Source organism: Serratia sp. T13T92, assembly GCF_047530105.1.
Taxonomy (GTDB): domain Bacteria; phylum Pseudomonadota; class Gammaproteobacteria; order Enterobacterales; family Enterobacteriaceae; genus Chania; species Chania fonticola.
The window spans coordinates 1-230686 of sequence record NZ_JBLJAK010000002.1 but is presented as its reverse complement, the minus strand read 5'-3'; the positions used below and the strand labels follow the sequence as shown (position 1 = coordinate 230686).

Genomic DNA, 230686 nt, shown 5'->3' with positions numbered 1-230686 from the left:
ACTTGGGATTAAAGATAACTTTGCGTTGTCCGAAATTAACGATAGGGAGTTTGTCGCTCATCACGGCAGACCGTTTGCCGATGAGAAACCTAAGGAGAGAACGTTTTGAGAATGTCTCATATCAACTTTAACCATCTTTATTACTTCTGGCAGGTCTGCAAGGAGGGGTCGGTTGTGGGAGCGGCAGAAGCCCTGTTCCTCACGCCGCAGACCATCACCGGCCAAATCAAGGCACTGGAAGAACGGCTCAACGGTAAGTTGTTCAAACGCCAGGGGCGTGGGCTGGTACCCTCCGAGCTAGGCCAACTGGTGTTCCGCTATGCCGACAAGATGTTTATGCTCAGCCAGGAAATGCTGGATATCGTCAACTATCGCAAGGAGTCCAACCTGCTGTTTGACGTGGGCGTCGCGGATGCGCTATCCAAACGTCTGGTCAGCCAGGTCTTGGAAACGGCGGTGGTGGACAACGAGCAGATCCACCTGCGCTGTTTTGAATCAACCCATGAGATGCTGTTGGAGCAACTGAGCCAGCATAAGCTGGATATGATCCTGTCGGATTGCCCGGTCGACTCCAGCCAGCAGGAAGGTTTGTTTTCGCTTAAGCTGGGCGAGTGTGGGGTCAGTTTCTTCTGTCGTCAGCCGATACCCGATTTACCGTTTCCGGCCTGTCTGGAACAGCGCCGCTTGCTGATCCCGGGAAGGCGTTCAATGCTGGGGCGCAAGCTGCTCAACTGGTTTAACACGCAAGGTATCAAGGTAGAAATACTGGGGGAGTTTGACGATGCGGCCCTGATGAAGGCTTTCGGCCTGTACCACAATGCGATCTTCGTGGCGCCAACGCTGTATGCGCTGGATACCTATAGCGATGATGACGTGGTGGAGATCGGGCGTGTCGATAGCGTGCAGGAAGAGTATTACATCATTTTTGCCGAGCGAATGATCCAGCACCCGGCGGTACAGCGGGTATGCAACAAGGACTTCTCGGCGTTGTTCGCGCTGTAGGCTTGAACGCCAGGCGTAAAAAAACCGGCCGAGGCCGGTTTTTTTAACAAGCACACAACGTAATGCTTATTGCATTGCGTTGATACGCGCCGTCAGGTTTGACTTATGACGCGCTGCTTTGTTTTTGTGGATCAGGCCTTTAGCAGCCTGGCGATCCACAAGTGGTTGCATTACGAGGAATGCGTTTTGTGCTGCGTCTTTGTCGCCAGCTGCGATAGCTGCGTCAACCTTCTTAATGAAGGTACGCACCATTGAGCGACGGCTAGCGTTATGCTTGCGACGTTTCTCAGACTGTATGGCGCGTTTCTTAGCTGATTTGATATTAGCCAAGGTCCAACTCCCAAATATATATATTGAGGACAATTCAAAGGCCGAGGAATATGCCCTTTTAGCCTTCGTTTGTCAATGGATTTGTGCAAATAAGCGCCGTTTGTACGGGCGGCACTTGCTACGTTGTGATGGCGCAGGATTTTACCAGCTTCAGCCATGGGAATACAGTGTTTCACGAGAAAAATCGCCATGTGATTTGCATCACAGTCTGCAAGCTGTTGGTCCTGGTGGGTTATCCCCCGTCTTTCAAGCGTCGGCCAGAAGCCAAGCTCGCTATCAGCGCGCTAATATAGCACGCATTGGGCCAGATAAACGGTGGTTAAGGCGATTATCCTCCGGTATGGTATGACTATTACATCAAAGGAACCAATCGCGGGTTAACCTTGACCGCTGTACAAGGTATAATCCGCCGATTTCCACTGTGTTGGGCCAGCTATGCAGCTAATTCGCGGCATCCATAATATCCGGGCACGCCACCGTGGCTGTGTGCTCACCATCGGCAACTTTGACGGCGTCCATCGCGGTCACAAGGCGCTGTTGGGGCAGTTGAAGCAGGAAGGGCGACGCCTGGGGTTACCCGTCATCGTCATGATCTTTGAGCCACAGCCGCTGGAACTGTTTGCCGCGGATAAGGCTCCGGCCCGCCTCACGCGTTTGCGTGACAAAGCCAAATACCTGGCGCAGGCCGGGGTTGATTACCTGTTGTGCGTCAAGTTTGATCCCCGTTTTGCCGCCCATACCGCTCAGGCATTCGTTGCCGAGCTGCTGGTCGAAAAGCTGGGGGTAAAATTCCTGATGGTGGGGGATGATTTCCGCTTTGGTGCTGGTCGCCAGGGGGATTTCCCGCTGTTAGAGCTTGCCGGGCAAGAATTCGGCTTTGAGGTGGTCAGCACACCAAGCTTCCGTGAAGGCGACCTGCGCATCAGCAGCACCGCCATCCGCAATGCGCTGTGTGATGATGATTTGCCACTGGCAGAAACCCTGCTGGGGCATCCTTACAGTATTTCCGGGCGCGTAGTGCATGGCGATGAACTGGGGCGAACCATTGGTTTCCCAACCGCCAACCTGCCGCTCAAACGCCTGGTTGCCCCGGTGAAAGGGGTGTATGCCGTCGATGTGTATGGCCTGGGCCCCGAGCCTTTGCCGGGCGTGGCCAATATCGGCACCCGCCCTACGGTGGCAGGCGTACGTCAGCAGTTGGAAGTGCACCTGCTGGACGTAACCATGGATCTTTACGGGCGCCACCTGGATGTGGTGCTGCGCGCAAAATTGCGCAATGAACAGCGTTTTGCTTCGCTCGATGCGCTAAAGCAGCAAATCGCCAATGATGTGGTGACGGCCCGGACGTTCTTCGGGCTACAGACACCGGCTTAATCTACGAACCGAAACGAGATCGAGAATCTAATGAGTGACTACAAGAATACCCTGAACTTGCCGGAAACAGGGTTCCCGATGCGTGGCGATCTCGCCAAGCGTGAACCTGGCATGCTCGCACGTTGGTATGAACAGGATCTGTACGGGATCATTCGTGCCGCCAAAAAGGGCAAGAAATCCTTCATTCTGCATGACGGCCCTCCGTATGCGAATGGCAGCATTCACATTGGTCACTCGGTAAACAAGATCCTCAAAGACATTATTATCAAGTCAAAAGGGATGGCTGGCTTTGATTCGCCTTATGTTCCAGGCTGGGACTGTCACGGTCTGCCTATCGAACTGAAGGTTGAGCAACTGTATGGCAAACCGGGTGAGAAACTGACACCGGCAGAGTTCCGCCAGAAATGCCGTGAATATGCTGCCGAGCAGGTTGAAGGCCAGAAGAAAGACTTTATCCGTCTGGGGGTTCTGGGTGACTGGGATCATCCGTACCTGACCATGAATTTTAAAACCGAAGCCAACATCATCCGTGCGTTGGGCAAGATCATCAGCAATGGTCATCTGCTCAAAGGCGCCAAGCCGGTGCACTGGTGTACGGACTGCGGTTCTTCCCTGGCGGAAGCGGAAGTTGAATATTACGACAAAACCTCGCCATCCATCGACGTTGCGTTCCACGCGGTTGATGCGGCGGCGGTGGCCAGCAAGTTTGGCGTAACCAGCGTGAATGGCCCGGTGTCACTGGTGATCTGGACGACCACACCGTGGACGCTGCCTGCCAACCGTGCGATCTCGCTGAATGCAGAATTCAGCTACCATCTGGTACAGGTTGAAGGCCAATGCCTGATCCTGGCAGCGGATCTGGTAGAAAGCGTGATGAAACGCGCAGGCATCACCCATTGGGAAGTGCTGGGCAGTTGCAAGGGCAGCGATCTGGAACTGATGCGCTTTACCCATCCGTTTATGGGTTTTGACGTGCCGGCGATCCTGGGCGATCACGTTACGCTGGATGCCGGTACCGGTGCCGTACATACCGCACCTGGCCACGGCCCTGATGACTTCGTGATCGGCCAGAAATACGGCCTGGAAGTCGCCAACCCGGTTGGCCCGAACGGCTGCTACCTGACCGGCACCTATCCAACGCTGGACGGCAAGTTCGTGTTCAAGGCCAACGATCTGATCGTTGAGCTGCTGCGTGAAAAGGGCGCTCTGCTGCACGTAGAAAAACTGCAACACAGCTACCCGTGCTGCTGGCGTCACAAAACGCCGATCATCTTCCGTGCCACGCCGCAATGGTTTATCAGCATGGATCAAAAGGGCCTGCGCAAGCAGTCGCTGGAAGAGATCAAGGGCGTACAGTGGATCCCGGATTGGGGCCAGGCGCGTATTGAAACCATGGTGGCTAACCGCCCAGACTGGTGTATCTCACGTCAGCGTACCTGGGGTGTTCCAATGTCCCTGTTCGTGCACAAAGACACTGAGCAGCTTCACCCACGCAGCGTAGAGCTGATGGAAGAAGTGGCCAAGCGTGTTGAACAGGACGGGATCCAGGCCTGGTGGGATCTGGACGCTGCCGATATCCTCGGCGCCGAAGCGGCCGATTATGTGAAAGTGCCAGACACGCTGGACGTTTGGTTCGACTCAGGTTCAACCCATTCTTCCGTGGTTGACGTGCGTCCAGAATTCAATGGCCACTCTGCAGACATGTATCTGGAAGGTTCCGACCAACATCGTGGCTGGTTCATGTCGTCGCTGATGATTTCGACCGCCATGAAGGGCAAAGCGCCTTACAAAGAAGTGCTGACCCACGGCTTTACCGTCGATGGTCAGGGCCGCAAAATGTCCAAGTCAATCGGCAACACCGTCAGCCCGCAGGACGTGATGAACAAGCTGGGTGGCGACATTCTGCGTCTGTGGGTCGCGTCTACCGACTACACCGGCGAGATTGCGGTTTCCGACGAAATCCTCAAGCGTGCTGCCGATTCTTATCGCCGCATCCGTAATACCGCGCGTTTCCTGCTGGCCAACCTGAACGGGTTTGATCCGAGCACTGACTGCGTGGCCCCGGAAGAGATGGTGGTGCTGGATCGCTGGGCCGTAGGTCGTGCAATGGCCGCGCAGCAGGATATCGAGCAGGCCTATGCCAACTACGATTTCCACGAAGTGGTGCAGCGTCTGATGCAGTTCTGCTCGGTAGAAATGGGTTCCTTCTATCTGGACATCATTAAAGACCGTCAGTACACCGCGAAAAGCGACAGCGTTGCCCGCCGCAGCTGCCAGACCGCTCTGTTCCACATTGCAGAAGCGCTGGTACGTTGGATGGCGCCGATCATGTCGTTTACCGCCGATGAAATCTGGGCCTTCCTGCCAGGTGAGCGTACGCAGTACGTGTTTACCGAAGAGTGGTACGACGGTCTGTTCGGGCTGGCCGCAGGTGAAGGCATGAACGATGCGTTCTGGGCCGATCTGCTGAAAGTGCGTGGCGAAGTGAACAAGGTGCTGGAGCAGGCGCGTGCAGACAAGCACATTGGCGGTTCGTTGGAGGCGGCGGTTACGCTGTACGCCGATAGCGATCTGGCAGCGCGTCTGAACAGCCTGCAAGACGAGCTGCGCTTTGTGTTGCTGACCTCTTCGGCCAGCGTAGCACCGTTTGCGGATGCTCCGGCAGATGCGCAGCAAAGCGAACTGTTGAAGGGGCTGAAAATTGCGTTCAGCAAAGCGGATGGTGAGAAGTGCCCGCGCTGCTGGCATTACACCACCGATGTCGGCCAGGTGGCGGAGCACGCAGAACTTTGCGGCCGCTGTGTGACCAACGTAGCCGGTGACGGCGAAAAACGTAACTTTGCTTGAGAACACGCGCCTGATGAGTAGACCGATAAGTTCGACCGGCTTGCGCTGGTTATGGTTGGTAGTGGTGGTGCTGGCGCTGGATTTTTTCAGCAAACAGTGGATCCTGAGTAACTTCGTGCTGGGCCAGACCCAGCCGTTGTTCCCGTCAATCAACCTGTACTACGCGCGTAACTACGGCGCGGCGTTCAGTTTCCTGGCGGATCACGGTGGCTGGCAGCGCTGGTTCTTTGCCGGTATTGCGGTCGCCATCGTGGTGGTGCTGCTGGTGATGATGTATCGCAGCAGTGCCCAGCAGAAGCTGAACAATATCGCCTATGCCTTTATTATCGGCGGTGCGCTCGGCAACCTGTTTGATCGTCTGTGGCATGGCTTTGTGGTCGATTTCATCGACTTTTATATCGGCAACTGGCATTACCCGACCTTCAATCTGGCGGACAGCTTTATCTGCGTCGGTGCCGCCATGATCGTGCTGGAAGGGTTCTTGCCAGCGAAGAAAAGCGTCAACAGCGAAGGTAAGTGATATGACGGCTCAGGTTAACGGCAACAGCGCAGTGCTGGTGCATTTTACGCTGAAACTGGCAGATGGAACGACGGCGGAATCCACCCAGGGCAACGGCAAACCAGCGCTGTTCCGCCTGGGCGATGGTAGCCTGTCTGCTCCGCTGGAACAGCAGCTGATCGGCCTGCGGGCAGGGGATAAATGCACGTTTACCCTGCAACCGGAAGCTGCGTTCGGTGCGGAGAACCCGGATCTCATCCAGTTCTTCTCACGCCGCGACTTCAACGAAACCGGCGTACCGGATGTCGGCACCATCATGTTGTTTACCGCCATCGACGGCAGTGAAATGCCTGGTGTGGTGCGTGAAGTGGCGGAAGATTCGATCACCGTTGATTTCAACCATCCGTTAGCGGGGCATCCGGTGACCTTCGATATCGAAGTACTGGAGATCGACCCGAAGCAGGAGGAAGCGCATGCAAATATTGCTGGCTAATCCACGTGGCTTTTGCGCAGGGGTTGATCGTGCGATCAGCATCGTAGAGCGTGCGCTGGAGATTTATGGCGCGCCGATTTACGTCCGTCACGAAGTGGTACATAACCGCTACGTGGTCGAAAGCCTGCGTGAGCGCGGTGCGGTATTTATCGAAGAGATCTCGGAAGTGCCGGATGGCTCGATCCTGATCTTCTCTGCCCACGGTGTTTCACAGGCAGTTCGTGCCGAGGCCAAAGCCCGCGATCTAACCATGCTGTTCGATGCTACCTGTCCGTTGGTGACCAAGGTGCATATGGAAGTGGCCCGTGCCAGCCGTAAGGGCACCGAAGCGATCCTGATTGGCCACGCCGGACATCCGGAAGTGGAAGGCACCATGGGCCAGTACAGTAACCCTCAGGGTGGCATGTACCTGGTTGAGTCGCCGGAAGATGTCTGGCAATTGCAGGTAAAGAACGAGCATAACCTGTGCTTTATGACCCAGACTACCTTATCGGTGGACGATACTTCCGACGTGATCGATGCGTTGCGTAAGCGCTTCCCGGATATTATCGGGCCGCGCAAGGACGATATCTGCTATGCCACCACCAACCGTCAGGAAGCGGTGCGCAGCTTGGCAGGTGATGCCGACGTGGTGCTGGTGGTGGGGTCGAAGAACTCCTCCAACTCCAACCGTTTGGCGGAACTTGCCCAGCGCGTGGGTAAACCAGCCTATCTGATCGACTCGGCGGCGGACATTCAGGAATCCTGGTTGAAAGATGCGAGCAACATTGGCGTCACCGCTGGAGCCTCTGCGCCGGACGTGCTGGTTCAGGACGTCATCAGCCGCTTGAAAGCTTTGGGCGGCAAGGACGTGCATGAGCTCAGCGGCCGTGAAGAGAACATCGTGTTTGAAGTGCCGAAAGAACTGCGCATGGATATCAAGCAGATCGACTGATGGTTTTTCTTACCCCAGGCTTGAGTGTTGCTACGTAGGGGCGCTGCATGCTGCGCCCGTTAAGAGTCTGCAACATTACCACTTTGTCATCTATTTGAACGGGGAGCTTTCATGCTCCCCGTTTTGCGTTTTAACTAGCTGTAATTAATGGTGTAACAGGTGGGAGCCATACAGAACGCCGACACGCCGTAAACCCGTCCCTGGGGCTTCAACTAACCTGTATGACTCCCCTCTGCTTCGGGCTTTATGTGTCGCGATAATAACAGCCGCTATTTAACTTGCAGAAACCCCCTTTACGCCATTCATCGTAATGCATAAATAGTGCATGATTATGTAAAACCAGAAGGTTGACGCTAATCGGGTAATTGTTAATCAATTGACAGCGTTACTGATAACATACCGGGCATATCATAATTTTCTAATCCGTAAGCAAATCCTCTGGTAGTGATAGGGTAGGGAAGTTACCCTGAATCCATAGCCGAGGAGTGGCTTTTGACCATAAAAGAGAGCGAAGTATGACTGATTCACAAATCCGCATCGCGATTGCGGGTTCCGGTGGCCGCATGGGGCGCCAATTGATCCAGGCCGTGCAGCAGGCACAAGGTGTGGTATTGGGGGCAGCGTTGGAGCGCCCGGGTTCTAGCCTGGTTGGCACCGATGCCGGCGAACTGGCTGGTGTTGGTGCATTGGGCGTTACCGTCAGCGATAACCTGGAAAAGGTTGTCAGCGATTTCGATATCCTGATCGACTTCACCCGCCCGGAAGGCACCCTGGCCCATCTGGCGTTTTGCGTGGCCCACGGCAAAGCCATGGTGATCGGCACCACCGGTTTTGATGATGCAGGTAAAGCGGCGATCCAGGACGCGGCACAGCAGATTGGCATCGTGTTTGCCGCCAACTTTAGCGTGGGCGTCAACGTGGTGCTCAAGCTGCTGGAAAAAGCGGCCAAGGTCATGGGCGATTATACCGATATTGAAATTGTGGAAGCTCACCACCGCCACAAGGTAGATGCCCCTTCAGGAACGGCGTTAGCCATGGGCGAGGCGATTGCCGGTGCCTTGGGACGTGATTTGAAAGAGTGCGCGGTTTACGAGCGTGTGGGCTATACCGGCGAGCGCGATCCAAAGAGCATCGGCTTTGCCACCATTCGTGCCGGGGATATTGTGGGTGAACATACCGCTATGTTTGCCGATATTGGCGAACGGGTAGAGATCACCCATAAAGCCTCAAGCCGGATGACGTTTGCCAATGGCGCGGTGCGTGCCGCATCCTGGATCTCAAACCAGCATAATGGGCTGTTTGATATGCGTGACGTGCTCGGTTTAGACCAGTTATAATTTTAATGAACACCATCGTGATGTGGTTGTGTTGATCATAATGATATGATAATCGGGCAATAATTTTATTGTCCTTTTTTTTAACATTAAAAATGAAGCTTACGATTTATTTTAATTGTGTAGCTATTATTTTTATATATTATCCGGTCTAATTCCTGTTTTTACTGCCATCTTTATTGCTCCCCGCATCGATTTTAGCTGTTTTAAGCCATTTTTTCTGTCACTGTGTCTCGCAACCGTTTACTCGGTCAAGTTTGCTGGTGTTTTTGTGCCTGTGACCCCCTTTAAACCCTGAGGGCAGCAAAATAATGGAAAAAATGGCGCTTTATCTAGACAAGCGGGACGCTCATCATTAAAATGCGCCCAATTTGCCAAAAATTGGCCTTGAGGGCGGTTTTTGCATTGATTTAGGGCGTGAAATCTGAATTAATATGCAAATATTGTGATTGATTATTCCTCGGAGGGTGTTTTGATTAAGTCAGCGCTATTGGTTCTGGAAGACGGAACCCAATTCCACGGTCGGGCCATCGGGGCAGAAGGTACGGCAGTGGGGGAAGTGGTCTTCAATACCTCGATGACCGGCTATCAAGAAATCCTCACTGATCCTTCCTACTCCCGCCAGATCGTTACTCTTACTTATCCTCATATCGGCAATGTCGGCACCAATGATTCCGACGCAGAATCCTCCGCTGTTCATGCTCAAGGCCTTGTCATCCGCGACCTGCCACTGATTGCCAGCAACTACCGCAACGAAATGGGCCTGGCCGATTACCTCAAGCGTCACAACATTGTGGCGATTGCCGATATCGATACCCGCAAGCTGACCCGCCTGCTGCGTGAGAAAGGCGCACAGAACGGCTGCATCATCGCGGGCGACCTCACCGATGCCGAGCTGGCGCTGCAAAAAGCCAAGGCTTTCCCTGGCCTGAAAGGCATGGATCTGGCAAAAGAGGTCACCACCAAAGAGGCTTACGCCTGGCAACAGGGGAGCTGGACGCTGGAAGGCGATTTGCCGGAGGCTAAACCTGCGGGCGAACTGCCTTACCATGTAGTGGCCTACGATTACGGCGCCAAGCGTAACATCCTGCGCATGCTGGTGGATCGCGGCTGCCGCCTCACCGTGGTGCCAGCGCAAACCCCTGCGGAAGACGTGCTGAAAATGGCTCCGGACGGCATCTTCCTGTCCAACGGCCCTGGTGATCCAGAGCCTTGTGATTACGCCATTACCGCCATCAAACGTTTCCTGGAAACCGATATTCCGGTATTTGGTATCTGCCTGGGCCATCAACTGTTGGCGCTGGCCAGCGGTGCCAAAACCATGAAGATGAAGCTTGGCCACCACGGCGGTAACCACCCGGTGAAGGATCTGGATAACAACACCGTGATGATCACCGCGCAGAACCATGGTTTTGCCGTTGATGAAAATAATCTGCCGAGCACGTTGCGCGTCACGCATAAATCCCTGTTCGACCACACGGTGCAGGGCATCCATCGTACCGATAAAGCCGCGTTCAGCTTCCAGGGCCACCCAGAAGCCAGCCCAGGCCCGCACGATGCCGCGCCGCTGTTCGATCACTTTATCGAACTGATTGAGACTTACCGTACCAACGCCAAATAATCAGGAGCCAGAAAAGCCATGCCAAAACGTACAGATATAAAAAGCATCCTGATCCTCGGCGCTGGCCCGATCGTTATCGGCCAGGCGTGTGAATTTGACTACTCTGGTGCCCAGGCGTGTAAGGCGCTGCGTGAAGAAGGTTACCGCGTCGTACTGGTCAACTCGAACCCGGCCACCATCATGACCGACCCGGAAATGGCCGATGCCACCTACATCGAGCCGATCCACTGGGAAGTGGTGCGTAAAATCATCGAGAAAGAGCGCCCGGATGCGGTGCTGCCAACCATGGGTGGGCAAACCGCGCTGAACTGTGCGTTGGAGCTGGAACGTCAGGGCGTACTGGCCGAGTTCGGCGTTACCATGATCGGCGCTACCGCCGATGCCATCGACAAAGCTGAAGACCGCCGCCGTTTCGATATCGCCATGAAGAAAATTGGCCTGGACACGGCGCGTTCCGGCATCGCCCATAATATGGAAGAAGCGTTGGCGGTGGCCGCCGATGTGGGCTTCCCATGCATTATCCGCCCGTCATTTACCATGGGCGGCACCGGTGGCGGTATCGCCTATAACCGCGAAGAGTTCGAAGAGATCTGCGAGCGCGGTCTGGATCTATCCCCGACCAAAGAGCTGCTGATTGACGAATCGCTGATCGGCTGGAAAGAGTACGAGATGGAGGTGGTGCGCGATAAGAATGACAACTGCATCATCGTCTGCTCGATCGAAAACATCGATGCGATGGGTATCCATACCGGTGACTCCATCACGGTGGCTCCAGCGCAAACGCTGACCGACAAAGAATACCAAATCATGCGTAACGCCTCGATGGCGGTGCTGCGTGAGATCGGGGTGGAAACCGGCGGCTCCAACGTGCAGTTCTCGGTGAACCCGAAAACCGGCCGCCTGATCGTGATTGAAATGAACCCACGCGTATCCCGTTCATCGGCGCTGGCCTCGAAAGCGACCGGCTTCCCGATTGCCAAGATCGCCGCCAAGCTGGCGGTGGGTTACACCCTCGATGAGCTGATGAATGACATCACCGGTGGCCGTACGCCAGCCTCCTTTGAGCCGTCCATCGACTATGTCGTCACCAAGATCCCGCGCTTCAACTTCGAGAAGTTTGCCGGTGCCAACGATCGCCTGACCACCCAGATGAAGTCGGTCGGCGAAGTGATGGCGATTGGCCGCACTCAGCAGGAGTCATTGCAGAAAGCGCTGCGCGGCCTGGAAGTGGGTGCGACCGGGTTTGATCCGAAAGTGAGCCTGGACGATCCGGAAGCCTTGACCAAGATCCGCCGTGAGCTGAAGGATGCGGGTTCCGATCGTATCTGGTACATCGCCGATGCTTTCCGCGCCGGTCTGTCCGTCGATGGCGTGTTCAACCTGACTAACATCGACCGCTGGTTCCTGGTGCAGATTGAAGAGCTGGTGCGTCTGGAAGAGCAGGTTGCTGAAGCGGGCATCAACGGCCTGAACGCTGATTTCCTGCGCACGCTCAAGCGTAAAGGCTTTGCCGATGCACGCCTGGCCAAGCTGGCTGGCGTGGCGGAAAGCGAAATCCGCAAGCTGCGCCACAGCTTCAACATGCACCCGGTCTACAAGCGTGTGGACACCTGTGCGGCAGAATTTGCGACCGACACCGCCTACATGTATTCCACCTATGAAGACGAGTGTGAATCCAACCCGACCAACGATCGCCCGAAAATCATGATCCTGGGCGGTGGCCCGAACCGTATCGGCCAGGGCATCGAGTTCGACTATTGCTGCGTACACGCCTCGTTGGCGCTGCGCGAAGACGGTTACGAGACCATCATGGTCAACTGTAACCCGGAAACCGTCTCTACCGACTACGACACCTCGGATCGCCTGTACTTCGAACCGGTGACGCTGGAAGACGTGCTGGAAATCGTGCGCATCGAGAAGCCAAAAGGCGTGATCGTGCAGTACGGCGGACAAACCCCGTTGAAACTGGCGCGTGAGCTGGAAGCGGCAGGCGTGCCGATTATCGGCACCAGCCCGGATGCGATTGACCGTGCCGAAGACCGTGAACGTTTCCAGCAGGCGGTTAACCGCTTGGGCCTGAAGCAACCAGCCAACGCCACTGTGGCAACCATCGAACAGGCGGTTGAGAAAGCGGCCGGTATCGGTTATCCGCTGGTGGTGCGCCCATCCTACGTACTAGGTGGCCGTGCGATGGAGATCGTTTACGACGACATCGACCTGCGTCGTTACTTCCAGAACGCGGTTAGCGTGTCCAACGATGCGCCAGTGCTGCTGGACCGCTTCCTGGACGACGCGGTAGAAGTGGATGTGGATGCTATCTGTGACGGCGAGCGCGTGCTGATCGGTGGCATCATGGAGCATATCGAACAGGCTGGCGTCCACTCCGGTGACTCCGCTTGTTCACTGCCAGCCTACACGCTGAGCAAAGAGATCCAGGATGTGATGCGCCAGCAGGTAGAAAAACTGGCGTTTGAACTGCAGGTCCGTGGTCTGATGAACGTGCAGTTTGCGGTGAAGAACAACGAAGTCTACCTGATCGAAGTGAACCCACGCGCCGCACGTACCGTGCCGTTCGTTTCCAAGGCGACCGGCGTACCGCTGGCGAAAGTGGCGGCGCGCGTGATGGCCGGTAAATCGCTGGCCGAACAGGGCGTGACCGAAGAGGTTATCCCGCCGTACTACTCGGTCAAGGAAGTGGTGCTGCCGTTCAACAAATTCCCAGGCGTTGACCCGATCCTCGGGCCAGAAATGCGCTCGACCGGTGAAGTGATGGGCGTTGGCCGCACCTTCGCCGAAGCCTTCTCCAAGGCGATGTTGGGCAGTAACTCCGGCATGAAGAAAGGCCGTGCGCTGCTGTCGGTTCGCAGTGGGGACAAGGCTCGCGTAGTGGATTTGGCTGCCAGCCTGCTCAAGCAGGGCTTTGAACTGGATGCCACCCACGGCACCGCAGTGGTGCTGGGCGAAGCGGGGATTAACCCACGCCTGGTCAACAAGGTACATGAAGGGCGTCCGCACATTCAGGACCGCATCAAGAACGGCGAGTACACCTACATCGTTAATACCACGGCGGGGCGTCAGGCGATTGAAGACTCCAAGCTGATCCGCCGCAGTGCGCTGCAGTATAAAGTGCACTACGACACCACGATGAACGGTGGCTTTGCTACCTCGATGGCGATGAAGGCAGATCCAACCGAGCAGGTGACTTCGGTACAGGAACTGCACGCACGTATCACCAAGTAAGTTAATAACTTGGCAATCACTGAGGCGCTGCTTTTGCAGCGCCTTTTTTATTGCTGGAGCAACCCAATAGTGATGATTTGCGGCTTGTGCTGATTTTATGGGGGTAGGTCATATTTTTGGGGTGACAAATTTGATATCCCATTATCTTTATCTACTTTTAATGATGATTACTGTTATTTTCTGTTGTAAAACGGACCTGTTCAATAAGGTGTCATCATGCTAAACAAACACGAGAACATCCTGCAGATCACCCATCTTAGCCGGGAAGGGATTGCTCAACTGGCTCCTTCATTCAACACGCTTCCCCACACCCAACATGCAGATGGCAAGTACCGCCTGCGGCGTTATTCCGTCATGCGTTTTCAGGATGGAAAGGTCGTAGAGACGGGCAAACATGAGTTTGTACAATCTGAGGATATCAACCGCTTTCAGGGCAATATTGTCCGCCAGTTCGAACCGCTCCTGACCACAACCTGGCAAAATGAGGGGATGCGTGAAATGTGTGGGGTCTTTGTTGAAAGCAATGCTCTACCGAACAACCAGGAAATAGAGATCCACCAAATCCGCATTACCACCACCTATGATGAAACTCAGGTGGCGCCGGAAGGCATCCATCGTGATGGTTTTGATCATATCGCGATAGTCGGTATCGACAGGCATAACATTGTCGGGGGGGATATCCTGCTCTATAACAGCAATCGCGAAGAGCCATTTTTCCGTAAGGTGTTGGAAAATGGCGAAGTTGCCATGATTGCTGATAGTAAGTTGTGGCATAACGCCTGCCCAATCCGTGCCGTCGAGACCGATAAAGAAGGGCATATGGATGTTTTTGTTCTGACAGCGAGGGTGGTATGACATTTACGCCTGAACAAAGCCGGGCGCAATTCAGCGCTCTGGATCAGCTGCATCAAGGAAAAAGCGTGGTGTTCTTTGATGGCCCTGGTGGCTCACAGGTTCCGCGTACGGTATTAGACAAGATGGTCGATTATTTGGGCCACCATAATGCCAATCTGGGGGGACACTACTTTTCCAGCAAAGCCACTGAGCAAGTGATGTTACAAGCCAGAGAGTCTGTTCGGGCCTTCTTGAATGCCGGTTCGGCTGACAATATTGTCTTTGGCGCCAACATGACCTCACTGACTTTTCAACTGAGCCGCGCTATCAGCCGGGAGTGGCAAGCCGGGGACGAGGTGATCGTCACCGCTCTGGATCACTATGCGAACGTTTCGAGCTGGCAACAGGCCGCTGGCGATAAACAGGTCGTCGTCCATCAGGCTCCAGTTAACGATCAGGATTGTACGTTAGACGTCGATAAACTTTGTGCGCTCATTAACGCCAAAACCCGGTTGGTGGCTGTCACCTATGCGTCTAATACCACAGGCTCGATCGTGGATATAAAGCGTATCGTTGAGGCGGCGCACCAGGTTGGCGCTTTGGTGTATGTAGATGCTGTGCACTATGCTCCACACCGCCTTATTGATGTTCAGGCGCTGGGTTGCGATATACTCCTGTGTTCCGCGTATAAATTTTTTGGTCCACACGTCGGGATTGCCTATCTGGCTGCGCCGTGGTTGCAAACGTTACGTCCTTACAAGGTCGAGCCGGCCACCGATCTTGGCCCTGGGCGTTTTGAGACGGGGACTCAGAGTTTTGAGGGACTCGCGGGGGTGACTGCTGCGATCGAATACCTGGCTCAGTGGGGAGAGGCGGGCGCGCCATTGCGGCAGCGCTTGCAAGACAGCTTTAGCCAACTCAGCCAACATGAAGAAGCGCTCAGCGCTTATTTCCTGGATAAACTACGGCAAGTCAAAGGTGCGCGTTTGTACGGTATCGATCGGCCCGATGCCAACAGCCGGACCCCGACTTTCGCCGTGACGTTTGCGCACGTGCTGCCTGAATCGGTTGCTAGAGCGCTGGGCGAGCACAATATTTGTGTCGGCAACGGGCATTTTTATGCGCTGGGGCTTATCCGCCAACTGGGTCTGGAGCAACGTGGCGGTGTCGTACGGATCGGATTGATGCATTACAACACCCGCCAGGAAATTGACCGCTTGTTTGAGATTATCAACACGTTGAGTCAATCATTGCCGTAAGGCGGTGATGCCATATTGCCCCCATATCCTGATGAACAGGGGATGGGGGCATCGTGGGCCAGCCGCTACAGGCCACGGCGATTTACTGCGGTATGAAGTGGCAGCCATATTTTGCCGTGCACAGCACCTTCACCTGTAACGAACCGGCCTTGATCGCCGCCGGGGAAGCCTATCGCCAGCGGCTGGTGCAGTATCTGATGGAACACAGCGAGCCAGCAACAGAGCAGGAGCCTTCTCCAAGGCGATGCTGGGCAGTAACTCCGGCATGAAGAAAGGCCGTACGCTGCTGTCGGTGCGCGGTGGGGATAAGGCTCGCGTAGTGGATTTAGCTGCCAGCCTGCTCAAGCAGGGCTTTGAGCTGGATGCGACTCACGGCACCGCCGTGGTGCTGGGCGAAGCGGGGATTAACCCACGCCGGCCCGCCTTGGATGGTCCAGGGCGGGTATTTTTGCGGCTATTTGAACAGCTGTGCCATAAAGCTCATCTCGTCCTCTTCCATTTCCTGCTCACGCTTTGCCAGATGCTGCTTCAACACTTTCAGAGAAGTCAGCTCTTCCAGCGCCTCACTTTCTTCAGCCAGCAATGCTTTGAGTTCATTGGCATGACGGATCAGTTTTTTATCCAGTGCTTGAGGCGTTTTGGCATCGCCAAATTTCGACCACAGCAGTGCGGTCATAGGATCGCTCCCATACTCTTTTTGGCGATAATCGAACTTCAGGGTAATCACCTGCTCGGCAAGTAGCCGATTGACTTCTGGCAGATCCTTCTCTTCGAAGCCGCCGTTGGGATCAATATATTGTTGATACAGATTGATGATGGTCCAGATATCGTGGTTTTGCTTGGCCTGCGCCAGTTGCACCATCAAATGATGTTTTTCTTGCTTGATGGTTTCATCCATTTCGCGGTCAGGATGAAATACCTTAGCGAGCTGTTTATACATGCGGTTGGCTGCCGAAGCGCTGAACAGGGTGGTGATTTCTTGTTTCCTTTGCTCTCTGGCAGCAAGCGCTTCTTCTTCAATCTCGTCAATGAAAGGGTCTCTGTCATCTGCAAATTCTTCGTCTTCATTGGCGGCCGAATTGGCGAACGCTTCCTCGGTTTTGGCTTTGAATTTATGCGGCTCACGGACTAAATCCCGCAGCTCCTCGTCTGAGATATCCTGCACAAAGGGAAGCTGACTCTCTAACATGCTACGCATAAGCTGGAGTTCGTCTTCATCCAGATCTTTATCGTTCACCATTGTGGCACAGGCGTTGAGGTATTTTTCCCGGAGTGGCTGGATATCCAGATGATCCGCGAACGGGTATTCCTCCAGGTACATCAAATCTTCGCCGATCCAGTTGAGGAGATTGTCGCGTTGCAAGGCTGAGAGTGATTTTTTATCGACAAAAGAAAGTAACCGCTCGGCCTTTTGATAAACGGCATCGACAAATTGTTTTTCCAAAGGCAACTGTTCTTGCTGGAAACGGGTGACCAGTTCTGTCTGCTGTCGGTGTAAGGTATCCAGCCGTAAATGCTGTTGCTTAATTGCCTGACAGTGGACATTGAACTGTTGGCGCGGGTTTTTCGGCCCCTGCTTTTTGGCGGCGTTTTTTTTAACGGATTTCCCTTTGGCCATAATCGTTTCCTCCTAATGTTGAGTTGGTCACATGATAGCAAGGTTGTTTTCGCGATTTCCATCAGCCAATTTGTATAGGCCCGATAAAAATTTCCGCTATTAATCCCTGCGTAAAGCGTCAAGATATATGCTTGATAGACCACACAGCACGGTGAGAACCGCATGATCCTGATTATTTACGCCCATCCCTATCCCCGGCATTCCCATGCCAATCACTGTTTACTACAGGCGGTAAAAGACATTCCCGGCGTGGAGGTCCGTGCGCTGTACGAACTGTATCCGGATTTTAATATCGATATCGATGCCGAGCAGCGGGCGCTGGAACGGGCCGATATGGTGGTTTTACAGCATCCGATGCAGTGGTACAGCCTGCCGCCGTTGCTGAAACTGTGGATCGACAAAGTGCTGGAACATGGCTGGGCCTATGGCCACGAGGGCAACGCCCTGGTGGGGAAAGACTGCCTGTGGGCGGTCACCAGTGGCGGAGATGAGCAGCATTTCGCTTTGGGCGATTACCCCAACTTTGCTGCACTGGGCCAGCCGCTACAGGCCACGGCGATTTACTGCGGAATGAAGTGGCAGCCATATTTTGCCGTGCACAACACCTTCACCTGTAACGAACCGGCCTTGATCGCCGCCGGGGAAGCCTATCGCCAGCGGCTGGTGCAGTATCTGATGGAACACAGCGAGCAAGCAGTAGAGCAGGAGTCCGTGAATGGATAATCACTCGATGATGATTGAAGGGCTGATCTATCTGGGATCGGCCGGGCTGTTGGTGCCGATTGCCGTACGCCTGGGGTTGGGATCGGTACTCGGTTATCTGATTGCGGGCTGCGTCATTGGCCCCTGGGGGCTGAAACTGGTTTCGGATCCTGAATCGATACTGACCTTTGCCGAAATCGGCGTGGTATTGATGTTGTTTATCATCGGGCTGGAACTGGATCCCCGGCGGTTGTGGACGCTGCGGGCAGCAGTATTTGGCGGTGGGAGCATCCAGATGGTGGGATGTGGGCTGGTACTGAGCGCCTTCTGCTATTTCCTCGGCCTGAATTGGCAGGTCGCCTTGCTGATTGGCTTGACGTTGGCACTTTCCTCCACCGCAATTGCCATGCAGGCGATGAGTGAGCGTAACCTGACGCCTTCGCCGATTGGCCGCAGCTCGTTTGCGGTGCTGTTGTTCCAGGATATTGCCGCTATTCCCTTGGTGGCGATGATCCCACTGCTAGCCAGTAGCGGTGCGGCTACCACGCTGGGAGCCTTTGTGTTTTCTGCCGCCAAGGTGGTGGGGGCGCTGGCGGTCGTGGTGCTGTTGGGGCGCTATGTGACCCGACCCTTGCTGCACTTTGTGGCGCGTTCCGGCATGCGTGAAGTCTTCAGCGCCGTGGCGCTGTTCCTGGTGTTTGGTTTTGGCATTCTGTTGGAAATGGCCGGGCTGTCGATGGCGATGGGGGCTTTTCTGGCTGGCGTGTTGCTGGCCAGTTCCGAATACCGCCATGCGCTGGAAAGCGATATTCAGCCATTTAAAGGCCTGCTGCTTGGGTTGTTCTTTATCGGCGTGGGGATGTCGATCGACTTTGGCACGCTGTTCCATCACCCGTTGCTGATTGCCTCGCTGTTGCTGGGCTTTATGCTGTTGAAGGCGGCGCTGCTGTGGCTGGTTGCGCCAATGCTTGGGGTACCCAAGCGCCAGCGCGGGCTGTTCGCCATTTTGCTGGGGCAGGGTAGTGAGTTTGCCTTTGTGATTTTTGCTGCGGCGCAGATGGCTGGCGTGTTACCACTCGAATGGGCTAAATCGCTGACGTTGGCCGTTGCACTTTCGATGGCCGCCACGCCGCTGCTGCTGGTGGTTGCCGCTCGTCTGGCCAAGAATGCCCCGCAGGACGAACGCCCGGCAGACGTGATCGACGAAGAAAACGCCAGCGTGATCATCGCCGGTTTTGGCCGTTTCGGCCAGATCGCGGGCCGTATGTTGCTGGCCAACGGCGTGCATACCGTAGTACTGGATCACGATCCGGACCACATCGAAACGCTGCGCAAATTTGGCACCAAGGTGTTCTATGGTGATGCGACGCGGGCCGATCTGTTGGAAGCGGCAGGAGCGGAACATGCCAAAATCCTGATTAACGCCATCGACGACGTGGAGGCGAACCTGCAACTGACGGCGCTGGTCAAACGCCATTTCCCACACCTGAAAGTGGTGGCGCGTGCCCGCGATGTGGACCACTGGTATCAACTGCGCCAGTTGGGGGTGGAAAAACCTGCGCGGGAAACCTTTGAAAGCTCGTTACTGATCGGCAGAGAAACCCTCGAGCTGCTGGGGCTGGACGCCTACGAAGCCCGTGAAAAAGCGGATACCTTCCGGCGGTATAACCTGAAGATGCTGGAAGATACGTTGGAGAACTACGAAGATACCGAGTTCCGTATCGCCAGCATGCAGCGGGCCAAAGAGATGCTTTCGTCCGCTATCGAGCAGGATCAGACGCGGTTGTCGCGGGTGCCGCAAACCGGTTGGCGCGGCAGTATTGATGGCAAAGCGCCGGAGGAAGAGGTGGTGGAAGCGAAAGGGTAATTGCCTGGCGAGGGTTACCCCTCGCCGGTTTTTCAGCTCAGCGCGACTTTGATGCCCAGAGCGATTAACATCCCGCCCAACAGCTTATCGACCACCTTCTGGGTTTTCTCCAGCCCACGGCGCACCGGTCCGCTTTGGATTAAAAACACCAGCACCGGCCACCAAACGGCGGAAAGGCCGAAAATAATCCCGGCATACCACAGCTTTTCACCCAGGCCGGAGTTGATTTGCAATACCTGGGTAAACACCGCGAGGAAGAACAGCGTGGCTTTCGGGTTGAGCAGATTACACAGGTACCCTTGTACAAAGGCGCTTTTCAGGCTGACCTGTTGTTGCGGCAGGCTGCTGACGTTCATCTTGCTGCCCCCGCGTGACAACAGGGCTTGAATGCCGACCCAAATCAGGTACACCGCACCGGCGTATTTCAGCACGTTGAATAACCACGGCGTGGTGGTGATCACTACCGCCAGACCCGCGACACAGTAAGACATATGCGTTGCCACGCCGCAGATCACGCCGAACGCAGTCATCATTGCTGCCAGGCGTGGATAGCGCGCCGCGTTTTTAATCACCAGAAAAAAGTCTGGCCCGGGGGAAAGCATGCCGAGCGTGGCAATACCGGCGACAAACAATGAGGTTTCAAGCATGAGCGAGTCTCTGAAAAAGGCCTAATTCTGCTGATAATAACGCCACTCCTCCTGACGTGCATCAACCTATTACACTAATCTCTGGTTATATGATGGGTCTTCATTAAGAGGAAGTGATTGAGCGACATGAAAAAGGAATTAACCGCAGAGATACCCGGTGTAAACCAGCAACAGCGTGAAATCACCCGTCTGTGTATTCAGTGTGCGTTGCTGCTGCTACAGCACGGGGCGGAAAGCATGGTGGTGGAACAACTCTCGACTCGCTTGGGCCTGGCGCTTGGCATGGATAGTGTAGAAAGCTCCATCTCGGCCAACGCGGTGGTGCTGACCACCATCAGCAATGATGCCTGCCTGACCACCACACGGAAGAACGTCGATCGCGGGATCAACATGCAAATGGTGACTGAGGTGCAGCACATTGTGATCCTGGCGGAACACCATTTGGCCGATGTACATGACGTGGCTCGGCGTTTTGAAAAGATCCGTCCGCTGCGCTATCCGCGGTGGCTGGTGGTGCTGATGGTGGGGTTGTCCTGTGGCTGTTTCAGCATGCTCAACGGCGGCGGGCCAGATGCTTTTGCGGTCACCTTTATGGCCAGCGGCCTGGCGATGTTTGTGCGCCAGATGTTGACCGCTCGCCATATGAATCCGCTGATCAACTTTTGCCTGACGGCCTTTGTTGCCACGTCGGTCTCCGGCCTGCTGTTACGCGTGCCGTTTTTCCATCAAACCTCCAGCGTGGCGATGGCGGCCAGCGTGCTGTTGCTGGTGCCCGGTTTCCCGCTGATCAACGCGGTAGCCGATATGTTTAAAGGCCACGTGAATACCGGCCTGGCCCGTTGGGCGATGGCCAGTTTGCTGACGTTGGCAACCTGCATCGGCGTGGTGATGGCGATGTCGCTGTGGGATTTACGGGGGTGGTCATGAGCCTGCTGTGGGCGTTGTTACAGGACATGCTGTTGGCGGCGGTACCCGCGCTCGGCTTTGCCATGGTGTTCAATGTGCCGGTGCGAGCGCTGCGCTACTGTGCCTTGCTTGGGGCATTGGGGCATGGTTCGCGGATGCTGATGATGCATTTCGGCATGAATATCGAGTGGGGCTCGTTCCTGGCCGCTATCCTGATCGGTATCATCGGTATTTACTGGTCACGCTGGCTGCTGGCGCATCCCAAGGTGTTTACCGTTGCGGCGGTGATCCCGATGTTCCCCGGTATTTCAGCCTATACCGCAATGATCAGCGTGGTGGAGATTTCACATTTGGGCTACAGCGAAGCCCTGATGTCGGTGATGATCTCCAACTTCCTCAAAGCCTGTTTTATCGTGGGAGCCTTGTCGATCGGCCTGTCGGTACCGGGTCTGTGGCTGTATCGTAAACGTCCCGGCGTTTAGGGATTTTTCTAAGGATCTGGGATTATTGGAGTTTATCTTCAGAGCCGTCCGATATATGACTATCGCTCGATTCGTCTATCGACGGTGGCCGGGGCTTTACGTATAGTGTGAACAATTTTGCTGCCTATACAGGGTTAAACAATGATTATCAGCCTGATTGCTGCTTTGGCGGCGGATCGCGTTATTGGTATGGAAAATGCCATGCCGTGGCACCTGCCGGAGGATTTGGCGTGGTTTAAACGTAACACGTTAAATAAACCGGTGATTATGGGCCGCAAGACCTTTGAGTCGATTGGCCGCCCCTTGCCGGGCCGCCATAATATCGTGTTAAGCAGCCAACCGGGTAACGAACCCGGCGTGACCTGGGTGACTTCGCTGGAAGAGGCCTTGGCTGCGGCTGGCGAGGTAGAAGAAGTGATGGTGATGGGCGGTGGCAGCATTTATAGCCAGTTCCTGCCACGGGCTTCCCGGATGTATCTGACCCATATCGATGCCGAAGTGGGCGGAGATACCTACTTCCCGGATTACGAGCCAGACGAATGGGAAACCTCTTTCAGTGCCTTCCACGATGCGGACGCGCTGAACTCGCACGGTTACTGTTTTGAGATTTTGGAACGCCGCTAAGGCGGGCTAGTTATCAAATGGGCACCCTTGGGTGCCCATTGTCGTTTTAAGAAGCGGCCAACGTATCCGCGCCGTCTATCGCATCACGGCGGTTGCTTGGCTGGGTAAAGTAGCGCTTGTCTTCCCAACGTAGCAGGGTCAAATCCCCGCCCCAACAGCAGCCGGTATCCAGACCGATGATCCCTTCCGGCGTGCCTCTGCCTTCCAGTGATGCCCAGTGGCCGAAGATGATGCTGTACTCGGGATCGACCAGGCGCGGCAGATCAAACCAGGGTTTCAGCGGAGCGGGAGCGGTGCCCGGCGCATCTTTGCAGATCATGTCCAACTGGCCGTTAGGGAAGCAATAGCGCATGCGGGTCAACGCATTGGTGCTAAAGCGCAGGCGTGCCAGCCCACTCAGTTCCGGGCTCCAGTTGTTGGGCATATCGCCGTACATCGCATCCAGGAACAAGGGATAGCTGTCGCTGCTGAGCACCGCTTCCACTTCACGGGCACACATCTGGGCAGTCTCGATATCCCACTGTGGGGTAATGCCGGCGTGGCCCATGATCAGTTTGCGTTCATCATCCACTTGCAGCACCGGTTGGCGACGCAGCCAGTTGATCAACTCGTCAGCATCAGGCGCTTCCAGTAAGGGGGTAATGCGGTCTTTGGGTTTGTTACGGCTGATACCGGCGTACACCGCCAGTAGGTGCAGGTCGTGGTTACCCAAAACCATGCGCAATGCCGGGCCGAGAGAACGAAGGTAGCGCAGCACTTCGAGCGAGCCGGGGCCTCGGGCGACCAGGTCGCCAGTCAGCCACAGTTGGTCTTGCAGGGGATCGAAATTAACCTGAGCTAATAGCGACTGCAGTTCATCGAAACAGCCATGAACGTCGCCGATAAGATATGTCGACATATTAGTGGATCAGCGTTGGGATGGCTAAACGGAACACCGGAATAGCGGTACGGAATGGCTGACCCTGTTGATCAACCATTTCATAATGGCCTTCCATGGTGCCCAGCGGCGTTTCGAGTATCGCACCGCTGGTATATTGGAACTCGCTGCCGGGCTGGATAATGGGCTGTTCACCGATCACTCCCTCGCCCTGAACCTCGGTTTGGCGACCGTTACTGTTGGTGATCAGCCAGTAACGGCCCAGCAGTTGCACGTCAAAGCGCCCCAGATTACGGATGGTAACGGTATAAGCGAAGACGTAACGTTCTTCCTCAGGTATCGATTGTGATTCCACATACACACTCTGTACCTGCACACATACACGGGGCGAATCAATCATGACAACGGCTCCTTATTGCTGCTGCGCCTGCTGTTGTGAAAGCCAGTTTGCCAGCTTACAGTACTGCGCTACAGAAATATTCTCTGCTCTGAGCGTCGGATCGACGCCGAGTTCCGTCAACTGTTCCGGGGTGAAAAGATCGCCCAGGCTGTTGCGGATGGTTTTTCTGCGTTGGTTAAACGCCTGGGTGGTCACGCGGCTGAGCATACGCACATCGCCGACAATATTGGGCATCACCAGATGCGGTACCAGACGAACCACGGCAGAATCGACTTTAGGCGGCGGTGCGAACGCAGTCGGTGGCACTTCCAACACGGGAATAACGTTGCAGTAATACTGCGCCATCACGGTCAAGCGCCCGTATGCCTTGCTGTTTGGGCCGGCAACCAGACGGTTGACCACCTCTTTTTGCAGCATAAAGTGCATGTCGCGGATAGCTGAAGTATAGCTGAAAAGGTGGAACATCAGCGGCGTTGAGATGTTATACGGCAGGTTGCCGAACACGCGCAACGATTGACCTTCCACGGCTGCCAACTCGGCGAAGTTCACCGTCATGGCATCTTGCTGATGAATGGTCAGCTTGTCTTTCAACTGTGGGTGATTGGCCAGGCGGGCTGCCAGATCGCGGTCAAGTTCAATCACCGTCATGCGATCCATACGCGCGCCAACCGGCTCGGTCAAGGCTCCCAGGCCTGGGCCGATTTCGACCACCGCTTCGCCCGGCTGTGGGTGAATGGCCGAGACAATGCTATCGATGACAAACTGATCGGTTAAAAAGTTCTGTCCAAAACGTTTGCGGGCAAAGTGCCCTTGGTGGACTCTATTATTCATTGCTGTTAATTATCATTTTAATGGCGAGAGCCAAGGCCGTTTTGAAGCTGCCTGCATCGGCAGTGCCGCTGCCAGCCAGTTCCAACGCGGTACCATGGTCGACCGAGGTACGGATAAAAGGCAAACCGAGGGTGATATTCACCGCCCGACCAAACCCCTGGTATTTTAGTACAGGCAAGCCCTGATCGTGATACATCGCCAGCACCGCATCTGCATGTTGCAGATATTTTGGCTGGAACAGCGTATCCGCCGGGAGCGGGCCAATCAGCTGGATGCCGCGGCTACGCAGCACCTCCAAAGCCGGAATAATCACATCCAGCTCTTCACGCCCCATGTGGCCACCTTCCCCCGCATGCGGGTTTAGCCCACAGACGTAGATCAGTGGCTGTGGGATGCCAAACTGGTTTTTCAGATCCCGATCGAGAATGGTGATCACTTCGAACAGGCTCTGTTGGGTGATGGCGCCCGGGACTGCCAGTAACGGCAGATGGGTCGTTGCCAGAGCGACGCGTAGCTCCTCGGTAGCCAGCATCATCACCACGCGTTCACAATGGCTGCGATCGGCAAAGAACTCGGTGTGGCCGGTAAAGGCGACGCCAGCGTCGTTGATGATGCTTTTGTTGACCGGGCCAGTGACCAGCGCGGCGAACTCACCGTTCAGGCAACCGTCACAGGCACGTGCCAGAGTCTCTACCACATAGGCACTGTTAGCGACGTTAAGTTCGCCAGCGACCACGGCCGCCGGGGCTGCAACGGGCAATACGGTTAATGTTCCGGCACGCTGTGGCTGTGCAGGTTGGCCTGGCTGGTAGTCGCGCAGCGTGAGCGGTAACGCCAACTGGTGGGCGCGCTCAAGCAACAAGGCCGGATCGGCGCACACCACCAGCTCAACAGGCCAATCCTGTTGTGCCAGTACGGTGACCAAATCCGGCCCAACCCCGGCAGGCTCGCCGGGGGTGATGACGATACGGTTATTGTGGTGCATTGCTTCCATCGAGGATCTTCACGTAAGCAGCGGCACGTTGTTCCTGCATCCAGGTTTGCGCTTCTTCGGCAAACTTGCGGTTAAACAGCATGCGGTAGGCACGATCTTTCTGCGCCGCATCGGTTTTATCCACCTGGCGGGTATCCAGCAACTGGATCAGGTGCCAGCCAAAGGAAGAGTGTACCGGCTCGCTGACCTGACCTTTTTGCAGCTTCAGCAGCGCATCGCGGAAGGCTGGATCGTACATGTCTGGTGAAGCCCAACCCAGATCGCCGCCCTGGAGGGCAGAGCCTGGATCTTGTGACAGCTGTTTAGCCTCGTCTTCAAACTTCGCTTTGCCGCTCTTGATGGCCGCAGACACTTCTTGCAGCTTGGCACGTGCCTGATCGTCGGTCATCACCACTGAAGGTTTCAGCAGGATATGGCGGGCATGCACTTCGGTCACGGAAATCGACTGGGTACCGCCACGGATATCGTTGACCTTCAGGATATGGAAGCCGACGCCGGAGCGGATCGGGCCAACCACGTCGCCTTTTTTGGCGCTGGACAGACGTTCTGCGAACAGCGTTGGCATTTCCTGCAGTTTCCCCCAACCCATCTGCCCGCCTTTCAGCGCCTGTGAGTCGGCGGAGTAGGTGATCGCCAGCTTGCCGAAATCGGCACCGCCGGTCGCTTCACCCACTAGGCGTTTCGCCAGCGCTTCGGCTTCATCAACCTGCTTCTGCGATGGGTTTTCTGGCAGCGGGATCAGGATGTGGCTGATGTTGATATCGGTTTCACCGCCGTTCTGCGCGCCGACCTGTTTGGCCAACGCGTCAACTTCCTGTGGCAGGATGGTGACACGGCGACGCACTTCGTTGTTACGCACTTCCGAGGTCAGCATTTCCTTGCGGATCTGCGCACGGTAAGTGTTGTAGTTCAGACCTTCATACGCCAAGCGGCTACGCAGCTGATCCAGGCTCATCTTGTTCTGGGCGGCGATATTGCCGATCGCCTTGTCCAGGTCGGCATCGCTGACGGTGATCCCCATTTTTTGCGCCATCTGCAGCAGGATGTTATCCATAATCAGACGTTCAATAATCTGGTGACGCAACGTATTGTCGTCTGGCAATTGCTGGCCAGCCTGCTGTGCGTTGAGTTTCACCGATTGCATCAGGCCGTTCACGTCGCTCTCGAGTACTACGCCGTTATCGACGACGGCGGCGACTTTATCCATTTGTTGCGGTGCTGCGAACGCGGTATTGGCACAAACCACCAATCCGAGAAGAAGCGTTCTCCAGTTCTTCATACATTTCCCGTTATCTGTTTCCGCAAATGCGGGTGAAAGTTGTTTTTTTTCAATTCGTTAATCAATATCAGAATGCGCGTTGGTAAGGCAGAATACCCGAACGCAGCATTTCATTGGTGCCAAGGCTGTGATCGCTGCTCAAACCACGCAGTTCGACGTTGAATGAAACTTTGTTATCGTACTTGCTGACCTGATTGCCGTAATCCCAATCGGTGATCTTGCGCTCATAACCTACGTTAACCGCCCAGCAGCAGGTGTTATAGCGCAGGCCGACCAACTGGTTAGCGGTTTGTTTCGCACGGGTATCGTAGTAATACGCCCCGACCACTGCCCAACGATCGGCAATCGGCCAACTGGCTACCAGACCGACCTGTGAAATACCGTCCTGATAACCTGGGTTGCTGATATCCGGCAGGGTTGCCGAAATATATTCCGGGCTGGCATAACGGTAGTTCAACTGCACCATACGATTCTGATCCTGACGATATTCCACTACCGCGTCGCCTAACGCGAAGCTGTCAAGACGGGTGTCATATTGCACACCACCGCGCAGGCCCCAGCGATCGTCAATCTTCCAATAGGTGTCACCAGCCCAGACGACGCTGCCGGTATCATCGCTATTATCAAAGTTGCTACTTTGATCCCCGGTCCGCGAGCGGCTGAGGTAGTAGATTTGACCTACAGAAACGTTAAAACGTTCAACCAGTGCGTCATCATAAATACGCGAGGTGACACCGGCTGCCACACGGTTCTGCGAGGCGATGCGATCCAGGCCGCTGTAGGAGCGGTCGCGGAACAGGCCCGAGTAGTCGGTTTGCAGCAGGGTTGAGTCATAAGTATAGATATCGCTTTGATCGCGATAAGGCACGTACAGGTACTGCATACGTGGCTCGATGGTTTGGGTATAACCTTCTGACCAATCCATTGGACGATCGAACACCACTTTGCCATCGGTCTTGAACTGCGGCAGTACGCGGTTGACCGAATCTTCCAGGTCGGGAACCGGGCTCCCCGGGTTACGGCTGGCATAGTCAGCGGCAAAACCGTTCGGGATGGTCTGCTGGAAATGCGTCGCCATCAGTTTGGCTTCGGTATTCAGGCTGCCCCAACTGTTGACCAGCGGCAGATTGATCGCCGGTTCAATATGCCAACGGGTGGCTTCCGGGTTATTCGGGTTGACGCTGGTAAAGTTGGCAACCTGGGCGTAGGTGTGGAAATCAAACGGACCGATATCCGATTTATAGTAGTTGAGATCCAACTGCGGCTGTGCACGGTAGGCGTTCTGGTTACCTGCACCGCTGAAGATCTGGAACTGCTTGGAGGCCAGCGTGGCATCCCAGTTCTCATCGGCATAACCGACGCTGAATTTCTGCGTGGCGTAGCCATCGGTGGTGGAACCGTATTTGGAATCCAGATCGGTGAAGTAATAAGGATCGCTGACCTTGGTGTAGTCGACGTTGAAACGCCACACCTGATTCATTACGCCGTTATGACCCCAGTAGAACAGCCAGCGCTTGCTGTCGTCGACATCACCGTGATCTTTTTCGTACTCCCTATCGCTTGGCAGCCAGTCAAAGGCCATAGTGCCCAGACCCGGTTGCAACAGATAACGGAATTCGTTCTGCCACTGCAGACCACGATTCGTCATGTAGTGCGGGGTGATGGTGGCATCAAAGTTTGGCGCAATATTCCAGTAATACGGCAGCATGAACTCGAAGCCGTTATTACTGCCATATTTGGCATTGGGGATCAGGAAGCCGGAGCGGCGCTTATTGCCCACCGGCAGCTGCAAATAGGGGCTGTAGAACACTGGCACCTTGCCAATCTTGAAGCGGGCGTTCCACACTTCGGCCACTTCTTCTTCGCGATCGTGGATCACTTCGGAGCCCACTACGCTCCAGCTGTCATCGCCAGGCAGGCACGAGGTGAAGGTACCGTTTTCCAGGATGGTGTAGCGGTTTTGACCGCGCATCTTCATCTTGTCGGCGTCACCACGCCCTTGGCGGCCCACCATCTGATAGTCGCCCTGATAGACGTCGGTATCTTTAGTGTTCAGGTTTGACCAGGCTTTAGGGCCTTTCAGTTTGATCTGATTATCCGCGTAGTTCACGTCACCGGTGGCGGTAACGGTACGGATGGGATCCGGCTGCCCGTCTTTTTGCGTCTGCTTCAGCTCAACCTGCTTCGCCGTCAGGGTGCTGTTGCCCTGTTCGACGTTGACGTTGCCGGTGAACAGCGCGTTGTTCGGATAGTTGGCTTGTGAATCATCAGAAATGATGGTGACCGGCAGACTGTTGGGGTCGCCGCTGATCACGGGTTTATCATAAACAGGCACACCGAGCATACATTGCTCGGCCAGATCTGCCAGCGCGTGCTGACTATATATCGCCGTCCAAATTAACGTGGCCAGCAGTGTTGGGAAACTTTTTTTCATACGCGGTTTTGGTGTTCCGTCATCAGAGGCGTCATGTCCGGCAAACGGTCAGAGACTATATCACTCATCAGCGTTGCGCTAGTGTTAAATCCTGCCGTTCGATTGCGTCGTCGTTAGGCGCAGAGATAAATGACAGGTATGATAATCGAATTCTTGGAAAAAATCGCCTTAACCCTTGCGCGTACCGATGGGGATACACGGCTTATTACGGTTTGATAGTTGGGGAGTATATGCAGTATTGGGGAAAACTGCTCGGAGTGATTGTCGCCATTTGGGCTGGCGGCGGATTCTGGGGTGTCGTGCTGGGGTTGATCGTTGGCCATATGATCGATACCGCACGTAATAACAAGCGCAGCCGGGGCTTCTTTACCGATCAGCAAACGCGGCAGACGTTATTTTTCCGCACTACCTTTCAGGTTATGGGGCATCTGACCAAATCGAAAGGGAGGGTGACTGAAGCCGATATCCAGATAGCCAGCCTGTTTATGGATCGCCTGCAACTGCATGGCGAGGCCCGTACCGCGGCGCAGCAGGCGTTCCGCGAAGGCAAGCACAGCCAATTTCCGCTGCGTGAAACCTTGCAGCAGTTACGCAGCATCTGTTTTGGTCGCTTTGACCTGATTCGGATGTTTCTGGAAATTCAGATCCAGGCCGCGTTTGCCGACGGCTCGCTGCATCCGAATGAACGCCAGGTGCTGTATGTGATCGCCGAAGAGTTGGGGATCTCCCGCGCTCAGTTCGATCAGTTCCTCAGCATGATAGAAGGCGGGCGTCAGTTTGGCGGCGGCAGCTGGCAGGGGCAGCAAGGGGGATACTCCCAGGGCGGCTACCAGCAGGCGCAACGTGGCCCGACGCTGGAAGATGCCTGCAAGGTGCTGGGCGTGAGCAGCAGCGACGATGCCACCACCATCAAGCGCGCCTACCGTAAGCTGATGGGCGAGCATCACCCGGATAAGCTGGTTGCCAAGGGATTACCGCCGGAAATGATGGAGATGGCGAAACAGAAAGCGCAGGAGATCCAGGCAGCCTACGACCTGATCAAACGCGAGAAGGGCTTCAAGTAGTCAAGGGCGCCGCATGCGGCGCCCCAAACTCAGAAATCCGGCTCTACGCGAAAATGCATCGGTGTCTGGAACGCGGGATGGGTGATACGCAACTCTTGTGCGTGCAGTTGCAGGCGCGGTGCCATCGCCTTGGCCTCTGGCGGGGCGTAGAAGCCATCGCCGAGAATGGGGTGACCCAATGCCAGCATATGCACACGCAATTGGTGTGAGCGCCCTGTAATGGGCAGCAACTTGACCCGCGTGCTGCCATCCGCATCCCGGGAAAGCACCACATATTCGGTCTGCGCGGCCTTGCCGGTTTCGAAACAGACTTTCTGCAAGGGCCGGTTCGGCCAGTCGCAAATCAGCGGTAAATCTACCAACCCTTCATCCTGTGCCATATGCCCCCATACGCGGGCGATGTAGCATTTTTTCGGCTCACGCTCGCGGAACTGACGTTTTAGCTCACGCTCGGCGGCCTTGTTCAATGCCACCACGATCACCCCGCTGGTAGCCATATCCAGGCGATGCACGGATTCCGCCGCAGGAAAGTCGGCCTGGATGCGCGTCATCAGGCTGTCCTTGTTCTCCGGGGCACGGCCAGGCACGGAAAGCAGCCCGCTAGGTTTGTTGACCACGATGATGTGCTCATCCTGATACAGCACGTGCATCGGATCTTGCGGGGGATTGTAAGGTTCCATGTTAGCTCCGCTGAGAAGGGCAAACCGGGGAGCCTTGGCTCCCCGTTGTGTGGATCACTGGTGTGTCACCACGACCAGGCGAATAGCATCCAGCCGCCATCCCGCTTCGTTGAGGTTAATCAGCACCTGCTTGCGGTTGAACTCCAGCGCTTCGACTTCGTCATCACGGATATTCGGGTTAACCGCTTTCAGGGCTTCCAGACGTGCCAGCTCGGTGCTCAGCTTGTCATCAGCCTCTTGCTTGGCCTGTTCGATCAGGGCGCGCGCTTGTTCTTCCACCAGGCTTTCTGCCTGTTGCAGCATCACGTGCACTTCTTGCTGCACCGCATTGACCAGCTTGCTGGACGTGTGGCGATTGACCGCGTTCAACTGGCGGTTAAAGCTTTCAAACTCGACCTGTGCCGCCAGGTTGGTTCCCTTGCGATCCATCAACATGCGGATCGGCGTTGGCGGCAGGAAGCGGGTCAGCTGCAGGTGTTTAGGGGCCTGGGCTTCAACCACATACACCAGTTCGACCAGCAGGGTGCCCACCGGCAGCGCCTTGTTTTTCAACAGGGAAACCGCACAGCTCCCGGTGTCGCCGGAGAGGATCAGATCCAGCCCGTTGCGGATAATCGGGTGTTCCCAACTGACAAACTGGGCATCTTCACGCGACAGCGCCTGTTCGCGATCGAACGTCACAGTGCAGCCATCCTGCGGCAGCCCTGGGAAGTCCGGTACCAGCATATGGTCGGACGGGGTCAGGACGATCAGGTTGTCGCTGCGGTCTTCCTGATTGATGCCGACGATATCGAACAGGTTGAGCGCAAAGCTCACCAGGTTAACGTCGTTGTCCTGTGCCGCAATGGCTTCCGCCAGCGCCTGCGCTTTGTCACCGCCGTTGGAGTGCATTTCCAGCAGACGGTCACGGCCCTGTTCCAGTTGCGTTTTCAACTGTTTGTGCTGCTGGTTACAGGCATGGATAAACTCGTCCAGGCCTTCCTGCTCGGTAGGGGCAGCCAGGTAACCAATCAGTTGCTCGTAGCAGCTGTCATAAATCGGCCGGCCGGTTGGGCAGGTGTGCTCGAAGGCATCCAGCCCTTCATGGAACCAGCGGCCCAGCACGGCCTGAGCGGTGTTTTCCAGGTAAGGCACCATGATCTGGATGTCGTGCATCTGGCCAATACGATCCAGACGGCCAATACGCTGTTCCAGCAGATCCGGGTTGAACGGCAGATCGAACATCACCATCTGGCTGGCAAACTGGAAGTTACGCCCTTCCGAACCGATTTCGGAGCACAGCAGTACCTGCGCGCCTTCTTCCTGTGAAGCGAAGTAGGCGGCGGCGCGATCGCGTTCGATAATGCTCAGCCCTTCGTGGAACACGGCGGCACGGATCGCTTCGCGCTCACGCAGCACCTGCTCCAGTTGCAGAGCGGTCGCGGCCTGGGCGCAAATCACCAGCACTTTCTCATGACGGTTGGCGACCAGATAATCCAGCAGCCACTCAACGCGCGGATCGAAGTTCCACCAGGTTGCATTCTCCCCTTCGAACTCCTGATAAATCTGTTCTGGGTAGAGCATGTCGCGGGCGCGGGCTTCGACGGTTTTCTTGGCACTCATGATGCCGGACACCTTGATCGCCGTCTGATATTGCGTTGGCAACGGCAGTTTGATCTGGTGCAGGTGGCGGCGTGGGAAGCCTTTTACGCCGTTACGGGTATTACGGAACAGCACGCGGCTGGTACCGTGGCGATCCATCAGCATGGTGACCAGTTCCTGGCGCGCCTGTTCGCTGTTGTCGGTATCGCTGTTGGCCGCTTTCAGCAGGGGTTCAATGTCCTGCTCGTCGATCAGCTCACCCAGCAGGTTCAGCTTGTCATCCGCCAGACGCTCGCCGCTCAGCAGCAGCGTCACCGCATCGGCTACCGGACGGTATTTCTGCTGATCGGTGACAAACTCCTGGTAGTCATGGAAACGGCTGGGATCCAGCAGGCGCAAGCGGGCAAAGTGGCTTTGCTGGCCAAGCTGCTCCGGGGTTGCCGTCAATAACAGTACGCCCGGGATGTGTTCCGCCAACTGTTCAATCACCTGATATTCACGGCTCGGCGCGTCTTCGCTCCAGGCGAGGTGGTGAGCTTCGTCTACCACCAGCAGATCCCAGTGGGCATCGGCCAACTGCTCAAGGCGCTGTTTGTTGCGACGCACGAAATCCAGCGAGCAGATCACCAACTGTTCGGTTTCGAACGGGTTGCTGCTGTCGAGCATCGCTTCGGAATAGCGGCTATCGTCAAACAGTGAGAAATAGAGGTTGAAGCGACGCATCATTTCAACCAGCCACTGGTGTTGCAGGGTTTCCGGCACCACGATCAGCACGCGTTCGGCGCGGCCAGCCAGCAGTTGCTGATGAATAATCATCCCGGCTTCGATGGTTTTACCCAGGCCCACTTCATCGGCCAACAGAACGCGCGGCGCATGGCGCTGGCCGACTTCGTAGGCGATATGTAATTGGTGCGGGATCAGGCTGGCGCGCATACCACGCAGGCCAGCGAACGGCAGGCGATACTGTTCGCTCTGGTATTTGCGGGCGCGGAAACGCAGCGCAAAGCGATCCATGCGGTCAATCTGACCGGCAAACAGGCGGTCTTGCGGTTTACTGAAGGTCAGCTTACTGTCCAGCAGCACCTCACGCATAGCGACGCCGCTTTCCTGGGTGTCCAGACGCGTGCCGATATAGGTCAACAGGCCGTTATCCTCTTTGACTTCCTCCACCTGCAACTGCCAGCCTTCGTGGTTGCTGATGGTGTCGCCCGGGTTAAACATCACGCGGGTGATTGGCGAGTCGTTTCTGGCATAGAGGCGGTTTTCACCGGTTGCGGGGAAAAGCAGGGTGACCATGCGCACGTCCAGTGCGACCACGGTTCCCAGTCCCAATTCGCTTTCCGTATCGCTGATCCAGCGTTGACCAAGTGTAAAAGGCATAGTTTGTCGGCTCGATTCTTATTAAGTAAGTCTTGCTACCCGGCAGATAAGCCCAGGGTAACCTGTTTCAACTGCTTGCTATTCCCGGCATCTTGCCTGCCACCGCGTTGTTACCGGTTGGCGAGCTTTATTTTCATTTAGCGGGTAATAGCCTGTTACGCCAGACGTCTGGTGACGGCATGGCGACAACGATGTTGTGAATAGTGGTTCAGAATTTGGGAAGGGCGCTATGGTAATGGAAGGCGGCGCATTCGTCACCTGTAAAACCCGATGATTTTTTCTTCCCAAATGCCGACTAACACCAGTAAAAAGAAAGGGTTTCCCCATGGGGTGGTATTACCCCCTGCTTTGACCGCTCAGAACAGGCCTATCTGCCTGGTTACCAACGCCGAAAAATCGTCGTACAGGAAGGGAAGTATAGCGTCTGCCACCGGCTGCAGTTGGCGTTCGAGATAATGATCGTAATCGATCGCAGATTGCCGGATTTCCAGCGGCTCTGGCCCGGCTAGCGTCATTACATAGCTGATCCAGCCACCGTTCTGATATTGCAGCGGCCGCCCCTGTTGACGATTATAGTCATCGGCCAGCCGGGCTGCTCGGGCGTGTGGCGGGACATTGCGTTGATAGTCGTCCAGCTTGCGCCGCAGGCGTTTGCGGTAGACCAGCCGGTCGTCAAATTCGCCGTTCAGCGTTTTGGCCACGTAATCGCGCACAAAGTCCTGATAGGGCTGGCGCTTGAAGATGCGTTGATAGAGCTGCTGCTGAAACTGCTGTGCCAGTGGGGTCCAGTCGGTGCGTACCGTTTCCAATCCTTTATACACCATCTCTTCACTGCCGTCCGGTTTGCTGATCAACCCGGCGTAGCGTTTTTTGCTGCCCTGTTCGGCACCGCGAATGGTGGGCATTAAAAAGCGGGAATAGTGGGTTTCAAACTCCAGCTCCAGCGCATTTTCCAGCCCATATTGCTGTTGCAGGTGCTGCTGCCACCATTGATTGACGTGATCGAGCAGCTCGCGGCCAATCTCGGCGGCCTGCTGTTCACTGTGAGCCTTTTTCAGCCAGACAAAGGTCGAGTCCGTATCGCCGTAGATCACCTGGTAACCTTTAGCTTCGATCAACTCCCGCGTCTGGCGCATGATCTCGTGGCCGCGCAGGGTGATCGACGAGGCCAGCCGGGGATCGAAGAAGCGACAGCCGCTCGATCCCAGCACGCCGTAGAACGCATTCATGATGATCTTGAGCGCTTGCGATAGCGGTTTGTTGTTATGGCGTTTGGCCGCTTCGCGCCCCTGCCAGATCTGGCGAACAATCTCGGGAAGGCAGTGTTTGTTACGGGAGAAGCGAGCCTGGCGAAAACCCGGTACCGAGTGTTCATCATCCGGGTGCTGCATACCTTCTACCAGCCCAACGGGATCGATCAGGAAGGTGCGGATGATCGACGGATACAGGCTTTTGTAATCCAGTACCAGCACCGAATCATACAGACCGGGCTGTGAATCCATCACAAAGCCGCCGGGGCTGTGCTCTTCCGGCAACTCACCAAGGTTAGGAGCCACATAGCCCTGACGATGCATGCGCGGGATATAAAGGTGGTTGAAGGCAGCCACCGAACCGCCGCTGCGATCGGCCGCCAAGCCGGTCACGGTGGCGCGTTCGAGCAGGAAGGTCAACAGTTCGGTTTTGGCGAAAATACGCGTCACCAGCTCGCAGTCTTTTAGGTTATAGCGGGCCAGGGCGGGTTTATCTTCGGCAAAACGGCGGTCTATTTCTGCCATCCGCTGGTAAGGGTTGTCGATTGATTTTCCTTCCCCAAGTAGCGTTTGCGCCACATATTCCAGGCTGAAGGACGGGAAGTTCCAGGTGGCCGATTTCAGCGCCTCGATACCGTCGATAATCAATCGCCCGGAGGCCGAGGCGAAGAAGTGGTTTTGCTTAAAGCCGTGCTCGCGCCATTCCAACAGGTTACCGCCACGGCCAAAGCGCAGGGGGATCTGATAACGTTCGGCGTGTTTCTGCAGCACCCGCAGATCGAACTGCACCAGGTTCCAGCCGATAATGGCGTCGGGATCGTGCTGCTCCAGCCATTGGTTCAGGCGTTCCAGCAGCTGTGGGCGGCTGTTGCAGTATTCCAGCTCGAAATCCAGCGCCTCAGTGCCGCCGTTGGCCGGGCCGAGCATATACACTTGGCGTTGACCACAGCCTTCCAGCGCGATGGAGTAAAGCTCGCCATGGGCGGTGGTTTCGATATCCAGTGATACCAGCTTTAACGTGGGGCGGTAGTCTGGGGCAGGCTTCATCTGGGCGTTGAGCCACAGGCCATGACCGTCGGGTTGGCCGTTGAACCACACCGGGGCGGTGATAAAGCGCTCCATCAGATAGCGTTCCGGCGGGCGGATATCAGCCTCAAACACGTTTACGCCGCCCTCTTTGAGCAGCTTTTCCAGCTTGATCAACTGACGGTGCTGGCGGCAATAAAGGCCCATCACTGGACGGGAGTGGAAATCCTGCAACGGCAAGGGTTTCAGCTCGACATGACGCTCTTCACGCAGCAGCAACTCTGCCCGCTGACGCTGTTCGGCGGGAATGAATGCCACGGAGGTCTGTGGGGCCAGCCGTAGCCGCTGTGGCCCGCTATCGGTTGCCAGCCAGAACTCAACTTCGGTCCCGGCGGGCGTATCACGCCAATGGCGAGTGAGTAAGAAACCCTGCTGTAGAGATGTCACTAGTTCCTGAGCATCGATGATCTATAGATGTTTATAGTATGGTTTTTTATACAGTGATTGTCTATCACTGGCCGGATTGGCTAAATCTACATACAATTCAACGATTGACTCCCCCTGGCTCGCGCCGGACAATCCTTCGCCCATATGTTTAGCTTACCAACAGAGGTTTAATGGAAGCCTATTTACAGCAGTTGATCACCCAGTCATTGGCTTTCACCCTGGTGGTGGTCATGTTGGTGGCGTTCCTGGAGTCGCTGGCGTTGGTCGGTTTGTTATTGCCGGGCACGGTGATGATGGCCAGCATTGGCGCACTGATCGGCAGCGGACAGGTGGACTTTTATATGGCCTGGGGGGCGGGCATTGTCGGTTGTCTGCTGGGGGATTGGATCTCCTACTTTATCGGCCGGGCTTTCAAGGGGCCGCTGCACCGTTGGTCGTTCCTGAGAAAGAACAAGGCGATGCTGGATAAAACCGAGCATGCGCTGCATCAGCACAGTATCGTTACGATTTTGATCGGCCGTTTTGTTGGCCCGACGCGCCCGCTGGTGCCGATGGTAGCTGGCATGCTCGATCTGCCTCCCTACAAATTTGCCCTGCCGAATATCATCGGTTGCCTGACCTGGCCACCGGTCTATTTCTTTCCCGGCATTCTGGCGGGAGTCGCGATCGATATTCCTGCCAGCGCCAACAGCGCGTTGTTCAAATGGCTGTTGTTTGGCGTGGTGGTACTGTTGTGGCTGGCAGCTTGGCTGAGTTGGCGCTGGTGGCGTGAAGGAAAGCGCAGTGCCGATAAGCTGACGCGCTGGCTAACGCCGAGGCGGCTGCGGTTGGCCTGTATTGCGAGCTGGGTAGGGGCGCTGGTATGTTTCTATTATATGCATCAGCAGGCGTTGATGCCGGTATATCGACACCTACTGTGGAAAGTGCTGGCGGGCTGACGCTAAAATTTGGGCATAAAAAAACCGACTGGTGAGGTCGGTTTTTTTATTTCCCGGGCTGGAGTTGGTCACTCTGACCGGATGAGACAGCACCCATCTAACGGAATCGATTTTATCGTCGATCGCCCTCAATGTCAAAAACGCAGAAATCGGAAATCTGTTATGTCGCGCCCTGAATTGGTTAAGATATAATCAGCGGGTTAGCTCTGCTGCTGTCTTTACTTCGGTATGCGCATGTACACATTCAAGTCCTGGTCGGGTGTACGGATGGTGCCGTTATCCGGCGCTCTGGCCGGAGTGAGACTGCACCCATCTAACAACTGAGTGCTGCGCTGTGACAGGCAACGTAAGGGTAAGCGGCGGTAGCTCACTCCATGTTATGGAGAAAACGGGTGATTGATATTGATAAGGCAATCATCGTTCTTGGGGCGCTGATCGCGTTACTGGAACTGATCCGTTATGTGCTTCAGTTACTGAACTGATAACGGAAACGTAGCTAAGGCCGGGGGCTAACCACTTCCCGGCCTTTAACATTCAGCCGCGAAAGCTTACTGGAAGAAAGCCTCCAACTGCTCAAACACCCGCATATCTTCGTTATGGCGTTTCACCTGTAATACATCCTCCAGCTTTTCAACCTGGCTGATCATCTGCACCAGGCGCTGATCGTCGGCTACCAATAGCCAAATGCGGCTCTGGGTCCCATCTTTCAGCGGCATACACAAAATACCTTCCACGTTAAAGGCACGGCGGGCAAACAGGCCGCAAACGTGGGTCATTACGCCCGGATGGTTCCGTACCGCCAACTCCAGGATCACCTGTGGATTCTTTTGTAGTGATTGCATGGCTTATTCTCCAATCATTTCGATGTTGGCGGCACCCGGTGGCACCATTGGGTAGACTTTTTCGTTGATATCGATCAGCGCGTGGATCAGGCAAGGGCCAGGGCGTTGGATCGCGGCCAGCAGCGCAGCCTGTGGATCTGCCTCGGCATTCAAATCGCAGGTGTCCAGGCCAAAACCGGCGGCAATTTTCAGGAAATCGGTACGCTTTGGATAGGTGGCGGCAAAGATATGCTGTTGATAGAACAGCGTCTGCTGCTGGTGTACCAATCCCAAGGCCTGGTTGTTCATCAGGATGATTTTCACATCCAGATTGTGTTCAACGGCGGTCGCCATCTCCTGAATATTCATCATCAGGCTACCGTCACCGGAGAAACACAGTACCTTGCGCTGAGGCTCTGCCAGTGCAGCACCAATCGCAGCAGGCAAACCAAAGCCCATGGTACCCAAACCGCCGGAGGTCAGCCACTGGCGCGGGCGGCTCAGCGGATAAGCCTGGGCTACCCACATCTGATGCTGGCCTACATCGGTGGTGATAATGGCGCTTTCGTCCACGCAGCGTGCTGCGGCTTTAACCAGCCCGTAATGGCTCAATGGATCTGCCACGTTTGGCATGTTGATCGGGAATTCACGCTTCAGATCGTTAACGGTGTTCATCCATTCGGTACGCGGCTGCGCTTCGATCATTGGTAACAGCTGTTGCAGCACCTGGCCGACGTCGGCATGGATGGCAATATTGGCTTGTTTAACCTTGCCCAGTTCGGCACGGTCGATATCCACGTGGATAATTTTGGCGTTCGGGCAGAATTGCTCGGTTTTACCTATTGCCCGGTCGTCGAAGCGGGCGCCCAGCACGATCAGCAGGTCGGCTTCTTGCAGGATAAAGTTGGTGCTGCGTGCTGCATGCATCCCCAACATGCCTAATGACAACGGGTGTTCTACTGGCATTGCGCCCAATGCCATCAGCGTCATGGTGGTTGGCAGGTTGGAGCGCTCGGCCATTTCCAGCGCCGGTTTATGGGCTTCAGCGCAGATAATGCCGCCGCCCAGATACAGAATAGGGCGCTTGGCCTGATTGATCATGGCCGCGGCCTGTTCGACCTGCTTGCTATCAAAGGCCGGTGGGGCGTCTGGTACGGCCATTGGCGGTAACAAATCCCACTCAATTTCGGCGGTTTGCACGTCTTTCGGGATGTCGATCCACACCGGACCTGGGCGGCCAGATTCGGCAATGCGGAACGCGTCGCAGATCACCTGCGGCAGATCGCTGATATCACGGACCAGGTGGTTGTATTTGGTGATTGGGATGGAAATACCGTAGGTATCCACTTCCTGGAAGGCATCGGTGCCGATCATTGAGGAGGATACCTGGCCGGTGATGCAGACCAGCGGGATCGAATCGAGCTTGGCGTCGGCAATGGCGGTCACCAGATTGGTGGCTCCCGGGCCGCTGGAAGCGATACAGACCGCCGCCTTGCCGTTGGTACGTGCCATGCCCTGCGCCATAAAACCGGCCCCTTGCTCGTGGCGGGCCAGCACGTGCTGGATGACGGTGCTTTGGCTCAGAGCATCGTACAGCGGCAGCGCTGCGCCACCGGGAATACCTGCAATAGTGGTGATACCCTGACGCTCCAGCAGATGCACGATCAGCTGTGCGCCGGTAATACGTTGGCCTTGGTGTGGCGTGCCCGAAGTTGCCATGTGCCTATCCTTTTCTCTGGGCCGGTTAGCTTTTCTGGGCAGGGGGACTAAAACAAGAAACCCCGCCCGGTTTGCGCCGGCGGGGTTTGGGAATCGCGTTGATTCGGACCCTACGGCGCGTTGCCGACGACCACCACCACACGCACGACGACCACCGCGGCTGGTAGCGCGGTTGTTAGTAGGGTCGAGGTCTGCGAGGATGCGATCACAGGGAGCCTTATCATCAGTAGTAAAAAACAGAATTTTATAAAACCACAGGTGCAAAATTCGCACAACAGGTTTATTGGTTCAGCATAAAAAACGCGTGGTAGATCACGGTTTAACCGGAATACCCAACACGTTGGCTTCCGGTGCGCTACCGCTTACCAATGCCTGCGTCGGGCCGTCGTAATAAATCCGGCCATCCACGACCAGCAAGGTACGCGGCGCGATGCGGGCGGCATCCTCCAGATTGTGTGAAACCATCAGCAGCGTGAGTTGGCGCTGGTCGCAGACGTTTTGCAGCAGTTGCAGCATCTCACTGCGCAATGCCGGATCGAGTGCAGAGAAAGGCTCGTCGAGCAGTAGGATCGGCTGCTGGCGGATCAGGCAACGCGCCAAGGCTGCCCGTTGCCGTTGCCCGCCGGAAAGCTGTGACGGCAGGCGCTGCAGATGCCCCTCCAATCCGACCTGTTGGGCAATCTGTGCCAGTTGTTCCTGCTGTGCGGCGGTTAGGCGCAGCCCAGGATCCAGCCCCAGGCCGATGTTTTGCCTGACCGTCAGGTGGGCAAACAGGTTGTTTTCCTGAAACAGCATCGACACCGGGCGTTTGGCTGGCGGCGAAGCGGTATGATCGCTACCGTTGAGCAACAGTTTGCCGCTGGCCGCCGGTAGAAAACCGGCGATCAGGCTGAGCAAGGTACTTTTGCCTGCGCCGCTAGGGCCCAGCACCGCAACGTGTTCTCCCGGCTGAATGCGCAGGTCAAAACGCATCGGCAGGTGTTCGTACAGATAGGTCAGTTTTTCAAGCGTCAGCATGGCGGCCCGGTAAACGTTCAATCAGGGTAAACAGCAGGAAACAGAGCAGCAGTAGCAGCAGGGCGGTCACGGCCCCGTCGTTGCTGCGATATGCGCCAATCTGCTGATAGAGATAAAAAGGCAGAGTACGGAACTGCTCGTTGCCGAACAGTGCTACCACGCCGAAATCGCCAATCGACAGCACACAGGCAAAGGCCAAAGCCTGCGCCAGCGGGCGTTGCAAAGCTTTCAGCTCGATCCAGCGCAGCCGCTGCCAGCCGTGGATATCCAGCGACAAGCATAGCGGATTATAACGCTCGGCCAGATCGCGCATCGGATTTTCCAGCACTTTCAGCGCGTAGGGTATCGCCATCAACGCATTGGTGAGGATCACCAGCGCATAAGGCGATTGCGGCAGCCCAGTGGTATCGCTCAGCAACAGGAAGAAACCGGTAGCCAGCACAATACCCGGCATCGCCAGGATCACCATGCCGCTCAGTTCCAGCGTTTGGCCCCAGGCGGCTCGTTGCCGCAGCTTCAGTTCACGGCTGCTCCATAGCAGCATCATGGTCAATATCACGCATAAAACACCTGCACCGAGTGCGATGCGCAGCGAGGTGAACAGGGCCTGCCAGAGAATTGGCTGTTGCAGCACGGTGACCAGCGTTTGGTTGGCACCGTCGATGATCACCGCCAGCAACGGAGGCAACAGCAGCAATAGCGCTGCGGCAATGAATAGCGTATCGCTAAGGCGCCGCCCCAGGCTGTCCTGCGGATCGCGCCAGCGCTGGGCGTGGGTATGGCCAACCGGCAGCGCCTGGCTCAAACGCTGGCTGAGTACCACCAGCCCCAGGCAGCAAGCCAGTTGGATCAGCGCCAGCAGCGCAGCGCGGCTGAGATCGTAGTCGTAACTCAAGGCCTGATAGATCGCCAGCTCTATGGTGGTGGCCTGTGGCCCGCCGCCCAACGACAGCACGGTTGCAAAGCTGGCAAAACACAGCATAAACACCAGTGCGCCGCTGGGCAGGATCTGGCGGCGTAACGCAGGCCATTCCACAAAGCGGAACTGCTGCCAGCCGTTCATCCCCAGCTGTGCGGCCAGTTGTCGCTGCTCGGTGGGAATGTTCTCCAGCGCCTGTAGCAGCAGGCGGGTGGCCAGAGGCATATTAAAGAACAGATGTGCCAGCAGAATACCTTGCAGGCCATAAGGCGAAAAACTGTAGTTCACGCCCAGCCAACCACACAGCGTTGCCAGCCAGCCTTGCCTGCCGTAGACGCTCAACATACCAAACACCGCCACCAGCACCGGCAGCACCAGCGTCATGGCGCACAGGCGCAGCAGCAGGTTGCGGCCTGGGAAGCGCCGCCGGTACAGCGCCCTGGCCAACCAGATGGCAGGCACCACCGAGATTACGGCGGAGAGTAGCGCCTGCCAAAAGGTAAAGCGCACCACGTGCCACAGGTAGCTGTCTTGCCACAGGCTGCGCCAATCGCTCTCGGGCGCATGACGCCACAGCGAGCCCATGGCCGCCAACGCGATCAACAGGATGAGACCGGCGGCCATCAGCCCCGGCCATAACCAGTGGGGGATCAGTGGCTGACGGCGGTTTGCCATGCTCGGATCCAGTTACCACGCTGTTGTGCCACTTCCTCGGCGCTGAATTGCAATGCCGTTTGCGGCACGGTCATCTGTTCGAAACCGGCGGGCAGTTCCGTCTTGATCACCGGGTACATCCAGTTGCCAGTGGGAATGGTGTTCTGGAAGGCCGGGGAGACCATAAACTGCATGAAGCGCTCGGCCAGTTCTGGCTGTTTGCTGGCCTTTAGCTTGCCAGCGACTTCGATTTGCAGGTAGTGGCCTTCAGTGAAGTTGGCCGCCGCATAGAGGTCTTTCTTCTCTTCGATCAGATGGTAGGCGGGGGAGGTGGTGTAGCTCAGTACCATGTCGCCTTCCCCTTTCAGGAACAGGCCGTAGGCTTCACTCCAGCCTTTGGTCACGGTGACGGTTTTCTTCGCCAACTGTTGCCAGGCGAGCGGTGCTTCGTCGCCATACACTTTCTGCATCCAGAGCAGCAGGCCAAGGCCAGGTGTGCTGGTGCGCGGATCCTGATAGATGATCTTGAGGGGACGATCGCTGCTCACCAACTCTTTCAGGCTGGTCGGCGGGTTCTTCAGCTTGTCTTTGTTGTAGACGAAAGCAAAGTAGCCATAGTCGTAGGGAACGAAGGTCTGGTTGTGCCAGCCACCGGGAACCGTGAGCTTGCTAGTATCGACTTGGCTGGCGGAGAACAGATCGGTTTGCTGCGCGGCTTGCAGCAGGTTGTTGTCCAGGCCCAAAACCACGTCGGCGCCGCTGTTCTTGCCTTCCATTCTCAGGCGATTGAGTAACGACACGCCGTCTTCCAGCGCCACGAATTTCAATTCGCAGTCACATTCGGCCTCAAAGGCTTTTTTTATCGCCGGGCCTGGGCCCCAGTCGGCAGCGAAAGAGTCGTAGGTATAGACCGTCAGCGTTGGCTTGGCCAGGACGGGCATCGCCGCTAGCAGTAATAAACAGGGCAGGTATTTTTTGACCACTTTGCACTCCTAATAATAAAGGGGCAAAGGTATCTGAGGACTGGGTTAACAAGGGTTAACGCGCCATGCTCAAATCCCTCCGCCGGTATTGACCGGATCAGGTTCGACGGGTGTGCTCTCAGCGGAAAACCGTTGGCCAAAAATTGGCGGGTTCTCCGCACCCCGTTGAGTCGGCGCTATTGTAGAGGCTTAGCGGCGTGGGTGAAAGGCGATTATGCTTCCGGCGGCGCAAACCAGGCAGATTTAAAATCGAACCAGCCGAGGGTATTCATCCGAACCCCACGCATGCTGCGTTGACCATGCAGTTGCAGCCAGTGGTGGAATAACGGATGCAACTGATGGCTGCTGACCAGGCGCTGGCAAAACTCGGCCATGGACAGGCTATTTTCCCGCCACTGAGCGGCATCCTGCGCGATATCCTCCGTCAGACAGTGTTGGATCAACGGTAGTTCATACAACGTGGCAAACAGCGAAAACTCGAGCGGCAGGGTGAAGTTGGCGCTGCCTAACCACAGATCGCTTTGGGCCTTGCCCTTATGCCAGGCTTCATAATCCACGACCTGCACATTGAGTTTTATGTCCTGTTCAGCCAGTAGAGAGGCGATAGCCTGCTTGATCGCATGGAACTCGGAGTGTTCGCTGTAGAAGGTCAGAGTCAATTCGGTTAAGCCAGCAGGCTTGGGTTGCTGCCCCAATACGCGGTTATGCAACCAGCGCGGGAGAATGCCATAGGCCGGAGCCCAGTAACGCTGGTAGAGCGGCCCGGCGTGGCTCAGCAGCGCGATCGGGTTGATCAGTTCGCTTAGCCAACTGCGGATTTCCGGATCGGCCGCCAGTGCCGAACGCTGGTCGAACAGCAGAAAATAACAGCCTTCTTCCAGGCGGCTTTCCAGCTCGTTCCTACCGGTATCATCCCCCTGCAGCTGGACGCCGGAGTGCGCCAGCTCTTCGGTGATTTCCGGTAATACCCAGATGTTGACCTCATCGATCAGGGCACGATAGCCAAAGTAGTCGTCAAAGGCATGGATTTTCATCTGGCTTTGGTTGTTGTGTATCACGCGATAGGGGCCGGTACCGATCGGATGGCGGGCAAAGTCCGGCAAACTCTGCCATTCGCGCGGCAGGATCATGGCATGTACGCTACTAAGCAGCCAGGGCAGCCAGTAGTCCGGCGTGTGCAGATGCACATCGATGACATAGGGCGTAGGCGAGTCGATCCTGTCGATATGTGAAAATAGCGGTTGTGGGATCAGGCGGTTGAGCGAATGGATCACATCTTCCATTTCCAGCTCACGGCCATGGTGAAAATGGATCGCCGGACGTAGATAAAAGCGCCAGTGCAAAGGGGTGATCGTTTGCCAATGATGCGAAAGATCCGGATCCAGTTCCCCGTTTTCCTCGTTTACCCGCGTCAGGCCGTTGAAAATCTGTCTTGCCAGGTGGGTTTCTGAACGGCGCAGTGCCGAGCCGGGCAACAGATTGTAAAGCTGACGATAGTAAAGCACGCGCAGGATATGTTTCCCCTGGCGGAAGCTGCGCCCCAGCTGGGAAAGCAGCATTTGGCGCACCACGTCTTTATCGCCCACCAGTTGGACCAGTTGGTCGATGCGATCCTGTTCCAGCAGTTCCTCGGCGCGTTGTTGTTGCAGTGCCAATCCGGTGTAATGAAAGCTGAGCTGCGAACGCTTACCCCGGCCGGATTCGGCCTGCCAGGTCAGCCAGCCCTCGTGCTGCATGGCTCCCAGTAGCGAACGAACATGGCGGCGGGAACAGCTGAGCACCTCCGCCAATTCTTGCAGCGTAGTTTCGGTGGTTTGGCCATGGCAGCGTTGCCACAGGCGGATGAACTGTTGTTGCAGGCGTGAGGTGGACATAAAAGAGGAACTCTCTGGCATCAAGTCGTCAATTTATCTTTCCCTATATTACGCCGATAATGATTACAGTTGAAACAGCGGGGGGATAGCCAATGACAGTTCTGTTAGCCAAACAGTTTTATCAGCGTTATTTCACCGCGATCCGCCGCCAGCAGGCCGATTGGCTGCAGGTGGTACCTGAACAGGCGCGACTGGAGATGCTGGCCCATTTGACCCAGTGGGACATCGCCACGCTGAGCGACAAGCAATACCGTGAGCGTATCTGACGTTCACCGCAAAGTGTTTCTGAGTAATGGTGCTTTTCACCAGCCAGTGGGGCAACCCACTGGCATTTTTATCTGCCGTCTTTACTTCCTTCGGCAATTTTCCTTCTGTAGCATAGCCTTCTTTATTTCTGGATAGGGATATCGCCATGAGTTTCAGACGCTGGTTGCCGCGCCGTTTTAATCCCGTTTTTGCCGCCTTCTTGTTGATAGCCTTCCTGACCGGCATTGCCGGAGCGCTGCAAGCCCCCACGCTGAGCCTGTTTTTGACCACCGAGGTAAAGGTGCGCCCGTTATGGGTGGGTATGTTCTATACCGTGAATGCCATCGCCGGGATTGCCGTCAGCTTCCTGTTGGCCAAGCGTTCGGATACCCGTGGCGATCGGCGCAAGCTGATCCTGGTGTGCTGTGCCATGGCGGTGGGCAATAGCCTGTTGTTTGCGTTCAACCGTGATTATCTGACCTTGATCACTGCTGGTGTATTGCTGGCCGCGATTGCCAATACCGCCATGCCGCAGATTTTTGCCCTGGCGCGTGAGTATGCGGACAGCTCGGCACGTGAAGTAGTGATGTTCAGTTCGGTGATGCGTGCTCAGCTTTCACTGGCCTGGGTGATCGGTCCCCCGCTGTCGTTTATGTTGGCACTGAACTACGGCTTTACCGTGATGTTTATAATTGCGGCGGGGATTTTTGTCGTCAGCGTGCTGCTGGTGTGGCTGATATTGCCTTCGGTGCCCCGTGCCAACGTTGAGATCAGCGTAGATTCTCCGCCTATCGCGCCAATCAGCGCCTGGCGCGATCCCGATGTGCGCCTGCTGTTTGTGGCCTCGATGCTGATGTGGACCTGCAACACCATGTATATCATCGATATGCCACTGTACATCACTGCCGATCTGGGCTTGCCAGAACGGCTGGCAGGTTGGCTGATGGGCACCGCGGCCGGGCTGGAGATCCCGGCTATGCTGCTGGCGGGGTATTACGTCAAACGCTTTGGTAAACGCAATATGATGCTGTTTGCGGTGGCGGCAGGCGTACTGTTTTATGCCGGGTTGGTGCTGTTCAAGTTCCAGTCGGCCCTGATGGTATTGCAGTTATTCAACGCGGTGTTTATCGGCATCGTTGCCGGGATCGGCATGTTGTATTTTCAGGATCTGATGCCGGGGCGGCCCGGTGCTGCGACCACCATGTTTACCAACAGCATTTCGACCGGGGTGATCCTGGCCGGTGTACTGCAAGGCGCGCTGGTGGAAAACTTTGGGCACTATGCGGTTTACTACCTGATTACCCTGCTTGCCATCCTGGCGCTGTGGATGTGTGCCAAAGTTCGCGAAGTGTGAGCTGTAACACCCGGTTAGTTGATACATATCATTGAGAAAACTGCTCCATTCTCACTAAGATAAACGGACTCAGAGCGTGAGCTTCACGCTCTTATCCATCTTGCTATTGAGATGCCGATCCCGTTGATAAAAGTGGGTATGTTATGGATAAACTAACGCCGCTCAAACCTGTTCCCTCCCTCTGTGCCGTTATCGTCGCTCTGCTGATCTGGTTTGTGATCCCTGTACCCGAAGGGGTGGCACCGAATGCCTGGCATTTGCTGGCGCTGTTTATTGGGACCATCATTGCCATTATCGGCAAGGCGATGCCGATCGGCGCAGTATCCATCATTGCCATTGCGCTGGTGGCCGTGACCGGAGTGACCAACCCTGGCAAGCCGGGGGCAGCGCTGGACGATGCACTGAGTGGGTTCTCCAATCAACTCATCTGGTTGATCGGTTTCTCGATCATGATCTCCCTGAGCCTGAATAAAACCGGCCTGGGATCGCGCATTGGCTACTACTTTATCTCGCTGTTTGGCAAAAAAACGCTGGGGATCGCCTATGCGTTAACCCTGGCGGAAACCGTGCTGGCCCCGGTGACGCCGAGTAATACCGCCCGTGGCGGCGGGATCATTCACCCGATAATGAAATCGATAGCGGACAGCTTTGGCTCCAAGCCCGAGCTGAACACCTCCGGCAAGATTGGCCGCTACCTCTCGCTGGTGAACTACAACATCAACCCGATCACCTCGGCGATGTTTATCACCGCAACTGCGCCTAACCCGCTGATTGTCAATTTGATCGCCAAAGGTGCCGGTTCGGAGTTTGAACTGACCTGGGGTATGTGGGCGGTAGCGGCGCTGGTACCGGCGATTTGTTCGCTGATCGTCATGCCGCTGGTAGTTTATTGGTTGTATCCACCTGAAATCAAAAGCACCCCGGATGCGCCATTGTTTGCACAAGATAAGCTGCAAACTCTGGGGCGGATAACCCTGCCAGAGAAAATCACGCTGGGTGTGTTTGCCCTGTTGCTGGTGATGTGGGCCGGGGTTCCGGCGATGATTTTTGGCCCCGCACTGGCGGTTAACCCAACGACGGCTGCGGTGATTGGTTTGGCGATCCTGCTGGCAACTGGCGTACTGAGCTGGGACGACGTGCTGAAGCACAAAGGGGCCTGGGATACCGTGGTCTGGTTTGCCGCCTTGGTGATGATGGCGACCTACCTCGGCAAACTGGGTCTGATTGCCTGGCTGTCACAAACGGTAGGTTCGGGTATCGATCATATGGGGATGAGCTGGGTCGGGGGGACCATTCTGCTAACGCTCGTCTATCTCTATTCGCATTACTTCTTCGCCAGTACCACCGCGCACGTGACCGCCATGTTCGCCGCGTTCTTTGCCGCAGGTATTGCCCTTGGTGCGCCTCCGGCTCTGCTTGGCCTGATCCTGGCCTTCTCGTCTTCGCTGATGATGTCGTTAACCCATTATGCTACCGGTACCGCGCCGATCATCTTTGGGTCGGGCTATGCCACCCTGGGGGAATGGTGGAAAACCGGCTTTATCATGAGCGTGGTCAACCTGCTGATCTGGGCGCTGATTGGTGGGGTATGGTGGAAGTGGTTAGGCTATTGGTGATTTTGATGAAAGCCTCACCCGCCGGGCGGCGTGTGAGGCTGAGGTTTAGTTCAGAAACGCCGGTTGCTGCGCTTCGTAGCGGGAAATCTCCGCTTCGTGCTGCAACGTCAGGCCAATGCTGTCCAAACCGTTAATCATGCAGTGGCGGCGGAAGCTGTCGATCTCAAACGGGTAGCTTTTGCCCCCGGCGTTCACCGTCTGGTTTTCCAGATCGACCACGAACTCCGTGCCTTCGTGTTCTGCCACCAGCTTAAACAGAGTATCCACATCCTGTTCGCTCAGCGTGACCGGCAGCAGCTGGTTGTTGAACGAGTTGCCGTAGAAGATATCCGCAAAGCTTGGTGCAATCACTACCTTGAAGCCGTAATCAGTCAGTGCCCATGGTGCGTGCTCACGGGATGAGCCACAGCCAAAGTTTTCCCGGGCTAACAGGATGCTGGCCCCTTTATAGCGCGGAAGGTTCAGCACAAACTCAGGATTTGGCTGCTGACCCGCATCGTCCAGAAAGCGCCAGTCGTTGAACAGGTGCTGGCCGAAACCGGTGCGGGTGACTTTCTGCAGAAACTGCTTCGGGATAATGGCGTCGGTATCGACGTTGGCCGCGTCCAGAGGCACCACTAAGCCGGTATGTTGAGTAAATTTAGCCACGCTGGTGCTCCTTAGTGCAATTCACGGATGTCGGCAAAATGGCCGGTAACGGCAGCAGCGGCGGCCATCGCCGGGCTGACCAGATGGGTACGCCCACCGCGGCCCTGACGCCCTTCGAAGTTACGGTTGCTGGTTGAGGCACAGCGTTCGCCAGGGTTCAGACGGTCGTTGTTCATAGCCAGGCACATGGAGCAGCCTGGCAGACGCCATTCGAAACCGGCTTCGATAAAGATCTTGTCCAGACCTTCCTCTTCCGCCTGCGCTTTGACCGGGCCGGAGCCAGGCACCACAATCGCCTGCACGCCTGCGGCCACTTTACGGCCTTTGGCAATGGCGGCGGCTGCGCGCAGATCTTCGATGCGTGAATTGGTGCAAGAGCCGATAAACACTTTGTCGATTGCGACGTCAGTCAGTTTGATGCCGGGTTTCAGATCCATATAGGCCAACGCTTTTTCAGCCGAGGCACGTTCCACCGGATCGCTAAAGGAATCAGGGGTTGGGATCGCCTGATCGACCGCGATAACCTGCCCAGGGTTGGTGCCCCAGGTCACCTGTGGTGCGATATCTTCCGCCCGCAGGGTGATGGTGGTATCAAATTTGGCTTCGGCGTCGGACTTCATGGTGCGCCAGTAGGCCACGGCCTGCTCCCAGTTTTCCCCGGTAGGAGCGAACTGGCGGCCTTTCAGGTAATTGAAGGTGGTGTCGTCTGGCGCAACCAGGCCCGCCTTGGCACCCATCTCAATCGCCATGTTGCACAGCGTCATGCGGCCTTCCATGCTCAACGCTTCGATAGCTTTGCCACAGAATTCAACGACGTGGCCAGTACCGCCAGCGCTGCCGGTTTTGCCGATCACGGCCAGCACGATATCTTTGGCGGTGATACCTTCAGCGGCATCCCCGGTGACTTCAATCTTCATCGTCTTGGCGCGGCCCTGCTTCAGGGTTTGGGTTGCCAGCACGTGTTCCACTTCCGAAGTACCGATACCGAACGCCAGCGAGCCAAAGGCACCGTGCGTGGCGGTATGGGAGTCGCCACAGACGATGGTCATGCCCGGCAGCGTCATGCCTTGCTCAGGGCCGATAACGTGCACAATGCCCTGGAAGGGGTGGTTCAGGTCATACAGTGAGACGCCGAACTCTGCGCAGTTCTTGATCAGCTCCTGCATCTGAATGCGGGCCATCTCGCCGCTGGCGTTGATGTCTTTGGTCTGGGTCGAAACGTTGTGATCCATGGTGGCAAAAGTCTTGCCCGGCTGACGCACTTTGCGCCCCATGGCACGCAGGCCGTCGAAGGCCTGTGGGGAGGTCACTTCATGCACCAGATGACGGTCGATGTACAGCAGCGGTGTCTCGTTTGGCGCTTCATACACCACGTGGGCATCGTATAATTTCTGATATAAGGTTTTGGCCATGATTTACGCCCCCTCAGCCACGAAGCGGGCAATGATATCGCCCATTTCATTGGTGCCGATGGCTTTGCCGGCACCTGCCAGATCGGCGGTACGGTAGCCCTGCTCCAACGCCTGATTAATGGCGCGCTCGATCGCATCTGCGGCTTCATCGGCGCCCAGGCTGTAACGCAGCAGCAGGGTGGCAGACAGAATTTGCGCGATCGGGTTGGCAATGTTTTTGCCCGCGATGTCAGGTGCGGAACCACCGGCAGGTTCGTACAGTCCAAAGCCTTGTTCGTTCAGGCTTGCAGAAGGCAGCATGCCCATCGAGCCGGTGATCATGGCGCATTCGTCCGACAGGATGTCGCCGAACAGGTTGGAGCACAGCAACACGTCGAACTGGGACGGGTCTTTGATTAACTGCATGGTGGCGTTGTCGATATACATGTGCGACAGCGACACATCCGGATAGTCCTTGGCGACCTGAGTCACGACTTCACGCCACAGGATGGAGCTTTGCAACACGTTGGCTTTATCAATCGAGGTGACGATGTTGCGGCGTTTGCGGGCGGACTCGAAGGCGATACGGGCGATGCGTTCGATCTCAAAGCGGTGGTAGACCTCGGTATCAAAGGCGCGCTCATGCATGCCCTGGCCTTCACGGCCTTTGGGTTGGCCGAAGTAAATGCCGCCGGTTAACTCACGTACGCACAGAATGTCGAAGCCACGCGCGGCAATATCGGCACGCAGTGGGCAAAAATCTTCCAGCCCTTGGTACAGGCGGGCTGGGCGCAGGTTGCTGAACAGTTTGAAGTGCTTACGCAGCGGCAGCAGCGCACCACGCTCCGGCTGCTCTGCCGGTGGCAGGTGCTCCCATTTGGGGCCGCCCACCGAGCCGAACAGGATGGCATCGGCCTGCTCGCAGCCGGCAACGGTCGCTGCGGGTAATGGGGTGCTGTGGCGATCGATGGCAATGCCACCGACGTCATATTCACTGGTAGTGATGCGGATACCAAAGCGTTGGCGCACTGCATCTAACACTTTATGGGCCTGAGCCATTACTTCCGGGCCGATCCCGTCTCCGGGCAAGACGGCAATGTGGTAAGTCTTAGTCATGTTCACACCGTTTCCTGATTATTTTGATGTTTGGTTTGCTGCAAGCGCTGCTTTTCTTTTTCTACTTGCTGAGAGCGCCAGATATTATTCAATACGTGGATCATCGCCTTGGCAGAGGATTCCACAATATCGGTTGCCAGGCCCACGCCATGGAAGCGGCGGCCATTGTAAGACACCACGATATCAACCTGGCCCAGCGCGTCGCGGCCCTGGCCCTTGGCGGTCAGTTGGTATTTCACCAACTCAATCGGGTAATCGGTAATACGGTTGATGGCTTGATAAACCGCATCGACCGGACCGTTGCCCGTGGCGGCTTCGGACTTCTCTTCGTCGCCACACTTCAGTTTGACCGAGGCGGTAGCCATAATGCTGCTGCCAGACTGCACGCTGAAGTATTCCAGGCTGAAATGCTCAGGCTCTTCCTGCTGCTTGTTGATAAATGCCAGGGCTTCCAGATCGTAGTCAAACACCTGGCCTTTCTTGTCGGCCAGCTTCAGGAAAGCCGCATACAGCACGTCCAGATTGTAATCCTGCTCCTTGTAGCCCATCTCTTCCATGCGGTGTTTTACCGCCGCGCGGCCGGAACGAGAGGTCAGGTTCAACTGGACATCTTTCAGACCGATGGTCTGTGGGGTCATGATTTCGTAGTTCTCGCGGTTTTTCAGCACTCCGTCCTGGTGGATACCGGAGGAGTGAGCGAAGGCGTTGGAACCGACGATGGCCTTGTTGGCCGGGATGGGCATATTGCACAGTTGGCTGACCAACTGGCTGGTACGGTAGATTTCCTGATGATTGATATTGGTGTGCACCTGCATAAAGTCTTGGCGCACCTTGATAGCCATGATCACTTCTTCCAGTGAACAGTTACCGGCACGTTCGCCGATGCCGTTCAAGGTGCCTTCTACCTGGCGGGCACCGGCCTGGACGGCTGCGATAGAGTTACCCACGGCCATGCCCAAATCGTCGTGGCAGTGGACGGAGATAATTGCCTTATCAATATTAGGCACGCGGTCGTACAGCGTAGTGATGATGCCGCCGAACTGGTTGGGCGTGGTGTAGCCAACGGTATCAGGGATATTAATGGTAGTGGCACCGGCGTTGATGGCGGCTTCTACCACGCGGCACAGATTATCAATGGGAGTACGGCCAGCGTCTTCGCAGGAGAACTCTACGTCATCGGTATAGTTACGGGCGCGTTTCACGGAGCGCACCGCCATTTCCAGCACCTGATCAAAAGAGCGCTTTAATTTGGATTCGATATGCAGGGTGGAGGTGGCCAGGAAGACGTGGATACGGAAGGCCTCGGCCACACGTAATGCTTCGGCAGCGACGTCAATGTCGTTATCAACACAGCGTGCCAGACCACAAACGCGGCTGTTTTTGATCTGGCGGGCAATGGTCTGTACCGACTCAAAGTCCCCAGGGGAGGAGACTGGGAAGCCGACTTCCATTACATCGACACCCATTCTTTCCAGCGCCATGGCGATCTGGATTTTTTCTTTAACGCTCAGGCTCGCCTGCAGCGCCTGTTCACCATCACGCAATGTGGTATCGAAAATAATGACTTGTTGGCTCATCGTGTTGTTCCTTGTCGTGTTTGTTTCACGCTAAGCGGGTAAAAAAAAACCCGCGCAGTAGCGCGGGTTTTGCAGATGATGGGCTGAATCAGCTTTGAACCCCGTCCACCAGCGTACCGCGCACATAAGATGCGTTTAGTAGTAGGCCTAGTAGACGGTGGGTACGGATCATGGCGGTCAGCTTCTCTAAAATTGTTTCGTTGCCTAATTTGATACTTTATTGGCCGGGGCATGTCAACACCTGATTAAAACAGGGGTATTGAAAAGCGTGGCACCAACGGGGATGGCGCTAGTTGGAAACTCGGTAAAATCCCCTAGGGCCAGCGCTAAATCCGCAGGTGATCGGGGGTTTATTAGCATAAATGGTTTGAAAGTGGCGCTGTCGCATTGATTAACAACACTACTCGGTTAACATTTATCGTTGGCGCAAAAAAGCAGCAGACATGGTTTGAGGGGGATGCTGACGTTGCGGGTTTGGTATTCATGCTGTCAATTTGTTGTCTTTAATCTATTCGTTATTCGTATTTTTAGCACTGAACTGAGCGGCTACAATCAATTAAGTGATGCTAAAGAGACCTATTTTGCTTTTGCATGATTGTCCATTAACTCATTTTATGGTCTGATCCAGAGGTTGATGGGGGCCAAACAGGTATCCATAACTCAGGTGTTTTGCCTGCCAATTTTGTTTGTATGCCATCTGCGAGTTGCGAACCGATGTGCCAAGGCTACCTAACGACGAGCGATGCCTAATATGCACCGCTGTGACATATTTTTATAGGATGATGCCCGATTGCTATCTTACAAGGGTAGTCGAAAGGGATAACTAATTTCGCTGTGTGGGAATAACGTAGCGTGTCTTTTCCCGTTATTCCCCTGCGCGCTAGCGAGATTATCTACATGGGACTTAGTGGAGTTTGGATATGTCCGAATATAATTCAGGAACTGTCTTGAGGAAAGAAAACGGTGATATTCATTTGCGCAGTGTGGATCTTAATTTACTCACTGTTTTTGATGCAGTTATGCAGATGCAGAATATTACCAAGGCGGCAAATTCCTTAGGGATGTCGCAGCCGGCGGTCAGCAATGCCGTATCGCGTTTGAAGATCATGTTCAACGACGAGCTGTTTGTCCGCTTCGGCCGTGGCATTCAGCCTACCATGCGCGCCCGCCAACTTTTTGGCCCGGTACGTCAGGCACTGCAGCTGGTACAAAATGAGCTGCCAGGCGCTGGCTTTGATGCCCTGAGCAGCGAACGCCTCTTTGTGCTTTCTATCTGCAGCCCGCTAGATATTCGTCTGACAGCCAAAATAATCAACAACGTCAAGAGCATGGCTCCCAACGTGCAGATACAGACCAAGTCTTACATGAGCACTAACATCGAGCATCAGTTGCGCTATCAGGAGACCGAGTTTGTTATTGGCTATAGCCGCCTTGAACATCCCGAGTTTCAGGACATTGCCTTATTCGATGATGAATTGACCCTGGTTGCCGCGCAGTCTCACCCACGCCTGGTGGGTACCATTAGCCAGAAACAGATGCTGGCGGAGCAGCATGCCGTCATCGCATTAGAGCGTTTTTGTTCCTTTAGCAAACCCTACTATCTGGACGAAACCCTACAACGCAGTGTCACCCAGCAATGTACCGACCTGTTCAGCGTATTGAATCTAGTTGCCATGACCGAGATGGTAGCAATCGCTCCTCGTTGGTTTGCCCAGCAGCACGCACAAGCCTTGCAGCTAAAATTAATTCCGCTGCCTTGGGAGAGAAAAACCGCCACCTGTTATCTCTCCTGGCATGAGTCTGCCGAGCGTGATGAAGGCCATCAGTGGATGAAGTCCGTACTTAGCCAAGCGGGTGTATTGCGCTAATTAGTGATTTATTGGCCCAGCGCGCTTTCGAGTGCGTCGGGTTGATAATGGATAGCGCGAAACAATAATAAGAATAGGCTCAAGAAAAACTAAGATAATTCCGGTTAATAACGCCGTGGGAAATATCATTGACCCACGAGGGTTAATTAATTTGAGCGGGTGAAACTCTATTCTGCTCCAAACTATACTGTCGCTATTTTAACCTGGCACCTCTCCCTTCAGGTCGTCGATCCCACTTTGTCTGTTTGGCGTAAACCTTTTGCACTCCCTTTTGTCCAAGATCAAGAGAAATGAGCACAAGCGCGTTTTAGCTCACACTTCTACGCTGAAATCCCTTTTCCCACAGCCGGAGACTAGGTAGACTGCGAAAAAAAAGTAAACACGTGTAAGCTGAGATGTGAGAGCTTCCGCTCCAATCGCGGTTAACTGGTTGATTAATTTCAGGCATAGAGCGCTATGACCAATACCTTGCAGCATTACCATCAGGTCGAACGTATACAGCATCACATTGCGAACCGTGCCGAACATACGGCTTTCCGTCAGTGGTCCCCGCAGGGAGAAACACGGCTGACCTGGTCGCAGGTCGGGGCGCATATGCAACATATTGCCTGCGCCTTGCTGGCGCTGGGCGTTGAGGTACAGGAACGCATCGCGATTTTTGCCAACAACAGCATGGCCTGGTCGTTGGCCGATTTGGCGATCCTCGAACTGCGGGCGGTCAGCGTGCCGCTTTATGCCACCAATACCCCGGCTCAGGCGGCATTTATCATTAACGATGCCGATATCCGCATTCTGTTTGTCGGCGAGCAGGAACAGCTGGATGCCGCGATTGCGCTGCGTGGCGTATGCCCGCAGCTGACCCACATTATTGTCTTTGATGCTTCAGCCGATTTGCGCGGCTGTGAGATTGCTCAACACCTGCATCATTTCGAACGTCTTGCGGATATCGAGCGCTTCGATGCCCTGCGTCAGCAAAGAATTGCCGAGCGCGATTTGCAGGATTTGTTCACCCTTATCTACACCTCAGGCACCACCGGGGAGCCGAAAGGCGTGATGCTTGACTACCGCAATATGGCCGCACAGCTGCAGCTGCATGACGATCGCCTGACGGTGACGGCGGATGACGTTTCCCTGAGCTTCCTGCCACTGTCACACGTGTTTGAACGTGCTTGGAGCTTCTTTATCATGCATTCGGGCGCGCAGAACGTTTATCTGCCCAATACCGACTGGGTGCGGGAAGCGATGGCCGATGTCAAACCGACCCTGATGTGCGCAGTGCCACGCTTTTATGAAAAAATCTTCAGTGCGGTGCATGAAAAGGTCGCTCGTGCCCCTTGGCTGCGGCGTGCCTTATTCCACTGGGCCATCGTCTGCGGTGAACGCAAGTTCCTTCAGGAACGGGCTGGGAAACCGTTAGGCAAGCTGTTCGACCTCTCTCACCGCTGGGCTGACAAGCTGGTGTTAAGCAAGCTGCGCGGGATACTAGGGGGGCGGGTGCGCTTCTTGCCAGCGGCCGGTGCCAAGCTTGATGACAACGTCATTCTGTTCTTCCAGGCGATGGGCATTAACATCAAATACGGCTACGGCATGACGGAAACCTGTGCCACGGTCTCCTGCTGGGAAGAAAACAACTTCCGCTTTGGTTCGATCGGCAAGCCGTTGCCCGGCGTGGAAGTGCGCATTGGCGATGAAAATGAAATCCAGGTGCGTGGGCCAATCGTGATGCGCGGCTATTTCAATAAACCGCTGGAGACGGCCGATAGCTTTACCGTTGACGGTTGGTTGAAAACCGGCGATGCCGGCATGATCGACGATGGCGGCAACCTGTTTATTACCGAGCGGCTGAAGGATCTGATGAAGACCTCTGGCGGCAAATATATTGCGCCACAGATGCTGGAAGGCACCCTGGCGCAGGATCGCTTTATTGAACAGGTCGCGATCGTTGCCGATGCACGCAAATTTGTCTCCGCGTTGATCGTTCCGAGCTTCGAGTCGTTGGAAGAGTATGCCAAATCGGTCAATCTGAAGTATCAGGATCGGCTCGAACTGCTGCGCAACAGCCATATCATCGAAATGTTCGAAAAGCGTTTGCGGGAGATGCAAAAAGAGTTGGCCCTGTTTGAGCAAGTGAAGAAATTTACCCTGCTGCCAGCCGCCTTCTCGATGGAGTTGGGGGAACTGACCCCGACGCTGAAACTGCGCCGCAAGGTGATCCTCCAGCGTTACCAGCATGAGATAGAGTCGATGTATCAGGAAAAATGAGGGATAGACATCCCTCAACCGGTTCATTGTACGTAGGGGCGCCGCATGCTGCGCCCGATTAGCTTGCCTAATATAGTTCTGTAATTATCCCACTATGCAAAACAATGCCTAGCTGAATAACCTCTCAGCTAGTGCATAGTTTTGCCAAGCCGCGCATCTCCAGCCTGATGGCAATACCCTTGCCCACGATAAGCCATTTTGCCGTTTGCCTGCCCCATATTCTGACGCTATGTTAAGAGTCCAAAACGTCCATAAGATTTTTGGGGCCATGCCCCAGACAGGACAGGCGCTACGTTCCGGCGTCAGACAAGAGCAAGCTATGTAAGCCTGGAGGCAAACCCATGGAAATATTGTCAGGAGCCGAGATGGTCGTCCGATCGCTGATCGATCAGGGCGTTAAGCATGTATTCGGCTATCCGGGCGGGGCGGTACTCGATATCTATGATGCCCTGCACACGGTGGGGGGCATCGATCATATTCTGGTGCGCCACGAGCAAGGGGCGGTGCATATGGCCGATGGCTATGCACGAGCGACCGGCGAAGTGGGCGTAGTGCTGGTCACTTCCGGCCCAGGGGCCACCAACGCCATTACCGGCATCGCCACCGCTTATATGGATTCCATCCCGATGGTGGTGCTGTCTGGCCAGGTGCCGAGCTCGCTAATTGGTTACGATGCCTTCCAGGAGTGCGACATGGTGGGTATCTCCCGCCCGGTGGTAAAACACAGCTTCCTGGTCAAGCGTACCGAAGACATACCTTCCGTGCTGAAAAAGGCGTTTTACCTGGCTTCTACCGGCCGTCCTGGCCCAGTGGTGGTCGATCTGCCGAAGGATATCGTCGGCCCGGCGGTAAGAATGCCTTACGCGTATCCGCAGGACGTCAGCATGCGTTCCTACAACCCGACGGTGCAAGGCCACCGCGGGCAGATCAAACGCGCCCTGCAGACCATTCTGGCGGCAAAAAAGCCGATCATGTACGTGGGCGGCGGTGCCATCAATTCGGAGTGCCATGAAGAGTTGCTGCAACTGGCGGAAAAGCTGAACCTGCCGGTCACCTGTACGCTGATGGGGCTGGGGGCGTTCCCAGGGACTCACCGCCAAAGCGTCGGTATGCTGGGCATGCACGGCACCTATGAAGCCAACAAGACCATGCATCATTCCGACGTGATTTTTGCCGTTGGGGTGCGCTTTGACGATCGCACCACCAATAACCTGGCCAAATACTGCCCGGATGCCACGGTGCTGCATATCGATATCGACCCGACCTCCATTTCCAAAACGGTGGATGCCGATATTCCTATCGTTGGCGATGCCAAACAGGTGCTGACGCAGATGCTGGAACTGCTGGCGCATGAGGACAAAGCGCAGGATTTCGATGCGCTGCGTGACTGGTGGCAGTCCATTGAGCAGTGGCGCGCGCGCGATTGCCTGGGCTACAACAAAGACAGTGGCACCATCAAACCTCAGGCGGTGATCGAAACGCTGCACCGCCTGACCAAGGGCGATGCCTATGTCACCTCCGATGTTGGCCAGCACCAGATGTTTGCCGCGCTTTATTATCCGTTCGATAAGCCGCGCCGTTGGATCAACTCTGGTGGCCTGGGCACCATGGGCTTTGGCTTACCAGCCGCCCTTGGGGTGAAACTGGCACTGCCAGACGAAACGGTAGTGTGCGTCACCGGTGACGGCAGCATCCAGATGAATATCCAGGAGCTGTCCACGGCTCTGCAGTACAATCTGCCGGTGGTGGTGGTCAACCTCAATAACCGCTACCTGGGCATGGTGAAGCAGTGGCAGGACATGATCTATTCTGGCCGCCATTCACAGTCCTATATGGATTCCTTGCCGGACTTCGTCAAGCTGGCCGAGGCCTATGGCCATGTCGGCATCGCCATTCGTACCCCGGATGAGCTGGAAAGCAAGCTGGCGCAGGCGTTGGCTGAAAAAGAACGTCTGGTGTTTGTCGATGTGACCGTCGACGAGACCGAACATGTTTATCCAATGCAGATCCGCGGTGGAAGCATGGACGAAATGTGGCTAAGTAAAACGGAGAGAACCTGATGAAGCGCCGTATCTTATCAGTATTACTGGAAAACGAATCCGGTGCGTTGTCGCGCGTCGTCGGGCTGTTCTCTCAGCGTGGCTACAACATTGAAAGCCTGACGGTTGCTCCTACCGATGATCCAACCTTGTCGCGTATGACGATCCAGACGGTGGGTGATGAAAAGGTACTGGAGCAGATAGAGAAGCAGTTGCATAAGCTGGTTGATGTTCTCCGCGTCAGTGAACTGGTGCAGGGGGCTCACGTTGAGCGTGAAATCATGCTGGTGAAGCTGCAGGCTAGCGGCTACGGTCGTGAAGAGGTGAAACGCAGCACGGATATCTTCCGTGGCCAGATTGTGGATGTCACCTCGTCGCTTTACACCGTGCAGTTGGCGGGGACCAGCGACAAGCTGGACGCCTTCCTCAACGCCGTACGTGAAGTAGCGGAAATCGTCGAAGTGGCCCGCTCGGGGATTGTTGGCGTGTCGCGCGGCGACAAGATTATGCGCTGATAGCGGGTTTTCTGCACTGTATCCGGGGCGTGGCAGGTTTGCTGCGCCCTTTCTTTTTAATTTTTTGCCCATTTGCTGGCACCTTTGGGCGAAAGCGGTTGCTCGGCCGTGTTTTCTGCTGTTAGATCGCCATTACGGGTTGAATAACCATAGTGACTATCATGGTTACTCATTACCCTTCCGCTTTCGGTTCGCTGCATGCTTAGCCGTACATTGAAAGCCTGGGGTAAACAACGCCACACGATCCATTGTCATTTTGAGAGTCATTTAAAGGGGTTAACGTGAAACTGGATGAAATCGCGCGTCTCGCAGGCGTTTCGCGCACTACGGCCAGTTATGTCATCAACGGCAAGGCGAAGCAGTATCGTGTCAGCGATAAAACCGTCGAAAAAGTGATGGCCGTGGTCAGGGAGCACAATTATCACCCGAATGCCGTAGCGGCAGGGCTGCGTGCAGGCCGCACTCGTTCTATCGGCCTGGTGATCCCGGATCTGGAAAATACCAGCTATACCCGCATTGCCAACTATCTGGAACGCCAGGCGCGTCAGCGCGGTTATCAACTGTTGATCGCCTGCTCGGAAGATCAGCCGGATAATGAAATGCGCTGCATTGAGCACCTGCTGCAACGCCAGGTTGATGCGATCATCGTCTCCACGGCGTTACCGCCGGAGCATCCTTTCTATCAACGCTGGGCTAACGATCCTTTCCCGATTATCGCGTTGGATCGCGCTCTGGATCGTGAACACTTTATCAGCGTGGTGGGGGCCGATCAGGAAGACGCCTTTGCCTTGGCGCAGGAGTTACGCACTTTCCCCGCCAAGTCGGTGTTGTATCTGGGGGCTTTGCCTGAGCTTTCGGTCAGCTTCTTGCGTGAGCAGGGTTTCCGTCAGGCCTGGCAGGATGATGAGCGGCAGGTAGATTATCTTTATGCCAACAGCTATGAACGTGAAGCAGCCGGTGTGCTGTTCGCGGAATGGTTGAAAACCCATCCGATGCCACAGGCGCTGTTTACCACCTCATTCTCGCTGTTGCAGGGAGTGATGGACGTAACGCTGAAACAACGTGGGCGTTTACCGGCGGATCTGGCGATTGCCACCTTTGGTGACCATGAGCTATTGGATTTCCTGGAGTGCCCGGTGCTTGCCGTGGCCCAGCGCCACCGTGATGTTGCCGAGCGGGTGCTGGAGCTGGTACTTGCCAGCCTGGATGAACCACGCAAACCCAAACCGGGTATGACGCGCATTCGCCGTAACCTGTTCCGCCGTGGCAGCCTGAGCCGCAAGTAATCTTCAAGGGGCCGTAATTCGGCCCCTAAACGTAACCCACCACGCGAAACAGCCTGCGGCAATATTCCAGAAAATAGCCGTACACTACGCCCATCGCCATTGAGATCACCGCATTGCTGGTCACCGCGGCCAGGATCTGCTGGCCGTCTGCACCCACACTCCAAAGAATGGCAGCGTAAACCGGCGATTGGAAACTGACATAAGCCAACAGATCGGCCAGGTTACGCAGCAAAAACTGCCCGTGTGGGCTGCGGCGTGCGGTGGCGATAAAGAAATCGCGGTAGCGGCCATAGGGCCAGGCGATCAGGATATTGACGGGGATCGACACCAGTCGGGAAGAGAGCGATTGGCTAAAGCTCATGCCCGAAATCAGTATTTCAATCGCCATCCCGACGATAAAACAGTACACCACCAGCGCAAAAGTATCGGCGGCAGCGCTGCGCCATGATGAAACGGCTCTAGACATGACACGATCCCTGATTTTATCGGTTAATATGTTGTTTGTTAATGTTAATTAGGTGTTATTAACTGACCATGCTGCTATTTAGTAGTTTACTTGACTGCATTGATTGTTATAAGTGGCTTAAAATTTTTATTTTTAACATTTGAGTGATTTTTATCCTGACAACAGAGGGGAAAGCGCGTAAAGCAGGAATTTAAAATGGCAGTTGTAAAAATTACGATTATAAACAGTGTGTTATGATTGTATGGCAACGGTGAGATGAGGGGGTTGCGGCTGATTTAGCGATAGGCTCACTAATTTTACGTATATTCCTAAAGTCGCAAAAAAATCCAGATGAATTGTAAATAGGTGTTTTGAGAATAATCTTACCATTTTGATTTGAATCATAATTAGCGGCTTGAGCCAGTGCTTCTTCATTTATTTTATCGTTGGGTTGTTCTTTGACGGAATAATTGAAGTAAAATAGCGCGCCGTTGGCAGCGAAATACTCAGCGAGTGTTATTAAGTCAAGGGTTTATGGCATTTCCCTGCTGGCAGGCGGCTTGCAGCCAAGCCTTGACCGATGCGGGATGCGGTGGGGTTGTCCCCGCCGAGAGCGATGTTGAAAAGTGAGACCTGGATTGCAGAAGGACATAATGAGTTATTTAATCGTCAATTTGTGTTTATTTTAATCACACTCTTTCCGCTTAGAAAATTCTCCTCTTTAATCATGATGTTAATTTATATTCATGCAATAAATAGAGTTCCTTTCGTGAGCCAGCCTCCAAAATATGCCTATAAATATTGCCAAACCGCTCTTGCTCTGGCTTGACAAGGTTTTCATACCCTCCGTAAACTCCCTTATGTGGGAATTTGTGGTGTAAAGTGGTGAAAAGGGTCACGAGGGGGTAGCTCAGGTATGTTTCGTGGGGCAACGATGGTCAACCTCGACAGTAAAGGGCGGCTCGCCGTACCAACCCGTTATCGGGATTTACTGAATGAGGAATCGCAAGGCCAAATGGTTTGCACCATTGACCTCCATCAGCCCTGCCTGCTGCTTTATCCATTACCTCAATGGGAAATCATCGAGCAAAAGTTGTCCCGTCTGTCGAGCATGAATCCCGCCGAGCGCCGAGTCCAGCGCTTGCTGTTGGGGCATGCCAGTGAGTGTCAGATGGATAATGCCGGCCGGTTGCTGTTAGCCAATACGCTACGCCAACATGCCGGGCTTACTAAAGAAGTGATGCTGGTCGGGCAGTTCAACAAGTTTGAACTGTGGGATGAACAGACCTGGTATCAACAAGTCAAGGATGATATTGACGCGGAACAATCCACTCAGGAACCGTTGTCTGAGCGGCTACAGGACTTGTCACTATAAGCATGCTGGAAAATTATAAACATACGACCGTACTGCTGGATGAGGCCGTGAAGGGTCTCAATATTCGCAGTAACGGCATCTACATCGACGGTACTTTTGGTCGCGGTGGTCATTCTCGTCTGATCTTGTCCCAACTGGGGCCGGAAGGGCGCTTGTTGGCTATCGATCGCGATCCGCAGGCAATTGCCGCAGCTCAATCTATTGCAGACCCACGGTTTACTATCATCCACGGCCCGTTTTCCGATTTGGCTGACTATGTGCAGCAACGGGAACTGGTGGGCAAGATCGACGGCGTGTTGCTCGACTTGGGCGTCTCTTCCCCGCAGTTGGATGACGCAGAACGCGGATTTTCCTTTATGCGTGACGGCCCGCTGGATATGCGTATGGACCCTTCAAGTGGCCAATCCGCCGCCGAATGGTTGATGAAAGCGGAAGCCGACGATATTGCCTGGGTGCTGAAAACCTTCGGTGAAGAACGCTTCGCCAAACGCATTGCCCGCGCCATCGTGGAAAGAAACCAAGTTGAGCCGATGACCCGTACCAAGGAACTGGCCGAGCTGATCGCCCATGCCAGCCCGTTCCGTGATAAGCATAAACACCCGGCAACCCGCAGCTTCCAGGCGATCCGTATCTACATCAACAGCGAGCTGGAAGAGATCGAGCGCGCGCTGGACGGTGCATTAGCCGTGTTGGCACCAGAAGGCCGCCTGTCGATCATCAGCTTCCATTCGTTGGAAGACCGTATCGTCAAAAGCTTTATGCGCCACCACAGCCGTGGTGCCCAGGTTCCGGCAGGAATTCCGCTAACCGAAGCGCAGTTGCGTGAAATGGGCGGCCGCACGCTGAAAGCCTTGGGCAAAATGAAGCCAGGTGATGTTGAAGTGGCGGAAAACCCACGGGCGCGCAGTTCGGTGCTGCGTATTGCCGAGAGGATGCCTGCGTGATTGGTAATGAGCGCCACGGTTTAGTTGGCGTCATTGGTGGCGATCTGCTGCGTAACGCCAAGATCCCGCTGATTCTGATGATTGCCGCGCTGGTTTCCGCCGTGTTTGTGGTGACCACCGCGCACCGTACCCGCCTGCTGACCGCCGAGCGCGAACAGCTGGTGCTGGAGAGGGATGCGCTGGATATCGAATGGCGCAACCTGATCCTGGAAGAGAATGCTCTTGGCGATCACAGCCGCGTTGAGCGTATCGCCACCGAAAAACTGCAGATGCAACACGTTGATCCATCGCAGGAAATTATCATTGTCAAGCCATGAGTGGTTTAGCCGAAGTCACGATACGGAGCAAATAGCTAACGCATGAAAGCAGTACGTCCCGGTAAGAAGTTGAAACGCCAGGAAGATCAGGCCAGCTTTGTCAGCTGGCGTTTTGCGTTGCTGTGCGGCTGTATTCTGTTGGCGCTGGTTGGGCTGATGCTGCGTGTGGCTTATTTGCAGGTGATCAATCCGGATCGGTTGGTGAAAGAAGGCGACATGCGCTCGCTGCGTGTGCAGTCGGTTCCCACTGCTCGCGGCATGATCAGTGACCGCTCTGGCCGCCCGTTGGCGGTGAGCGTGCCGGTGAACGCCGTGTGGGCCGATCCGAAAGAGTTGAACGAACGCGGGGGTATTACGCTGGATTCGCGCTGGAAAGCGCTGTCCGACGCGTTGCAAATTCCGCTCGATCAGCTCTCCAATCGTATTAATGCCAATCCGAAGGGGCGCTTTGTCTATCTGGCCCGGCAGGTTAACCCGGCGATTGGTGATTACATCCACAAGCTGAAATTGCCTGGCATCTACCTGCGCCAGGAATCGCGCCGCTACTACCCGTCTGGCCAGGTTACTTCTCATATCATCGGCGTGACCAACATTGACGGCGAAGGGATCGAAGGGGTCGAAAAGAGCTTTGATCGCTGGCTGACCGGCCAACCGGGCGAAAGAACCGTTCGTAAAGACCGCTATGGCCGAGTGATCGAGGACATCTCCTCGGTAGACAGCCAGGCAGCGCACAATCTGGCGCTGAGCATCGATGAACGCCTGCAGGCGCTGGTTTATCGTGAACTGAATAACGCCGTCGCCTTCAACAAGGCGGAGTCTGGTACCGCAGTGCTGGTGGACGTGAACACCGGAGAAGTGCTGGCGATGGCCAACAGCCCATCGTACAACCCGAACAATATGGCCGATACGCCGAAAGACACCATGCGTAACCGTGCCATCACCGATATTTTTGAACCTGGTTCTACCGTGAAACCGATGGTGGTAATGACGGCGTTGCAGCGCGGTGTAGTGAAAGAAAATAGCGTGCTCAATACCATCCCTTACCGCGTTAGCGGCCATGAAATCAAAGACGTGGCGCGTTATTCGGAACTGACCGTGACCGGGATCTTGCAGAAGTCGAGTAACGTCGGTGTTTCAAAGCTGGCGTTAGCGATGCCGTCCTCAGCGTTAGTAGATACTTACTCACGTTTTGGGCTGGGAAAAGCGACCAATTTGGGGCTGGTCGGAGAAAGCAGTGGCTTATACCCAAAAAAACAACGGTGGTCTGACATAGAGAGGGCCACCTTCTCTTTCGGCTATGGGCTAATGGTAACCCCGTTACAGTTAGCGCGAGTCTATGCCACGATCGGCAGCCTGGGCGTTTATCGCCCGTTGTCGATCACCAAGGTTGACCCTCCGGTTGCCGGTGAACGCGTCTTCCCTGAGGCTACCGTGCGTACGGTAGTGCACATGATGGAAAGCGTCGCCTTGCCGGGCGGTGGTGGGGTGAAAGCCGCCATCAAGGGTTATCGTATTGCCATTAAAACCGGTACCGCCAAAAAGGTCGGGCCGGATGGTAAATACGTCAACCGATATATCGCTTATACCGCGGGGGTGGCGCCAGCTAGCCAGCCTCGTTTTGCTCTAGTGGTGGTCATCAACGATCCACAGGGTGGGAAATACTACGGTGGTGCGATTTCCGCGCCGGTGTTTGGTGCCATCATGGGGGGCGCGCTGCGGATCATGAACGTTCAGCCAGATGCGCTGCCCACCGGTGACAAAAGCGAATTAGTGATTAATAACAAAGAGGGTTCAGGTGGCCGATCGTAATTTGCGCGATTTACTCGCTCCGTGGGTGCCAACGGCACCCGAGCGCGCGCTGCGGGAAATGATATTAGACAGCCGTATTGCGGCTGCCGGGGATCTGTTTGTCGCCGTAGTTGGCCATCAAACGGATGGACGCCGCTATATTCCGCAAGCCATCGCCCAAGGGGTTGCCGCCGTTATCGCTGAAGCGGAAGGCGAAGCTGAAGACGGTAAAATTTGCGAAATGCATGGCGTGCCGGTGATTTACCTGAGCCAACTTGGCCAGCGCCTGTCGGCGTTGGCCGGGCGTTTCTATCATCAGCCTGCCGAACGTCTGCGCCTGATTGGCGTGACGGGGACCAACGGTAAAACCACCACTACCCAACTGTTAGCCCAGTGGAGCCAACTGTTGGGTGAAACTGCCGCCGTGATGGGCACCGTGGGCAACGGTTTGTTAGACCAGGTTTGCCCAACGGAAAATACCACCGGCTCTGCCGTCGACGTGCAGCACGTGCTTAACGATCTGGCGCAGCAAGGGGCCACCTTTGCCGCGATGGAAGTTTCGTCTCATGGCCTGGTGCAACACCGCGTGGCGGCTTTACCCTTTGCCGCAGCCGTATTCACCAACCTGAGCCGCGATCATCTGGATTACCATGGTGACATGGCCAGCTACGAAGCGGCCAAATGGTCACTGTTTGCGGGCCACGACGTTGGTCAGGCGATCATTAACGCCGACGATGAAGTCGGGCAGCGTTGGCTGGCCAAATTGCCAGACGCGGTGGCCGTCACCATGCAGGACAATTTGCAGCCTGGTTGTCATGGCCGCTGGCTGAAAACCACGGCGGTGGCCTATCACGATAATGGTGCCACCATCCACTTCAGCTCAAGCTGGGGCAACGGCGAGATCGAAAGCCGCCTGATGGGGGCCTTCAACGTCAGTAACCTGATCCTGGCATTGGCGACGCTGCTGTCCCTCGGTTACCCGTTGGAGACGCTGGTTAACACGGCCAATCAGCTACAGCCGGTCTGTGGCCGGATGGAAGTCTTCAATGCGCCAGGCAAGCCGACGGTGGTGGTGGATTATGCCCACACCCCGGATGCCCTGGAAAAAGCGCTGGAAGCCGCTCGTCTGCATTGCCAAGGGCAACTGTGGTGCGTGTTTGGCTGCGGTGGCGACCGTGATAGAGGTAAGCGCCCACTTATGGGTGGCATTGCCGAACAGTTTGCCGATCGGGTGGTGATCACGGATGACAATCCGCGCACCGAAGAACCGCAGACGATCATCAAGGATATTCTGGCCGGGCTGCTGGATGCCGGGCATGTACAGGTGATCCATGGGCGCGCCGAAGCCGTGACCAGCGCCATCATGCAAGCCAAAGAGCAGGATGTGGTGCTGGTAGCAGGTAAAGGCCACGAGGATTACCAACTGGTGGGTAACCGCCGTCTGGATTACTCCGATCGTACTACCGTCGCACGTTTGCTGGGGGTGTTGGCATGATCCCGGTCTCCCTCCAGACGCTGGCGGCGGTATTGGATGCCGAGCTGATCGGCACCGACTGCATCATTACCGAAGTGACGAGGGATACTCGTCAGGTCACTGCGGGTTGCCTGTTTGTGGCCCTGAAAGGGGAGCGTTTCGATGCTCACGACTTTGCCGCCGATGCTGTCGCCGCTGGCGCAGGCGCTTTGCTGGTAAGTAAGCGCTTATTGGTGGAGGCTCCGCAGCTGGTGGTGAAAGATACCAGTCTGGCACTGGGGCAGTTTGCCGCCTGGGTACGTCAGCAGGTGCCAGCCAAAGTGGTGGCGCTGACCGGTTCATCGGGCAAGACCTCGGTGAAAGAGATGACCGCGGCCATTTTACGTGAATGTGGCGAAGTGCTGCATACCGCCGGGAATTACAATAACGAGATCGGCGTGCCGCTAACGCTGCTGCGTTTAGAGCCGCAGCATGATTTTGCGGTGGTTGAACTGGGTGCCAACCATATCGGTGAGATTGCCTATACCACCGCTTTGGCGCAACCGCAGAGCGCGCTGGTGAATAATCTGGCCGCTGCCCATCTGGAAGGTTTTGGCTCACTGGCTGGCGTTGCGCAGGCCAAGGGTGAAATCTTTGCCGGTTTGACCTCGGATGGTGTGGCGATCCTCAACGCCGATAGCAACGACTGGCCGCACTGGCAGGCGCAGTTACAGGGCAAGACAGTCTGGCGTTTCTCCCCCCAGGCTGCGGAATCAGTGGATTTCTTTGCCAGCGATATCCAGGTGAAAGGGAGCGTAACTCACTTCACCCTGCACAGCCCGTTCGGTACGGTGGCGATCGAGTTGCCATTGCCAGGCCGCCATAACGTGGCCAATGCGTTGGCAGCAGCAGCACTGGCAATGTCGGTTGGCGCTACGCTGGCCGCCGTGAGTGCAGGCTTGCAACAGCTACAGGCAGTGCCAGGGCGTTTGTTCCCGATCGCCTTGGCGCAAGGCAAGCTGTTGCTCGATGACAGCTATAACGCCAACGTTGGCTCCATGACGGCAGCAGCGCAGGTGCTGGCAGAAATGCCGGGTTATCGCGTGATGGTCGTTGGCGATATGGCCGAGTTGGGTGCAGAGGCCGAAGAGTGTCATCGTCAGGTGGGTGAAGCTGCCCGTCTGGCCGGTATTGATAAAGTCATCAGCGTGGGTGGGCTGAGCCAGGTATTGAGCTCCGCCGCCGGTAACGGTGAACATTATCAGGATAAAACAGCAGTGACCGCGCGCGTAGCGGAACTACTCTCAGCACATGCGGTAATTACCGTGTTAATCAAAGGTTCACGTAGTGCCGCAATGGAGCAGGTAGTACGCGCGTTACAGGAGAAAGCACCATGTTAGTTTGGCTGGCCGAACATTTGGTCAAATATTACTCAGGCTTCAACGTCTTTTCCTATCTGACGTTCCGGGCCATTGTCAGCCTGCTGACCGCGCTGTTCCTTTCCCTGTGGATGGGGCCGAAGGTGATCAAACGCCTGCAGGAAATGTCCTTTGGTCAGGTAGTGCGTAACGACGGCCCAGAATCGCACTTTAGCAAGCGCGGCACGCCGACTATGGGCGGCATCATGATCCTGACCTCCATCACCATTTCGGTGCTGATGTGGGCCTATCCGTCCAACCCTTACGTGTGGTGCGTACTGTTCGTACTGGTGGGTTACGGCATCGTCGGCTTTGTCGATGACTATCGCAAAGTGGTGCGCAAAGATACTCGGGGGTTGATTGCCCGCTGGAAATATTTCTGGCAATCGGTGATTGCCCTGGTCGTGGCCTTTGCCATGTATGCCGTAGGAAAAGACACGCCAGCCACCGAGCTGGTTGTGCCGTTCTTTAAGGACATCATGCCGCAGCTGGGCTTGCTGTACGTGGTGTTGGCCTACTTCGTGATTGTCGGCACCAGCAACGCGGTCAACCTGACCGATGGGCTGGATGGCCTGGCGATCATGCCAACCGTGTTTGTGGCGGCGGGCTTTGCGCTGGTGGCCTGGGCGACCGGTAACATGAACTTCGCCAACTACCTGCATATACCGTATCTGCGTCATGCCGGTGAGTTGGTCATTGTCTGCACCGCGATCGTCGGGGCCGGTTTAGGTTTCTTGTGGTTTAACACCTATCCGGCTCAGGTGTTTATGGGTGACGTGGGTTCACTGGCTCTGGGCGGCGCGTTGGGCACCATCGCCGTGCTGCTGCGCCAGGAGTTCTTATTGCTGATTATGGGCGGTGTGTTCGTGGTTGAAACGCTGTCGGTGATCCTGCAGGTGGGATCGTTCAAGCTGCGCGGGCAACGTATTTTCCGCATGGCGCCGATCCACCATCACTATGAATTGAAAGGCTGGCCAGAACCACGGGTGATCGTGCGCTTCTGGATTATTTCGCTGATGCTGGTGCTGATTGGCCTGGCGACGCTGAAGGTGCGCTGATTATGGTGGATTATCAGGGTAAAAAAGTAGTCATCATCGGGTTGGGCCTCACCGGCCTGTCCTGCGTTGATTTCTTTATGACCCGTGGCGTGACGCCGCGGGTTATGGATACCCGTATTTCGCCGCCGGGGCTGGATCAACTGCCCGAGAGCGTTGAACGTCATCTGGGTTCCCTGAACGAGGAATGGCTCCTGTCTGCGGATTTGATTGTGGCTAGCCCAGGCATGGCATTAGCGACTCCGGAATTGAGCGCTGCCGCCGATGCCGGGGTTGAGATCGTCGGTGACGTTGAGCTGTTCTGCCGTGAAGCCCAGGCACCAATCGTGGCGATCACCGGTTCCAACGGCAAGAGCACCGTCACCACGCTGGTGGGTGAGATGGCCAAGGCCGCCGGTTGGGCCGTGGGCGTTGGGGGCAATATCGGCCTGCCTGCGCTGAGCCTGTTGCGCCAGGAGTGCCAACTGTACGTGCTGGAGCTGTCGAGCTTCCAATTGGAAACTACTCACAGCCTGCATGCCGCAGCGGCCACCATTTTGAACGTGACCGAAGATCATATGGATCGCTATCCATTTGGCCTACAGCAATACCGTGCCGCCAAATTGCGCGTCTATGAAAATGCCGAAGTCTGCGTAGTGAATGCGGACGACGCGCTGACCATGCCGGTGCGCGGTGCCGATGAGCGCTGTGTCAGCTTTGGTGCCGACGTGGGGGACTATCATCTGAATCGCCAGCAGGGTGAAATCTGGCTGCGGGTGAATGGTGAGAAAGTCCTCAACACCAGCGAGATGAAGCTCACCGGTCGCCATAACTTTACCAATGCGTTGGCGGCCCTGGCCCTGGCCGATGCCGTCAAGCTGCCGCGTGCGTCCAGCTTGAAAGCGCTGACGACCTTTACCGGCCTGGAGCACCGCTTCCAACTGGTGTGGGAAAACAACGGCGTGCGCTGGATTAATGATTCCAAAGCCACCAACGTCGGCAGCACCGAGGCCGCGCTGAACGGCCTGCAGGTTAAGGGTACGCTGCATCTGCTGTTGGGCGGTGATGGCAAGTCTGCGGACTTCTCGCCGCTGGCACGCTATCTGCAAGGTGACAACGTGCGCTTGTACTGCTTTGGCCGCGATGGCGCTCAGTTGGCACAGCTGCGTCCGGAAGTCGCGACCCAGACAGAAACGATGGAGCAGGCGATGCAGGCCATTGCCCGCCAGGTGACATCAGGCGATATGGTGCTGTTGTCACCGGCCTGCGCCAGCCTGGATCAGTTCCGTAATTTTGAAGTGCGTGGCAACGAGTTTGCCCGTCTGGCACAGGAGCTGGGCGGATGAGACTACGGGTGCCGACGTTCGGCCTGACCAGCAAGCTGAAAGACTGGGTGATGGGATCGCGTGAAAGCGATACGAGCAGCATGGTGCTGTATGACCGTACCCTGCTGTGGCTGACCTTTGGCCTGGCGATTGTTGGTTTTGTGATGGTGACGTCGGCCTCAATGCCTATCGGCCAGCGCCTGGCAGAGGATCCTTTCCTGTTTGCCAAGCGTGATGCACTTTACCTTGGCCTGGCGTTCGGCCTGTCGCTGGTGACGCTGCGTATCCCGATGGCCGTTTGGCAGCGCTATAGCAACGTCATGCTGCTGTTATCGATAGTCTTGTTGCTGGTGGTGCTGGTGGTTGGCAGCTCGGTCAACGGGGCTTCACGCTGGATTTCACTGGGCCCATTGCGTATCCAGCCCGCAGAGTTATCCAAGCTGTCGCTGTTTTGCTACCTGGCGAGCTATCTGGTGCGCAAGGTAGAGGAAGTCCGTAGCAACTTCTGGGGCTTCTGTAAGCCAATGGGCGTGATGGTGGTGCTGGCGGTGTTGCTGCTGGCCCAGCCGGATTTGGGGACGGTGGTGGTGCTGTTTATCACCACGCTGGCGATGCTGTTCCTGGCCGGGGCAAAGATGTGGCAGTTCCTGGCGATCATCGGATCGGGCGTGTTTGCCGTGGGGCTGCTGATCATCGCGGAACCTTACCGTATGCGCCGCGTGACTTCGTTTTGGAACCCATGGGCCGATCCGTTTGGCAGTGGTTATCAGTTAACCCAGTCGCTGATGGCGTTTGGCCGCGGCGAGTTCTGGGGGCAAGGGCTGGGTAACTCGGTACAGAAACTCGAGTATTTACCCGAGGCGCATACCGACTTTATCTTCTCCATTTTGGGCGAAGAACTGGGCTATATCGGTGTGGTTTTCGCCCTGTTAATGGTATTCTTCGTCGCTTTTCGCGCCATGTCGATCGGCCGCAGGGCGTTGGAGATAGACCAGCGATTTTCCGGTTTTCTGGCGTGTTCGATCGGTGTCTGGTTCAGTTTCCAGGCGTTGGTGAACGTTGGAGCGGCAGCGGGGATGTTGCCAACCAAAGGCTTGACCTTGCCACTGATAAGCTACGGTGGCTCGAGCCTGATCATTATGTCGACGGCGATCGTGCTGTTGCTGCGAATTGATTATGAAACGCGCCTGACCAAAGCGCAGGCGTTTGTGAAGAGGTAGCGGATGAGCGGTAAAGCTAAGCGTTTAATGGTGATGGCAGGCGGTACCGGCGGGCACGTATTTCCGGGGCTGGCGGTCGCGCATCATCTGATGGCGCAGGGCTGGCAAGTTCGCTGGCTCGGTACCGCAGACCGAATGGAAGCCGATCTGGTACCAAAGCACGGGATCGAGATTGATTTTATCCGCATCTCCGGGCTGCGTGGCAAAGGCCTAAAAGCGCAGTTGACCGCACCGGTGCGTATCTGGCAGGCGGTGCGTCAGGCGAAAGCGATTATGCGCAGCTATCAGCCGGACGTAGTGCTGGGGATGGGCGGTTACGTTTCTGGCCCTGGCGGTTTGGCCGCCTGGCAGTGCGGTATCCCGGTAGTGCTGCATGAGCAGAACGGCATTGCGGGCCTGACCAACCGCTGGCTCTCCAGGATTGCCAAGAAAGTGTTACAGGCGTTCCCAGGCGCGTTCCCGAATGCGGACGTCGTGGGTAACCCGGTGCGTACAGATGTGTTGGCGCTGCCGCTGCCCGCTGAGCGCTTGAACGGGCGTGAAGGGCCAATCCGCGTGCTGATTATCGGCGGTAGCCAAGGTGCACGCGTGCTGAATCAGACAGTTCCTGAAGTCGCCGCGCTGCTGGGCGATAGAATAGCTCTCTGGCATCAGGTAGGTAAGGGCGCATTGCCAACGGTACTGCAAGACTACGAGAGGGTAGGGCAGACCGGGCACAAGGTGACCGAGTTTATTGATGACATGGCAGAGGCTTATGCCTGGGCGGATGTGGTGGTGTGCCGTTCTGGCGCGCTGACCGTCAGCGAAGTGGCTGCTGCGGGACTACCGGCCATTTTTGTGCCGTTCCAGCACAAAGATCGTCAGCAATACTGGAACGCGCGTCCTCTGGAAGAGGCCGGTGCAGCCAAAATTATTGAACAGCCGCAGTTTACTGCCGATGTCGTGGCGGAACTGCTGGCAAGCTGGGATCGCCCAACGCTGTTGAAGATGGCCGAAAAGGCCCGCGCGGTAGCGATCCCGGATGCAACAGAACGTGTGGCGGCAGAAATTATTCGTGCAGCCCTGTAAGGCCGTCGGGGTTACCCCTGTTGAGCTAAATCGAACCTGATAGATAGAGAAGTGATGAATACACAACAATTGGCGAAACTACGTACTTTCGTGCCCGAGATGCGACGCGTCCGGCACATTCACTTTGTTGGCATCGGTGGTGCCGGCATGGGTGGTATCGCCGAGGTGTTGGCCAACGAGGGTTATCAGATCAGCGGTTCCGACCTGGCACCGAACCCGGTCACCCAGCAGTTGAGCGAGCTTGGGGCAACGATTTACTTTCATCACCGCCCGGAAAACGTGCTGGATGCCAGCGTGGTAGTGGTGTCGACCGCTATCCCGGCAGACAACCCGGAGATCGTCGCAGCCCGTGAGGCGCGCATTCCGGTGATCCAGCGGGCAGAAATGCTGGCCGAGCTTATGCGCTATCGCCATGGCATTGCCATCGCCGGTACACACGGCAAAACCACCACCACGGCGATGGTGTCCAGTATTTATGCCGAAGCCGGTCTTGACCCAACGTTTGTTAACGGTGGGCTAGTGAAGGCGGCAGGTACCCACGCACGTTTGGGTTCTAGCCGTTACCTGATTGCGGAAGCGGATGAGAGCGATGCGTCGTTCCTGCATTTGCAACCGATGGTGGCGATTGTCACCAACATCGAAGCCGACCATATGGATACCTACCATGGCGACTTCGAGAATTTGAAGCAGACGTTTATCACCTTCCTGCATAACCTGCCGTTCTACGGTCGTGCGGTAATGTGCATCGATGATCCGGTCGTGCGTGAGTTGTTGCCGCGCGTGGGTCGCCATATCACCACCTACGGCTTTAGCGAAGATGCGGATGTGCGCATCGAGAGCTATAGCCAGATCGGGCCGCAGGGGCACTTTACCCTGAGCCGTCAGGACAAACCGTTGATGACGGTGACCCTGAATGCACCGGGCCGCCATAACGCCTTGAACGCGGCGGCGGCGGTTGCCGTGGCGACGGAAGAAGGCATTGCCGACGAAGCCATTCTGCGTGCGCTGGCCGGTTTCCAGGGAACGGGGCGTCGTTTCGATTTCTTGGGGGAATTCCCACTGGCGGCGGTGAACGAAAAACAGGGTAGTGCCATGTTGGTGGACGATTATGGCCACCACCCAACGGAAGTGGATGCGACCATCAAGGCCGCGCGTGCCGGTTGGCCAACCAAGCGGGTGGTGATGATCTTCCAGCCGCACCGCTATACCCGTACTCGCGATCTGTATGACGATTTCGCCAACGTATTGTCGCAGGTTGACGTGTTGCTGATGCTGGATGTCTATCCGGCGGGTGAAGCTCCGATCCCTGGCGCTGATAGCCGTAGCCTGTGCCGTACCATTCGCAATCGCGGCAAACTGGATCCGATCCTGGTGTCCGATGCGGATACCGTGCCAACGCTGTTGGCGCAACTGTTGCAAGGGGACGACCTGGTGCTGGTGCAAGGGGCTGGCAATGTCGGTAAAATCGCGCGCCGGCTGGCTGAACTAAAACTGCAACCACAGATCAAAGAGGAGGATCATCATGGCTGATAAAGTCGCCGTATTGCTGGGTGGTACCTCCGCAGAACGTGAAGTTTCACTGCAATCTGGCGCGGCCGTGCTGGCCGGGTTGCGAGAAGCGGGCATTGATGCACATGGCATCGACACCCGTGACTTCCCTGTCACCGAACTGAAAGCGCACGGGTTCACCAAAGTGTTCATCGCGCTGCACGGGCGTGGCGGTGAAGATGGTACATTGCAAGGCCTGCTGGAGTTTTTGCAGTTGCCTTATACCGGCAGCGGCGTGATGGCTTCGGCGCTGACCATGGATAAATGGCGCAGCAAAATGGTGTGGCAGTCGATGGGGCTGCCAGTGGCGCCTTACGTGGCGCTGAGCCGCCGCCAGTATCTGGGCGACGATCGGCAAAGCCAACTGGCTGCCATTGAAGCTCTGGGATTACCGCTGATTGTGAAGCCAAGCCGCGAAGGTTCCAGCGTTGGCATGAGCAAAGTGACCGAACGCGCAGCCCTGGAAGGGGCGTTGGAAGAAGCGTTCCGTCATGATGAGGATGTGCTGGTAGAGAAATGGCTCAGCGGTCCGGAATACACCGTGGCGATCCTGGGTGACAAGGTGCTGCCTTCCATCCGTATTCAGCCCGCTGGCGTGTTTTACGATTACCAGGCCAAATATATTTCCGACGATACACAGTATTTTTGCCCGAGCGGCCTGGATGCACAGCAGGAAGCCGCTATGGCTGCGCTGGCACTGCGGGCCTACCGTGGGCTGGATTGCAGCGGCTGGGGGCGTGTTGATGTCATGCAAGACAGCGATGGCAGCTTCTACCTACTGGAAGCGAACACTTCACCGGGCATGACCAGCCACAGTCTGGTCCCGATGGCGGCCCGGCAGTCCGGATTAACTTTCTCGCAGTTGGTTGCGGGAATTCTGGCGTTGGCTGACTGAGATGTCGCAAGCGGCTCTGAATGCACGCGATCGCGAGGCGGATAACGGCCCACGCCGCAGCAATGGCACCCAGCTGGCAGGGATGATTTTCCTGCTGATGGTGTTAGGCACCATCCTGTGGTGCGGCTGGGTAGTGGTGGGTTGGATGCAAGATGCCAGCCGTCTGCCGCTCTCAAGGCTGGTATTGACCGGTGAACGCCATTTCACCACTAACGACGATGTTCGCCAGGCGATATTGGCTTTGGGAGCACCGGGCACCTTTATGACGCAGGATGTGGACATCATCCAGCAGCAGATCGAGCGTCTGCCGTGGGTCAAGCAGGCCAGCGTACGTAAACAGTGGCCGGATGAGCTGAAAATCCACCTGGTGGAGTATGTCCCGGTGGCGCATTGGAATGATTTGCACATGGTTGATGCCGAGGGCAAGTCGTTCAGCATTCCGGCGCAGCGTTTGGGCAATCAGAAATTACCGTTGCTCTATGGTCCGGAAGGCAGCGAACAGGATGTTCTGGAAGGTTACCGCGCGATGAACGGCGTGCTGGCAGCCAGCAAGTACCAGCTTAAGATGGCGTCCATGACGGCCCGCCATTCGTGGCAGTTGGCTTTGGATAACGATGTTCGGCTGGAACTGGGACGTGACGATCGCATGGGTCGCTTGCAACGCTTCATCGGGCTTTATCCGGTGCTGTTGCAGCAGGCGCAGGCGGAAAACAAGCGCGTCAGCTATGTCGATTTACGCTATGACTCCGGTGCCTCAGTCGGCTGGGCTCCGGCGTTTATCGACCCGCAGGCAGCCCTGGGCGATCGACCAAACAGTAATCAGCAACAGAATCAGGCACAGGCAAAACAACAATGATCAAGTCGACGGACAGAAAACTGGTAGTTGGACTGGAGATCGGTACCGCAAAAGTCTCCGCATTGGTGGGGGAAGTTTTGCCCGATGGCATGGTCAACATTATCGGGGTGGGCAGTTGCCCGTCTCGCGGTATGGATAAGGGTGGCGTTAACGATCTGGAATCGGTAGTCAAGTGCGTACAGCGCGCTATCGATCAGGCCGAACTGATGGCGGATTGTCAGATTTCTTCGGTTTACCTGGCCTTGTCGGGTAAGCATATCAGCTGTCAGAACGAGATCGGGATGGTGCCGATCTCCGAAGAGGAAGTGACGCAGGAAGACGTGGAGAACGTGGTGCATACCGCCAAGTCGGTGCGTGTGCGTGACGAACACCGCATCCTGCACGTTATCCCTCAGGAATATGCCATCGACTATCAGGAAGGCATCAAAAACCCGGTTGGGTTATCCGGCGTGCGTATGCAGGCCAAGGTGCACCTGATCACCTGCCATAACGATATGGCCAAGAACATTGTCAAAGCAGTAGAACGTTGTGGTCTGAAAGTGGACCAACTGATTTTCGCCGGTCTGGCCGCCAGTTATGCGGTGCTGACCGAAGATGAGCGCGAGCTCGGCGTCTGTGTGGTAGATATCGGCGGGGGCACCATGGATATGGCGGTGTATACCGGCGGTGCTCTGCGCCACACCAAAGTGATCCCTTACGCCGGGAACGTGGTCACCAGCGATATCGCCTACGCCTTCGGCACGCCGCCGACCGACGCGGAAGCGATTAAAGTTCGACACGGTTGTGCACTTGGGTCGATTGTTAGCAAGGATGAAAGTGTTGAGGTTCCTAGCGTGGGGGGAAGGCCTCCTCGGAGTCTGCAAAGACAGACATTGGCTGAAGTGATTGAGCCGCGCTACACCGAACTGTTGAATCTGGTTAACGATGAAATATTGCAATTGCAGGAGCAACTGCGTCAGCAAGGGGTGAAGCATCATCTGGCAGCGGGTATTGTGCTGACCGGCGGTGCCGCCCAGATTGATGGCCTGGCAGCCTGTGCGCAACGGGTATTCCATACCCAGGTACGCATCGGCCAACCCTTGAACATCACGGGTCTGACGGATTACGCGCAAGAGCCTTACTATTCTACAGCGGTCGGGCTACTGCACTATGGAAAAGAGTCTCACCTGAGCGGTGAGGCAGAAGTAGAAAAACGCGCCTCGGTGGGCAATTGGTTTAAACGCATCAATAGCTGGCTGAGAAAAGAGTTTTAATGTTTAGACAAAGAGATCATGCTGAGTAATCTTTTTATGATCTCGCAGCGACAGGCACAAAACGGAGAGAAACTATGTTTGAACCAATGGAACTAACCAATGACGCGGTGATTAAAGTCATCGGCGTCGGCGGTGGCGGTGGCAATGCCGTTGAACACATGGTGCGCGAGCGCATCGAAGGTGTTGAATTCTTCGCCGTTAATACAGACGCTCAGGCGCTGCGTAAAACGGCAGTTGGCCAAACCATCCAGATTGGTAGCGGTATTACCAAAGGTCTGGGTGCAGGCGCGAACCCGGAAGTGGGTCGTAATTCAGCGGAAGAAGACCGTGAAGCCCTGCGCGCCGCCCTGGAAGGTGCAGACATGGTCTTCATCGCGGCCGGCATGGGGGGCGGTACCGGTACCGGTGCTGCGCCAGTGGTGGCAGAAGTCGCAAAAGATCTGGGTATTCTGACCGTGGCCGTAGTGACCAAGCCTTTCAACTTTGAAGGCAAGAAGCGCATGGCATTCGCGGAGCAGGGTATCGCCGAGCTGTCCAAGCACGTGGACTCGCTGATCACCATCCCGAACGACAAGTTGCTGAAAGTTCTGGGCCGTGGCATTTCTCTGCTGGACGCGTTCGGCGCGGCCAACGACGTGCTGAAAGGCGCCGTGCAGGGTATTGCCGAACTGATCACCCGTCCAGGCCTGATGAACGTCGACTTTGCTGACGTTCGCACCGTGATGTCCGAAATGGGCTACGCGATGATGGGTTCTGGCGTTGCCTGTGGCGAAGATCGTGCCGAAGAAGCGGCGGAAATGGCGATCTCCAGCCCACTGCTGGAAGATATCGACCTGTCCGGCGCCCGTGGCGTACTGGTCAACATCACCGCTGGCTTCGACCTGCGTCTGGATGAGTTCGAAACCGTGGGTAACACCATTCGTGCTTTCGCTTCCGACAATGCGACCGTGGTAATCGGTACCTCGCTGGATCCGGAAATGAACGACGAACTGCGCGTGACCGTAGTTGCGACCGGTATCGGTATGGACAAACGTCCTGAAATCACCCTGGTAACCAATAAACAGGCCAGCCAGCCAGTGATGGATCACCGTTACCAGCAGCATGGTATGTCACCGCTGCAGCAGGAAGTGAAACCTGCCGCCAAGGTGGTGAACGATCAGAACGCGCAACCAAACAAAGAGCCTGATTATCTGGATATCCCGGCCTTCTTGCGTAAGCAGGCAGACTAGGAATAAGCTGATAATTTGGAATCTCCGCTCTTTGTGCTAAACTGTCCCGCCAGCCTTGCTGTATGCTGGGCTGGTTGGATTGATAACATTGCGAGATAAAACGATGATCAAACAAAGGACATTAAAACGTATTGTGCAGGCGACTGGTGTCGGTTTACATACCGGCAAGAAAGTCACGCTGACAATGCGCCCAGCGTCGGCTAATACCGGGGTCATCTATCGTCGCACTGACTTGAATCCACCGGTAGATTTCCCGGCTGATGCAAAATCCGTGCGTGATACCATGCTCTGTACTTGCCTGGTGAATGAGTCAGACGTGCGTATTTCCACCGTTGAGCATCTTAATGCTGCGTTGGCGGGCTTGGGTATCGACAACATCATTATTGAAGTTGACGCTGCCGAAATCCCGATCATGGACGGTAGTGCCAGCCCGTTTGTCTATCTGTTGCTGGATGCCGGCATCGAAGAGCTGAACTCGGCGAAGAAATTCCTGCGTCTGAAAGACACTGTACGCGTTGAAGATGGCGACAAATGGGCAGAGCTGTCCCCGCATAACGGGTTCCGCCTGGACTTCACCATCGACTTCAACCACCCGGCGATTGATGCCAGTACCCAACGCTATCGTCTGGATTTCTCAGCCGATTCGTTCGTACGCCAAATCAGCCGTGCGCGTACCTTCGGTTTCATGCGTGATATCGAGTATCTGCAGTCCCGTGGCCTGGCCCTGGGCGGCAGCTTCGATTGCGCGATTGTGGTGGATGACTATCGTGTCCTCAACGAAGACGGCCTGCGCTTCGAAGACGAATTCGTACGCCACAAAATGCTGGATGCCATCGGCGATCTGTTCATGTGCGGCCATAACATCATTGGCGCGTTCACCGCGTACAAATCAGGCCATGCGCTGAACAACAAGCTGCTGCAAGCCGTGCTGGCGAAACAGGAAGCTTGGGAATTCGTGACATTCCAGGATGAAGCCGAAATGCCGTTGGCATTCAAGGCTCCGTCAACCGTACTGGCCTAAGCTGCCAAGACGTCAATTACTTATCACGACCGGTCTCGTTGGCTCTCTCTCCTGCCAACGCGGCCAGTCGTTCTAATATCTTGCGCAATTTTTCTGGGCTCTGCGCCGCCAATCCCCGTAATGCATCCGCACTTTCCAGGCTCAAATGACGCATAGGCACCTCTGCCTGCTGGCCATTTTCCGTGCTTTTGACGTGGTTTTGTACCTGGCTGCTGCCTTTTGCCATCAACGAGGGATTAATCCTGATGTCGATTGACGACAAAGATGGTAGAATTTGCGCTCGTAGTGCGGATAGCAGGCTGGGTTGTTCATAGCGTAAGCGCATCATCCAACTGGCATTGGCGGTTTCCAGCACTAAAATACCCTGTCTGAAGTTGGCGACACGGCACCAAGGGTGCAACTGAGCGGGCAATAACCCCTTCACGGCACGATTGAGTTTCAGTAGCGCGGTAGCGCGTTGCTGAACGTTATGCAGCGGTCCTTTCTCTGTTGCAGACGCGTCGTCAAACAGGATATCTAATAATTGTGGACGGCTATCGCGCATAATGGGCTCCGGCGGATAATAAACACGTGATCGGTATTCTAAATCGTTGGCGACAATTTGGCAGACGTTATTTCTGGCCTCATCTCCTGTTGGGGATGGTAGCGGCCACGCTTGGCGTACCGCAGAATCTGTCCGGCACCGTCGATCAAAGCGCATTACCGAGCACCTCGTCCAGTCTTAACCGGCAAAATTCCGTCAGTCACGCCTTTAACAGCCTGGCGTTACTGCAAGAAGTGCATCGTCGCCCAACGTTTAACGTTGATTACTGGCACCAGCATGCGCTTCGAACCGTCATCCGTCACCTCTCTTTTGCTTTGGCGCCTCAGGCCGTCTATGCCCGGGTGCAAGAAGCGGAGACCGTTGCGGTTGAACCTCCATTACAGGTGGCTCAGCTTGCTCTGCTCTCCACGCTCAATGCGCTACTGACGCACGAGCCAAAACCACCGACTATCATTCGTGATACCCATCACCCCATCGTTCCTTCTTTGGCGCAGCATCAGGCCGGGCTGTGGCTCGCTCAGGTGCAAGGTATTCGCGCCGGGCCTGCAGCCCTCGGCTAATCTTTGCCCTCAGGGCAGCAAAAAAACAAACAACACAACAGCTTGTTGACGGCCATTATGGTGTCGTCGCGTAAGAGATATAAAGAATCATGTTAATCAAACTATTGACCAAAGTTTTTGGTAGCAGCAACGATCGTACCCTGCGCCGTATGCGCAAAGCGGTTGAGATGATCAACCGTATGGAACCAGACATGGAAAAACTGTCTGATAGCGAACTGCAGGCCAAGACCGATGAATTCCGCGCGCGTCTGAAAAAGGGCGAAGTGCTGGAAAGCCTGATCCCGGAAGCCTTCGCCGTAGTGCGTGAGGCCAGTAAGCGAGTCTTCGGCATGCGTCACTTCGACGTACAGCTGCTGGGCGGGATGGTGCTCAACGACCGCTGTATCGCCGAGATGCGTACCGGTGAAGGTAAAACCCTGACCGCAACCCTGCCTGCCTATCTGAACGCCCTGAGCGGCCGTGGCGTGCACGTGGTTACCGTCAACGACTACCTGGCCCAGCGTGACGCCGAAAACAACCGTCCGCTGTTCGAGTTCCTGGGGCTGAGCGTGGGTATCAACCTGCCTGGCATGCCTGCTCCGGCCAAGCGTGAAGCTTATGCCGCAGATATCACTTACGGTACCAACAACGAATACGGCTTTGACTACCTGCGTGACAACATGGCGTTCAGCCCGGAAGAGCGCGTACAGCGTAAGCTGCACTATGCGCTGGTGGATGAGGTTGACTCCATCCTGATCGACGAAGCGCGTACGCCGCTGATCATCTCCGGCCCGGCCGAAGACAGCTCAGAGATGTATAAGCGTGTTAACAAGCTGATCCCACAGTTGATCCGTCAGGAAAAAGAAGACTCCGACACCTTCCAGGGTGAAGGGCACTTCTCAGTCGATGAAAAAGCGCGCCAGGTACACCTGACCGAACGCGGCCTGATCATGATCGAAGAGATGCTGATGGAAGCGGGCATCATGGATGAAGGCGAATCGCTGTATTCACCAACCAACATCATGCTGATGCACCACGTCACCGCCGCGCTGCGCGCCCACGTGCTGTTCACCCGCGACGTTGACTATATCGTTAAAGACGGTGAAGTCATTATCGTTGACGAACATACCGGCCGTACCATGCAGGGCCGCCGCTGGTCCGATGGTCTGCACCAGGCGGTAGAAGCCAAAGAAGGCGTAGAGATCCAGAACGAAAACCAGACGCTGGCTTCGATCACCTTCCAGAACTACTTCCGTCTCTATGAGAAGCTGGCCGGTATGACCGGTACGGCGGACACCGAAGCCTTCGAATTCAGCTCCATCTACAAGCTCGATACCATCGTGGTGCCGACCAACCGCCCAATGATCCGTAAAGATATGCCGGATCTGGTCTACATGACCGAAAAAGAGAAGATCGCGGCGATCATTGAAGATATTCGTGAACGCACTGCCAACGGCCAGCCAGTGCTGGTGGGGACCATCTCGATTGAGAAATCCGAAGTGGTTTCCCGTGAGCTGACCAAGGCAGGGATCGAACACAAGGTTCTGAACGCCAAATTCCACGCCATGGAAGCGGATATTGTGGCCAATGCGGGTCAGACTGCCGCAGTAACCATCGCCACCAACATGGCCGGTCGTGGTACCGATATCGTGTTGGGCGGCAGTTGGCAGAGTGAAATCTCCCATCTGGAAGATCCGACTGAAGAGCAGATTGCCGAAATTAAAGCAGCCTGGAAAATTCGTCACGACGCCGTGCTGGCCGCTGGTGGCTTGCACATTATCGGTACCGAACGTCACGAATCACGCCGTATCGACAACCAGCTGCGTGGCCGTTCCGGCCGTCAGGGTGATGCCGGTTCTTCCCGCTTCTACCTGTCAATGGAAGATGCGCTGATGCGTATTTTCGCCTCGGATCGTGTTTCTGGCATGATGCGTAAACTGGGTATGAAGGATGGCGAAGCCATTGAGCACCCGTGGGTCACCAAAGCCATTGCCAATGCGCAACGCAAGGTTGAAAGCCGTAACTTCGATATTCGTAAGCAACTGCTGGAATACGATGACGTGGCCAACGATCAGCGCCGTGCGATCTACAGCCAGCGTAACGAATTGCTCGACGTGTCCGACGTGAGTGAAACTATCAACAGCATCCGTGAAGACGTGTTTAAAACCACCATCGACAGCTACATTCCGCCGCAGTCTCTGGAAGAGATGTGGGACGTGAAAGGGCTGGAAGAGCGCCTGAAAAACGACTTCGATCTGGATATGCCGATCTCCGAGTGGTTGGATAAAGAGCCTGAACTGCACGAAGAAACGCTGCGTGAACGTATCATGGCGAAGGCGAAGGAAGATTACCTGCGCAAAGAAGAGGTTGTTGGCGCCGAAATGATGCGCAACTTCGAAAAAGGCGTGATGCTGCAGACGCTGGATTCCCTGTGGAAAGAGCACCTGGCGGCGATGGATTACCTGCGTCAGGGTATCCACCTGCGTGGCTATGCGCAAAAAGATCCGAAGCAGGAATACAAGCGTGAATCCTTCAACATGTTTGCCACCATGCTGGAATCGTTGAAATATGAAGTGATCAGCGTGTTGAGCAAGGTTCAGGTACGCATGCCGGAAGAGGTTGAAGCCCTGGAGCTGCAACGTCGTGAAGAGGCAGAGCGTCTGGCACGCCAGCAACAGCTAAGCCACCAGGAAGAAAATGCCCTGGCGGTCACCGATCCGAACGCTCCGGCTGTCGCCGAACGTAAAGTAGGGCGTAACGATCCTTGCCCATGCGGTTCCGGTAAGAAATACAAGCAGTGCCACGGCCGTTTGCAAAAGTAAGCCGGGTCACAATGTAGAGGGCGCCGCATGCTGCGCCCTTGTATATGACATCAATCGAAGGGCTCAGCATGCTGAGCCCTTTTTTTTAAGTGGTAACATCTGGAGGATGCGATGAAGCACCTGAACATCGCCGTAGGGATTATCCGTAACCCGCAGCAGGAAATCTTTATCACACGCCGCGCTGCGGATTCGCATATGGCCGGCTTTTGGGAATTCCCTGGTGGCAAGATTGAGCAGGGCGAAACGCCGGAGCAGGCATTAGGCCGCGAGTTGCTGGAAGAAACCGGGATCCACGCCAATCAGGCACGGCTACTGGAAGTGCTGGAGCACCGCTTTACCGATCGGATCGTGACGCTGAATTTCTATCTGGTAGAGGATTGGAAGGGCGAGCCCTATGGCCGTGAAGGCCAGCCGATGCGCTGGGTGAAACAGGCCGACCTGCGCGAGGAAGAGTTCCCCGAAGCCAACGTCAGTATCATTAGACTGTTGGTGGCGCAGGCCAGTGCAGCGTAATGCATTTTAGGCCTGGCAGCGCCAGGCCTAATGACGTCGTTTTAACTATCCTTATCCTCTTCACTCCAATCTTCGCTTTCATTCAGCTCATTATTGCTGGGAATGCGTTTCTCTTCATCGGCCCATTCACCGAGATCGATCAACTGGCAGCGCTTGCAGCAGAACGGGCGATACGGGCTGACTTCACCCCAAACCACGCCTTTGCCACAGGTTGGGCATTTTACTACGGTCATATTCATTCCTTTCTCCCTCTGATAGTTAAAGGGGTAATTCAGTGTGTTAGCAGCACGCCAGCTCAAAGGTAAGACGCTCTGGCACTGTGCCGGTTTCACTGTCTAGCGGCAGGAAACGGATGGCATAGCGCGTCTTGTGGCCGGAAATCTGCGGGTAAAGCTGGTAAGCCAGATTAATACGCAAGCGTAACAGATCTGCCCCTTCGGCGTTATCCTGGAAGAAGCCGTTGAGGCTGATCTGATTGCGAAACGGCCCGGCCTGGCGCACCAGATCCAACACGATGGTCAGCGCCTGATTCAAGGGTTCGAGAGTTTGCAACCACTCTGCCACGTCCGCATCACGTTCATGCTGTGCTACGTGCATCCACATATGCAGCGTAGGCAAATCAAAGCTGCAACAACCGCCAGGGATGCTCAGACGTTGGCGAACCAGGCTAATCAGCCGGTCTTCACGCAGCGCCTGGCCCATACGCGGGGCAGACATCAGCGCAGATGCACAGCCTTTCAGCTGGCTGCGTAGCTGATTGACCACCGAGATATCGACACCGGGCAATTCTGCCCACTGCAGTAATTTCTGCTGCTGGCGTTCCAGCTCTTTGAGCAGTTCGGTGCGTACTTCGCCACGTTCCAATACGTCCAGCAGGTCCGCAACGGTACGGAAAAAGGTCAGGGCGATAGCGGTTTCGCTCAGTGCTCTTTGGCCATGCAGTTGTTGTAATAAAAACTCGATCCGCAGCCAGGTGCGCATTTTTTCGTTTAACGGGTGTTCAAAGAGAACGGTCGGGGAAGCGTCACTCATTCGGTGTGATCCTGTCGGGTCGCTGAGGTTGCCAGCTCAAGATAGTGTTGATGCAATGCGGCGACATGGGATTCAATTCCTTGTGCGCTACCGCTATTGTCAATTACGTCATCCGCCACGGCCAGACGTTGTTCGCGCGTGGCCTGTGCAGACAGAATATTCAGTGCCTGCTGACGGCTGATGCCGTCGCGGGCCATGGTTCTGGCTAATTGTGTTTCGCTGTCGACATCCACCACTAAAACGCGGTCGGCACGATCCTGCAGGCCGTTTTCTACCAGCAAGGGGACTACCCATAGTACGTAACAACTCTGTGCGTTGGCTAGTTGGCGTTGCGTTTCCCGCTGGATCTGCGGGTGCAGCAACTGGTTTAGCCAGCGCTTTTCGTCGGGATCGCTGAAGATCCTCTGACGCAAAGCCGCACGGTTGAGGGATCCGTCCATCAGCAACATTTCATTACCAAAATGTGCCGCAATGGCGTCCAATGCCGGGGTTCCAGGCTCAACCACCTGGCGAGCAATGATATCCGCATCCACAATGGCCACGCCAAAACGTGCAAAGGCGTTGGCAACGGTGGACTTACCGCTGCCGATACCGCCGGTTAATGCAACAATGTAGGACATGGCCGAAGGGATCCTGATATTCACCAAAAATTATAAACGAATCATAAAGCGATCGCGCAGAAGTGCAAGCGGGTGCGTGTGACTTGCCCTGTGCCTGGTGTTTTGAGAGGGGTAATTTGAGCGCGGTATTGGGAAAATGAGGCGGCAATCACATTGGGATGTCACAGGTAAATTTTTGGGATTGTACCGTAAATAAAGGCGAAATCGCAGTCTTGCCGAGCGATTATTAGTGCGTATGATAACACCACTGGAACTGGCAATAACAATACCCGCCGCCTTTCAAGGTAAAGCTTGAAATTCATAGGGTAGTGGTTCGAAATCCCCTTGCGATCCGTCGCCAAAAACCAGGAAATCATAAGTCATGCGTATTGAAGAAGATTTGAAGTTAGGCTTTAAAGATGTGTTGATCCGCCCAAAGCGTTCCACGCTGAAAAGCCGCTCGGAAGTTGAACTGGAGCGCCAGTTTACCTTCAAGCATTCAGGTTACAACTGGTCCGGTGTGCCGATTATTGCCGCCAATATGGATACGGTTGGCACCTTCCGCATGGCCGAGGCCCTGGCAACCTTCGACGTTCTTACCGCCGTTCATAAACACTACACCGTTGAGCAATGGGCCGAGTTTGTTCAGCGCTCGTCCGACTCCGTGTTGCGTCATGTGATGGTGTCTACCGGTACTTCTGAAGCCGACTTCGTCAAGATGAAGCAGATCCTGGCACTTTCCCCAGCGTTGAAGTTTATCTGCATCGACGTGGCCAACGGCTATTCCGAACACTTTGTTGCCTTCCTGAAAAAAGCCCGTGAAGCTTGCCCTAGCCATGTGATCTGCGCGGGTAACGTGGTTACCGGTGAAATGGTGGAAGAGCTGGTGCTGTCCGGTGCCGACATCGTCAAGGTCGGGATTGGTCCTGGTTCGGTCTGTACCACCCGTGTGAAAACCGGTGTGGGCTATCCGCAGCTTTCCGCGGTGATCGAATGTGCCGATGCCGCACATGGCTTGGGCGGGCAGATTGTCAGCGATGGCGGTTGTTCTGTACCGGGTGATGTGGCGAAAGCCTTCGGCGGCGGCGCAGACTTTGTCATGCTGGGTGGGATGTTGGCCGGGCACGACGAATGTGAAGGCACCGTGGTGGAAGAGAACGGTGAGAAATTCATGCTGTTCTACGGTATGAGCTCAGAGTCTGCCATGAAACGCCATGTGGGCGGGGTAGCCGGCTACCGTGCTGCGGAAGGTAAAACCGTCAAGCTGCCGCTGCGTGGTGAAGTCGAGTTTACCGTGCGCGATATCCTCGGTGGCCTGCGTTCTGCCTGTACTTATGTGGGCGCAGAACGTCTGAAAGAGCTGACCAAACGCACCACCTTTATCCGCGTTGCGGAGCAGGAAAACCGCGTTTTCGGCAGCAAATAATTGCCTGACCTGGTAGGGGCGCAGCAATGCTGTGCCCGTATCAAACAGGGCGAAAATTGAAAGCATTATCCCAATACATTCCCCAATTGGAATATCGGCAAATACATCGCGATCACCAACGTACCTACAATCCCGCCAACCACTATCATCAACAACGGCTCCAGCGTTTGCGCCAGCGTATCGGCGAGCTCATAGGTCTGTTGTTCGTGCCAAAGCGCCAGCTTGTCCAACAGGATATCGAGCGTGCCGGACTCTTCTCCCACCCGCACTAATTGCTGGCATAGCGAAGGAAACAGTGGCTGTTGAGCTAGCGCGCTGTGGAAGGGATACCCTTGCGAGAGCTGCTGTTCGATCGCCGTCAGCGCCTGGCAATAAAACACAATATTCACCGATAGCTTCGCGGCGCTTAGCCCTGCCACCAGCGTCAATCCTGCCTGCTGTGTCATGGCCAGAATACGGAATACCTGGCTCAGGCAATTGCCCTTGACCAACGAGGCAATCAACGGGATGCGTAGCAGCATCGCCTGCTCACGTTGCTGCCAATTTGCTAACGGATGCAACCTGCGCCAATAAAATCCTGCCAGCCCAGCCACTGTGAGCAATAGATAAGGCCCGGTAGCGATCAATGCGCCGGACAGTGCCAGCAGCCCTTGAGTAAACCAGGGCAACGGGGCGTCGAATGATTGATAAATCTTGGCAAACTCCGGCAGCACCATCACCAACATCAGAATGGTGACTGAAATGGCCACCAGGCAGATAAACAGCGGGTAGCGCAGCGCCTTCAGCACCTTTTTCTGTAGCCTTTGCTGGGCTTCCTGTTGCTGTGCCAACTGTAGGCAGCAGCGATCCAGATTGCCCGTCAATTCGCCGATCGCGATCAGTTGGCGGTAGATTAGGGGGAATACGCGATGTTGATCTGCAATCACTTCGGAAAAGGGCTGCCCCATCGCCACACTATTGCTGATTTCCAGCAACAAACAGCGCCAGGCTGCCGACTGATGCTCCTGAGCCAGCAACTGTAGGCTGTTGACCAGCGGTAACCCGGCTTGCAACAAGGTAGCCAACTGGCGGGTGAATTGGATCATTGGCTCGCCACGCCATTGACGTGCAGAGATCCGTTTCCCCGCCCCCAGTTGGTAAGGCTGCAATCCTTGCTCCAGCAAATGCTGATAGACCTGGTTTTTCTCCTCCGCCAGCAGTTCGCCATGGCGAATTCCACCTTGGCTGTCGATGGCTTGCCAAACAAACAGACGGCGAGTTTTCATGCTGTGCTCTCACCCTGAGTGTTCACCCCGACCACGCGGTACAGTTCCTCCAGCGAGGTTATCCCCTGGGCGACCAGCTCCAGGCCCGCTTGCAGCAGCGTTGTTTGACCCTGCTGCTGTGCGATATCGGCCAACTGGATCACTGAGGCATTTTGCATCAGGGCATTTTGGATTTCTGGCGTGATCTTCAGTAGTTCGTAAACGCCGATCCGGCCGTAATAACCGCCAAAGCAATGCTCACATCCGGCCGCACGCCACGGGATCAGGGGTTCCGGCCAAATGGTGGCCGGGAAGTGCAGGATCTCAACTTGTGGATAGCGGCAATGGGGGCACAAACGCCGCACCAGGCGTTGGGCGATCACCAGTTTCAGGCAGGCCGCCAGCAGGTAACCAGGAATGCCCATTTGGGTCAGGCGGGTCAGCGTTTCGCAGGTGGAGTTGGTGTGCAGGGTCGATAGCACCAAATGCCCGGTTTGTGCCGCCTTAACGGCAATTTCTGCCGTTTCTTTATCGCGGATCTCGCCGATCATGATGACATCCGGATCCTGGCGCAGCAGGGCCCGTAACACGCGAGCGAAGTCCAGATCGGTTTTGCTGTTGATCTGCGTCTGGTTAATACCGAACACCGGGATCTCGATGGGATCTTCAACGCTGCACAGGTTGCTCTGCGCATCGTTCAACTGGCGTAACCCGCTGTACAGCGTCACGGTTTTACCGCTGCCGGTCGGGCCGGTCACCAGGATCATGCCTTGCGGGTTGCAGAGGGCATTGGCATACCACCCAAGTGCTTCCTGGCTCATACCAAGCTGCTCGAGCGGCAGCTCCTGGCGATCGGTTTGCAGGATCCTCAGTACCACCTTTTCACCATGCAGCGTGGGTAAGGTGGAGATCCGCATTGAGAAACTGGCATTATCCAGTTGCACGCTGAGTTGGCCGTCCTGTGGCAGGCGGCGCTCGGCGATATCCAGTTGCCCCATGATCTTCAGCCTGGCAGTGATCCTGGCCGCCAGCGAAAAGGGCGGAGAGGCGATTGCCTGCAGCACTCCGTCAATCCTGAGTCTGACGCGGAATCGCTGCTGATAAGGTTCAAAATGCACGTCAGAGGCACGCCGTTGAATGGCGCTACGCAGCGTTTGATTAATAAATTGCACTACCGGCGTGTCGCTATCGTCGTTAAGCGAAGGGTGCCGCTCCTCGGTATTTTCCGGTGGAGGTGGAACCAGAGCGAGGGATTGCCGCTGGTTCTGTGCCTGTTCCAGCCGCGCAACGGGCCATTGCTCAATCCCCACGCTTTTGCCGGTGGCGAAACGCAGAGCGCTCACCAGTTCTGCAGGGATTTCACCATGCAGGGCGATAGTCAGCCTCTGCTCGTCTTCGCTGAGTGCCAGGGCCTGATAGCGTTGGCACAGCGCGTGGATTTCATCGCTGATTTCCATGCTGCCCCCTTTACTGCGCTGCATCATCAAAACGGAAAACTTCCTGGCAGGTTTCCTGCAGGCTGGCGTTACTACTGCTGCATTGGCGTGTCCAGCGCATGGGGCCGGTGGAGTCCATTGTGGGAGCCAGCGTCACCGTCAGGCCTTGCAGGCTTTGTGTGCCGATCAGGCTGATGGTTCCCCCGGTGACCTTGATACTGCTGACGTAACGTGTTGTCGCCCCTGCAGGGATCCCTTTGCTGCCAGCATCGCAGCCAGACGGGCCACCGCCTTCCAATGCGCACAATTCAACCGCCATTTTGTACGGCACCATGGCTTGCAACATATCGGTCATGGCAGCCTTCTGGATATAGCGCTGATAGGCGGGAATGCCAATGGCGCTGAGGATGGCGATGATAGCAATAACCACCATTAATTCGATCAGGGTAAAACCGCGTTGTGTTTCCATCTGTTGTTTCCTCCGTGTCATCAGGAGGCAACGTTAAAATGGCTAAAAGCAGGTAGCGAGGGAGGAATGCGGATTATGCGTGGTTGTTCCACCACAATACGTCCGTGTTACGCGGCGTTGAAAAATAATGCGTAGTGCATCACAACCGGGAGGAAATGATGCCTGTTTGCGTATTACCTCATCCGCTAGAGCCGTTGACTGAGCTGGGGAGTGTCCATTTTTTCTCTAAAATTTCCCACTCATGAGATATGATTATTCTCATGAGATAAGAATGATCCTGTATTTGGCTTTTTTTAATTAATGCGATAAAGATAGGGTTTAACCCTGATTTTTAGAGTGTGATTCCTGATTTTTCTAAGAATACTCCTTTATCAATAATTCCGTAATATAATTCTTATATAATATTTATCAATAAAAATACCATTGATCTGTTTTAGAGATCACGGTATCTTTGCCCTCGCCGTAACAGAGAAGTTAATAAATATCATATATTCTGCGCTTTAATAAAGGCATGGGTTATCGTGCCTTTATATTAAGCGTAGATTTGTTCTATCGTTGATGATAGACATAACTAGGGCTATTTATTTCACTTTTATATAAGGATGATGTTGTGAAAAAATTAAACGTTTCTGAAGCTAGCACAATCGTTGGCGGCACTTGCAAAACCTGTAGCGTTGAGTATGTAAACCTGACTCCAACCACTTGTAATGCTGTTACCACTTGTGTAGACAAAGATGGCAAGGTTGTTAGCGTTGACAGCAAGCCAGTTGCGCTGAGCAGCTGCCCTGCGCAGCCATAATGTAAATATTGGTTTCCTGTCTGACAGGAACTAATGCCAGTGCTGGTGCGGTAGGGTTTATCGCATCAGCCTGTTTGATTCTCGTGCATTTTTAATGGACAGGGATGTGACTGCTGCAAGGATTATTGCAGCCTGCCTGACTAAAACAATCAATATCCCTCCGTTATTAAGTGCTAATCGATCTACCCTTATACATTAAGGTTTGTGATTATTCACAGACAACCTTGAAAGATTTTGGGTATATGTAATTTAGGACGTAGCGCTCATGTTCAAGAAGCCATTTTATCTTTTCGCCTATACCCTTTTGGTTATTATTATATCTTCGCTGATCACCACGGCTTATTTCCACTATTTTGTGCTGAATCAGAATGCCGGTCCTGAACAACAGGCTCTGACTATGGTCAGCGAGAGCGACGTTAAAACCAGCCCGATAAACACGGATAATACCATTGTCGAGATCTTCTCTTACGGCTGCCACTATTGCGCCTTGAACGAAGAGAATGTAGCCAAGATGGAAGCGCGGATGCCAGCCGGGACTCAACTGGTCCGTGTACATATCGCCAACCTGAACAATGATGGCCTGGCGAGCTTTGCCCCGTTGTTTGCCACCCTGACGGTGATGGGCATTGAACCACAGCACCGTGAGAGCGCTTATAACGCCATTATCAAAGACAAAATCGATCTGAGTAACCCGGTCAATCGCGACAAATGGTTAACGAAAAACGGTATCGATCTTGCTGCCTATAACAAAGCCAGCCAGACACCGCAGGTTGCAGAGCTACTGGGCTATATGACCAAAGTATCCGGACACTACAAAATCAAGGCGACCCCAACGTTTATCGTCAACAAAAAGTGGATGGCCGTGCAGGATCGCGATTTCCCTGAGTTTGCCGATCATCTGCTGTCACTGTTACAGCATGACAAACCGCTGGAGCAATAATGCGTTTATTTGCCGTGTGGGTGTATCTGGCGTGGAGAGAGGCGCTCACAACCCTGGCACGCGGTTCGTTGCCCTTGCGCAGAGCATACGGCAAGACAGTTTGTTGGCTGCTGCGCCACGGCAATTACCGTTGGTTCCTTGGGCTGGGGGCGCTGGGCCGCTGGCTGCGATTAAATGACCGGGGCGATCGTCGGCGTGCCTTTGTGGCCGAGGCGAATAAGCAATCCCTGCTCGGGGCTGACTACCAAGGGAATTTTGCCCGCACCAGTCAGCGTCGCCGTTTATTGGAGCTGGCCGCAACCTATGGTCAGAGCCCTCAGGTCGCAGCCCAACTGGCTCGCTGCCAGGCAGAGCTTAATGCGGTCGTCGAGCCTTTGCATCAGGCAGGGCACCCAGTGGTGCTGGCACCGCTGCATATGCTCTCTGACGTGCTGGCCGGTATGGTCGGTGCGGGGGTATTTCCGGGACAGGCAACGGCGATTGTCTCCGTGAGCGTGGAGGTGTATCACGCCAGGGCGCGGGAATTAGGGGGCGTTAACCTGTCCTATTGCTCGATCCATGATGATAACCGGGAAATTGCTGGCAATCTGATGGGCGCGATTATGGAAGCGGCCGATCATCAACGCAATATCATGATTTTCCCGGATATCTCGCCGGATTACACCGTCAATACCAATACGGCGCAAACGGCAAAGCTCAGTTGCCGTCTGTTTGATCGCCCGGCCAATTTGCACAGCGGCGTGATCCGCATTGCCCGAGCGCTGTCGGCGCAGGTGGTGTTTTATTACCTGTATTACGACAAAGAGATAAAAATCCACATTGATCCGCCGATGCCGGCGCGCAGTGTGAAAGCCAGGCTGCCGGAAATTGTTGAGAGTTCGATCGTCCGGCACCCCGAGGACTGGCTGTTATGGCACGCACATTCGTTATTTTTTATCAATGAATAAACCGGAAATTGAAGAAGTCAGATCATGGAAAAGATAATCCCGACGCTGGTCTTTCAAGGCGAAACTAACGAATGTGGGCTGGCCTGCATCGCCATGATGGCGGAAACCCAGGGGATTGATGTCTCGCTGGAAAGCCTGCGCGAACGCTATCCGGCCTCACAGCATGGCACTTCATTGGCCAGGCTGTGCGATATCATGGGCGAATTGGCGATGCCCGCTTATCCCGTGGCCTTTGAACATAATGAGCTGGCAGAATTACCGCTGCCCGCCATTTTGCATTACGGGGCGAGTCATTATGTGGTGCTGGCCTACCGCAAAGGCAACCATGTCTGCGTGATGAACCCGGGCATCGGCCAACAACTGCTGCCTATCGATGCGCTGAAACTGGATATCAGCGGTTATGCGCTGGTGCTGGACAATGAAACCCAGCCCGATCCGCAGGCGCTAGCCAACGTGCAGCGCAGTAAACGCTTTCGCATGTTCGACACCATGAGTCTGAAAGAAACGGCACGTATCCCCGGCATTTACCGGTTGATGATACTGGCGTTTCTGATCTCGTTAACCCTGTTTATCATGCCGACGATGGTCAGTAGCGCCATCAACCAGGTCTTTTCCTCTGCGGGAAAAACAGATTTCCCCTATTTTTACTTCCTGCTGGCGTTTGTCGTTTCGACCACGTTGGCCTTCGGGGTGCGCTGGATCACCGAGCGATTTATTAAACGCTTTGTGGTGGTCAACAGCGTGGCCGGTTTCTCGCGCTTGCTCAGTAATTCACTGAATTTCTTTGATAAACGTGCGCCGGGTGACGTCTTTAGCCGTTTTGCCAGTTGGCAGATGGCCTCGGGCATTAAAATCGAGCTGGATAATGGCCTGCGTACCGACTGGATCATCGGTGCCATCGCGCTAGCGGTGATGTGCTATATGAGCCCGCTGCTGGCGATGGTGTCTGGTATCAGTGTCACCCTGATGGGGCTGGTTAGCGTCTGGGCCATCTATCGTGACCGCTATTTTACCCAGCAAATGCAGGTCAAAACGGCCGAACAGAGCGACTTTATCCTGGAGAGCATTCAAGGGTTCGCCACCATCAAGTCCGCTGGGCTCGATAGCCAGCGTAAGGGCCTGTTTGCCAAATATGCCCTGGCGCTGTTTACCTGCCGCCAGCAACAGAGAATGTACGAGCAGGTCAAAAGCAGCCTGTATCAGCTAATCGGCAGCCTGGAGATGGTGCTGTTTATGTTCCTGGCGCTGCCGTTGTTGAAAAACGAAACTATCACGCTCGGGGAGTTCTTTGCGTATAGCTTTGTGCGTGAAATTTTCACCTCTTACATCACTAAGATTTTCTATTCCATCCTGCAAAAGAATCAGTTGAACGTGATTGATACCCGCGCGCGGGATCTGTTTCCGTCACGTTCTGCACCGGCGTTAGGCAATGATGCGGTTCCTGCGCCCATCCCGTCGTTCACCTCGCAACTGCGTTATAACCATATCGCCTTTGCCTATGACGCGCAGCAACCGGTGCTGCACGATCTTTCGCTGTCGCTCAGGCCGGGGCAAAGCATTGCCATTGTCGGTGAGTCTGGCGCGGGTAAAAGCACTTTGCTGAAGGTGATGACCGGCCTGATGCCACCACAGCAAGGGGACGTCATGGTGGATGGTCAGCCGCTCGATTATCAGCAGGTGCACGCGCTGTTCTTCCTGCAAAGCCAGGAGGACATCTTGTTCAATGCCACGGTGCTGGAAAACATCACGCTGTTTGATGAGAACTTTAATGAACAAAAGCATCGGCAGATTGAGCGTTCGCTGGAGGGGCTGAACCTTGCCCCGGTGATCGAGAAATTGCCTGGCGGCCTGAATGCCCTGATCCGTGAAAGCCATGCTGGGCTGTCTCTGGGGCAACGCCAACGCCTGTTGCTGGCACGAGCCATGTACAGCGATCGCCCGGTGCTGGTACTTGATGAACCTACGGCCAATCTGGATGAAGAAACGGCGCATCAAGTGATGGCCACTCTGCTGACACATTGTCGTGAGCACCATAAAACGTTGATCACCGTAACGCACAGCGAGAGCGTCTTGCCGATGTTTGATCGGGTGTTCCGCGTGAGCAATGGCCATGTGGCTAGCGTCGAAACATCACCGACACTGACTACGGCGGTGTGCTGATGAAGCTGAAGATGTTTGGCAAGGCTCGCCGTCTGGTAATGCTCGCCTTGCTGTGCCTGGTGGCCTTGATCGGCGCGATCGTCTGGTACGTCTCGACACCAGCGCAGGATCATACCTATGACACCGAAGAGATTACCCGTGGCGATATCGAAAAAACCGTGCTGGCCACCGGCATTCTTAAACCGGCACTGCAGGTCAGTGTTGGTGCTCAGGTTAACGGGCAATTGCAAAAGCTGTATGTGAAGCAGGGCGATCGTGTCACCCGCGGGCAGTTGCTGGCGGAAATTGACCCGACCTTGCAACAGAACGCACTGCGTAAATCGGAAGCCGCCTTGCAAAGCGCCGAAGCGCAAAAGCAAGTCACCCAGGCAACGCTCAAGCAATATCAACAGGAATTGAAGCGTCAGCAAAAGCTGGATCGTGATGGTTCTGGGGTGAAAAGCGAATTGGAAAAGGCGCAGGCGCAGTTCCAAACTCAGGTTGCCCAGTTGAAGGTCAACGATGCGCAGATCGTCCAGGCGCAGATGGAGCTGGAAACGGCCAAGGCCAATCTGGGCTTTACCCGCATCGTTGCGCCGATCGACGGTGAAGTGCTGGGTATTGTGACCAAGGAAGGGCAGACCATCGTGTCGTCACAAACCGTCCCGACCATTCTGGTGCTGGCGGATGTGGACACCATGACGGTACACACCCGTATTTCGGAGACCGATATCCTGAAGGTGCGCGTAGGGCAACCGCTGTGGTTTTACGTGGTGGCCGATCCAAAACAGCGCTACGAAAGCGTGATGGGCTCTATCCAGGAAGCCCCCAATGAGGCTTTGCAGGAAGACAACGCATCAAGTTCCTCCAATCAGCAGGCTTCGGCGGTGTATTACAGCGGCGTATTTGCTATCGCCAACAGTAAGCGCCTGCTGCGAACTTCGATGACCGCCCAGGTATTTATCATTACCGAGCAGGCGAAGAACGCCCTGCGTGTCCCGGTGGCCGCCTTTGGTGAACAACAGGGTAAAGATCGTTATCAGGTACAGGTGATGAACGGTAAACAGCTTGAGTCACGCTGGGTGCGCATCGGCCTGAACGACCGCCAGTTTGCCGAAGTAAAAGAAGGGCTGAAAGAGGGCGACCGCGTGGTATTGGCAGGGAGCGCTAGCAATGGTTAAGCCATCTTCTGCGTTGATCTCACTGAGCGGTATCTCCCGGCATTTTGTTTCTGGGTTGCAGACCGTAGCGGTACTGAAAAATGTCTCCCTCTCCATCCAACCGGGCGAGATGGTGGCGATCGTTGGCGCGTCCGGCTCGGGGAAATCCACGTTGATGAACATCATCGGCTGCCTGGATAAACCCACCGAAGGTGAGATGCAGATCAAAGGTATCTCCACCCAGCTCGCCAGCAGTGAGCAGTTGGCCGAGTTACGAAGCCAGTACATCGGGTTTATCTTCCAGCGTTATCATCTGATGCCTTATCTGAGCGCTAGCGAAAACGTCGCCATTCCTGCCCTGTATACCGCGATGCCTGCGGCGGAACGCCAGACGCGGGCCGAATACCTGCTGACCCGGCTTGGGTTGCAACAGCGGATGAACTACAAACCGGCGCAGCTCTCCGGCGGGCAACAGCAGCGCGTCAGTATTGCCCGCGCGTTGATGAACGGGGCGGAAATTATTCTGGCTGATGAACCGACCGGTGCGCTCGATCGCGCCAGTGGGCAGGAGTTGATGGAAATCCTGCACTCCCTGCACCGCTCGGGGCACACCATCATTATCGTCACCCACGATCGGGATGTCGCCAACCAGGCGCAGCGTATTATTGAAATCAGCGACGGTGAAATTATTGCCGATAGGCGCAATGAAGCGGTCGCGCCACAGAAAACCCGGCCCGTATTGCCGGTGGTCGCCGCCACAGGACGCATGCCGTTTTGGCAGAGCGTACAAGAGGCGATCAAGATGGCCTGGCGTGCGCTGATGGGGCACCGTGCCAGAGCCTTCCTGTCGATGCTGGGCATCATTATCGGCGTCTCCTCCGTAGTGTCGTCGATGGCGGTGGGTGAGGGTGCAAGGCAAAATATTCTCAGGGAGATCGGCCAACTGGGCAACAGTACGTTGGAAATCCGCCCTGGTGAAGGGAGAGGGAAAGTGCGGCCTGACTTTGCGCGCGCATTGAAGGTTTCCGATGTAGAGCTGTTGGCTCGCCAGCCTTATGTCGACAGTGTATCGCCAGTGGTCAGCACAGCGGTGACCGCGGTGCGCGGTGGCAAAGAGGTTACGGTGGCGATTTCTGGCATCAGCAATGCCTATTTCCGCGTACAGGGCCTGCATTTTATCTCTGGTAACGGTTTTACCCAGCGCGATCTGGACGAGCGGGAACCGGTGGTGATTATCGATCCGGAATTACGCGATACGCTGTTTGAAACGGATGAAACACCAGAAGGGGAAATCATCCAGCTTGGCGGTACGCCTTACCGGGTGATCGGCGTTGCCGAGCGTAAAGGCGGCAAATTCAGCGGCATGATGCTGGGCGCCTGGATGCCCTATACCGCGCTGCTGGAGCGCATGTCCGGCGATATGCCGATCGAGTCCATGACCTTGCGTGTACGTGATGGGCTTTCACCGCATGAAGTACAGGGACGCGTGGAAAAACTATTGGAACAGGCTCATGGCCAGCGTGACTTTTACACCCAGACCAACGATCAGATGACGCAGGCTATCCGCAAGGCATCGGACTCCATGAATTTGCTGATCACCGCTATTGCCGGGATCTCGCTGCTGGTGGGCGGGGTTGGCGTGATGAACATCATGCTGGTGTCGGTCACCGAACGCACCCACGAGATTGGCATTCGTCTTTCGGTCGGCGCACGGCCAACGGACATCATGCGCCAGTTCCTGATTGAAGCGATGGTGATCTGCTCGCTGGGCGGGCTGATCGGTATTATTGGCTCCGGGTTGGCCGGGGTTATTTTCTCCCAGGTGACGCAAGAGTTCTCGATGATCTTTACCTGGCCACCGTTGGTACTTGCCTGCGGGTTCTCTGCACTGATCGGCCTGGGTTTTGGCTTTTTCCCGGCGCGCAATGCGGCACGTCTTCATCCAACGGAGGCGCTGGCGCGCGAATGATGATGAAAAAGCTTTCTCTGACCATGTTGTTGCCCCTGCTGCTGAGCGGCTGTGGCGCCTTGACGAAAAGTGATTATCAGCGGCCGATGCTGTCGGTGCCTGCCGAATGGCGGGTACAGGAGACAGGTACTGGTTATCTGCAGCATAGTGGACGTTGGTGGGAGAGTTTCGACGATCCGCAGCTCTCCATGCTGATTGGACACGCGCTGACCAGCAACAACGATCTGGCCATTGCTGGCATACAGCTGCAGCAGGCCCGGTTGGCGGCTGGGTTAACCGATACCAATTTAACGCCGGACGTTTCGGTGGCTGGCAGCGCTAACAACAGCAAAAACCTGCGTAGCAATACCACCCCGACGGAGTCTTACAGCACCACGTTGTCGCTGAGCTACGAGCTGGATCTCTGGGGGAAATTGGCTCGTGCCAGAGAACAGGCGCAGTGGCAGGCTGAAGCCACAGAGCAGGATCGGCAAAACACCGCGCTGACGCTGATCGGTAATACGGCGCAGTATTATTGGCAGATCGCCAACCTTAACCAGAAGATAAAACAGCAGCAAGCGGGTCTGGAAATCAGTCAGCAGACGCTGGCTCTGGTGCAGTCACGTTATGCTTCCGGTGCTGCCGGACAGCTCGATCTGTTACAGGCGAAACAGTCGTTGCTTAATCGCGAGAACACCTATCGCACGTTGCAACAGCAGCGGGAAGAGAACCGTAATGCGCTGGCGATCCTGTTTAACCGTTCGCCCACCGATCGTCAGGCAGAGCGCAGCTCGCTGGATATCAATCAGGATGTGCCAATTGCCAAAGTGCTGCCGGTTGAGGTCATCGCCCGCCGTCCAGACGTGAAGGCGGCGGAAGGGCGTCTGCGAGCAGCCCTGGCCGGTTCGGATGTGGAGCGTTTAAGCTTCTATCCATCGCTGTCACTGGCTGCGTCACTCGGCTCTGCCAGCAGCATTTTCTCTCAATGGTTCAGCAATCCGGTCAGGACGCTGGGAGCCAACGCTGCGTTGCCGTTTGTGCAATGGAACACGGTGCAATTGACCATTGAGAAGTCGGATTTGGACGTCAAACAGGCGGCGATTGTCTTTCGCAGCCAGGTCTACAACGCGCTTGCCGACGTGGATAACGCCATGTCGCAACGGCTCAGCTATCAACAGCAAAAAATCAATCAGCAACAGAATCTGCAGCTTAGCCAGCAGCGCCTGGTATTGGCCAGAAGCCAGTACCAGGCGGGGGCCGTCTCATTCCAGAGCCTACTGGATGCCGAGGACGATCTGCTGACCATCGAAACCAATTTGTCAGATCTGCAGTACAACTACCTCAATGCCACCATGAAGCTGTGGTTGGCGTTGGGCGGCGGTGTGGAAAAAGACAGTGATATAACAGGATGAGATCATGAATAAAGATGCTTTGTCACGTCGCGTGGTGGTTACAGGCTTTGGTGCGGTCACGCCATTGGGGATGAATGCCGAGCAAAGCTGGGCGGCGATTATGGATTATCAGTTGGGCTACCGCTATTTCGATCGGTCCGCCGTGGGGATCCAGTCACGTTTCTTCGGGGTGATCGACGATGAACCCAGCCTGAAAGGCGTTCCTGCAGCGATCCGTCGCCGCCTGCCACGTTTTGCCCGCCTGGCGTTGGGGGCGGCCCGCGAAGCGATGGAGATGGCCTTCCACGGGGAGAGCCCGGCGGCCTATTACGATCTGCTTGAGTGCGGCACCATCATCGGCAGCGGATGGGCGGGTCAGGATGAAACCCATATTAATTACGAAGGCTATCTGCGCACCGGGTTGGGTTCGCCGTTTGGCTGTTTCCTGTCCATGCCGAATGCCGCAACGGCGGCCTGTAGCCTGTTTTGGGGACTGCGCGGCTATCAGAATAGCCCGATTGCTGCTTGTGCTACCGGGACGATCGCCATCGGCGATGCGTTTGAAGTGATCCGCAGTGGCCGTGCCTCGATGATGCTGGCCGGGGCTGGCGAGTCGCTGTGTACCGATGCCGCCGTATGGAACATCGATATCCTGCGCGCCTTGGCGAGTGAGCAGGATGATGCCAGCAAGGCCTGCTGCCCATTCAGCCTCGATCGCAACGGCTTTGTCCTTTCAGAAGGTGCTGCCGTGTTGTGCCTGGAAGAGCGCGAAGCCGCACTGGCGCGTGGGGCAACCATCCTGGGGGAAATCAAGGGTTACGGCAATTACTCCGATGCCTTCGATTTTACTGCACCGGCGGAAGACAAGATTGCCCGGGTGAAAACCATCCAGCATGCCTTGCGCCAGGCTGGGGTAACGGCGGAGGAGATTGACTATATCAATGCGCATGGCACGTCTACGCCTCTCAACGATCTGAATGAAACCCAAGCGATCAAGCTGGCCTTCGGCGAGGCGGCCTACAGCACGCCGCTTTCCAGCACCAAGTCTTACTCCGGGCATCTGATTGCGGCGGCAGGCAGCTTTGAATCCATCATCTGTCTGCAAGCGTTGCAGCATCAACTGATGCCAGCTACCTGTCACCTGAAAAATGCCGATCCGGAGTGCGATCTGGACTACATCAGCGAAGGGCACCGTCCGGCCCGGCTACAGAACATCTTGAATCTGAGCTTCGGTTTCGGTGGCGCTAACGCGGCCTTGGTTATCGGGCAGGCATGAGCATGATCCTCAACTACACCCTGCGTGATGCTGAAGAGTGGGCCGCCTTTTCCGGCGACTACAACCCGATCCATTTTGATCTGCAGCATGTGCGCAAAATGGGGGCCGATCAGCTAAGTGTCCACGGGATGCGTGCGATGCTGGACATGAAACGTCATCTGAGTGAGGTGTTGCTGGCAACTCCGCTGGAGCATGACTTTTATGTTTTCAGCACCCGCATGCGCCGACCGGTGCTGTGCCAGACGCCGTATCACTTGCAGATAGCGGGCAGCGGCAAGCAGATCACCGGCAAGATGCTGGACAGTGTCACGCAGGAAAGCTGTTTCAACAGCAAACTGGCTCCGGCTCAGTCGTTAGAGCTGGTAGCTTCTGAGTATGAGCATGCGCTGACCGTTAACGAGGTGATGGCTCTCAGCCAGCGGTTCCCGGGACAGGCATCGGAGGCCACTCAGGCGTGGAGTTTCTTTGACGCCCTGCTGTTCCAATTGCTGGTGAAATCCCCGGAAACCTTGGCGGCGCTGACGACGGCGCTGCCGGAACTACAGGTCGCTACGCTGATTGAGGTGTTTGCTCAGATCCCGGTGGTACAGACGCACCATGAGACCCACTTCAGCGCCCGATTATTCAACCCCGAAACGCTATTTGAACCCGAAGATCGGCTGTACTACCGCATTCAGCCGATGCTGATTATCGGGGACCGAAGCAGCGGATTTGTGTTACGCGCGGTGATCGAGGCCAGAACGCAGCGGCAAGCGTTGCTTGTCACCTCGGTGACCTTAAAAACATGGCCAATGGCCGACAACTAAACATAGGGATATTACCATGGGAAATTACCAACAGGTTTACGACACCGTTACTGAAATGATTTGTGATGCCAAAGATCTTGAGATGGCCGATCTGGCACCAGAGATGCCCCTGCAGCAGTTGAATCTGGACAGCCTGGACTATGTGGAGCTGATGGTGCTGGCCAAGCGTGAGTTCGGAGTCACGCTCAACGCCGAAATGTTCATCAATCAGCCGAATATGACGCTGGGTGAGCTGTGTCAAAGCCTGGCTGACACGCAAAAGTAATCCTATGACTAAACAATGGGTATTAGTGACCGGGGGTAGCCGGGGGATTGGCCGCGCGTTAGTGGAAGAACTGGCCAAGCAATGGAACGTGGTGTTCACCTGCCGTAGCGGCCAGTCGGCCAGCGCGGCGGTGATTGCAACCTGCGCGGGTTTGCCGGGTTGGGTGGAAAGCTGCGTCTGTGACGGCAGTGACGAGCAGGCGGTGAACCTTGTGGCTCCACAGTTGCTGACACGCCTCGGAGCGCCTTTTGCGGTGATCCACAACGCCGGGATCACGCTGGATGATTTGCATATCCAGCAAACCGGTGAGCGCTGGCGGCAGGTGATCGACACCAACCTCAACGCCATCTTTTACTGGAACCGTCACCTGCTGCCCGCCATGATGGCGCAGGGGGAAGGGGCGATGGTGCTGATGTCTTCAGTGACGGGCATCAAGGGCAACACCGGGCAAACGGCTTACGGGGCCAGTAAGGCGGCGATGATCGGTATGGGGAAATCTCTGGCGCTGGAAGTAGCCCGTTTTGGTATCCGGGTGAACTGCCTGCTGCCCGGGATTATCGAAAGCGAGATGACGCAGGCCATTCCGCCGGAGGCGCTGAAGGCGCTGCGCAAGCAAATTCCTCTGCGCCGCCTGGGCAAAGCCAGCGAAGTGGCGCGTACCACCGCGTTTCTCATCGGTGATGATAGCCGTTATATGACGGGTCAAAGCCTGATCCTTGACGGGGGTTTGACCGTCTAAGGCAAGCCTGATTAACTCTTCTATTGGGGTATCTCTGCATACCCCAAGTGTTTTCGATAACTCCCTATTTCCTCACTTCAGAGCATCCGCGAACACCCCCTCCTTCTATCAAATGGTGAGTCTAGCTTACGATTTGCGTGGTTAAATAAAGCACCGATGTTAAAATTGCTTGTTCAAAAAACAGACTGTCCCACACGTTATTACTACGATGTGAAATGAATAAATGGCACTAAACCCGCTGAAATTCGATTTATTCCACAAAGTTATGATGAGCATCAGGTTGTAGCTTGACCAGAATTTTCTTATGTCGTTAAATCCAATATCTGGAAAAATGTGTATAGGGAAATACCGCATGTCGGCTAACACCAATCGTAAGTTTTTGAGCATGGATGAAGTACAGCGTTTACTTGATGCAATTCCTGATCATAAGAATACCGTCCGTGATAAATGTATGTTGCTGGTTTGCTTCATTCATGGATTGCGCGTCTCCGAACTCTGTAATCTGCGCCTGCAAGATTTGGATTTACTCAGCAAAAAATTGTACGTTAATCGCCTGAAAAATGGCTTTTCTGTCCAACATCCGATCCAGCCGCGTGAGCACTCCGCACTGGTCAGTTGGCTGGCCCTGCGCCCGCAATATCTTGAAGCAGACAGTGATTTTCTGTTTCTTTCACGCCAGGGGGGGCGGCTTTCTCGCCAGCAGATGCATCGCCTGTTTCGCGAGTACGGTGAACTTGCTGGACTGAATGTCCCCGTGCATCCGCATATGTTACGCCACGCCTGTGGCTATGCGCTGGCTGATGGCGGCATCGATACTCGCTTAATCCAAGATTATCTGGGCCATAAAAATATTCAGAATACGGTAATTTATACCGCCAGTAACGCGGGGCGTTTTCGTTCGATCAGAATATAATTAAAACCTGCTTGAAAAGCAGTTTATTTAATTTATCTATAATGGTTAGACTCATCCAACCTAGGTTGAGTCTAATATTGTATATATAGCCACCTCTAACCTATTATGCAGTCATGGATAAGAATGTTATGAAGATATAATATATAAATCCAATGTTAGCTACTGCACTCATTATTGATAAAGTATTTCATTACATTGTGAATGAATTTTTCGGATTTATCTCCCACTTAAGAAAGAATAATCCTTTAAATCATAGGGTATTGGTTTTTCTATGGCGTTTCTTTTTTTTTGTCGGATATCCTTAGCAATTCCATGGCTGTTGTCTTTTTTCCTCTCCGCTATACTGATTCTGGGATAGGTTGAAGCTGTAGCAACCCTTGCATCAGCGATCCTATGAATCTTGTAGGTATGTAAAAGGATGAATAGCCCTGCACATTTTTTAGTAAAGTCACAGTGAGGCACTATGAATAATCGCAAGCATCTGACTCCTTCCGAAGTTGCGCGTCTGCTAGGAGCTACTCAGCATGGTAAACATGCTGAACGCGATTACTGTTTGATTTGGATGTGTTTTATCCACGGATGTCGCGTCAGTGAGATCAACCGCTGGCGCCTTTCCGATATCGATTTGGAGGGAAAAAGCATTTATATCCATCGCCTGAAAAACGGCTTTTCCACCATTCATCCTTTATATGCCAAAGAACATAAAGCGTTACGCGCCTGGTTAAAGGTCAGACGCACTTATCGAGGTGCGGACAGCGACTGGTTATTCCTTTCCGAGAAAGGGAATCATCTATCCCGCCAGCGTATCTACTGGTTAATGCGTAATTACAGTGAGTTGGCTGGTCTGGAGATTAACGCTCATCCTCACATGCTGCGACATGGTTGTGGATTCGCGCTGGCAGACCGCGGGATAGATACTCGATTGATTCAGGATTTTCTTGGGCATAAGAATATTCAGCACACCGTACTTTATACGGCCAGCAATGCGCGGAGATTTAAAGAAGTCTGGTAAACAAAATGTAATAATTTAATTCACCCGGTACACTTTGAACTAAACTGTCACGCACTCTAGGGATTATCTTTTCGCGAGTCAACAAATTTGTTATGGCAACATTCCTAATTTTTAAATAACTAATAATATCAATGATTTGAGTTGGTTTTGAGACGATTATTTATCATTGAGCTCTCCCCATTAGTGGCTGTTCATGCACACTCCTGACTGGTCTAAAAAATCCCCCTCGGCATTGAAGATAGTCTTAACGTTTCATGTTTGTTCATTAATTGCTCGCTGGTTGAAGTTTAATGCTGGTGGCTAAGAATTTTCAGCATAAATATTTGGACGGTACACTTTAGTTCAAAATGACTCGTCGGTTAGACAAGGCTTAACGGCCCGAGCAGTTATTTAACGGGCGAGGTTATCGCTAGGAACTAAATAAACAGGGAACGACATAAGGCTATGTCAAATAATTTTGCTATGCACATGGGTGCATTACATTAAAGGAAAGTGTTGTATGAAAAAGAATCTGATTGCTGTTGCCGTATTGGCCTCTTCTGTGTTTGCCGTTACCGCTGCTGCTGCTGCTGATGGTCAAGTGGATTTCGTAGGTAAAATCACTGACGACGCTTGTGTTGTGACTAACAACCCAGGCAGCCCACTGCAAGTGAATCTGGGTGAAGTCGCTACCACTTCCTTCAACGTGGGTGGCGTTCCGACTGCGGGTGTTAAATCTTCTGCAACCAATTTCACCATCAAATTGACAGGTTGCCCGGCTGCGGCAACTCAAGCTGCAGTCAAATTTGACGGTATCGCTGTGTCTGGTGACAACACCGTTCTGGCACTGACTGCTGGTGGCGCAACTGGCGTTGGTATTCAGCTGAGCGATGACGTTAACACTGTAGTTCCATTGTTTACCGCATCTAAATCATATCCACTGGTTGTGGGTAATAACGATTTGAACTTCGTTGCACGTTATATCTCTACCTCCTCCACCATCACTTCTGGTGTTGCGAACTCCACCGCTAGCTTCACCCTTAACTACAACTAAGACTTTACCAATTCGACGTAGAGATTAGTTGTTCTGATTTCAGGCCAGCGGTAGTTGAGCTGGCCTTTATGTCTCATTTCACGGGGTGTTTGTATGAAATTTATTCCTGCCACAGTGCTGACGAGCTTGCTGATGATGAGCTGTGCTGCTCAGGCCGGTGTGGTTGTGGGCGGTACGCGTCTGATTTATGAAGGCGGTAAAAAGGAGTCTTCACTGAGCGTCAGTAACCCGGACAAGGGGCCGTACCTCATCCAGACCTGGGTAGAGACCACCGCAGGTGGCGCTGAGAAAGCCCCCTTTGTGGTGACCCCGCCGCTGTTCCGCCTGGATGGCGACCAGAAAAACGTCCTGCGCGTGGTGCGTGCCGGGGGCAATCTGCCCTCCGATAAAGAATCGTTGTATTGGATGAACATCAAGTCCATCCCCGCCGCCAGCAAAGCTGAAGTCCGCAATACGCTGCAAATTGCAGTGAAGACGCGCATCAAGCTGATTTACCGCCCACAGGGTATCAAAGGTACGCCGGAGCTGGTCACAGAGAAACTGACCTGGCAACGCAGTGGTAATAACCTGCAGGTGACCAACCCGACGCCGTTTTATATGAATTTCTATGAAGTGAAGGTTGCAGGCAAGAAATTGAACGATGTGACCTATGTGGCTCCGATGAGTACGGCAAGCTTTGCACTGCCAACCGGAGTGAGCGGCGGCCCGCTCAGTTGGAAAATTATCAATGATTACGGGGCGGTAAGCAAAGAGCAACTCGCGTCGTTATAGCCTTCAGTGAGCAGGGATCCCCACAGGCCGTGGGGCACAGGACACAGGGGTAGTTTCACCCTGTAGGCAATGGAGTCAAACGGATGAATAATTATAAAAGCCAGGCCGGGCACTCGCCGCGCGTCAGTCGGTTGGCGTATTTGATCGCTACCCAGTTGGCATTGATGGGAACCCTATCCTTTAGCGTACAGGCGCGTGACTATTTTAACCCTGCACTGCTGCAAATGGATAACCCAAACCAGGGCGCGACAGATTTAACGGTTTTTGAAGAAGGCATAGGTCAGGCACCAGGCACCTATCGGGTCGATATCTATCTCAATAACGAGCAGCAGGACACACGGGATGTGACGTTCAGTATGCAAAAAGGGGCTGATGGCAAAGAGCATCTGCAACCTTGTCTGAGCGTAGAGCAACTTAATGCCTTGGGGGTGAAAACCGATTTATTCCCAGGGCTCGGTGATGCCAAGTCACAATGCGCCAACATCAGTGCCATTCCCCAGGCCAGCGCCAAGTTCCGTTTCAGCGAACAGCAATTACTGATCAGTATTCCTCAGGCAGCCCTCTCACAGAAAGCGCGTGGTTACGTTCCTGAAAGCCAATGGGATCAAGGTATCCCGGCATTGCTGCTCAACTACAGCATGAGCGGAGCCAACACTTATGCACGTAATGGTAATAACCAAGACAGCAACAGCCAGTTCGTCAACCTGCGGCCAGGTGTCAACCTCGGGGCGTGGCGGTTGCGTAACTACACGACCTGGAGCCGAAGCAGTGACGGCCAGGATAAATGGGACACCATCTATACCTATGCCCAGCGTGACATTATCGCGCTGAAAAGTCAGATGACGCTGGGGGATAGCAGTTCGCCTTCGGACGTGTTCGACAGCGTACCGTTCCGTGGTGGGCAGTTGGCCTCGGACGACGAAATGATACCGGACAGCCTGAAGGGCTATGCGCCAATGGTTCGGGGTATTGCACGAACCAATGCGCAGGTGACTATCCGCCAGAACGGTTATGTGATTTACCAGACCTACGTGGCGCCAGGTGCGTTTGAAATCAACGATATGTTCCCTACTGGGGGCAGCGGTGACTTGCTGGTGACCATTAGGGAAGCCGACGGTAGCCAACAGCAGATTGTGGTGCCGTTTGCCTCGCTGCCCGTGCTGCAGCGTCAAGGTCGTTTGAAGTACTCAGTCACCAGCGGGCAGTACCGTTCTTATGACAACAGCATAGACAAGACCCTGTTTAGCCAGGGCACAGCGATTTATGGTCTGTCCAATGGTTTTACCGCCTACGGCGGTGGCCAGTTTGCCAGTAAGTACCAGTCTGTGGCCTTGGGGCTGGGCAAGAACATGGGTGACATCGGTGCCATATCGGCAGACGTGACCCAGGCATGGTCTACGATGCAAGACCAACCTAAAACCGATGGCCAATCATGGCGAGTTCGTTACAGCAAGAACCTCGTACAGACGGGTACCAACTTCTCGATTGCCGGATACCGTTACTCAACCGCGGGCTACTACAGTTTGCAGGAAGTATTGGACACCTACCGTGACGGTAGTAGTTACCGGCTCACCGACCGCAAGCGCAACCGCAGCGAGTTGACCATCAGCCAGAACCTGGGAGATGCGGCGGGAACCCTGTCATTAAACTGGGTCAGCGAAGACTACTGGAACAGCGATCGTACCTTACGCTCGATTGGTGTCGGCTATAACAACAGCTGGAACGGTATCAGCTACGGGTTGAGCTACAGCTATAACGAAAACTCGACGGCCAGTGGCAACAGCAGTGGCGCCATTTATGACCGCGATCAGATCTTTGCGCTTAACGTCAGCATGCCGCTGGATCGTTGGTTGAGCAGGACTTATGCCAGCTACAACTTGAACACCAGCCAGAAGGGTTCTACCAACAACTCCGTCGGCCTGAACGGCACGGCGTTAGCGGACAACAACCTGAGTTGGGGCGTACAGCAAAGCTATGGCAACAAGGGCATCGGCAACGGCGGCAACCTGAATGCCGACTATCGCGGTACCTATGGGGAAGTGTTGGCGGGTTATGCCTACGATCGCAACAGTCAACGACTGAACTACGGCCTGCAGGGCGGCATTATAGCGCACCAGGACGGGGTGACCTTCGGTCAGCCGTTGGGGGAAACCATTGCGCTGGTGAAAGCACCAGGAGCCGGTGGCACGGGGGTTAACAACCAGACCGGGGTTAAAACCGACTGGCGTGGTTATGCCATCGTGCCGTACGTCAGCCCTTATCGCAAAAATCAGGTGCAGTTGAATACCGAGACTATGGCGGATGACGTTGAGGTGGAGTTGACCTCTCAGAACGTGGTGCCAACCCGTGGTGCTGTAGTTCGAGCCAACTTCCAGGCCAACGTGGGCCAGCGAATACTGATGACTCTGTTACGCCAGGGCGGCGCACCGGTACCGTTCGGTGCCACGGTGAGCGATCCGGCACAGAAAACTGCACAGGGATTTATCGTCGGGGACGGTGGCCAGGTTTACCTGACCGGGATGGCGGACAGTGGCAGCCTGAATGTGAAGTGGGGCAGCGGTTCAGACCAACAGTGTCAGGTGAGTTACTCACTGACAAAACAGACAACGGAAAGTGCTGGCATTCAGATGCTGAATGCGCAGTGCCGGTAAGGAACGATGATGAAGTTAATCAGGTTAGTTAAATTTACATTGGGCGGCCTGCTGTGCCTGTTTTCCGTATCCAGCTTTGCGGCAACCGGGTGGTGTACCACGGTAGGCGGCACGAAGATATATAACTTCCCCTTTGTCAAACAGTACGACAATCCAGCGGACAACAAGGCTGGCATGTATTTTCATCAAACCTACCAGTGGAATTTAGCGGCGAATTACGCTGCCAACTGTGATTGTACCACTCCGGCCATAACCTACTATAGGACAGTGGTACCTAGCAATCTGACAGCTACGCGGGACTTTGATGGATTACATTTTTATTCATTAAATAAATATCTGGAAGTGGCTACTGAATTATGGATTGGAGGGCTCAGGGGGGAACACGTAGCCACCCCATTCAAAGACGAGGGCAATAATTTTGTCAGCGCCTGTTCGGGTGTAACCAACTGGATATCCGGTGCTAATGGCTATGTGTCTTTATACTTTACCCGGCCATTTGTGGGGCAGGTCGTCATCCCAAACACTAAGATCCTGGACCTTTATGGTACAAAAGTCAGTGGCTCCTATGGCGGGATGCCGATGTCGTCTGTCTATATGAGCGGATCGGTAACGGTACCACAATCTTGTGAAATTAATGCCGGGCAGGTCATTAATGTCAATTTCGATAATATCATGTCAAATGACATCAAAACCAAGGGTGACATTGCCAATGGATTTACCCCTAAAGTCGTTAATATGACGCTGGCCTGTAACAATATTTCTAACGGTGTTGTCGTCAGCTTATCCTTTAGTGGAGAGCCCGCGAGTGGAGATCCAACCGCATTGAAGTCCTACGATAATACTGATATCGGGGTTCGGGTACGCGACGCAAACAATAATATCGTGTCGCCGATCAATGGAAATCTGCCTGTCACCTTCGACTATTCTTCACAAACTGGTACCAGTTCTATGACGCTGGCACCAATGAATGTGACGGGTAATACCCCGGCGCTGGGACGGTTTAATGCCGTGGCCACCATTAATGCAGAAATTAATTAAGTTTTTTTAACTCAAGGAAATCAGGCAGGAATTCCCTGCCTGGAATATAGACGGGAACAGTAAGGAAACATCATGAAAAAACAAACTCAACGTACGCTGCTGGCCTTATTGGTTTTGGGGGCTGGTGTTCATCAGGTTGTGGCAGCTCCAACTCAAGTCAATATTACCGGTGTCGTAGTGGCTTCGCCCTGCACGGTAGATACCACCAACTCAGATTTGAACGTCAATCTGGGGACCAGTATTCAGGCGAAGGACCTGGCGACGGCAGGAAACACCTCCACGGCGGTGCCATTCAAGCTGGTAGTGAAGGACTGTCCGACGACAACCAGCAAAGTTACCGCAACATTTAGCGGCACGGCGGACGCTGCGGCTGGCGGGCGCTACGCGACGACCAGCGGTACGGGTATGGCAGATAACGTGGCGGTAGAAGTTAAACAGGATGTGGCTCCGAATGCCCTGCAAAACCCAGGATCTACCATGGATTCGACGGTGGTAGGAACCTCGGCAACATTTGCATTGAGAGCCAGTGCTTATGCCAAAGGGGCGGTTACGCCGGGTAATATTGCTTCGGTAATGTCAGTCGACTTTACCTATAACTGATGAGCCAAGTCAGTTATCGCGGCGGGTAAAACACGGTCAAGTTTAGACGGCCGGCGTTGGTTTCCCTGGCCGCTGTGTGTATTGGCGTAGCAAGCTTTAACATCGGCACCCAAGTCTATTTTGGGTGCCAGCACCTATCAGGACAAGCTGAGTCATTAATAACGGAACTATTATCATGATGACATCAACCGTATGGAACAACACACCCCTACCGAAAATGCAGACGGCATGCCGCATCGACCGGGTATTGCTCATGGATGCTTGCCCGATAACGCGTGCCGGGATCTGCTCTGCATTCCAGCCACCACAGTTTCAGGTCATGGATTGTGTGCACGTAGAAAAGGTGTGCGATCTGCCAGTGGCGATGCAGCAAGGCAAGGTGGATGTAGTGATCACCGAGCTGTGTGGCGAAGGTGAATCGGTATTGGAGGGGCTGCGAATGATTAGCCATTTACGCCAGTACTGGGCACGGGTGCCGCTTATCGTTGCCACCTCTTTGCAGGAACCGCACCTGCTTGCACAGTTGAGAACGTTGAGGGTCAGCGGTATCTACCTTAAACAGGATCCCTTGTCATCACTGACACAAGGCGTCCTCTGCGCGATGGCGGGGTTGTCCAGTCTTAGCCCGTCAGCGGTGAACCTGATTGGTAATGGTGCGCCGTCATTATCGCTAACCGGACGTGAGATGGACGTACTGGAGTGCCTGTTTGCTGGCAGAACCGTGACCGACACGGCGCGGGTGCTAGCTCGGGATGTGCGCACCATCAGCACCCATAAACGCCGTGCCATGATTAAGCTCGGCTTCCATAGTGATAGCGATCTCTATACTCGTGGAGATTATCTAGCGCGTAATGGATTACTGATCTAGGAGTCGCTCATGAATACGCCTTTATCGGTTGTCAAACTGGCCGTTGTTGCCCCTATACCCTTGCTTCAGGCAGGGATGGCACATTTTATTCAGAACCTTGATCCCCCTATGCATCTGGTGGTGATGGTCTCTTCGCTTGAGCAATTGCTGGCGCAATGGGCGCCGCCACAAATTGACCTGTTGGCGGTGGTGCTCAGTGGCTCGCCGCAGGAGATTGCCCGCGACACGCAACAGTTGCTGATGCTCTCTGAACGTGCGCCCGCGCTGCGTATTGTGGTGTGCACCTATTGCCGGGACATTGCGTTGTTGACGCGTTTGAATCTCCGGCCGCACATCAGCCTGCTTGCCCGCCAGGAGTCGCAGGAGCAGACTCGCCGTGATATGGCACAGGCTCTGACCGGTGCCAAGGTTTGTAGCCCCAGTATGGCCATGTACCTGCTGCACAGTGCCACTCCTGCGCAAGTGCAGGACAGTTTGGTGGTGTTGACGCAGGCGGAACATAAGGTACTGGAGTACTTGCAGCAAGGAATGAGCGTTTCTGACGTGGCTGATTTACTGCATCGCAGTGTCAAAACCATCAGCGCACATAAGTGCAATAGCATGCGCAAGTTGGGGGTTCGCAATGATGCGGAACTGTTCCAGCATTTACGCAGTCAGGTCAGCGACACGCCCTACAACACGCCGAATTCCCCCTGGTATGTAACGACATGATTAACCAGAAGCGGTACCGCGTGGCAGTAGTTTCACCGTGCCGTTTCTTTCAGGCTGGGATTTGGGCGTTGCTCAACACCCATTCGCTATCGCGGGTCTGGCACTGCCAGAAAGCCGCTGAAGCACAATGGTATCTGGATGAACAGCCGGTGGATGTGCTGGTGATGTCATTGCACGTTGGGCAACAGGCAGACTTATTGCTAGCCTTGCGCTTTATTCAGCAGGCGCGTATCTCTTTTCCCGGCGTCGCGCTGATGGTTATTCTGGATGACCCCATTCCTTATCTGGTGACTCGGTTGCGCCGTCTGGGGGTGAGGCATATCGTGGATCTGGGGCAACCGTTAGTCTTATGGCATGCGCAATTGCGTCAGATTCTGTTGGGGGAGGATAGCCGGGCTGGCTGCACTTTACCGGGGTGTGATGAGGAAACGTTGTCTATGGGTGAGCGGCAAGTGGTCGAGTACCTGATACAGGGGATGACTCCCGCCGAAATTGCCGCGCTGACGAAGCGCAGTATCAAAACCATCTCCACACAGAAGGGCATAGCCATGCACAAGCTGGGGATCCGCCACTATGCCCAACTGATCGCGATACAAAGCGTCTTTACCGACAGTTGGCTGCCCCATGACGGAGTCCAGATGGTCGGGGAACTGACCCCAAGCCTTTGGTATTATTACTGAGTTTATCAACGTGTTCGCTTGAATCCGCATTGGTAGATAGGGAGATGCTGTGTGAGTGGCTCTCACATAAGGTACAACGCCCCAGGAAGAGGCGTTGCCAATAACAGGCTCAGTTAAAACGCATTGATAGATCGAGCGCGGTAACGTGTTTGGTCAGCGCCCCGACAGAGATATAATCCACCCCGGTTTCGGCAAACTCGCGCAGGGTTTGATCGGTGACATTGCCGGAGACTTCCAACTGCGTGCGTCCCTGGGCCAGGGCAACGGCATCACGCATCATCTCGACGCTGAAATTATCCAGCATCACAATATCGGCACCGGCATCCAATGCCTGTTGCAGCTCATCCAGCGATTCGACCTCCACCTCTACCGGCACGTCGGCATGCAGCCAGAAGGCTTTCTCTACCGCGTTCTTGATCGAACCAGAAGCAATGATATGGTTTTCCTTGATCAGGAAAGCATCCGAGAGACCGAGACGGTGATTGCTGCCACCGCCGCACAGCACGGCATATTTCAGCGCGGTGCGCAGGCCGGGCAGTGTCTTGCGGGTATCCAGCAGCCGGGTTTGTGTGCCTTGCAGCAGTTCGACATAGCGGTTTACCGCCGAGGCCACGCCGGATAGCGTTTGCACAAAGTTCAGCGCGGTACGTTCGCCCGTCAGCAATATACGCGCAGGGCCGCTCAGGTGGCATAGCGGCTGGTTGGGCACCAGCTTATCGCCATCTTCCACCAACCACTCGATCTTCACCTGTCCACCCAGTTGGATAAACACCTCTTCCAACCAGCGGCGGCCACAGAAAACGCCGGGTTCACGGGTGATCACCGTGGCATTGGCCTGCTTATCTGCGGGTAGCAGTTGTGCGGTGATATCGCGCTCGGTATCCACGGTGCCCCCCAGATCTTCGCTCAGCGCCTGGGCGACGGCGGCAGGGACATCATTGGCAATACGTTCGAGAAGCGCGGTACGGCGGCTGTCGGCACTGTAGCGACGGGTTGGCATGGCAAACTCCGGAAATGGGCTATAAGCGGTGAGTGCACATGCTACTCTGTTTTATAGCCCCGTGCCAGCCACTAATTTTACATAATATCAATAGGTTAATGATGCTGTAATCCCCCTCACCCTAACCTTCTGCTTTAGTGAGCGGGGACTGCATGTGCCACAATTTTACTCCCACATCTGACCTTAACACGGGCGCGGCATGCGCCCCTACGGCGTGCCACCTTAGCCATGCTGCAAGATGTGCTACCGCCAACACAACCGCATTGAATATCTCAACCTTTCATTATTTGGCATACTGTTTATCCAGACAGTATTCTGCTGGGTAAATAAAATCATCAATAGAATTTTGCAATAACTTATAACTTATAACTTATAACTTATAACTTATAACTTATAACTTACACTACAGGTGTATTACGAGGATTTAATATGAAAAAATTACCGTTAAATGTTCTCTATCGACTGTATAAAGCCGAAGTTGGCGATACCATTGATAATACTTATGTTCGTCTAACAGGCGGTTGGATGACCAATGATGATCGTAGTGTCGATGATAATGGGTTGCTCCAGAGAAATACTACCTACCAGTTCGCATTTAAGGATTTATCCGATGGGCAATACTATCAGACAAGTCAAAGTGCCACAGAAGTGATCGTTCCCGATTCCTTCGGTTACTCTGTGGTAAGGTATAAAGAGCCATTCAGTGATCCCTCGAATTACCCTCTTTCCGTGAATACTTTCCAATACTCAGCAATTAGAGTGAGTGTGTCTGAATATACGGAAGCGTTGGAGCCTTAATATTATTGAAGGCCAATGGTGACGAACGTGTTTTTTAACCTATAACGTTTTCATCATAGGGTAATCAGGCCTATATTCAGTATTAATAAGATGCTGGATATAGGCCATTCACCGCGTTATTTTAGGACTACCTTTGAGAAACGAAAAAGAGTGTACGTTAAGATAATTTTTTGTACTGACTGACATCAACAGGCCGCGACTGCCGGGGACAGTGCTTGATGTGGCGGCGCAGGTAACAAATCCATTTATTATCAATGCATTAAATTCACTTCTCGTAAACATGCTACTCTGCTGCTGGCACTCGTACCACCGCAAGCATTATGCTGGGGAACAGACAGAAGGAGAGGATTAGCTAATGACGCTGTTTACGCTGTTACTGGTTTTGGCGTGGGAACGCCTGTTTAAACTGGGTGAGCATTGGCAGTTGGATCATCGTTTAGAAGTGGTGTTTCAGCGGCTGCATCGGTTTTCTTTGGCACAAACGTTGGCAATGACCCTGGTCTGGATGTTTATCGTCTGGGGCATCCTGTGGTTGGCCCAGGGCCTGTTCTTCGGCGTTGTGGCGCTACTGCTGTGGATTGTGATTGGTCTGCTGTGCGTTGGGGCCGGGATCACACGCAAACATTATCGGGCCTATTTGCAGGCCGCACGGCAGGGCGATACCCACGCCAGCGATCAGATGGCGGAAGAGCTGGCGCTGATCCACGGTTTACCGGTGGATTGCAGCGAGGCAGAGCGCTTGCGTGAACTGCAAAACGCTTTGGTGTGGATTAACTATCGTTACTATCTGGCACCGCTGTTCTGGTTTGCGGTGTGCGGGCCATACGGGCCGCTCGCTCTGGCAGGCTATGCTTTTCTGCGGGCCTACCAAACCTGGCTGGCACGGCATCATTCACCGCTGCAACGCTCACAAACGGGGATCGACTTCCTGCTGCATGTGTTGGACTGGATCCCGGTTCGTCTGGCTGGGGTGGCGTATGCGCTGATTGGGCATGGTGAAAGGGCACTGCCCGCGTGGTTTGCTTCGCTGGGGGATCGTCATACTCCGCAGTACCAGGTGTTGACGCGTTTGGCGCAGTTCTCTCTGGCCCGTGAACCGCATATGGACCCGGTTCAGACGCCGCGTGCAGCGGTAACGTTAGCGCGTAAAGTGACCCTGATTGTGGTGGTGGTCGTGGCGATATTGACGATTTACGGTACCTTGCTCTGAAGGTAACGGCGGGCGCCGAGTGGCGCCCGCCAGAAGATTACAGCTTGGCGAAGCAGCGGCGCGCGGCATCGACGGTGCGCTGAATATCTTCGTCGCTGTGTGCGACAGACATAAAGCCAGCCTCGAACGCCGACGGGGCCAGATAAACCCCCTCATCCAACATCAGATGGAAGAAGCGCTTGAAGCGCTCGACATCGCAACCCATCACGTCCTGATAGCAGGTGACCGTCGGCGCATCGGTAAAGAACAGCCCGAACATGCCGCCTACATGGTTGACGACAAAAGGAATATTCTCTGCCTTGGCCGCCGCCAATAGGCCTTCTGCCAGCTTGTTGGTCAGTTCGGTCAAGGTCTGGTGAATGCCAACCTGGGAAACCTCGGTCAGGCAGGCGAAACCGGCGGCCATGGCAATCGGGTTGCCAGACAGCGTACCAGCCTGATACACCGGCCCGGTAGGTGCCAGTGCGGCCATCACTTCACGGCGGCCACCGAAGGCCCCCACTGGCATCCCTCCACCGATAATTTTGCCCAGGCAGGTCAGGTCTGGTACCACATCGTAATAAGACTGAGCACCGGCCAGCGCGACGCGGAAACCGGTCATCACTTCGTCAATGATCAACAGCGCGCCATACTTGTCACACAGGGCGCGCAGGCCCGGCAGGAAGTCTGGCAGCGGTGGAATGCAGTTCATGTTGCCCGCGACCGGCTCAACGATGATGCAGGCGATCTCTGAAGGGTACTGCTCGAATGCGGTACGCACGGAGTCGAGATCGTTATAGGTACAGGTCAGCGTGTGCTTGGCGAAGTCTGCCGGCACGCCCGGTGAGTTCGGCTGGCCCAGCGTCAGTGCGCCGGAACCGGCTTTCACCAACAGGCAGTCGGCGTGGCCGTGGTAGCAGCCTTCAAACTTGATGATCTTGTCGCGGTTGGTGTAACCCCGAGCCAGACGAATGGCACTCATGGTGGCTTCGGTACCGGAGTTCACCATACGCACCATATCCATGGTTGGGACCAGATTGGTCACCAACTCGGCCATTTTCACTTCCATCTCAGTAGGTGCGCCGAAGCTCAGGCCGCGCTGTGCCGCCTCGATCACTGCATTGCGGATCGCCGGATGGTTATGGCCCAGCACCATCGGGCCCCAGGAACCGACATAATCGATATAGGCTTTACCATCGGCATCAAACAGATAGGCACCGTCGGCACGTTCGATAAACAACGGGGTACCGCCTACACCGGTGAATGCACGCACTGGGGAGTTGACTCCGCCTGGGATCAGCTGTTGCGCCTGGGCGTACAGACTTTCGGACTTACTGTGTAAGCTCATAAACCGGCTCCTGGGTTTGCTTTTGAATGATTTGACCGCGCTATTCTAGTGGAGAGTACGGAGTTATGAAACGATCATAGACCGATACCTATTTTGAGGGGGCGGTAAGACAACGACTGAGCTAGAATAGCTTACATCGCTATTAGTCTGATTTTTCAATTCAATAATGAACTCACTATGACTGAATTACAGCAACAGCCTCCTGCGGCTTCAGGCGTGCGCCTGACACGCAACTATAGGGTCCGTCAGTTTATTCGCCAGGATAAAACGCCGGTTGTCATCCTGATCATGGCGGCGGTGGTAGGGACGTTGGCGGGATTGTTGGGCGTCGCTTTTGATAAAGCGGTGGAGTGGGTGCAACAGCAGCGGCTGTCGGGCCTGGCCTCTGTCGCCAACTCCTGGTTCCTGGTGTGGCCGCTGGCGTTTATTTTGTCTGCCGTGCTGGCCGCTTTTGGCTTTTATCTTGTCAAACGTTTTGCGCCAGAGGCGGGTGGTTCAGGGATCCCGGAGATCGAAGGGGCACTGGAAGAGTTACGCCCGGTGCGCTGGTGGCGGGTCATCCCGGTGAAATTTATCGGCGGTATGGGGACGCTCGGCGCTGGCATGGTGCTAGGGCGTGAAGGGCCGACGGTACAGATGGGGGCCAATGCCGGGCGAATGGTGCTGGATATTTTCCGTATGCGCAGTGCGGAAGCGCGCCACTCCATGCTGGCCACCGGTGCCGCTGCTGGTCTCTCCGCCGCGTTCAACGCCCCTCTGGCGGGGATCTTGTTCGTTATCGAAGAGATGCGGCCGCAGTTTCGTTACAACCTTATCTCCATCAAGGCGGTGTTTATCGGCGTGATTATGTCGAGCATTGTCTTTCGCATTTTTAATGGTGAAAGTCCGCTGATCGAGGTGGGTAAACTTGCTTCGGCACCGCTCAATACGCTGTGGTTGTACCTGGTGTTGGGGACGGTGTTTGGCGCGGTAGGGGTGATGTTTAACGCACTGGTGTTTCGTACGCAGGATATGTTTGCCCGTTTCCATGGCGGCAAGATGAGCAAGATCCTGCTGATTGGTGCCCTGCTAGGGGGCGTTTGTGGCGTGCTTGGGCTGATCGAGCCAGCAGCAGCGGGTGGCGGTTCGGCCTTGATCCCGATCGCGGCGGCGGGCAATTACAGCGTAGGCATGCTGCTGTTTATCTTTATCGCACGGGTGATCACCACGCTGTTATGCTTCGGCTCAGGCGCACCGGGTGGTATTTTTGCGCCGATGCTTGCCTTGGGGACGCTGCTAGGCACCGCTTTTGGCCTGTTCAGCGGTCACCTGTTCCCTGAATACGGACTTGAGGCTGGCACCTTTGCTATTGCGGGCATGGGGGCGCTGTTTGCCGCTACCGTGCGTGCCCCGTTAACCGGTATTGTGCTGGTATTGGAAATGACCGATAACTATCAGCTGATTTTGCCGATGATCATCACCTGCCTCGGCGCGACCTTGGTGGCGCAGTTTATGGGCGGTAAGCCATTGTATTCCGCCATTTTAGCCCGCACCTTACAAAAGCAGCAGCAGGAATTGGCCGAGAAAACAGGTAAAGAAAATACAACAAATGCGGTGAATACTTGAACGCAACACTCAGGTATTAGATAATCAGCGCCATTAATCAGGTTACCGTCGTCGTCGCCTGATGTGAAACACTGTTGGGAGTAACGAGTATGAGTGATGAAACAGCACTGCCCCTGCAATTTACCGAGGCAGCAGCAAGCAAGGTGAAATTCCTGATTGCTGACGAAGAGAATCCAAACCTGAAGTTGCGGGTTTACATTACCGGTGGCGGCTGCAGTGGATTCCAGTACGGCTTCACGTTTGATGACAAGATCAACGACGGCGATATGACCATCGAGAAACAGGGCGTTGCGCTGGTGGTTGATCCGATGAGCCTGCAATATCTGGTTGGCGGCGCGGTGGATTACACCGAAGGGTTGGAAGGTTCACGCTTTATCGTGACTAACCCGAATGCCAAAACCACCTGTGGCTGCGGTTCTTCATTCAGTATCTGATCTGCCGCCGTTAAAAAACCCGCCTGCCTGTACGGTGCGCGGGTTTTTTTGTGCCTACCATTCCACGGTGATCAGTTCGCTTTCCCGATCGTCTACTATCCGTTTGCTATGGCTCATCTTCGGCTGCAAGACTGTGCCATTGCCGCATTCCACCTGTGGCGTGTTGCCGGTCGTGGTTACGCTGCAGGTAGGCACAATCGTCAGACTGATACCAATCTTGCCGCTGGTGTTTTCGGCCAGCACACTGCTGCTCAACAACAGTGTGCTGGCGATCAAAAGATTTTTCTTCATGCGTAAACTCAAAACAATACCTACCCGCAGGCCACAGCAATAGGACCTATCGGCAAAAGTGAACGGAACTTAACGGCGCGGGATAATTTTTAACGAAGAGTTAACCAGATGATTACATTATTCAAGCGCATTTTATTAGCGTAAAATAATAGCACATTGCTTATATAATAGTCGAATATACTGCTTGGCAGGAAAGCCTCCGCCGAAGCTGGCGGAGGCAAGAATTACTGTTCGAGGATAAACGCCGGTAGTTTCAGATGCCAACGAATGGCGGCCAGGCGGATGCCCAGCGTGATGATCATCCCCAACATCATGGCATGCTGTAACGGCATACCAAAGCTGTAGAACGCCGTGACGTGCACCGCTCCGCCAACGATGCAGGCAGTGGCGTAGACTTCGGTTCGCAGGATCATCGGGATCTCGCGGGCCAGCACGTCGCGGATAATCCCGCCGCCGACGCCGGTGATCACTCCCATGCAGACGGCCACCAGCGGCCCACTGCCAGCGGCGAACGCCTTATTGACGCCGATCCCCACGAACACCGCCAGCCCGATGGCATCCAGCACTGGCAGGATCCATTTCGGTAACCGACGCGGCTGGCGCACCAGCAGCAGCGTCAGCACACAGGTGATCATTGCCACCACCAGATCGGTGGGATCCTTTACCCAGAATACCGGGCCGTTGGCGAGCGCCATATCACGGATCGTCCCGCCGCCGACCGCGGTCACTACCCCCAGTACCAATACGCCAAAGGGATCCATCCGTAATTTGCCCGCCAGCAACACGCCGGAAATGGCAAACACCGCAGTACCAAGAATATCCAGCCAAAATACCATCAATGGATCTCCGCCAATTGACCGCATAGTGATTGTGCCGCCAGCATGATGCGTGGCCCGGCACGGTTAAACCAATCTTCCTCAAGGGCAATCACCGGCACGTCCAGCTGTGGGCCCCAGAAGGCTTTCACATTGGCGATCTGCTGGGCATTCCCGCTGATCACGATGGCCTGTGGTTTACGCACCAGCACCTGCTCACGGCTTACCTGCGGCCAAGGCACGGGGCTATCGGCAAAGATATTCTCTGCGCCGCACAAGGACAGCACTTGGCTTTGCAACGTGGCCGCCGAACTGGTGAACAGCGGTTGGGTACCAAACTGCAGCAGCACAGGCCTTGGCGAATTGCTGGCATAGCGCGTTTTCAGCTCATCTACCTGTTGGCGGAGGCTGGCTGCGGCCTGATGTGCCTTTTCTGGGTGAGGGCTGAACTGCGCCAACGCATCCAGCGATTGGGCGATTTCGTCAATATTCTTGGCATCTGCATAAAAAATCGGGATGCCGAAGGAGGCGAGCTGATCCAATACCCGCTGGGGGTTACCGCCACGCCAGGCGAGAACCAGATCGGGTTTCAACGCCAGGATCCGTTCCAGGTTGATCCCTTGCCAGGAGGCGACCTGTTCCAGCTGCTTGGCGGCAGGGGGATAATCGGAGTAAGCGCTGACGGCCAGCAGGGTATCCCCCATACCGGCCGCGTAGGCAAGCTCCGTGGTGCTCGGTGCCAGGCTGATCACCCGTTGGGCGGCGCTGGCAGGCAGCAGCATCCCCAGGATCAGCCAGCTCAGCAGGGCGCACAGACGCAGCTTCACATTAACCGCGCTTGGCCAGGGCTTGCAGCATGGCATTGACCATCAGCGAGGATTGCTTGGCGGCCACCGCCAGGAACTCGTCGAAGCTCATATGGGATTCACTATCGGCAACGTCGGAAATCGCGCGTACCACCACGAATGGCGTGCCGAACTGATGGCAAACGTGGCCAACGGCGGCGGCTTCCATCTCAACGGCGGCAACGGTTGGGAAGGTGTTGCGGATGCGGGCCAGAGGCTCGGCACCGTTAATGAAGGCGTCACCGCTGCAAATCAGGCCGCGTACCGCGTTCAGGTTAAGCTGTTTGATGCAGTTTTCCGCTAACTCGATCAACGCAGGGTCGGCAACGAACGCTGGCGGGCAACCGGCCATCTGGCCCGGTTCATAGCCAAAGGCGGTCACGTCGGCGTCGTGGTAGCGCACTTCTTCAGACACGACGATATCACCCACGTTCAGCGTAGCGGCCAGGCCACCGGCGGAACCGGTATTGATCACCACATCGGGTTGGCACTGTTCCAGCAGCAGGGTGGTACCCAGAGCCGCCGCCACTTTGCCGATGCCCGATTTGAGCAGGGCGACTTCCACGCCGTTGATTTGGCCGGTATAGATCTCACAACCCGCACGTTGCAGGGTCTGGCGGTTCGCAATTTGCTCGCGCAGCAGGGTAACTTCTTCTTCCATTGCGCCGATGATGCCTACTTTCATAAATAATACTCGCTGATAGGGTATGGAAATTGCGCCATAGTCTATCATGGCTCTGTGAGAGAGATAATCCGCAATACCGTTGCATCCGCCGCCGGGAATTGTTATCACGGAGGGAATGCGCAACGGGAGGAGAAGCAGATGTCCGGGATCGACTTTAAGCAGAAGATCAGCTTTCAGCGGCCTTTTAGCAAGCCGATTGAAGCCGAAGAAGAGTACGACATCATTCGCCAGTTCGAGAGCGATCGCGGTCGCATCGTCAATTCTGCGGCGATACGTCGTTTGCAGCAGAAGACGCAGGTGTTTCCGCTGGAGCGTAATGCGGCGGTCCGCAGCCGTTTGACCCACTCGATGGAAGTGCAACAGGTGGGGCGGCATATTGCCAAAGAGATCCTCAACCGTTTCAAACAGGAAAAGCGTATTGATGCGCTCGGCCTGAGCAAGCTGCTCGATCCTTTCGAGAGCATTGTCGAAATGGCCTGCCTGATGCACGACATCGGCAATCCGCCGTTTGGCCATTTTGGTGAATCTGCCATCAACGACTGGTTCCGCCAGCGGCTCGACCCGGCCAGCTGTGGCAGTGAGCCGGGTAGCCACGATCGTTGCCAGGTAGAGGTGTTACGCCTGCATGAGGGGGAGAGCGATCTTAACCGGCTGCGCAGCCGTATTCGCCACGATCTCAGCCACTTTGAGGGCAATGCTCAGGCGATCCGCCTGGTCTACACGTTGCTGAAATTGAACCTGACCTATGCGCAGGTAGGCTGCATCCTGAAATATACCCGTCCGGCCTATTGGGCGAGCGATATTCCCGCCAGCCACAGCTATCTGATGAAGAAGCCGGGGTTTTATCTGGCGGAAGAAGCCTTTGTCGATCGCTTGCGGCGCGAATTACATATGGGAGAGTTCGATCGTTTCCCTCTCACCTATATTATGGAAGCCGCCGATGATATTTCTTATTGCGTGGCCGATCTGGAAGACGCGGTAGAAAAGAACATCTTTACCGTGGAGCAGCTGTATCAGCATTTAACCCAGGAATGGGGCGAGATTGCTCCAGGGGATCTGTTTGATAAGACCGTGGCCAGTGCGTTTCGAAAAATTGAGCGCAGCGCAGCGCGCCGCAGTTCAGAAGATCAGTTCTTTATGTACCTGCGGGTATTTACCGTTGCCAAATTGGTTCCCCATGCGGCCCAGCGGTTTATCGATAACCTGGACGCGGTGTATCACGGCCACTTCAACGGAGCCTTGTTGGAGGATGCCAGCCCGGCTTGCCGCCTGCTCGCTATCTTCAAGAACGTTGCGTTCAAACACGTGTTCAACCACCCAGAAGTGGAGCAGTTGGAACTCCAGGGTTACCGGGTGATCAACGGCCTGCTGGATATTTATAGCCCGCTGCTGGCCATGTCGCTGGCCGATTTCAGCCAGTTGGTGCGGGAAGACAGCCACCGGGCGTTTCCGATAGAAACGCGGCTGTTTCACAAGCTTTCTACCAAACATCGCCTGGCCTATGTCGAGGCGGTGGAAGGTTTGCAGCATCTTTCGGCCGAACAGCAGGCTATTAGGGAGTATTATTTCCGGGCACGGTTGTTACAGGATTATATCAGCGGCATGACCGACCTTTATGCCTATGATGAATATCGTCGTTTAATGGCAGCGGAATAAATTCATGAGATAATTCTCGCTTATTTTAGCGAGATGACTCTCAAGCTGGAACATTATTTCGAGTTTTGTAAAGACCGACAATATTTGTTTACTATTAGCCAGCCGCACCAGGGGAACTTCAGCTAATCAGCAGGCTCTTACTAAGCACCAAGACCCGTTATTCCTATTGAACGATTTTTAAGAGACACACAGATGAAAAAAACAGCACTGGTTTTAAGCGCCCTGGCTTTGAGTATTGGTTTGGCAATGGGTCCGGTAACTACCGCCAATGCCGCAGAAACGGCTTCTGCCTCCACTAGCGCCCAACCGTTGCCAAGCCTGGCTCCGATGTTGGAAAAAGTGATGCCTTCAGTGGTAAGCATTAACGTGGAAGGGAGTGCCGCGGTGAATGCGAAAACGGTACAGCAAATGTCGCCGTTCTGCCAGGATGGTTCACCCTTCCAGGGTTCCCCAATGTGCCAAGGTGGCGCACCGGGTGGGCCAACTACCCAGGAAGCCTTTAAAGCCCTGGGTTCAGGCGTCATCATCAACGCGGACAAAGGCTATGTGGTCACCAACAACCACGTGGTAGACAATGCCAGCAAGATCACGGTGCAATTGAGCGATGGTCGTCGCTTTGAAGCCAAGGTGATCGGCAAGGATCCGCGTTCTGATATCGCGTTGATCCAGCTGAAAGACGCCAAAAACCTGTCGGCGATCAAAATGGCTGATTCCGAGCAGCTGCGCGTGGGTGACTACACCGTGGCGATCGGTAACCCGTATGGCCTGGGTGAAACCGTGACCTCCGGGATCGTTTCTGCCTTGGGGCGTAGCGGTTTGAACATTGAAAACTACGAAAACTTTATCCAGACCGATGCGGCGATCAACCGGGGTAACTCCGGCGGTGCGTTGGTTAACCTGAATGGTGAGCTGGTTGGCATTAACACCGCGATCCTGGCGCCGGACGGCGGCAACATCGGTATCGGTTTCGCTATTCCAAGCAACATGGTGAAAAACCTGACCTCGCAAATGGTGGAATATGGCCAGGTGAAACGCGGTGAGCTGGGCATTATGGGTACCGAGCTGAACTCCGAGCTGGCGCAAGCGATGAAAGTGGACGCCCAGCGTGGCGCATTCGTCAGCCAGGTTGTGCCGAAATCCTCCGCTGCCAAGGCTGGTATCAAGGCCGGTGACGTGATTGTCACCCTGAACGGTAAAGCCATCTCCAGCTTTGCGTCGTTCCGTGCCGAGATCGGCAGCTTGCCGGTGGGCACCAAGATGGCGCTGGGCATTATCCGCGACGGCAAGCCAGTGTCCATTGACGTTACGCTTCAGCAAAGCAGCCAGGAGCAGGTTGATTCCAGCAATATTTACACCGGTATTGAAGGTGCAGAACTGAGCAACAGCACCGATAAAGTGAAAGGTGTGAAGATTGAGAAGGTGAAACCTGGCAGTGCCGCCGCGCGCATCGGGCTGAAAAAAGGCGATGTGATCATGGGTGTGAACCAGCAGCCAATCAATAACCTGGGCGAACTGCGTAAGGTGCTCGACAGCAAGCCTGCGGTGTTGGCGTTGAACATCCAACGTGGCGACTCGACGCTGTATCTGCTGATGCAGTAATGTTGTCCCGTTGTTCTACAGAGGCACGCTACGGCGTGCCTTTTTTTATGGCTTAAAACTGTGAGTTTGAACACAACTTGTGCCCGGCCAAAACGCATTTGGGCATCTGCACAATGTGCCAGTAGAGGCGCGTCGGTATGCTGAACGTTGGTTTATCATCCGACGGGGATAAGACGCAATGGCGGAGTATCATCTTGATGCCAAGCTAGCCAGGGAAATTGTCGCGCGCACCATGAAAATTATTGATAGCAATATCAACGTGATGGACAACCGGGGCCGGATTATTGGCAGTGGCGATCCTGAGCGGCTGGGGGAACTGCATGAAGGAGCATTGCTGGTGCTATCTCAGGCCAGGGTGGTCGCTATCGACGATGCCGTTGCCCGTCATTTGCACGGCGTTCGGCCCGGTATTAATCTGCCGTTGCACGTTGACGGGAATATCGTTGGGGTCATCGGCCTGACCGGCGATCCGGTGCAACTGCGGCAGTACGGTGAACTGGTCTGCATGACCGCTGAAATGATGCTGGAGCAGGCGCGATTGTTGAGTTTGTTGGCGCAGGACAGCCGCTTTCGTGAAGAGTTTGTGTTGAACCTGATCCGTACGGAGGAGTTGTCACCGGCCTTGATGGAATGGGCGCACCGCTTGGGGATAGATCCCAACCAACCCCGCGTCGCGGCGGTAGTAGAGGTGGATAGCGGCCAGTTGGGGGTCGACAGCGCCATGGCCGAGTTGCAGCAGTTACAGGAGCTGCTGACGCTACCTGAACGTGACAACCTGATCGCCATTGTTTCTCTCAGCGAGATGGTGGTACTTAAACCGGCGCTGAATCACCACGGGCGCTGGGATGCGGAGGCCCACCGGCGGCGAGTGGAGAATCTGCTGGTGCGGATCAATGAAAGCAGCCGTTTGCGAGTGCGTATTGCGCTCGGCAACTATTTCATTGGCCCAGGCAGCCTGGTGCGTTCCTACCGCACTGCGCGTACCACCATGGCCGTTGGCAAGCAGCGCATGCCTGGGCGGTGGGCCTATTATTATCAGGATCTGATGCTGCCGGTGTTGCTGGGCAGCCTGCGTAGCGGTTGGCAGGCGGATGAGCTGGCTCGGCCGTTGGAGCGTTTAAAGGCCATGGACGGAAATGGATTGTTATTGCGTACCTTAAATGCCTGGTTCCTGAATAATGTGCAGCCCACCGCGACCGCCAAGGCACTCTATATTCACCGCAATACGCTGGAGTATCGTCTCAATCGCATTTCCGAGCTGACTGGGTTGAACCTCGCCAATTTCGATGCTCGCCTCTTGCTGTATGTGGGGTTACAGCTGGATGAAGACTAGCCTAGCTGTCCGCCAGCCTCAACCTTCAGGTGTCGCGGTAATTAAACCACCAGCTAATACGGGATCGAGGTCCCGCTAAGAAGTGAAACAGTGGCTCATTCGGTTCCCTCTCCCTGGGGAGAGGGGCGTTGCACTCAAGTAACAGGCGCTGGGTTAAATACCGCCAACGCGTTGAACAAACCCCATCGATCTGACCAGGTTTGCTTGCGGCCGCTGGCGATATCCAGGATCAGTTCAAACAGTTGCCAGCCCACCTGCTCAATGGTCGCCTCCCCGGTGGCGATAGTTCCGGCGTTGATATCGATCAGATCGTGCCAGCGTTCAGCCAGCGCGCTGCGCGTTGCCATTTTGATCACCGGTACGGCAGTCAGGCCGTAAGGGGTTCCCCGGCCGGTAGTGAACACTTGCACCGTAATGCCGGAAGCCAACTGCTGCGTGCCGCAAACAAAGTCGCTGGCGGGAGTGGCGGCATAAATCAGCCCACGTTTGCTGGGGCGTTGACCAGGGGAGAGCACTTCGACAATCGCGCTACTGCCAGATTTGGCAATTGAGCCTAATGCCTTTTCTACCACGTTGGCCAAACCGCCTTTCTTATTGCCGGGTGAAGGGTTGGCGCTGCGATCGGTTTGCCCTTGGTTGAGGTAATCGTCATACCAGGCCATCTCCTCCAGTAAGCGCTTGCCAACGTGTTGATCGGCGACCCGTGGGGTTAACAGGTGGATGGCATCACGCACTTCGGTGACTTCTGAGAACATCACGGTTGCCCCGCAGCGTACCAGCAGGTCGGAAGCAAAACCTACCGCCGGGTTAGCCGTCACCCCGGAAAAGGCATCGCTACCGCCACATTGCATCCCCACCACCAGCTCTGAGGCCGGCACGGTTTCCCGCTGGCGACGGTTCAGGCGTTGCAGGTGCTGCTCTGCAACGGCCAGAATATCGGCCACCATGGCCTGAAACCCAACGTGCTTCTCATCCTGCAGGCGCACAATCCGGCTTTCGTCCACGGTAATGGGTTGGACATCTGGGGTTCCCTGCAGCAGGCGTTCCGGCTGCAACTTTTCGCAGCCTAGCCCCACCACCATCACTTCGCCGCCAAAGTTTGGGTTGAGCGCCAGATTATGTAGGGTGCGGATAGGGACCACCGCGGCGGGAGCATTGATAGCGACGCCGCAGCCATAGAGATGATTCAGACCCACCACTCCGTCGACGTTGGGGTATTTCACCAGTAGGTCGCGCTCAATGATTTTCACCACATAATCCACCACACCGGCCACGCAGTGCACGCTGGTGGTGATAGCCAACAGGTTCTTGCTGCCAACGCTGCCATCGGCATTACGGTAGCCTTCAAAGGTATAACCTTCCAGGGGCGGTAATGCCTGGGGTACATTGTTGGCGAGTGGCAGGCTGGCCAACTCGGGTGCCGGAGGCAGCAGCACCAGCGATTCATCAATCCAACTACCACGGCGAATATCCCGTGCGGCAAAGCCAATCACTTCGCCATAGCGCAAAATAGTGCCGTTTTGAGGAATATCTTGCAGCGCAACTTTATGCCCTTGGGGAATATGCTCCAATAATATCAGACCGCAAGGGAAGCTTGCCCCTTTAGGCAACCCATGGTCATTAACCACAATGGCGACGTTATCTTGCCGATGAACCTGAATATAGCGCGGTAATGCTTTAATACTGCCAACTGCATATTCGGACATAGTGAAACCTCACGTACTCTGATTTATGTACGCCGTGGGTAATAATCGAAAGACTGGCTCAGCAAAAAGCATAACATTCGCTATTGTGTCGGGCATTATGCAAATGACCTAGATTTGGCGTTTTCCAGAGGTCAATCTTTGGCATTGTGCTAATCCGCTGTGAGATAGCTCACGCAACCGCGGGAACCGTGAACCAGCCCGCGCCCGATTGGGCATACGCCATAAATAAGCCGCCATATTAGCCCTGTTATTGGGTTATTTGCCCGATGAGTCCCGGCAGTCGGTTCCCTATACTTTTCTCCACCAAGCGTTAATGCGTTTAAAAATTGCCGATGCCGTATTAATCGAACTGCTCAAAAAAGGCTGCAATTTAATTTAAACCTTTCGTTCTGAGATATTTTTAGCGGTTTTTCAGGATGAATATAGTAATGCAGGAGAGCACCATGTCTACTATCAGCGCTGCCAACAGTGCCATCAAGCGAACCAATAAGCGTTACTGGATCGTGGTAATGCTGTTTATCGTCACCTCATTCAACTATGGCGATCGTGCCACGCTTTCTATTGCCGGTACTGCAATGGCTCAGGATATTGGCCTCGATCCGGTTGGAATGGGTTATATCTTTTCGGCGTTTTCCTGGGCCTATGTAATTGGCCAGATCCCCGGTGGCTGGTTACTGGATCGCTTCGGCTCCAAACGGGTCTACTTCTGGAGCATCTTCATCTGGTCGCTGTTTACCTTGCTGCAAGGCTTCGTGGATATCTTCAGCGGTTTTGGCATCGTGATAGCGCTGTTTGCGCTGCGCTTCCTGGTTGGCCTGGCAGAAGCACCGTCATTCCCCGGTAACAGCCGGATTGTCGCCGCCTGGTTCCCTGCCCATGAACGTGGCACGGCGGTATCAATCTTCAACTCGGCCCAATACTTTGCCACGGTGATCTTCGCACCGATCATGGGCTGGCTGACGCATGCCGTTGGCTGGTCGCACGTGTTCTTCTTTATGGGGGGGCTGGGCATCATCCTGAGCTTTGTCTGGCTTAAGGTGCTGCACAATCCCAAAGACCACCCCAGCATCAATCAGGCCGAACTGGACTATATCGAAGCCGGCGGTGCCTTGATCAATATGGATCAGAAACAGGCCACACAGGTGAAGGTCAAAGGCGAGAAGTGGTTCCAGATCAAGCAGCTGCTGCAATCACGCATGATGATTGGCGTCTATATCGGCCAGTACTGCATCAATGCGCTGACCTATTTCTTTATCACCTGGTTCCCGGTGTATCTGGTGCAGGCGCGGGGGATGTCGATCCTCAAGGCTGGCTTTGTCGCCTCGGTTCCGGCCATTTGTGGTTTTGTCGGTGGGGTGCTCGGCGGCGTGATTTCCGACTACCTGATGCGCCGTACCCAGTCGCTGACCTTCGCCCGTAAAACGCCGATCGTGCTGGGCATGCTGTTGTCGATGTCGATGATCTTCTGCAACTACGTTGAAACCGAGTGGATGGTAGTGGGCATCATGGCCGCCGCGTTCTTCGGCAAGGGGCTGGGCGCGCTGGGGTGGGCAGTGATGGCAGATACCGCCCCCAAAGAGATCAGCGGCCTGAGCGGTGGCCTGTTCAATATGTTCGGAAATATCTCCGGCATCGTCACGCCGATCGCCATCGGCTACATCATTGGTACCACCGGATCGTTTAACGGCGCGCTGGTCTACGTCGGGATCCATGCACTGTTGGCGGTGGCCAGCTACCTGTTCATCGTGGGGGATATCAAGCGTATCGAACTGAAACCGATGGCCAAGGCCAGCAGGCAGTGACACGGCGGCGAGTTTGGCAATTGAACCCAAAATTTTGAGGACATCTTTATGACTACAGCACCAAAAATTACTGCCATGCAGGTTGTACCGGTGGCCGGTTACGACAGCATGCTGCTCAATCTCAGCGGCGCTCACGCCCCATTCTTCACCCGTAATATCGTGATCTTGCAGGATAACGCCGGTAACACCGGGCTAGGGGAGATCCCTGGTGGCGAGAAAATCCGCCAGACCCTGGAAGAGGCTCAGTCCCTGGTGGTTGGCAAAACCCTGGGGGAATACAAGAACGTGATGAACCGGGTGCGCGAACGCTTTGCCGATCGGGATGCCAGCGGGCGCGGCCTACAAACCTTCGATTTGCGTACCACCATCCACGTGGTGACCGGCATTGAAGCGGCGATGCTGGATCTGCTGGGGCAATTCCTTGATGTGCCGGTAGCTGCCCTGTTAGGGGATGGGCAGCAGCGTGACTCGGTGGAAATGCTGGGTTATCTGTTTTATGTCGGCGATCGCAACAAAACGCCGCTGCCTTACCAGAGCCAGCCGGATGATGCCTGCGACTGGTATCGCCTGCGTCATGAACAAGCGCTGACGCCGCAAAGCATTGTGCGCCTGGCAGAAGCGGCTTTTGATAAGTACGGCTTCAACGATTTCAAGCTAAAGGGCGGCGTATTGGCGGGCAGTGAAGAGGCCGAAGCCGTCACGGCGTTGGCGCAGCGTTTTCCTCAGGCACGTATTACGCTCGATCCCAACGGCGCCTGGTCGCTGAAGGAGGCGATCGTGATCGGCAAACAGCTGCGTAACGTGCTGGCCTATGCCGAAGATCCTTGCGGGGCAGAGCAGGGCTTCTCCGGGCGGGAAGTGATGGCTGAGTTCCGCCGTGCCACCGGCCTACCTACCGCGACCAATATGATCGCCACGGATTGGCGGCAGATGGGGCATACGCTGCAGTTGCAGTCGGTGGATATCCCATTGGCGGACCCTCATTTCTGGACCATGCAGGGATCGGTGCGCGTTGCGCAGATGTGCCATGAGTTCGGCCTGACCTGGGGCTCACACTCCAATAACCACTTCGATATCTCGTTGGCGATGTTCACCCATGTGGCCGCTGCGGCACCCGGCAACATTGCGGCGATCGACACCCATTGGATCTGGCAGGAGGGCAACCAACGGCTGACGCGGGAACCGCTGCAGATTGTCGGTGGCCGCGTACAGGTTCCACAACGGCCAGGATTGGGGATCGAGCTGGATCGGGATCGTTTGATGCAGGGCCATGAGCTTTACCAGAAACACGGGCTTGGAGCACGCGACGACGCGCAGGGTATGCAGTACCTCATCCCTGGCTGGATCTTTGATAACAAACGCCCGTGCCTGGTGCGTTAATCCGTCTACAGAGGAAATCTCATGAAGAGCTGCCATAACCCTTTTCGCCAATCGTTGCTCGCGGGTGAAACCCTGATCGGCTGCTGGTCTGCGCTTGCCAACCCGATCTCTACCGAAGTCTTGGGGCTGGCCGGTTTTGACTGGCTGGTGCTGGATGGCGAGCATGCGCCGAATGACATTGGCACTTTCGTACCGCAACTGATGGCGCTGAAGGGCAGCCCTAGCGCCGCAGTGGTACGCCCGCCCTGCAACGAACCGGTGATTATCAAACGCCTGCTGGATATCGGTTTCTATAACTTTCTGATCCCGTTTGTGGAAAGTGCCGAGCAGGCACAACAGGCGGTAGCGTCGACGCGTTATCCCCCTGCGGGGATCCGTGGGGTCTCTGTGTCACACCGCAGCAACGGTTACGGCACTGTGCCGGACTATTTCGCCCAGATCAACCAGCAGATTGCGGTGCTGGTGCAGATCGAAAGCCAGCAGGGGGTCGATAATCTGGATGCGATAGCTGGCGTTGAGGGCGTTGACGGCATCTTTGTCGGGCCGGGGGATCTTTCCGCCGCTTTGGGGTATCTCGGCCAGCCAAACCACCCGGAGGTGCAGGCGGTGATCCGTCATATTTTCGAGCGTGCCAGCGCGCACGGTAAAGCCAGTGGCATTTTGGCACCGGCTGAGGCTGATGCTCGCCGTTATCTGGAATGGGGAGCCAGGTTCGTGGCCGTTGGTAGCGATCTTGGTGTATTCCGCACGGCCACGCAGGCCTTGTGCGATCGGTTTAAACAGGGTGTTGAATAAGGAGAACGGGATGAAAATTGGATTTATTGGCTTGGGAATTATGGGGAAACCCATGAGTAAAAACCTGCTGCAGGCGGGTTATTCGCTGGTGGTGATGGACCGCAATGCCGAAGCGGTGGCTGAACTGGCCGCACTGGGTGCCGATGTTGCCGCCACGCCAAAGGCGGTGGCCGCACTGAGTGATATCGTGATCACCATGTTGCCTAACTCACCGCAGGTGCGGGAAGTGGCATTGGGAGAAAATGGCCTTATTGAGGGAGCCAAAGCGGGGAGCGTGCTGATAGACATGAGCTCTATTGCTCCATTGGCAAGCCGTGAAATCAGCGAAGCACTGGCTACCAAACAGATTGCCATGCTGGATGCACCGGTGAGCGGCGGTGAGCCTAAGGCGATCGATGCCACATTGTCGGTGATGGTGGGCGGTGATAAAGAGGTGTTTGATCGCTGTTTTGAAGTGATGAAAACCATGGCCGGTTCGGTGGTGCATACCGGCGATATTGGCGCTGGCAACGTCACCAAGCTGGCGAATCAGGTGATCGTGGCGCTCAATATAGCGGCCATGTCCGAGGCGCTGGTGTTGGCGACCAAGGCCGGGGTTAATCCAGATTTGGTTTTCCAGGCGATCCGCGGTGGGCTGGCGGGCAGCACGGTGTTGGAAGCCAAGGCACCGATGGTGATGGATCGCAATTTCAAACCGGGTTTCCGCATTGACTTGCACATCAAGGATCTGGCCAACGCGCTGGATACCTCCCATGGCGTGGGGGCACAGCTACCACTGACCGCTGCGGTGATGGAAATGATGCAGGCTCTGCGCGCCGATGGTCTGGGCAATGCCGATCACAGCGCACTGGCGTGTTATTACGAAAAGTTGGCCAAGGCAGAGGTTACGCGATAGGGGCAGCAGAGTACTGGTTAGTTAAGGTGACGCCCCTCACCCCAACCCTCTCCCGTAGGGCTGAGGAATCCCCAGAAAAATTGAGACGAGAAATAGGCTGTTTTTTACCCAAAACAGGACTAAAAAATAGCCTCAAGCAGACGAGAAGAAGTGGTTCGTCATTCTCTCACTGCCAATTTACGAACAAAATGGAACGGATTGATCGTAAAACACTCGCTCTAATTCTCTGAAACCACTAAGAAAAAATTAGTGGGGATTCCTCAGCCCGTAGGGAGAGGGAGCTGTCCGGAGTTGTGGCAAGGTGCGGTGCTCAATCTGTTAGCTGGGTAAATGATGTGGTCTAGTAATATTGAACACCAATTAAGGTTTTTTTAGCCGCATGTTTTTCTTTGGCATGTGGGAGCTGTTCGGAGTTGTGGCAAGGTGCTGTGTTAATCTGTTAGCTGGGTAAAAGGTAGTGGGTTTAGTGCCATGGTCAGGTAAGTTTCTGCAACAAATAGCGAGCTCGATCGGTCCCCTCTCCCTGTGGGAGAGGGTTAGGGTGAGGGGCGTCTAGCTTACCCCAACTGGAACTTCGCTTCCGTCTCCACCAGCTCAATCTCATCCAACAGCTCCAGCCATTCCGGTTCTAAATCACCGTTGCTGACACCCTGACGCAGTTGCTGCTCAAGATAGAAGCAGAGTTGCTTCAGGCGCGGAACGCCGCTGTAGCTGCAACTGCCGTGCAGCTTGTGGATCAGATCGAGAATGGTGTCGTCCTCTTCTCCTTCCAGCACGGCTTTTACCCGATCGCTGACCTGCGGCAGGAACTCGATCAGCATCTGCAACAGATCGCGCGCCAGATCCTCTTTATTGGCGGCCTGGCGCAATGCCAACGGCCAATCCAGCGATAACGGTGGTTCAGCCGGGCTACGCGGCTGGGCTGCCTCTGGTTCAAGTTCGACGGTGTGATAACGGGAGAGCACCCGTGTCAGCATGGCTTCGTCAATCGGCTTGGCCAGATAGTCATCCATGCCGGCCTGCAACAGGTGTTCGCGCTCGCCGCTCACTGCATGGGCGGTTACGGCGACGATCGGCGTGGAGTTGTGATGCGGCATCTGGCGGATCAGCTCACTGGCGCGGATGCCGTCAATGTTCGGCATCTGAATATCCATCAGGATCATATCCAGCACGTTATCACGTGCCAGCACGATGGCTTCCTCACCGCTTTCGCACAGCAGCGTCTTTTCTACCTGCTCGGCCAGCAAGGCACCGATCAGCTTCAGGTTGGCCGGGTTATCATCGACTGCCATCACCGTCAGCGGTAAGCGTCTATGTACCTTTGGCGCGTTCTGACGCAGCGGGGCCTCCAGACGCAGTAACGGATACAGGCGATTACTGCTGATCGGTTTGGTCAGGCAGCCGATAGCGCCCAGCTTTTTCATTTTTTCGGCATCGATCTGCGACTGGCTAGGCACCGCCAGGATCACCCGATCGGCAAGTTTCAGCGACTCCAGCAGCTTGTCTCGATGCTGGCCGTTAGCATCCCGATAAGGGATCGGTACGCCTGCCAACAGGAAGTCATAATGATTTTTCGGCAATTGCCCCAGGGTTGGCGAATGGGTTACCACCAAATGGGTGACGCTCAACATATTCAGTGTTGCCTGGGCCGCCGTTGGGTTGGCTTCGATATAGGCCAACGTCTTACCGCGCAAATCCGGTAGACTAGGTGGCAGCGACAACATGCCTTCGTTGAGATCGAGGGTGATGTGGAACCAGAAGGTTGAGCCACGGTTGAGTTGGCTGTGGAAGTTGATATCCCCCCCCATCTCTTTCACCAGCTTCTGGGTGATCACCAGGCCCAGCCCAGTACCGCCATGGCGGCGCGAGATGCTGGCATCTGCCTGGCGGAAGGCCTGGAACAGCTGCGATTGCTGGCGTTCAGAAATCCCGATGCCGGTATCGTGGATCTGCACTTCCAGCTCCACTTGGCGTTCCAACTGGTTACGTAGCTCGACGCGGATATCGATATTGCCGGTTTCGGTAAACTTCACTGCATTGCCGAGCAAATTGGTGATCACCTGCTGTAGCCGCAGTGAATCGCCAATCACCTGCTCTGGCACATCGTTTTGCACATCCAGGGTAAGCTCCAACCCTTTGTCGTGTGCGCTAGGGGCCAGCAATACCAGCACCTCATCCAGCGTTTCACGCAGCGAGAACGGAATGTGTTCCAGGATCAGCTTGCCAGCCTCCAGCTTGGAGAAGTCCAGCACGTCGTTGATGATGGTCAGCAGGTTGTTGGCCGAGCGTTCGATAGTTTGCAGATAGTCGGTCTGGGTGGCGCTCAGGTCGGTTTTCAGCGTCTGGCGGGTAAAGCCGATCACCCCGTTGAGCGGAGTACGCAGCTCATGGGACATATTGGCCAGGAATTCCGATTTGATACGGGCGGCTTCCTGCGCGCGTTTCTTCGCCAGATCCAGCTCAACGTTCTGGATCTCCATTTGTTCCAGCGTTTCACGCAGATCGGAGGTGGCTTGGTCGATGTTCTGCTGCATCTCCTCGTGATAGGCGGTCAGCGACATCGCCATCGAGTTGATGCCGTTTTTCAGCATTTGCAGCTCGCCGAGCATAAAGCCTTCGACCCGGCTATCTAACTGGCCCCGGCGGATACGGTCGACGGTGTTGACCATATTGCGGATCGGGCCGGTGACGTCGCGCATCAGGCGGTAGGCAAACAGAATGGCAATACACATACACAACAACAGCAGCAGGGTAGAAACGAACACCTCTTTATATTGCTGCAGGCGTACCGATTGCAGATCCAGCTCGATCGCCACATAGCCGAGATTGCTGTCGGGATGTGCCTCCTCGCTGGTGCCTTCGTCCGGGAACTGCGACTCCGACAGGATTGGCGTGCGCAGGATCAGTGAATCGCCGCGCCGGGTCAGCATCATATCGGTGGGCACCGGCACACCTTTGGGTAACTGCAACTGGGTATAATTGTGATGATAGTTGGAGGTGACAAACAGGTTGTTCTGCGCATCAAACACGGTGATCGCCCGGACGATATCCGAATGGCGGCGATGCAGCAGGCTGACCAGTTGCCGCACCGACTCACGGCTGCGGAAGGTCATGCCATATTCGCTGGCGACGGCCAGAGGTTCGATGATGCTGGCACCGGCATCGACCAATTGCTCCTGCAGCTCGTTGTAGCGGTGCACTACAAAGAAGGTGCTGAGCAGCAGACCGATCAATAAAGTCGGTGCCAGGATCAGGATCATCATGCGCGCGCGCAAGCTGTATTTGGTCATGGGATTCCAATGTGGGAGAATTGGAGGCTAATCTTAAGCTGAATTAACCAACACACAATCAATAATTATGGCGCAATTCTACTCTCCGAAACGCCGCGTGACGACCCGGCAAGCTTCACAAATATTCACGGTGACGGTAACGGACCTCGATCCATTTGGCCAGGGAGTGGCGCGCCATGAAGGCAAAGCGGTATTTGTCCCCGGAGTTTTACCGGGGGAACAGGCCGAAATCCAGTTAACGCAGGACAAACGACAGTTCGCCAAAGGTCAACTCAGGCAACTGTTAAATTGCAGCATACAACGTGTTGAGCCGCGCTGCCCACACTTTGGTGTGTGCGGCGGTTGCCAACAGCAGCATGTCTCCGAGGCGCTGCAACAGCAAAGCAAGGCGGCGGCGCTGGGGCGCTTGATCTGCCGCGAAACTGGGGTGACGCCGCAACAGGAACCGGTGATTGCCGGGCCACAATATGGCTACCGTCGGCGGGCGCGGCTGGGGTTACAGTGGCAACCCCAGCAGCACCGTTTGCTGATGGGTTTTCACCAGGCCGCCTCGTCCGATCTGGTGGCGGTGAAGCAGTGCCCGGTATTGGCACCGGAACTGGAACGGCTGCTGGTGCCGCTGTATCAATGCCTGAGCGGCTTGCAGGCCGTGCAGCGTCTGGGCCATGCGGAGCTGGTGTTGGCGGATAACGGACCGGTGCTGGTGTTGCGCCACCTGGATGCGCTCAAGCAGGGCGATCGTCAGGCTTTGCAGCAGTTTGCCCAGCAAAATGGCACCGCCGTTTATTTGGCACCGGACAGCGTTCGGCTGGAAAAACTGTGCGGTGAAGCGCCGTATTATCAGGTTGACGGGCTACGCTTAGACTTCAATCCGCGCGATTTTATTCAGGTAAATGATGCGGTAAATCAGCAAATGGTGGCTCAGGCCCTTGAATGGCTCGAGATTGAGCCCAATGATCGCATATTGGATCTGTTTTGTGGCATGGGCAACTTTACCTTGCCGCTGGCCAAGCGGGCCAAGGCGGTGGTCGGGATTGAAGGTGTTGCCACGCTGGTAGCGAATGGGCAATATAATGCCGATAGGAATAGGCTCAGTAATGTCTCCTTTTTCCATGAAAATCTGGAAGATGACGTTGCGCGACAACCATGGGCAGCACAGGGATTTGATAAGGTGATGCTGGATCCAGCCCGCGCAGGTGCGGCTGGGGTGATGTCACATATTGTAAAACTGGCGCCAGAGCGCGTGGTGTATATATCCTGTAACCCCACGACATTGGCACGCGACAGCAAAGTGTTGCTGGACGCCGGTTATCGTCTTGCGCGTGTGCGGATGTTGGATATGTTCCCGCACACGGGGCATCTTGAATCCATGGCGCTGTTTATCCACGGGTCGCGGAAAAAGTAGGGAGAAGTTATGGTCGCGGTAAGAACTGCACATCTGAATACGGCGGGTGAATTCGCGCTTGATGACTGGATAGCCAGCCTGGGGTTGCCCAACCCGCAGTCAGGTGAGCGATTAGCCGCAACCTGGCGTTACTGTGAACAGCAGACGAAAGACCATCCCGATGCGCCGTTGCTGCTATGGCGTGGCCTGGAGATGGTGGAGATCCTCTCGACCCTCAGCATGGATAACGACAGTATGCGCGCGGCGCTGCTGTTCCCGTTGGTAGACGCGGCGATCGTTCCTGAAGCCACCCTCACCGAAGAGTTCGGTGCCGGCATTACCTCCCTGGTGCATGGCGTACGCGATATGGACGCCATCCGCCAACTGAAAGCCACCCACAACGACTCGATGGGCTCCGAGCAGGTCGATAACGTGCGCCGCATGCTGCTGGCGATGGTGGAAGATTTCCGCTGCGTGGTGATCAAGCTGGCAGAGCGCATTGCCCACCTGCGTGAAGTGAAGGATGCGCCGGAAGACGAACGCGTGCTGGCGGCCAAAGAGTGTTCCAATATCTACGCCCCGCTGGCCAACCGCCTCGGCATTGGCCAGTTGAAATGGGAACTGGAAGATTTCTGCTTCCGCTATCTGCATCCCGATGAATACAAACGCATTGCCAAGCTGCTGCATGAACGCCGTATCGATCGCGAGCAGTTTATTGATGACTTCGTGGCTTCATTGCATAGCGCGATGGAGATCGAAGGCATCAAGGCGGACATTTATGGCCGCCCGAAACACATTTACAGCATCTGGCGCAAGATGCAGAAGAAATCGCTGGCGTTCGACGAGCTGTTCGACGTGCGTGCGGTGCGCGTAGTGGTGGAGCGCCTGCAGGATTGCTATGCGGCGTTAGGCATCGTCCATACCCATTTCCGCCATCTGCCGGATGAGTTTGACGACTACGTCGCCAACCCGAAACCGAACGGCTATCAGTCGATCCATACCGTGGTGCTCGGGCCGCGTGGCAAAACGCTGGAGATCCAGATCCGCACCCGCCAGATGCACGAAGATGCCGAGCTGGGCGTCGCTGCACACTGGAAATACAAAGAAGGCGCGGTGGTTACGGCGCGTTCCGGCTACGAAGAACGTATTGCCTGGCTGCGTAAGCTGATCGCCTGGCAGGAAGAGATGGCGGACTCGGGCGAAATGCTCGACGAAGTGCGCAGCCAGGTGTTCGACGATCGCGTCTACGTGTTTACGCCGAAGGGCGACGTGGTGGATCTGCCAGCCGGCTCCACGCCGCTGGACTTTGCCTACCATATCCACAGCGACGTCGGTCACCGCTGTATCGGTGCCAAGATCGGCGGCCGTATCGTGCCGTTTACCTACCAGTTGCAGATGGGCGATCAGATTGAAATCATCACTCAGAAGCAGCCGAACCCGAGCCGTGACTGGCTGAACCCTAACCTGGGCTATGTCACCACCAGCCGTGGGCGCTCCAAGATCCACAACTGGTTCCGCAAGCAGGATCGCGATAAAAACATCCTGGCCGGGCGGCAGATGTTGGACAACGAGCTGGAACACCTCGGTATCAGCCTGCGGGAAGCCGAAAAGCTGCTGATCCCACGTTATAACGTCAACTCGTTGGATGAAGTGTTGGCGAGCATTGGCGGCGGCGATATCCGTCTCAACCAGATGGTGAACTTCCTGCAGGGCAAGCTCAACAAGCCTAGCGCCGAGGAGCAGGATCGCGAAGCGTTACGCCAACTGACCCAGCAGAAAGCCCCGGCAACCTCGGCCCGCAGCAAAGATAATGGCCGTGTGGTGGTCGAAGGCGTCGGCAATCTGATGCACCACATTGCCCGCTGCTGCCAGCCGATCCCGGGTGACGACATTGTCGGCTTTATCACCCAGGGGCGCGGGATCTCGATCCACCGTGCGGATTGCGATCAACTGGCGGAGCTACAGTCTCACGCGCCGGAACGTATCGTGGATGCGGTCTGGGGGGAAAGCTACTCCAGCGGTTATTCGCTGGTGGTGCGCGTCGTGGCCAACGATCGCAGCGGTTTGCTGCGTGATATCACCACTATCCTGGCCAACGAGAAGGTCAACGTATTGGGCGTCGCCAGCCGCAGCGACACCAAAAAGCAGCTGGCCACCATCGATATGGACATCGAAATCTATAACCAGGTGGTGCTGGGCCGCGTGCTGGCCAAGCTCAATCAACTGCCCGACGTTATCGACGCCAAACGCCTGCACGGCGCTTGATTTTTCTTTTTTGCTCAAGGGGCAGCATACTGACAATGTTGCACCCGGTTCCCAATGTAGGGGCGCTGCATGCCGCGCCCATTCAGATATCAATGGAACGGGCGCAGCATGCGGCGCCCCTACGTGGTGAGCCTAATTATTCAGAGACTCAACATGACCCAACCTATGCCGTTACAACGCCTGCTGACCATTATGAAAACCCTGCGCGATCCGCAGGTGGGTTGCCCGTGGGATCGTAAGCAGACCTTCGCCACCATCGCGCCTTACACCCTGGAAGAAACCTACGAAGTGCTGGACGCCATTGAGCGCCAGGACTATGCCGAGCTGCGTGATGAACTGGGCGATCTGCTGTTCCAGGTGGTGTTTTATGCCCAGATGGGGCAGGAGCAGGGGCTGTTTGACTTCGATCAGGTGTGCAACGCCATCAGCGATAAGCTGGAACGCCGTCACCCGCATATCTTCGGTGAGGCTGAGGCGGCAGACAGCGCGGCGGTTTCCGCCCGCTGGGAGCAGTTGAAGGCCGGTGAACGGGCAGAGAAAGCGCTGCACTCGGCGCTGGATGATATTCCCAACGCCTTACCGGCGCTGATGAAGGCTCATAAAATCCAGAAGCGCTGTGCCGCGGTCGGCTTCGACTGGAACACCTTGGGGCCGGTCGTAGGCAAAGTGTATGAAGAGCTGGATGAAGTGATGCACGAAGCCCAGCAAGCGGTGGTAGACGAGCAGAAGCTGGAAGAGGAGATTGGCGATCTGCTGTTTGCCACGGTCAATCTTTCCCGCCATCTGGGGCATAAAGCGGAAAAGGCGTTGCAGGTGGCCAACCGCAAGTTTGAACGCCGTTTCCGCCAGGTTGAGGAGATCGTGCAAAGCCGCGGTCTGACAATGCAGGAAGCCACGTTGGAGCAGATGGAAGAGGCCTGGCAGCAGGTCAAACGCCTGGAAAACTAATTGCTCATCGCGTTGTCCTAACTGTGTCGCTTGTTTGATCGGCGACAATATTTACTCAAGCTGAAACGGTTAAGCTCGAGTTGTGGATTGCTGAATCTGGTTTAACCGGCAGAAAAGCTCAACAAACTGAAATCTAAGGTGTTTTATTGCATCAAAAGTCGGTTTGCACGCAGTTTTTTACGCTAACTCATTGTTTCTAAAAGGCTCTAAAACAGGGGCCGAACGATTAAACCGGGATGAACTCACGAGGGTGGCAGAGATGATGGCAGGTAAAACGATCGTTTGTAGGTCAAGAGAGGTTCGGGTATACTACTTTCCCGTCTTGGTTCTTCCATCGTCTTTAAACCTAAACTCTCAGGTTCAGCATGACAACTAACTATATTTTTGTAACCGGCGGGGTCGTATCCTCTCTGGGTAAAGGCATTGCCGCAGCCTCCTTGGCGGCTATTCTTGAAGCCCGTGGCCTCAACGTTACCATCATGAAACTGGACCCGTACATCAACGTGGATCCGGGCACCATGAGCCCGATTCAGCATGGGGAAGTTTTCGTCACCGAAGACGGGGCAGAAACCGATCTGGATCTGGGTCACTACGAGCGCTTCATCCGTACCAAAATGACGCGTCGTAACAACTTCACCACCGGGCGTATCTACTCCGACGTGCTGCGCAAAGAGCGCCGTGGCGACTACTTGGGTGCCACCGTACAGGTGATCCCACACATCACCAACGCCATTAAAGAACGCATTATCGAAGGCGGCGAAGGCCACGATGTGGTGCTGGTCGAAATCGGCGGCACCGTCGGCGATATCGAATCCCTGCCGTTCCTGGAAGCCATTCGTCAGATGGCCGTCGAAGTGGGCCGTGAGCACACTCTGTACATGCATTTGACGCTGGTGCCATACCTGGCTGCCGCGGGTGAAGTGAAAACCAAACCTACCCAGCATTCGGTAAAAGAGCTGCTTTCCATCGGTATTCAGCCAGATGTGCTGATCTGCCGTTCCGATCGCGCAGTTCCTGCTAATGAACGCGCTAAAATCGCTCTTTTCTGTAACGTACCGGAAAAAGCGGTTATCTCCCTGAAAGACGTTGATTCCATTTATAAAATCCCAGGCCTCTTGAAATCTCAGGGCTTGGATGATTATATTTGTAAACGATTCAGCCTGACACCGCCGGAAGCCAATCTGGGCGAGTGGGAGCAGGTGATCTACGAAGAAGCCAATCCAGGCGGCGAAGTGACCATCGGGATGGTCGGCAAATATGTCGAACTGCCAGATGCTTACAAGTCGGTGATCGAAGCGCTCAAGCACGGTGGCTTGAAAAACCGTCTGACCGTCAACATCAAGCTGATCGATTCGCAGGATGTTGAAACCCGCGGCGTTGAAGTGCTGAAAGATCTGGATGCAATCCTGATCCCTGGCGGCTTTGGCTATCGTGGCGTGGAAGGCAAGGTGATGACCGCACGCTACGCGCGTGAAAACAAAATTCCTTATCTGGGTATTTGCCTGGGTATGCAGGTGGCGTTGATGGAGTTTGCGCGCAACGTGGCGGGGATGGAAAATGCTAACTCCACCGAATTTGTGCCAGACTGTAAGTACCCGGTTGTCGCATTGATCACCGAGTGGCGTGACGAAGACGGCAACGTCGAAGTCCGTACCGAAGAAAGCGATCTGGGCGGCACGATGCGCGTCGGTGGCCAGCAATGCCACCTGACCGACAACAGCCTGGTGCGCAAGATGTACGGCGAACCAACCATCGTGGAACGTCACCGTCACCGTTACGAAGTCAACAACATGCTGTTGAAGCCGATCGAAGCCGCGGGTATGCGTGTGGCAGGTCGTTCTGCGGATAACAAGCTGGTTGAGATTATTGAATTGCCTGATCATCCGTGGTTTGTGGCTTGTCAGTTCCATCCGGAATTTACGTCGACGCCGCGTGATGGACATCCGTTGTTCGCTGGCTTTGTCAAGGCAGCTGGTGAGCACCAGAAGCGTCAGGTGAAATAAGAGTTTTAGTAAGCAACGCGCGGCCAAAACCGCGCGTTGTTTGTCTGGAGTTTTAGTTTAACTTGTCTGAGGAAAACCTAATGTCCAAAATCATTAAAGTCATCGGTCGTGAAATCATCGACTCACGCGGCAACCCAACTGTTGAAGCCGAAGTTCATCTGGAAGGCGGTTTCGTCGGTCTGGCTGCAGCGCCGTCAGGTGCTTCTACCGGTTCCCGTGAAGCACTGGAACTGCGTGACGGTGACAAGTCTCGTTTCCTGGGTAAAGGCGTACTGAAAGCCGTTGCCGCAGTAAATGGCCCAATCGCTCAGGCGGTTGTGGGTAAAGATGCCAAAGACCAGGCTAACATCGACAAGATCATGATCGATCTGGACGGTACCGAGAACAAATCCCAGTTTGGTGCTAACGCCATCCTGGCTGTTTCTCTGGCTGCTGCCAAGGCCGCTGCTGCCTCTAAAGGTATGCCGCTGTATGAGCACATTGCTGAACTGAACGGCACCCCAGGCAAATTCTCTATGCCGTTGCCTATGATGAACATCATCAACGGTGGTGAGCACGCAGACAACAACGTTGATATTCAAGAGTTCATGATCCAGCCTGTTGGCGCTAAAACTCTGAAAGAAGCCGTACGTATGGGTTCTGAAGTGTTCCACACCCTGGCTAAAGTGCTGAAGTCTAAAGGCATGGGCACTTCTGTTGGTGACGAAGGTGGCTACGCGCCAAACCTGGGTTCTAACGCCGAAGCGCTGGCTGTTATCGCTGAAGCGGTAAAAGCGGCAGGCTATGAGCTGGGTAAAGACATTACTCTGGCTATGGACTGTGCAGCGTCTGAATTCTACAAAGACGGCAAATATGTTCTGGCCGGCGAAGGCAACAAAGCCTTCACTTCTGAAGAGTTCACTCACTTCCTGGAAGACCTGACCAAGCAATACCCAATCGTGTCTATCGAAGACGGTCTGGACGAATCTGACTGGGATGGTTTCGCATACCAGACCAAAGTACTGGGCGACAAAATCCAGCTGGTGGGCGACGACCTGTTCGTGACCAACACCAAGATCTTGAAAGAAGGCATCGAGAAAGGCATCGCTAACTCCATCCTGATCAAATTCAACCAGATCGGTTCTCTGACCGAAACTCTGGCTGCAATCAAGATGGCGAAAGACGCAGGCTACACTGCGGTGATCTCTCACCGTTCAGGTGAAACCGAAGATGCGACCATCGCTGACCTGGCGGTAGGTACTGCAGCTGGCCAGATCAAAACCGGTTCTATGAGCCGTTCTGACCGCGTTGCTAAATACAACCAACTGATCCGTATCGAAGAAGCGCTGGGCAACCGCGCACCGTTCAATGGCCTGAAAGAAGTTAAAGGTCAGTAATATTACGGTTTGATTCGTTACCGAATCAGTAAGCAAACGGAGAGTGCCGTAAAGGTACTCTCCGTTTTTTTTACCTGCGTTAAATAGATTCACCAATCTGCAACATAACGCAATAATTGATTTAAGATTTGACTTGGGCGGAGAAAATTTATTTCAGCGCGAATTGTCCCGTTTGGTGGTGATATTTTCCTGCCCGGTGAAGCAAGTTTTGATATCAGATTGGTCACTGAGTAATCAATAAGGGCCTAAGCAAAGACATTAAATTATTAAAATGTTGGGAATAATCCTAACTTCAGGTAATACCCCTAAAAAGACCTATTTGTTTCAAAATATTTCATATGATAACAAAATAATTCTTTTGTGTTTTTAACTTATTGATATTTATTGGTTTAATTTTTCAATAATGCCGGTTTAATAAGTGTTACCAAATGTAAGTTCAATCTATTGGCTACTATTGCTACGAAAAAATAGTTGTTAAGAAAAATCTTGGTTTGCTAGAATAATCTCACATGTCCACAGGGCGTCTGAGAAAGATGGTGTGACATGTATATTCTTAGTGAGTTTAAGCCAGTAAATATTTACTGCCAGGACTGCTTTATTGGAAAAAGTATATTAAAAGGATTCTTATGAAAATCAAAATGATGGCTCTCGCTTTAATTGCATTCTCTAGTACCTCCATGGCTGATTCTGCCAACACTGTGCAATTCAAGGGTGAAGTTAGTACTCAAACCTGCTCGGTTAATATTAACGGCAATGAAGCCAATCCGGTGGTGTTACTGCAGACGGTGGCGGCCAACTCGCTCGCGACCAAAGGTGCCACCGCTGGGGAAACGACCTTTACCGTTAACGTAACCGGTTGTACTACCGCGACCAGCGACACTTCCATCAAAACGGTATTTGTGGGCAATAACGCGACCACCAATGGCAACCTGGGTAACACCGGTGATGCAACCAAGGTTTCTATTCAACTGTTGGATAGCGATGCCACCACGCCATTGAGCTTTGCTACGGGTTCAACGGCCACCACCAGCGCAATGACGCTGGCAACCGGCGCGACATCCACCTCGCAAGAACTGGTTGCCCGTTATTATGCCGAAGAGGCTGGGGTGACTGCAGGTTCAGTGATCGCCACAGCACAATATGCGATTACCTATAAATAACACTCTGCCGCTCCAGGTTGTTTCCGCCAGCGGGCTCAAGCCCGATGGCGGGAAATAGCCTGTTACCCACAATAATGTCAGCACTGCCCGAAAAGCTAAGGGGTGCTGGGTTATTAGTCTTGTTGACTGGTCTCTCTTATGGCGTATACCACACGTACCTTTTCTTGTTGGGCGGCATTGCTGTTCAGCCTGACGTTGCTGATTGTCGATAGCGCTGCTGCCAGCGTCACCATGCTGGGCAACCGAGTGATTTACCCGGCCCAGGCACGCGAAAAGACGCTGCAGTTTACCAACGATGATGCTGCCCCGGCGCTGATCCAGGTCTGGCTTGATATCGATAATGACAAATCGACGCCGGAAACGGCCGATGCCCCCTTTATCGCATCGCCACAGATTTTCCGGATGAATGCCCATAGCGGGCAAATGGTACGGTTAATGTACACCGGGAAAGGGTTACCGACTGACCGCGAATCCCTGTTTCACCTTAACTTCCTCCAGGTGCCAGCCGTCAAACAAAGCGAAACGGATAAAAACAAGCTGGTGCTATTGGTCAGCAATCGGCTGAAGGTGTTCTATCGGCCCGAAGGGCTGCCGGGAGAAGGCAACCAGGCGGGCAAACAGTTGCGTATCCAGCGTAATGGCAATGCATTACAGGTCAGTAATCCTACGCCTTATTACGTCAGCATCAGCTATGCCAAAAGCGGCAATAAAAACCTGCATATTGAACCGGCCGATATGGTCGCGCCTTTTTCGCAGGTGAGTTGGCCGCTAGGTTCGGCGTTCTCCAAAGGGAAGCTGAAAGTGGAGCTCGGCGTTATGAATGACTACGGGGTAGAGGTTCCCGTAACGCTAGAGACGCCGCACTAAAAAAGGACAGGGAGGTCCTGATGTCGCTCAAAAACTATCCCACATTGCCGTCTCTGCTATCAACGTGCTGCCGCTATGGCCTCTTTTTGCTCTCTCTGGGCGGGATCTCCCTGGCACAAGGCGCGACGGACGACTACGCCTTCGACGCCGATTTACTGCGTGGCAGCGTTTTCAGCACTACGCAACTCGAACAGTTCAACCAACAGGATCTGGTGACGCCAGGCACTTATGAGGTCGAACTGTTTACTAACGGTGTGTTTGTTGAACGCAGCAAAATCCGCTTTGTCCTGGGCGACGATCGGCACGTATTGCCCTGTTTTGAGCAGCAACAGCTGGAGCGTCTTGGCCTAAAGGAAGTGCCGGCGGTGCCTGCGGAAGGCTGCCTGCAACCTGGACGCGATCTTAAAGATATTCAGGTTCAGGCCGATATGTCACAGCTGAGACTGGATCTCAGCATTCCACAAAGTTTGCTGAACCATAAACCCCGTGGCAGCGTTAGCCCTGACAGCCTAAGCAGTGGTGAAACAATGGCGTTTTTCAACTACAACGTTAACCAATATCACGTCAACTACCGCCAGGGGCAGACCAAGGATCTCAACTCCACCTTCGCCAACATGAACGGGGGTTTTAACCTGGGATTATGGCGTTACCGCCAGCAATCCAGCTTCCGTTTTGATAATGAACTTGGCAGCCATTGGGAGACCAGCCGCCGCTATGTTCAGCGGGCGGTGCTGCCGTTACGCAGTGAGGTGTTGCTGGGGGAAGGCTTTACTGACGGCCATTTCTTCGCCGGGTTGGGGTTTCGCGGCGTTCGGATGACGTCGGACGATCGTATGCTGCCGGACTCGCTGCGAGGCTATGCTCCTGTGGTGCGCGGTATTGCCAACAGTAACGCCAGAGTGACCGTATTTCAGGGTAAAAGCCAACTGTATGAAACCACGGTGGCCCCGGGTCCCTTTGCGATTGACGATCTGTTTGCCACCAACTTCTCCGGTGACCTCACGGTGGTGGTGACCGAGGCCGATGGTAGCGTCAGCACCTTCACCGTGCCATTCTCTGCCGTTCCCCAATCCATGCGCCCCGGATCCTCACGCTATTCGGCGACCCTTGGGCGATCGCGCTTTATCGGCGACAACGATCTGTTCAGTGAGTTGACCTGGCAGTATGGTTTGAGCAACTCGGTGACGTTTAACGCAGGCAACCAGCTAGCTGATGGCTATCAGGCCTTGATGCTGGGTGGGGTCTACAGTAACTCACTGGGGGCTTTTGGCCTGGATAGCACTTTTTCCCATGCCAGCCTGCCGGAAGGCGATACCTCTGGCTGGATGCTGCACCTCTCCTATAGCAAAAGCTTTACCCCAACGGATACCACGCTTTCCATCGCCGGGTATCGTTACTCCACCGAAGGGTTTCGTGATTTGAGCGATGTGCTTGGCGTACGTCAGGCTGACAGCAGTGGACAAAGCTGGCAATCCGATTCCTATCGCCAGCAGTCGCGCTTTGAAGTGGCCGTCAATCAGGGGATCGGCTCATTGGGTAACCTGACGCTGTCAGGCTCTACCCAGGATTACCGCGATGGGCGTGGCCGGGATAATCAGCTACAGTTGGGTTGGGGCAAGGTCTTTGGCAACGGCGTCGCGTTGAACCTTTCGGTGACGCGAACCCGTAGCCTGAACGGCAACAATAGCGCCTATTACGACGGCAGCCAGCCCTATGTGAATACCAATGATCTCGCGAGTAGCAATACCTCGCAAACCGTTAGCTCGCTCTCGGTTTCCTTTCCTCTTGGCCGCTCTTCTTCTGCGCCAACGGCATCGTTGTTCTCTAACCACAGCCAGGGGCAGGGAGGGAGCTATCAGGCGGCGATCTCGGGCAACGTGGGGGAGACGCAGCCGGTCGGCTATGGGCTTAATTTCACCACCGACGATAATAACCATAACAGTATCTGGGGGGGTAACCTGCAAACCCGCTTGCCTTATGCCAGTGCCACCGGCTCGGTTTCAGCATCCAGCCAATATTGGCAGGGATCGGCTGCACTACAGGGGGCCGTGGTTGCCCACCGTGGTGGGGTCACGCTCGGGCCTTATGTTGGTGATACCTTTGCCCTGATCGATGCCCCCGGTGCGCGTGGTGCGCAAGTGATGGATGGGCAGGGCGCCCGCGTCGATCGTTTCGGCTATGCCCTGGTTCCTTCGCTGGTGCCCTATCATTTCAATACCGTGGCTCTGAATCCGCAGGGGATGAGCAGCAAGGCAGAATTGGAAGATGGGCAACAGCGCGTGGCTCCTTTCGCAGGAGCCACGGTGCGAGTGCACTTCAAGACGATACGGGGCCAGGCCGTGCTGATCAAAGTTCAGCGGCCGGATGGCAGTATAATCCCGATGGGTACCTCGGTCTTTGATGAGAACAATAACGATGTCGGCATGGTCGGCCAGGCTAATCAGGTCTATTTGCGCAGTGATAAACCGCAAGGGAAATTGACCTTACGCTGGGGAGAAGGGGCGACTGAGCGATGCAGTCTGCCCTATAAATTACCCCCGCCAACCGATGAGCCGCTCCTGCTGCTGAAGGCGACATGCCGCTGATTCACCGATTATTCACTGGAGGTTATTCCATGAAGTTAATTTCACTGCTGCGGTTGGCGCTGTTGGGGAGCCTACTTGCAGGGATCGGCCTGCCAGCGGCGGCCAGATGCACCCGCGTTTCGCCAGCTATTGACTCCGGTTGCGACGCCTGTGGCGTCGGGGTCGGCCTGGGGCGTATCAACCTGACCAGCACTTACCTGCAGCCCGTAGGCACGCCGCTGGGCAGTAGCGTGTTTGATTTCACCTCCGGCGTCCGTTACCCAGATCCGAACAAAGTTTTGTATGAGTGCGATGCTAGCGACGTCGGGCAGATTTTTGAAGTGTTTGCCACCAACGGTGACGACCGGGTGGGGGGGTATTATGATTTAGGGGCGGCGGACGGCAATCCCAACTATTTTGCCACCTACTTCCCCTATGTCGGTATTCGTCTCACTCATCTGGATTCGGGCAAGGTATTTACCCGTTACTGGCAGGCAACGCCGATCACCCGTTATGCCACCGTGGGTAACAAGATCCAGGTCCGGGTCAAGGATTTCAGCCCCATCCGGGCAGATCTGATCCGCATCAGTTCGCTCCCTGGCCGTGGTGCCAGTAACTACTGTGGTTACAGTGCCTCTAATCCATTGACTGGCATGGCTTCCACCACGGGTAATTCGAACTATACCTGCATCCAGCCTAATGGCTATGTGACCTTCCAAGGGCCGGGTATTGCGTCTGATCCTATTGGTAGCGATTCAGCCACCAACTATTCGACCTGGGGAACTGGGCGTTGGAACGCGATGGGGATGGGGACGTCGCCGATTTCTTCTCTTTCTTACACCGCCACCTGTGTGGCACGTAACGTCACGCCGCTGGTGATCCTGCCCACGCTTTCCGTTGGCCAATTAACCGCGGGGCGAACTTCTCAGGCCCAGTTCACCATCAATATCGAATGTGATAATGCAGCCGTTTCGGGGATTAGTACCAATCGTACTGCCTTGGGTCTGCAAGTCCCTTATGCCAGCTTTGCTCTGGCGCAACAGCTTGGTCTGGTCAACGCCAGCGGTGGCGTCAGCTATCTGCTCTCTGACGGTTATGGCACGGACAGCAGTGTAGCGACCGGCGTGGGAATTGCACTCTCTAACAGTAGCAACGGTACGCCAATGAACTTTGTCGGCTGGGCTCGTTGTAGTGCTGGCCAGTGCCCGCAGGGTAACAATGCGGGTTGGTACCCTGTTCTTGATGGCGCAAGCAACGGGGGCAGCACCGCGACGGGGTATACTCATTACACCACGCAGTTGACAGCCACATTATCGCGCTTGCCGGGCCAGACCGTTACGGCGGGCAAGGTTGATGCCAAGGCGTATGTTTGGGTCAAGGTACAGTAGGGAACATTATGAAGAAAATCGTCTGTGCGCTACTGCTGCTCGCTGGCTTGTTACCTGCAATGCTGGCTCAGGCCGGCATTATCGCCTCCGCGACGCGAGTGATTTTTCGTGAGGGCGATAATGAAAAAAGCTTGATGCTCCTCAATACCAATGACTACCCGATCGTGGTACAAACCTGGGTAGACGATGGGGATGTCAACGCAGCCCCCGAACAATCAACAGCGCCTTTTGTCAGCTTGCCAGCGGTATTTAGCATGCAACCCAAGACCATGAAAGGGCTGAGGCTGATATATAACCAGCAGTCACTGCCAAAGGATCGGGAATCGGTCTTCTGGATTAATCTGTACGAAATCCCGCCGACGCGCCCGGTGATCCCCCCGCTGCAGCCTAGCGTGACCATGGCGATGAACACCCAGATGAAGATTTTCTATCGGCCCAAAGCGGTGGTCGCGGCCGAGAAGGATGCGCCTAAGCCGGTGTTTACCCTGAAAAAGGAAGATAATCATTACGTCTTGCTGTGCGATAACCCGTCGCCGGTTTATCTCTCTTTTTCCCGTCTTGCGCTGCGCATTGGCCAGCAGGATTATCCGGTGCAACAAGAGAGCGATATGATGACGCCGCCTTACGGCAGTAAAAAGTATCGGATTAATGATATTGTTCAATCAGGGGCTATCTCTTCAGCGATGGTCAACGCCGCCATTATCGATGATCAGGGTAATGCGGTCGATCAGCAATATGCCGTACGGAAATAACAGGCCTAACCTTGCGGCCAAATAGAGAATAAGATGACACCCACTAAACATCAGATCGAACTAGAATTGGCACAACGAGCCACCAAGATAAGAAGCTCGGGGCGGTTCCATCAGGCGATAATTAAACACGGTGTGCTGATAGATGAAACCTATCGGAATCATCCTATGTTCTACAAAATCATCTTTCGTAACAGCCGCTTTATTATCTGCTCGACTCTGCTGGCCATTTATTACACTCAAGGCGAGGCCGCCCTGAAGGATGTTAAAGCCTTTTTTAAAGGCAAAGATATTATCAGCGAGAACGCGTTGGATTCGTTTCTGTTCTTCCTACGCGTTGGGCGCTGGCTAGAGGTCAAGAAGGACGATCAAGACCGGCGCACGCTGTTGTTTAGGCCTACCCCGAATGCCCTGCGCCAAACCCATGAGCTGGTTTCCTCGATGGCGTTGCCCTATCAAACGTTGGCCCCCGAAATTCCGGTTGCCGACCTGCTGGATCAGAGTTGGTTTTTACCTGCGTTCTTCAAGGTTTACGGCCAACTGATGATACAGGAGATCTATCTGAACGATCTGGTACCACAGGCCGCATTATTTATTACTAAAGATGCGGGCCATATGGTGTTGCTGATGCTATTTATGGAAAGTATCCGCCACAATTCCCACATGCTGTTTTTGTCCTCGGCGGAGATCGCCAAGTTTAGCTCGGTGTCCCGTACGCATATCAATCGGATCCTGCTGGCGGCGGAAAAATCGGGCCTGCTCACCACCAAAAATAACGTGCTGATTGAGTTAAATAGCTCGTTTATTGAGATGGCAGAGCGCTACTTTAGCCTGTATATGGCGATGGTGGGTTATAGCCTGGATGGAGCATGTCAGCAGCATAATAACTAGAACTGCCAGGAAAATCACGACAGTGATATAGCTACAATATGCAATTTATAGCATTCAACTAATTATCATGGTATTTATTTTGTTTTTAATATTTATAACGCCATGATTTTATTGCTGGAATAAAAATCCTATTTTTATATTCTTTTTTATTATGTCTTATAGCTGTTAGCTACTAGACTCTAAAATCTATCGGGAAAATATCTGCTTTCCCCCTCGATTAAATACCTTAAATAGAGCCGGTGGAATAATGCCATTGGCTATCGTACTTTGTTGCATACAGACTGAGAGGTTGGAATGCGAAGTAGGATAATTATTGTAGGTGGTGGTACGGGAGGTACCATACTGGCCAATCTCTTGGCCGCCAAGTTACACCGGGAGGTTATCAATAATCAGGTTGAAATCATGATGATTTCTGACTCACCGGTGCATTATTACAAGCCCGCGTTTATGTATGTCGCCTTTAATGCTTTTTTCAAACAAGAACTGACCAGGCCACAGCAAAGCCTATTACGGCCAGAGATACAGTTTATTGTTGATAAGGCTGAACAATTCGATTTATCCCAGCGTTGTATTTATACCCGCAGTGGCAATAAATATCACTACGACTTTTTAGTCTTTGCCACCGGCTGTGTACCCTGGCCAGAACAGATTGAAGGATTGGCCCAGGCGGGCGATCACTTTTACCAATATCAGGCGGCTCGCCAGTTGGCGCAAAAGTTGGCCACTATCGAGAAAGGGCGAATTTTTATCACGGTGTCGTTCCCACAAACGCCCAACGTACCGCACCAATGTGGTATTGCCCCGATAGAAACCACCCTGATGCTGGATGACTATCTGCGGCGGCGCGGGGTGCGTAACAACGTTGAAATTGTTTATACCTACCCGACCATTTCACAGCTCCTGCGTAATTGCCTGTTCCTGCAACGCCCCACCGGCGAGGCTCTGCCCAGCATTTTTGCGGCCCGCGATATCAAGCATCAGCGCGGTTTTACCCTAAGCAAAGTGGATAGCGAACGGCGCATTGCCTATTCCTCTGAGGGTGACGAACAACCCTTCGACATCCTGATGGCTACCCCGCCGATCCGTGCGGTGGAAGCGGTGCGCAACACCGGGCTGAGCGATATCGATAACGGCGAAGGCTGGCTCCCCACCGATCACCAGACGCTGCAGGTTTATGGGCAGCAGGGCGTTTATGTGATTGGCGATACCGTCGATCTGCCGGTCAGCAAGGCGGGCGGTTCCTGCCATAACCAGGCCCCGGTGATTGCCGACAATATCGTCGCGGAACTGCGCTTAGGCCAGCCCCACACCCATTACGACGGCAAAGTGCAGGCCATCGCCCAAATGGGACTACAGGCCGGTATGCCGTTGGTTTACGACTATCGCCATGACGTGATCCCCACACCTGCCACTAAGCTGGGCGGCATGCTGCGCAACGGGTTTAACCGTGGCCTGTACTGGGCCACCGTACGCGGACTGATTTGAACGGAGGAAATATGGACTCATCGCAAGCACAGCCGTTAGATGCCCTGTTGGCCAAGCTCGATCCGCTGCTGGCGACCGGCAGGCTGGATAATGTGGTCGATCTGCTGTCGTTGCTTTCTGACATAACGGATATTGCGGACAACGCGCTGGTGGAAAAACTGGCCGGGGTGTTCGAAGGCGTGGTCGCTGCGGGTTGGGAGGGCGGCATGGCGCTGAAGATGGCGCATAGCGAGCTGCAATTGAACACCTCGCCCGTCAACTACCGTTCGGTCTATGCGCTGCTGCGCCAGCCGGACACGCTATTGGGATTGATGCTGGTGTTGCGCACGTTACAAATCATCGGCCAGCGGTTGCGTACCTCAACGTTGCCAGCAGAAAGCTGACGGCAACTCTTCTCCCCCCAACAGGACAGCTTTATGTCAATGCAATCCAAACAGGCGTTCGCCACACGTGCCATTCATCACGGTTATGACCCGCAGCAATTTCTGGGTGCGCTTTGCCCACCGGTTTTTATGAGTTCGACTTTTACCTTTCCCTCGGCGGAATATGGCGGTGCCTGTTTCGCTGGTACCGAGCCTGGCTATTTTTACTCGCGTATTGCCAATCCAACGCTGAATTTACTGGAGCAGCGCATCGCCAACCTGGAGGGCGGAGAGGCCGCGGTAGCCTTTTCCTCCGGCATGGGAGCGATCACTGCCTGTTGTTGGACGCTGCTGGCACCGGGCGATGAATTGATCGTCGATGAGACGATTTATGGCTGCACCTTCAGCTACTTCCATCATGGCCTGGCGCGTTACGGCGTGAAAATCACCCACGTTGACCTGACACGTCCTGAGCAATTGGCGAAGGCCATTGGGCCACGCACCCGACTGGTATATTGCGAAACACCAGCCAATCCGAATATGCGCCTGATCGATATTGCGGCCATCGCTGAAATCACTCACGGGCAACCACGAGCGCAGTTGCTGGTGGATAACACCTACTGCACGCCTTACCTGCAACAGCCGCTGGCGTTGGGGGCGGATATGGTGGTGCACTCCGCCACCAAATATCTGGGTGGGCATGGCGATCTGCTGGCCGGGCTGGTGATCGCCAAGGCTGAGTTGGCGCAGGAGATCCGTCTGGTTGGTTTGAAGGACATGACCGGTGCGGTGCTGTCGGCGCAGGATGCGTCTCTGCTGCTACGTGGCCTGAAAACCCTGCCATTGCGCATGGAGCGCCATTGCGACAACGCTCAGCAGTTGGCAGAGCTGTTGGAACAGCATCCGGCGGTGGAGCGCGTTTATTACCCAGGATTGGAGAGCTTCCCGCAACATGGCTTGGCCAGCCAGCAGATGAGCCGCCCAGGCGGGATGTTGGCCTTTGAGCTGAAAGGGGGGATGGAGGCCGGGATCCGCTTCCTCAATGGATTAAATCTGATCCTGCGGGCGGTGAGCCTGGGGGATTGCGAATCGTTGGCGCAGCATCCGGCGAGTATGACGCACTCCGCCTATAGTGCCGAAGAACGCCAGCGGCACCATATCAGCGACGGGCTGATCCGGCTTTCTGCAGGATTGGAAGATGTTGAAGATTTGAAGGCGGATATCAATCAGGCGCTGGCACGTTGCCAGTAAACCTGCTGCAGCGACCACCAGCCTCATGAGTCGAGGCTGGTGGGCTGGGCTTTAGTGGCTTTCTGTTGAGACTACGGCAGGGGTTTCCCCACCTTTTTTGCGTACCCACAACGTATAAGCCAGCGTCAGGAAGGCTACCCAGACTAGCCCGACATACAGCGCGATACGGCTTTCCTCGAAGTAACCGAGCAGGCCGATGACGAACACCATAAACGCCGTTGCCAAAGCAGGAGCTACTGGCCACCAAGGGACTGGGAAGCTCAGCTTGGCCACTTCATCTTTAGTGAGCGTGCGGCGCATGGCGATCTGCGACAGCAGGATCATCAGCCACACCCACACCGTGGCAAAGGTGGCGATGGAGGCAATGATGATAAAGATCTGTTTGGGGATCAGATAGTTGAGCACTACGGCCAACAGCAGGGCAATGGACATCACCAACACCGTCATCCAAGGTACACCGTTACCGGTCAGTTTGGTGAAGGCCTTCGGTGCTTGCCCATCTTGTGCCATGCCGTACATCATGCGGCCAGCGCCGAAGATGTCGCTGTTGATGGCGGAGATGGCGGCGGTGATCACCACCACGTTCAACACGTTAGCCGCCGAGCTGATGCCCATATGGCTGAAAATCTCGACAAACGGGCTACCGTTCTGGCCGATGCTGTTCCACGGATAGATAGACATCAATACCAGCAGGGTTAGCACGTAGAACAGCAGGATACGGACCGGCACGGCGTTGATTGCCTTGGGCAGCACCTTGGCGGGATCTTTGGCTTCGCTGGCGGTGATACCGATAATTTCAATCCCGCCAAAGGCAAACATCACCACCGCCAGGGAGGCAATGACGCCACCGATGCCGTTAGGCATAAAGCCGCCGTGTTGCCACAGATTGCTGAAACCGGTCGCTTCCTGCGTGACGCCGAAGCCGAACAGCATCACCGCGGCCCCACCAATGATCATCGCCACGATGGCGGCAACCTTGACCAGTGACAGCCAGAACTCCATCTCGCCAAACACTTTGACGCTGCACAGGTTAAGCGCGCCGATAAACAGAATGATGCTCAGTACCCAGACCCATTGCGCGACGTCTGGGAACCATAGCCCCATATAGATGCCGAAGGCCGTCACGTCGGCCAGAGCCACGATCACCATTTCAAAGGTATAGGTCCAACCGGTGAGGAAGCCCGCCAACGGGCCTAGGTAATGGCTAGCGTAGTGGCCGAAGGAGCCGGAGACGGGCTGATGCACCGCCATCTCCCCCAAGGCACGCATGACCATAAATACTGCCGCTCCACCCACCAGATAGGCAAGCAGTACGGCCGGGCCAGCCAGTTGAATCGCGCCAGCGGAACCATAAAACAGACCGGTACCGATGGCCGAACCCAGGGCCATAAAGCGGATATGTCGCGCGTTCAGGCCACGCCGGAGCTGGGGTTTCTCATTACGCATGTTGCTTCTCCGTTTTAATCATATTGTTGTCGGACAGGCAGCGCTATCCGCACAGGGGGAACGAACCCCGGCGGGATAGAGGACGAATTGTGCAGGGTAATAGGCCGTGCCCCAGACTGACGGGGCACGGCCTAAAGGCGTTACGCCTGGCTAGGTAACAAGGTGGCTGGGATCAGCGCGGTCAGATGGCCTGCTGCCAACAGTTGGCTGGCAGCTTCGATATCGGGGGCGAAGAACCGATCCTTATCGTAGTAGGCGACATGCTCGCGCAGCAGATGCCGAGCCTGCTCCAGCCCTGCGGTAGTTTGCAGACCTTTACGCAGATCCAGCCCCTGACAGGCCGCTAGCCATTCTACAGCCAGAATGCCGCGGACGTTATCCGCCATTTCCCACAGGCGACGGCCCGCTGCCGGTGCCATCGAGACATGGTCTTCCTGGTTGGCCGAGGTTGGGATGCTGTCAACGCTGGCCGGATGTGCCAGTGCCTTGTTCTCGCTGGTCAGCGCGGCGGCGGTGACCTGGGCGATCATAAAGCCGGAGTTCACCCCGCCGTTATCCACCAGGAACGGTGGCAACTGCGACATGTGTTTATCCATCATCAGAGAAATACGGCGCTCGGAGAGTGAACCGATTTCGGCAAACGCCAGCGCCAGGTTATCGGCGGCCATGGCTACCGGTTCGGCGTGGAAGTTGCCACCGGACAGCACATCGCCCTGTTCGGCAAACACCAGCGGGTTATCGGAAACGGCGTTGGCCTCGATCTCCAGCACTTCTGCGGCCTGGCGGATCTGCGTCAGGCAGGCACCCATCACCTGCGGTTGGCAGCGCAGGGAGTAAGGATCCTGCACTTTTTCGCAGTTGGCGTGTGAGTCCGACACGGCGCTACGCACGCCAAGCAGGTGGCGATAAGCGGCGGCGGCGTCGATCTGCCCACGCTGGCCACGTACTTCGTGGATGCGTGGATCGAACGGGCTACGAGATCCCAGCGCGGCTTCCACGGTCAGGCTGCCGGTTACGGTGGCGGCAGCAAACAGATCTTCGGCGTCAAACAGGCCACGCAGCGCAAAGGCGGCGGAAACCTGGGTGCCGTTCAACAGTGCCAGACCCTCTTTGGCTGCCAGCGTTAACGGTTTCAGACCCGCTTTGGCCAGCGCCTCGGTGGCCGGTAACCATTCACCTTGATAACGGGCCTTACCTTCGCCCAACAGCACCAGGCTCATGTGTGCCAGCGGGGCCAGATCGCCTGAAGCGCCAACGGAGCCTTTCAGCGGGATATGCGGATACACTTCGGCATTCACCAGCGCCATCAGCGCCTGGATCACTTCCAGACGGATGCCGGAGAAACCTCGTGACAGGCTGTTGATCTTCAGCACCATAATCAGGCGCACCAGGCTGTCATCGGTAGGGGCACCCACACCGGCTGCATGTGACAGCACGATGGAACGTTGCAGGTTCTCCAAATCTTCGCGGGCGATACGGGTGGAAGCCAGCAGGCCAAACCCGGTATTGATACCGTAAGTGGTGCGGTTCTCTTCCACAATGCGTTCCACGCAGGAAACGCTCTGCTGGATCGCGCCATAGGCGTTGTCGTCCAGCGTCAGGGTGACCGGGTGCTGATAAACCTGGCGCAGTTCGGCAAGCGTCAGCTTACCTGGGCGGATAGTCAGAGCGTTCATGCTTTTTCTCCCTGAGTAGCGGCAACCATTGGCAGGTTCAGACCTTGCTCGCGGGCGCAGTCGATAGCGATCTCGTAACCCGCATCGGCATGGCGCATGACGCCGGTGGCCGGATCGTTATGCAGCACGCGGGCGATACGCTCGGCGGCTTCATCGGTGCCGTCACAGACGATCACCATGCCGGAGTGTTGGGAGAAGCCCATGCCGACGCCGCCGCCGTGGTGCAGAGACACCCAGGTGGCACCGCTGGCGGTGTTGAGCAGGGCGTTGAGCAGCGGCCAGTCGGATACGGCATCAGAGCCGTCCTTCATTGATTCGGTTTCACGGTTCGGGCTGGCGACCGAGCCGGAGTCCAGGTGGTCACGGCCAATGACGATTGGAGCAGAGAGTTCGCCGCGGCGTACCATCTCGTTAAATGCCAGGCCCAACTTGGCACGTTGGCCCAGGCCGACCCAGCAGATACGGGCTGGCAGACCCTGGAAGCTGATGCGCTCACGCGCCATATCCAACCAACGGTGCAGGTGCTCATCGTCTGGGATCAGCTCTTTGACCATGGCGTCGGTCTTGTAGATATCCTGCGGATCGCCAGACAGCGCAGCCCAGCGGAACGGGCCGACGCCACGGCAGAACAGCGGGCGAATATAGGCAGGTACAAAGCCCGGGAAGTCAAAGGCGTTATCAACGCCCATCTCTTTGGCCATCTGGCGGATGTTGTTGCCGTAGTCGAAGGTAGGCACGCCCATTTTCTGGAACGCCAGCATGGCTTCTACGTGTTCGGCCATCGACTGTTTGGCGGCCTTCACCACCACCGCAGGTTCGGTTTGTGCACGGCGGCGATACTCTTCCCAACTCCAGCCTTTCGGCAGGTAACCGTTGAGCGGATCGTGGGCGCTGGTCTGGTCGGTGACCATGTCCGGGCGCACGCCACGCTTGACCAGCTCCGGCAGGATTTCTGCCGCGTTGCCACACAGGGCAATCGAGATGGCTTTGCCTTCGGCGCAGTATTTTTTCAGGCGCGCCAGAGCGTCATCCAGATCGGTGGCCTGCTCATCGACATAGCGGGTTTTCAGGCGGAAATCGATGCGGCTCTGCTGGCATTCGATGTTCAGCGAGCTGGCCCCGGCCAAGGTAGCGGCAAGTGGCTGTGCGCCACCCATGCCACCCAGCCCGGCGGTCAGCACCCAGCGGCCTTTCAGGCTGCCGTCGTAATGCTGGCGGCCAGCTTCGACGAAGGTCTCGTAAGTGCCCTGCACGATGCCCTGGCTACCGATGTAAATCCAGCTGCCAGCGGTCATCTGGCCATACATTGCCAGGCCCTTGGCATCCAGCTCGTTAAAGTGTTCCCAGGTGGCCCAGTGAGGCACCAGGTTGGAGTTGGCAATCAGCACGCGCGGGGCGTTACTGTGCGTTTTGAACACGCCGACCGGCTTGCCGGACTGCACCAGCAAGGTTTCGTCGTCTTCCAGGGTTTTGAGGGTGGCAACGATCTTGTCGTAACAGTCCCAATCACGGGCTGCGCGGCCGATACCGCCATAAACGACCAGTTCGTGTGGATTTTCAGCCACTTCAGGATCCAGGTTGTTCATCAGCATGCGCAGTGGCGCTTCGGTCAGCCAGCTTTTGGCGTTTAATTGTGTACCGCGGGGCGCGCGAATATCAACATGGCGAACTTTGTTATTTGCAGTCACAGCTAGTTCCTCAAACAGTATCGGTACAAATCTCATCTTATGACGGCAACTCACAGGCCATAACAATGAGCGGGGTTTATTAACATATACTTGTATGTACAAGCATATGCAACAGCGGCGACAATTTGATAAAAATGGCATAAGCAAAGGTTATTTGTGTTTTAAATCATGTCTTTATGTTTTGTTTTCGGATTAAGGCTATTAGCCGGACATGGCAAAACAGTGAGCTGCTCTACAAAAATGAATTAAAATAGTGTCATTTTTGAGCGATAAATCACAATAATTTTACATATGGATTACAACTAAGCGGCAGCGATAAAAAAAACGTATTACCGGGGGATTGGGAGACAATGATTTGTAGGGGCGCCGCATGCTGCGCCCGATTAGCTGCATGCAGCGCCCATTAATATAATCAATAGGTTAGATAGCCGGTTGCAATGCGCTTGAACGTGTCATCTTGAATACCGTGGCCAGGCTGGCTAGCAGCGCCGGGATTGCCAGGAACAGCAAAATACTCTGCACCTGCCACTCCATCGCCAGTAGCTGAGCCGCCATCATGGTGCCAGCCACGCCGCCAAAGCGGCCAATGCCCTGCATCCAGGCAATACCGGTAGCGCGGCTGTGAGTTGGGTAGTAGGTGGCAGCCAGGGTTTGCAGGCCAGATTGCGCGCCGTTCATGGTAATGCCCATCAGGAAGATAAAGGCGCCGAGCAGCACGATCTGGCTATCCTCGGTGGCCATCGCCACAATCAGCAGGGCGCTGATGGCAAAGCCGGCGGAAACCACCTTGTGGGCATTCCAACGGTCCATCAACCAACCGGCCATCAGGATCCCCAGCGTACCGCCGAAGGTGAACAGCGACGTCAGGATCGCCGATTGCTCAAGCTGATACCCCAACCCTTGCATCAACAGTGGCATCCAACTCAGCAATACGTAGTAGATCACCAACCCCATAAAATAGGTGAGCCACAGCATCAGTGTCCCCACCAGGTAGGGGCGGCTGAACAGCAGGCCGACGCTGGTCTTCGACAGGGCCAGCTTGTCCTCATACAGGTAGAAACGGGTGATGTGGCTGATGTTATGGCTGATAAAGCGTCGGGCAATCTGTTTGATTTTAGCGGCATCCTGACCACGGTTAACCATGTATTTCACCGATTCCGGCAGCAGCAGGATCAACAGCACGGTGAGCAATAGTGGGGCAATGGCCCCCAGCAGCAACACGCTGTGCCAGCCGTAAGCGGGGATCAGCCAGGAAGAGATGGCACCACCGCCTGCCGCTCCCAGCGGAAAGCCGCAGTACATGGTGTTGATGGCTAGCGACCGGCAGCGCTGCGGAGCGTATTCGGAGATTAGCGTGATGGCGTTTGGCATAGCGGCACCCAGCCCCAGCCCGGTGAGGAAGCGCCACAGCGTCAGGCTGTTGAGTGAACCCGCGTAGGCGGTGGCCAGGCTGGAAAGGCCAAAGAACAGGCAGGAGAACACCAGCACCCGTTTGCGGCCAACGCGGTCAGAAATCGGCCCGGCAACCAGGGCTCCCAACGAAAGGCCAAGCAGCGCCGCGCTTAATACCGGCCCCAGATCCTGTTTCACGATCCCCCAGTCTTTGGCCACCGAAGGGGCGATATAGCCCATCGCCGCCGTATCGTAACCGTCAATTGCCAGGATCAGGAAACCCAGGATGATCAGGGTCCAGTGAAACAGCGAAAATTTGCTGTCGTCGATAGCCTGCTGAATATTCAATTCGGTGGAATGGGCCATAGTTTCCTTAAACGCAGATAGGATGTTGATGGATCGTCGGAACTGCGCCCGACTTGTGCCTGCCTGTCTATACATCTGCGTCAGAGCTGCTTTTATGTCAAATATTTTCGTTTTAAATGTTAATTTTATGTTTGTTTTGGGCGGTGGATAACATTGGTGGTTGGTGTTAAGTCTGTAATAAACGTCACCCATTAGTGGGTTAGCCGGAGAAAGCTGCTGGCCACCGCCGAACGGACAAAATTTAATACACTTTTCCAGGTTTGGTCGCCCGGTCGGGATCTGCGATAATGCTTTTTTTATACCCTATGAATTTCAAGCTGCGGCTAGGCGACAAGCTCACTCATCCCCAGGAGCTTACTTTTGGGTAAGTGACTGGGGTGAGTGAGTGCAGGTAACAACGCTGCAGCTTGAAAGGCGACGGGGATACTTTTCTAGATTGAGAAAGCGATGCAATACCCGATTAATGAGATGTTCCAGACTTTGCAGGGCGAAGGCTATTTCACCGGCGTGCCGGCCATTTTTATTCGCCTACAGGGTTGCCCGGTGGGATGCAGCTGGTGCGATACCAAACACACCTGGGAAAAGGACGCCGATCGGGAAGTGGATATGCAACGCATCCTGGTGAAAACTGCCGAGAGTGATGCCTGGGGGAGCGCCAGTGCAGAACAGTTGCTGGAGGTGGTTGAACAGCAGGGCTATACCGCACGCCATATCGTGATCACCGGCGGTGAGCCGTGTATCTACGATCTGATCCCGTTGACCAAGCTGTTTGAGAACGCAGGCTACGGTTGCCAGATCGAAACCAGCGGCACCCATGAAGTTCTCTGTTCCCCCAATACCTGGGTCACCGTTTCACCCAAAGTGAATATGCGCGGTGGTTTGAAGGTGGTAGAGCAGGCGCTGATGCGGGCCGATGAGATCAAGCATCCGGTGGGGCGTGAACGTGATATTGAGGCGTTGGATGAGTTGCTGGCAACGTTGCACGACGAAAAACACCGTATTATCGCTTTGCAGCCGATCAGCCAAAAAGAAGAGGCGACGCGGTTGTGTATTGAGACCTGCATTGCCCGCAACTGGCGGCTTTCAATGCAGACGCATAAGTATTTGAATATTGCTTGAGACCGGCCCATCATTCCAACCTGGATCGTCCCTTCAACCGCCGGTGCTTGAGATATATCACTGCATTTCCGGCTTGACTCGATCGGTTCCCTCTCCTTGGGGAGAGGGTTAGGGTGAGGGAGATCGCACCGAAGCCAATCGCCTCACCCTGAGCCTTGCCCTGTTAACCTTTATATACGCAGCCTGCGGTACAGGTCTCTTTGACCATCACGGCCGACAATTCAGGCAACTGCGGTTTCAACTGCTGCCAGATCCAGGCGGCAAGCACTTCGCTGGTCGGGTTCTCCAAGCCAGGAATATCGTTCAGATTATAGTGATCCAGGCGCTGCCAAATCGGCTTGAAAGCGGCCTTCAGCTCGGCAAAATCCATCACCCAACCGGTATGGGCGTCTACTTCCCCGGTCACTTCAATACGCACCATAAACGAATGCCCGTGCAGGCGGCCGCATTTATGGCCCTCCGGCACGTTTGGCAGATGGTGTGCGGCTTCAAACTGAAAATCTTTAAATAGCGTGGTTGCCATTATTACGGCCTCATTGACTCAAAAACCGCCGAATACTAACGGAAAGCGGCCCTGGTTACTATCTTTTGGGCTGCTTCAGGGGAGATCCAGGGGGGGCAGCATGTAGCGCTGCTGACATTTTTATTTGGGCGGGATTGAGCCGATCGGAGGACGTTATCCGCCTCAAATGCGAGTCATTCAAACTTTTAAAAATTAACTCATTAATTATCAATAAATTAAAAATAAATATCTAACGATTTAGCCACTATCCCTTACCAGGAAAACTGCTTAGTCGTTTTGGTTATTAATTATTGCTATCCCTTATTTAATCGTTGCAATGACGCTCGGTAACCTTACAAACTCTCCTGGTCTTTTCAGGACATTACACAACAACAATTACAGCGACTGACACTGGCTAAGCATAGGATATCCGTACCGCGATGACGACTCAGGTTCCTCCAACATCTTTGCTCCCGCTGACCCCCGAACAGCTTGCGAGTTTGCAGGCCGTCATTGGCGGGTACTCCCCAACGCAGCTGGCGTGGCTATCTGGTTATTTCTGGGGCATGGTTAACCAGCAACCGGGAAGCGTGGCTTCAGCACCGGTTGCAGCTGCCCCTGCGGCCAGCATCACCCTGATTTCTGCTTCCCAGACCGGTAACGCACGCCGTCTGGCCGAACAGTTACGCGACGATCTACTGGCGGCGAAGCTGAGCGTCACTCTGGTGAATGCCGGTGACTACAAGTTCAAGCAAATCGCCCAGGAGCGTCTACTGGTGGTGATCGCCTCCACCCAAGGGGAAGGGGAACCAGCGGAAGAAGCGGTGGCGCTGCACAAATTCCTGCATTCGAAAAAAGCCCCCAAACTCACTGAAACCGCCTTTGCGGTGTTTGGCCTGGGGGATAGCTCTTATGAGAATTTCTGCCAGTCCGGCAAAGACTTTGATGGCAAGCTGGCCGAGCTGGGTGCCGAGCGCCTGGTGGAGCGCATCGATGCGGATGTGGATTATCAGGAACTGGCTATCGCCTGGCGTAAGCAGGTGGTGGAAGTCCTGAAGGCTCGAGCACCAGCGGAAAACAGTGCTCCGGCGGCATTGGCCAGCGGTGCGGTCGAGCAGTTGGACAGCAGCCCCTACAGCAAAGAACAACCGCTGACCGCGCAACTGGCGGCCAAGCAAAAGATCACTGGCCGCGCTTCCGATAAAGACGTACGCCATATCGAGATCGATTTAGGCGATTCCGGCCTGCGCTATCAGCCGGGCGATGCCTTGGGCGTATGGTTTGACAACGATCCGGCGCTGGTGGATGAACTGGTACAACTGCTGTGGCTGAAAGGTGACGAACCGGTTGAGGTTGAGGGGCAAACCCTGCCGCTGCGTGAAGCTTTGCGCAGCCACTTTGAACTGACGCAGAACACCACGCTGATTGTGGAAAAATATGCCGGTCTGTCGCGGGACGAACAGCTGATTGGCCTGCTGGCTGACAAACCTAAGCTGCAACACTACGCCCATAACACCCCGATTGTAGACATGGTGCGCCAGGCTCCCGCCGATCTGAACGCAGAGCAGTTACTCAGCCTGCTGCGCCCGCTGACGCCGCGCCTGTACTCCATCGCCTCCTCTCAGGCAGAGAATGAAAACGAAGTGCACATCACCGTTGGCGTGGTGCGTTACGACATTGATGGCCGCAGCCGTGCCGGTGGGGCTTCCAGCTTCCTGGCCGATCGTCTGGAAGAAGAAGGCGAACTGCGGGTGTTTATCGAACATAACGACAACTTCCGTTTGCCTGCCAATCCGGAAACTCCGGTGATCATGATTGGCCCCGGCACAGGTATCGCTCCGTTCCGCGCCTTTATGCAGCAGCGTGAAGCCGAAGGTGCTGGGGGCAAGAACTGGCTGTTCTTTGGCAACCCGCACTTTACCGAAGACTTCCTGTACCAGGTTGAATGGCAGCGCTATGTGAAAGAGGGTCTGTTGACCCGCATCGATCTGGCCTGGTCACGGGATCAACAGCATAAGGTTTACGTGCAGGACAAGCTGCGTGAGCAGGGCGCGGAAATCTGGAGCTGGATCCAGCAGGGCGCGCACATCTATGTCTGTGGCGATGCCAACCGCATGGCGAAAGACGTTGAAAACACATTGTTAGCACTGGTGGCCGAGCACGGTGGTATGGATACCGAGCTGGCAGACGAATTCTTAAGCGAGCTGCGCCTTGAGCGCCGTTATCAGCGAGACGTTTACTAATGAGTGATAAACACCCTGGGCCTCTGGTGGTTGAAGGCAAACTGGCCGATGCCGAGCGTTTGAAGAAAGAGAGTAACTTCCTGCGCGGAACCATTGCCGAAGATTTACAGGACGGTCTGACCGGCGGCTTTACCGGCGATAACTTCTTGCTGATCCGTTTCCACGGCATGTACCAGCAGGACGATCGCGATATTCGCGCCGAACGTGCCGAACAAAAACTCGAGCCGCGCCACGCCATGATGCTGCGCTGCCGCCTGCCGGGCGGGATTATTTCCCCGCAACAGTGGTTGGGGATCGACAAATTTGCCGCAGAAAGCACGCTGTACGGCAGCATCCGTATCACCAACCGGCAGACGTTCCAGTTCCATGGCATCGTCAAAGGCAACGTGAAACCGGTGCACCAGTTACTGAACCGCCTGGGGCTGGATGCGCTGGCGACGGCTAACGACGTGAACCGTAACGTACTTTGCACCTCGAATCCTGTGGAGTCGGAGCTGCATCAGGAAGCGTACGAATGGGCGAAGAAAATCTCCGAGCACCTGCTGCCGCGTACCCGTGCCTATGCCGAAGTGTGGCTGGATAAAGAAAAAGTCGCGACCACGGACGAAGAGCCGATCCTGGGCGCGACATACCTGCCGCGCAAGTTTAAAACCACGGTAGTGATCCCGCCGCAGAATGATGTAGATCTGCATGCCAACGACATGAACTTTGTGGCGATTGCCGAGCACGGCAAGCTGGTGGGCTTTAACCTGCTGGTGGGCGGTGGTCTGTCTATCGAGCATGGCAACAAGAAAACCTATGCGCGCACGGCGAGTGAGTTTGGCTATATTCCGCTGGAACATACGCTGGCCGTCGCCGAAGCGGTGGTGACCACCCAACGTGACTGGGGCAACCGCACCGACCGTAAGAACGCCAAAACCAAATATACGCTGGAGCGGGTGGGGGTTGATACCTTCCGCGCCGAGGTAGAAAAGCGGGCTGGCATCACCTTTGCGCCGGTGCGTCCGTACGAGTTTACCGGCCGCGGCGATCGCATCGGTTGGGTCAAAGGGGTTGATAATCACTGGCACCTAACGCTGTTTATTGAAAACGGTCGCCTGCTGGATTATCCAGGCCGTCCGCTGAAAACCGGCGTGGCCGAGATCGCCAAGATCCATCAGGGCGATTTCCGTCTGACAGCCAACCAGAACCTGATCGTGGCCGGTGTACCGGAAAGCGAAAAGGCGAAGATCGAGGCCCTGGCGCGCCAGCACGGCCTGATCGACGACGGCATCAGCGAGCAGCGCAAGAATTCGATGGCCTGCGTGTCCTACCCAACCTGCCCACTGGCGATGGCGGAGGCCGAGCGCTTCCTGCCGGAGTTTGTGACCAAGGTAGAGGACATCATGCATCGGCATGGCGTGGGCGATGAGCACGTGGTGCTGCGTATCACCGGCTGCCCGAACGGCTGTGGCCGAGCGCTGCTGGCGGAGATTGGCCTGGTGGGTAAAGCGATTGGCCGTTACAACCTGCATCTGGGCGGTAACCGTGAAGGGACGCGTATTCCCCGCATGTATCGGGAAAATATTAACGAAGAGGAAATCCTGCAAACCATCGACCAACTGGTAGGGCGTTGGGCAACAGAGCGCACCGCTGGCGAAGGTTTTGGCGATTTCACCGTGCGCACCGGGATTATCCGGCCGGTGGTGGATCCCGCGCAGGATTTCTGGGAATAACTTGCTGGCTTTCCTCACTCTTTGTGCAGCAGCTAAGTTTGTGCACCTTACTGTCCCCTCTCCCTGTGGGAGAGGGTTAGGGTGAGGGGCCACATCAACACTTTCAGGAGATCGCATCATGGCTGAATTGGATCTGGCGGCGCTGAACGCGCTACCGAAGTCCGGGCAGGCGCTGGCACTGGCGGTCGTCAACGGCCAGTTGGAACAGCTTTCGGCACAGGAGAGGGTTGCATGGGCGCTGGAGCATCTGCCGGGGGAGTTTGTGCTTTCCTCCAGCTTTGGTATTCAGGCGGCGGTGTGTCTGCATCTGGTCACGCGCATCAAGCCGGATATCCCGGTGATCCTGACCGATACCGGCTACCTGTTCCCGGAAACCTACCAGTTTATCGACCAATTGGCCGACCAACTGAACCTGAACCTGCAGGTATTCCGCGCCGAGCATTCACCGGCCTGGCAAGAGGCGCGCTACGGCAAGCTGTGGGAGCAGGGCGTTGAGGGCATTGAGCACTACAACCAAATCAACAAAGTTGAGCCGATGAACCGCGCGCTGGAAACGCTAGGTGCGCAAACCTGGTTTGCTGGCCTGCGCCGTGAGCAATCGGGCAGCCGTGCCAATCTGCCGGTGCTGGCGGTGCAGCGTGGGGTATTCAAGATCCTGCCGATCATCGACTGGGATAACCGCCAGATTTACCAATATCTCACCGAGCATGGGCTGAGCTACCACCCGCTGTGGGATCAGGGCTACCTGTCGGTGGGCGATACCCATACCACCCGTAAATGGGAGGAAGGTATGAGTGAGGAAGAAACCCGCTTCTTCGGCCTGAAGCGTGAGTGCGGTCTGCACGAAGGTTGATGTCCCCTCACCCCAACCCTCTCCCACAGGGAGAGGGAGCTGATAGTCACTGCTCTGTTGGGAGAAAGAAGTTCACTCTCAACTGAGGCGAATGACTCGGTGTTCATGATGAATCACTCACTTTCAACCTAACTCGCTCGGTCCCCTACCACAGGGAGAGGGAGCGGATAGTCACTGCTCTGTTGGGAGAAAGAAGTTCGCTCTCAGCTGAGGCGAATTACTCGGTGTTCATGATGAATCACTCACTTTCAACCTAACTCGATCGGTCCCCTCTCCTTTTGGGAGAGGGTTAGGGTGAGGGGCTGTAACGTACTACTTCTTCTTTTTCTTCTTCGGCTCAGGGGCCGGATGCGCCTGCACCCATTCTTTTACCAACGGTAACAGGATCCGCACGCTGTCGCGGCTGCGCTTGTCGATCCGCCCTGGCAGGTGGGTTTCCAGATATTGCAGATTGTCGTATTGCGGGCGATGCCAGGTAATGCCATGCGGGAAGCTGGGGCTGACAGCACGCTGCTGGTAACCGTCTCGATCCCCAAGCGACCAGTTGGTGGCTTCTACCGCCATCACCGGAATTTTGGCGTTATCGAAGACGATCTGATCGGAACAGCAACCGGTGCCGGTTGGAAAACCTTTGCTGCCTGGGTTGATGGCCGCTTCAATACCATAACGGTGGGCGATGCTCAGTGCCCGATCGCGGGATCGGACCACCACTTCCGGCTCGGTGTTACGCCCAGAATGGAAATAGAGGCGATCGCCGGTGATCAGGCTGTCGAGGTTAATCACCAGCAGCGTGTTCTTCCGCTCCTCCGGCGTCATACGGCCAAGGTAGTTTTTAGCGCCTACAGACTTAAGCTCTTCACCACTCATGGCCACAAAGCGCAGGCTATAGGTGGTGGGGATGTTTTTCAGCCTATTGGCCAACTCCAGCATCACACCCACGCCGGAGGCATTGTCATCGACCCCCTGTAGCGTCAGGCCACCGAGGTTATTGTCCACCTCATCGTCGCTAAGCGGGGTATAGGTATCGAAGTGCGCCATGATGATGACCTGTTGGGGCCGCTCACCCTTTTTGGTGGCAATCACCGAGGTGACGCTAATCTTGCGCCAGTTTTCACTGGTGTCTTTGTTGGTGTAGAGATAACGGGCGTCAAAGGTGCGGGTGTCTGCCGGGTAGCCCATCTCGGTAAACTGCTGTTTCAGGTAGTCTGCGGCCAGTAATTCTGCCGGGCTGCCCGCCATGCGGCCGGGGAAGTAAGTAGCGATATGGCGGATCTGTTTAGCGGCGAACTGGCCCAGAGGGGCTTCTTTTACGGGTTTGGTAGCGGCCGAAACGCTTACAGCACTGCCGAGAGCGACTAACAACAGCCCTGCTCTCAGGCACAAGCGGGAAAACATACCGAAAAATCCTTCTCTGACAGCGGTGATGCCGATTATTTTTGCGGTAGTTAGTATGGGACGCCAGCGCCGATAAGACAATTTCTTCGCGTCCTATTTTTGTCTTAGGTGCTCGCCGCTAAACCGCTGCTATCCACGTTTAGTGGCACCGAATGTTCGACCGTAGGGGCGCTGCATGCTGCGCCCGATAGCACCTACGATAACCAGTCGCTGGCCTGGATAGTGTCATGCCATTTCCCACGTTTCAGGGCATAACCCACACTCTCTGGCGGCAGATTGAAATTGCCCTCCAATACGGCGGCCAAAATGGGCTCGTCAAAATCAGGCTGTGTAGCGTATACCGAGTTACCGCTCCCCTGGAGAATTCGTTGGTAAAAATCCCAAGGGGATTCATTATCATACCTGGTATAGAGAACTGTATTTTGGCCCCGGATCCATACCTGCCGAGTTCGTGCTGCGGCATGCAGCACCGCGAGTTGAAACATCGTGGGGCGTACGCCTATACCAAAATAGCTAATGACATCTGCGCAGATACGCTGCAACGCCGTTTGCGAATTGGCGACATTGTTGTAGGCGAATCCTCCCTGATTGCTGGCATCCAACCAGAAAATACGGCTTTTCTCCACATCCAGAATCAGAGGTGCAAACGAGCCAGTCTCGCCGGCAAGCTGGAATTTGTGTTCAACGGTACGTGGATCGAATACCGCACTGTCATCACTGTCCGCAGGATCACGTAACATGATACCGGCAAAGCCGCGCTCCAGGCCTGAAAATGGCAGTCCGGAATATTTATGGATCTGCATGACGGCATAGCGGATCCCGCTGTTTATCGCCGCTTCAAGGTGCAGGTCGATGAACTCAGAGGCACCATCCGGATAAGGGGCATCCTGATAATCGCCCGAGTGAACGGCAACGTGGTTACCTTCAATATTGCAGCTTAGATGGTAGAAGGTGCACTCGTTGACGAAATTCCAGTCCTTATCGAAAAAAGCCACGGCCAGATCAAGATCGGTGGAATAACCTTGTGGTGGCTGACACCAATGCGTAAACAGGCGGATCAGGCTGCCAGAAGGAACCGATAACGATGAGCCACGAGGCAGGTCGATCGCAAGGGAACTGGCGGTGCGCTCGTTGAACGGCACCATAATATCTCGCAACGTTTCATCGATGACGGCAGTCTGAAAATCAGGGTGTCGCGCAAAGCGTTGCAATAGTTCCTGCTCAATGGTTGCTACCAACGGTAGTGTCACTTCTGGCGGCAGAGGCATGCGATTATCAGCGGTTGCCGGTGCCAGAAACTGAGCTCCTTTTGGGAAGTAGACCCTCACAGGCCAGCGTTGGTCACGATGGGCCAAACTGCTTACCAGCGTGAGCAACACTGGGGTGGCTAACAAAGGTAACTTGCTGCAAAACAGGGCCCGTACATCGGAGCTGCCTTGCTGTATCTCCATTCGGAGTAGATGATCAAGACGACGCGCCAACTCCCCTGGGCGTGTGGCCAGCAATCGACACAGTGCTGGCAGATCCTGAGTATTAATATGCTGTTCTACTTCAGCATTGAAGCTGACAAAGCGGACTTTTCCTTTGGCATCATGGCGATAGCGGGGAAGGTCTAAAGCTGAGTAAAGATGCTTAGCCAGCGGTGTTGCCGACTGGCGGACCAAGGCAAAAGCAGTCGCAACCCGTGGGAAGCGTTTGGCGTACTCAAACGGATGCAAAAACTCGCCCACCCAGACCCAGAAAGAGGCGTGCCGCAGCATATCCTCTACCATGCTCTCCTGTGGCAACCCCTCAAGACGCGACAGTAATTCACGACGCAGCAAGCGCGGTAATGGTGCCATCTTAAAGCGCTTGACTTCGGCCGGTAAAAAACGCACTTGCGGGTATTGTTGTTGGTAGAGCTGCCAGCGTTTACTCAGCCGTTCAGGTGAAACTTTTTGCACATCCATGGTGACTGCGGCGGGTAACAATGCCGGGCTTGCATTAGAAAATGCGGCCAATAAACGCAGGAAATCGGTGGCCGTTGTCAGATATAGTTCTGCCGCTTGCAGCACTTCTGTGGCGCTGTTTCTCTGCAATAAGGTGCCAAATAACCAGGCAATGTTTTCCCGCAGTGGGATCTCGTCGGGTAGCCACTCAAGCACCGTAAAGCCATAAGCGTCGATCAACGTTTTGAACGCCTGTACATCGTTAGGCGACATCGCCTGGCGGCGTTCACAGAACGAGATAAATAGCCGACGTGCACACGCCATCTCATCGTCTTGCAGATCAAGCCATTTAAAACGGATGTTCTTTTGCTTGCTCGCCGGACGCTCTAGATGGAGGTCTTTAAAAAAAGGAGAGGAGAGATCGACATGATGCTCGCAAACGGGGCAGGCCGAATAGTTACTGCCATCAAAACAGTGGTCACAGACGATATGCTGGCAGGGGTTCAATACATGAACGGTGTCATGATGCCCGCAGAACAGGCAGGGTTGATCTTCCGCCTGTAGATAATGCGTCAGCACCTTTTGGCGCCAAAGTTTGTAGGTATCTGCCGGGATCCCTCGAGGAAACGAGCGGAATAACGGGCGATGCTGAACGCCTCCACCAGTCGCTTCGTTGAGCGTTTTACACAGGCTGAGTATCAATCGGGTTAATGCGTTTACGCCGAGTGTTTGCAGACGGTCGCGTAATTTATAGCTGAGCACGTAACCCAATGCCGCCAACTCTATTTCTGCAGCCTCGATGAGAGCTTTATCCAACCGTTCACCCGCAGGGGCAACATCAAGCAAGCCATAGCGAACCAAAAGAAGTTTCTGGACAGGAGAGAGCATAAAAATCCGTTTTGATGGCAGAGAGTAAGTGGTGCGGAGATAATAGCATTGGGTGTGGAAGGAAAGCGCCTGAGCTAATTCAAAGGAGAGAAGGAAGCCCAGACTAAGCCTTCCACCGGGCGATAATAGCATGTGCCAATTCCAGTTAGCAATGTTACTGAATCTGTCGTGGGTATAACGGGCGCAGCATGCAGCGCCCCTACCATGCGAGTCCGCGTTGCGTTAACCCACGCCTGTAACCTCATTACGTACAGCGAGTTAGGCGCACTGCCAACAGCCTTATTCCATTTAAGAACATCTCATGCCTTTTCGTCATTTCAGGGGGCAAATCGCACGCCGTATAGTCACCCTATCAATCTGTTATATGAAAAGGCCGTTGTGGACTATCTACCAATATTTGCCGACCTGAAACACCGCCCTGTGCTGGTGGTTGGCGGCGGCGAAGTGGCTGCACGCAAAGTCGACCTCCTGCTACGTGCCGGGGCGCAAGTGCGGATCGTGGCGCAGGCGCTCTCGGCAGAGCTGGAGCACCAACACCTGCAAGGGCGCGTTGAGTGGCTGGGGCAGAACTTTGTGCCGCAGCAGTTAGACGACGTCTTTCTGGTAATTGCCGCTACCGACGATAGCGCGCTGAACGCCGAGGTGTATGCCGAAGCGGATAAGCGCCGCGTGTTGGCTAACGTGGTGGATGACCAACCGCGCTGCTCCTTTATCTTCCCGTCGATTATCGATCGCTCACCGTTGGTGGTGGCCGTGTCATCTAGCGGCCAGGCACCGGTATTGGCGCGGATGTTACGTGAGAAGCTGGAGGCATTGCTGCCTGCCAGCCTGGGGCAGATGGCGGAACTGGCTGGAGGGTTGCGTGGCAAAGTGAAGCAACGGCTGGCTTCCATCGGGGCCAGACGCCGTTTCTGGGAGAAAACCTTCAACGGCCGTTTCGCGACTTTGGTGGCTAATGGCCAGACGGAGCAGGCGCAGCAGCAGTTGGAACAGGATTTAACGGCTTTTGCGCAGGGTAATGAGGGGGCGCAAGGTGAGATCGCACTGGTCGGGGCAGGCCCGGGCGATGTCGGCTTGTTGACCTTACGCGGGCTGCAGGTGATGCAGCAGGCCGACGTGGTGCTTTACGATCACCTGGTGAGCGAAGAGACGCTGGATTTGGTGCGTCGCGACGCCGAACGTATCTGCGTGGGCAAACGCGCCGGTGCGCACTCGGTGATCCAGGAAGAGACCAATCGGCTGCTGGTGGAACTGGCGCAGCAGGGGAAGCGGGTAGTGCGGTTAAAAGGCGGCGATCCCTTTATCTTTGGCCGGGGTGGCGAAGAGTTACAGGTGGCCGCCGCTGCCGGGATCCCTTTCCAGGTGGTGCCGGGCGTAACCGCCGCTGCAGGGGCTACGGCCTATGCCGGTATTCCGCTAACGCATCGCGATCATGCCCAAAGCGTGACCTTTATTACCGGCCATTGCCGGGACGATGACGACGGCTTGGATTGGCCCGCACTGGCGCGGGCGCGTCAGACGTTGGCGATCTACATGGGCACCATGAAGGCGGCGGATATCAGCCGCAACCTGATCGCCCATGGCCGCGATGCGGATACGCCAGTCGCCGTGATCAGCCGGGGTACGCGGGCCGATCAACAGGTGCAGACTGGCACCTTGCAACAGCTGGAACACTTAACTCGGCAGGCCCCGTTACCGGCGCTGCTGGTGATCGGTGAAGTGGTGGAGTTACATCATCAAATCGCCTGGTTTGGGCATCAATCGCAGACGGCAGTGGCAGCGCGCCCGGCCGTCGTGAATTTGGCTTAAAGGATCTGTTATGGACCAAAAACGACTCACTCATTTGCGGCAATTGGAGGCGGAGAGCATCCATATCATCCGTGAAGTGGCCGCCGAATTCGGCAATCCGGTGATGCTCTATTCCATCGGTAAAGACTCCTCGGTGATGCTGCATCTGGCGCGCAAGGCGTTCTATCCGGGTACGCTGCCGTTCCCACTGCTGCATGTGGATACCGGCTGGAAATTCAACGAAATGTACCAATTCCGCGATCGTACCGCCAAAGAGTACGGTTTCGAGCTGCTGATCCACAAAAACCCGGAAGGGGTGGCGATGGGGATTAACCCGTTTGTCCACGGCAGCGCCAAGCACACCGATATCATGAAAACCGAAGGCCTCAAGCAGGCGCTGAACAAGTACGGTTTTGACGCCGCCTTCGGTGGTGCCCGCCGCGACGAGGAGAAATCCCGTGCCAAAGAGCGTATCTACTCTTTCCGCGATCGCTTCCACCGCTGGGATCCGAAAAATCAGCGACCGGAGCTGTGGCACAACTATAACGGCCAGATCAACAAGGGCGAGAGCATCCGCGTGTTCCCGCTGTCGAACTGGACCGAGCTGGATATCTGGCAATATATCTTCCTGGAGAAGATCGACATCGTTCCGCTCTACCTGGCCAAACCACGCCCGGTGGTGGAACGTGATGGCATGCTGATGATGGTGGATGACGATCGTATCGATCTGCAACCGGGTGAAGTGATCAGCCAGCGTATGGTGCGGTTCCGTACCCTCGGCTGCTGGCCGTTGACCGGCGCGGTGGATTCTTCTGCGCAGACGCTGCCGGAGATCATCGAGGAAATGCTGGTCTCCACCACCAGCGAACGTCAGGGCCGCATGATCGACCGCGATCAGTCCGGTTCGATGGAGCTGAAAAAGCGCCAAGGGTATTTCTAAGGAGCCGCCGGAATGAACAACGTTATTGCACAACAAATCGCCGAACAGGGTGGGGTAGAAGCCTACCTGCACGCGCAGCAACACAAGAGCCTGTTGCGCTTCCTGACCTGTGGCAGCGTGGACGACGGCAAAAGCACCCTGATCGGCCGCTTGCTGCACGATACCCGCCAGATCTACGAAGATCAGCTCTCAACCTTGCATACCGACAGCAAACGCATCGGCACCCAAGGGGAGAAGCTCGATCTGGCCTTGCTGGTGGATGGCCTGCAGGCAGAACGTGAGCAGGGCATTACCATCGACGTGGCCTACCGCTATTTCTCGACCGAAAAGCGCAAATTTATCATCGCCGATACGCCGGGGCATGAGCAGTACACCCGCAATATGGCTACCGGTGCCTCGACCTGCGACTTGGCGATCCTGCTGATTGATGCGCGCAAAGGCGTGCTGGATCAGACCCGTCGCCACAGTTTTATCGCCACGCTGCTCGGCATTCGCCATCTGGTGGTGGCGGTGAACAAAATGGATCTGGTGGATTACAGCCAGGCGGTGTTTGAACAGTTCAAACAGGATTACCTGACCTTCGCCGAGCAGTTGCCCAACGACCTGGAGATTAAATTCGTCCCGTTGTCGGCACTGGACGGGGACAACGTGGCTACCCAGAGCGTCCAGATGCCTTGGTACAGCGGCCCGACGCTGCTGGAAGTGTTGGAAAGCGTGGATGTGATCAGCGAGCGTGAACATCAGCCGCTGCGCTTCCCGGTGCAATACGTCAACCGCCCGAATCTCGATTTCCGGGGTTATGCTGGTACGTTGTCTGCCGGCGTGGTTCGCGTGGGCCAGCGTATCAAGGTGCTGCCGTCTGGCGTTGAATCCACCGTGGCGCGCATCGTGACCTTTGATGGCGATCTGCAGGAGGCGGGGCCGGGTGAAGCGATCACGTTGGTGCTGAAAGACGAAGTCGATATCAGCCGGGGCGACCTGCTGGTGGATGCCAGCGAAACCCTGCAGGCCACGCAAAGCGCCTTGGCGGACGTGGTATGGATGGCAGAACAGCCGCTGTTGCCGGGCCAAAGCTACGACATCAAGATAGCCGGGAAGAAAACTCGTGCCCGCGTTGAGAGCATTCGCCATCAGGTGGAGATCAACTCGCTGGCGCAGCATCAGGCCGATGTGTTGCCTTTGAACGGCATTGGGTTGGTGGAACTGACCTTCGACGAACCGCTGGTGCTGGACGGCTATCAACAGAATCATGATACCGGCGGCCTGATCTTTATCGATCGTTTGACTAACGTCACGGTTGGCGCAGGGTTGATCCGCGAAGCCTTGCACCAGGATAATCCGGCAGCGGCGGGCAATTTCAGCGCCTTTGAACTGGAGCTGAACGCCTTGGTACGCAAGCATTTCCCACACTGGGGTGCGCGTGACCTGCTGAAGGGGAATTAACGTGGCTGAGGCTGAGTTAGCGAAAGACGAAAATGTCGTGTGGCACCCGCATGCGGTAACGCGTGCGGAGCGCGAAGCCGCGAACGGCCATCAGGGCGTGGTGCTGTGGTTTACCGGTCTGTCTGGTTCGGGTAAATCGACCGTGGCTGGTGCGCTGGAACAGGCGCTGCATCAACTGGGAGTCAGCACCTATCTGCTGGATGGCGACAATGTGCGCCACGGCCTATGCCGCGACTTGGGGTTCTCTGACGACGATCGGCGCGAGAATATCCGCCGGGTGGGCGAAGTGGCCAAGCTGATGGTGGATGCCGGGCTGGTGGTGTTGACGGCGTTTATCTCACCGCACCGTGCCGAACGGCAGATGGTGCGGGAAATGTTGGCCGAGGGGCAGTTTATCGAAGTGTTTGTCGACACCCCGCTGGCGATTTGTGAGGCTCGCGATCCGAAAGGATTGTACAAAAAGGCCCGTGCTGGTGAGCTGCGTAATTTCACCGGAATCGACTCGGTGTATGAAGCGCCGGAACGGCCGGATATCCGGCTTAATGGTGAACAATTGGTAACAAATTTGACCGCGCAATTGTTAGACCTGCTGCGTGGTCAGGCTATTATCAAACCCTGAATTCGCAAAAAGCGCGTGGCGTGATCCAGCCACGCGCTTTTTACTCTAGCAAGTCGCCGCAGAGCGAGCCAATAGACCAGGGAACGCTATGCAAAATGCCACGCCACTAGTGATTGATAGCCAACTCGAGCAAGAGGAACCCTCGTACTCCTTTTTGGGCGGCACCAGCGGCTTTGTCTTCTATTGGTTGGCGTTTACCGTGCCTTTTATGGTTTACGGCTCTAATACCTTGTTTTTCCTTCTCTATACCTGGCCGTTTTTCCTGGCTTTGATGCCGGCCTCCGTGCTGCTGGGTATCGTCTTCAGCGTGGTGCTGCGCGGGCGTTTGTTCCTCACGCTGCTGCTGACCGGTATCACCGTTATCTGCTTATTCTGGCTGGTATTCAGCTTTCTCAGTGGTTGGTAATGAAAAGGGCACGATAAAATCGCGCCCAACAGATGTCAAAGCGGTGCCGAAGGTTACAAAACTTTGCTTAAAAATGCCTGGGTGCGCGGATTGGTCGGGTTACCGAAGATGTGCTCCGGAGTGCCCTCTTCCTGAATAATCCCCTGATCGATAAACAGCACCCGGTCAGCCACTTCGCGGGCGAAGCCCATTTCATGGGTCACCACCACCATCGTCATGCCTTCAAGGGCCAGCGCCTTCATCACCGCCAACACTTCACCGACCAACTCTGGATCCAGCGCCGAGGTAGGCTCATCAAACAGCATGATTTGCGGTTCCATCGCCAATGCGCGGGCGATGGCGACACGCTGTTGCTGCCCGCCGGACAGGCTGCTGGGATAGGCATCGATCTTGTCCAGCAGGCCCACTTTATTCAGTAGTACCTCGGCACGCTCAATGGCCTCGCTGCGGGAGCGTTTTTTCACCCCCATCGGCGCCATGATGATGTTTTCCAACACCGTCATATGCGGGAACAGGTTAAAGCGTTGGAATACCATGCCCACGCTTTCACGCATCTTGTTCAGATCGGTCTTCTGGTCATGAATGGCAAAACCATTGACGTCGATCTCACCGCCCGAGAGCGTCTCCAGCGCGTTGATACAGCGCAAAAAGGTACTTTTACCGGAGCCGGAGGGGCCGATAATGCACACCACTTCTTTCGGCGCGATCTGGCAGGAGATCCCGCGCAGCACGTGGGCTTCGCCAAATTGTTTTTGCAGGTTATGTACGCGAATCACTTTTACCGAACCTTTTTTCCATGTGTTGCACCATCAGCGAGAGCAGGAAGGTGATGATCCAATAGATCACTGAAATAGTCAGATAGGGCTCCCAGTAGGTGGCGTACGCGCCGGAAACGGTACGCGCGGCATAAGCCAGATCCGCCAGACCAATCGCGGAGGCCAGGGACGAATCCTTGACGATGGCGATGGCGTTGTTGCCGAGCGGTGGCAGCATGCGGCGGAAGGCCTGCGGCAGGATCACCTTACGCATGGTTTTTCCGTAGCCCATCCCCAAGGAGCGCGAAGCCTCCATCTGGCCGCGGTCGATAGACTGGATCCCGGCACGGAAGATCTCCGAGACATAGGCACCGGCGTTCAACGTGATGGCGACTACGCAAGACAGGAAGGCACCGTAATCGGAGCGCAATGCGCGCGCGAAGTCGACGCTCATCAAGCCGTTGCTGACCAGCAGGCCATCACGCGGGTTGATAAACAGTGGAACCAGCGCGAAGTGGACCACCATGATTTGCACAAACAGCGGTGTGCCCCGGAAGGCGCTGATGTAGATGCGCACCGGCCATTGTACGCAATAGTGCAGGATCGGTTTCCAGATGCCGTGCGGTGCCTGCGCCAGGCGACCTAACCCGAGGAGTAGCCCCCAGGTGGTGCCCAGGATCACACAGATGATGGTACATTTGATGGTCATCCAGGCACCCTCCATAAACAGCGGAGCGTATTCCTCAATGATCTCCCAACGGAATGCTGACAAAATTTAATCCTTACGGTGGTAGTGCGAGCTTGCAGGTCATTGATACGTAGGGGCACAGTCAATTGCGCCCCTATTTACAGCCGGTTTATTCTGCTGGCAGCGTAGGGACGTTGCTGTCGAACCAGGTCTGGTAGATTTTGGCGTAGGTGCCATCGGCGATGATTTTCTTCAGGCCGCTGTTGATCTTGTTACGCAGTTCATCGTTGCCCTTGGCCACCGCAATGCCGAAATACTGGCGCTCAAACTTGGCGTCTGACACCAGCTTGAACTCTTTCTCCGGGTGGGTCTTGATATAGAACTTGGCCACGCCAACGTCACCCACGGCCGCGCCAATGCCATCTTCATACAGCTCTTGCAGCAGCAGTGGTGTGTTATCAAAACGCTTGATGGAGGTGCTGTTTTTGCCCAAGACGTCGGAAACTACGATGTCGCCGGTGCTGGAGTTAACCACGCCCACCTTCAGGGTTTTCAGCGCGTCGATGGAGTCTACTTTAGACTCTTTCGGCACCACGATAGCCTGCTCTGCCGGGAAGTATGGCGTAGAGAAGTCGACCATCTGCTTGCGCTTGTCGGTAATGGTGATGCCGGAAATGATGATGTCGCGGTCGCCAGAGTTCAGGGTGGCAAAGATGCCTTCCCACGGCGTATTCACCAGCTTCACCTGGAAACCTTCCGCTTTGGCGACGGCCTTGATCACATCGATATCAAAACCTTCCAGCTCTTTTTTGCTGTTTTCGAATTCAAACGGGCGATAGGTACCACCGGAACCGACAACATACGTCGGTTCTGCGGCAAAGGAAGCGGCGGAAAAAGTGGCCGCCAGGCAGGCACTAATCAGCACTAGACGTTTTAACATGAGCATTCCCCGAATAAGTTGAGTAAAGGTTATAACCTTCGCCTTTCAAGCTGCAGCGTTGTTACCTGCGCTTGCCCACCCCAGTCACTTACCCAAAAGTAAGCTCCTGGGGATGAGCAAGCTTGTCGCCTAGCTGCAACTTGAAATTCATTGGTTATACATTGGATTTATTTATGCACTTTAGATGCATAAAAATAAACTTACATGAATAAAAACACAACCCCTACCTGATGATGAAAATGCTAACAGTGTTAAATATGAATAATTATTTAAAAGCTGGCGTAAATGTCGGTGAAAATACCCTCAGCCCAGTTATTCTTACTGCATACTGATGTGGGGGGGGATGTGTGCACGATCTGGATGCTGATGTGTGCATGATCTGGATACTGATGTGTGCACGTTGTAGGGGCGCCGCATGCTGCGCCCGTCGATCCATGCGGCCTGCACCCGCCTGGATTTAATGCCGCTTTCAGGCGACAATCAGGCGCTAAACTCAGGTAATTCTGATTACGCTCGCTTGCCGCAGGTGAAAAGCCGCTGCTGCTGTGGAGTCAAACGGCAAGTTGTGGGATGATTAAGCGCTTTTTTTAGGGGGCGGAGATGGGAAAACTAACGCTGCTTTTGTTGGCGCTGCTTGGCTGGCTACAGTATTCACTGTGGCTGGGGAAGAATGGTATTCACGATTATGTGCGGGTCAATGAGGACGTTGCGGCTCAGCAGAGCAACAATGCCAAATTGAAAGCGCGTAACGATCAGCTGTTTGCCGAGATCGACGACCTGAACGGCGGTCAGGAAGCGATAGAAGAACGCGCACGTAATGAACTGGGCATGATCAAGCCCGGCGAGACTTTCTATCGTCTGGTGCCTGAACCTTCCGGACGCAACGCGGCGTCTGCCACACAGAACAACCCACCGAAGTAACGCATGAATCCATCCGTAGGCTCCTCCCCTCAGGTGATCGCCGTCCTGCCCGCTGCCGGTATTGGCAGCCGTATGCAGGCCGATTGCCCGAAGCAATATTTAACCATCGGCCATCAAACCATTCTTGAGCACGCCATCCACGCCTTGTTACGTCATCCGCGTATTACCCAGGTGATCGTGGCAATCAGTCCCGAAGACCAACAGTTTAAAACGCTACCGATCGCCAGCGATCCGCGGGTGTTGGTCACTGAGGGCGGGCAACAGCGCGCCGATTCGGTACTGGCCGGGCTGCAATTGGCAGGCAACGCACACTGGGTTTTGGTCCACGATGCTGCCCGCCCTTGCCTGCATCCCGACGATCTGGAGCGGTTGCTAGCGATCACGGCACACAGTAAGGTTGGCGGCATTCTTGCCGCACCGGTGCGTGATACCATGAAGCGTGCGCAGGTGGGCCAAAGCATCATCTCGCACACCGTCGAACGCCAGGATTTGTGGCATGCACAGACGCCACAGCTGTTCCCGCTGGAACTGCTTAAACTCTGCCTGCAACGCGCCCTGGATGAAGGGGCGACGGTAACCGATGAAGCCTCGGCGCTGGAACATTGCGGTTATCATCCGCTGCTGGTGGCGGGGCGTGCGGACAATATTAAAGTGACGCGGCCAGAGGATTTGGCGCTGGCCGCGTTCTATTTGACTCAGTTGAACAACTAAAGGAGCGCATCATGCGTATCGGTCACGGTTTTGATGTCCATAAATTTGGCGGCGAAGGGCCGTTGGTGATCGGCGGTGTTCGCATTCCTTATGAAAAAGGACTGCTGGCTCACTCCGATGGTGACGTGGCGCTGCATGCGGCCACCGATGCTCTGTTGGGGGCGGCGGCGTTGGGGGATATCGGCAAGCTGTTCCCGGATACCGATCCGGCCTTCAAAGGGGCGGACAGCCGCGAGCTGCTGCGTGAAGCCTGGAAACGCATTCGTGCCAAGGGCTATCGTCTGGGTAATCTGGATGTCACCATCATTGCGCAGGCACCGAAGATGGCACCGCACATTCCTCAGATGCGCATCTTCCTGGCGGAAGATCTGCAATGCCATATGGACGACGTTAACGTCAAAGCGACCACCACCGAACAGCTGGGCTTTACCGGACGTGGCGAAGGTATTGCCTGCGAAGCGGTTGCTCTGTTGATCAAGGAATAACGTATGGACATGGCTAATCTGACCTGGTTGCACGGCCAGCCAGCGGCTACCGGCGTGCTGAAAGCCAACCCGGAAGACTTTGTGGTGGTTGAGGATCTGGGTTTTACCCCAGATGGTGAAGGTGAACACCTGCTGGTGAACATCCGCAAGAACGGCTGCAACACCCAGTTTGTGGCGGACTATCTGGCGAAATTTGCCGGTATCCATGCCCGTTCGGTCAGCTATGCCGGTTTGAAAGATCGCCATGCGGTCACCGAGCAGTGGTTCTGTCTGCATCTGCCGGGGAAAGAATCTCCCGATCTCAGCCAGTTTGCGCTGGAAGGCTGCGAAGTGTTGCAGGCCGCTCGCCACCTACGCAAGCTGCGCATTGGTACGTTGAAAGGCAACGAATTCACCCTGGTGCTACGCCAGATTAGCGATCGCCAAGAGGTGGAGCAGCGTTTACAGGCCATCGCGGCAAGCGGCGTGCCGAACTACTTCGGTAGCCAGCGCTTTGGCCGTGGCGGTAATAACCTGACGATGGCGCGCCGCTGGGCCAACGATGAGATCCGGGTCAAGGAGCGCAGCAAACGCAGCTTCTACCTGTCTGCCAGCCGTAGCGCGTTGTTCAACCTCATTACCAGCCAGCGCTTGGCTAACCAACAGCAGCAAACGGTGCTGGAAGGGGATGCGTTGCAGCTTGCCGGGCGTGGTAGCTGGTTCGTGGCCAAAGCGGAAGAGTTAGCCACCCTGCAACAACGGCTGGATGCGGGTGAACTGATGATCACCGCTCCGTTACCGGGGGATGGTGAGCCGGGAACCGCCGCAGAGGTGCTGGAGTTTGAACAAAGTTGCCTGGCGCAGCAGCCGGAATTGCTGAGTCTGTTAAAGCGTGAGCGCGTAGAGCCTGCACGACGGGCCTTGCTGCTACAGCCGCAGAAAATGCAGTGGAACTGGTGGGATGATGCCACCGTGGAATTACGTTTCTGGTTACCGGCAGGCAGTTTCGCTACCAGCGTGGTACGCGAAATAATGCAATTGGTTAGCAGTGACACGGATATTGCCGAGTAGCCGTTAGCTTAATCAATTTTTGCTTTCTCGTTCAGGCAGAGGGGAACTCTGCCTGAACTGAATAAGACAGCGAAAATGCTGTCACCGTCCTGGCTTACCAAGCTAATTTCCCCCGTATTGCGCCATTGATTAAAACCTCATCTTCTAATTCACCTTAAATATTATAATTTGTTTATTTCTGTTTGTTATAATTAAAAATTATCTTATTTATTATCATTGACTTACTGAGTCCTTTATTCTTGTTGTTATTATTATAATTATTAAGTTGATCTGCGTGCTCATTGGTTTTTATACTTGCTGCGAATTTTACGAGACTAAGCGTGGCTGGAGTTGGCTGTGTTTTAAAGTTTGATATAAGAGACTCTCATTACGGATTAATCATGAAGCTCAATATTATTAAACGCCTGAGTGGTGTTGCTATTTTTTGTTTTTTACCAGGTTGTGTATTGGCCAATATGAGCGTTTATCCTATGGAAATCGGGATCGGCGAAACCGGAGCCGCTCAAATAAGGGTTATATCCCAAAGCGATGGGGTGCAATTCGTCAAGGTAACAGAAAAACAAATACTGAATCCTGGCACTAAACAAGAACAGGAAGCAAGCGTTGAGCAATTTGGACAAAGCTCGCTGGTGATAACGCCGCAAAAACTGGCTATTTCGGCAGGTAGCCAACGCCTGGTACGGCTGGTTGCCCTGGAGTTACCGGAAAAGGAAACCACCTGGCGAGTCTATTTTGAAGGCGTGCCGGAATTAGAAGATAACGCCGCTGCTGCCAGCCCACAAATGACCACGACCAAGGTGGGTATCAACCTGGTGTGGGGGGCATTAGTCCACGTTGCACCTAAAAAGGTCGTTACCAGCCTGACGCTGGATGCAAAGCGTGGCCAGGTTATCAATGATGGTACGTTGCGTATTCCGCTACGAGAGGTGGGGGTTTGTGACCAGGGTGGTGTTTGCGACTGGAAAAAAGAAACCACCACGGTATATCCCGGTACCGAGCTTAAAATTGCCTCGCTCATGGTAAAGCCCGGGAAGAAATATAAGGCGCGTTATTTTAACTGGCTTAAGAAGCGCGTTGAAGAAATTGATTTGTCTGTAAAGAGTTAAATGTGGAGTCAAATCATGTATAGCCCCGGTTGTATGGGGTGAGTAAAGTTGGATGTTATTTATAAAATAAAATGGAGATTTTATGAAAAAGTTTATTAAACCACTGCTGATCGTTTCAACCATGGCTGCCGTATTTTCAGCTCAGGCAGTACAGAAAGATATTACTGTGAATGCCAACGTGGATGCGACGATTGATATGACGCAACCTGATAATACCGGTTTGCCAAGCAGCATCGATATGCAGTATTTGCCAGGCAAAGGCCTGACGCCTTTTAACCTGAACACCAAGGTCTGGTCTAACAACGCTACCGCTGGTGTTAACGTTCGCCTGGTTAGAGCGGCAAGCCTGGCGGATGTCAATGGGGCTAACAAGATCCCATTGACCGTAAGCCTGGGTGAAACGGTACTGACCACCACCAACCAACTGCTGGAAGCGGCGACCCTGTTCCCTGCGGGCATCGAAAATGGTTCAGACGTTCTGCCGCTGCGTTTTGCGCAGACCACGCAAGGCACTATCGCCACTGGCACCTACAGCGGCATTGTCAGCCTGGTGGTGACTCAGGCGACCAAGGCTCCTTAAGGCTGCCCAATTCAAAAGTTTTATTCATATCTTGTGGGGCTTTTTAGCCCCACTTTCTATCAGGGATGAACAATGGCTTTTCGCGCTCGCCTATCCGCAGGGTTGTTGGTAGGCCTTATGATTATGCAACACGATTTGTCGGCTACCCCTAAAATTCCACCAGGCTTTGAGTCCTTGGCACAAGGGCAGCTTGTTTGGGTCGATGTTTCCCTCTATGGCCAGTCTCTCGGGCTTTATGAAGCCAATATTAATCTGGAACAGGTTGTCTTCATAAAGCCAGCGGAACTGGCTGATGCCGTGAAGCAGCAATTCAACGACGATCCTGAACTGGGTGCACAACTGATGACTGCGTTGGTGCAACCGCTCGCGCGTAACGGCAACCTTGCCTGCAGCGGTAACGGTAATGCGCCAAGCTGTGACTATCTGGAAACCCAGACGGTTGGCATCATCTATGACGAGAATAATTCCCGGGTTAACCTGTTCCTTGACCGTCGGTATCTCCCGAAAAAAGCGGCCGGTAGCGGTTTCTATCAGGCGACGGCAGAAAGTGAAAATGCGCTGATCCATCAGCAAAACCTCAATTTTGTTGCGGATGAAAACTATCAGTCATTGTCGCTTCAGGGCACTGGCTCACTGGGCGTCACTGAAAATGGCTATCTTAACGCCGACTGGTTCTATACGGGGCAGCGCTATCGCCATAGCAATCATCAGCAGATAGAGATGAACAATGCCTATTTTCGACAGGACCTGTGGAAAAGCCTCTATCTGCAAGGCGGCATGATGGACTCCCGCGATATCTTCAGCAATGCGGGGGGTAACATCAACCTGAGTCAATTGCCGATTGGCAAAATCCGCGGGCTACGGACAGGCTCGACCACGGCTTGGGTCAACCAGAGCCAGGTTTCCCGGGGGACCCCGGTTTCGGTCTTCCTATCGCGCAACGCTCGCATCGACGCCTATCGTGACGAACAGTTACTGTCATCCTTTTATCTGAACGCCGGGGCACAGGAGCTGGATACGCGCACCTTCCCCAGCGGCAGCTATACCGTCACGCTGCGGATCTATGAGGATAACCAGTTGGTCAGGACAGAAACCGTCCCTTATACCAACACCGGTGTGGCTCAGCTCAATGGTCCTCAGTGGTTCCTGCAAGCCGGGGTTGAGGTAGACCGCGATACGCATCCTGCGGCGGGCGATCGGCAGGTGGTGCAAGGCGGGCTGCGCATTCCGTTGACCGATACGCTGTCGCTGACGGCGGGGAGCACGGTATTGAGCGACGTACACTACTGGGAAGGGGCGGCAGACTGGAGCCACGGTTTTAACAGTGGCCCGCTGGATGGCGTCATGACGGTTCGCGCCAGTTATCTGGCCGGCAGCGAGGGAACGCGGGGAAATATTCAGCAAATTAACTATAACGACGGATTCTCATTGAGTTTCTATCGCTCGGCCCTCTCGGTGCCTGACTGCGATTCTCAACAGAGAAACTATGGCTTTAGCGGTTGTTACCAGAGTTCCAACCTGATGTTTTCAGTCCCGCTCGCGCAGTGGTTCGCCAATATTGGCTACTCGCTTAACAGCAGCGGCGGGCGTTACCGCTATCGCAGTGAACTGCCCGACAATGATGATCACCATCTGGACGCAGCCCCTTGGGAGCAGATCTACACGACGCGTTCGCGCAGTCAAACCTGGCAGATGGGGATCAGCCGTTCCTTTGCGTTCAACGACATTAACATCAACAGCGGAGTCAGTGCTTTCAGGCGTCACGACAGCGGCCAGCAGGGAACCGACAAAGGCGGCTACCTCACCGTCAGCCTATCGTTCTCTGGGCGCCGTGGCGGTGCCACTAACAGCAATACCTCTCTGGGCGCCAACTATCGCAATAGCCAGCGTGGGGAAGGGCAACTCAGTTATAACGCCAACTACAGCCGCTATATGGACGAGAGTGGGCAAAATGAGCTGGGAGCTTCGATATATGGCGTCAATAGCCAGACCCTGACCGCAGCAACCTACGCCCGTGCCGGTGGGCAGTACGGTAACGGCAGTTTCGCCGTCAGTGATGCCTATGACAAGGTAGCGAACCGGCACACGCTCAGCAGCAGTGGCAGTTATAGCTCCTCTTTACTGGTCGATCGCAGCGGACTTTATTGGGGACGTTGGGGGGATGGCCGCCCGGCCTCCGCGATCACGGTTGGAGTGGACGCAGGCGAAGAGAGCCGTGCCGCGTTGATCAGCGTAGCGGTAGACGGCAGCGGTCAGACGGATGTGCGCAGCAACAGCCGGGCACTGTTTACCGTACCGGGCTATCAGCCAACCACCTTTGATATCAACGAATCACTGAGCGCGCCAGCCGGTATCAGCAGTGAGATCCGCCGAGGGGCGGGAACGCGTACGGCGTTTATGGTGCCGGGGAAAGTGCTGCGGCGGGAAATAGAGGTGACTTCGCGCTACACCTGGTTGGGCAGAATGCTGGATGAGCAGGATAGGCCTTTGGTTAACGGCATCCCTCTTAACGTGCTGTCCTGGACGCCACTGGGTGAAGGTGGCTTTAGCCTGGAAACCACCCGGCCGATGAAGCAGCTGTATCTGATGCGTGGCTCACAGTTCTATCAGTGTGCCATGAAAGTGCAGGCCATGCGTGACGTGGTACGTTATGTCGGTACTACCCGCTGTGCCGGGGTGACCCTAGCTAACATACCGCCAGCTGAGCAGAAGCAGGCGCAATTGATGACCGTGCGGCAGGGCCATGGCTCTGGGGTACCGGTGGCGATGAAAACAAACTAGGTAGTGATATATGTTATTGAAAATAATCAGCGGTTTTAATTTTATCATTGCAGGAGCCATTAACCCTTTTAACCTGTGCGTTATGCTAGGGGGGCTGAGCGTACAGGCGTACGGTGCCAGTATCGCCCCGCAGGCACAGAATACCAAGGTCAATGTGACCTACGATCGCATGAGCCTGCCAGCAAATATCTATATCTGGGATCAGGCATTCGGCGGGAGTACTGATAGTGGCGAATGTTCGACGGCTGTTGATTGCAAAGACAAGGATGTTCTTAACTCCCTAACGTGCTATTCCGAGACCGATCCAACCAATGGTGCCTGCCAAGTAAAATTGTGGTGGTGGGATAGTGCTTTCAATAATAATTCGAAAACTCTGACGCTGCGCTTTACTCACAGCAGTGGAAAGACCAAAGATTTACTGGTCACCTCTATTAAAGCTACGGGTAAATTTAGTTCCTGGATCACCGGCACCAGTGTGGGTTCCCAGGGATTCAGTACTTTTATTCCCGCCTCCGAGTTGAACAAACTATCTGATGCCGGTGTTTGGCGCGCTGAACTCAAGATGCAGGTGAAAGCTTGGGATGATTGCAGTGCATCTGCCTACGGCTGCCCAGGCATTTTCCGCGTTACCTGGAAGGCGAGTCTGGCTCTTAACGTGACGGATTATGGTAACCAACAGATTTACCTACCCGCTTTTCCGACTTCGGCACCGGTTATCAACCTGAATCTGAATACCCGGCCGGGAGTCGGCGCGGGTAAGAGCGTCAGCGGCAGTACTGGCCTGGATATGTGCCTCTACGATGGTAACGACTCGGCCAGTAACCGTATCAGCCTGCTGTTGCAGGACGAAGGGGACACGGCTCCCGATCGCATCAAGGGGCAGTTTTCACTGTATCGCCGTGGCGGTGATAAAGCCAAGGCGCGTGACCGGCTGGACTACCAGGTCAGCGTGATCAATCCCACCACCGGGGCAGTGCAAGAGATCGCTAACGGCAAAGAGGTCATCTGGAGCGATACCAATCGCCGCAATATCCAGCGGCCGGTGGTGTTACCTGGCGGCGGTGCCCCGGCACTTTGCGTGCCGGCCCCGTTGACCCTGACAACGCCAGCCTTCTCAATGGCGGATAAAACGGCGGGGGATTACACCGGCAAGCTGCGCGTTGTTTATATGCCCACGACCCAATAGTCTGGAGGGGCGAACTCGTCGGCCCTCACCCTACCTCAGGTGCCTCCTTTACCTAGAGGGCTAACCTGCCCCGTTTGCCACTGATGACCGTTGAATTGTATAGTAGATCGCATAGCTGGCTGTTTTGGCTAATACTATCAGCATCAGCGAGGCAAGCCTTGCTGTACCACGCAAGTCATAATGGGTAACACGGCGGGTTGGGCTTACTATTGAAAATATTATTAAAAACAGATAGATGTAAAAAAATAGGGCACAACCCTCGTTTTATCGCTTTCAGCAAGAAAGTTGTTTAACGACAATATGAGAATACTCCTAAGCAACGACGACGGCGTTAGCGCCCCGGGTATCCAGATACTGGCGGCGGCGTTACGTGAATTCGCCGAAGTGCAGGTAGTGGCCCCCGATCGTAACCGCAGTGGTTCCTCCAATGCGCTGACGCTGGAGTCGCCGCTGCGTACTCTGACGTTGCCCAACGGCGATATTGCCGTGCAGCAGGGCACTCCGACGGACTGTGTCTACCTTGGCGTTAACGAACTGATGCTACCAGCACCGGAGATCGTGGTGTCCGGTATTAACGCTGGGCCAAACCTCGGTGATGACGTTATCTATTCCGGCACGGTGGCTGCCGCGATGGAAGGCCGCCATCTGGGGCTGCCCGCGTTGGCGGTGTCGCTCAATGGTCATCAGCATTATGAGACGGCGGCGGTAGTCACCTGCCGTATTTTGCGCGCGCTGCAACAAGAAGCGCTTCGTACCGGTAAAATCCTGAATATCAATGTCCCTGATTTACCGTTGGCGGAAATTAAAGGGATACGCGTGACTCGCTGTGGCAGCCGGCATCCCGCCGATAAAGTGTTTAGCCAACCGGATCCGCGTGGCCAAATGCTGTATTGGATCGGGCCGCCGGGTGATAAATTCGATGCGGGCCCAGACACGGATTTTGCCGCCGTGGAGCAGGGCTACGTGTCGGTCACGCCTTTGCAGGTGGATTTGACCGCCTACGGGGCGCAAGATGTGCTATCAAAATGGTTAACCAAAGCAGAGGTTAGCGGGGAATGGTGAACAAACGCATACAAACGCTGCTGGCACAGCTACGCCAGCAGGGGATCAGGGACGAACGGCTGCTCAAGGCAATCGAGAACGTACCGCGTGAGCGTTTTGTTGATGAAGCATTAGCCCATAAAGCCTATGAGAACACGGCCCTGCCGATTGGTTCGGGGCAGACGATTTCTCAGCCTTATATGGTCGCGCGCATGACCGAGCTGCTGAACCTGCAGCCGAACTCACGCGTGCTGGAGATTGGCACCGGTTCGGGTTATCAGACCGCGATCCTGGCGCATATGGTGCAGCATGTCTGCTCTGTTGAACGCATCAAAGGGCTACAGTGGCAGGCCAAGCGTCGCCTCAAGCAGTTGGACCTGCATAATGTATCGACCCGCCATGGCGACGGTTGGCAAGGCTGGGGCTCGCGTGGACCATTTGATGCGATCATCGTGACGGCCGCGCCGCCGGAGATCCCGCAGGCGTTGATGCAGCAGTTGGACGACGGTGGCATTTTAGTGTTGCCGGTGGGCGAACAGGCTCAGGTACTGCAATGCATTCAGCGGCGGGGCGGTGAGTTTTCCATCGATACCGTTGAAGCGGTGCGATTCGTTCCCTTGGTGAAGGGTGAACTGGCTTAGCCGATCGGTCATAAAGGTGGATAACAGACTTGTAGGGGCGCTGCATGCTGAGCCCGTCTACCATGGTCATCAAGCTGAATAATATTAATTTTCAATAGAATTGTTCCAGTATGCAGTTGTCTTATGGCGTGATCGTGCCAATGTGGCTAGCATTGGCGCCACGGTTTTTTAGCTCCCTGGTGGGTGATCTTCTGGTTTTCAGGGATCGGCCAGGGAAACCTTATGCTGTAGAACGATAAAGCTCGGCTACGATGTATAAGGTATTTTTTGATATTGCTGTCATGGGGGAAGCATGAGCACGGGAAGCCCAATGAGTTCTTTACGCCGAGTTGCGGTGTGTACGATGTTAAGTGTGTGGTTAGTTGGCTGTTCGGATAAAAATTCTACCTCAGCACCTATCAGCAGCGTCGGCGGTGGTGGAGCTGCCGCATCGGCTAACGCCGGTGGTGGTAACGCATCACAGCAGGGGCGTATTGTTTACAACCGTAGCTATAACTCGATCCCTAAAGGGAGCTACAACGGTGGTAGCAGCTATACCGTTAAACGTGGCGACACGCTGTTCTATATTGCCTGGATCACCGGCAACGATTTCCGCGATCTGGCCCAACGCAACAATATTCCGCAGCCATACAGCCTGGAAGTCGGCCAAACCCTGCAACTGGGGAGTGGTTCTGCCAACGGCGGCGGTGGGATGTTAGCTGGCGGTAATGGTACGGTGTCAAAACCGCCTTCTACCACTCAGATACAAACTGTAACGGTTGATTCTCAATCAACGAACGCGTATTCTGATAACTCGAGTAAACAGAATGTAGGTAAAATGTTACCTACATCAGGAGCCGTTGTGGCAGGCTCAGCCGCAGCTCCTGTTACCGCACCAGCCGCTACGCCACCGGCGAGCAGCACCGCCAGCAACAGCGCCCCAGTTAGCACCTGGAAATGGCCAACTGACGGTAAGATCATCGATAACTTCTCCTCATCGGAAGGTGGGAACAAAGGCATCGATATCTCTGGTTCCCGTGGGCAGCCGATTGTCGCTACCGCCGATGGCCGTGTAGTGTATGCAGGCAACGCTTTACGGGGTTACGGTAATCTAATCATCATCAAACACAACGATGATTACTTGAGTGCCTACGCCCATAACGACACCATGCTGGTCCGGGAACAACAAGAAGTTAAGGCGGGGCAGAAAATAGCAACGATGGGAAGCACCGGAACCAGTTCAGTACGTTTGCATTTCGAGATTCGTTACAAGGGGAAATCCGTAAACCCGCTGCGTTATCTTCCGCAGCGATAGATTGGGCAGAATGCGCTGTATTCTGCTCGCGGTATCACGGGTAGGAGCCGCTTTATGAGCCAAAATACGCTGAAAGTTAACGAGTTACATGACGATGCAGATTTCGATGAGAACGCCATGGAGGCTGAGTCATTCGATGAAAAAGCGCAGGTAGAAGAAGAGACCAGCGAGAATGACTTGGCGGAAGACGAGCTGTTGTCTCAAGGTGTTACCCAACGCGTATTGGATGCCACGCAGCTCTATCTGGGCGAAATCGGTTACTCCCCTCTGCTGACCGCAGAGGAAGAAGTTTATTTTGCGCGGCGTGCACTGCGCGGAGACGTGCCGTCCCGCCGCCGCATGATAGAAAGTAACCTGAGGCTGGTAGTGAAAATTGCCCGTCGTTATAGCAATCGCGGCCTGGCGCTGCTGGATCTGATTGAAGAGGGTAACCTTGGTCTGATCCGTGCGGTGGAAAAGTTTGACCCAGAGCGCGGTTTCCGTTTTTCCACCTATGCGACCTGGTGGATCCGCCAGACGATTGAACGGGCGATCATGAATCAAACCCGGACTATCCGTTTGCCGATCCATATCGTCAAAGAACTGAATGTTTACTTGCGCACCGCGCGCGAGCTTTCTCACAAACTGGACCATGAACCCAGCGCTGAAGAGATTGCGGAGCAACTCGACAAACCGGTTGATGACGTCAGCCGTATGCTGCGCCTGAACGAACGTATCACGTCTGTTGATACGCCGTTAGGTGGGGATTCAGAGAAAGCCCTGTTGGACATTTTGACCGACGAGAAAGACAACGGGCCTGAAGACACCACGCAAGACGATGATATGAAACAGAGCATCGTTAAATGGCTGTTCGAATTGAACGCCAAACAGCGTGAAGTGTTGGCTCGCCGTTTCGGCCTGTTAGGCTATGAAGCGGCTACGCTGGAAGATGTTGGCCGTGAGATTGGCCTGACACGTGAGCGTGTTCGTCAGATCCAGGTTGAAGGCTTACGCCGCCTGCGTGAAATTCTGCAAATGCAGGGCCTGAGTATTGAGGCACTGTTCCGCGAATAAACGCGTTATAGCTATAAAATAAAAGCGGTGAGCATTGATGTGCTCACCGTTTTTTTATGCCTGCGATTTGCTGTGATTGACGGCAATTTACTCTTGTTTAGGGTATAACGTCGTCGATATTTGCCCCTCACCCCAACCCTCTCCCACAGGGAGAGGGAGCCAGTACGGCGTTGTGGTTAGGTTTTAGAGGCGATCTGTGACACCGTCTGGATAATCAATGGTCAGCCAGCGATCGCTGCTCCCGCTCACCCCGACCCGCTCCCAAAAAGGAGAGGGGGTCAGTTCAGTGTTATGGTCAGGTACAGTGAGCTGTTTCCCGTGAACAAAAGGAGCTGATTCAGAGCCATGGTCAGGTAGGTTTCTGCAACTGATAGCGAACTCGGACGGTCCCCTCTCCCTGTGGGAGAGGGTTAGGGTGAGGGGTCACATGCCCAAATCAATGGAACAGCCTCACACCAGGCTTTTCAGCCGGTAGATCCACTCCAACGCCTGGCGTGGCGAAAGAGAATCCGGATCCAATGTCTCCAACGCTTCCACCGCCGGTGAAACCTCTTCGTTCAACAGCGTCATTTGGGTCGCATCCACCGTACCTGCCGCCGTCTGGCTGGAGAGACTCTCCAACTCACGTAACTTCTGGCGCGCACGTTTGATCACATCACGCGGCACACCGGCCAATGCTGCCACCGCCAAGCCGTAGCTTTTACTGGCAGCGCCATCTTGTACGCTATGCATAAAGGCAATGGTATCGCCGTGCTCCAGCGCATCCAGATGCACGTTCACCACGCCCTCCATTTTCTCCGGCAAGGTGGTCAGCTCAAAGTAATGGGTGGCAAACAGCGTCATAGCCTTGATGCGGCTGGCCAGGTTTTCTGCACAGGCCCAGGCTAAGGAAAGCCCGTCGTAGGTGGAGGTGCCACGGCCAATCTCATCCATCAGCACCAGGCTGTTTTCCGTGGCGTTATGCAGGATATTGGCGGTCTCGGTCATTTCCACCATAAAGGTTGAGCGGCCAGAGGCCAGATCGTCTGCCGCGCCTACGCGGGTAAAGATTCGATCCACCGGCCCGATGGTGGCTTTTGCCGCCGGTACATAGCTGCCGATATGCGCCAGCAACACAATCAGTGCCGTTTGCCGCATATAGGTACTTTTACCGCCCATATTCGGGCCGGTAATGATCAGCATACGGCGCTGTGGTGAAAGGGAAACCGGGTTGGCAATAAAGGGTTCGCTCAGCACCTGTTCCACCACCGGGTGGCGGCCATCGACTATGCGAATGCCGGGCTGCTCACTGATGGTCGGACAGGCGTAGCTCAGCGTTTCGGCACGTTCTGCCAGGTTGGCTAACACATCCAGCTCGGCCAAGGCTCCGGCGCTCTGTTGCAGTTGCTCCAGATGCGGCAGCAGCAGATCGAACAGCTCGTCATACAGCCCTTTCTCGATCGCCAAGGCTTTCCCTTTAGAGGTCAGCACCTTGTCTTCATACTCTTTCAGCTCGGGAATGATGTAGCGTTCCGCATTCTTCAGCGTTTGGCGGCGCACATAGTGGATCGGCACCAGATGGCTTTGGCCACGGCTGACCTGAATGTAGTAACCATGCACACCGTTGAAACCCACTTTCAGCGTATCCAGACCCAGCTTCTCGCGCTCGCGGATTTCCAGACGATCCAGATAGTCGGTGGCACCGTCGGCCAGCGCCCGCCATTCATCCAGCTCTTCGTTATAACCCGGGGCAATCACGCCACCATCACGGACCAGCACCGGTGGGGATTCCACAATGGCGCGCTCCAGCAGTGCCTGTAGCTCGTCAAATTGACCGACCTGTGACAACAGCTTTTGCATCTGTGGTGCATCAGCATTTTCCAGCAGGGCGCGGATATCCGGCAACTGTTGGAAGGCGTGGCGCATGCGGGCCAGATCCCGTGGGCGAGCCGTGCGCAGTGCCAAACGGGCAAGAATACGCTCCAGATCGCCAACTTGACGCAGGGGCTGCTGCAAATCACAGCTCAATGGCTGCAATGCGGCGATGGCCTGCTGGCGGTTGTTCAGCACCTGGACGTCGCGGGTGGGCATATGCAGCCAGCGTTTGAGCATGCGGCTACCCATGGGGGTAACGGTACGATCGAGGATGGCGGCCAGGGTATTTTCACTGCCGCCGGACAGATTCTGGGTGATTTCCAGGTTACGGCGAGTGGCCGCATCCATAATGATGCCGTCTTGCTGGCGCTCCATGGTGAGGCCACGGATATGCGGCAGCGAAGTACGCTGGGTATCTTTAACATATTGCAGTAGGCAGCCCGCTGCGCGCAGCGCCTGATGGGCCTGCTCCACGCCAAAGCCGGTCAGATCGCGGGTGCCGAACTGCAGATTCAACTGCTGGCGTGCGGTGTCCAGCTCAAATTCCCACAGTGGGCGGCGGCGCAGGCCGTGGCGCTGTTCGATCAGCGCCATTTGCTCGAAGTTTTCCGGGTAAAGCAGCTCTGCCGGATTGGTACGTTGCAGCTCTGCCGCCATGGTTTCAAGATCTTCTGGCTGGGCAACGCGGAAGCGGCCGGAGCTGAGATCCAATGTGGCATAGCCAAAGCCGCGGCCATCCTGCCAGATGGCGGCCAGCAGGTTGTCCTGGCGCTCTTGCAGCAGGGCTTCGTCGGTGATGGTGCCAGGGGTAACGATGCGCACCACTTTACGCTCTACCGGGCCTTTACTGGTGGCAGGGTCGCCAATCTGTTCACAGATCGCGGCCGATTCCCCAAGCTGTACCAGCTTGGCTAGATAGTTCTCCACCGCATGGTGGGGGACACCTGCCATTGGGATGGGTTCACCCGCGGAGGCACCGCGTTTGGTCAGCGAGATATCCAGCAACTGAGAGGCACGTTTGGCATCGTCATAGAACAGCTCGTAGAAATCCCCCATTCGATAGAACAGCAAGATCTCCGGATGCTGCGCCTTAAGGCGCAGGTATTGCTGCATCATTGGGGTATGCGAATCGAGTTTTTCGGTGCTAGTCATAACGTTACCGTTTCCAATCCATTGAATTTAAAGTTGATTGTGATATTCGTTGTCGTCATTGGGTATCACGTCGCCTCATTAAAAAACCGCCAAAACGTTCAGGATGAGCAACAGCAAGCGCTGCTCAAATAAATCAATCGGTTGGTCAAGAGATCGAGCATATATGACAGGCAAACAGGCTGGCAAACCTTTGTCGTTCAAAGCCTGCGTAATGACGAGATTGGCGGATAAAATACACGCAAAACCCGGCAAGATCCTAGGTTTACATGCTGCAGCATCAAGATCTTTTTTCAGCCGCTATACTAGCCCAGTAGGCAATAGGCTGTCACAGCCAAAAATTGGAAGCATTACGCAAACTGCGCCTGTAATAGACTGAATAGGTTACATCGATGAGGTTAAACAGCGAGGAAAGGGGGCTAAAAGAAGCAAGCCGTTGCATTAGAGAAGAGAACATGAGGCCCCAATGGTTGGCTATTTCCGCAATACTGCAGTGTATAGCCTACTAATCCGGTCGTTGGGACGGCATCGCTGTCAATCCCAGCGTAGGGATATCTCTTGCCAGTAGCAGAAGACATTTAGTTCTACGCAAAGCCTATGGGCAAAATAGCGGTCGTGCTCAGCGAGCAAAATCGAATAAAGTGCGCTTTATCATAGTGCTTCCTTGCGGGCATGAAAGGCCCTCCAACCCCGCCCTATATCCTGTATGGCTGCTTGGCGGCTATATCTTTTGGGTCAGAACTTCTTTTTGTTGAAGATTGGTGGGTTTTGATATCTACCTGTCCCGATGAACGGCCATTTACGCGCGAAAGCGTTCTACTTATCAATATAAAAATCAAAGCGTAAAAATACGCATTGATTGGGTTAGACATCCGGATTGAAAATTAATTTGCTGGGTTGTATTGAATGTCATGCTTTATTGTATTGCCGTTCATAACGGATTTAAATGGGAGTTTTCTCTTTGTTTTTTCTTTTTGTCTTATAATTAGTTGCATGCTTGAATAAATCCATCCATAAGCGATTATAAAATATGGGGAATGTTTGTCATGATGTTTAATGGCTATTTTAAACAATAAAATTGATTGACGATAATAATTTTATAAGAATATACTGATAAGGCTGGGTGTAAAAGAATGTCATGACTTTATCCAGGTGATGAGAGAGTTGTTTACATAAATAAAAGAGCCAGGAATTAATTTTGGTTTGCTCTACCTATGGTATTAGAACCTGGATATATATTAAAGACGATATTGGGTCGCCAGTCCTTGGTGCTCCTGAATGCTGCGCGTTCCAATATGGATGGATTATTTTTACCAGGAGGTAAGTATTCCAATGATTCTAATAGACTCAGACTATTCCTGCTCGTTAAGCAAAATAACCTTTAAATCACTCATCGATTCCTTAAGGTGTGAGCCAGCCCCTGCTTTGCATTATGGCGAGGGTTCAATCGCTTTTGTTGATGGGGATTCGGCTAATATCTATTGCGTCGTCAAGTCGGTTTACGAGTTACGCAAGAACAGCGAAGTTGTTTATATGGTCACGTTGCTGTCAAAAGATAAAGAGTGCTCCTCGGTGATCAGGCATTTATCTGATTACGTGGTGGATAAAAAAATCACCTATGACGATCTGCAACGGCTGATCAGCACCATGGTTACGGCAAAACCCAAGGCGTTAGCGGATAATGTTTTTGGCGATATCTGGGGGGACATTTTGAAGTCTTCTCAGAAAGAATATCTGGTTCTGAAGCTGTTGCTGGATGGCCACAGCCAATACCAAATAGCCAAAATGTTAAACTTATCGATAAAAACCATCAGCGGCTATAAGGTTAAGGCGATAAAAAGACATGGGGCAAGAAACTTCAACGAGCTCTACATGTTAAAGCTAAGCAATAATGCTTGATATCACCTAATAGACAGTATCCTTGGCGTTTAGGTTAAGCAATAGGGTGACATGTTGCTGAATTCCATCCCAGCCATGAGGATTTAAGTCCTGTAAGAATCATTAATAAACTTAAAAATTAGAATTTAAACCTATAAATAACGTAATTTCAGTTATAAATAACTGCGTGGTAACTTTTCCTGTAACTTAAGGCTCAGATTGATGTGGGGCGCCGTTTGCCGGGTTTAGGCCTGGCAGGCGCAACGTCAATCCTGAGCAGTAACGATAAGTTCAGCACCAGGTAGGCATCGGCAAAACCCTTAAGGGGTTTGGCCTCTGACGTCAGTTAACAATGAATAGGGTTATCTTGGATAGCCTTAGGCCTGGTGCTTCACCAAATTCAAGTATTACTTTTGCAGGAAGTCACCCATGTTTTTATTTGACACGAGTTACCCATGCCCTTTAAATAAGGTCGCCTTCAATTCAATTATCGAGTCCTTAAACGCGGAATCAAACTCAAGCTTGCGTCATGATGAAAGTTACGTTGCTTTTGTTGATGGGGACTCAAGCGATATATACAGCACCATAAAAAATATTTATGGCCTGAAAAAGGAGAATAAAACGATTTATGTCATTACGCTGCTTTCCAAAGGTAAAGAGTGTTCTGCGATGGTCAAGCATTTATCCGACTTTATAGTCGATAAAAAAATCGCCTATGCCGATCTGAAAAACCTGGTCAGAGCTATGGGCTCAGCGCAACCTAAGACGGTAGCGGACAATATCTTTGGCGATATTTGGGGGGAGGTCCTGAAGTCGTCGCAGAAAGAGCACCGAGTATTAAAGCTATTAGTGGAGGGGTATTCTCAATCACAGATAGCCAAGATGCTGCACCTGTCGATAAAAACGGTCAGTGGCTATAAAGCCAAGGCGGTAAAACGACATGGGGCAAGAAACTTCAATGAGCTGTATATGCTTAAGTTCGGTAATACTCATGTGCAATAAACCGCTAAACACCTGTGCGATGGCGTTGGATACTATCCTTCAGCCATCGCACTCGCCGAGTGGGAAGAGAGAGCGCTTTACTGTTCTGTCATGAATTGGCTTATTATTGGCTTTGGATGCACATCATCACCGGCGAAAAGTCATTCCACAATAAATAGCCATCTCCCACTTCGGTGATCCTCAGCTGCCTGGCTTTCACCGAAAAATCAAAAATGGACTGGTTAAACAACTCATTCGGCATATTATCGCTGGCATTTTTATTGACATCCACCAGCTGCAAGGCGAGGTGACCATTACCTTCATAACGATATTCAAAATTGACATTACGCAGAAGATTATACTTTACTGCGCCAGCGCTATCCCTGACCGTAGCGGAGATATGCATTCTCCCATGGTTGACGCCATCAATATGCAAACTCATGACGCCTTGGGTTTGCAAGTCGCTCTGTACCAGGAAAAAGGCGGCACAGCTCACTTTTGGACCTTTCTCGGTAACGAAAAATTTATGCATCAGGAGGTTGAATAACAGGGCTGCCGCGACCAAGGCGAGAGCAACCAACCCGAAGAACTTGCCTGAGCGATTATTTAGCGAAAGCATAGACGGCCTTACAGTCAGAGAAATGAGACAGGGTATGGTCACTATTGGTGCAACGGGTTATGAATGCTCTGCCAGATTGTTGGTAGGCATAGTGTTCGCCTGAGTGAAAAATGAACACCTCATTGTTAACGCATGGAGCATGCACGGCAGCCAACTCTTCGGCCAGTTTTTCCTTGCGTGCAGCGACGTCAGGCGAGCTAGCGCTAAGCGCATAGAGGGGGCAGGTCGCTATATTGCCAATTTGATACAACGTAGACTTTGGGAAACTGTAATCCAGGTGGCCAGTAGCGGAACGGAAAGGTTGCAGAACCAAAAAGGTTGAGATGATCAAGCTGATGGCGAGCAACGCGGTTTTATACCCTGTGCGTAGCCTTGATTGCTTTATTGTAGGCTGAACTTCGGTGTTCGTGGTTTCAACGCTCTGCGGTGTTTCCTGTTGGTAAGAAACCGATTCCCCAGAGATATAAAACCCGACTCGAGGTATGGTTTTAATGATCTCTTCTTCACAGCCTAACTCACTCAATGACTTACGGATCAGCGAAATATACTGATTGACCGAGTTATTCGAAGGTTCCAGACCATATTTATTCCAGATATTATTGAGTAATTCTTCCCGGCTTACCATTTTATCGGCGTTTTCCAACAGGTAGGTGAACAACCGAGTCGGAATGGTAGTAAAGGAGAGCCTTCTTTCGGGCTGCGCAATGTTCCACATCGCACCATCTTCGCTTCTGAACGCAATCATGTTAAAAATTGTAAAGACCATGTCCCCCCCTGTAGGTAAGACCTGACTACACCTGATTAAACCAGCCTACTCTGCTGTCAGATTACAGTACAGCGTCGCAATCTCACAATCTTATATTATAGCCGATATTGTCCCCAGCTTGAGGCATGACGGGATGTGTGTGGGGGGGGACGCTCAACTCGCAACGGGAAGTTGCATAGATGTAAAAAATAGATCGTTAATGTCTTTCATGCTGAAATGAACATTTCATTGCTTTTTTTTCTAGCAATAAATGCTTATTTAAAATACTAAATTTAGATATTTCCTAGTGTATACATAGGCTTGCTGAGTTATTCGTTGAGGTGGTTTTTTTTATAAGACAGCAAGAAGAAACAAAGAGGAATGTCCTATATAAGTATTTTCCTCTGACGGTATTATAGCGCCAATCCTAAGCAACGGAATTATTGTTGGGTAGTGATAAAAGGCGTGGCAGTGTATTTCACAGTCCGCCTAATATTTTAGTTAATATATAAATCATAGGAACGGATTTCATGAAAGTTAAAGCAATTGCAATGATCATTGGCGCTTCCCTGGTGGCTAGCACGGCTTACGCAGCTAACCAAGGCGAAGGCAAGATCACCTTTACCGGTTCTATCACTGATGCACCTTGCTCTATCGCAGCAGGTTCACTTGATCAGGTTATCCCATTGGGTGCCGTGTCTAACGTTGCTCTGGCAGCTAACAATAATACTGGTGTCTCAACGCCAGAAGCTTTCAGCATTGAGCTGAAAGATTGCGTCATTGCTACTGCAGGCACCAAAGATAAAGTCTCTGTGACCTTCACCGGCACGGCTTCTTCATATGATGCTACCAGTCTGGGTCTGATCGGTACTGCTGAAGGTGCTTATATTCTGATGTCTCAGGCTGACGGTGCCAAAGTGGCTCTGAACACCCCTACCGCAGCTCGAACTTTGGTTAATGGTACCAACAACTCCCTGAGCTTCACTGCTGCTCTGAAAGGTGGTGGCGAAGATGCTGTGATCAAACCAGGTAGCTTCCAGGTTCCAACCAACTTCGTACTGTCTTATCAGTAAGTCTGTTGCGTAGTGCTGAACAACCTGCGGCGGCTCTGCCGCAGGTTTTTTTGCGACTCATGGAGCTGTTAATGAAATGGACTTATGACGTTTCACCTTGTGTGGTGCCTTCCCTGTTGATGTGTTGTGCCCTGGCGTTCTCCGGGAGTGCATTTTCCGCTGATGTGCTGGGGCAGGGGCGCGTCAGCATGGAAGGCGCCATTGTTGAGACTCCTTGTGCAATTGAAGTCGGGGACCGTGACCAGACTTTGGTAATGGACACCCTCCCGGTCAGCCAACTGATCCGGGATGGTCGCGGGCCAGATAAAGATTTTGCCATCCGCCTGGTGGATTGCGTGCTGGTACGTGTTGATGCGAGAGCTCCCGATTGGCAGCGCTTTCAGGTGACGTTTGACGGTGATGACGATCGCGGTCATTTCGGCGTGAGCGGAGAGGCGAGCGGCGTGGCGTTGATGATACGTGATGCCAGAGGCGAGGTGGCAGCACCAGGGGATGCCATGCTGGCCAGCGCCATGGCCCCAGGAGAGATGCAACTGCATTACACCCTGAACCTGGTGGGTAACCAACAGACGTTGCGGGCAGGGGATTACCGTTCGGCTATACGGTTCAGAATGGATTATTACTAAAGGGACTCTTTTCATGGCGCGTTATTTTTCCCGCTCCCTGCTTGCCATTTTGTGTCAAGCCAGCCTAGGCAGCAGCGTATTGCTCGGTGCGGTGAGCGTGGTCCAGGCAAAAGATATCCAGTTCAACACGGATGTCCTGGATCTCAAAGATCGTGACAACATTGATTTAGGCCAGTTTTCGCACCAGGGCTTTATCCTGCCGGGCACTTATGACCTAGCTTTGAGCCTGAATAATCAGGTGCAACCTGCACGCCCGGTAACGTTCCTGGCGCCGGACGACGATCCGAAAGGCAGCCAGGTCTGTCTGAGTAAAGAGATGGTGGACCAGTTGGGTCTGACCAAGGCCGCATTGGCAGGGTTGACCTGGTGGCATCAGGGCGAGTGTCTGGATCTGGCTAGTCTGGATGGGCTTCAGGCCCGTACCGATCTCGGGACCAACACGCTGTACCTCAGTATCCCGCAGGCTTATCTGGAATACAGCAGTGCGAACTGGGATCCGCCTTCGCGCTGGGAAGAGGGGATCCCGGGCATTTTGCTGGATTACAACCTGAATACTCAGGTTCAACGCAAGAGCCAGGACGGCACTCAGGATTACAACCTCAGCGGTAATGGGGTGGCAGGAGCCAACCTGGGGCCGTGGCGGTTGCGGGCCAGTTGGCAGACCAGGATCGACCATCAGAGTGATTCGGCAAAAGAGAATACCCGCAGTTTTGACTGGACACAGTACACCGCCTACCGGGCGATTGCACCGTGGCGCGCCAAGCTGACGTTGGGGGAAGATTTCCTGAATTCCGACATCTTCGACAGCTTCCGTTTCACCGGGGGCAGCCTGGTCTCTGATGACAACATGCTGCCACCGAATCTGCGTGGTTATGCGCCAGAAGTGACCGGTGTGGCGCGCGGCAACGCCAAGGTCGTTATTAGCCAGCAGGGGCGGGTGATCAAGGAAGTCCTGGTCGCCTCTGGGCCATTCCGTATCCAGGATCTGGATAGCGCGGTCTCTGGCGCATTGGATGTGCAGGTCGAAGAGGCCGATGGCAGCGTGCAGCGCTTCCAGGTGGATACCGCCACCATTCCATACCTGACACGACCCGGGCAGGTGCGTTTCAAGCTGGCGGCAGGCCGTCCATCTGACTGGCAACATAAGGTTAATGGGCCGATGTTTGCCACGGGGGAGTTCTCCTGGGGCGTGAGTAATGGTTGGTCGCTGTACGGCGGCGGGCTGGGAGGTGATGAGTACTCGGCCCTGTCACTGGGGATTGGGCGTGATTTGATGGCTTTTGGGGCCTTGTCTGCGGACGTGACGCAGTCCCGGGCTCGGCTACCGGATCAAGGCACTCAGCAGGGGGGCTCCTACCGCCTGAGCTACTCGAAGCGTTTTGATGATACCGGGAGTCAGGTGACGTTTGCCGGTTACCGCTTCTCCGACAGTGGTTTTATGTCGATGGCGGACTACCTGAGTGCCAAGGATAACGCCAATCGGATAGGCCCTGGGCGTAGCAAGGAGATGTACACCCTGTCCTTCAGCCAGCAGTTCGAGTCGCTGGCGATGAGTGGGTACCTTAACTACAACCATCAGACCTATTGGAACCAGGCCACCAGCGACCGTTATGACCTAACGGTGGCACGTTACTTTGATATTGGCCGTTTGCGTAACGTCAACCTGTCGCTGACGGCCTACCGCAACAACTTCAGCAACACCAAGGATGACGGCATGTATCTGTCGCTGTCCATGCCATGGGGAAGCAGCGGCATGCTGGGCTATAACGGCTCTTATGCTGCGGGTGACAATACCAACTCGGTCACCTATTCCGATCGGATCGGTGATACCGATAACTATACGGTCCGAGCTGGGATGGCGAATAGCGATGCTGATTTCAGCGGCTATTACTCACACCGTGGCACCCTGGCACAGGTGAATGGCATGGCCAGTTACCGCTCCGGGCAGTATAGCTCGGCAGGAGTGTCGATGTCGGGCGGAGCTACCCTGACGGGTGAAGGCGGCGCTTTACATCGTACATCGATAATGGGTGGGACGCGGATGCTGGTTGATACCGATGGTGTAGCAGGAGTGCCAGTAGGCGGTTATGGCAACACGGTCAACTCCAATATCTTCGGTAAAGCGGTAGTGGCGGATGTGAACAGTTATTACCGCAGCAGCGTACGTATCGACGTAGACAAACTGGCCGACAACGCCCAAGCCACCGGCTCAGTGCTGCAAGGCACGCTGACCGAAGGGGCCATTGGCTATCGTCACTTTGAAGTCGTCGCGGGTGAGAAGGCGATGGCGGTAATACGTCTGGCCGATGGTTCGGTGCCGCCTTTCGGTGCCACGGTGCTGAACGCCAAGCAACAGGAAACCGGCATGGTGAACGATGCAGGCAACGTCTACCTCAGCGGTATCAAGCCGGGTGAGACCATGACGGTGCACTGGAACAGTGCCGAACAGTGCCGCATTACGCTGCCGAAAGAAATACCGGCGGGAATGACCGCCAACCTGCTGTTGCCTTGTGTAAACGGATAACGGCAGCGAATTAAACCCAATGAACAGTAAAGGGCGTCGTCGCCTGCTGGCTTAAGAGTCGGCAGGGATGACGTCTGATAGGAAGAGTAAAGGTAATGATGATGAAAAGATTTTTAGTGATGAGCCTGTTGGCGGGTGCCACGGTGGCCACCTTGGTTCCGTCTGCACAGGCGGCTATTTCCCTGGATCGGACCCGCGTGGTGTTCCCAGGGAATGAAAAGTCGGTGAGCCTGACCGTGCGCAATCAGAACCCTGAATTGCCTTATCTGGCACAGGGCTGGCTGGAAGACGCACACGGCACCAAGCTGGAAGGGAACAGCGCGTTTACCGTGCTGCCACCGGTACAGCGTGTCGAACCCAAAGGGCAGACCCAGGTAAAAATCCAGGCAACGCCGGGAGCCAACATGTTGCCACAGGATCGCGAATCGCTGTTCTTCTTCAACCTGCGGGAAATCCCGCCGAAAAGCGACAAGTCGAACGTATTGCAGATAGCGCTGCAGACGCGCATCAAGATGTTCTATCGCCCGGCTGCACTAGCCGAAGCGGCGGCCAAGCAACAGGCGACGCCGTATCAGGAGCAACTGACGCTGAGCAAAAAGGGTGACCAATACACCGTCAACAACCCAACGCCGTATTTTGTGACGTTGATTGGTGCCAGCGCCAGGAAAGAAGGCGAAGTGGTGAAAGGTTTTGAACCGGTGATGGTGCCACCAAAGGGCAGCGTCAAGCTGGGCGGCAGTGCGGCGGCGTTAGGGGCGACCCCGGTGCTGGTGTATGTCAATGACTACGGCGGTCAACCGGCGCTGACTTTCAAATGCAGTGGCAGCAACTGCCAGGTGGATGAAAGCAAGCGCGACAAATAATCACCCGGCGTCAGTGGTGGTGATGGGCGGTGCCCGGCGGGCATGAACCGTGAAGGACGAACAAGGAAAACAATCATGGAAAAGAGAAGACTGCCCGGCAAGACGGCAAAGTATTCCGTCCTGAGCGGAATGGTACTGGCTGCCTTGCTTTCTCCCTTGGCACAGGCCGCAACGGGGTTGATTGACGGTGAACACGGCGTGCTGCGCGTGTCGGGGGCGCTGACCGAAAGCGCCTGCCGCCTGGAGATGAGCAGTGCCGACCAGTCGGTCGAGTTGGGTGATGTGGGAACAGGCCGCCTGCAACACGTGGGCGATCGCGGCACGGCGGTGGCGGTACAACTGCGTTTGCAAGACTGCCTGCGCAGCGCGGCCAACAATCGTGATCAGCAGGGCAACCTGACCTGGAGCACCAACCAGCCTGCGGTGTCGTTGACCTTTACCGGCGTGCAGGATAACTACGAACCCAATCTTTTCCTGGCGAGCGGTGTGGGCGGTATGGGGCTGCGTCTGACGGATGCCTCCCGCCGTGACGTTGTGCCGGGGTTGGCCGGACAACCGCAGTTGCTGACACCTGGCAACAATGTACTGACCTACTATATCGCGCCGGAGCGCACCGAGGCGCCGCTACAAGCGGGCGCGTATCTGGCCCATGTCAACTTCAGGCTGAGCTATGAATAAGTTGGTTTATCGGCCCAAGGGCCGCTCCGCTCTCAGGAGTTTTTGGCGTACTGCTATCGGTACGGTGGGGTGCCTGGCGTTGTGCCTGGCTGCGGCACAGGCCAGCAACCAGCTTGCGCTCACCATCAAAGGGATCGTGATGACGGGCCCCGCTTGCATAGTGAATGGCAACACCGCGATTGACGTGAACTTTGGCAGTGCCTTGCAGACCACCAGCATTGATGGCAACAACTATGCCACGCCGGTGCCGTTTTCTCTGAGCTGTACCGGCAGCACTTCCAGCTTGCGTCTGCGGTTCCAGGGATCGGTCAGCGGCTTTGATCCTGACGTGTTGGCAACCAACTTTACGGATCTGGGGATCAAGCTGTTGAAACCGGACAACAGTGCGTTAGCGTTGGGTGAATGGTTTACCTTCAGCTATTCGGCCACGCCGCCTGCCATCAGTGCCGTGCCGGTGAAACGGGCGGGGTCCATTCTGCCTGGTGGGGTGTTCAACAGTACGGCAACGCTGCTGGTGGAGGTGTTATGAAACAGCTAACAGCGGTATGGCCTGTCCTGGCCCTGACGATCGCTCTGGGTTGCGCGTTACCGGCGCAGGCCGTGGACGTCAAGTTCAGCGGCACCCTGGTGGTGCCACCGCCTTGCGTGATTAACAGCAACAGCGATATTTCCGTGGATTTTGGCAACGATATGCTGGCCGGGCGGATAAATGGGGTGAATTACGAACAGCCCATCACTTATACGTTGGACTGCACTGAAGCGACCTCTGCCACGTTGAAACTGCAATTTCAGGGCGGTGGCGCAGGTTTTGATGCCAGCGTGCTCGCGACCAGTAAAGCCGATCTGGGCCTGGAACTGCGCAGTGACGGCGTCAAGCTGCCGATGAATACCTGGCTCAATTTTACCAACCCGGCTCGTCCGGTGCTGACGGCCGTTCCGGTCAAAGGTAGTAGCCTGAGTGGCGGGACTTTTACCGCAGCGTCGACGCTGGTCGTGGATTATCAGTAAGGGATGACCGATGAAAGCAAAATATGTCGCGCTTGCCGCAGGGCTAGCCATGATGGGCCTGATAGCTCAATCGGCGCATGCCGTGCAGGTGAACTTTCAGGGCGGCCTGGTGGAGGCGTTGCCTTGTACCATCAATAACGGTGGGCTGATCGAAGTAGATTTTGGCGACAATCTGGTGATCCGCAATCTCGACGGAGTACGTTACAGCAAGCCGATACCTTACCAGATTGATTGCAGTGCGGCAGGGGTGGTCAGATTGAGTATTAAGGGGGAGCCGAGCAGTTTTGACAACACGGCCCTTCAAACCAATCTGACGGGGCTAGGTATCCGTATTCTGCTGGGTGGTGGGGTGCCTTTCTCTTGGCAGTACACGCATTTTGAGAATGTTGACGTGCAATCTCCCCCGGGACTGTCCGCAGTCCCAGTGGCCGATCCAGCGCAGCCACCGAGCCCGGGAGCATTTACTGCCCGAGCCACGCTGCTGGCCGAATATCAATAGGAGCCGTTTGATGAAGCAATGGCAAGCGTTACCACGGATCGGTCTGGCACTGGTGTTGACCTGCCCGTTTTTATTCTGCGCACCGGCACAGGCGGTCGAGAACGTGGAATTCAGAGGCGCGCTGGTGAATGCGCCCTGTACCCTGCGCCCGGGTGACGAGGCGATAGAGCTGAATTTTGGCACGTTGGTTAACAAGTTCCTTTACACCAATACGCGCAGCCCAAGCCAGACGTTCTCGTTGCATCTGGATGACTGTGATACGGCGGTGGCAACGGGAGTGAAGCTGAGCTTTATGGGCACCGAGAGCACGGCATTGCCAGGGCTGTTGGCGCTGGATGCTGCCAGCGTGGCCCGCGGAGTGGCGGTGGGGATGGAAACAAGCGCTGGCCAGGCATTGCCGCTGAATGTCCAGGGCTCCACCACGCCACTGACGCAGGGCAACATGGTGATTGCGTTGCAGGCCTACGTGCAGGCAGAACCTGCAGCCAAGGCCAACCAAGGGATAGTAGAGGGGGCATTTACAGCCACCGCGACCTTCGCGCTGGAGTACCAGTAGCACGCCGTGCCGCCGCATAGCGGCCCCTTCCTTTCCTGTAATCGAGACTAACTTTATGTACGACATCGTTAAACGAATGAAATCGCTAATTGCTTTACTCTGCCTGATGACCAGTACGTCCAGTTTTGCTGCGTTCGTCATCACCAGTGCGCAATTCGACCAAGCAACACAAGAGCTGTTCTTCACCTATACCGACGGTGTCGAACAATTCGATACAACAAGCATCCGCCCGGGCACGACCTCGTTCTTTGACGTGTGTGTGACAAAAAATAATGTTGGGTGGAATGCCTATGCTACAGATACGTATTGCGCCTTTAGTTATTCTACTCAAACCTACGCAAGTAATTACTATTACTGGTCGGATTTCCAAACGGAAGTAATGAAGAGAACGGGGCTCGGATCCGGCGGGAGTTGGAAGGGCAAGGCCTGGCGTGTCAATGCGAATACAGGAAACACTCGCACCTGTGTTGTCTATGAAGGTCCTAACAGCCGGAATGCGAGACTGACAACTTCGTGTGTAAATACTGTTCTCAGGCCCTTCACCACCGGGTGTGATATAACCGGGCCCACAGTTCTCGACCATGGCTTGGTGGACAGCACTGCCATTGCAGGGAATATCGCCAGCCTCACGGCGACGATAACGTGCCCGACTCCAGCTAAAGTTGTGATAACTGTACCCGCGCTATCGGATAACACCACCGGTTTAGGCAATGGAATACAATCGACTATCACCATCAATGGTTCGAAATTCCCACCGCCAATCACCATTAATGGTTCGGCAGATGTGAAGATTGAATCGACTCTAGCCCCCACGGGTGGGACCGTCAAGGCTGGCGCGTTCAGCGGGTCTGCGGTTGTTGTGGTGGATGTGCTGTAGGTTAGCCGTACCAAACCACGGCGATGCCATCACCGGAGGAAAGAGATTCTTTCCTCCGGTTTTCTGTTTTAGCCATTCGATGCCAGCTTTAAAGCGTGTCCTCCACAAAGCGAAACTCGTTTACGTCAAACAGCCCTTTGCTGGTCATATCGAACGCTCCATCTCCGTATCGCAGCATTTCACTTACGTGCACAGTAAAATGACGGCACCTGCCCGGTAGAAAAAACGTACCCTTCTTTGGTGGCAGGGTAAGCGGTGAAGTCGAATTTTAGTCCCGGTTCCAGGTAAAAAAGAGGGAGGTAACGGGCGAGATCTTTGCTGTCACTGTTGTCGGCCGGTGTGGTCACCGCTGAAATTGACTTAAGATGATAAACTTGTTTCATCTGATTGAAATCAAAATAGCTTTTTCTGCTGACGCTGGTGGTCTTGTCGCCCTGCTTAAGGGTGCCCTTCAGGCTGACAATGCCATTATTACCCTGGAAGATAAAGTTAACCATGAGGGCCAGCTCCGCATCATCTTTGTGAACCAGCAGCATGGCTTCGCAGTTAAAATGTGTTTGCTGATATTGGCTATAGAGGCGGTATGCCCCCAGCGCGAGCAACAGGAACAACAAAGAGAGTAGTGTAAATACGCCGAACAGTTGAGGCTTATTCATTATGCTGCCACTCCAGATAATATTCAGAAATACAGAGATTCTTTGTCCCTGAAGCAAATGGCCATTCGCAGCGAATAACTGAGGCTCGTGGAACCAATGGGTTGGCGGTAAAGTAGACAACCTCCTGTTTTTTGCAGGTGAAGTTGTTCTGCGCAATAAATTGCATGTAGGACTGCAACGATGTCTGGCCGCTGTGGAGATAGACAGAACACTGTTCTATATTCCCTACGAAGTTAAAAGTAGAGAAGAAATTCTTGTTCTCTGAGCTATTCCATGCAGCTAACAGCGCAATACCGACACCAAAAGAGAGACTAAGCAATATTGCCCACACATAGCGAGGCCGAGAGGATGCTTTTTTATCCACTTTGCTGGGGGTTGGCGGTTGGTTTTCCTCTACGCTAGGTATTTCTTCGGCAGAGGTTGTTCTTATGTCCGGTATTATTCTGGCAACCGGAACCATTGAGGGGATGGTAAGGCCCTGGCGGGGCACTGTTTTTATCACTGCTTGCTCATAGCCGGCAAGCTTTAATCCTTTACGTAACATAAGGATGTTTTGGTAAAAGGTATTGTTAGACACCTCTAAACCATTTTTTTGCCATCCGGCTTCAAACAGATCCCGCTGTGGAACCAGTTCACCTTGTTGGCTTAATAAGAGCTGAAGGCAGCGTGAGGCTGCGATAAATAGCGTGATTTTCTCACCGTTGATACGAGAGTAAAGCAAGTTTTCCTCAGGCCAGAACTCAACGCTGTCACCGATGAGATAATAATAACCGCTACAGTTACTAGTCATTCCTTTCACTTCCTTGTTCAAAATCACGAGCGTTATTAAAACAAAAAATAACGGACAGCATACAATTTATTAAATGAGATTTTTCTTGTTGATTGCTAATGCATCACCGTTGAACCGCCAGGATCCAGGCTGCTCCTGGGTTTGCGTTATAAAACTTAGCAAGATTTTTCTGATTAGTAAATTGATTAATGCCGATTAATGCTCAAATATATCGCTCTAGGCATCTTCTTAAGGTTAGTTGATCTTAAGTGAAATTTTTCTCACTGCTATGATTTTATTGGTTTTTTTATATTACTTAAATGAAATTTCACAGGTTGATATAAATTGATTATGGCATTTTGGCGTCGGTCGCTAACATGCATCCAACTTTTCAGCGATAGTGGCGGGAAGCAGATGTACGATAGCCGACATGGATTTGGCGATAAGTTTGGTAGCGTTATGGACGACGGGTACGGTGTGAGCGAATATAATTTCGATTTTCATAGTGAAGATATAACTGAGATTTCGTTCCATATCTCCAGCAATAATAGCTACTTTTTACAAGGTATCAGATGCAGCTTGCTTAAGTTACAGCAGCAGCATAGTCATGTTGCCTTTGAACATTCGATATCGGATGGTTCGGCACGCAGTGCATTGCTGATTAGCGAAATGATACGTGAAAAGAAAAGCCGAACGTTGATGGTGGTGATTGCCAGTACTGCGTTATTGAACATATTGTCGCTAAGCATTGAGCAACGCTACAGAGACCGGGTTGTTTTTATTGCGGCCAATGAGTGTTCTAATGCTCTGCTGACACAGATTGCCGATTCACCAAATACAACATGGGCAAAACGCGACAAATTTATCCCTAAAGGGACCTTGGCTGCGTTAAGCAACAGAGAAAAACGGATTTGCTATTATCTTTTTCGCGGTTACACGCCAAAGATGATTGGTGCGATTTTAGGGATTAATATTAAAACGGTCAGCAGTCATCGCGTGTCCGTTATGAAGAAAATTGGTTGCACCAATAAGATAGGGTTATATAAGACCTTGCGGGTCTATTACGGTACCAGCGTAGAAGGCTGACCGTTATAACCTACCTTGAGTGCCCTAAGTATAAAAAATGAAGCACGTCCCCATTGGATATTGGGCGGGCGCTTCATGTTTTTTGCAGTCCCCAGACCATGCTTGGCATGGATGGTTATTAGTTGTTTATATCAATTTATTTAATAAAGGAATAGAAATATGAAACTGAACAAATTCATGGTTGCCGCAATCGCTTTGGGTTTTGTTTCTGCTGCCAATGCTGCACAGGACGCGGGCCATGGCACAATCGAATTCTACGGTTCCATCATTGATGCACCTTGCTCTATCGCCCCAGGCGATGACAACCAGCGTATCCCAATGGGCCAGATCGCTAACGTGGCACTGAAAGACGGCGGTAAATCTACCCCTGAAAACTTCTACATCCACCTGGAAAACTGTGATGCATCTACCCTTAAATCGGTAACCACCACCTTCACAGGTCCAACTTCTGCAGGTAACGCCGATCTGCTGGGCATCACCGGTACTGCACGTGGCGCTAGCCTGGCTATCACCGACGGTAGCGGCACACTGATCAAACTGGGCCAGGCAACTGCTCCACAGGGCATCCAGGATCAAACCAACATCCTGAACTTCTCTGCTTACCTGCAGGGCGACATGGGTGTAGACGGTAAAACTGCTGCAACAATCGTCCCAGGCGACTTCAGCACCACTACTACCTTTACCCTGGCTTATCAGTAAGTTTTAACCGGTCAAGCGGTCACACATGCGGGGAAACCCGCATGTTTATTCTGAAGGTCATGGTGTCGAAGGGAATTAACAGCGTGAACAAAATGGAATATATCGTGGCGAGTTGCCTGCTCAGCGCTCTGTTTAGCGTAACCGCAACGGCGGATACGTTTTTGGGACGGGGCCGTGTCGTCATGGAAGGCAGCATTATTGAAACTGCCTGCGCCATTGAGATGAGCAGCCGTGAGCAAGTGATTGAGATGATCACCGTTCCTACGTCACAGATTGCTCTTGATGGGCAAGGTATCGCTAAACCTTTTGTCATTCGATTAATTAACTGCACCTTGCCACGCTTCGATCCCACAATGCCCGATTGGCAGGCATTCCGCGTTACCTTTGATGGTTTGAAGGATGGCGCCTTACTGGGTATTGAAGGCGAGGCCCAAGGCGTTGGGCTACAGATCAAAGACCAATCAGGCAACATCGCATTACCCGGCGTAGCTATGCCCCTGGCAGAGTTAAGCTCCGGAGATAAGCTGCTGCAATACACCATAAACCTGTTGCCGAATCACCAAATACTGCGAGCCGGTGAGTACCGTTCCACCGTGCGTTTCAAAATGGATTATTACTGATAAACGGAATTTTTATCGATGGCCAAACCTGTTGCGAATTCTACTTTCCGGCTGCGCGGATTGTGGGTCTGTATTGCTTTATCGCTGGGAAGCCCGGTTTATCTTACGCATGCCGCAGATGATATCCAGTTCAATACCGATGTGTTGGATATTAAAGATCGGGAAAATCTCGATCTCAGTCATTTCTCCCGTGGCGGCTATATTATGCCAGGGACTTACACCATGGCGGTGTTTCTCAACCGGCAGCAAATAGCGGAGCGTTCAATCACCTTCGCACCATCTAAAGCAGATCCTAAAAGTAGCGAGCCTTGCCTGACGCCTGAACTGATCGAGCTATTTGGCCTGAGAGACAGCGTGCTTAAGGACATTGTCTGGGAAGACGATCGGCAATGTATCGATCTGCAAAGTATCCCAGGATTGACGGTTCAGGGCGATCTGGCGACGTCGTCCCTACAGCTCAGCGTGCCACAAGCCTATCTTGAATACAGTTCTGAGAATTGGGATCCGCCTTCCCGTTGGGATAACGGCATTACCGGTGCGTTGTTTGACTATAACCTGAATTTCCTGACCACGCGCCAGCAGCACCAGGATCAGGCCTATAGCCTGAGTGGTAATGGGACCACCGGGGCCAACTTTGGCCCTTGGCGTCTGCGCGCGGATTGGCAGTTGCAGATGCGGAACCAGTCTGGCAGCAACGGCGAAAATAGCCTGGATTGGAGCCGTTATTACGCTTATCGAGCCTTGCCCAAGCTGCTTGCCCGCCTGACGCTGGGAGAAAATTTCCTCAATTCAGATATTTTCGACAGCTTCCGTTTCACCGGCGTTACGCTCAATACCGATGACAACATGCTGCCACCTAACTTACGCGGCTATGCCCCGGAAGTGAGTGGCGTCGCCAAAAGTAATGCCAAGGTGACCATTAGCCAGCAGGGCCGGGTGTTGTATGAAACGCAGGTCGCGCCAGGCCCGTACCGCATTCAGGATTTGAATGATGCGGTTTCCGGCCAACTGCAGGTTCGCGTTGAGGAGCAGGATGGCAGCGTGCAGGAGTTCACCGTGAACACCGCCAGCATCCCTTATCTGACCCGTCCAGGTTCGTTGCGCTATAAACTCGCGGCAGGCCGGCCAAGCGATTGGAAACACAACGTCAGCGGGCCACTATTCTCCACCGGCGAGTTCTCCTGGGGGGTTAGCAACGGCTGGTCACTGTACGGTGGCGGCGTAGGGAGCGACGACTATAACGCGTTGGCGTTGGGGGTTGGCCGCGATTTGATGATGCTGGGCGCACTGTCGTTCGATGTCACCCAATCCCGCGCTAATTTGCCGCAGGAGAGCTCGTTGTTTGGTAACTCTTATCGCCTCAGTTACTCCAAACGTTTTGACGATTATGACAGCCAGGTGACGTTCGCCGGCTATCGCTTCTCCGAACGCAACTTTATGAACATGAGCGAATTTTTGGACGCTCGGACTACCGGTTACCGCACCCAGAGCAGCAAGGAGATGTACACCGTTACGTTCAATAAGCAGTTTGTCGAGCTGGGTCTGAGCACGTTTATCAACTACAGCCACCAGACCTATTGGAACGACAGTGCCAACGATCATTACAACCTGTCGCTGGCGAGATACTTCGATCTGGGCAAGTTCAAGGATCTTAACCTCTCGTTGACCGCCTATCGCAACAAATTTAACGGCACCAACGACGACGGCATGTATCTGGCGATCACCATTCCCTGGGGTCACTCCAGTTCCATCACCTACAGCGGGTCATGGGATCGCAATGAAAATACTCACCAGGTGGGTTATTTCGGCCGTGTGAATGACGCCGACTCCTATCAGATCAGCGCAGGCGCTGCTCGCCAAGGCGCGGTTGCCAGCGGTTACTACACCCACTTGGGCAACGACGCGCAAGTGAGTGCCAATGCGGGTTATCAAGCAGGGCGATCCAGTTCTCTGGGCCTGATGCTGCAAGGTGGGGTGACGGCGACCGGGGAGGGCGTGGCTATGCATCGGATTGGCATGCCAGGCGGAACGCGCATTTTACTGGATACCGACGGGGTAGCAGGCGTTCCTGTGCGCGGCTATGGTGCCACCACCTTATCCAACCGCTTTGGTAAAGCTGTGGTGTCCGATCTCAACAGCTACTACCGCAACCAGGTCAGCATCGATCTGAACGCACTGGACGACAAAACCGAAGCGCTCAGCTCGGTGCAGCAGGCGACATTGACCGAAGGGGCGATTGGTTTGCGGCGTTTCGAAGTGGTGGCTGGTGAAAAAGCGATGGCGGTGGTTCGTCTGGCTGATGGGTCATCACCGCCTTTCGGTGCCACGGTACAAAATAGCAAGAAACGGGACGTTGGCATTATCAACGATGACGGCAGCGTTTACCTGAGTGGTATTCAGCCCGGCGCCAAGATGACCACCAATTGGAATGGCATCACCCAGTGCGAAATAACGCTGCCAATGCATATCCCACAACACGGGACACAGAATTTACTGCTGCCTTGCCGGCCCATCGCCGCAGGGGAAAATCCGGAAACGGAAAACAGAAGCTGAACGGAAAAAGACTGATGAAATTAACGACCACACATTTATTAACCGCTGGCGCATTACTGCTGGCCATCTTTACCTCACAGGCTAATGCGGCGATTGCCCTGGATCGTACCCGGGTGATTTATAACGCTTCCAACAAGTCTGTCAGCATGAACGTCAGCAATGAAAACAAACACCTGCCTTATCTGGCCCAAGGGTGGATTGAGGATGAGCAGGGCAATAAGATCACCAGCCCGCTGATCGTTCTGCCTCCGGTGCAGCGTATTGAGTCTGGTGCTAAAAGCCAGGTGAAAGTGCAGGGGCTGCCTGCTTTGCAGCAATTACCACAGGATCGTGAATCGCTGTTTTATTTCAACCTGCGCGAAATCCCGCCACGCAGCGACAAGCCGAACACGCTGCAAATTGCGTTGCAGACACGCATCAAACTGTTCTACCGCCCACAGGCGATTGAACCGACCAAGGAACAGATGAGTACGCCGTGGCAGGAGAAAATGACGCTGACGCGCCAAGGCGATCGCTATGTGATCAACAATCCAACGCCGTATTACATCACCATCGTTGAGGCTAGCACCACTAAAGGTGGCCAGAGCGCCAAAGGGTTTGTTCCGTTGATGGTGCCGCCTAAATCTACCGCACCGCTAAGCGCCAGCGTCAGTGCTTTAGGTAGTGCGCCGGTGCTGACCTACGTGAATGACTTCGGTGGCCGCCCAGAACTTATTTTCCGCTGTGCGGGTGATACCTGTCAGGCAGAACCTGGCAAACGTAACTCATAGCCTACGCGCAACAGAGGTGAACTATGCCGTGGATAACGTCGACGGGACTTGCAGGTTTGATACTGGTTTTGGGCATGTCATCAGCCGTTGCTGCGACGTCCAACCTGACTATCTCGGGCAACATTTTACTGCCGCCACCCTGCGTGATTAACGGGGATCAAACCATCATGGTGGATTTCACCAACGAGGTGTTGACGACCCGGGTTGACGGTATCAACTACCGCCAGCCGGTGCCATACACGTTGGAATGCTCGGCAGGTAATACCAACGCGTTAAAAATGCAGATCCTGGGCATAGACGCCGGTTTTGCCGGTGCTCTGCAAACCTCGAAAGGCGATCTGGGGATCGCCTTGTCGAATGACGGCCAGGCAATGCCAGTGAATAGCTGGCTGAATTTCACGCTGCCAAATCAGCCTGCATTGTTTGCCACCTTAGTGAAGCGTCCAGGGGGCACTCTCACCGCTGGCTACTTTACGTCGGTAGCCACGATGGTGGTCGACTACCAGTGAAACGGGAGAAAGGAATGAGATCGGTTGCAGGGATGTCACTATTGCTATCGTTTGCTCTGCTGGCCATAAGCCCGTTGCAAGCGGCAGAAAATATGGGCTTTAGCGGTACGTTGATTGAGCCACCCCCGTGCCAGGTGAACAACGGCAAAGACCTCGACGTGCCTTTTGACCGGATCGGCGTCAATAGCGTGGATGGGGTGAAGCACCGCAGGCAGGTTGATTACATATTGGACTGTTCGGCGGGATCCGCCTGGAGCATGGTGCTGACGCTGATCGGCCCCGGTGCCACCTTTGAGCCGGCAACGCTACAGACCAACATTGCCAATCTGGGCATCAAAATTTACCAGAACGGCGAGCCGTTTGAGCTCGGTACGCCTATCTCTATTGACCCACAAAATCCACCGATGTTGGAAGCCGTGCCGGTTAAAAAACCGGGCACCGAGCTGACTGAAGGGGTATTTGAAGTCACGGCGACGCTGCTTGCGGATTACCAATAAGGAGCTGATATGCGGCAAATACTGAGATCTCTCTGTGCCACCGTCGCTCTGCTAGCGCTGAGCCAGGGCGTTCAGGCGGCAAAGATGCGCTTACACGGCACGCTGGTGGCGGAACCTTGCATCATCCCACCGGGTGAAGAAACCATCCAACTGGATTTTGGCACGGTGATTGACAAACACTTGTATCACAATCAAAAAACCAGCAGTAGGGAGTTCAAACTGCACTTGAGCAACTGCGATCAGACGTTGGGCAAATCGGTGCAGGTCACGTTCACCGGAGTGGAAAATCCCGCATTGCCTGGATTACTGGCGCTGGATGCCTCCAGCCAGGCATCGGGCATTGGTATTGGTGTTGAGACAGAAAATGGCAATCCAGTGTCATTGAACCAGTTAGGCACTCATCGCTACCCGTTAGCAACAGGGGACAACTATCTGCGCATGATGGCCTATGTGCAAGGCGAGCCAGACGCGATTACCAACCGAACCATTAACCGCGGCCCTTTCAGTGCCAGCATGACCTTTGCATTGACCTATGACTAAGGGCTGATGCCGCTTGGCCCCTGTGAAGGGGCTAATGAGCAGCAGCGCAGAGCAATAAGGAACAAATAATGACGTTAATAGGAACAGCACTACTCAAAAAAACCGTGCTGATTGCTGGTCTGCTGATGCCTCTATATGGTTACACCGCCGGAATCGATGTGAGCTGGACGGGGCCAAAGCAACAGACCATTAGTGCCCAGCCTGATGGTATCGGTGGCTACACCACGTTGTGTAAAACCGGCAAGACAGTTTACTTTTACGCGATATTGAGTACCACCACGGGGATGTACCAACGAATGATTGCCTCCGCGCCGGGGGTGGCAAGCGGAAACTGTAGTGAAGTTTTGGCAAAAGTCCTCCCTATCACGTTTACATTGCAAGCCAATGAATTAAATTTCTTCGGGCTGGGTCAAGAAATTGGCAGACGCCCTGCGGATGGTCCGACTATGAACGTTTCTCTTGAACATAACAGCGGAACCGGTGATGGCTGGAAACCTCAGCCACCGCCAGGCCCCGCTTGTTCACTGGTTGGTACTTCGGTAGATATCAGCTATGGGGATATTCAGGCCGATAGTGTGCCAGGATTGAAAAAAAGCTCGGACTTGTACGTTAAATGCACGGCCAGCGCCACGGTTAAAGTCACGCTGGTCGGCTACACTTCTAGTGGTATCAAACTGCGTACGGATGGTTCACTGACGGCGGATGTGCTTGTGCGTGACCAGCCAGCCAATGTTGGCACCCTGGAAAAGATCGCGGCCAACCAAACGATGGCCGTACCCATCTCTTCGGTATTGAAGGTTAACGGTAATCTGGCGGGGGGCGCTTTCCGCGGTTCGGCAGTGATTAATGTGGATATTCTTTAACGTTCTCTCCTGAAGACGTCAGCCTGCGTTTTGTAGGCTGATATCCCCAGCCGTTACCGACCTGTTTCACGATCGACTGGCGGGTGGTTTTTATTACCGCTTGTCTGCCTTTCCTTTATCTGAACTTCCCAATCAATAAACCGGATGCACGTCATTAGCGAATGTATTACCGCTAAGGCTATGTGACATTCTGGCTGGTTAAAAATAATAGGTTCAACAATTGATTAGCAAAATTGCGTGACGGAATTTTCATCTCATTACAAAATTTAAAATTCTATTTAGCTAATTACTGTCTAGCAGTGGTGGGTAAGATAAATCCTTACTTTGGCGGTAGGTAGCAGGTCTGCTCTGGCTTTGCTTACAAAACGCACTTTTGGTGAGATAAATCTTATGTTTATAGGGTGTGGAAAATAAACCTTTAAGTTTTTAGGGGCTTGTTGTTTTTTTAGTTTTAGCCAGTGGGTGAGTAAATCTATTTTTATTTGGTAATCCTTCATCACAATAGGCTATGCTTTAAACAATCTGTCAGCGACAGATTTTATTAATTCTTGAGCGAGTAATATCCAGCATAATTGCAATAGGAGTTTTTTGTGGCACAACGTAAATTTCTCACTCTCACTGAAGTTAACAATCTGATGAGTGCTGCCCGGAATAAACAGACCGGGGTACGGGACAGTTGCCTGATCCTGCTTGCCTTCCGCCACGGGTTTCGTATCAGCGAGTTGTTGAACTTGCGTTATCATGACCTGGAAATGATTGAAGGACGGATAAATATACGCCGGCTTAAGAATGGATTCTCTACCGTTCATCCTCTGATGAGTGATGAATGCAAGGCGATTATGGAGTGGAACCAGGTCAGGGCGCAGTGGAAGCCTGCCGTGGATCCAGAGATTGTTTTTATCTCCCAGCGTGGCACCCAGCTATCGCGCGGTCAGGCTTGGCGCATTATCCGTCAGGCTGGGGAACTGGCGGGCACCGCTACCCAAACGCATCCCCATATGCTGCGCCATGCCTGCGGCTATGAATTGGCGGAAAGGGGCACCGATACCCGCTTGATTCAGGATTATCTGGGGCATCGTAACATCAGGCATACCGTCCGCTATACCGCCAGCAACGCGGCGCGCTTTGTCGGGATGTGGGATCGTAAAGGATTGGTTATAAAGGATTTATTGGTAAATGATCAGGCGAAAGATGGAACAATTGGGGCTAAACTGTTCCTAATTCTTAAACGAAAGATAAGAATTTGCAATGCCCTGTATTAGAATATTCCTTGATCGAGATCTATCTAACTGAAAAATAAAGTTATATTTTTACCTCCGCAAATCGCTCTCTCCTCCCCCTAAATTTTGGCCATTGCGCCAGCCCGCTGTTGCAAAAATCAAAAACACCTAAAAACACATCTCCCTAGTAATGGCAAAGCATTTAATTTCTTATTTTAAAGTTTAAATAATAAAAAATAGTCAATTAATTCGATATTGATGTATTTACCGTTTTTTTATAGGGTGCAACAAAATAGCCCCAAATGTCTCATGTTGCTGGCGAAAACTGAACGGAATAGGGAGGTCCGGCCGTGAGTAGAAATGAAGTCTGTGCGGTTGCCCGCCAGGGGAATCGACCTCCACACTTTTTCATGGTTATGAAACATTATGTGTTCAAAGGAAAATAGTATGAAAATCAAATCACTGGTTGCTGGTATTGCCGCAGTTCTTTCTCTGGCTGGCGTCGCTAATGCGGCAACGGTTACTACCGTCAACGGTGGCCCTATCCATTTTAAAGGGGAAGTTGTTAATGCGGCTTGTGCCGTGGATGCCGGTTCTATTGGCCAGACAGTGCAATTGGGGCAGGTTAAAACGACTTCACTGGCTACCGCTGGTGATGTTAGCTCCGCTACCGGGTTCAACATCCAACTGAATGATTGTGATTCTACCGTTGCTACCCAGGCAGCTGTCGCTTTCAGCGGCACAGCGGTTAACGCCACTTATCCTACCGCGCTGGCCCTGCAAGGCTCTGCGGCAGGTAACGCAACCAACGTCGGCGTTCAGATCCTTGATCGCACCGGTACTGCGTTAGCGGTTGATGGCGCTACCTTCAGTGCGGCTACTACGCTCTCTGATGGCACCGTTATTGTTCCATTCCAGGCTCGTTATATCGCGACCGGCGTAGCCACTGCCGGTATTGCCAACGCTGATGCGACCTTCAAGGTGCAGTATCAGTAAGCTGAATTAGCTTATCAAGGATGATGATTACAGGCCAGGGAGGCCTGATTTTCAGCTACCGGAGGCAAGGAGTGTGCGATGTGGAGAATGGGAGCGGGGCTCCTGCTAACCCTGCTGTTAGCGGGGAAGGCCGTTGCTGACGATCGTTGGGAGGAACAACCTCTCGGTGGCCTGATGCGCTTTCAGGGTGAAGTGATCGCTGAAACCTGTTCGGTGGAAGCCGGAGATCGCAACTTGACGGTATCGATGGGGAATATCACCACTGACCGGTTTCGTATGCCTGGCGATGAGGCCGATCCAGTCCCCTTTGATTTACATCTGCAGAACTGCACTACCACGGTCAGTCGTAACGTGGGCGTGATGTTCCATGGCATGGCAGACAGCAATAATCCGCAGGTGCTTTCTGTTGGTGACGGGCCAGGTGTCGCCTCTGGCGTAGCCGTGGCGCTGTTTGACGACAGAGGCCGATTTATTCCACTCAATACTGCGCCGCGGTACTGGGTACCGTTGCAAGAGGGGCCGGTGATCCTGCATTTCGTAGCGAAATACCGCGCCACCGGACAGCCGGTGAACAATGGTTTGGCTAATGCTCAGGCCTGGTTCGCACTGACTTATCAGTAGGCCTTGGCCGCAAGATGAATAGTAATAGCGCTGTGAATGCTTGGCCCTTGGCCACGCAGTGTTATGGAAGTCAGATCCTGATGGACGAGGTAAATGTGAGAACAATTTCTATGGTTGGAAAGGTGATGTCCGCGCTGCTGCTGTTGGCGGCGGGGCATGTGGGTATGGCAAACGCCGGAGTCGGCCTGGGCGCGACCCGGGTGATCTATCCTGCCGATCAGAAGCAGGTGACTCTGGGAGTCAGCAATAACGATGAGAAAAGCACCTATCTGATCCAATCTTGGGTAGAAAACGCCGATGGCCAAAAAGATGGCCGGTTGATTATTACGCCACCGTTATATTTGATGCAGGGAAAAAAAGAGAACACGCTGCGCATTATTGATGCGACGAATCAAAGCTTGCCGAAGGATCGGGAGAGCCTGTTCTGGGTTAACGTCAAAGCGATCCCCTCACTGGACAAATCACGCCAGGATGAGAACACCCTGCAATTGGCTATTACCAGCCGTATCAAACTGTTTTATCGCCCCAATGGGCTGAGTATTGCGCCAGACAAGGCTCCGGAGCAACTGCGCTTTAAACGTAGCGGCAAAGAGTTGACGATCGTCAATCCCACCCCCTATTTCATCACGCTGAGCGAGTTGAACGCCGGCACGCGGCAGTTGGCAAACACTATGGTGTCGCCTATGGGGTCGACCAATGTGGCGCTCCCCGCCGATGCAGGCAGCACGATTTCCTATCGGACGATCAACGATTACGGTGCCCAAACGCCAGCATTCAAGGGTGTGATGCAGTAAGGCCTGGAGCCGCCATCCACTTCATCAAGCTATAACCAGATAAATCAGGCAGCCGGGCGACCTGTATCGAACCGGAGGGATCATGCTATACCTGAAAAACGGCACGGAAAGTCGCAGAGTGACAAACGATAACCACCAGGGTGCCCCCATCTTAAAGCTGACTTTAACGCCTTTGGCCTTGATGCTGTGGGCGCTATGTGGCGATGCATCGGCTCGAGCGGAAAATTACTTCAACCCTCGTTTTCTGGCTGACGATCCGGCGAAGGTGGCCGATCTGTCTGGGTTCGAAAAGGGACTTGAGGCGCCTCCGGGTATTTACCGTGTCGACATTTATATGAATGACGGGTTTATGTCGACCCGGGATGTCTCTTTCCGGCCCGATGCCGACAACAAGGCCTTGGTGCCTTGCCTGACCCGCAGCCAATTGGCCACCATGGGTGTCAATACCCGGGCGGTCCCGGGAATGGCCATCTTGGCATCGGAAGCCTGCGTACCATTAACCTCACTGATCAAGGAAGCCTCCACTGATTTTGACGTCGGGCGGCAGCGCCTGTCTATCAGTGTTCCGCAGGCTTACATGGGCAACTCTGCCCGTGGTTATATCCCGCCTGACCAGTGGCAAAACGGCATCACTGCCGGGCTGCTCAATTACAGCTTCACCGGCAGTAATGTCCGTAACAGCCAGTCGAGCAACAGCAATTACGCCTTTCTTAACTTACAAAGCGGCGTGAATCTGGGAGCCTGGCGGCTGCGGGATAATACGACCTGGAGCTACACCAGCGGCGGCGGATCGAGCTCTAATCAAAACCGCTGGCAGCACGTCAATACCTACTTGCAGCGGGACATTGCGCTACTGCGCAGTCGCCTGACGTTGGGTGACGGCTATACCTCAGGGGACGTCTTCGACGGCGCGAACTTCCGCGGCGTACAGGTGGCGACGGATGACAATATGTTGCCAGATAGCCAGCGAGGGTATGCTCCCGTGATCCGTGGAATTGCCCGCGGCACCGCCAGGGTCACGGTCAAGCAGAATGGGTTCGAGGTGTACCAAACCACGGTGCCGCCTGGCCCATTTACCATCGACGATCTGTCTGGATCTGGCAGTGGCGGTGATTTGCAGGTCAGCATTCAGGAAGCCGACGGCACGGCTCAGGTCTTTACCGTGCCCTATACGTCGGTTCCTGGGCTGCTGCGCCAAGGGCAGGTGAGATATACGGTGATGGTGGGGCAGTATCGCAGCGGTAACGATCAGCAAGAAAAACCTACCTTCGGCCAAGGCACCCTGATGTGGGGGCTGGCCGACGGCTGGACGCTGTCTGGCGGGACTCAGCTTGCCGATCGCTATCGTGCGTTCAACCTTGGAGTGGCTAAAAACCTGGGCATTTTCGGCGCTGTGTCGCTTGACATCACCCAGGCTAGCGCGACTTTGCCGGATGACAGCACCCATCAGGGGCAGTCGCTGCGCTTCCTTTATAACAAGGCATTAAACGAGTGGGGCACCAACCTGCAACTGCTCGGTTACCGCTATTCCACCAGCGGCTATTACGCGCTGGGTGACACGACCTGGCGCCAGATGAGCGGCTACAAGGCGTCAACCGATGAAGGTATCGTCGAGCTCATTCCGAAACTCACTGATTACTACAATCTGGCCTACAACAAGCGTGGGCGGTTGCAGATGACGGTGACTCAGCAGGTTGGGGAAAATGGCACCTTTTATCTGACCGGTAGCCACCAGACTTATTGGGGGGTCGGTAAGGCGGATGAACAACTGCAGGCCGGTTTCAGCGGTACGTTGGAGGATATCACTTATACCCTCAGCTACAGCCTGACCAAAAATGCCTGGCAGGACGGACGCGACAATATGCTGGCCTTCAACATCAGCATCCCGTTCAGCCATTGGCTGCGTTCCGACAGCCAGTCCGCTTTCAACCGCTCCAGCGTCAGCTACAGCATGTCTGACGATCTGAGCGGCAGGATGACCAATCAGGCTGGGGTGTATGGCACGTTACTGGAGGATAACAACCTGAGTTACAACGTGCAGGCCGGTTACGCCGGAGGCGGAACGGGCACTTCAGGCGGGACGGGTAACACATCGCTGAACTATCGCGGGGCTTCTGGCAACGCCAACGTGGGTTACAGCCGCAGCAGTGGTACCAGCCAACTGTATTACGGGCTGAGCGGCGGTGTGCTGGCGCATGAGAATGGCATCACCTTAAGTCAACCGCTGAACGACACCCTGATCCTGGTCAAAGCGCCGGGGGCGGGGAACGTGTCGGTGGAAAACCAGAGCGGGATACGTACCGACTGGCGGGGATATGCCGTACTGCCGTTTGCCATGGATTATCGGGAAAACCGCGTGGCGCTGAACCCCAATACGCTGGCAAACAACGTCGAGCTGGATGACGCGGTGGTCAGCGTGGTGCCGAATCATGGCGCGGTTGTGCTGGCTGATTTTAAAACCCATATCGGGCTTAAGGTACTGATGACGCTGACCTATAACGGACAACCGTTGCCATTCGGGTCGGTGGTGTCCTTCGATAATGGCCGCTCTGGCAGCATTGTTGCCGACGGTGGGCAGGTCTATCTGACCGGGCTGCCGCCAAGTGGCGAGGTTAAAGCCAAATGGGGCGAGGGTGCGGGCGGGCAGTGCGTAGCGAGTTACCAACTGCCACCGGAAAGTCAGCAGCGTGCACTTAGCTATCTAACGGCAGTATGCCGATGACGCCGGGCGGGAGAGGCGAGCAATGAGAATACAACTTTATAGCCTGTGTCTGCTGGCGTTGTTTAGCGCCAGGGTAGCGCAGGCTGCGGACAGCACTATCGCCATTAACGGTTACGTTAAGGACAATGCCTGCTCTATAGCGCCGGGGTCGCAAAGTTTTGTGGTGGATCTGATGAGTAATGCGGCCAAGCAGCTGCATCGGGTAGGGGCGACGACGCCGATGGTGCCGTTCAGCATCGTGCTCGATAAATGCGGCGGTTCAGCCATCGCGGTGAAAACGGGTTTCACCGGCGTGGCAGACAGCGACAATCTGACTTTGCTGAAAATCGACGGTGGGGCCGGTGCGGCAGCCGGCACGGGCATACAGATCCTCGATAACAACGGCAATGCCATTGCTCTCAATGAGCTCTCGAGCGGGTTGAACTGGTCAAATATCACTGCCGGGCAATCCAATACGCTGTATTTCTATGCGCGTCTGATGGCGACCCGTGCCCCGGTGACTGCCGGGCAGGTTAGAGCGACGGCAAACTTCACCCTGGAATTTCAGTAACCGGAGAAAAGGGCTATGAACATGAGCAAGCTGGTTCCGATCGCGGGGTGGTTACTGATGATGGTACTCCCCCTGGCGCATGCGGCAGATGTCAACATCACCATCAATGGCAAGGTGGTGGCAAAACCCTGCACGGTATCCACCGTGTCCACCACGGTAGAGCTGGGTGATTTGTATACCTTCAACCTGCTGGCGGCAGGTGCGACTTCGCCATGGCATTCGGTGACATTGAACCTCACCAACTGCCCGGTGGGGACCTCAAAGGTAACCGCGACCTTTTCCGGCACGGCGGATAGCACCCGGAACTATTACGCCAATCAGGGCGCGGCCCGCAATATTGCGTTGCAACTGGCTGATAGCAACGGGGGGAATCTGCCCAACGGCAGTACCAAAGTCGTGGCGGTGAATGACGCATCGCTGGCGGCCAGCCTGGTTTTGCAGGTGAGGGCCATCACGCCCAGCGGCAATGTGACGCAGGGTTCGATTCAATCCCTGATCAACGTGACTTACACCTATTCCTGATGATGAAGAACATATGAAAGACTTAATCCGCGTATTTCTGAAATATCTGGGTGCAGCTGCGCTCTTGATTGGCTATTCATCCAGTGCCCATGCATTTGCTTGCCGAACGGCGGCAGGTGTGACCATCCCTATCGGCGGCGGCAGCGCCAACGTGTTTGTTGATTTGACTCCGCAGATCGGGGTGGGCCAAAACCTGATCGTTGATTTGTCACGTCAGATCTCCTGCCGTAATGACTTTCCAGAGAACAGAATAGACTACGTTTCTCTGCAGAGTGGCTCGGCCTATGGTGGCGTATTGGCAAGTTTCACCGGTAGCTTTGTGTATGACGGTACTTCTTACCCATTCCCGACAACCTCTGAAACCAAGTCCGTTGTCTATAGAACCACCACTATGACGCCATGGCCCGCCGTGCTTTATCTCACGCCTATCAGCACTGCAGGTGGCGTGGCGATAACCAGTGGTTCTTTGATTGCGGTGTTAAATATGCACCAAACCAATAACGTAGGGGAATCGCATTCTTATATTTGGAATATCTATGCCAGCAATAGCGTGGTGATCCCTACCGGTGGCTGTGATGTCTCTTCCCGCGACGTTACCGTGAATCTGCCAGAATATCCGGGAACGGTGTCGATACCGTTGACGGTGCGTTGCGCCAAGAATCAAAACCTGGCCTATTACCTGACCGGGCCAACCACGGATGCCGCATCCACGATTTTTGCCAACACCGCCTCTTCGCCGGTGGCTCAGGGGATTGGTATTCAGGTTGCCAACCGCAATGGCGCTATTGCCACCAACAGGAACGTCGCGCTAGGGACCGTCGGTAGTTCTGCAGTCAGTTTAGGTTTGACCGCCAACTATGCGCGCACTACCGGTCAGGTAGTGGCGGGTAATGTTAAGGCCGTGGTAGGTGTGACCTTTTTGTATCCTTGAATGTGCCTTTGAACGAGGCCTCAAGCCTGGGGGAACGGCACTAAACACGGTTATTTAGGAGGAAAAATGCAGCAGGCAAATCATCAGCTAGCCGAGCATGCGACAGCGGAAAGCCGCAAACGAATTTTGGTTGTCGAGCCATCCAGGATCAATTGGATCGGGCTGCAACGGTTACTGGGGGACGCGGGCAGCACGGAGTTAAGTTTTTGCCGGGTCAGTAAATTGACCGATGCCAAAAAGAAAGTTTATGAATTTAAACCTGATGTGATCTTGTTTAGCTCATTATCTCGTGGCACTGACTATCTGTCGTTATTATCCTTTTTGTCAGATATTGCCAGTTATCATCATAAAACCAACTCGGTGATCTGGTTGCAGCATGATATGGCCTGGATGGTGCAACTTCTCCACGCTTTCGGCGTAGATACGGTATTGATCGATCCGGTTAACCTTTATCAAATCACCCAATGTTTAGGCAGCAATCAGACTGACAAAGCGCCCAAAAATGCGGCTTTATTAGGTAAGCAGGAAAGATTAATTGCGCTGGCCTTACTGCGCGGGCGTAGTGCCACGGCTATCGCCAATGTGACCGGCAAAGATGTACGAACCATCAGCACGCAGAAGAAATCGATCATTAGAAAGTTACAGATGACAACCAATGAGGAGCTCTACCTGCTGGCGGGTAAGCTGGTTTATTTAACCAAGATAAACGGACTGAGTGGTGAGACTCGATGAAAAAAATAATGATTATGCATCCCTGCATTGTTACCTGGCATGGTTTGCATCAGTTATTCAGGCGCAAACTGCCCGACGCTGAGATCGTACCGGCGCACTCCATCTATGATTTGGTATTTGATGATGATTTATCTGATGCCGATCTGATCGTCAGTGAGCTCTATGGCCTGAATGAAAATATCACTATGGGGGCGAAGCTGCTGTCATTTGTTCAATCGGTCAGGCAGGACAAGCCGCTACTGATTATGACCGATGTGCCAGGAAAACAGGTGTTGGGTTGCCCGGGTTACCTGCCTGGGGCATCCTATATTGCTTTATCAGAAGATATTCGTCAGCTAGTTAATCAGGTTGATCAGGTTCTGGCTGGCAAGATTGTTATCAGTCCGTCTCTGCGTAGTGAACAAGGGGCTAGTCTGTCTAACGCCGATGCCAGACCTTTTTCCCGCTCGGAAATAAAGGTTTATAGCTTATTGCAGGAGGGCTTCAGTATTTCGCAGATAGCGAAGAAGATTTCCCGCAGCGTCAAGACCGTGAGTGCACATAAACGCAACATGATGGGCAAGCTTGGTATTGAGAGTGAAGTCGAGCTCTATGCCTGTTTTAATCAATAGTCCTATATCGGCTACTACCACCGCCGGAGTTCGCTGATGACAGCGATCTTCGGCGGTGGTAAAGCCGGGCTTGCTGAATAATGCACTAATAGTAAGGTTATTTCGGCGGGTTCAGCCGTTTTTTCGTTTACCCGCTTCCCATATCCCCGCGAATCGAGCCGCATTACTGGCGGTATAGCGGACGGTATGGCGGATATTTCGGTGCCCCAGATAATCCTGGATCAAGCGGGTATCGGCGCCCCTTTCCGCCAGTTCATAGCCGCAGGCGTGGCGTAGCATATGGGGATGTGTGTTGATGACCGTGCCTGCCAGTTCGCCAGCCTGGCGGATAATGCGCCAGGCCTGACCCCGTGATAGCTGGGTTCCTCGCTGAGAAATAAAGATAATGTCCGGGTCTGCACCGGGTTTCCATTGGGCCCTGAGCTGCTTCCATTCCATAATTGCCTCGCATTCGTCATTCATCAGAGGATGAACGGTAGAGAATCCATTTTTAAGCCGGCGTATATTTATCCGTCCTTCAGCCATTTCAAGATCGCGAAAGCGCAGGCGCAGCAGTTCGCTGATACGTAATCCATGGCGGAAAGCCAGTAAGATCAGGCAGCTATCTCGTACTCCAGTCTGTGTATTTCTGGCAGCACTCATCAGGTTGCGGACTTCTGTTAGAGTGAGAAATTTACGCTGTACCAAAGAAAACTCCTATTTTTTCGCTTAAAAAACGCCAGAATTAGAATAAAATTTTTACCTACCGTTTTTAAATCTAAAGAGTGCAATAAAAGTTTGCTAAAAATTCAGCTAAAGGTAATTTCATAGGATAATTCCTATTTGATGTTTATTGTGATGTTACAGGTGACTACTGACAATATCCAGCATTTACGGGGGAGGGGAACGGCACTGTTTAAATAGCATTGATAATACAGTCTATAATTTGACTGTTTCCCTCGAATATAATGAATATTAGGTTTCTTAATAGAGTAAAGTGCAATAAATTTCACATTTGTCAGAATAAAAAGTTGATGTATAGCGTAGTGAACCGGTACTAGCCAAAAATTGTACATTGAGCCTATCATGATAAGGATTAACCCCAAGCCCATTGCTAGAGACTGCCAAATGAATATTCAAATAAAAGTTGATAACAATCTGTTCGACAACCTGTCTGAGAAAGCCCGTGAGGCGTTGCTGGACGAACTGCAAACTCGCGTCCATGAGGTCTACCCGGCTAGTCACCTCACGGTGATTGCTGGGCTGAATGATAAGACTGAGATCGCGACCAGTGATTTTTTTAACGACGTTGAGGCAAAATTGACCGTGCAGGAAATTGTCGACGATGTCATCCTGCATGGCCATTGGCGTAACGCATAACCCTCACCCCAACCCTCTCCCACAGGGCTGAGGAATCCCCAGAAAAAAATGAAAGGCACGATGAAGTGTGATCTACTGGTTGCGCTAACAAAACAGAAGAGACCTCATCGTGCCTTTACAAACAGTTTGCCAGAAATTT

Annotated in this window: 201 protein-coding genes, 2 pseudogenes and 1 riboswitch; of the genes and pseudogenes, 148 read left to right on the top strand and 55 right to left on the bottom strand. The window is 54.6% G+C overall.

The genetic code is table 11. The annotated features are described in order from the left end of the window. The first annotated feature begins 105 nt into the window (after positions 1-105). Complete coding sequence (nhaR, locus tag ACMV5I_RS04695) at positions 106-1002, top strand: transcriptional activator NhaR (RefSeq protein WP_024527211.1); 897 nt, start codon at positions 106-108, stop codon at positions 1000-1002. A 66-nt stretch (positions 1003-1068) separates the two neighbouring features. Here the strand turns inward: nhaR and rpsT are convergent, their stop codons facing one another. Further along, positions 1069-1332, bottom strand: a complete 264-nt coding sequence (rpsT, locus tag ACMV5I_RS04690) for a 30S ribosomal protein S20 (protein WP_024483576.1) — start codon at positions 1330-1332, stop codon at positions 1069-1071. Between the two features lie 435 nt (positions 1333-1767). Here rpsT and ribF point away from each other — a divergent pair, with 435 nt between their 5' ends. The 12 genes and pseudogenes from ribF to ACMV5I_RS04630 all read left to right on the top strand — a co-directional run. Then, the gene (gene ribF, locus ACMV5I_RS04685; protein WP_414823771.1) at positions 1768-2706 is read left to right on the top strand and encodes a bifunctional riboflavin kinase/FAD synthetase; all 939 of its coding nucleotides are present in this window, start codon (positions 1768-1770) and stop codon (positions 2704-2706) included. Positions 2707-2736: 30 nt separating this feature from the next. Continuing rightward, positions 2737-5553, top strand: a complete 2817-nt coding sequence (gene ileS, locus ACMV5I_RS04680; protein ID WP_121608666.1) for an isoleucine--tRNA ligase — start codon at positions 2737-2739, stop codon at positions 5551-5553. A gap of 13 nt (positions 5554-5566) precedes the next feature. After that, on the top strand, positions 5567-6073 hold the full coding sequence (lspA, locus tag ACMV5I_RS04675; protein ID WP_024527207.1) for a signal peptidase II: 507 nt from the start codon (positions 5567-5569) through the stop codon (positions 6071-6073). Between the two features lies 1 nt (position 6074). Further along, positions 6075-6545: an FKBP-type peptidyl-prolyl cis-trans isomerase gene (fkpB, locus tag ACMV5I_RS04670; RefSeq protein ID WP_414823770.1), complete on the top strand. Its 471-nt coding sequence runs from the start codon at positions 6075-6077 to the stop codon at positions 6543-6545. Further along, positions 6526-7479: a 4-hydroxy-3-methylbut-2-enyl diphosphate reductase gene (gene ispH / locus ACMV5I_RS04665; protein ID WP_121608667.1), complete on the top strand. Its 954-nt coding sequence runs from the start codon at positions 6526-6528 to the stop codon at positions 7477-7479. The genes fkpB and ispH overlap by 20 nt, the downstream gene beginning before the upstream one ends. 515 nt (positions 7480-7994) lie before the next feature. Beyond that, entirely contained in the window at positions 7995-8816 is an 822-nt protein-coding gene (dapB, locus tag ACMV5I_RS04660) for a 4-hydroxy-tetrahydrodipicolinate reductase (protein ID WP_024483570.1), read from the top strand. Positions 8817-9285: 469 nt separating this feature from the next. Beyond that, positions 9286-10434 (top strand): glutamine-hydrolyzing carbamoyl-phosphate synthase small subunit, encoded by a 1149-nt coding sequence (gene carA, locus ACMV5I_RS04655; RefSeq protein WP_059201949.1) that lies wholly within the window; start codon positions 9286-9288, stop codon positions 10432-10434. Positions 10435-10452: 18 nt separating this feature from the next. Further along, positions 10453-13674, top strand: coding sequence for a carbamoyl-phosphate synthase large subunit (gene carB / locus ACMV5I_RS04650; RefSeq protein WP_024483568.1), 3222 nt, complete (start codon positions 10453-10455; stop codon positions 13672-13674). 216 nt (positions 13675-13890) lie between these two features. Continuing rightward, positions 13891-14529 carry a 2OG-Fe dioxygenase family protein gene (locus ACMV5I_RS04645; protein WP_121608669.1) on the top strand — a complete coding sequence of 213 codons (639 nt, stop codon included), beginning with the start codon at positions 13891-13893 and terminating at the stop codon, positions 14527-14529. Continuing rightward, positions 14526-15767, top strand: coding sequence for a cysteine desulfurase-like protein (locus ACMV5I_RS04640; protein WP_414823769.1), 1242 nt, complete (start codon positions 14526-14528; stop codon positions 15765-15767). The genes ACMV5I_RS04645 and ACMV5I_RS04640 overlap by 4 nt, the downstream gene beginning before the upstream one ends. Before the next feature lie 50 nt (positions 15768-15817). Continuing rightward, positions 15818-16036: pseudogene (locus ACMV5I_RS04635) on the top strand (hypothetical protein); the annotation flags it as partial. After that, a pseudogene (locus tag ACMV5I_RS04630) lies at positions 15991-16182 on the top strand (hypothetical protein); the annotation flags it as partial. The pseudogenes ACMV5I_RS04635 and ACMV5I_RS04630, both read left to right, overlap by 46 nt. 39 nt (positions 16183-16221) lie before the next feature. On the opposite strand, the gene ACMV5I_RS04625 reads toward ACMV5I_RS04630, so the two are convergent. Further along, positions 16222-17385 (bottom strand): hypothetical protein, encoded by a 1164-nt coding sequence (locus ACMV5I_RS04625; RefSeq protein WP_414823768.1) that lies wholly within the window; start codon positions 17383-17385, stop codon positions 16222-16224. Between the two features lie 162 nt (positions 17386-17547). Here ACMV5I_RS04625 and kefF point away from each other — a divergent pair, with 162 nt between their 5' ends. Continuing rightward, entirely contained in the window at positions 17548-18108 is a 561-nt protein-coding gene (gene kefF / locus ACMV5I_RS04620; protein WP_024483564.1) for a glutathione-regulated potassium-efflux system oxidoreductase KefF, read from the top strand. Further along, positions 18101-19954: a glutathione-regulated potassium-efflux system protein KefC gene (kefC, locus tag ACMV5I_RS04615; RefSeq protein WP_202728606.1), complete on the top strand. Its 1854-nt coding sequence runs from the start codon at positions 18101-18103 to the stop codon at positions 19952-19954. The genes kefF and kefC overlap by 8 nt, the downstream gene beginning before the upstream one ends. 32 nt (positions 19955-19986) lie before the next feature. Here the strand turns inward: kefC and ACMV5I_RS04610 are convergent, their stop codons facing one another. Beyond that, positions 19987-20601, bottom strand: a complete 615-nt coding sequence (locus tag ACMV5I_RS04610) for a LysE family translocator (protein ID WP_021179269.1) — start codon at positions 20599-20601, stop codon at positions 19987-19989. A 126-nt stretch (positions 20602-20727) separates the two neighbouring features. Between ACMV5I_RS04610 and ACMV5I_RS04605 the strand changes: the two genes are divergently transcribed. The 3 genes from ACMV5I_RS04605 to folA all read left to right on the top strand — a co-directional run bounded on the left by ACMV5I_RS04605 (position 20728) and on the right by folA (position 22613). Further along, a complete protein-coding gene (locus ACMV5I_RS04605; protein WP_024527198.1) occupies positions 20728-21528 on the top strand; it encodes a threonine/serine ThrE exporter family protein in 801 nt (266 codons plus the stop codon). Beyond that, positions 21525-21989 (top strand): threonine/serine exporter, encoded by a 465-nt coding sequence (locus ACMV5I_RS04600; protein WP_024483560.1) that lies wholly within the window; start codon positions 21525-21527, stop codon positions 21987-21989. The genes ACMV5I_RS04605 and ACMV5I_RS04600 overlap by 4 nt, the downstream gene beginning before the upstream one ends. 141 nt (positions 21990-22130) lie before the next feature. Continuing rightward, entirely contained in the window at positions 22131-22613 is a 483-nt protein-coding gene (folA, locus tag ACMV5I_RS04595) for a type 3 dihydrofolate reductase (RefSeq protein WP_202811009.1), read from the top strand. Between the two features lie 46 nt (positions 22614-22659). Here the strand turns inward: folA and apaH are convergent, their stop codons facing one another. The 6 genes from apaH to lptD form a co-directional block, all read right to left on the bottom strand. After that, complete coding sequence (apaH, locus tag ACMV5I_RS04590; protein ID WP_024483558.1) at positions 22660-23511, bottom strand: bis(5'-nucleosyl)-tetraphosphatase (symmetrical) ApaH; 852 nt, start codon at positions 23509-23511, stop codon at positions 22660-22662. Between the two features lies 1 nt (position 23512). Then, entirely contained in the window at positions 23513-23890 is a 378-nt protein-coding gene (gene apaG, locus ACMV5I_RS04585) for a Co2+/Mg2+ efflux protein ApaG (RefSeq protein WP_024483557.1), read from the bottom strand. 12 nt (positions 23891-23902) lie between these two features. Continuing rightward, on the bottom strand, positions 23903-24721 hold the full coding sequence (gene rsmA / locus ACMV5I_RS04580) for a 16S rRNA (adenine(1518)-N(6)/adenine(1519)-N(6))-dimethyltransferase RsmA (RefSeq protein WP_021179275.1): 819 nt from the start codon (positions 24719-24721) through the stop codon (positions 23903-23905). Then, positions 24714-25706, bottom strand: a complete 993-nt coding sequence (gene pdxA, locus ACMV5I_RS04575; RefSeq protein WP_202671596.1) for a 4-hydroxythreonine-4-phosphate dehydrogenase PdxA — start codon at positions 25704-25706, stop codon at positions 24714-24716. Before pdxA ends, rsmA begins: the two co-directional genes overlap by 8 nt. Then, positions 25693-26994: a peptidylprolyl isomerase SurA gene (surA, locus tag ACMV5I_RS04570; RefSeq protein ID WP_024483555.1), complete on the bottom strand. Its 1302-nt coding sequence runs from the start codon at positions 26992-26994 to the stop codon at positions 25693-25695. Before surA ends, pdxA begins: the two co-directional genes overlap by 14 nt. 67 nt (positions 26995-27061) lie before the next feature. Continuing rightward, positions 27062-29428, bottom strand: coding sequence for an LPS assembly protein LptD (gene lptD / locus ACMV5I_RS04565; RefSeq protein WP_202671492.1), 2367 nt, complete (start codon positions 29426-29428; stop codon positions 27062-27064). A 230-nt stretch (positions 29429-29658) separates the two neighbouring features. Between lptD and djlA the strand changes: the two genes are divergently transcribed. After that, on the top strand, positions 29659-30492 hold the full coding sequence (gene djlA / locus ACMV5I_RS04560) for a co-chaperone DjlA (RefSeq protein ID WP_024483553.1): 834 nt from the start codon (positions 29659-29661) through the stop codon (positions 30490-30492). Between the two features lie 29 nt (positions 30493-30521). Here the strand turns inward: djlA and rluA are convergent, their stop codons facing one another. From rluA to ACMV5I_RS04545, 3 genes are all read right to left on the bottom strand, one after another. Then, positions 30522-31172, bottom strand: a complete 651-nt coding sequence (rluA, locus tag ACMV5I_RS04555; protein WP_024483552.1) for a bifunctional tRNA pseudouridine(32) synthase/23S rRNA pseudouridine(746) synthase RluA — start codon at positions 31170-31172, stop codon at positions 30522-30524. Between the two features lie 54 nt (positions 31173-31226). Then, the gene (rapA, locus tag ACMV5I_RS04550) at positions 31227-34133 is read right to left on the bottom strand and encodes an RNA polymerase-associated protein RapA (protein WP_024483551.1); all 2907 of its coding nucleotides are present in this window, start codon (positions 34131-34133) and stop codon (positions 31227-31229) included. 356 nt (positions 34134-34489) lie between these two features. After that, the gene (locus ACMV5I_RS04545) at positions 34490-36856 is read right to left on the bottom strand and encodes a DNA polymerase II (protein WP_414823767.1); all 2367 of its coding nucleotides are present in this window, start codon (positions 36854-36856) and stop codon (positions 34490-34492) included. Between the two features lie 170 nt (positions 36857-37026). Between ACMV5I_RS04545 and ACMV5I_RS04540 the strand changes: the two genes are divergently transcribed. Together ACMV5I_RS04540 and dinQ are read left to right on the top strand one after the other, a co-directional pair. Continuing rightward, on the top strand, positions 37027-37794 hold the full coding sequence (locus ACMV5I_RS04540; protein WP_414823766.1) for a DedA family protein: 768 nt from the start codon (positions 37027-37029) through the stop codon (positions 37792-37794). A gap of 401 nt (positions 37795-38195) precedes the next feature. Continuing rightward, complete coding sequence (gene dinQ / locus ACMV5I_RS04535; protein ID WP_166735140.1) at positions 38196-38276, top strand: damage-inducible type I toxin DinQ; 81 nt, start codon at positions 38196-38198, stop codon at positions 38274-38276. 66 nt (positions 38277-38342) lie between these two features. Here the strand turns inward: dinQ and ilvN (ACMV5I_RS04530) are convergent, their stop codons facing one another. The 7 genes from ilvN (ACMV5I_RS04530) to sgrR form a co-directional block, all read right to left on the bottom strand. Continuing rightward, positions 38343-38636, bottom strand: a complete 294-nt coding sequence (ilvN, locus tag ACMV5I_RS04530; RefSeq protein ID WP_021179286.1) for an acetolactate synthase small subunit — start codon at positions 38634-38636, stop codon at positions 38343-38345. A gap of 3 nt (positions 38637-38639) precedes the next feature. Continuing rightward, entirely contained in the window at positions 38640-40334 is a 1695-nt protein-coding gene (gene ilvB / locus ACMV5I_RS04525) for an acetolactate synthase large subunit (protein ID WP_024483548.1), read from the bottom strand. Positions 40335-40444: 110 nt separating this feature from the next. Then, entirely contained in the window at positions 40445-40558 is a 114-nt protein-coding gene (ivbL, locus tag ACMV5I_RS04520) for an ilvB operon leader peptide IvbL (protein WP_414823781.1), read from the bottom strand. Between the two features lie 88 nt (positions 40559-40646). Next, positions 40647-41351 carry a thiamine ABC transporter ATP-binding protein ThiQ gene (gene thiQ, locus ACMV5I_RS04515; protein WP_414823765.1) on the bottom strand — a complete coding sequence of 235 codons (705 nt, stop codon included), beginning with the start codon at positions 41349-41351 and terminating at the stop codon, positions 40647-40649. Beyond that, positions 41338-42945, bottom strand: coding sequence for a thiamine/thiamine pyrophosphate ABC transporter permease ThiP (gene thiP, locus ACMV5I_RS04510; RefSeq protein ID WP_414823764.1), 1608 nt, complete (start codon positions 42943-42945; stop codon positions 41338-41340). The genes thiQ and thiP overlap by 14 nt, the downstream gene beginning before the upstream one ends. Next, the gene (thiB, locus tag ACMV5I_RS04505; protein WP_414823763.1) at positions 42921-43907 is read right to left on the bottom strand and encodes a thiamine ABC transporter substrate binding subunit; all 987 of its coding nucleotides are present in this window, start codon (positions 43905-43907) and stop codon (positions 42921-42923) included. The genes thiP and thiB overlap by 25 nt, the downstream gene beginning before the upstream one ends. A gap of 56 nt (positions 43908-43963) precedes the next feature. Next, a riboswitch (TPP riboswitch) is annotated at positions 43964-44082 on the bottom strand. 37 nt (positions 44083-44119) lie between these two features. Next, a complete protein-coding gene (gene sgrR, locus ACMV5I_RS04500) occupies positions 44120-45781 on the bottom strand; it encodes an HTH-type transcriptional regulator SgrR (protein WP_121608680.1) in 1662 nt (553 codons plus the stop codon). Between the two features lie 92 nt (positions 45782-45873). Here sgrR and sgrT point away from each other — a divergent pair, with 92 nt between their 5' ends. The 3 genes from sgrT to ACMV5I_RS04485 all read left to right on the top strand — a co-directional run bounded on the left by sgrT (position 45874) and on the right by ACMV5I_RS04485 (position 48997). Further along, positions 45874-46047, top strand: coding sequence for a glucose uptake inhibitor SgrT (sgrT, locus tag ACMV5I_RS04495; RefSeq protein ID WP_071784394.1), 174 nt, complete (start codon positions 45874-45876; stop codon positions 46045-46047). A gap of 146 nt (positions 46048-46193) precedes the next feature. Then, positions 46194-47381, top strand: coding sequence for a sugar efflux transporter (locus ACMV5I_RS04490; protein WP_024483543.1), 1188 nt, complete (start codon positions 46194-46196; stop codon positions 47379-47381). Positions 47382-47524: 143 nt separating this feature from the next. Continuing rightward, complete coding sequence (locus ACMV5I_RS04485; protein WP_414823762.1) at positions 47525-48997, top strand: DASS family sodium-coupled anion symporter; 1473 nt, start codon at positions 47525-47527, stop codon at positions 48995-48997. A 45-nt stretch (positions 48998-49042) separates the two neighbouring features. Here ACMV5I_RS04485 and leuD read toward each other — a convergent pair whose 3' ends face one another. Genes leuD through leuA form a run of 4 tightly spaced genes read right to left on the bottom strand, consistent with a single transcriptional unit; the run spans position 49043 to position 53729 of the window. Further along, entirely contained in the window at positions 49043-49645 is a 603-nt protein-coding gene (gene leuD / locus ACMV5I_RS04480) for a 3-isopropylmalate dehydratase small subunit (protein ID WP_024483541.1), read from the bottom strand. 11 nt (positions 49646-49656) lie between these two features. Beyond that, positions 49657-51057, bottom strand: coding sequence for a 3-isopropylmalate dehydratase large subunit (leuC, locus tag ACMV5I_RS04475; RefSeq protein WP_121608682.1), 1401 nt, complete (start codon positions 51055-51057; stop codon positions 49657-49659). 3 nt (positions 51058-51060) lie between these two features. Continuing rightward, positions 51061-52152 carry a 3-isopropylmalate dehydrogenase gene (gene leuB / locus ACMV5I_RS04470; RefSeq protein ID WP_024483539.1) on the bottom strand — a complete coding sequence of 364 codons (1092 nt, stop codon included), beginning with the start codon at positions 52150-52152 and terminating at the stop codon, positions 51061-51063. 2 nt (positions 52153-52154) lie between these two features. Further along, a complete protein-coding gene (leuA, locus tag ACMV5I_RS04465; RefSeq protein WP_021179308.1) occupies positions 52155-53729 on the bottom strand; it encodes a 2-isopropylmalate synthase in 1575 nt (524 codons plus the stop codon). 920 nt (positions 53730-54649) lie between these two features. On the opposite strand from leuA, the gene leuO reads away from it, so the two are divergent. The 5 genes from leuO (at position 54650) to cra (ending at position 61699) form a co-directional block, all read left to right on the top strand. Then, a complete protein-coding gene (leuO, locus tag ACMV5I_RS04460) occupies positions 54650-55597 on the top strand; it encodes a transcriptional regulator LeuO (protein ID WP_024483538.1) in 948 nt (315 codons plus the stop codon). Between the two features lie 456 nt (positions 55598-56053). Further along, entirely contained in the window at positions 56054-57859 is a 1806-nt protein-coding gene (locus ACMV5I_RS04455; RefSeq protein ID WP_414823761.1) for an AMP-dependent synthetase/ligase, read from the top strand. A gap of 341 nt (positions 57860-58200) precedes the next feature. Next, on the top strand, positions 58201-59919 hold the full coding sequence (ilvI, locus tag ACMV5I_RS04450; RefSeq protein ID WP_039995484.1) for an acetolactate synthase 3 large subunit: 1719 nt from the start codon (positions 58201-58203) through the stop codon (positions 59917-59919). Next, entirely contained in the window at positions 59919-60413 is a 495-nt protein-coding gene (ilvN, locus tag ACMV5I_RS04445; RefSeq protein ID WP_021179312.1) for an acetolactate synthase small subunit, read from the top strand. Before ilvI ends, ilvN (ACMV5I_RS04445) begins: the two co-directional genes overlap by 1 nt. Positions 60414-60694: 281 nt before the next feature. Further along, positions 60695-61699 carry a catabolite repressor/activator gene (gene cra, locus ACMV5I_RS04440; RefSeq protein ID WP_021179314.1) on the top strand — a complete coding sequence of 335 codons (1005 nt, stop codon included), beginning with the start codon at positions 60695-60697 and terminating at the stop codon, positions 61697-61699. 25 nt (positions 61700-61724) lie between these two features. Here cra and ACMV5I_RS04435 read toward each other — a convergent pair whose 3' ends face one another. Further along, a complete protein-coding gene (locus ACMV5I_RS04435; RefSeq protein WP_024483535.1) occupies positions 61725-62165 on the bottom strand; it encodes an L-alanine exporter AlaE in 441 nt (146 codons plus the stop codon). A gap of 895 nt (positions 62166-63060) precedes the next feature. On the opposite strand from ACMV5I_RS04435, the gene mraZ reads away from it, so the two are divergent. The 16 genes from mraZ to lpxC all read left to right on the top strand — a co-directional run bounded on the left by mraZ (position 63061) and on the right by lpxC (position 80888). After that, positions 63061-63519: a division/cell wall cluster transcriptional repressor MraZ gene (gene mraZ / locus ACMV5I_RS04430; RefSeq protein WP_024483534.1), complete on the top strand. Its 459-nt coding sequence runs from the start codon at positions 63061-63063 to the stop codon at positions 63517-63519. 2 nt (positions 63520-63521) lie between these two features. Further along, positions 63522-64463 carry a 16S rRNA (cytosine(1402)-N(4))-methyltransferase RsmH gene (rsmH, locus tag ACMV5I_RS04425; RefSeq protein WP_024527176.1) on the top strand — a complete coding sequence of 314 codons (942 nt, stop codon included), beginning with the start codon at positions 63522-63524 and terminating at the stop codon, positions 64461-64463. Then, positions 64460-64780 carry a cell division protein FtsL gene (ftsL, locus tag ACMV5I_RS04420; protein WP_021179318.1) on the top strand — a complete coding sequence of 107 codons (321 nt, stop codon included), beginning with the start codon at positions 64460-64462 and terminating at the stop codon, positions 64778-64780. Before rsmH ends, ftsL begins: the two co-directional genes overlap by 4 nt. Before the next feature lie 42 nt (positions 64781-64822). Then, complete coding sequence (locus ACMV5I_RS04415) at positions 64823-66589, top strand: peptidoglycan glycosyltransferase FtsI (protein ID WP_024483531.1); 1767 nt, start codon at positions 64823-64825, stop codon at positions 66587-66589. After that, on the top strand, positions 66576-68063 hold the full coding sequence (murE, locus tag ACMV5I_RS04410) for a UDP-N-acetylmuramoyl-L-alanyl-D-glutamate--2,6-diaminopimelate ligase (RefSeq protein WP_202811011.1): 1488 nt from the start codon (positions 66576-66578) through the stop codon (positions 68061-68063). The genes ACMV5I_RS04415 and murE overlap by 14 nt, the downstream gene beginning before the upstream one ends. Next, complete coding sequence (gene murF, locus ACMV5I_RS04405) at positions 68060-69421, top strand: UDP-N-acetylmuramoyl-tripeptide--D-alanyl-D-alanine ligase (RefSeq protein WP_202671501.1); 1362 nt, start codon at positions 68060-68062, stop codon at positions 69419-69421. Before murE ends, murF begins: the two co-directional genes overlap by 4 nt. Then, positions 69415-70497 carry a phospho-N-acetylmuramoyl-pentapeptide-transferase gene (gene mraY, locus ACMV5I_RS04400; RefSeq protein WP_121608688.1) on the top strand — a complete coding sequence of 361 codons (1083 nt, stop codon included), beginning with the start codon at positions 69415-69417 and terminating at the stop codon, positions 70495-70497. The genes murF and mraY overlap by 7 nt, the downstream gene beginning before the upstream one ends. Positions 70498-70499: 2 nt before the next feature. Continuing rightward, on the top strand, positions 70500-71819 hold the full coding sequence (gene murD, locus ACMV5I_RS04395; RefSeq protein ID WP_414823760.1) for a UDP-N-acetylmuramoyl-L-alanine--D-glutamate ligase: 1320 nt from the start codon (positions 70500-70502) through the stop codon (positions 71817-71819). Further along, on the top strand, positions 71816-73018 hold the full coding sequence (gene ftsW, locus ACMV5I_RS04390) for a cell division protein FtsW (RefSeq protein WP_414823759.1): 1203 nt from the start codon (positions 71816-71818) through the stop codon (positions 73016-73018). Before murD ends, ftsW begins: the two co-directional genes overlap by 4 nt. A 3-nt stretch (positions 73019-73021) precedes the next feature. Further along, positions 73022-74086 carry an undecaprenyldiphospho-muramoylpentapeptide beta-N-acetylglucosaminyltransferase gene (gene murG, locus ACMV5I_RS04385; RefSeq protein ID WP_024483526.1) on the top strand — a complete coding sequence of 355 codons (1065 nt, stop codon included), beginning with the start codon at positions 73022-73024 and terminating at the stop codon, positions 74084-74086. Positions 74087-74140: 54 nt separating this feature from the next. Further along, entirely contained in the window at positions 74141-75616 is a 1476-nt protein-coding gene (murC, locus tag ACMV5I_RS04380; protein ID WP_024527168.1) for a UDP-N-acetylmuramate--L-alanine ligase, read from the top strand. Then, complete coding sequence (locus ACMV5I_RS04375) at positions 75609-76529, top strand: D-alanine--D-alanine ligase (protein WP_202728615.1); 921 nt, start codon at positions 75609-75611, stop codon at positions 76527-76529. Before murC ends, ACMV5I_RS04375 begins: the two co-directional genes overlap by 8 nt. A gap of 1 nt (position 76530) precedes the next feature. Next, positions 76531-77385 (top strand): cell division protein FtsQ, encoded by an 855-nt coding sequence (gene ftsQ, locus ACMV5I_RS04370; RefSeq protein WP_414823758.1) that lies wholly within the window; start codon positions 76531-76533, stop codon positions 77383-77385. After that, positions 77382-78638, top strand: coding sequence for a cell division protein FtsA (ftsA, locus tag ACMV5I_RS04365; protein WP_004950148.1), 1257 nt, complete (start codon positions 77382-77384; stop codon positions 78636-78638). Before ftsQ ends, ftsA begins: the two co-directional genes overlap by 4 nt. Positions 78639-78712: 74 nt before the next feature. After that, positions 78713-79867 carry a cell division protein FtsZ gene (ftsZ, locus tag ACMV5I_RS04360; RefSeq protein ID WP_121608690.1) on the top strand — a complete coding sequence of 385 codons (1155 nt, stop codon included), beginning with the start codon at positions 78713-78715 and terminating at the stop codon, positions 79865-79867. A gap of 103 nt (positions 79868-79970) precedes the next feature. After that, positions 79971-80888, top strand: a complete 918-nt coding sequence (lpxC, locus tag ACMV5I_RS04355) for a UDP-3-O-acyl-N-acetylglucosamine deacetylase (RefSeq protein WP_021179330.1) — start codon at positions 79971-79973, stop codon at positions 80886-80888. 16 nt (positions 80889-80904) lie between these two features. On the opposite strand, the gene ACMV5I_RS04350 is transcribed toward lpxC, so the two are convergent. Further along, complete coding sequence (locus tag ACMV5I_RS04350; protein ID WP_414823757.1) at positions 80905-81432, bottom strand: DUF721 domain-containing protein; 528 nt, start codon at positions 81430-81432, stop codon at positions 80905-80907. A gap of 26 nt (positions 81433-81458) precedes the next feature. Between ACMV5I_RS04350 and secM the strand changes: the two genes are divergently transcribed. The 3 genes from secM (at position 81459) to mutT (ending at position 85306) form a co-directional block, all read left to right on the top strand. After that, entirely contained in the window at positions 81459-81992 is a 534-nt protein-coding gene (gene secM, locus ACMV5I_RS04345) for a secA translation cis-regulator SecM (protein ID WP_024483520.1), read from the top strand. A gap of 89 nt (positions 81993-82081) precedes the next feature. Next, complete coding sequence (gene secA / locus ACMV5I_RS04340; protein WP_121608692.1) at positions 82082-84793, top strand: preprotein translocase subunit SecA; 2712 nt, start codon at positions 82082-82084, stop codon at positions 84791-84793. A gap of 111 nt (positions 84794-84904) precedes the next feature. Further along, complete coding sequence (gene mutT / locus ACMV5I_RS04335; protein WP_024483518.1) at positions 84905-85306, top strand: 8-oxo-dGTP diphosphatase MutT; 402 nt, start codon at positions 84905-84907, stop codon at positions 85304-85306. A 41-nt stretch (positions 85307-85347) separates the two neighbouring features. Here the strand turns inward: mutT and yacG are convergent, their stop codons facing one another. Genes yacG through coaE form a run of 3 tightly spaced genes read right to left on the bottom strand, consistent with a single transcriptional unit; the run spans position 85348 to position 86958 of the window. Further along, a complete protein-coding gene (gene yacG / locus ACMV5I_RS04330; protein WP_235166935.1) occupies positions 85348-85545 on the bottom strand; it encodes a DNA gyrase inhibitor YacG in 198 nt (65 codons plus the stop codon). 40 nt (positions 85546-85585) lie between these two features. Next, on the bottom strand, positions 85586-86338 hold the full coding sequence (gene zapD, locus ACMV5I_RS04325; RefSeq protein ID WP_121608695.1) for a cell division protein ZapD: 753 nt from the start codon (positions 86336-86338) through the stop codon (positions 85586-85588). Beyond that, positions 86335-86958, bottom strand: a complete 624-nt coding sequence (gene coaE / locus ACMV5I_RS04320; RefSeq protein ID WP_141131119.1) for a dephospho-CoA kinase — start codon at positions 86956-86958, stop codon at positions 86335-86337. The genes zapD and coaE overlap by 4 nt, the downstream gene beginning before the upstream one ends. A 361-nt stretch (positions 86959-87319) precedes the next feature. On the opposite strand from coaE, the gene ACMV5I_RS04315 reads away from it, so the two are divergent. Beyond that, positions 87320-88363, top strand: a complete 1044-nt coding sequence (locus ACMV5I_RS04315; RefSeq protein ID WP_021179338.1) for a GMP reductase — start codon at positions 87320-87322, stop codon at positions 88361-88363. Positions 88364-88428: 65 nt separating this feature from the next. Here the strand turns inward: ACMV5I_RS04315 and hofC are convergent, their stop codons facing one another. Genes hofC through ppdD form a run of 3 tightly spaced genes read right to left on the bottom strand, consistent with a single transcriptional unit; the run spans position 88429 to position 91512 of the window. Further along, the gene (gene hofC, locus ACMV5I_RS04310; RefSeq protein WP_121608697.1) at positions 88429-89628 is read right to left on the bottom strand and encodes a protein transport protein HofC; all 1200 of its coding nucleotides are present in this window, start codon (positions 89626-89628) and stop codon (positions 88429-88431) included. Then, positions 89625-91064: a type II secretion system protein GspE gene (gene gspE / locus ACMV5I_RS04305; protein WP_414823756.1), complete on the bottom strand. Its 1440-nt coding sequence runs from the start codon at positions 91062-91064 to the stop codon at positions 89625-89627. The genes hofC and gspE overlap by 4 nt, the downstream gene beginning before the upstream one ends. A gap of 10 nt (positions 91065-91074) precedes the next feature. Then, the gene (gene ppdD / locus ACMV5I_RS04300) at positions 91075-91512 is read right to left on the bottom strand and encodes a prepilin peptidase-dependent pilin (RefSeq protein ID WP_414823755.1); all 438 of its coding nucleotides are present in this window, start codon (positions 91510-91512) and stop codon (positions 91075-91077) included. Positions 91513-92122: 610 nt separating this feature from the next. On the opposite strand from ppdD, the gene ACMV5I_RS04295 reads away from it, so the two are divergent. The 21 genes from ACMV5I_RS04295 (at position 92123) to ACMV5I_RS04195 (ending at position 114199) form a co-directional block, all read left to right on the top strand. Further along, entirely contained in the window at positions 92123-92311 is a 189-nt protein-coding gene (locus ACMV5I_RS04295; protein ID WP_071784393.1) for a DUF4762 family protein, read from the top strand. Between the two features lie 265 nt (positions 92312-92576). Next, positions 92577-93251, top strand: a complete 675-nt coding sequence (locus ACMV5I_RS04290) for a DsbA family protein (protein ID WP_414823754.1) — start codon at positions 92577-92579, stop codon at positions 93249-93251. Beyond that, the gene (locus ACMV5I_RS04285) at positions 93251-94198 is read left to right on the top strand and encodes an ABC transporter (RefSeq protein WP_121608700.1); all 948 of its coding nucleotides are present in this window, start codon (positions 93251-93253) and stop codon (positions 94196-94198) included. Before ACMV5I_RS04290 ends, ACMV5I_RS04285 begins: the two co-directional genes overlap by 1 nt. Positions 94199-94222: 24 nt before the next feature. Then, entirely contained in the window at positions 94223-96358 is a 2136-nt protein-coding gene (locus tag ACMV5I_RS04280) for a peptidase domain-containing ABC transporter (RefSeq protein ID WP_024483509.1), read from the top strand. Further along, positions 96358-97518, top strand: a complete 1161-nt coding sequence (locus tag ACMV5I_RS04275) for an efflux RND transporter periplasmic adaptor subunit (RefSeq protein WP_414823753.1) — start codon at positions 96358-96360, stop codon at positions 97516-97518. Before ACMV5I_RS04280 ends, ACMV5I_RS04275 begins: the two co-directional genes overlap by 1 nt. Then, positions 97511-99466 (top strand): ABC transporter permease, encoded by a 1956-nt coding sequence (locus ACMV5I_RS04270; protein WP_411567876.1) that lies wholly within the window; start codon positions 97511-97513, stop codon positions 99464-99466. The genes ACMV5I_RS04275 and ACMV5I_RS04270 overlap by 8 nt, the downstream gene beginning before the upstream one ends. Continuing rightward, positions 99463-100857 (top strand): efflux transporter outer membrane subunit, encoded by a 1395-nt coding sequence (locus ACMV5I_RS04265; protein WP_414823752.1) that lies wholly within the window; start codon positions 99463-99465, stop codon positions 100855-100857. Before ACMV5I_RS04270 ends, ACMV5I_RS04265 begins: the two co-directional genes overlap by 4 nt. 4 nt (positions 100858-100861) lie before the next feature. Next, complete coding sequence (locus ACMV5I_RS04260) at positions 100862-102112, top strand: beta-ketoacyl-[acyl-carrier-protein] synthase family protein (protein ID WP_098928793.1); 1251 nt, start codon at positions 100862-100864, stop codon at positions 102110-102112. A 2-nt stretch (positions 102113-102114) separates the two neighbouring features. Beyond that, positions 102115-102918 (top strand): hypothetical protein, encoded by an 804-nt coding sequence (locus ACMV5I_RS04255; protein WP_414823751.1) that lies wholly within the window; start codon positions 102115-102117, stop codon positions 102916-102918. 16 nt (positions 102919-102934) lie between these two features. Continuing rightward, positions 102935-103183: an acyl carrier protein gene (locus ACMV5I_RS04250; RefSeq protein ID WP_414823750.1), complete on the top strand. Its 249-nt coding sequence runs from the start codon at positions 102935-102937 to the stop codon at positions 103181-103183. A 4-nt stretch (positions 103184-103187) separates the two neighbouring features. After that, positions 103188-103922, top strand: a complete 735-nt coding sequence (locus ACMV5I_RS04245) for an SDR family oxidoreductase (protein ID WP_024483502.1) — start codon at positions 103188-103190, stop codon at positions 103920-103922. A gap of 352 nt (positions 103923-104274) precedes the next feature. Beyond that, a complete protein-coding gene (locus ACMV5I_RS04240; protein ID WP_024529774.1) occupies positions 104275-104835 on the top strand; it encodes a tyrosine-type DNA invertase in 561 nt (186 codons plus the stop codon). A 463-nt stretch (positions 104836-105298) separates the two neighbouring features. Next, on the top strand, positions 105299-105847 hold the full coding sequence (locus ACMV5I_RS04235; protein ID WP_121608708.1) for a tyrosine-type DNA invertase: 549 nt from the start codon (positions 105299-105301) through the stop codon (positions 105845-105847). A 499-nt stretch (positions 105848-106346) separates the two neighbouring features. After that, positions 106347-106880: a fimbrial protein gene (locus ACMV5I_RS04230; RefSeq protein WP_202728629.1), complete on the top strand. Its 534-nt coding sequence runs from the start codon at positions 106347-106349 to the stop codon at positions 106878-106880. Between the two features lie 93 nt (positions 106881-106973). Further along, a complete protein-coding gene (locus ACMV5I_RS04225; protein WP_261457480.1) occupies positions 106974-107651 on the top strand; it encodes a molecular chaperone in 678 nt (225 codons plus the stop codon). An 83-nt stretch (positions 107652-107734) separates the two neighbouring features. Continuing rightward, positions 107735-110302: a fimbria/pilus outer membrane usher protein gene (locus tag ACMV5I_RS04220; RefSeq protein WP_414823749.1), complete on the top strand. Its 2568-nt coding sequence runs from the start codon at positions 107735-107737 to the stop codon at positions 110300-110302. A gap of 6 nt (positions 110303-110308) precedes the next feature. Beyond that, entirely contained in the window at positions 110309-111340 is a 1032-nt protein-coding gene (locus ACMV5I_RS04215; RefSeq protein ID WP_414823748.1) for a fimbrial protein, read from the top strand. A 72-nt stretch (positions 111341-111412) separates the two neighbouring features. Continuing rightward, on the top strand, positions 111413-111940 hold the full coding sequence (locus ACMV5I_RS04210) for a fimbrial protein (RefSeq protein ID WP_414823747.1): 528 nt from the start codon (positions 111413-111415) through the stop codon (positions 111938-111940). Between the two features lie 175 nt (positions 111941-112115). Then, positions 112116-112808 carry a response regulator transcription factor gene (locus ACMV5I_RS04205; RefSeq protein ID WP_080660661.1) on the top strand — a complete coding sequence of 231 codons (693 nt, stop codon included), beginning with the start codon at positions 112116-112118 and terminating at the stop codon, positions 112806-112808. Between the two features lie 9 nt (positions 112809-112817). Beyond that, positions 112818-113519: a helix-turn-helix transcriptional regulator gene (locus tag ACMV5I_RS04200; RefSeq protein ID WP_098928785.1), complete on the top strand. Its 702-nt coding sequence runs from the start codon at positions 112818-112820 to the stop codon at positions 113517-113519. Next, positions 113516-114199, top strand: a complete 684-nt coding sequence (locus ACMV5I_RS04195; protein ID WP_414823746.1) for a helix-turn-helix transcriptional regulator — start codon at positions 113516-113518, stop codon at positions 114197-114199. Before ACMV5I_RS04200 ends, ACMV5I_RS04195 begins: the two co-directional genes overlap by 4 nt. A 109-nt stretch (positions 114200-114308) precedes the next feature. Here the strand turns inward: ACMV5I_RS04195 and nadC are convergent, their stop codons facing one another. Further along, entirely contained in the window at positions 114309-115199 is an 891-nt protein-coding gene (gene nadC / locus ACMV5I_RS04190; protein ID WP_414823745.1) for a carboxylating nicotinate-nucleotide diphosphorylase, read from the bottom strand. Positions 115200-115628: 429 nt separating this feature from the next. Here nadC and ACMV5I_RS04185 point away from each other — a divergent pair, with 429 nt between their 5' ends. Continuing rightward, positions 115629-115997: a hypothetical protein gene (locus ACMV5I_RS04185; RefSeq protein WP_121608725.1), complete on the top strand. Its 369-nt coding sequence runs from the start codon at positions 115629-115631 to the stop codon at positions 115995-115997. 355 nt (positions 115998-116352) lie between these two features. Further along, positions 116353-117207, top strand: coding sequence for a beta-lactamase regulator AmpE (gene ampE / locus ACMV5I_RS04180; protein ID WP_024483482.1), 855 nt, complete (start codon positions 116353-116355; stop codon positions 117205-117207). A 37-nt stretch (positions 117208-117244) separates the two neighbouring features. Here ampE and hemL read toward each other — a convergent pair whose 3' ends face one another. After that, positions 117245-118534, bottom strand: a complete 1290-nt coding sequence (gene hemL / locus ACMV5I_RS04175; RefSeq protein ID WP_024483481.1) for a glutamate-1-semialdehyde 2,1-aminomutase — start codon at positions 118532-118534, stop codon at positions 117245-117247. A 177-nt stretch (positions 118535-118711) separates the two neighbouring features. Between hemL and clcA the strand changes: the two genes are divergently transcribed. Together clcA and erpA are read left to right on the top strand one after the other, a co-directional pair. Further along, on the top strand, positions 118712-120139 hold the full coding sequence (clcA, locus tag ACMV5I_RS04170) for a H(+)/Cl(-) exchange transporter ClcA (RefSeq protein ID WP_141131147.1): 1428 nt from the start codon (positions 118712-118714) through the stop codon (positions 120137-120139). An 89-nt stretch (positions 120140-120228) separates the two neighbouring features. Beyond that, entirely contained in the window at positions 120229-120573 is a 345-nt protein-coding gene (erpA, locus tag ACMV5I_RS04165; protein WP_021179368.1) for an iron-sulfur cluster insertion protein ErpA, read from the top strand. A 54-nt stretch (positions 120574-120627) separates the two neighbouring features. Here erpA and ACMV5I_RS04160 read toward each other — a convergent pair whose 3' ends face one another. The 4 genes from ACMV5I_RS04160 to mtnN all read right to left on the bottom strand — a co-directional run bounded on the left by ACMV5I_RS04160 (position 120628) and on the right by mtnN (position 123209). After that, a complete protein-coding gene (locus ACMV5I_RS04160; protein WP_024483479.1) occupies positions 120628-120864 on the bottom strand; it encodes a hypothetical protein in 237 nt (78 codons plus the stop codon). A 224-nt stretch (positions 120865-121088) separates the two neighbouring features. After that, the gene (locus ACMV5I_RS04155; RefSeq protein WP_059199769.1) at positions 121089-121703 is read right to left on the bottom strand and encodes a TRIC cation channel family protein; all 615 of its coding nucleotides are present in this window, start codon (positions 121701-121703) and stop codon (positions 121089-121091) included. Beyond that, entirely contained in the window at positions 121700-122506 is an 807-nt protein-coding gene (gene btuF / locus ACMV5I_RS04150; RefSeq protein WP_414823744.1) for a vitamin B12 ABC transporter substrate-binding protein BtuF, read from the bottom strand. Before btuF ends, ACMV5I_RS04155 begins: the two co-directional genes overlap by 4 nt. A gap of 1 nt (position 122507) precedes the next feature. Continuing rightward, a complete protein-coding gene (mtnN, locus tag ACMV5I_RS04145; RefSeq protein WP_024483476.1) occupies positions 122508-123209 on the bottom strand; it encodes a 5'-methylthioadenosine/S-adenosylhomocysteine nucleosidase in 702 nt (233 codons plus the stop codon). Positions 123210-123347: 138 nt separating this feature from the next. On the opposite strand from mtnN, the gene dgt reads away from it, so the two are divergent. The 3 genes from dgt (at position 123348) to ACMV5I_RS04130 (ending at position 127797) form a co-directional block, all read left to right on the top strand. Then, positions 123348-124865: a dGTPase gene (dgt, locus tag ACMV5I_RS04140; protein WP_024483475.1), complete on the top strand. Its 1518-nt coding sequence runs from the start codon at positions 123348-123350 to the stop codon at positions 124863-124865. 192 nt (positions 124866-125057) lie between these two features. Next, entirely contained in the window at positions 125058-126464 is a 1407-nt protein-coding gene (degP, locus tag ACMV5I_RS04135) for a serine endoprotease DegP (protein WP_414823743.1), read from the top strand. 178 nt (positions 126465-126642) lie between these two features. Further along, on the top strand, positions 126643-127797 hold the full coding sequence (locus ACMV5I_RS04130; RefSeq protein ID WP_065687055.1) for a CdaR family transcriptional regulator: 1155 nt from the start codon (positions 126643-126645) through the stop codon (positions 127795-127797). Between the two features lie 134 nt (positions 127798-127931). Here the strand turns inward: ACMV5I_RS04130 and garD are convergent, their stop codons facing one another. Then, on the bottom strand, positions 127932-129503 hold the full coding sequence (gene garD / locus ACMV5I_RS04125; RefSeq protein WP_284122432.1) for a galactarate dehydratase: 1572 nt from the start codon (positions 129501-129503) through the stop codon (positions 127932-127934). Positions 129504-129946: 443 nt separating this feature from the next. On the opposite strand from garD, the gene ACMV5I_RS04120 reads away from it, so the two are divergent. The 4 genes from ACMV5I_RS04120 to garR are packed head-to-tail and all read left to right on the top strand — an operon-like array spanning position 129947 to position 134375. Then, entirely contained in the window at positions 129947-131305 is a 1359-nt protein-coding gene (locus ACMV5I_RS04120) for an MFS transporter (protein ID WP_024483471.1), read from the top strand. A 48-nt stretch (positions 131306-131353) separates the two neighbouring features. Continuing rightward, a complete protein-coding gene (gene gudD, locus ACMV5I_RS04115; RefSeq protein WP_414823742.1) occupies positions 131354-132685 on the top strand; it encodes a glucarate dehydratase in 1332 nt (443 codons plus the stop codon). A 21-nt stretch (positions 132686-132706) separates the two neighbouring features. After that, complete coding sequence (gene garL, locus ACMV5I_RS04110) at positions 132707-133480, top strand: 2-dehydro-3-deoxyglucarate aldolase (RefSeq protein WP_121608728.1); 774 nt, start codon at positions 132707-132709, stop codon at positions 133478-133480. A 10-nt stretch (positions 133481-133490) separates the two neighbouring features. Further along, a complete protein-coding gene (gene garR / locus ACMV5I_RS04105) occupies positions 133491-134375 on the top strand; it encodes a 2-hydroxy-3-oxopropionate reductase (protein ID WP_141131151.1) in 885 nt (294 codons plus the stop codon). Positions 134376-134932: 557 nt separating this feature from the next. Here the strand turns inward: garR and barA are convergent. After that, complete coding sequence (gene barA, locus ACMV5I_RS04100) at positions 134933-137665, bottom strand: two-component sensor histidine kinase BarA (RefSeq protein WP_202671529.1); 2733 nt, start codon at positions 137663-137665, stop codon at positions 134933-134935. 67 nt (positions 137666-137732) lie between these two features. Between barA and rlmD the strand changes: the two genes are divergently transcribed. From rlmD to ACMV5I_RS04030, 14 genes are all read left to right on the top strand, one after another. After that, entirely contained in the window at positions 137733-139070 is a 1338-nt protein-coding gene (gene rlmD / locus ACMV5I_RS04095; protein WP_414823741.1) for a 23S rRNA (uracil(1939)-C(5))-methyltransferase RlmD, read from the top strand. Positions 139071-139079: 9 nt separating this feature from the next. Next, positions 139080-141314 (top strand): GTP diphosphokinase, encoded by a 2235-nt coding sequence (gene relA / locus ACMV5I_RS04090; protein WP_065687048.1) that lies wholly within the window; start codon positions 139080-139082, stop codon positions 141312-141314. Positions 141315-141467: 153 nt separating this feature from the next. Beyond that, a complete protein-coding gene (mazG, locus tag ACMV5I_RS04085) occupies positions 141468-142262 on the top strand; it encodes a nucleoside triphosphate pyrophosphohydrolase (RefSeq protein WP_261287906.1) in 795 nt (264 codons plus the stop codon). 365 nt (positions 142263-142627) lie between these two features. Further along, entirely contained in the window at positions 142628-144265 is a 1638-nt protein-coding gene (gene pyrG / locus ACMV5I_RS04080; RefSeq protein WP_024483442.1) for a glutamine hydrolyzing CTP synthase, read from the top strand. A gap of 80 nt (positions 144266-144345) precedes the next feature. Further along, positions 144346-145641 (top strand): phosphopyruvate hydratase, encoded by a 1296-nt coding sequence (eno, locus tag ACMV5I_RS04075; RefSeq protein WP_024483441.1) that lies wholly within the window; start codon positions 144346-144348, stop codon positions 145639-145641. 626 nt (positions 145642-146267) lie between these two features. After that, the gene (locus ACMV5I_RS04070; RefSeq protein WP_414823740.1) at positions 146268-146801 is read left to right on the top strand and encodes a fimbrial protein; all 534 of its coding nucleotides are present in this window, start codon (positions 146268-146270) and stop codon (positions 146799-146801) included. A gap of 138 nt (positions 146802-146939) precedes the next feature. Then, positions 146940-147668 carry a molecular chaperone gene (locus ACMV5I_RS04065; RefSeq protein WP_202671533.1) on the top strand — a complete coding sequence of 243 codons (729 nt, stop codon included), beginning with the start codon at positions 146940-146942 and terminating at the stop codon, positions 147666-147668. A gap of 20 nt (positions 147669-147688) precedes the next feature. Next, positions 147689-150253 (top strand): fimbria/pilus outer membrane usher protein, encoded by a 2565-nt coding sequence (locus ACMV5I_RS04060; RefSeq protein WP_414823739.1) that lies wholly within the window; start codon positions 147689-147691, stop codon positions 150251-150253. 29 nt (positions 150254-150282) lie between these two features. Next, positions 150283-151620 carry a fimbrial protein gene (locus tag ACMV5I_RS04055; RefSeq protein WP_414823738.1) on the top strand — a complete coding sequence of 446 codons (1338 nt, stop codon included), beginning with the start codon at positions 150283-150285 and terminating at the stop codon, positions 151618-151620. An 8-nt stretch (positions 151621-151628) separates the two neighbouring features. Beyond that, positions 151629-152372 carry a molecular chaperone gene (locus ACMV5I_RS04050; protein WP_202671535.1) on the top strand — a complete coding sequence of 248 codons (744 nt, stop codon included), beginning with the start codon at positions 151629-151631 and terminating at the stop codon, positions 152370-152372. 33 nt (positions 152373-152405) lie between these two features. Further along, positions 152406-153260, top strand: a complete 855-nt coding sequence (locus ACMV5I_RS04045) for a hypothetical protein (protein ID WP_024483435.1) — start codon at positions 152406-152408, stop codon at positions 153258-153260. Between the two features lie 294 nt (positions 153261-153554). Continuing rightward, entirely contained in the window at positions 153555-154745 is a 1191-nt protein-coding gene (locus ACMV5I_RS04040) for an FAD/NAD(P)-binding oxidoreductase (RefSeq protein WP_024483434.1), read from the top strand. 11 nt (positions 154746-154756) lie between these two features. Next, positions 154757-155128: a hypothetical protein gene (locus ACMV5I_RS04035; protein WP_414823737.1), complete on the top strand. Its 372-nt coding sequence runs from the start codon at positions 154757-154759 to the stop codon at positions 155126-155128. Positions 155129-155161: 33 nt separating this feature from the next. Beyond that, a complete protein-coding gene (locus tag ACMV5I_RS04030) occupies positions 155162-156358 on the top strand; it encodes a methionine gamma-lyase (protein ID WP_414823736.1) in 1197 nt (398 codons plus the stop codon). A 51-nt stretch (positions 156359-156409) separates the two neighbouring features. Here the strand turns inward: ACMV5I_RS04030 and ACMV5I_RS04025 are convergent, their stop codons facing one another. The 4 genes from ACMV5I_RS04025 to ACMV5I_RS04010 all read right to left on the bottom strand — a co-directional run bounded on the left by ACMV5I_RS04025 (position 156410) and on the right by ACMV5I_RS04010 (position 162926). Next, positions 156410-157804 (bottom strand): amino acid permease, encoded by a 1395-nt coding sequence (locus ACMV5I_RS04025; protein WP_121608738.1) that lies wholly within the window; start codon positions 157802-157804, stop codon positions 156410-156412. A 140-nt stretch (positions 157805-157944) separates the two neighbouring features. After that, positions 157945-159480: a histidine ammonia-lyase gene (gene hutH / locus ACMV5I_RS04020; RefSeq protein ID WP_414823735.1), complete on the bottom strand. Its 1536-nt coding sequence runs from the start codon at positions 159478-159480 to the stop codon at positions 157945-157947. Next, a complete protein-coding gene (gene hutU, locus ACMV5I_RS04015; protein WP_024483429.1) occupies positions 159477-161168 on the bottom strand; it encodes a urocanate hydratase in 1692 nt (563 codons plus the stop codon). Before hutU ends, hutH begins: the two co-directional genes overlap by 4 nt. A gap of 420 nt (positions 161169-161588) precedes the next feature. Then, positions 161589-162926 (bottom strand): MFS transporter, encoded by a 1338-nt coding sequence (locus ACMV5I_RS04010; protein ID WP_414823734.1) that lies wholly within the window; start codon positions 162924-162926, stop codon positions 161589-161591. A 447-nt stretch (positions 162927-163373) separates the two neighbouring features. Between ACMV5I_RS04010 and queE the strand changes: the two genes are divergently transcribed. Beyond that, positions 163374-164045 carry a 7-carboxy-7-deazaguanine synthase QueE gene (queE, locus tag ACMV5I_RS04005; protein WP_021179399.1) on the top strand — a complete coding sequence of 224 codons (672 nt, stop codon included), beginning with the start codon at positions 163374-163376 and terminating at the stop codon, positions 164043-164045. A gap of 163 nt (positions 164046-164208) precedes the next feature. Here queE and queD read toward each other — a convergent pair whose 3' ends face one another. Then, on the bottom strand, positions 164209-164568 hold the full coding sequence (gene queD / locus ACMV5I_RS04000; RefSeq protein WP_021179400.1) for a 6-carboxytetrahydropterin synthase QueD: 360 nt from the start codon (positions 164566-164568) through the stop codon (positions 164209-164211). Between the two features lie 419 nt (positions 164569-164987). On the opposite strand from queD, the gene cysJ reads away from it, so the two are divergent. The 3 genes from cysJ to cysH all read left to right on the top strand — a co-directional run bounded on the left by cysJ (position 164988) and on the right by cysH (position 169358). Beyond that, positions 164988-166790, top strand: coding sequence for an NADPH-dependent assimilatory sulfite reductase flavoprotein subunit (gene cysJ / locus ACMV5I_RS03995; protein ID WP_414823733.1), 1803 nt, complete (start codon positions 164988-164990; stop codon positions 166788-166790). Next, entirely contained in the window at positions 166790-168505 is a 1716-nt protein-coding gene (cysI, locus tag ACMV5I_RS03990) for an assimilatory sulfite reductase (NADPH) hemoprotein subunit (protein ID WP_202728426.1), read from the top strand. Before cysJ ends, cysI begins: the two co-directional genes overlap by 1 nt. A gap of 118 nt (positions 168506-168623) precedes the next feature. Continuing rightward, positions 168624-169358, top strand: a complete 735-nt coding sequence (cysH, locus tag ACMV5I_RS03985; RefSeq protein ID WP_414823732.1) for a phosphoadenosine phosphosulfate reductase — start codon at positions 168624-168626, stop codon at positions 169356-169358. Between the two features lie 312 nt (positions 169359-169670). Here cysH and ACMV5I_RS03980 read toward each other — a convergent pair whose 3' ends face one another. After that, a complete protein-coding gene (locus ACMV5I_RS03980) occupies positions 169671-170753 on the bottom strand; it encodes an aminopeptidase (protein WP_414823731.1) in 1083 nt (360 codons plus the stop codon). 194 nt (positions 170754-170947) lie between these two features. After that, a complete protein-coding gene (locus ACMV5I_RS03975; RefSeq protein WP_414823730.1) occupies positions 170948-173569 on the bottom strand; it encodes an MXAN_6230/SCO0854 family RING domain-containing protein in 2622 nt (873 codons plus the stop codon). A 378-nt stretch (positions 173570-173947) separates the two neighbouring features. Here ACMV5I_RS03975 and cysG point away from each other — a divergent pair, with 378 nt between their 5' ends. From cysG to ACMV5I_RS03950, 5 genes are all read left to right on the top strand, one after another. Further along, positions 173948-175378, top strand: coding sequence for a siroheme synthase CysG (gene cysG / locus ACMV5I_RS03970; RefSeq protein ID WP_121608744.1), 1431 nt, complete (start codon positions 173948-173950; stop codon positions 175376-175378). 10 nt (positions 175379-175388) lie between these two features. Next, positions 175389-176297, top strand: coding sequence for a sulfate adenylyltransferase subunit CysD (gene cysD, locus ACMV5I_RS03965; RefSeq protein ID WP_024485711.1), 909 nt, complete (start codon positions 175389-175391; stop codon positions 176295-176297). A gap of 12 nt (positions 176298-176309) precedes the next feature. After that, positions 176310-177740 carry a sulfate adenylyltransferase subunit CysN gene (cysN, locus tag ACMV5I_RS03960; RefSeq protein ID WP_414823729.1) on the top strand — a complete coding sequence of 477 codons (1431 nt, stop codon included), beginning with the start codon at positions 176310-176312 and terminating at the stop codon, positions 177738-177740. A gap of 1 nt (position 177741) precedes the next feature. Beyond that, positions 177742-178359 (top strand): adenylyl-sulfate kinase, encoded by a 618-nt coding sequence (cysC, locus tag ACMV5I_RS03955; protein ID WP_024485713.1) that lies wholly within the window; start codon positions 177742-177744, stop codon positions 178357-178359. 88 nt (positions 178360-178447) lie between these two features. After that, entirely contained in the window at positions 178448-178765 is a 318-nt protein-coding gene (locus ACMV5I_RS03950) for a DUF3561 family protein (protein WP_024485714.1), read from the top strand. A gap of 53 nt (positions 178766-178818) precedes the next feature. Here ACMV5I_RS03950 and ACMV5I_RS03945 read toward each other — a convergent pair whose 3' ends face one another. The 3 genes from ACMV5I_RS03945 to ACMV5I_RS03935 all read right to left on the bottom strand — a co-directional run bounded on the left by ACMV5I_RS03945 (position 178819) and on the right by ACMV5I_RS03935 (position 181148). Beyond that, positions 178819-179541, bottom strand: coding sequence for an amino acid ABC transporter ATP-binding protein (locus ACMV5I_RS03945; RefSeq protein ID WP_414823728.1), 723 nt, complete (start codon positions 179539-179541; stop codon positions 178819-178821). Next, positions 179525-180292, bottom strand: coding sequence for an amino acid ABC transporter permease (locus ACMV5I_RS03940; RefSeq protein ID WP_024485716.1), 768 nt, complete (start codon positions 180290-180292; stop codon positions 179525-179527). Before ACMV5I_RS03940 ends, ACMV5I_RS03945 begins: the two co-directional genes overlap by 17 nt. A gap of 85 nt (positions 180293-180377) precedes the next feature. Beyond that, positions 180378-181148: a basic amino acid ABC transporter substrate-binding protein gene (locus ACMV5I_RS03935; protein WP_024485717.1), complete on the bottom strand. Its 771-nt coding sequence runs from the start codon at positions 181146-181148 to the stop codon at positions 180378-180380. 600 nt (positions 181149-181748) lie between these two features. Between ACMV5I_RS03935 and ftsB the strand changes: the two genes are divergently transcribed. The 12 genes from ftsB to rpoS all read left to right on the top strand — a co-directional run bounded on the left by ftsB (position 181749) and on the right by rpoS (position 193997). After that, positions 181749-182069 carry a cell division protein FtsB gene (gene ftsB / locus ACMV5I_RS03930; RefSeq protein WP_024485718.1) on the top strand — a complete coding sequence of 107 codons (321 nt, stop codon included), beginning with the start codon at positions 181749-181751 and terminating at the stop codon, positions 182067-182069. 3 nt (positions 182070-182072) lie between these two features. Further along, complete coding sequence (gene ispD / locus ACMV5I_RS03925) at positions 182073-182780, top strand: 2-C-methyl-D-erythritol 4-phosphate cytidylyltransferase (protein WP_202728421.1); 708 nt, start codon at positions 182073-182075, stop codon at positions 182778-182780. 11 nt (positions 182781-182791) lie between these two features. Further along, positions 182792-183265 carry a 2-C-methyl-D-erythritol 2,4-cyclodiphosphate synthase gene (gene ispF, locus ACMV5I_RS03920; protein ID WP_021179414.1) on the top strand — a complete coding sequence of 158 codons (474 nt, stop codon included), beginning with the start codon at positions 182792-182794 and terminating at the stop codon, positions 183263-183265. A gap of 3 nt (positions 183266-183268) precedes the next feature. Beyond that, positions 183269-184315 carry a tRNA pseudouridine(13) synthase TruD gene (gene truD, locus ACMV5I_RS03915; protein WP_414823727.1) on the top strand — a complete coding sequence of 349 codons (1047 nt, stop codon included), beginning with the start codon at positions 183269-183271 and terminating at the stop codon, positions 184313-184315. 380 nt (positions 184316-184695) lie between these two features. Further along, positions 184696-185421 (top strand): fimbrial protein, encoded by a 726-nt coding sequence (locus ACMV5I_RS03910; RefSeq protein ID WP_202671543.1) that lies wholly within the window; start codon positions 184696-184698, stop codon positions 185419-185421. Between the two features lie 82 nt (positions 185422-185503). Next, a complete protein-coding gene (locus ACMV5I_RS03905) occupies positions 185504-186001 on the top strand; it encodes a CS1 type fimbrial major subunit (RefSeq protein ID WP_202728419.1) in 498 nt (165 codons plus the stop codon). Positions 186002-186118: 117 nt separating this feature from the next. Beyond that, positions 186119-188782 carry a TcfC E-set like domain-containing protein gene (locus ACMV5I_RS03900; protein ID WP_414823726.1) on the top strand — a complete coding sequence of 888 codons (2664 nt, stop codon included), beginning with the start codon at positions 186119-186121 and terminating at the stop codon, positions 188780-188782. Between the two features lie 10 nt (positions 188783-188792). After that, a complete protein-coding gene (locus ACMV5I_RS03895) occupies positions 188793-189968 on the top strand; it encodes a CfaE/CblD family pilus tip adhesin (protein WP_414823725.1) in 1176 nt (391 codons plus the stop codon). Positions 189969-190268: 300 nt separating this feature from the next. Continuing rightward, complete coding sequence (gene surE, locus ACMV5I_RS03890; RefSeq protein ID WP_414823724.1) at positions 190269-191030, top strand: 5'/3'-nucleotidase SurE; 762 nt, start codon at positions 190269-190271, stop codon at positions 191028-191030. Beyond that, positions 191024-191650 carry a protein-L-isoaspartate(D-aspartate) O-methyltransferase gene (locus ACMV5I_RS03885; RefSeq protein ID WP_024484091.1) on the top strand — a complete coding sequence of 209 codons (627 nt, stop codon included), beginning with the start codon at positions 191024-191026 and terminating at the stop codon, positions 191648-191650. Before surE ends, ACMV5I_RS03885 begins: the two co-directional genes overlap by 7 nt. A 310-nt stretch (positions 191651-191960) precedes the next feature. Further along, positions 191961-192944, top strand: a complete 984-nt coding sequence (gene nlpD, locus ACMV5I_RS03880; RefSeq protein ID WP_261245849.1) for a murein hydrolase activator NlpD — start codon at positions 191961-191963, stop codon at positions 192942-192944. 54 nt (positions 192945-192998) lie between these two features. Continuing rightward, a complete protein-coding gene (gene rpoS, locus ACMV5I_RS03875; RefSeq protein ID WP_024484093.1) occupies positions 192999-193997 on the top strand; it encodes an RNA polymerase sigma factor RpoS in 999 nt (332 codons plus the stop codon). Positions 193998-194447: 450 nt separating this feature from the next. On the opposite strand, the gene mutS is transcribed toward rpoS, so the two are convergent. Continuing rightward, positions 194448-197003, bottom strand: a complete 2556-nt coding sequence (gene mutS / locus ACMV5I_RS03870) for a DNA mismatch repair protein MutS (RefSeq protein WP_024484094.1) — start codon at positions 197001-197003, stop codon at positions 194448-194450. Between the two features lie 1275 nt (positions 197004-198278). Between mutS and ACMV5I_RS03865 the strand changes: the two genes are divergently transcribed. Next, positions 198279-198899 carry a helix-turn-helix transcriptional regulator gene (locus ACMV5I_RS03865; protein ID WP_414823723.1) on the top strand — a complete coding sequence of 207 codons (621 nt, stop codon included), beginning with the start codon at positions 198279-198281 and terminating at the stop codon, positions 198897-198899. Positions 198900-199307: 408 nt separating this feature from the next. Beyond that, positions 199308-199880, top strand: a complete 573-nt coding sequence (locus ACMV5I_RS03860; RefSeq protein WP_202810454.1) for a helix-turn-helix transcriptional regulator — start codon at positions 199308-199310, stop codon at positions 199878-199880. A gap of 103 nt (positions 199881-199983) precedes the next feature. Here ACMV5I_RS03860 and ACMV5I_RS03855 read toward each other — a convergent pair whose 3' ends face one another. After that, positions 199984-200478, bottom strand: a complete 495-nt coding sequence (locus tag ACMV5I_RS03855) for a hypothetical protein (RefSeq protein WP_202671552.1) — start codon at positions 200476-200478, stop codon at positions 199984-199986. Continuing rightward, on the bottom strand, positions 200462-201244 hold the full coding sequence (locus tag ACMV5I_RS03850; protein ID WP_414823722.1) for a winged helix-turn-helix domain-containing protein: 783 nt from the start codon (positions 201242-201244) through the stop codon (positions 200462-200464). The genes ACMV5I_RS03855 and ACMV5I_RS03850 overlap by 17 nt, the downstream gene beginning before the upstream one ends. A gap of 509 nt (positions 201245-201753) precedes the next feature. On the opposite strand from ACMV5I_RS03850, the gene ACMV5I_RS03845 reads away from it, so the two are divergent. The 10 genes from ACMV5I_RS03845 to ACMV5I_RS03800 all read left to right on the top strand — a co-directional run bounded on the left by ACMV5I_RS03845 (position 201754) and on the right by ACMV5I_RS03800 (position 209927). Next, positions 201754-202296, top strand: coding sequence for a fimbrial protein (locus ACMV5I_RS03845; protein WP_121608762.1), 543 nt, complete (start codon positions 201754-201756; stop codon positions 202294-202296). Between the two features lie 71 nt (positions 202297-202367). Beyond that, positions 202368-202922: a fimbrial protein gene (locus ACMV5I_RS03840; protein ID WP_237734141.1), complete on the top strand. Its 555-nt coding sequence runs from the start codon at positions 202368-202370 to the stop codon at positions 202920-202922. 13 nt (positions 202923-202935) lie between these two features. Next, on the top strand, positions 202936-205446 hold the full coding sequence (locus tag ACMV5I_RS03835) for an outer membrane usher protein (protein WP_414823721.1): 2511 nt from the start codon (positions 202936-202938) through the stop codon (positions 205444-205446). A 101-nt stretch (positions 205447-205547) separates the two neighbouring features. Then, the gene (locus ACMV5I_RS03830; RefSeq protein ID WP_202810452.1) at positions 205548-206309 is read left to right on the top strand and encodes a fimbria/pilus periplasmic chaperone; all 762 of its coding nucleotides are present in this window, start codon (positions 205548-205550) and stop codon (positions 206307-206309) included. 75 nt (positions 206310-206384) lie between these two features. Continuing rightward, complete coding sequence (locus ACMV5I_RS03825) at positions 206385-206987, top strand: fimbrial protein (RefSeq protein ID WP_121608764.1); 603 nt, start codon at positions 206385-206387, stop codon at positions 206985-206987. Beyond that, on the top strand, positions 206980-207516 hold the full coding sequence (locus ACMV5I_RS03820) for a fimbrial protein (RefSeq protein ID WP_414823720.1): 537 nt from the start codon (positions 206980-206982) through the stop codon (positions 207514-207516). Before ACMV5I_RS03825 ends, ACMV5I_RS03820 begins: the two co-directional genes overlap by 8 nt. Continuing rightward, positions 207513-207995 (top strand): fimbrial protein, encoded by a 483-nt coding sequence (locus ACMV5I_RS03815; RefSeq protein WP_121608766.1) that lies wholly within the window; start codon positions 207513-207515, stop codon positions 207993-207995. Before ACMV5I_RS03820 ends, ACMV5I_RS03815 begins: the two co-directional genes overlap by 4 nt. Positions 207996-208005: 10 nt before the next feature. Next, on the top strand, positions 208006-208494 hold the full coding sequence (locus ACMV5I_RS03810) for a fimbrial protein (RefSeq protein ID WP_121608767.1): 489 nt from the start codon (positions 208006-208008) through the stop codon (positions 208492-208494). A gap of 10 nt (positions 208495-208504) precedes the next feature. Then, positions 208505-209050, top strand: a complete 546-nt coding sequence (locus ACMV5I_RS03805; protein WP_414823719.1) for a fimbrial protein — start codon at positions 208505-208507, stop codon at positions 209048-209050. 55 nt (positions 209051-209105) lie between these two features. Continuing rightward, a complete protein-coding gene (locus ACMV5I_RS03800; protein WP_284122603.1) occupies positions 209106-209927 on the top strand; it encodes a PapG chaperone-binding domain-containing protein in 822 nt (273 codons plus the stop codon). 179 nt (positions 209928-210106) lie between these two features. On the opposite strand, the gene ACMV5I_RS03795 is transcribed toward ACMV5I_RS03800, so the two are convergent. Continuing rightward, entirely contained in the window at positions 210107-210583 is a 477-nt protein-coding gene (locus ACMV5I_RS03795; RefSeq protein WP_202671558.1) for a hypothetical protein, read from the bottom strand. After that, on the bottom strand, positions 210576-211373 hold the full coding sequence (locus ACMV5I_RS03790; protein ID WP_414823718.1) for a winged helix-turn-helix domain-containing protein: 798 nt from the start codon (positions 211371-211373) through the stop codon (positions 210576-210578). The genes ACMV5I_RS03795 and ACMV5I_RS03790 overlap by 8 nt, the downstream gene beginning before the upstream one ends. A 393-nt stretch (positions 211374-211766) precedes the next feature. On the opposite strand from ACMV5I_RS03790, the gene ACMV5I_RS03785 reads away from it, so the two are divergent. The 19 genes from ACMV5I_RS03785 (at position 211767) to ACMV5I_RS03695 (ending at position 229188) form a co-directional block, all read left to right on the top strand. Further along, entirely contained in the window at positions 211767-212438 is a 672-nt protein-coding gene (locus ACMV5I_RS03785) for a helix-turn-helix transcriptional regulator (RefSeq protein WP_162304332.1), read from the top strand. A 159-nt stretch (positions 212439-212597) separates the two neighbouring features. Continuing rightward, positions 212598-213137 (top strand): fimbrial protein, encoded by a 540-nt coding sequence (locus ACMV5I_RS03780; RefSeq protein WP_121608773.1) that lies wholly within the window; start codon positions 212598-212600, stop codon positions 213135-213137. A gap of 41 nt (positions 213138-213178) precedes the next feature. Further along, positions 213179-213757, top strand: coding sequence for a fimbrial protein (locus ACMV5I_RS03775; RefSeq protein ID WP_237734139.1), 579 nt, complete (start codon positions 213179-213181; stop codon positions 213755-213757). 18 nt (positions 213758-213775) lie between these two features. Continuing rightward, on the top strand, positions 213776-216310 hold the full coding sequence (locus ACMV5I_RS03770) for an outer membrane usher protein (protein WP_414823717.1): 2535 nt from the start codon (positions 213776-213778) through the stop codon (positions 216308-216310). A 14-nt stretch (positions 216311-216324) separates the two neighbouring features. Then, positions 216325-217080, top strand: coding sequence for a fimbria/pilus periplasmic chaperone (locus tag ACMV5I_RS03765; protein ID WP_121608775.1), 756 nt, complete (start codon positions 216325-216327; stop codon positions 217078-217080). Between the two features lie 74 nt (positions 217081-217154). Then, positions 217155-217589, top strand: coding sequence for a fimbrial protein (locus tag ACMV5I_RS03760; protein WP_024530424.1), 435 nt, complete (start codon positions 217155-217157; stop codon positions 217587-217589). A 14-nt stretch (positions 217590-217603) separates the two neighbouring features. Then, positions 217604-218086 (top strand): fimbrial protein, encoded by a 483-nt coding sequence (locus tag ACMV5I_RS03755; protein WP_024484128.1) that lies wholly within the window; start codon positions 217604-217606, stop codon positions 218084-218086. Between the two features lie 9 nt (positions 218087-218095). Further along, complete coding sequence (locus ACMV5I_RS03750; RefSeq protein WP_121608776.1) at positions 218096-218626, top strand: fimbrial protein; 531 nt, start codon at positions 218096-218098, stop codon at positions 218624-218626. 68 nt (positions 218627-218694) lie between these two features. After that, complete coding sequence (locus ACMV5I_RS03745; RefSeq protein ID WP_024530426.1) at positions 218695-219489, top strand: hypothetical protein; 795 nt, start codon at positions 218695-218697, stop codon at positions 219487-219489. A gap of 590 nt (positions 219490-220079) precedes the next feature. Beyond that, positions 220080-220751, top strand: a complete 672-nt coding sequence (locus tag ACMV5I_RS03740) for a tyrosine-type DNA invertase (protein ID WP_024530427.1) — start codon at positions 220080-220082, stop codon at positions 220749-220751. Positions 220752-221156: 405 nt separating this feature from the next. Continuing rightward, entirely contained in the window at positions 221157-221705 is a 549-nt protein-coding gene (gene fimA / locus ACMV5I_RS03735) for a type 1 fimbrial major subunit FimA (RefSeq protein WP_024530428.1), read from the top strand. Between the two features lie 78 nt (positions 221706-221783). Next, on the top strand, positions 221784-222326 hold the full coding sequence (locus ACMV5I_RS03730) for a fimbrial protein (RefSeq protein WP_024530429.1): 543 nt from the start codon (positions 221784-221786) through the stop codon (positions 222324-222326). Between the two features lie 125 nt (positions 222327-222451). After that, complete coding sequence (locus ACMV5I_RS03725; RefSeq protein WP_273543345.1) at positions 222452-223120, top strand: fimbria/pilus periplasmic chaperone; 669 nt, start codon at positions 222452-222454, stop codon at positions 223118-223120. 82 nt (positions 223121-223202) lie between these two features. Further along, entirely contained in the window at positions 223203-225842 is a 2640-nt protein-coding gene (locus ACMV5I_RS03720) for a fimbrial biogenesis usher protein (RefSeq protein WP_121608778.1), read from the top strand. A gap of 22 nt (positions 225843-225864) precedes the next feature. Continuing rightward, positions 225865-226392, top strand: a complete 528-nt coding sequence (locus tag ACMV5I_RS03715; RefSeq protein ID WP_202671567.1) for a fimbrial protein — start codon at positions 225865-225867, stop codon at positions 226390-226392. A 21-nt stretch (positions 226393-226413) separates the two neighbouring features. Further along, the gene (locus ACMV5I_RS03710) at positions 226414-226914 is read left to right on the top strand and encodes a fimbrial protein (protein ID WP_202810447.1); all 501 of its coding nucleotides are present in this window, start codon (positions 226414-226416) and stop codon (positions 226912-226914) included. A 13-nt stretch (positions 226915-226927) separates the two neighbouring features. Continuing rightward, positions 226928-227845 (top strand): fimbrial protein, encoded by a 918-nt coding sequence (locus ACMV5I_RS03705; protein WP_414823716.1) that lies wholly within the window; start codon positions 226928-226930, stop codon positions 227843-227845. Between the two features lie 66 nt (positions 227846-227911). Then, on the top strand, positions 227912-228577 hold the full coding sequence (locus tag ACMV5I_RS03700) for a response regulator transcription factor (protein ID WP_202671568.1): 666 nt from the start codon (positions 227912-227914) through the stop codon (positions 228575-228577). Continuing rightward, positions 228574-229188 (top strand): helix-turn-helix domain-containing protein, encoded by a 615-nt coding sequence (locus ACMV5I_RS03695; RefSeq protein WP_202671569.1) that lies wholly within the window; start codon positions 228574-228576, stop codon positions 229186-229188. Before ACMV5I_RS03700 ends, ACMV5I_RS03695 begins: the two co-directional genes overlap by 4 nt. 111 nt (positions 229189-229299) lie before the next feature. Here the strand turns inward: ACMV5I_RS03695 and ACMV5I_RS03690 are convergent, their stop codons facing one another. Further along, positions 229300-229875, bottom strand: a complete 576-nt coding sequence (locus ACMV5I_RS03690; protein WP_046808073.1) for a tyrosine-type DNA invertase — start codon at positions 229873-229875, stop codon at positions 229300-229302. A 420-nt stretch (positions 229876-230295) separates the two neighbouring features. On the opposite strand from ACMV5I_RS03690, the gene ACMV5I_RS03685 reads away from it, so the two are divergent. Then, positions 230296-230547: a DinI-like family protein gene (locus ACMV5I_RS03685; protein ID WP_024484142.1), complete on the top strand. Its 252-nt coding sequence runs from the start codon at positions 230296-230298 to the stop codon at positions 230545-230547. Positions 230548-230686: the final 139 nt, after the last annotated feature.

What these genes read in the sequence shown, in the direction of transcription:
- dgt (WP_024483475.1), top strand. Translation starts at nt 123,348, where the DNA reads ATGTCCGGGATCGACTTTAAGCAGAAGATCAGCTTTCAGCGGCCTTTT.
- carB (WP_024483568.1), top strand. Translation starts at nt 10,453, where the DNA reads ATGCCAAAACGTACAGATATAAAAAGCATCCTGATCCTCGGCGCTGGC.
- relA (WP_065687048.1), top strand. Translation starts at nt 139,080, where the DNA reads ATGGTCGCGGTAAGAACTGCACATCTGAATACGGCGGGTGAATTCGCG.
- ftsZ (WP_121608690.1), top strand. Translation starts at nt 78,713, where the DNA reads ATGTTTGAACCAATGGAACTAACCAATGACGCGGTGATTAAAGTCATC.
- truD (WP_414823727.1), top strand. Translation starts at nt 183,269, where the DNA reads ATGGACATGGCTAATCTGACCTGGTTGCACGGCCAGCCAGCGGCTACC.
- nlpD (WP_261245849.1), top strand. Translation starts at nt 191,961, where the DNA reads ATGAGTTCTTTACGCCGAGTTGCGGTGTGTACGATGTTAAGTGTGTGG.
- yacG (WP_235166935.1), bottom strand. Translation starts at nt 85,545, where the DNA reads ATGAATATGACCGTAGTAAAATGCCCAACCTGTGGCAAAGGCGTGGTT.
- ACMV5I_RS04235 (WP_121608708.1), top strand. Translation starts at nt 105,299, where the DNA reads ATGAATAATCGCAAGCATCTGACTCCTTCCGAAGTTGCGCGTCTGCTA.
- cysI (WP_202728426.1), top strand. Translation starts at nt 166,790, where the DNA reads ATGAGTGATAAACACCCTGGGCCTCTGGTGGTTGAAGGCAAACTGGCC.
- garL (WP_121608728.1), top strand. Translation starts at nt 132,707, where the DNA reads ATGAAGAGCTGCCATAACCCTTTTCGCCAATCGTTGCTCGCGGGTGAA.
- djlA (WP_024483553.1), top strand. Translation starts at nt 29,659, where the DNA reads ATGCAGTATTGGGGAAAACTGCTCGGAGTGATTGTCGCCATTTGGGCT.
- eno (WP_024483441.1), top strand. Translation starts at nt 144,346, where the DNA reads ATGTCCAAAATCATTAAAGTCATCGGTCGTGAAATCATCGACTCACGC.
- ACMV5I_RS03845 (WP_121608762.1), top strand. Translation starts at nt 201,754, where the DNA reads ATGAAAGTTAAAGCAATTGCAATGATCATTGGCGCTTCCCTGGTGGCT.
- ACMV5I_RS04240 (WP_024529774.1), top strand. Translation starts at nt 104,275, where the DNA reads ATGTCGGCTAACACCAATCGTAAGTTTTTGAGCATGGATGAAGTACAG.
- thiP (WP_414823764.1), bottom strand. Translation starts at nt 42,945, where the DNA reads ATGGCAAACCGCCGTCAGCCACTGATCCCCCACTGGTTATGGCCGGGG.
- ACMV5I_RS03835 (WP_414823721.1), top strand. Translation starts at nt 202,936, where the DNA reads ATGGCGCGTTATTTTTCCCGCTCCCTGCTTGCCATTTTGTGTCAAGCC.
- ACMV5I_RS04200 (WP_098928785.1), top strand. Translation starts at nt 112,818, where the DNA reads ATGAATACGCCTTTATCGGTTGTCAAACTGGCCGTTGTTGCCCCTATA.
- apaH (WP_024483558.1), bottom strand. Translation starts at nt 23,511, where the DNA reads ATGTCGACATATCTTATCGGCGACGTTCATGGCTGTTTCGATGAACTG.
- murG (WP_024483526.1), top strand. Translation starts at nt 73,022, where the DNA reads ATGAGCGGTAAAGCTAAGCGTTTAATGGTGATGGCAGGCGGTACCGGC.
- ACMV5I_RS04035 (WP_414823737.1), top strand. Translation starts at nt 154,757, where the DNA reads ATGGACTCATCGCAAGCACAGCCGTTAGATGCCCTGTTGGCCAAGCTC.
- ACMV5I_RS04220 (WP_414823749.1), top strand. Translation starts at nt 107,735, where the DNA reads ATGAATAATTATAAAAGCCAGGCCGGGCACTCGCCGCGCGTCAGTCGG.
- ACMV5I_RS03805 (WP_414823719.1), top strand. Translation starts at nt 208,505, where the DNA reads ATGAAGCAATGGCAAGCGTTACCACGGATCGGTCTGGCACTGGTGTTG.
- rsmH (WP_024527176.1), top strand. Translation starts at nt 63,522, where the DNA reads ATGCTGGAAAATTATAAACATACGACCGTACTGCTGGATGAGGCCGTG.
- ACMV5I_RS04290 (WP_414823754.1), top strand. Translation starts at nt 92,577, where the DNA reads ATGTTCAAGAAGCCATTTTATCTTTTCGCCTATACCCTTTTGGTTATT.
- ACMV5I_RS04485 (WP_414823762.1), top strand. Translation starts at nt 47,525, where the DNA reads ATGGATAAACTAACGCCGCTCAAACCTGTTCCCTCCCTCTGTGCCGTT.
- ACMV5I_RS03760 (WP_024530424.1), top strand. Translation starts at nt 217,155, where the DNA reads ATGTCATCAGCCGTTGCTGCGACGTCCAACCTGACTATCTCGGGCAAC.
- zapD (WP_121608695.1), bottom strand. Translation starts at nt 86,338, where the DNA reads ATGAGTGACGCTTCCCCGACCGTTCTCTTTGAACACCCGTTAAACGAA.
- gspE (WP_414823756.1), bottom strand. Translation starts at nt 91,064, where the DNA reads ATGGAAATCAGCGATGAAATCCACGCGCTGTGCCAACGCTATCAGGCC.
- ACMV5I_RS03730 (WP_024530429.1), top strand. Translation starts at nt 221,784, where the DNA reads ATGTGGAGAATGGGAGCGGGGCTCCTGCTAACCCTGCTGTTAGCGGGG.
- ACMV5I_RS03720 (WP_121608778.1), top strand. Translation starts at nt 223,203, where the DNA reads ATGCTATACCTGAAAAACGGCACGGAAAGTCGCAGAGTGACAAACGAT.
- hofC (WP_121608697.1), bottom strand. Translation starts at nt 89,628, where the DNA reads ATGAAAACTCGCCGTCTGTTTGTTTGGCAAGCCATCGACAGCCAAGGT.
- ACMV5I_RS03895 (WP_414823725.1), top strand. Translation starts at nt 188,793, where the DNA reads ATGTTATTGAAAATAATCAGCGGTTTTAATTTTATCATTGCAGGAGCC.
- ACMV5I_RS04270 (WP_411567876.1), top strand. Translation starts at nt 97,511, where the DNA reads ATGGTTAAGCCATCTTCTGCGTTGATCTCACTGAGCGGTATCTCCCGG.
- ACMV5I_RS03910 (WP_202671543.1), top strand. Translation starts at nt 184,696, where the DNA reads ATGAAGCTCAATATTATTAAACGCCTGAGTGGTGTTGCTATTTTTTGT.
- ampE (WP_024483482.1), top strand. Translation starts at nt 116,353, where the DNA reads ATGACGCTGTTTACGCTGTTACTGGTTTTGGCGTGGGAACGCCTGTTT.
- ACMV5I_RS04040 (WP_024483434.1), top strand. Translation starts at nt 153,555, where the DNA reads ATGCGAAGTAGGATAATTATTGTAGGTGGTGGTACGGGAGGTACCATA.
- ACMV5I_RS03935 (WP_024485717.1), bottom strand. Translation starts at nt 181,148, where the DNA reads ATGTTAAAACGTCTAGTGCTGATTAGTGCCTGCCTGGCGGCCACTTTT.
- ACMV5I_RS03855 (WP_202671552.1), bottom strand. Translation starts at nt 200,478, where the DNA reads ATGCTTTCGCTAAATAATCGCTCAGGCAAGTTCTTCGGGTTGGTTGCT.
- ACMV5I_RS04315 (WP_021179338.1), top strand. Translation starts at nt 87,320, where the DNA reads ATGCGTATTGAAGAAGATTTGAAGTTAGGCTTTAAAGATGTGTTGATC.
- lpxC (WP_021179330.1), top strand. Translation starts at nt 79,971, where the DNA reads ATGATCAAACAAAGGACATTAAAACGTATTGTGCAGGCGACTGGTGTC.
- ACMV5I_RS03800 (WP_284122603.1), top strand. Translation starts at nt 209,106, where the DNA reads ATGTACGACATCGTTAAACGAATGAAATCGCTAATTGCTTTACTCTGC.
- kefF (WP_024483564.1), top strand. Translation starts at nt 17,548, where the DNA reads ATGATCCTGATTATTTACGCCCATCCCTATCCCCGGCATTCCCATGCC.
- ACMV5I_RS04645 (WP_121608669.1), top strand. Translation starts at nt 13,891, where the DNA reads ATGCTAAACAAACACGAGAACATCCTGCAGATCACCCATCTTAGCCGG.
- hutH (WP_414823735.1), bottom strand. Translation starts at nt 159,480, where the DNA reads ATGAACGCTCTGACTATCCGCCCAGGTAAGCTGACGCTTGCCGAACTG.
- leuA (WP_021179308.1), bottom strand. Translation starts at nt 53,729, where the DNA reads ATGAGCCAACAAGTCATTATTTTCGATACCACATTGCGTGATGGTGAA.
- ACMV5I_RS04255 (WP_414823751.1), top strand. Translation starts at nt 102,115, where the DNA reads ATGATCCTCAACTACACCCTGCGTGATGCTGAAGAGTGGGCCGCCTTT.
- ACMV5I_RS04245 (WP_024483502.1), top strand. Translation starts at nt 103,188, where the DNA reads ATGACTAAACAATGGGTATTAGTGACCGGGGGTAGCCGGGGGATTGGC.
- queD (WP_021179400.1), bottom strand. Translation starts at nt 164,568, where the DNA reads ATGGCAACCACGCTATTTAAAGATTTTCAGTTTGAAGCCGCACACCAT.
- ispH (WP_121608667.1), top strand. Translation starts at nt 6,526, where the DNA reads ATGCAAATATTGCTGGCTAATCCACGTGGCTTTTGCGCAGGGGTTGAT.
- ACMV5I_RS03825 (WP_121608764.1), top strand. Translation starts at nt 206,385, where the DNA reads ATGGAAAAGAGAAGACTGCCCGGCAAGACGGCAAAGTATTCCGTCCTG.
- ACMV5I_RS04350 (WP_414823757.1), bottom strand. Translation starts at nt 81,432, where the DNA reads ATGCGCGATAGCCGTCCACAATTATTAGATATCCTGTTTGACGACGCG.
- kefC (WP_202728606.1), top strand. Translation starts at nt 18,101, where the DNA reads ATGGATAATCACTCGATGATGATTGAAGGGCTGATCTATCTGGGATCG.
- ACMV5I_RS04600 (WP_024483560.1), top strand. Translation starts at nt 21,525, where the DNA reads ATGAGCCTGCTGTGGGCGTTGTTACAGGACATGCTGTTGGCGGCGGTA.
- degP (WP_414823743.1), top strand. Translation starts at nt 125,058, where the DNA reads ATGAAAAAAACAGCACTGGTTTTAAGCGCCCTGGCTTTGAGTATTGGT.
- ACMV5I_RS04060 (WP_414823739.1), top strand. Translation starts at nt 147,689, where the DNA reads ATGTCGCTCAAAAACTATCCCACATTGCCGTCTCTGCTATCAACGTGC.
- ACMV5I_RS04195 (WP_414823746.1), top strand. Translation starts at nt 113,516, where the DNA reads ATGATTAACCAGAAGCGGTACCGCGTGGCAGTAGTTTCACCGTGCCGT.
- ilvN (WP_021179286.1), bottom strand. Translation starts at nt 38,636, where the DNA reads ATGCAATCACTACAAAAGAATCCACAGGTGATCCTGGAGTTGGCGGTA.
- ACMV5I_RS04120 (WP_024483471.1), top strand. Translation starts at nt 129,947, where the DNA reads ATGTCTACTATCAGCGCTGCCAACAGTGCCATCAAGCGAACCAATAAG.
- ACMV5I_RS03860 (WP_202810454.1), top strand. Translation starts at nt 199,308, where the DNA reads ATGTTTTTATTTGACACGAGTTACCCATGCCCTTTAAATAAGGTCGCC.
- ACMV5I_RS03770 (WP_414823717.1), top strand. Translation starts at nt 213,776, where the DNA reads ATGGCCAAACCTGTTGCGAATTCTACTTTCCGGCTGCGCGGATTGTGG.
- ACMV5I_RS03745 (WP_024530426.1), top strand. Translation starts at nt 218,695, where the DNA reads ATGACGTTAATAGGAACAGCACTACTCAAAAAAACCGTGCTGATTGCT.
- mazG (WP_261287906.1), top strand. Translation starts at nt 141,468, where the DNA reads ATGACCCAACCTATGCCGTTACAACGCCTGCTGACCATTATGAAAACC.
- ACMV5I_RS03755 (WP_024484128.1), top strand. Translation starts at nt 217,604, where the DNA reads ATGAGATCGGTTGCAGGGATGTCACTATTGCTATCGTTTGCTCTGCTG.
- barA (WP_202671529.1), bottom strand. Translation starts at nt 137,665, where the DNA reads ATGACCAAATACAGCTTGCGCGCGCGCATGATGATCCTGATCCTGGCA.
- cysD (WP_024485711.1), top strand. Translation starts at nt 175,389, where the DNA reads ATGGACCAAAAACGACTCACTCATTTGCGGCAATTGGAGGCGGAGAGC.
- sgrR (WP_121608680.1), bottom strand. Translation starts at nt 45,781, where the DNA reads ATGTCCACCTCACGCCTGCAACAACAGTTCATCCGCCTGTGGCAACGC.
- ppdD (WP_414823755.1), bottom strand. Translation starts at nt 91,512, where the DNA reads ATGGAAACACAACGCGGTTTTACCCTGATCGAATTAATGGTGGTTATT.
- ACMV5I_RS04275 (WP_414823753.1), top strand. Translation starts at nt 96,358, where the DNA reads ATGAAGCTGAAGATGTTTGGCAAGGCTCGCCGTCTGGTAATGCTCGCC.
- ACMV5I_RS04625 (WP_414823768.1), bottom strand. Translation starts at nt 17,385, where the DNA reads ATGGCCAAAGGGAAATCCGTTAAAAAAAACGCCGCCAAAAAGCAGGGG.
- ispD (WP_202728421.1), top strand. Translation starts at nt 182,073, where the DNA reads ATGAATCCATCCGTAGGCTCCTCCCCTCAGGTGATCGCCGTCCTGCCC.
- ACMV5I_RS04065 (WP_202671533.1), top strand. Translation starts at nt 146,940, where the DNA reads ATGGCGTATACCACACGTACCTTTTCTTGTTGGGCGGCATTGCTGTTC.
- coaE (WP_141131119.1), bottom strand. Translation starts at nt 86,958, where the DNA reads ATGTCCTACATTGTTGCATTAACCGGCGGTATCGGCAGCGGTAAGTCC.
- sgrT (WP_071784394.1), top strand. Translation starts at nt 45,874, where the DNA reads ATGACAGTTCTGTTAGCCAAACAGTTTTATCAGCGTTATTTCACCGCG.
- hemL (WP_024483481.1), bottom strand. Translation starts at nt 118,534, where the DNA reads ATGAGCTTACACAGTAAGTCCGAAAGTCTGTACGCCCAGGCGCAACAG.
- ACMV5I_RS04130 (WP_065687055.1), top strand. Translation starts at nt 126,643, where the DNA reads ATGGCGGAGTATCATCTTGATGCCAAGCTAGCCAGGGAAATTGTCGCG.
- ACMV5I_RS03715 (WP_202671567.1), top strand. Translation starts at nt 225,865, where the DNA reads ATGAGAATACAACTTTATAGCCTGTGTCTGCTGGCGTTGTTTAGCGCC.
- ACMV5I_RS03975 (WP_414823730.1), bottom strand. Translation starts at nt 173,569, where the DNA reads ATGCTCTCTCCTGTCCAGAAACTTCTTTTGGTTCGCTATGGCTTGCTT.
- mraZ (WP_024483534.1), top strand. Translation starts at nt 63,061, where the DNA reads ATGTTTCGTGGGGCAACGATGGTCAACCTCGACAGTAAAGGGCGGCTC.
- mutS (WP_024484094.1), bottom strand. Translation starts at nt 197,003, where the DNA reads ATGACTAGCACCGAAAAACTCGATTCGCATACCCCAATGATGCAGCAA.
- ACMV5I_RS03795 (WP_202671558.1), bottom strand. Translation starts at nt 210,583, where the DNA reads ATGAATAAGCCTCAACTGTTCGGCGTATTTACACTACTCTCTTTGTTG.
- ACMV5I_RS04050 (WP_202671535.1), top strand. Translation starts at nt 151,629, where the DNA reads ATGAAGAAAATCGTCTGTGCGCTACTGCTGCTCGCTGGCTTGTTACCT.
- thiQ (WP_414823765.1), bottom strand. Translation starts at nt 41,351, where the DNA reads ATGCTGACGCTTGAAAAACTGACCTATCTGTACGAACACCTGCCGATG.
- gudD (WP_414823742.1), top strand. Translation starts at nt 131,354, where the DNA reads ATGACTACAGCACCAAAAATTACTGCCATGCAGGTTGTACCGGTGGCC.
- leuB (WP_024483539.1), bottom strand. Translation starts at nt 52,152, where the DNA reads ATGACTAAGACTTACCACATTGCCGTCTTGCCCGGAGACGGGATCGGC.
- folA (WP_202811009.1), top strand. Translation starts at nt 22,131, where the DNA reads ATGATTATCAGCCTGATTGCTGCTTTGGCGGCGGATCGCGTTATTGGT.
- lptD (WP_202671492.1), bottom strand. Translation starts at nt 29,428, where the DNA reads ATGAAAAAAAGTTTCCCAACACTGCTGGCCACGTTAATTTGGACGGCG.
- rapA (WP_024483551.1), bottom strand. Translation starts at nt 34,133, where the DNA reads ATGCCTTTTACACTTGGTCAACGCTGGATCAGCGATACGGAAAGCGAA.
- ACMV5I_RS04210 (WP_414823747.1), top strand. Translation starts at nt 111,413, where the DNA reads ATGAAAAAACAAACTCAACGTACGCTGCTGGCCTTATTGGTTTTGGGG.
- ACMV5I_RS04640 (WP_414823769.1), top strand. Translation starts at nt 14,526, where the DNA reads ATGACATTTACGCCTGAACAAAGCCGGGCGCAATTCAGCGCTCTGGAT.
- ACMV5I_RS03775 (WP_237734139.1), top strand. Translation starts at nt 213,179, where the DNA reads ATGTTTATTCTGAAGGTCATGGTGTCGAAGGGAATTAACAGCGTGAAC.
- ftsB (WP_024485718.1), top strand. Translation starts at nt 181,749, where the DNA reads ATGGGAAAACTAACGCTGCTTTTGTTGGCGCTGCTTGGCTGGCTACAG.
- ileS (WP_121608666.1), top strand. Translation starts at nt 2,737, where the DNA reads ATGAGTGACTACAAGAATACCCTGAACTTGCCGGAAACAGGGTTCCCG.
- ACMV5I_RS04375 (WP_202728615.1), top strand. Translation starts at nt 75,609, where the DNA reads ATGGCTGATAAAGTCGCCGTATTGCTGGGTGGTACCTCCGCAGAACGT.
- ACMV5I_RS03865 (WP_414823723.1), top strand. Translation starts at nt 198,279, where the DNA reads ATGCTGCGCGTTCCAATATGGATGGATTATTTTTACCAGGAGGTAAGT.
- ACMV5I_RS03700 (WP_202671568.1), top strand. Translation starts at nt 227,912, where the DNA reads ATGCAGCAGGCAAATCATCAGCTAGCCGAGCATGCGACAGCGGAAAGC.
- lspA (WP_024527207.1), top strand. Translation starts at nt 5,567, where the DNA reads ATGAGTAGACCGATAAGTTCGACCGGCTTGCGCTGGTTATGGTTGGTA.
- ACMV5I_RS04265 (WP_414823752.1), top strand. Translation starts at nt 99,463, where the DNA reads ATGATGATGAAAAAGCTTTCTCTGACCATGTTGTTGCCCCTGCTGCTG.
- ACMV5I_RS04435 (WP_024483535.1), bottom strand. Translation starts at nt 62,165, where the DNA reads ATGTCTAGAGCCGTTTCATCATGGCGCAGCGCTGCCGCCGATACTTTT.
- ribF (WP_414823771.1), top strand. Translation starts at nt 1,768, where the DNA reads ATGCAGCTAATTCGCGGCATCCATAATATCCGGGCACGCCACCGTGGC.
- ACMV5I_RS03725 (WP_273543345.1), top strand. Translation starts at nt 222,452, where the DNA reads ATGTCCGCGCTGCTGCTGTTGGCGGCGGGGCATGTGGGTATGGCAAAC.
- ilvB (WP_024483548.1), bottom strand. Translation starts at nt 40,334, where the DNA reads ATGGCAACTTCGGGCACGCCACACCAAGGCCAACGTATTACCGGCGCA.
- pdxA (WP_202671596.1), bottom strand. Translation starts at nt 25,706, where the DNA reads ATGCACCACAATAACCGTATCGTCATCACCCCCGGCGAGCCTGCCGGG.
- nadC (WP_414823745.1), bottom strand. Translation starts at nt 115,199, where the DNA reads ATGCCAACCCGTCGCTACAGTGCCGACAGCCGCCGTACCGCGCTTCTC.
- ACMV5I_RS03685 (WP_024484142.1), top strand. Translation starts at nt 230,296, where the DNA reads ATGAATATTCAAATAAAAGTTGATAACAATCTGTTCGACAACCTGTCT.
- ACMV5I_RS04025 (WP_121608738.1), bottom strand. Translation starts at nt 157,804, where the DNA reads ATGCGTAATGAGAAACCCCAGCTCCGGCGTGGCCTGAACGCGCGACAT.
- mtnN (WP_024483476.1), bottom strand. Translation starts at nt 123,209, where the DNA reads ATGAAAGTAGGCATCATCGGCGCAATGGAAGAAGAAGTTACCCTGCTG.
- ACMV5I_RS04490 (WP_024483543.1), top strand. Translation starts at nt 46,194, where the DNA reads ATGAGTTTCAGACGCTGGTTGCCGCGCCGTTTTAATCCCGTTTTTGCC.
- ACMV5I_RS04160 (WP_024483479.1), bottom strand. Translation starts at nt 120,864, where the DNA reads ATGAAGAAAAATCTTTTGATCGCCAGCACACTGTTGTTGAGCAGCAGT.
- ACMV5I_RS04055 (WP_414823738.1), top strand. Translation starts at nt 150,283, where the DNA reads ATGAAGTTAATTTCACTGCTGCGGTTGGCGCTGTTGGGGAGCCTACTT.
- ACMV5I_RS03830 (WP_202810452.1), top strand. Translation starts at nt 205,548, where the DNA reads ATGAAAAGATTTTTAGTGATGAGCCTGTTGGCGGGTGCCACGGTGGCC.
- ACMV5I_RS04030 (WP_414823736.1), top strand. Translation starts at nt 155,162, where the DNA reads ATGTCAATGCAATCCAAACAGGCGTTCGCCACACGTGCCATTCATCAC.
- ACMV5I_RS04540 (WP_414823766.1), top strand. Translation starts at nt 37,027, where the DNA reads ATGGAAGCCTATTTACAGCAGTTGATCACCCAGTCATTGGCTTTCACC.
- garR (WP_141131151.1), top strand. Translation starts at nt 133,491, where the DNA reads ATGAAAATTGGATTTATTGGCTTGGGAATTATGGGGAAACCCATGAGT.
- cysH (WP_414823732.1), top strand. Translation starts at nt 168,624, where the DNA reads ATGGCTGAATTGGATCTGGCGGCGCTGAACGCGCTACCGAAGTCCGGG.
- rlmD (WP_414823741.1), top strand. Translation starts at nt 137,733, where the DNA reads ATGGCGCAATTCTACTCTCCGAAACGCCGCGTGACGACCCGGCAAGCT.
- ACMV5I_RS03705 (WP_414823716.1), top strand. Translation starts at nt 226,928, where the DNA reads ATGAAAGACTTAATCCGCGTATTTCTGAAATATCTGGGTGCAGCTGCG.
- clcA (WP_141131147.1), top strand. Translation starts at nt 118,712, where the DNA reads ATGACTGAATTACAGCAACAGCCTCCTGCGGCTTCAGGCGTGCGCCTG.
- ACMV5I_RS03980 (WP_414823731.1), bottom strand. Translation starts at nt 170,753, where the DNA reads ATGTTTTCCCGCTTGTGCCTGAGAGCAGGGCTGTTGTTAGTCGCTCTC.
- ACMV5I_RS03695 (WP_202671569.1), top strand. Translation starts at nt 228,574, where the DNA reads ATGAAAAAAATAATGATTATGCATCCCTGCATTGTTACCTGGCATGGT.
- ACMV5I_RS04250 (WP_414823750.1), top strand. Translation starts at nt 102,935, where the DNA reads ATGGGAAATTACCAACAGGTTTACGACACCGTTACTGAAATGATTTGT.
- secA (WP_121608692.1), top strand. Translation starts at nt 82,082, where the DNA reads ATGTTAATCAAACTATTGACCAAAGTTTTTGGTAGCAGCAACGATCGT.
- ACMV5I_RS04215 (WP_414823748.1), top strand. Translation starts at nt 110,309, where the DNA reads ATGATGAAGTTAATCAGGTTAGTTAAATTTACATTGGGCGGCCTGCTG.
- rsmA (WP_021179275.1), bottom strand. Translation starts at nt 24,721, where the DNA reads ATGAATAATAGAGTCCACCAAGGGCACTTTGCCCGCAAACGTTTTGGA.
- ACMV5I_RS04285 (WP_121608700.1), top strand. Translation starts at nt 93,251, where the DNA reads ATGCGTTTATTTGCCGTGTGGGTGTATCTGGCGTGGAGAGAGGCGCTC.
- ftsQ (WP_414823758.1), top strand. Translation starts at nt 76,531, where the DNA reads ATGTCGCAAGCGGCTCTGAATGCACGCGATCGCGAGGCGGATAACGGC.
- mutT (WP_024483518.1), top strand. Translation starts at nt 84,905, where the DNA reads ATGAAGCACCTGAACATCGCCGTAGGGATTATCCGTAACCCGCAGCAG.
- ACMV5I_RS03900 (WP_414823726.1), top strand. Translation starts at nt 186,119, where the DNA reads ATGATTATGCAACACGATTTGTCGGCTACCCCTAAAATTCCACCAGGC.
- ACMV5I_RS04010 (WP_414823734.1), bottom strand. Translation starts at nt 162,926, where the DNA reads ATGGCCCATTCCACCGAATTGAATATTCAGCAGGCTATCGACGACAGC.
- erpA (WP_021179368.1), top strand. Translation starts at nt 120,229, where the DNA reads ATGAGTGATGAAACAGCACTGCCCCTGCAATTTACCGAGGCAGCAGCA.
- ACMV5I_RS04230 (WP_202728629.1), top strand. Translation starts at nt 106,347, where the DNA reads ATGAAAAAGAATCTGATTGCTGTTGCCGTATTGGCCTCTTCTGTGTTT.
- ACMV5I_RS04205 (WP_080660661.1), top strand. Translation starts at nt 112,116, where the DNA reads ATGATGACATCAACCGTATGGAACAACACACCCCTACCGAAAATGCAG.
- ACMV5I_RS04185 (WP_121608725.1), top strand. Translation starts at nt 115,629, where the DNA reads ATGAAAAAATTACCGTTAAATGTTCTCTATCGACTGTATAAAGCCGAA.
- queE (WP_021179399.1), top strand. Translation starts at nt 163,374, where the DNA reads ATGCAATACCCGATTAATGAGATGTTCCAGACTTTGCAGGGCGAAGGC.
- murF (WP_202671501.1), top strand. Translation starts at nt 68,060, where the DNA reads ATGATCCCGGTCTCCCTCCAGACGCTGGCGGCGGTATTGGATGCCGAG.
- ACMV5I_RS04415 (WP_024483531.1), top strand. Translation starts at nt 64,823, where the DNA reads ATGAAAGCAGTACGTCCCGGTAAGAAGTTGAAACGCCAGGAAGATCAG.
- surA (WP_024483555.1), bottom strand. Translation starts at nt 26,994, where the DNA reads ATGAAGAACTGGAGAACGCTTCTTCTCGGATTGGTGGTTTGTGCCAAT.
- murD (WP_414823760.1), top strand. Translation starts at nt 70,500, where the DNA reads ATGGTGGATTATCAGGGTAAAAAAGTAGTCATCATCGGGTTGGGCCTC.
- ACMV5I_RS03950 (WP_024485714.1), top strand. Translation starts at nt 178,448, where the DNA reads ATGCAAAATGCCACGCCACTAGTGATTGATAGCCAACTCGAGCAAGAG.
- ACMV5I_RS03710 (WP_202810447.1), top strand. Translation starts at nt 226,414, where the DNA reads ATGAGCAAGCTGGTTCCGATCGCGGGGTGGTTACTGATGATGGTACTC.
- mraY (WP_121608688.1), top strand. Translation starts at nt 69,415, where the DNA reads ATGTTAGTTTGGCTGGCCGAACATTTGGTCAAATATTACTCAGGCTTC.
- ACMV5I_RS03905 (WP_202728419.1), top strand. Translation starts at nt 185,504, where the DNA reads ATGAAAAAGTTTATTAAACCACTGCTGATCGTTTCAACCATGGCTGCC.
- ftsA (WP_004950148.1), top strand. Translation starts at nt 77,382, where the DNA reads ATGATCAAGTCGACGGACAGAAAACTGGTAGTTGGACTGGAGATCGGT.
- ACMV5I_RS03820 (WP_414823720.1), top strand. Translation starts at nt 206,980, where the DNA reads ATGAATAAGTTGGTTTATCGGCCCAAGGGCCGCTCCGCTCTCAGGAGT.
- ACMV5I_RS03810 (WP_121608767.1), top strand. Translation starts at nt 208,006, where the DNA reads ATGAAAGCAAAATATGTCGCGCTTGCCGCAGGGCTAGCCATGATGGGC.
- dapB (WP_024483570.1), top strand. Translation starts at nt 7,995, where the DNA reads ATGACTGATTCACAAATCCGCATCGCGATTGCGGGTTCCGGTGGCCGC.
- ispF (WP_021179414.1), top strand. Translation starts at nt 182,792, where the DNA reads ATGCGTATCGGTCACGGTTTTGATGTCCATAAATTTGGCGGCGAAGGG.
- fimA (WP_024530428.1), top strand. Translation starts at nt 221,157, where the DNA reads ATGAAAATCAAATCACTGGTTGCTGGTATTGCCGCAGTTCTTTCTCTG.
- pyrG (WP_024483442.1), top strand. Translation starts at nt 142,628, where the DNA reads ATGACAACTAACTATATTTTTGTAACCGGCGGGGTCGTATCCTCTCTG.
- fkpB (WP_414823770.1), top strand. Translation starts at nt 6,075, where the DNA reads ATGACGGCTCAGGTTAACGGCAACAGCGCAGTGCTGGTGCATTTTACG.
- ACMV5I_RS04260 (WP_098928793.1), top strand. Translation starts at nt 100,862, where the DNA reads ATGAATAAAGATGCTTTGTCACGTCGCGTGGTGGTTACAGGCTTTGGT.
- ACMV5I_RS03780 (WP_121608773.1), top strand. Translation starts at nt 212,598, where the DNA reads ATGAAACTGAACAAATTCATGGTTGCCGCAATCGCTTTGGGTTTTGTT.
- apaG (WP_024483557.1), bottom strand. Translation starts at nt 23,890, where the DNA reads ATGATTGATTCGCCCCGTGTATGTGTGCAGGTACAGAGTGTGTATGTG.
- surE (WP_414823724.1), top strand. Translation starts at nt 190,269, where the DNA reads ATGAGAATACTCCTAAGCAACGACGACGGCGTTAGCGCCCCGGGTATC.
- ilvN (WP_021179312.1), top strand. Translation starts at nt 59,919, where the DNA reads ATGAAGCGCCGTATCTTATCAGTATTACTGGAAAACGAATCCGGTGCG.
- ilvI (WP_039995484.1), top strand. Translation starts at nt 58,201, where the DNA reads ATGGAAATATTGTCAGGAGCCGAGATGGTCGTCCGATCGCTGATCGAT.
- cysN (WP_414823729.1), top strand. Translation starts at nt 176,310, where the DNA reads ATGAACAACGTTATTGCACAACAAATCGCCGAACAGGGTGGGGTAGAA.
- ACMV5I_RS04070 (WP_414823740.1), top strand. Translation starts at nt 146,268, where the DNA reads ATGAAAATCAAAATGATGGCTCTCGCTTTAATTGCATTCTCTAGTACC.
- ACMV5I_RS03885 (WP_024484091.1), top strand. Translation starts at nt 191,024, where the DNA reads ATGGTGAACAAACGCATACAAACGCTGCTGGCACAGCTACGCCAGCAG.
- ftsW (WP_414823759.1), top strand. Translation starts at nt 71,816, where the DNA reads ATGAGACTACGGGTGCCGACGTTCGGCCTGACCAGCAAGCTGAAAGAC.
- garD (WP_284122432.1), bottom strand. Translation starts at nt 129,503, where the DNA reads ATGTCCGAATATGCAGTTGGCAGTATTAAAGCATTACCGCGCTATATT.
- ACMV5I_RS03750 (WP_121608776.1), top strand. Translation starts at nt 218,096, where the DNA reads ATGCGGCAAATACTGAGATCTCTCTGTGCCACCGTCGCTCTGCTAGCG.
- ACMV5I_RS03790 (WP_414823718.1), bottom strand. Translation starts at nt 211,373, where the DNA reads ATGACTAGTAACTGTAGCGGTTATTATTATCTCATCGGTGACAGCGTT.
- leuC (WP_121608682.1), bottom strand. Translation starts at nt 51,057, where the DNA reads ATGGCCAAAACCTTATATCAGAAATTATACGATGCCCACGTGGTGTAT.
- ACMV5I_RS04045 (WP_024483435.1), top strand. Translation starts at nt 152,406, where the DNA reads ATGACACCCACTAAACATCAGATCGAACTAGAATTGGCACAACGAGCC.
- rluA (WP_024483552.1), bottom strand. Translation starts at nt 31,172, where the DNA reads ATGGAACCTTACAATCCCCCGCAAGATCCGATGCACGTGCTGTATCAG.
- cysJ (WP_414823733.1), top strand. Translation starts at nt 164,988, where the DNA reads ATGACGACTCAGGTTCCTCCAACATCTTTGCTCCCGCTGACCCCCGAA.
- ACMV5I_RS04280 (WP_024483509.1), top strand. Translation starts at nt 94,223, where the DNA reads ATGGAAAAGATAATCCCGACGCTGGTCTTTCAAGGCGAAACTAACGAA.
- ACMV5I_RS04610 (WP_021179269.1), bottom strand. Translation starts at nt 20,601, where the DNA reads ATGCTTGAAACCTCATTGTTTGTCGCCGGTATTGCCACGCTCGGCATG.
- ACMV5I_RS03815 (WP_121608766.1), top strand. Translation starts at nt 207,513, where the DNA reads ATGAAACAGCTAACAGCGGTATGGCCTGTCCTGGCCCTGACGATCGCT.
- ACMV5I_RS03785 (WP_162304332.1), top strand. Translation starts at nt 211,767, where the DNA reads ATGTACGATAGCCGACATGGATTTGGCGATAAGTTTGGTAGCGTTATG.
- murC (WP_024527168.1), top strand. Translation starts at nt 74,141, where the DNA reads ATGAATACACAACAATTGGCGAAACTACGTACTTTCGTGCCCGAGATG.
- ACMV5I_RS03840 (WP_237734141.1), top strand. Translation starts at nt 202,368, where the DNA reads ATGAAATGGACTTATGACGTTTCACCTTGTGTGGTGCCTTCCCTGTTG.
- ACMV5I_RS04605 (WP_024527198.1), top strand. Translation starts at nt 20,728, where the DNA reads ATGAAAAAGGAATTAACCGCAGAGATACCCGGTGTAAACCAGCAACAG.
- ACMV5I_RS03850 (WP_414823722.1), bottom strand. Translation starts at nt 201,244, where the DNA reads ATGGTCTTTACAATTTTTAACATGATTGCGTTCAGAAGCGAAGATGGT.
- leuO (WP_024483538.1), top strand. Translation starts at nt 54,650, where the DNA reads ATGTCCGAATATAATTCAGGAACTGTCTTGAGGAAAGAAAACGGTGAT.
- ACMV5I_RS04455 (WP_414823761.1), top strand. Translation starts at nt 56,054, where the DNA reads ATGACCAATACCTTGCAGCATTACCATCAGGTCGAACGTATACAGCAT.
- ACMV5I_RS03765 (WP_121608775.1), top strand. Translation starts at nt 216,325, where the DNA reads ATGAAATTAACGACCACACATTTATTAACCGCTGGCGCATTACTGCTG.
- ACMV5I_RS04225 (WP_261457480.1), top strand. Translation starts at nt 106,974, where the DNA reads ATGAAATTTATTCCTGCCACAGTGCTGACGAGCTTGCTGATGATGAGC.
- rpoS (WP_024484093.1), top strand. Translation starts at nt 192,999, where the DNA reads ATGAGCCAAAATACGCTGAAAGTTAACGAGTTACATGACGATGCAGAT.
- ivbL (WP_414823781.1), bottom strand. Translation starts at nt 40,558, where the DNA reads ATGATAAGGCTCCCTGTGATCGCATCCTCGCAGACCTCGACCCTACTA.